Genomic DNA, 182,592 nt, shown 5'->3' with positions numbered 1-182,592 from the left:
GCCGGGGGCTCCCGCCACCCGCAACGGGCCACGGGGCCCGGTTTCCGCTGGTTGTTGCCGTGCTTGGGCGCGGGGCGGCGGGCGTCGGGCCGGGTGAGGGGGGGGCCCCGCCGCGCGGGGGCCACCCCCCTTCACGAGTCCGTACGCCGGACGTCCGCGGACCTCTCAGTCCATCAGCATGCGGAAACGTGCCGCGTTGCCCTTGTCGGTGTCGCGGTAGCCCACGACCGACTCGTCGAGCAACTGGGCGATGCGGGCGAGATCCTGGTTCATGCCCGCCATGTCCTTGGTCAGGATGTCCTGGCTCTCGCGGTAGGCCAGCTTGGCCTCACCGTCCCAGTTCTCGGCGACGCGGTTGACCTGGGTCATCAGGTCCTGGAGCTTCTGGGAGAGCTCCGACGCGGTCAAGCGGACGTCGCCCGCAGCCTGGGTGACGGTGTCGTAATTGACGGCAGTGGTCATTGCCTAGCTCCTAAGTGCCTGACTGGCGGGATTCAGCGGAAGGTTGGTGACCTGTCGGCTTGCCGCCGCTCAGGCCATGCCGAGGATCGCGCTCTGGCCGGAAGGCGAGTCGTCCATCTTCCGGAAGGCGGCGATGCGGTCGTCTTCCTGCTGGGTGAATCCGTCGGCGCTCATCTTCATGATCTCCTCGAGCTTCACGAGCTGGAGACGCATGCTCTTCAGACGCTGGTTCAGATTGAACTGCACCCGGTCGTACTCCTTGCTGGCCGCACCCTGCCAGCCTGCCTGGATGCGGTCCACGACGCCGTTGAGGGACGTGATACGGGCCTGCAGCTCGTCGTGGAACTCCTGGATCCGGTTGGCGAGGCCAACCTGATCATCACTGGTTACATTCAGGTCCTTCGACACCTCTTGTCCCTTCTTCTACATACGCAGCGGACGGGAAGCCCTGGATGCCGCCCCCGTGCTGGGTCACTCTCGTGATCCCGTCCGGTCACTCTAGTCACTGGGTATGACAGTTCCAACTGCAAAGCCTCGCAAGGAGACTTGGTTCACCGGGCCCGTCCGCGACGGCTGTCCCGCACGACCGTCGCGGTCCCGGCGACCACCGCGACCAGCACTCCGCCGACGCCGAGTGCGTACGTCGCGTACCGCTCGTCGCGCTCCTGCGAGGTCTCCGAGAGCGCGAGATGCGCCGGTTCGGGGGCCGGCGGCTTCGGCGGTCCCGGGTCGGGGCTCGGGGACTCCGGGGGGCGGTCGTCCTCGTCCAGTGCGCGTACGGGGTCGACGACCCCCCAGCCGACGAAGTTGTCGCGGCCGTTGATGCTGCGCTCCGCGGTCTGTTCGATCTGGGCGACGATCTGGTGCGCCTTCCAGTCGGGGTGCTTGGCACGCAGCAGGGCCGCGACGCCCGCGACGTACGGGGCGGAGAAGCTGGTCCCGTTGTCCACGCACTGACCGCCGCCGGGAACGGTGGAGACGATGTCGACGCCGGGCGCCGCCACCCCCACGAAATCACCCGCCTGGGAGAAGGCCGCACGCTCGTTGTTGCGATCCGACGAGGCGACGGCGAGTACACCGTCGAACGCCGCCGGATAGGTGCTCTTGAGCTTTCCGTCCATGCCGTCGTTGCCTGCGGACGCCACCACGACGATGTCCTGGGCGATCGCGCGCGCCACGGCCCGGCCGAGCGACGAACTCGAGGACAGCGACTGTGTCGTGTCCTGCGAGATGTTGATGATGTCGGCCTTCTTGGCGATCGCGTGGTCGATCGCATCCGCCATCGTGTTGGACTTGCCGCTGTTCTTCTCGTCGTTCTGGCGGATCGGAATGATCGTCGCCTCCGGAGCGAGCCCGACGAATCCGGTCCCCTTGCGAGGGCGAGCCGCGATGATGCCGGCGACCTTCGTGCCGTGGCCGACCTCGTCGACCGTCCCGTCGGTCTTTCCGCGCCGGCTGTCGCGGTCGCCCTTGCCCGGCTTGAGGAAGTCCCTGCCCGCGGAGTCGTCGACAGCGCGCTTGAGCTGCGGGTTGACGTCGTCGACGCCGGTGTCGATGACCGCGACGCGGACGCCCTTGCCCTTGGTGTCCTGCCACAGCTCGTCGAGGAGCACGCGCTGGAGCGACCACGGGATGCTCGCGATCTGCTTCTTCATCGGGAAGGTGCACTCGCCGCTGCCATCGACGGCGAAGGGGGCCGGGAACTCGTCCGCGTGCGCGGAGGCCGACGGGACGGTCAGGCCGGCCAGAGCTACCGCGGCCAGGAGCGCAGGCATTCGGTACGTCACCGTCACACCTCTCACGAACCCTGCGGCTGGCGGGCGCTGTTGGTGTCGAGCCGCGGGCCCTTGGAGAGGAACTCCGACCAGGTGATCGGCACGAGCGTGGGGGTGACCTTCCCGTAGCCGAGGCGGATCTGCGCCTGACTCGGTTCGGGCCGGCCGTCCTGCTGCTTCTGCCCGTCGCCGGCACCGATGTCGGAGCGGGCGGCGTCACTGTCACCGTTCGCCTGGACCGCGTACCGCAGTCCCGTGTCCGTCACGAGGAAGAGCGAGCCGTCGGGGCTGGTCTGCTTCCCTTGCACCTGGGTGTAGAGCAGGCCGCTTCCCGGAGTGACGTAGGTACTGGTGCCACCCGCGGTGATGTCCGCCGGGTACTTGGTGCCCACCCAGGTGGAAAGCGTCGTCCGGCCCTTGTCGTCGACCTTGCGCAGCACACTGCAGATCGTGTCCCGGGCGCCTTTTTCTTCGGTGGAGTTGACCTGCTCCGCCCGCTTCGAAGGCCAGCGCCGGTCCGACTCGAAGGCCCTGGACTCCGGCTCGAACGAAGCCGCGTCCACAGTCGTCGCCTTGCCGTCCATGTCGAGAGCGTCGGTCTGCGGGGAGTTGATGAGCAGCCAGGCGGTGAAGTCCGAGACGGGCCGCACCTTTCCGCGGAGCACGACGTAGTGCTGGGGCCCGGATCCCGTCTGTGCCCGCAGGACCATGCCGACACGGTCCTCGGTGTCGGTGAGCCCGCCGCCGACGCCCGCGTCGGAGCCGACCGAGCCGGGGATGTCGGGGAAGTCGATGCGATGCCCGGTGTGCAGGGTGGCCAGCCAGTCGTCGGTGACGGACTGCGGCTCCTCGCTGCCGGCGAGAGTGCGGGTGAGGACCGCCTCGTCCGAATCCTTGCCGGCCACGCGGTACTTGGTGCCCTTGGCGTCGACCAGGTAGCGGGTGCCGTCCTGCCCCTTGACGTACAGCACCTGCCCGCCGGAGAGGCGTCCCTTGCCCTCGGTCCTGGAGGCATCGCGCTCGGCGAGAACGAACGTCGCCTTCTGCACGCTGGCGCCCTTGCCGCCGCCCGGCTGCTCGCAGACCGCCCACCGCTTGGCCGTGGCCGCCTCGGTCTCGCTGGGGAGGCGGTCGGGGGCGTACGGAATGCCGAGGATCGGTCCCCGCGGTGGCCTGCCGGAGTCGAGTATGTCGTCGCTGACCTGGATCACCTTGAACTCCTGCGGAGTCAGCAGAAGTCGGGCGGAGGCCAGGTTGAGCACGGGGTGCAGCAGCTTCTTCCTGTCCGTGGTGAGTACCACGTAACGGGTCGTGGACTCCTTGCCCACGATCACCTTGGTGCCGGGCTTGTCCCAGTCCTTGGGTGCCTTGGGCTTGAACATGCCCCAGGCGCCGAAGCCGGCGAGCACGAGCGCGCCGATGACGAGGCTCGGCACGATGGCGCGCAGCGGGCGTGGTGCCCCCTCCTCCGTGCCTGTGGGCGAGGGTTGGAGGAATGCCGCCACCGTGCGCTTCTTCGCGAAGGTGTACGCGTTGAGCTCATCCCGCCGTGATGCCATGAGTCCCCATTGGTCGAAAAGCCGCAGTCCTCCCCGCGGGCCGGGAGCAGATGCTCCCCTGAGGCCGGCTGTCGGACCGGCCCCCTACTATGCCTGTAGATCGACGGGGTTCGTGGGGCGGGTAGGGTGATGCCGCCGCCAATGCCCTGGCAGGCCAGGGTGATCGGGACAATTCGGGGGGTTTCTCCATCATGGCTTCCGCGACGCGCACGCGGGCGGCCGCGGCCGCGCCGTCCACCGCGCCCCCCTCCGCTCCTGGCTCCGGATCGTCCCGGCGCTCGCGGTCCGGCGCGTCGCCGACGGCCCCCCAGGGAGCGGCCGTGCCGCGCCTCAAGGCCCGTACCGGACGGGCCGGTTCGTTCCGATTGCAACAGCTTGTGCTGATCGAGTGCGCGGCCGCGCTGCTGCTCGTCGCCTGGATCACCGAACCCCTGCTGCTCGTACCGGCCGGTGTGGTGGCCGCGCTACTGGTTCTGCTGGCCGTACTGCGCCGGCACCGGCGCTCGCTTCCCGAATGGCTCTCGACGGTTCTCGCTCTGCGCGCGCGCACCCGCAGAGCGGCGTCACTGGTCCTCCCGCCCGACACCGAGCCGGGGCTCGCACCCGCCGTCGAGTGCGACCCTGCGCTGCGGACGTACTCGTACAGCGACCGTGACCGGCGCCCGGTCGGAATGATCGGTGACGGTACGTTCCTGACGGCCGTGCTCCAGGTCGAGTCCGGCGCGACGGCGCTGCGCCCGGACCGTGGCGCGCGACCGCTTCCTGTGGGTCTCGTACGGGACGCGCTCGACGTCGACGGAATCCGGCTGGAGTCGGCGCAGATCGTGCAGCACACCCAGCCGGCCCCGTCGCCGCATCTGCCACAGCAGTCGGTGGCCGCGCGGAACTACGCACCGCTGCAGGCTCAGACGGGTACTCCCGCGGTCCGGATCACCTGGATCGCGCTCAAGCTCGACCCGGAGCTCTGCCCGGAGGCGGTCGAGGCACGCGGGGGCGGACTGGTGGGCGCGCAGAAGTGCCTGGCCCGCGCCGCGGACCAGCTGGCGAGCCGGCTGACGGGCGCCGGCTTCGGCGCGACCGTGCTGACGGAGCAGGAGCTCATCGGCGCCGTCGCGACCTCCACCTGCGCCAACCCGATGGCGATAGCGGAGGCGAGCCGCGCCGATGTGCCGGGACGGCGCACCGAGGAGACCTCGCGCACCTGGCGCTGCGACGATCGCAGTCATACGACGTACTGGGTGGGGCGCTGGCCGCAGCTGAGCGGAGGGGGCGCCTCGGGCGGGGCGTCGATGCCGCAACTCGTCGCGCTGCTCACCTCGCTGCCCGCGCTGGCCACGACCTTCAGCCTCACGCTGGGGCGCGGCGAACGTCAGGAGGTGACGGTGACCGCGTATGTACGGATCACCGGGCGCAGCGACGAGGAGCTGGTCGGCGCCCGTCATGAACTGGAGCGTGCGGCGCGCGGGGTGAAGACGGGGCTGGTCCGGCTGGACCGTGAGCAGCTGCCGGGAATGCTGGCGACGCTGCCGCTGGGGGGTGCGCGCTGATGTCCATGCCCTCTTCTTCCACGCCTCCTTCCGCGCACACCGGGTCCTCCTTCTCTCCCACGGGGGCTTCTTCGGCTGGTTCCTCCATTCCTTCCGGCTCCGGTCCTTCCGGCTCCGGTCCTTTCGGCTCCGGTCCTTCCGGCTCCGGTCCTTCCGGGGCCTCCACGGCGCCTGCGCGTGGCGGGCGTGGGACGCAGCCGTCGGGTCGCGGCGGCGTCAGGGCGCGCATCGGTTTCGGCCTCATCGGGCCGCGCCGCGACCGTCACGCCGTTCCGCTGGAGCAACTCGACGCTCTGGCCCTGCCGGTGGGCGACGACGGCGTGGTGATCGGCGTGGACGCGGAGGGACGACCTGCGGTACTCGGCATCAACCGGCCCACGCCGTTCGACGTCACACTGATCGGCGGCCTGTGGACCGCGCAGGTCATGGCGTTGCGCGCAGCTGCGACCGGGGCGCGCATCGCAGTGGAGACGGGGCGGGCCCCGGCCTGGGCGAGCCTTGCACAGGCGGCGGGCGGCGGGCAGCCGTGCATCACGCTGCACGACGTGGGCAGAGTGCCGCCCCAGGGAGCGTCGGCAGGCAGCCCTGTCGTCGTGGTGCGCGACTGCGGAATGCGGCCGCCGCGCGGCCGGGTGGTGTCCGGTCCCTGGCAGTCGGTGGTGACGCTGCTGCCGTATCTCAGTCCGGCGGCGCCACGGCTGATGGAGAAGTCGGCCCTGGTCGGCGTTCAGCGGGTGTCGCCCGACGAGGCCGGGCAGATCGGCCGCATCATGCATCTGCAGGACGGTGAGACGGAGGCACTCTCCACTCTTGCCGATGGTGTGACGTTGTGGTGTACGGCTCGTGACCGCCAGTTCGTCATGACGCAGGCGACGGATGCCGAGTCCGGGCTGCTGGGCGGCGCACGCCGGATGGACTGACGGAGTTCCGTGGAGGTTTGACCGATTCGGTCCCGCGCACTGTGCCGCATCGCGGTCATCTCCTGGTCACTTGGGCACGGGACGTGACGCATGGGACAGCCGATGGCGGCTGGTCCACCCTGCCGTACTGACAGAGTTGACGATTAGGGTGGGAGTGGGCGCGGCAAGAACCTGCGGGCAGGTGCGCGGCGTCACAAGGGGGAGAGCCGGGCGGCGGATCGAACGACGGTTACGGTCGCCCCCACCCACGACGGCACAAGGGTGCTCGACCACAGGAGGCAAAGTGAACGGCGATCGGGACGAGATCCGCGGGGGCTGGAACACGCCCGTCGATGATCAGTCCGACGCGGAGCCCGCCGAGATGACGGGTGAGTTCACCATCGACTACACCCCGCCGGCTTGGTACACGCAGAACGCGTCGGGGGATTCGGGGGCGGGCTCCGGTGCCCCTGCGGTTGCGGGAGCGCCGGGGGCGACGCCTCCGCCGCCCGCTGGGGCGCCCGTCGCGGTGCCCGGGCTGCCCACGGGAAGCGGCTTCGAGCCCAACTGGGCGCCTGTGCCCACACCGCCTGCTCCTGCGCCGCCTGTGCCCACTGCTCCGGTCGAACCCGCTGCTCCCGTTGCTCCGGCCGCTGCCTCGGCCGACTCCGGGGCCGGTGCGCCGCAGCCTTTCGGCGGCGGCGACCTGGAGAGCGGTGCCACGATGCGCTTCTCCCCTGCCGCGCTGAACCAGGAGATCGCGGCGCGCGAAGCGGCGGCGGCTGCGACTGCCGCTGGCGCTGGCGCTGGCGCTGGCGAGGTATCCGGCAGGGCGTCCGGCGGGGCCGACGTACCCGTGGACGCCGATGCGCCGTCCACGGAGACCGCAGACGCCGAAGTCGAACCCGCCCCTGCGGCTGTAGTGGATTCGGTCGACGCACCGGTTGCGGAGGACACCCCGTCGGCCGAGGACGCGGCGCACGAGGCGGACTCCGGCACATCCGAGGATGCGGCCGACGGACAGGAAGGCGACACCCGCGAGGACGGCGACGGGGAGCCGGACACCGCCCCCGAGGACGCAGTGACGGACGCGGTGCCGGACGCGGTCGAGGACGCAGTCGTCGAGCCGGCCGACGCCGTGCCCACCGATGCGGCGCCGACGGACGCCGCTCCGCAGGACACCCCGCCCGCTCCGGCCGCGGCTCAGCCCTGGGCTCCCCCGCCGGTCGCGCAGGGCACCGGTCTGCCGCCCCTGCCGCCCGCGTTCCAGCCTGCCGCGCCTGGTCCGGCGCCGCAGTGGCCCGTACCTGGGCACGAGGCGGACAAGCCCGCCCTGCCTGCGCCGACGGCCGACACCGGCCCCCAGCAAGGAGTGAGCCCGAACCTGCCCGCACAGCAGGGTGGTTACGGCTTCCCCCAGCCCGGACAACCCGGACAGCCCGTCCCGGGCGCCCCGGCCACACCCAACCTGCCCGCACAGCAAGGCGGATACGGCTTCCCGCAGCCCGGACAGCCCCACCAGCCCGGACAGCCCGCCATTCCCACCGCCCCCAACCCGCCCGCACCACACAGCGGATACGGCTTCCCCCAGCCCGGACAACCCGGACAGCCCGTCCCGGGCGCACCCGCGCCGCTGCCGCCGCACGCCCCGCACGTGCCGGGAGCACAGCCGGGAGCCCCGCTGCCACCCTCGGCAGCGGGACAGAATCCGCAACTGCCGCAGCCCGGAGGGCCGGCGCCTGGGGCGCCGAACCTCCCCGCTCAGCAGGGACCGGGACAGCCGCAGCCGCCCACCGCTCCCGTCGATCCCCGGACCGGCGCCGCCTGGCCCACGCCCGTGACGCACGACCAGCGTGAGCGCTCCGTGCCGGGCGCCCCGCTCGGCTACACCGCGGCCGTCGAGCTGTCGTCCGACCGTCTTCTGCGCAGCAACAAGCAGAAGGCGAAGTCGAGCCGCAACCCGTCCGGTGCGGCCGCCCGCTTCAAGCTCGGCGGCAAGAAGGAGGAGGCCGAGCGGCAGCGCAAGCTGGACCTGATCCGCACGCCGGTGCTGTCCTGCTACCGGATCGCGGTCATCAGCCTCAAGGGCGGCGTCGGCAAGACCACGACGACGACCGCTCTCGGCGCGACCCTCGCCACCGAGCGGCAGGACAAGATCCTCGCCATTGACGCCAACCCGGACGCCGGCACCCTCGGCCGCCGGGTGCGCCGCGAGACCGGCGCGACCATCCGGGACCTGGTACAGGCGATCCCGTATCTGAACTCGTACATGGACATCCGCAGGTTCACCTCGCAGGCGCCCTCCGGTCTGGAGATCATCGCCAATGACGTGGACCCGGCCGTCTCGACGACGTTCAACGACGAGGACTACCGGAGGGCGATCGACGTACTGGGGAAGCAGTACCCGATCATCCTGACCGACTCCGGGACCGGGCTGCTCTACAGCGCCATGCGCGGCGTGCTCGACCTCGCCCACCAGCTGATCATCATCTCCACCCCGTCGGTGGACGGCGCGAGCAGCGCGAGCACCACGCTGGACTGGCTCTCGGCACACGGCTACGCCGAGTTGGTGCAGCGATCCATCACCGTGATCTCCGGGGTCCGGGAGACCGGCAAGATGATCAAGGTCGATGACATCGTGCAGCACTTCGAGACGCGCTGCCGCGGGGTCGTGGTGGTGCCGTTCGACGAGCATCTGTCGGCGGGTGCCGAAGTCGACCTGGACATGATGCGCCCGAAGACGCGTGAGGCGTACTTCAACCTGTCGGCCATGGTCGCCGAGGACTTCGTACGGGCACAGCAGGCACAGGGGCTGTGGACCGCCGAGGGCCATGGCCAGCAGCCGCCGCACATGGCGCCGCCGATGCCGGGCCGGCCCACGCCCCCCGGACAGCCCATGCCTCCGGGTCAGCCCATGCCCGGCCGGCCGTACGCCCCGAACCCGCAGCAGCCGCCCTACGGTGGACAGCAGCCGTACTCCGGTCAGCCTCCCTACGGCGCAGCGCAACAGCCCTACCCTCCGGTGCCCCAGCCACAGCCGCAGCCACAGCCCCAGCCCCAGCCCCAGCCGGGTGTGCAGCAGGCATGGCAGCAGGCGCTGCCGCCCCAGGCACAGTCGGCGTCGAGCCCCGCCGGCGGTCACCCGGCACCGCCCACCGGTCCGGGTCAGCCGCAGCCGGGTCAGCCGGACCAGCCCGGTCCGCACGGTCCGGTGCCACCGGCAGGCCACCCTCACCCGCAGTATCCGCAGCAGCCCCCACAGGCGCCGCCAGCCCCTCAGCAGTAGGGCGACAAGGGTATGGACCAATGAGGGCCCGCACTGGTTTCCACGGTGCGGGCCCTCTGGCATTCCCGCAGCCCACAAGGCGTTTGACGCTTCGCCAGGGCATCGTTGACACGTCTAGACCTCGCTGATAGACCTTCGCTTCACCAGTGGGCGCCCACAAGATCCACGTGCCTTCTCCGAGCGAGCAACCACGCGAGGTCAACGTCTCATGGTCACTAACGCTCCATCCCGCAGCGCACGGCAGCACCACCCATTCGTCCGCATGCTCCTCGCCTCCGGCCTCGTCGCCGCCTCCGCACTGGTGGCCGTCCCGCAGCCGGCCCAGGCGGACGACGACGGCAGGAACGGCGGCAAGTACGTCCTCACCGTCGCCGTGTCGCAGAGCGTGGACTCGCTGAGCCCCTTCCTGGCGCAGCGGCTCCTCTCCACCAGCCTCCACCGACTGATGTACGACTACCTGACGAACTACGACGTCAAGGACGCCCACCCGATCCCGGGGCTCGCCACGGAGTGGAAGCCGTCGGCGGACAAGCTCACGTGGACGTACAAGATCCGCAAGAACTCCACGTGGTCGGACGGCAAGCAGGTCACCGCCCAGGACGCCGCCTGGACGTTCAACAAGATGATGACGGACGAGAACGCCGCCACCGCCAACGGCAGCTTCACGGCCAACTTCAGGAAGGTCACGGCTCCGGATGCCGGGACGCTGGTCATAGAGCTGAAGAAGCCGCAGGCCACGATGGCCGCACTCGACGTCCCGATCGTGCCCAAGCACGTCTGGGAGAAGGTCGGCGACTTCTCGAAGTTCAACAACGACAAGCAGTTCCCGGTGGTTGGCAACGGCCCCTACATCCTGACCGACTTCAAGGTCGACCAGTACGTCAAGCTCAAGCCGAACAACCGCTTCTGGCGTGGCGTACCGAAGTTCGACGAGCTGGTGTTCAAGTACTACAAGGACGGCGACGCGGCCGTCGCGGCGTTGCAGAAGGGCGAGGTGTCCTTCGTCTCCGGCCTCACGCCGGCTCAGGCCGCCTCGCTCAGGTCCGCGAAGAACATCAAGGTCAACGACGCGCCGGGGCGCCGGTTCTTCGCCCTCGCGACCAATCCGGGCGCCCGCTCGCAGGACGGCGGCAAGTTCGGCAGCGGTCATGCGGCACTGCTCGATCCGGCCGTGCGCAAGGCGCTGTTCCACGCGGTCGACCGCAGGACCATCGTCGACAAGGTGTTCCAGGGGCACGCCGTGGAGGGCGACGGATACATCCCACCGCGCTTCGCCTCCTACTTCTGGAAGCCGGCGCCGCAGCAGAGGATCGACCACGACCCGGCGAAGGCGGCCAGGCTTCTCGACGAGGCCGGATACAAGAAGGCCGGCGGCGGAAAGCGCGTCGGCAAGGACGGCAAGCCGCTGAACTTCCGGATCCTCTGCCACGCGACGGACCCGAACGACAAGGCGGTCGGCAAGTACCTCCAGGAGTGGTGGGGCGAGCTCGGCATCGGACTCAAGGTCGACTGCCTGGACAATGTCTCCGACCCCTGGGTCAAGGGCGACTACGACCTGGCGTTCGACGGCTGGTCCGTCAATCCTGACCCGGACTTCGTCCTCTCCATCCACACCTGCTCCGCCCTGCCGGCCACGCCGAAGGACACCGGCGCCACGGACAACTTCATCTGCGACAAGCAGTACGACGAGCTGTATGCGAAGCAGGCCGCCGAGTACGACACGGCCAAGCGCGCCGAACTCGTCAGGCAGATGGAATCACGGCTGTACGACACCGGGTACATGAATGTCATGGCCTACCCGAACGCCGTCGAGGCGTACCGTACGGACCAGATCAAGTCCATCAAGACCATGCCGGAGGCCGCCGGCAACATCTTCGGCCAGGACGGCTACTGGAGCTGGTGGTCCGCCGAGCCGGCTGCCGCCGCCGCACACGGAGGGTCCCAGGCGGGCGGTTCCCCGGCCTCCGTGACCGTCGGAGTCGGCGTGGCCGTCGTCGTGGTCATCGCCATCGGCGTCATCGCCACCCAGCGCCGCCGTGCCTCCGCGGAAGACCGTGAATAGCCGATGAGCAGCACCGCAAGCACCACGACCACGAGCAAGACCGCGGCGGCGCCGGTACCGGGACCCCCGGTGGCCCGCGCAGCCCGCGGCGGCAACGCCACCGCCTATCTCAGGTATGTGGCCGGCAAGCTGGCCGGCGCGGCCGTGTCCCTGTTCGCCGTACTCGTCACCAGCTTCTTCCTCTTCAGGATCATCCCCGGCGACCCGGTCAAGGCCATGACGCACGGGATGCCCACCACCGCCGCACAACTGGCCACCCTCAGACACCAGTTCGGTCTGGATCTGCCGCTGTGGCAGCAGTTCACCGACTACTGCGCGGGCGCGCTCACCGGCGATCTGGGGACGTCGTACCAGTTCCACGCGCCCGTCGGTGAACTGATCGCCCAGAAGTTCCCCGCCACGCTGCTGCTCACCGGAGTGGCCGTGGTGATCTACTCGGCGCTCGGGCTCTGGCTGGGCACCCGGTCGGCCTGGCGGCACGGCGGGCTCGGCGACAGACTCAACACCGGGGTGGCGCTGACCCTGTGGTCGGTGCCCTCGTTCTGGCTCGGCCTGCTGCTGATCATCGTCTTCTCGGTGGGCATCGGCCCGGTGCCGGGGATGTTCCCGACCGGCGGCATGGAGTCCGGAAGCGAGACGGGCTTCGCGTACGCGCTCGACGTGGCGCATCACATGGTGCTGCCCGTGCTCACGCTGGTGGCGGTGGGGTACGCGCAGACGCTGCTGGTGATGCGCTCCTCGCTGCTCGACGAGATGGGCAGCGACTATCTGACGACGGCGCGGGCGAAGGGGCTGCGGGACGACGCGGTACGCCGCCGCCACGCCGTCCCGAACGCGCTGCTCCCGACCGTGACCATGGTCTTCATCAATCTGGGTCACGTCGCGGCGGGTTCGATCCTGGTGGAGACGGTCTTCTCGTGGCCGGGCCTGGGCGGGCTGTTCTACCAGGCGCTGAGCGTTCCCGACCTGCCGCTCGTCCAGGGCCTGTTCGTGGTCTTCGCGGGAGCGATGATTCTGATGAACCTGCTGGCCGACGTGCTCTATCCGCTGCTCGACCCGAGGGTGGGCCGATGACGACGACCGAGAGGGCCCCGGCGCGCAGCGCGGGCTCACTGGCATGGGCGCGCCGCCGGGACTCGGTGACCCGCTTCTGGCGCAGGTACCGTAAGCACAGGGCGGGGGTGGCCGGCCTCGCCGGGCTCGCGCTCCTCGTCCTGATCGCTCTGACCGCGCCGCTGCTCGTCGGCGGCGACGTCCAGAGCGTGACGAATGCCCCTGGCACAGCGCTGGAGCCCCCGAGCGCGCAATTCCCGCTGGGAACGGATCAGTTCGGGCGCTCGCTGCTGGGACTGCTGGTCTGGGGTGCGCGGATCTCACTCACGGTGGGGCTGCTCGCCGCAGGGCTGTCGGTGGCCATCGGCACCCTGGTCGGGATCATCGCCGGGCACTACGGCGGCTGGTTCGCGACGATCGTCATGCGCATCACCGACTGGTTCCTGGTGATGCCGACGCTGGTCCTGGCGATCGTGCTGGCGACGGTGATGTCGCGGAGCGCCTGGACCGTGATCCTTGCCATCGGTGTCACCTCGTGGCCGACGACGGCCCGGCTCGTGCGGGCGCAGACGATCGCGGTCGAATCGCGCCCGTACATCGAGCGCGCCAGGGCTCTCGGCGGCGGCCATGGGCACATCATGTCCCGGCATGTGCTGCCGAACGTGATGCCGCTGGTGCTCGCGCAGACGACCCTCGGCATCTCGAGCGCGATTCTGACCGAGGCGACGCTCGCCTTCCTCGGCCTCGGCGATCCGACCGTGGTGTCATGGGGCGGAATGCTCCAGGACGCCCGGGAGGCGGGTGCCGTGTCCGCCGGACACTGGTGGTACCTGGCGCCGCCAGGCATCGCGATCGCGCTGGTCGCGCTGGCGTTCACCCTGTGCGGACGGGCTGTGGAGGCCGTGCTCAACCCGAAGCTGGGGGTGACCCGGTGAGCGCGGTGGACCTGCTCGAAGTGAGGGATCTTCGTGTCACGTACGGGTCGGGGGCCGGCGCCGTCCCCGCCGTACGGGGCGTCGATCTGACGGTCGCGGCGGGCAGCAAGCTCGGCATCGCGGGCGAGTCGGGGTGCGGGAAGTCGACGCTCGCCCTTGCGCTGCTGCGGCTGCTTCCGGCGTCGGCACGGCTGACGGGCGAGATTCTGCTGGACGGCGAGGACGTCCTCACCATGAAGTGGGGGCGGCTTCGGGCGGTGCGCTGGGCCGGGGCGTCGATCGTCTTCCAGGGGGCCATGCACTCACTGAACGCGGTGCACCGGATCGGGGAGCAGATCGCGGAGCCGCTGCTGGTCCACGGCCGGGCGACGCCCGGCGCGGCGCGTCGGCGGACGGGTGAGCTGCTGGACCAGGTCGGTCTGCCTGCCGCGCGGGCGGAGGCCTATCCCCACGAGCTGTCCGGTGGGCAGCGGCAGCGGGTGATGATCGCGATGGCGCTCGCCTGTGAACCCCGGCTGATCGTCGCCGACGAGCCGACGACGGCGCTGGACGTCATGATCCAGGCCCAGATCCTGCGGCTGATCGAGGAGCTGGTCGCCTCGCAGGACATCAGTCTGCTGATGATCAGCCACGATCTCGCGGTGCTCGCGGACACATGTGACCGGCTCGCGGTGATGTACGCGGGGCGGGTGGTGGAGGAGGGCCCGGCGCGCGAGGTGTACGAGGCGGCGGAGCATCCGTACGGGCGCGCCCTGTCTGCGGCGTTCCCGCGCATCGGTGACGCCGGGTCACGGCGTGCCCCGCGAGGACTGCCGGGTGACCCGCCGGACCCGGCGGCGCTTCCGGCCGGGTGTGCGTTCCGTCCGCGGTGCCCTGTGGCACTCGAGGTGTGCGCGGATCAGGACCAGGAGCTGCGCGACGTGGGGGCGGGACGGCGGGCGGCGTGCGTCCATGCCGGGGCGGCGGTGGAAGCGTGACAGGCATCGAGGAGTCCACCATGACGACAGCTCCGCTCCTTTCCGCCACCGGGCTGCGGGTCGCGTTCCCCGGGCGCCGGGGCGCGGCGGCGGCTCGGGCCGTCGACGGGGTCGATCTGGACATCGGCGCCGGGGAGATCGTCGCGCTCGTCGGCGAGTCCGGCTGCGGCAAGACCTCGCTGGCGCGGACGCTGCTCGGGCTGGTCCGGCCCACGGCGGGCCGGGTGACGTTCGGGGGTGCGCCGTTGTCGTACGGAGCGCGTGCGCTCAAGGCGTACCGCAGGCGGGTGCAGCTGGTGCTGCAGGATCCGAGCGGTTCGCTCAATCCGCGGCACACGGTGTACGACGCGGTGGCGGAGGGCCTGCGGATCCATGGTCACGCCGGCGACGAGCGCGAGGCGGTCGCCGAGGCGCTCTCGCGGGCGGGGATGCGCCCGCCGGAGCGCTTCTTCCTGCGCTATCCGCACGAACTGTCGGGCGGCCAGCGTCAGCGTGTGGTCATCGCGGGCGCCCTGGTGCTCCAGCCGGAACTGATCGTCGCCGACGAACCGGTGGCGTCGCTGGACGCCTCCGTACGGGGCGAGATCCTGGCCCTGCTGCTGCGCCTGCGGGACGAGCTGGGCCTGTCCGCGCTGGTGGTGACCCATGACCTGGGTCTCGCCTGGAACATCGCGGACCGGGTCGCCGTGATGTACCTGGGCCGGATCGTGGAGACGGGCCCGGTGGAGGAGGTCCTGACGGCGCCTCGGCACCCTTATACACGTGCCCTCCTGTCCGTGCTTCCCGAGTCGTCCGGGCCCCCGGTCGTACTCACCGGTGAGCCCCCGGACCCAAGCCGTGTCCCGGGCGGCTGCCGATTCCACGTCCGTTGCCCGGTCGTCGCCTCTGGCGAGGCGGAGCGTAGAGGGATCGCCTCACGGTGCCGCACCGACGACCTTCCGGTCCTCCCCGGCTCGGGGCCGGGCGAGGTGGCCTGTCACTGGGCCGCAGGCGCGCTGAAGGACGCGTGAGGAGCTTCCTGATCGAGCAGAGGCCGGCGTGCCGGGGCATGCGGTTCCGGCTCCTGGAAAAGGTCCGGACAGGTCCGCCGTGCGAAGGCCGTCGAGGCCACCTCCGGCGGACCACAAGCCCGCGGACCGCGGCGCCGGTGCGGTTGTGGCGGCCTGTCGCCCCTCGTGCCGGGGCCGCGGACCGTGCCTCCGCAGCTCACGGCGGGAGACCAGGCCGGCCGCCACCCCCGGGTGACAGCTGCGCCGACGCCCGCCGCCTCGGCGTGACTCATGCACGGCCACCCACGCGGTGCCGGCTCCGTCGAAGGCCCCGGCCGGCTTGACCGTCCTTCAGGCTGCGGGGTGTCACCGCAAAGCGCTACGCGTCGTACGCCGCCGTCAGCTCCCGCGACCGCTTCACGTCCGCCGCGATCGCGTCGAGCAGCGCCTCGATCGACTCGAACTTCTCCTGGCCGCGGACGTACGCGAGGAAGTCCACGGACACATGCAGCCCGTACAGATCGAGGCCGACGCGGTCGATCGCATATGCCTCGACCGTGCGCTCCGTACCGTCGAACTGCGGGTTGGTGCCGACGGAGACGGCGGCGGGCATCCGCTCGCCGTTGGCGGTGAGCCAGCCCGCGTACACGCCGTCCGCGGGGATCGCCGTGTGCGGAAGGGTCTCGACGTTGGCCGTCGGGTAGCCGAGTTCACGGCCGCGCTGGGCGCCGCGGACGACGACGCCCTCGACGCGGTGGGGACGGCCCAGGATCTCGGCGGCGCCCTCGATGTCGCCCTCGGAGACAAGGCGCCGGGTGAGCGTCGACGAGAAGGGCTCACCGCCGCCCGCTTCGCCGCTCACGTACAGGTCGACGACCTCGACCTGGTAGTCGTACGTACGGCCGAGCTCGGTCAGGAAGTCGACGTTCCCCGCCGCCTTGTGGCCGAAGCGGAAGTTCGGACCCTCGATCACCGCGCGGGCGTGCAGCTTGTCCACCAGCACCTTCACGATGAAGTCCGCGGGCGAGAGCTTCGAGAACTCCGCCGTGAAGGGGAGGATCAGTGCCGCGTCCACACCGAGCTCCGCCATCAGCTCGGCGCGCCGGTGGTGCGGGGCCAGCAGCGGCGGGTGGCTGCCGGGGCGGACGACCTCGCTCGGATGCGGGTCGAAGGTGACGACGACCGACGGCACGCCGAGCTCACGGGCGCGCTCCACGGCGCGCCCGATGATCAGTTGGTGGCCCCGGTGCACGCCGTCGTACGAGCCGATGGTGACGACGCTGCGCCCCCAGTCCTGGGGGATGTCCTCCAAGCCGCGCCAGCGCTGCACTGTGACCGCTCCTCGCCCGAAGCCGGTCCGAAGCCGAACCGAACCTGTGTACGTGATTGCCGATTACGCAGGTCTAAGACTGCCATGCCCGCGCTCCTCGGTTGTCATCGGCTCCGGACTCCCCGGCCCGACGTGCCCCAGCCGCGGGGCGATTCCGCCTCGTCGGGGAAGCACCGCGTCGAACGCGCCCCCCAGCGCTCCCTCGGTGCACTCCGAGCGCCTCCTCGATGGGGTGAATCGGCCCGCCGTGGTGGACAGACCCTTCCCGAGGGGGATCGTGGAGCGGGCAGCGGCCGTGCCCGCTCCACGGTGGAGGCATGGGAGTCCCCGGGCGCGTCAGCCGAAGACCGCGAGGCTCTTGGCCTTGCCCTTCTGCTGCTCGACGAGGGCGAGGAACCGGCCCTCCGGTCCGAAGACCGCGACCGGGCCCGTCGTGTCGTACGCGGGCATGTCCAGCCGTACGCCGTTGATGAGCAGCCGGGCCCGCTTCTCGTCGACGTCCCAGCGCGGGAACGCCGCTGCGGCGGCGTCGCCGATGGGCATGACCGTCAGCTCCTCCTGGAGCTGGTCCAGCGTCTTCGCCGCGTCCAGCTTGTACGGGCCGACACGGGTGCGGCGCAGAGCCGTCAGATGACCGCCCACGCCGAGCCCGGCGCCCAGGTCACGAGCGAGGGCGCGGATGTACGTACCGGAGGAGCAGACGACGGAGACCACCAGGTCCATGACCGGGGTTCCGTCGCCGGCGAGGGCCTCGCGGACGTCGTAGACCTGGAACGAGGACACGGTCACCGGGCGGGCCGGGATGTCGAACTCCTCGCCGCCACGCACCCTCGCGTACGAGCGCTTGCCGTCGATCTTGATGGCGCTGACCTTGGACGGCACCTGCATGATGGCGCCGGTCAGCCCGGCGACGCCCGCGTCGACGGCGTCACGAGTCACGCCGGAGGCGTCGGCGGACGCTGTGATCTCGCCCTCGGCGTCGTCCGTGATCGTGGTCTGGCCGAGCCGGATCGTGCCGACGTACTCCTTCTCGGTCAGGGCGAGATGGCCGAGGAGCTTGGTGGCCTTCTCGACGCCGAGGACGAGTACACCGGTGGCCATCGGGTCGAGAGTGCCCGCGTGCCCGACCCGGCGGGTCCTGGCGATGCCGCGCATCTTGGCGACGACGTCGTGCGAAGTGAAACCGGACGGCTTGTCGACGATGACCAGACCGTCCTCGGGGCCCCTCCCGGCGGCAGCCGGGGGGGTCTTGCTGTGCTGTGTCATTCGGAGGCTTCGTCCTCGTCCTCGTCCTCCGGCTTGCGGTACGGGTCCGCGTCGCCCGCGTAGTTCTTGCCCGTGGAGGCCTCACGGACCTCCGCGTCCTTGGCGCGTGCCTTGTCGAGCAGATCGTCGATCGTGCGCGCGTTGTCGGGGAGGGCGTCCGGAACGAAGGTCAGCGTCGGCGTGAAGCGGACCCCTGTCTGCCGGCCGACCTCGGAGCGGAGGACGCCCTTGGCGGACTCCAGCGCCGCGGCGGACGCGGCACGCTCCTCGTCGTCCCCGTAGACCGTGTAGAAGACCGTGGCCTCCCGCAGGTCGCCGGTGACCCGGGCGTCCGTGATCGTGACGAAGCCCAGCCGCGGATCCTTGATTCGCCGGTCCAGGGTCTCCGCGACCACGACCTGGATGCGATCGGCCAGCTTGCGGGCCCGCGCGTTGTCGGCCACCGGTCCTTCTCCTCTTTCGCCTGTACCTAGTCTTCATCGCCGTGCAGCCGTCGTCGTACCGACAGCAGCTCGACCTCGGGCCGGGCGGCGACCAGCCGCTCGCACCGGTCCAGCACATCTGTGAGGTGCCCCGGGTCCCCCGAGACCACCGCCAGACCGATCTCGGTCCTGCGATGGAGGTTCTGCCCACCCACTTCGGCCACACTCACCGCGTACTTGCGCTGGAGCTCGGCGACGATCGGGCGAACGATGGAGCGTTTCTCCTTCAACGAACGAACGTCGCCGAGAAGCAGATCGAAGGACAGCGTCCCCACATACATGTATGTCCGGATGTCCCGCCGGTACGGGTTCGGCAGATGCCCTGCCCGCTCTTGGCAGGGACATCAGAACCGTACACGCAACGGCCGGGGCCGATCGACGGGATTACGTCCCGCCGACCGGCCCCGAACCGGCCGCTGTGTGTCAGCCGCGCCGCATCAGCCGCGAGGCTTCTCGCGCATCTCGTACGTCGCGATGACGTCGTCGACCTTGATGTCGTTGAAGTTTCCGAGGTTGATACCGCCCTCGAAGCCTTCGCGGATCTCGGTGACGTCGTCCTTGAAGCGACGCAGACCCTCGATGTTGAGGCTCTCCGCGATGACCTTGCCGTCGCGGATGAGGCGCGCCTTGGTGTTGCGCTTGACCTCGCCGGAGCGGATGAGCACACCCGCGATGTTGCCCAGCTTGGACGAGCGGAAGACCTCGCGGATCTCCGCCGTACCGAGCTCGACCTCTTCGTACTCCGGCTTGAGCATGCCCTTGAGGGCCGCCTCGATCTCCTCGATCGCCTGGTAGATGACCGAGTAGTAGCGGACGTCCACACCCTCGCGGTCGGCCATCTGCGTGGCACGCCCGGCGGCGCGCACGTTGAAGCCGATCACGATGGCGTCGGAGCCGGTCGCCAGGTCGATGTCCGACTCGGTGACCGCACCGACACCGCGGTGCAGAACCCGGATGTCGACCTCTTCGCCGACGTCGAGCTGGAGCAGCGAGGACTCGAGAGCCTCGACCGAACCGGACGCGTCGCCCTTGATGATGAGGTTGAGCTGCTGGACCTCGCCCGCCTTGAGCACCTTGTCGAGGTCCTCGAGGGACACCCGGCGGGTGCGCTTGGCGAACGCGGCGTTGCGCTCACGGGCGGCACGCTTCTCGGCGATCTGACGGGCCGTACGGTCCTCGTCGACGACCAGGAAGTTGTCGCCGGCGCCCGGGACGTTGGTGAGACCCAGGACGAGGACGGGGGTCGACGGACCCGCCTCCTCGACGTTGGCTCCCTTGTCGTCGAGCATCGCGCGGACACGGCCGTACGCGTCGCCGACCACCATCGTGTCGCCGACCCGCAGGGTGCCTCGCTGGACCAGGACGGTCGCGACGGCACCACGGCCGCGGTCGAGGTGGGACTCGATCGCGATGCCCTGCGCGTCCTGCTCCGGGTTGGCCCGCAGGTCGAGCGAGGCGTCCGCGGTCAGGACCACGGCCTCGAGCAGGGAGTCGATGTTGAGACCCTGCTTGGCGGAGATGTCGACGAACATCGTGTCGCCGCCGTACTCCTCGGCCACGAGGCCGAACTCGGTCAGCTGACCGCGCACCTTCGTCGGGTCCGCACCCTCGACGTCGATCTTGTTGACCGCGACCACGATCGGCACGTCGGCCGCCTTGGCGTGGTTCAGCGCCTCGATCGTCTGGGGCATCACACCGTCGTTCGCCGCCACCACGAGGATCGCGATGTCGGTGGACTTCGCACCACGGGCACGCATGGCGGTGAACGCCTCGTGACCCGGGGTGTCGATGAAGGTGATGCGACGGTCTTCCTCGTTGACCTGGGTGGAGACCTGGTACGCACCGATGTGCTGCGTGATGCCGCCGGCCTCACCCGCGATGACGTTCGTCTTGCGGATGGCGTCCAGCAGTCGGGTCTTACCGTGGTCGACGTGACCCATGACGGTCACCACCGGCGGACGTGCGACCAGGAACTCCTCGCCGCCCTCGTCCTCGCCGAACTCGATGTCGAAGGACTCGAGAAGCTCGCGGTCCTCCTCCTCCGGGCTGACGATCTGGACCGTGTAGTTCATCTCCTCGGCCAGCATGACCAGCGTGTCGTCGGAGACGGACTGGGTCGCGGTGACCATCTCGCCGAGGTTCATCATCACGGCGACGAGCGACGCCGGGTTGGCGTTGATCTTCTCCGCGAAGTCGGTGAGCGAAGCACCGCGCGACAGGCGAATGGCTTCGCCGTTGCCGCGAGGCAGCATCACACCGCCGACCGACGGGGCCTGCATGGCCTCGTACTCCTGGCGCCTCTGCCGCTTCGACTTGCGGCCACGACGGGCCGGGCCGCCGGGACGGCCGAAGGCGCCCTGCGTGCCACCACGGCCGCCGGGACCACCCGGACGTCCGCCGAAGCCGGGTCGGCCACCGCCGAAGCCACCGCCACCGCCGCCGGGGCCACCGCCACCGGGACGACCGGCGAAGCCGCCGCCGCCACCGGGACGACCGCCGCCGCCACCGCCACCGGGACGACCGGCGAAGCCGCCGCCGCCACCGGGACGACCGGCACCGGCCGGACGGCTGCCGGGGCCACCGGGACCACGGCCGCCACCGCCGCCAGGGCCGGGACGCGGGCCGGCAGCGGGACGCTGCGGCATCATGCCCGGGTTCGGACGGTTACCGCCGGGACCGCCGCCGGGGCCACCGGCGGAACGGGGCGCCTGCGGACGGGGCATGCCACCCGGAGTGGGGCGGGCACCACCGGGGCCGGCCTGCGGACGGGGACCGCCCTGACCGGCGCCCTGCGGACGCGGACCACCCGGAGCACCGGGGCCACCGGGACGCGGGGCACCGCCCGGACGGGGCGCCTGCGGGCGCGCCATTCCGGTGGAGCCACCAGAGGTGAACGGGTTGTTGCCCGGACGCGGACCCGCGGGACGGGCGCCGCCCGGACGCGGCTGACGCTCGCCACCGGGACGCGGGGCACCCGGACGGGCACCGCCACGCTCGCTCTGCCCCGGACGGGCGGCAGGACGAGGGCCGGGAGTCGCACCGGGCCGGGGACCGGCGGCCGGAGCTGCCGGAGGCGCGGTGAACTCGGGCGCGGCCGGAGCGGCCGGAGCCGGCTTCGGAGCGGCCGGGGGCTTGGGGCCCGGAGTCGGCCGCGGGCCGGGAGCCGGAGCCCCGGGAACAGTCTTGGGAGCCTCGGCAGCGGCCGGCTTGGGGGCCGGTGCGCCAGGCTTGGGGGTTGCGGGACCAGCAGGACGTGCCGCCTGCGCCGGCGAGGGCGCGGCGGGCTTCGCGGGAGCCGCCTTGCGCGGCGCCGCGGGCTTTCCGGCAGCGCGCTTCGCGGGGGATGCCCCGGAGCCCTGCTGGAAAGCATCAGTCAATTTGCGTACAACCGGCGCCTCGATCGTCGAGGACGCCGAACGGACGAATTCACCGAGTTCTTGGAGCTTGGCCATGACGACCTTGCTCTCCACGCCGAACTCCTTGGCGAGTTCGTATACCCGGACCTTAGCCACTTCGCTCCTTTTAGGTCCGGGTTACCGCCGGACCGTTGCTACTTCATGGGCGTACTCATCGCGTACTCATCGAGTGCTCATCGCAATCTCGACCTACTTCCAACTCGCGAGGTACCTGACCGCATGGGGTTCCGTGCGGTACTGCTTTCCTACTTCTTACGGTGCTGCCTGCGCTGCCGCCTGTTCGACGGCGCGGCTCACGTCCGCGGTATCGAGCGGTCCCTGGAGCCTGAGGGCCCTCGGGAACGCCCGGCGCCGGACCGCCAGGTCGAGACAGACCGAGGCGGGGTGCACATACGCACCCCGGCCGGGCAGCGTACCGCGATGATCGGGGACGCATACGCCCTCGACCGCCACGATGCGCAGCAGATCGCTCTTGGCCGCTCGCTCCCGGCATCCCACGCAGGTTCGCTCAGGGCATGCGCGGTCATGCGTCCGACCAGACACGACTAAGTCTACCTCCCCGTGGCGACCTCACCCCTTTGGGGCAAGAATCGAACAGTTGATGGCTCAAAACCCGTGGCGCTCTCCCCGTGTCCGAACGAGTACGGGCCGTGATCTGTTCCACGGCCCCGTCCGCCCGGGGATCCGGGGCGTCAGCCCTGCTCGGATGCCTGCTCAGGGGCCTGCTCGGTGTCCGGGCGGATGTCGATCCGCCAGCCGGTGAGACGAGCGGCGAGGCGGGCGTTCTGGCCCTCCTTGCCGATCGCCAGTGACAGCTGGTAGTCAGGCACTGTCACCCGGGCGGAGCGGGCACCGAGGTCGACGATCTCGACCTTTGAGACGCGGGCCGGCGAGAGCGCGTTCGCGACCATCTCGGCCGGATCGTCGGACCAGTCCACGATGTCGATCTTCTCGCCGAGCAGTTCGGCCATGACGTTGCGCACCCGCCCGCCCATGGGCCCGATGCAGGCGCCCTTGGCGTTGAGGCCGCTGCGCGTCGACCGCACAGCGATCTTGGTGCGGTGCCCGGCCTCCCGTGCGATGGCCGCGATCTCGACCGAACCGTCGGCGATCTCGGGCACCTCGAGGGCGAAGAGCTTTTTCACCAGATTGGGGTGCGTCCTCGACAGGGTGACGGAGGGACCGCGGACACCCTTGGCCACCCGCACGACATATGTACGCAGACGCAGACCGTGCGTGTACTCCTCGCCGGGAACCTGCTCCTGCACCGGCAGGATGGCCTCCAGCTTGTCGTCCAGCCGGACCAGGACGTTCTTGGGGTCCTTGCCCTGCTGGACCTGACCGGCGACGACATCGCCCTCGCGGCGGGCGTACTCACCGAAAGTCACGTCGTTCTCGGCGTCCCGCAGCCGCTGCTGGATGACCTGGCGGGCGGTGGAAGCCGCGATCCGGCCGAAATCGTGCGGGGTGTCGTCGAACTCCCGGGGCTCCTGGCCCTCTTCGAGCTCGGACGGCTCCTCCTTCGCCCACACGGTCACGTGCCCGGACTGTCGGTCGAGCACGACGCGTGCGTGGCGGCGGCTTCCCTCGGTGCGGTGGTAGGCGATGAGGAGGGCCGACTCGATCGCGTCGACCAACAGGTCGAAGGCAATCTCCTTCTCCTGTGCCAAGCCCCTCAGGAGCTTCACGTCGATGTCCACGGCTACGCCTCCTCTTCCTTCTTGTCCTTGCGGTTGAACTCGATCTCGACGCGCGCCTTGGCGATCTCGTCGAAGGCGATGCGGCGAGCGGTGGGCTTGCGCCCCTTCACGCCCGGCACCTCCACGTCGATGCCCTCGTCGTCCAGGTCGAGGATCCGTGCGACCAGCTCACCGGCCGGCTGCCCCTCCGGCGTGGTCAGCTGGAACCTGGCCATCCGGCCCTTGGCACGTACGTAATGACGGTGTTCCCTGAGCGGGCGCTCGGCGCCTGGCGACGTCACTTCGAGCTGGTACTCGCCCTCGCCCATGGCGTCGGTCTCGTCGAGCTTGTCGGAGATGACACGGCTCAGCTCGGCGCAGGCGTCGAGATCGACACCGTCCTCGGAATCCACGACGACCCGGAGTACACGGCGGCGGCCGGCCCGGGAAAGCTCAATCTCTTCCAGATCCAGATCCGCGGCGCTGACGAGCGGTTCGAGCAGTCCGCGCAGCCTCTCGCTCTGGGTGGTGCTCATCCGGGTGACTCCTCGGCCGCGTGTGCTGTTGTGGGTTTCGTCGTGTGTCAGCACAAAGGGTATCCGGTCCCGGGGGGTGTTGCCGTCCACCCTCGACTGACCCGCAGGTACGCTCGCCTGCGGTGATCACAGCAAGGCCTGTCGTGCGGACCGGGCCGGACCAGGGAGCGGGGTCTGACACGTGCAGATGCAGGGCGGAGGAGGGAGACATGGCGGAGCCGTGCCGACCGACGACAGCGCGGCAGATGCGCGTGACGGGGCCGGCGAGGCCGGCCTGACCGGGGCCGACCGGGGACTCCTCGGGGCCGGGAGCCACGAGCCCCGGACGGGTCACGTGGAGCGTACGGGGACGACGCGCAGGCGTGCGCTCATGGCAACCAGTGCGGCGGCCGCTGCCGCCGCACTGGCCGGGTGCTCGTCGGAGGCCACGCCGGCAAGGCGCCGCACAGCGCCGGGTTCCGTCTCGGCGGAGACCGCGCTGCGGCGGCGGAGCACGGCGGTGAGCGCCGCGCTGCTCCTGCGGTACGACGCGGTCCTGAAGGCTCATCCGGAGCTGGCGCCGCGGCTGGCGCCCTTGCGGGCGGTAGTGGCGCGGCACGTCGAGGCGCTGGCACCGGTGGCGGCCCCTGGAGCCACGAGCCCGAAGGCGTCAGAGCCCCCGAGCCCCGGAGCCTCTGCGACCAATGCGGCCTCCGAGCCCCACGCACCCGCCGATGCCGATGCCGATGCCGACGCCGACGCCGACGCTGCCGCTGCCGCTGCCGCTGCCGCCGTGAGGGGACTCGCCGCTGCCGAAAGGAGTACGGCCGACGCGCACACGGCCGCGCTGGTCGGCGCGCCGCCGGAGTACGCCAGGCTGCTGGCATCGGTCGCCGCCGCCGGAGCCGTGCACGCGTACCTGCTGACGAAAGGGGCCCGCTCATGAGCGCCCTGAACGCAGCTCAGGCCGCGCTCGCCGCGGAGCATGCCGCTGTGTACGGGTACGGCGTCGTCGGCGGCCGGGTGGGCGCGGACCGGCGGGGCGAGGCCACGGCCGCGTACGCGTCGCACCGGTCCCGGCGCGACGCGCTGGAGCGGACGGTCCGTGACCTCGGCGGCGAGCCCGTGGTGGCGGACGCCGCGTACGCCCTGCCGTTCCCGGTGCCGGACGCGGCCGCGGCGGCGCGGCTCGCCGCAGTCCTGGAGGACCGGGTCGCGGGCGTCTACTCCGACCTCGTACGCGCCGCGGCGGGCCCGTTGCGGCGGGAGGCCGCGGGGGCGCTGCGCGAGGCGGCGGTACGGGCCGTGCGCTGGCGTGGCACCGGCGTAGCCTTTCCGGGGCTCGCCGAGCGGGCGACCGGGCAGTGAAAGGGAACAACGCACGTATGGGTTTTGAACCGCCCCAGCGTCTGGTGCGGGCGCTCGGCGAGAGCGACTGGCTCGGACAACTGCCCAAGCTCCTCGAAGAGGCGGTCGCCCGTCACGGACTGAACGTCGAACGGGTGATGGCGCCCGGTGGAAGGAGCAGCCTGGTCGTCCTGGTGCGGCGGCAGGACGGCTCACCCGCGGCGCTGAAGCTCGTCCCGCCCGCCGCGGGATCCGAGCGGGAACGGGCCGCGCTGGAGCACTGGAACGGGTTCGGTGCGGTGCGGCTGCTCGGGGCGTCCGAAGGGACCCTGGTCCTGGAACGCCTGCATCCCGAGGTGTCGGCGCGGTCGCTGCCGGAGTCGAAAGCACTCCTGGAGGCGACGGGGACGGTGCGCAGGCTGTGGGTCGAGCCGCCTGCCGGGCATCCCTTCGAGTCGGTGGCCGAGCGTACGGAGCAGCAGGCCGGCGCTCTTGCGGCGCGTGCGGACTCGGCGCCACCGGCGCTGGTGGCCGCGGCGCTGGAGGCACGGGAGGAGCTGACTGCGGTCCCGTCCCCGGAGCGTCTCCTGCTCCACGGCAACTTCCGCCAGAGCAAGATCCTCGGGGGCGACCGTTCCCCATGGCTGGCGGTCGGGCCTGAGCCCGTCGTCGGCGAGCGCGCGTACGACCTGGCCCGGCTGGCCCGCGACCGCGTGGAGGACCTGATCGCGACCACGGCCGGCGCGTCGGCCGCGAGGCGGCGGGTGAACCGGCTGGCGGACTCCCTGGACGTCGATCCGGACCGGCTGCGGGGCTGGACGCTTTTCCGCGCGGTGGAGTCGGGCACACGGGCGATGGTCGCGGGCCGCGTCGGCGAGGCGGAGACGACGCTGGAGTTCGCGGCGTGGCTGTGACCGGGGAGCGGTAGGGGTCCGGTGCGGGTGTGGTTGTCGGGGTTGGCCTGTGCCGTGTTGATGGCCGGTGTGTCCGTCCTCAAGCGCCGGACGGGCTCAGGTGTACGGGGTCGGCCCGGACCGGGTGGCTGACGTTGGGGGCCGTTCCGGGGCTCCCATCCGGGACGGCATGATTTACGGCGCGCTGACCAGCACCTCAAAGGACAGCGCCCGCGCCGCGCCACAAATCACGCTTTAGTGTCCCGGACACGACCCCTCCACGGCCCCCCCTCGTGCCCAGGGGTGGGGGCCGAACGCCGTGTGTCGGGTGAACCCCCCACCGGGGGCAGTCGGCAACACGCCCCGGGGCGGGGCCGTGCAGGGTCGGCCCCGCAGGGGACGGCGGAACCACCGGACGCCCCTGAGGTGAGCGGTAACCCGCCGTCCCCGAGGAGTCGAGCCCGGAGGGGCCCCGCCCCACCACCCACCCACAGCCCCCGCCCAAGCCCGTCCGGCGCTTGAGGACGGACACCCCGGCCGCAGTCACGGACCCGGCCAACCCCGTGAACCCAGCCCGTCCGGCGCTTGAGGACGGACACCCCGGCCAACATCACGGCAGAGGCCAACCACGCACCCGCACCGCGCAGCGGACCCGCGGGGTCAGGCCAGGACGCGGGCGATGGCCTCGGCGACCGGGAGCTCCTCGCGGGCGCCCGTGCGGCGGTCCTTCAGCTCCACGATTCCCTCCGCCGAGCGGCGACCCGCGACCAGGATCGTCGGGACACCGATGAGCTCCGCGTCGGTGAACTTCACGCCCGGGGAGACCCCCGCGCGGTCGTCGACCAGGACACGCGCGCCCGCCGCGCCGAGCTGCTCCGCGACGTCGAGCGCCAGCTCGGTCTGGAGCGCCTTCCCCGCGGCGACGACATGGACGTCCGCCGGGGCGATCTCGCGCGGCCAGCAGAGCCCCTGGTCGTCGGCGTGCTGCTCGGCCAGCGCCGCCACCGCGCGCGAGACGCCGATGCCGTAGGAGCCCATGGTCACGCGTACCGGCTTGCCGTTCTGGCCCAGCACGTCGAGCTGGAAGGCGTCCGCGTACTTGCGGCCCAGCTGGAAGATGTGACCGATCTCGATCGCGCGGTCGAGCTTCAGCCCGGTCCCGCAGGACGGGCAGGGGTCCCCGTTCTCGACCACGACCACGTCGAGGTAGTCGTCGACCTCGAAGTCACGCCCGCAGACGACGTTCCGCGCGTGGGTGTCCGGCTTGTTCGCGCCGGTGACCCACGCCGTGCCCGGGGCGATGCGCGGGTCGGCGATGTAGCGGACCTTCTCCAGGCCCTGGGGACCGACGTAGCCGCGGACCAGGTCGGGGCGGCCCTCGAAGTCCTCCGCGGTGACCAGCTCGACGGTGGCCGGGGCGAGGTGGTCGGTGAGCTTGCCGAGGTCGACCTCGCGGTCGCCGGGGACGCCGACGGCGACGATCTCGCCGTCCACCTTGACCAGGAGGTTCTTGAGGGTGGTGGACGCGGGGACCCCGAGGTGCTCGGCGAGCGTCTCGATGGTGGGCGTGTCGGGGGTGTCCAGCTCCTCGACCGGTCCGTGCTCCTCCTCGGCCGGCTTCAGAGCGAAAGTGACCGCCTCGGTGTTGGCGGCGTAGTCGCACGAGGGGCAGTACACGAAGGTGTCCTCGCCCGCGGGCGCCGGGGCGAGGAACTCCTCGGACGCCGAGCCGCCCATCGCGCCGGACACGGCGGAGACGATGCGGTGCTCCAGCCCCAGACGCTGGAAGATCTTGATGTAGGCCTCGCGGTGGAGCCGGTAGGACTCCGCCAGGCCTTCGTCGGAGGTGTCGAAGGAGTACGAGTCCTTCATCTGGAACTCACGGCCGCGCAGGATACCCGAGCGCGGACGCGCCTCGTCGCGGTACTTCGTCTGGATCTGGTAGAGGATGACCGGCAGGTCCTTGTACGAGGTGCACTGGTCCTTCACCAGCTGGGTGAAGATCTCCTCGTGCGTGGGGCCGAGAAGATAGTCCGCGCCCTTGCGGTCCTTCAGGCGGAACAGCTCGGCGCCGTACTCCTCCCAGCGCCCGGTGGCCTCGTACGGCTCCTTCGGCAGCAGCGCGGGCAGCAGGACCTCCTGCGCGCCGATCGCGTCCATCTCCTCGCGCACGACGCGGGCGACGTTCTCCAGCACGCGCATGCCCAGCGGCAGCCAGCTCCAGATGCCGGCGGCGTTACGGCGGACATAGCCGGCGCGGACCAGGAGCTTGTGGCTGAGCGTCTCGGCGTCGGCCGGGTCGTCGCGCAGTGTCTTGACCATCAGACGGGACATGCGCTGGACCTGGGCTGCCATGGGTTATCTCCTGCGTACAAGAAAGGGTGATGTGCAGGAGGTTAGCCGGGCGATCCCGGAGGGTGGAAATCAGTTCCCCCGCCGCAGCGGCAGCGGCGCCCCCATCACCGCGTACGGCTTGGGTGCGCTGGGGAAGAGAACCTGGCGGGCCAGGTCCTGGTACCCCAAGGTCCGGTAGAGCCCGCGCGCCGGGCTCTCGACGTCGATCGCGGAGAGGATCGAGCGGGGCTGGGCGGCGCCGTCCGTGATGGTGGTGATCAGGGTGCGGCCGATGCCCCGGCCCTGGTACGCGGGGTGAACGTGGAGCTCGGTGATGACGAAGGAGTCGTCGAGCCAGTGGTCGTAGCCGCCTCTGCGGAGGTACGGCTCGACGACGGTGGACCACCAGTGGGTGCGGTCGTTCGGCATGCCGTAGACGAAACCGACGAGTCTGCCCTCTGAGGTCGTCGCACCGAAGGCGCAGGCGCCCGGGTAGAGCAGGTGCCGCAGCACGATGTGACGTCGGATCGCGATCTCGTCCTCGCTGAGCCCGAAGGCGAGAGCCTGCACGGCGAGCGCGTCGTCCACGCGGGCTGCGAGGTTGGCGGGTCCGACGGCGACATCCTGTTCCATGGCGGGCACCCTACTTGGCCCCGATCTGGTCAGAACAGCACGCTCGTGAAGGCGCCCACCTCGCGGAAACCGACGCGGTGGTACGCCGCACGAGCGGCTGTGTTGAAGTCGTTGACGTACAGGCTGACGACGGGCGCCACATCGGTGAGGGCGTAGCGGAGGATCGCGGCCATACCGGTCTCGGAGAGCCCTCGGCCGCGGAATTCGGGGGCGACCCAGACTCCCTGGATCTGGCAGGCCTGAGGGGTGGCCGCGCCGATCTCGGCCTTGAAGATGACCTTGCCGTCGTCGATACGGGCGAAGGAGCGCCCGGAGCCGACCAGCTCGGCGACCCGTGCCTGGTAGAGCAGGCCACCGTCGCCCACGAGCGGGGAGACGCCGACCTCCTCGGTGAACATGGCCACGCAGGCGGGCATGATCACTTCCATCTCGTCCTTGCGGATGCGGCGGACGTAGGGGTCGGGAGCGACGTCCGGGGGCATCGCCTCAGTGACCATCAGGGGCTGGTGGGCGCGGACCTCGCGGGCCGGTCCCCAGCTGGGCTCGAGCAGCCGCCACAGCAGACCGGTGGGTTCGGCGGGGCCGACGATGGAGGAGCAGCGGCGGCCGGTCCTGCGGGCGCGGTCGGCGAAGGCACGGACGGCGTCGGGCGTCGCGCAGATCGGGACGAGGTTGGCTCCGGAGTAGCAGAGCGATCGGAGCCGTCCGTCCTCGTACCAGCCCCACATCTCGCCACCGAGGCGCCACGGGTCGAGCCCGGCGACCTGGACGCGGGAGGTGACGAAGGCATTGTGGACGGGCTCGCTCTCGAGGACGGCGAGCGCGGCGCCGAGATCTCCGGGTTCGAGCACCCGGGTGGTGGTCTGCGTCAACACGAGGGCCGCTCCAACACTCCTTCAGGGCGGATGTGATCCTGCCCGCGCTCGCCGCGTGCCAGGTCGGCACCGGTCACGGCCTGGTCTGCTGATCTCCGCACTGTACCCGGAGATGTCCGGCGGCACCGCATGCGAGCAGGGACCGGACCCCTGCTGGAGGCCGGTCCCTGGCGGAAAGTGGTGTGTCAGCCGACGGAGACCGAGTCCTCGCCGGAGGCGATGACGGACGGAGTGCCCGAGGCGACGCCGTCCTTCTCCATCTGCTCGGCGATCTTCATGGCCTCCTCGATCAGGGTCTCGACGATCTTCGACTCGGGCACGGTCTTGATGACCTCGCCCTTGACGAAGATCTGGCCCTTGCCGTTGCCGGAGGCGACGCCGAGGTCGGCCTCGCGGGCCTCGCCGGGCCCGTTGACGACGCAGCCCATGACGGCGACGCGCAGCGGAACCTCCATGCCCTCGAGGCCGGCGCTGACCTGGTCCGCGAGCTTGTAGACGTCGACCTGGGCACGGCCGCAGGAGGGGCAGGAGACGATCTCGAGGCGGCGCTGGCGGAGGTTGAGCGACTCCAGGATCTGGATGCCGACCTTGACCTCCTCGGCCGGCGGCGCGGAGAGCGAGACCCGGATGGTGTCGCCGATGCCCTCGCTGAGGAGGGCGCCGAAGGCGACGGCGGACTTGATGGTGCCCTGGAAGGCGGGCCCGGCCTCGGTGACGCCGAGGTGCAGCGGGTAGTCGCACTGGGCGGCCAGCTGACGGTAGGCGTTGACCATGACGACGGGGTCGTTGTGCTTGACCGAGATCTTGATGTCCTGGAAGCCGTGCTCCTCGAAGAGCGACGCCTCCCACAGCGCGGACTCGACGAGCGCCTCGGGGGTGGCCTTGCCGTACTTCTTCAGCAGCCGGGCGTCGAGCGAGCCGGCGTTCACGCCGATGCGGATCGGGGTGCCCGCGTCCTTTGCGGCGCGCGCGATCTCCTTGACCTTGTCGTCGAACTGCTTGATGTTGCCGGGGTTGACCCGGACCGCCGCACAGCCGGCGTCGATGGCGGCGAAGACGTACTTCGGCTGGAAGTGGATGTCGGCGATCACGGGGATCTGCGACTTCCTGGCGATCGTGGCGAGCGCGTCGGCGTCGTCCTGGGTGGGGCAGGCGACCCGGACGATCTGGCAGCCCGACGCCGTCAGCTCGGCGATCTGCTGCAGGGTCGCGCCGATGTCCGAGGTCCGCGTCGTCGTCATCGACTGCACGGACACGGGAGCGTCTCCGCCGACGGCGACCGAGCCCACCTGGATCTTGCGGCTGATCCTCCGGTCGGCGAGCTTGGTCGGAACGGACGGCATTCCGAGAGAAATCGCGGTCATCTGCTGTGCAACCCCAAGGTGTGGATCGAGGTCCCGAGATCGGCGGGCTCCAGCCCTTGAGGTTACGCCACGGGCCTTGGCCCGGGCACACCACGCCGGTCGTGGCTCCCAATGAGTGAGTGGCCGGGCATCAAACATGCCCGGCCACTCTGAACGTCCCGTTACTAGGAGATTTTCACCGGGTTGACAATGTCGGCCACCAGGACGAGCAGCGTGAAGCAGACGAAGATCCCCGCCACCACATAGGCGACCGGCATCAGTTTCGCCACGTCGAACGGACCCGGGTCGGGCCGCCGGAACAGCCTGGCCACATGGCGCCGTACGGACTCCCAGAGCGCACCTGCGATATGGCCGCCGTCCAGCGGGAGCAACGGCAGCATGTTGAACAGGAACAGGGACAGGTTGAAGCCCGCGAGCAGCATCAGGAACGTGGCGACGATGTTCTCGGTGGGCGCGTCCAGGTTCAGCACCTCGCCGCTGATGCGCGCGGCACCGACGACGCCGACCGGCGAGTCGTCCTTGCGTTCACCGTCGCCGAAGGCCGCGTTCCACAGGTCCGGGACCTTGGCCGGCAGCGAGATGATCGAGTCGATGCCGCTTTCGATCATGTCGCCCATGCGGTTGGCGGACTGCCCGAAGGTCTGCGGCACGATCTCGGTCTTCGCCGCGAAGCCGAGGTAGCCGGCCTGGACGAAGTCGTCGGGCACGACGTTCCCGTCCGCGTCCTTCCTGACCACCAGGTTCTTCGCCAGCGTGGCCTGGAGCACCTTCTCCTCGCCACCGCGGTCGACCGTGACGGTGGCCGGGCCGATGGTCGCGCGGATCCGGTTGGAAAGGTCGGCCCAGTCCTTGACCGGCACCCCGTTGAACGCGACGATCCGGTCGCCCACCCGGAGACCGGCCGCCTGGGCGGGACCCACGGGGTCGCCCTTGGCGCACTTGTCGCGCTTCTCGCTCTGCTCGATGACGCACTTCTGGACGCCTGCCACCTCGGTCGTCTGCGTCGGCGTGCCGAAGGTCATCAGCACACCGAGGAAGATCGCGACGGCGAGAACCAGGTTCATGAACGGGCCCGCGAACATCACGATCACGCGCTTCCACGGCTTGCGCGTGTAGAAGAGCCGGGTCTCGTCGCCGGGCTTCAGCTCCTCGAAGGCCGCCGAGCGGGCGTCCTCGATCATCCCGCGCCAGGGAGAGGTGGAGCGGGCCTCGATCCGGCCGTCCTCCCCCGGCGGGAACATCCCGATCATGCGGATGTAGCCGCCGGCCGGGATGGCCTTGATGCCGTATTCCGTCTCACCCTTGTGCCGTGACCAGATCGTGGGGCCGAAGCCGACCATGTACTGGGGCACGCGGATGCCGAAGAGCTTGGCGGTCGAGAGGTGGCCGAGCTCGTGCCAGGCGATGGAGAAGAGCAGTCCGACGGCGAACAGCGCTATGCCGAGGACCGTCAACAGAATCGTCATGCGCGAGCCTCCGCTGTTGCCTTCATTGTCTGTTCAGTCCGACCGGCCAGTTCCCGGGCTCGGGCGCGGGCCCAGGTCTCCGCTTCCAGGACGTCCGGGACCGTCAGCGAGGTTCCCGCACCCTGGTGCTCGCCGACGACTGCCGTGACCGTATCCATGATTCCGTTGAACGGCAGCCGTCCCGCGAGAAACGCGTCCACGCATTCCTCGTTCGCGGCATTGAACACCGCCGGAGCCGTGCCCCCCAGCTCCCCGACATGCCGGGCGAGTCCCACGGCCGGGAAGGCCTCGGTGTCCAGGGGAAGGAACTCCCAGCTGGACGCCTTCGTCCAGTCGAACGCGGGCGCCGCGTCGGGCACGCGCTGCGGCCAGCCGAGGCCGATGGCGATCGGGCCGCGCATGTCCGGCGGGGTCGCCTGGGCGAGCGTCGAGCCGTCCGTGAACTCCACCATGGAGTGGACGTACGACTGCGGGTGGACGACGACCTCGATCCTCTCGAACGGGATGTCGTAGAGGAGGTGCGCCTCGATCACCTCCAGACCCTTGTTGACGAGGGTCGCGCTGTTGACCGTGATCACCGGGCCCATGGCCCAGGTGGGGTGGGCGAGGGCGTCGGCGGGGGTCACGTCGGCCAGCTCGGCCTTCGTACGGCCCCGGAAGGGGCCGCCGGACGCGGTCACGACGAGCTTGCGGACGTCGGCGCGGGTACCGGCCGCCAGGGCCTGGAAGAGGGCGGCGTGCTCGGAGTCGACGGGGATGATCTGGCCGGGCTTCGCGAGCGCCTTGACCAGGGGGCCACCGACGATCAGCGACTCCTTGTTGGCGAGTGCGAGGGTGCGGCCCGCCTCGAGGGCGGCGAGCGTGGGCGCGAGACCGATGGACCCGGTGATGCCGTTCAGCACGGTGTGGCAGTCGGACGCGGCGACCTCGGTCGCCGCGCCGGGTCCGGCGACGATCTCGGGGAGCGGCTCGCCCGTCCCGTACCGCTCCCGCAGGGCGTCGTGGAGCTCGGGGACGGCGTCCTCGCGCGCGACGGCGACGGTACGCACCCGCAGTCGGTGCGCCTGTTCGGCGAGCAGCCCGACCCGGCCGCCCGCGGCGGAGAGTGCGGTGACGCGGAAGCGGTCGGGATTGCGCAGGACCAGGTCGATGGCCTGGGTGCCGATGGACCCGGTGGAGCCGAGGACGACGACGTCCCGGCGGCCTTCGGCCGGATCGAAGGCGATGTGCGGGTCGGCGAGGGGGGATGGGCTGTCGCTCATGCCCCCCATTGTTGCCGCATCCGCTGTGCGGCCGGACAGGGTGTCCCTATGCGCCCTTGTCGTGCTCCGCCGAGAACTTCTCCCACTGGGCCGTGATCACTTCCTCCGGCACTCCCCCGATGTCCTTGGTGTCCGTGATCTCGGCGCGGAAGGAGAGCGTGGTGGAGCCGGAGCGGACGACGGTGAGGTACTCGTACAGCTTCAGCTTCCCCTTCACATCGAGGATCGTGAAGCGGTAGGCCTTCGACTCGTCGCCGACGGCCGGGGCCTTGGCCGGCTCCACCTTCAGATACTTCGCCTTCGCAATGGCACGGATCTCGGTGAACCCGCCGGCGCACTCCTTGCCGGCCTTGCCGAGAGCCTTCATGACCTCGGTGGCGGCCTTCGTTCCGTAGCTGCGCAGCTGTACGGCGACCGTGGTGCCGGTCATCTCGTCGGGGACGTCGACCTTGCGGTGGACTTCTGCCGCGGGGGTGTACGGGGTGGCGCCCTCGGCAAGGCTGACCAGCGGCTGGCAGCCGGCGGGGTCGGCCCTGTAGTCCTCTCCGAGAGGGGCGCCGAGGGTGTAGTCGGACGCGGTGTACCTGCCCACCTTCTCGCCGTCGGTGAACGCGACGGCGGTGAGCTGCTGCTCGGTGAGGGCGCCGGGGACCGCAGCACCCGGGGCCTTGGTGGGCGCGGTCCCGCGCGTGCCCTTGTCGCCGGGCCTGTCGTCGTCGCTGCCGCCGCAGGCGGCGGTGCCGGTGAGTACGGCACCGGCGAGGGCGACGGCGGCGGCGCGGCGGATCAGCCGCTCAGGCCGGGCCGCCCCCCGTGCCCAACCGCTCCGCTTCCCCTGGCTCTCCTGGCTCCCCGCCCCGAACATCCCTGCCCCGCTTCTTTGTTGATGGTGATCGCCGCACGATTGTGGTGCATGGAACGGCAGGAGTCACGGAGTACGGGTTGCGACCTGGTTGCGGTCGAGAAGGGCTGCGAAGTCCTGGTGGGAGGCGGGGAGCCGGGGAGGTGCGCGGTGCGGACGTGCCGAGGTGCGGGGCCCGGCGTACCGGCACCCCGCACCTCTGGCGCAGCGGCCGTCAGCGGACGGGCCGGTGGAGGTTCTCCCGTTTCGCGGGGCCAGGGGTGGCGTCCGCGATCCAGGGGCCCTCGTCGCTGGGGTCGATGACGCCTTCCTCGAGCCAGGTGTAGATGCCCGAGAGGACGCCGTTCACCATCTTGCGGTCGAGGTCGTCCGTGTTGCTCCACAGACGGCCGAACAGTTCCTCGACGCGGATGCGGGACTGCCGGCAGAACGCGTCGGCGAGTTGGTAGGCCTCGCGGCCGTGGTCACCGGTCAGCCGCAGGTGCTCGGCCCGTACGCACGCCGCGCTCATCGCGAACAGCTCCGCGCCGATGTCGACGACCCGGCCGAGGAAGCCCTGCTTGGTCTCCATACGGCCCTGCCAGCGCGACATGCCGTAGAACGTGGAGCGGGCGAGCTTGCGCGAGGCCCGTTCCACGTACCTCAGATGGGTGGAGAGGTCGGCGACGCCGCTGCGGTGGAACTCGGCGTAGGAGCGCGGAAGCTGGCCCGGCCCGGCCACGAGCTTCGGCAGCCAGCGGGCATAGAAGGCCGTCGCCTGGGCGCCTGCCCTGGCCTTGTCGCCGAGGGACTTCTCGGGGTCGATGATGTCGCCGGCGACGGCGAGATGCGCGTCGACCGCCTCACGGGCGATCAGCAGATGCATGATCTCGGTCGAGCCCTCGAAGATCCGGTTGATCCGCAGATCGCGCAGCATCTGCTCGGCCGGCACCGCGCGCTCGCCGCGCGCGGCAAGCGAATCGGCTGTCTCGAAGCCGCGGCCGCCACGGATCTGGACCAGTTCGTCGGCCATCAGCCAGGCCATCTCGGAGCCGTACAGCTTGGCGAGCGCCGCTTCGATCCGGATGTCGTTGCGGTCCTCGTCGGCCATCTGGGACGAGAGGTCGACCACGGCCTCCAGCGCGAAGGTGGTCGCCGCGATGAAGGAGATCTTCGAGCCGACGGCCTCGTGCCTGGCCACCGGCTTGCCCCACTGCTCGCGTACGGCCGACCATTCGCGGGCGATCTTCAGGCACCACTTGCCCGCACCCACGCACATCGCCGGCAGCGAGAGCCGACCGGTGTTGAGCGTGGTCAGGGCGATCTTCAGGCCCGCGCCCTCGGGGCCGATGCGGTTCGCGGCCGGGACCCGGACCTGGTGGAAGCGGGTGACGCCGTTCTCGATGCCGCGCAGGCCCATGAAGGCGTTGCGGTTCTCGACCGTGATGCCCGGGGACGCCGCTTCGACGACGAAGGCGGTGATGCCGCCCTTGTGGCCCTCGGACTTCGGCACCCGGGCCATGACGACGAGGAGGTCGGCGACGACACCGTTGGTCGTCCAGAGCTTGACGCCGTCGAGGATGTAGTCGTCGCCGTCCGGCACGGCCATGGTCGCCAGGCGGGCGGGGTCGGAGCCCACGTCCGGCTCGGTGAGCAGGAACGCGGTGATGTCCGTACGTGCGCACCTCGGCAGGAACGCGTCCTTCTGCTCCTGCGTGCCGAAGATCTTCAGCGGCTGCGGTACGCCGATGGACTGATGGGCGGAGAGCAGCGCGCCCACGGCCGGGCTGGCGGAGCCGACGAGGGCCAGGGCCTTGTTGTAGTACACCTGGGTGAGGCCCAGACCGCCGTACTTGGGGTCGATCTTCATGCCCAGGGCGCCGAGGTCCTTGAGACCGTTGATCACCGCGTCGGGGATCCGGGCCTCGCGCTCGATGAGGGCGCCGTCGATCCTCGTCTCGCAGAAGTCGCGCAGCTTGGCGAGGAACTGCTCGCCGCGCTGGACGTCCTCGGGGGAGGGCATCGGGTGGGGATGGATCAGGTCGAGCCGGAAGCGGCCCAGGAACAGTTCCTTGGCGAAGCTGGGCTTTCGCCAGCCCTGCTCGCGCGCGGCCTCGGCGACCTGCCGGGCTTCCCGCTCGGAGACCTTGGGTGCCGGTTGCGGTTTGGATGGTGCGGACATGAGGGACTCACCTCGCCGCTTCGTCGGGGGCGGCCGCACGGAGCTACCGCGCGGTGCTACTCGTCCGTATCTACCCGATCCGGGACCACCTCACCAGTCCTGCGGCGCACCCGGGTGTATCGGATGCAAACGTGTTCATCGGGACACAGGACGACGGCCGGAGCCCCCGCACAGTGGGCTCCGGCCGTCGGTTCGGGTGGTCCTAGAGGGCCAGTCCGGTCAGGACGAGCACGCGCTCGTAGGTGTAGTCGTCCATCGCGTACTTGACGCCCTCGCGGCCCACGCCGGACTGCTTGACGCCGCCGTACGGCATCTGGTCGGCGCGGTAGGACGGGACGTCGCCGACGATCACGCCGCCGACCTCGAGTGCGCGGTGGGCGCGGAACGCGGTCTGCAGGTCGTGCGTGAAGACACCGGTCTGCAGGCCGAACTTGGAGTTGTTGACCTCGGCGAAGGCCTCGCCCTCGCCGTCGACGCGGTGCAGGGTCAGAACCGGGCCGAAGACCTCCTCGCAGGCGAGGGTCGCGTCGGCCGGCAGGTCGGCGATGACGGTCGGGGCGTACGCCGCTCCGTCGCGCCTGCCGCCCGTGAGGACCTTCGCGCCGCCGGAGACCGCCTCGTCGACCCAGGACTCGACCCGCTTGGCCGCGTCCTCGCTGACGAGCGGGCCGACGTCGGTCGCGTCGTCGGACGGGTCGCCGGTGCCCTGCCGCTCGACCGCGGCGACGATCTTCGGGACGAGCCGGTCGTAGACCGACGCGTCGGCGATGACGCGCTGGACGGAGATGCAGGACTGGCCGCCCTGGTAGTTGGAGAAGGTCGCGATCCGGGTCGCGGCCCAGTCCAGGTCCTCCTCGGAGGACCAGTCGTCGAGGACGACGGCGGCGCCGTTGCCGCCGAGCTCCAGGGTGCAGTGCTTGTGCGGCACGGATTCCTGGATGGCGTAGCCGACCTTGTCCGAGCCGGTGAAGGAGATCACCGGCAGGCGCTCGTCCTTGACCAGGGCGGGCATGGACTCGTTGAGCACCGGCAGGACGGACCAGGAGCCGGCCGGCAGCTCGGTCTCGGCGAGCAGCTCACCGAGGACGAGGCCGGAGAGCGGGGTCGCGGGCGCCGGCTTGAGGATGATCGGCGCGCCGACGGCGATGGCCGGGGCGATCTTGTGGGCGCACAGGTTCAGCGGGAAGTTGAACGGCGCGATGCCGAGGACGACACCCTTCGGGAAGCGGCGGGTGAGCGCGAGACGGCCCTGGCCTCCCGCGTCGGTGTCGAGGCGCTGGGCCTCGCCGCCGTTGAAACGGCGGGCCTCCTCTGCGGCGAAGCGGAAGACGGACACGGCACGGCCGACCTCACCGCGGGCCCACTTGATGGGCTTGCCGTTCTCGGCGGAGATCAGCTGGGCGATCTCCTCTGTGCGCTCGGCCAGACGCTTCGACACATGGTCCAGAGCGGCGGCACGGACATGGGCCGGGGTCGCCGCGAACTCGTCCACGACGGCATGCGCGGCGGCGACGGCCTCCTCCACCTGGGCGTCGGTCGGTACGGAGACCGTGCCGACCACCCGTCCGTCCCAGGGGGACGTGACGTCGAAGGTCGTCTCGCCGGTGGCCTGGCGGCCGGCGAGCCAGAAGGCGTGGGTGGAAGTCATGTGCGTGTCCCGGCCCTTCAGAAGTAGTGCGGTGTCTTCTTCCCAAACGGTAGGGCGATTCGTCCGCGATGGCGTTTGTCCGGGGTGGAGTGGTCGGCGCCGTGGTCCTGCCGCTTTGGCGCGTGCGTGGCTCGTGCGCAGGTCAGCGACGGCGTTCCGTGCTGACGATGAGACCGACGCCCATCACGACGACGGCGCCGCCGACGGCAATCGGCCAGGTCAGCCGCTCGTTCAGGACGAGCGCGCCGAGGAGGACGGCGACGACCGGGTTGACGTACGCGTACGTGGCGACGAGCGAGAGCGGCGCGGAGTGCAGCAGCCAGGCGTACGCCGTGAACGCGATCAGCGAGCCGAAGACGACGAGGTAGGCCAGAGCGGTCCAGGAGCGGGCGGAGACCTCGCCGAGCGCGAAACCGTACTGCTCTCCCCTGCCGAGCCCGACCAGGAGACAGCCGATGCCGCCCGCCATCATTTCGTACGCGCTCGCGGCGAAGGGGTTGGCGGGCATCGGGATACGGGCGGAGGAGAAGGAGCCGACCGACCACATGACGGTCCCCGCGATCACGGTGAGGACACCCCAGAGCCGTACGTCGCCGCTCAGACCGGGGAGGGTCAGTACGGCGAGGCCGGCGAGCCCGAGAAGTACCCCGCTGTAGGCACCGATTCCGGGCCGTTCGCCGAAGACCCTGCGCAGCACCACGACCCAGGCGGGGACGACGGCGACGAGGAGCGCGGCGAGTCCGGAGGGCACGGCGGTCTCGGCGAGGACGACGAGCCCGTTGCCGCCGAGGAGGAGCAGCAGGCCGACGACCGCGGCGGAGGCGAGCTGCGCCCGGCTCGCCCGCAGCGCGGAGAGTCCGCGCCGCCAGGCGATGATCGCCGCGAGGATCAGTCCGGCGGTGATGAAACGGCCGCCGGCGGACAGGAACGGGGGCATCGTCTCGACGACGATGCGGATCCCGAGATACGTCGACCCCCAGACGACGTACACGATGGCGAGCGCGGCCCAGACGGCTCCGGATATCCGGCGTCCTGGCGCGTCCGTGACGACTTCGGTGAACGCGGCCTCGGCCGCAGGGGTTCCTGTACGGGGAGCAGGTTGAGTCATCGGTCCTTCTCGTCCTCGTCTCGCGGACGGGCGGCGGGCGCCTCCCCGTCAGTGGAGATCACGAGGCAGGACCCTAAGGACTTCAGCGATCAAACTCCAGGATTTCTGCCCGACTTCGGGCAGCGAAGCGGAAAATTCTTCTCGTCCCGGCGGTGTTCCTACTCGGTCGACGTGCCGGCAGCCGATCCCGCCGTCGCCTTGAGCGCCAGCCACAGCTCCATGCGCACGTCGGGGTCGTCCAGGGAACGGCCGAGGATCTCTTCCACGCGGCGCATGCGGTAGCGCAGGGTGTGGCGGTGGACGCCCAGGTCGGCGGCGGCCGCGTCCCACTGGCCGTGGCGGGAGAGCCAGGCGCGCAGCGAGGCAACGAGATCGCCGCGGCCTGTCGCGTCGTGCTCGTACAGGGCCCGGAGCATGCCGTCGGCGAAGGCACGTACGGCGTCGTCGGCGAGCAGCGGCAGTACGGAGCCCGCGGCGAGATCCTCGTGCTCCACGAGGGCGCGACCACGGCGACGGGCGACGGAGAGCGCCTGTTCGGCCTGTTTGTACGCCGCCGCGGCCGCGATCGGGCCGGTCGGGGCGGACATGCCCACCACGATGCCCGCCTCCTCGGCCTCGCGCTCCGTCGAGGACTCGCAGGCGGTCACGACGGCACCGCCGTCGGCGGCGAGGACGACCAGCCGGTCGTCGCCCTCGGGGACGGTCAGCACCGTCTCACCGGACCGGGACGCCGCCGCCTCCAGGAACTCGGCGAAGGCGTGCACGGGGTGCTCGGCCTCCGGGTCCTGCTCACCGGCCCGCTCGGCGATCAGCAGGCGGAAGGGTGCGTCGAGGAGTCCTCCGTACAGATCCCCGGCGACCGCCCTGGCGTGGTCGGGCTGCCCAGAGAGCATCATCCGCAGCACCGCCGCGCCGAGGCGCTGCTCGGCCGCCTGCAGCGAGCGTGAACGCTCCGTCGTGAGGGTCAGCAGCGCGATCGCGGAGTGCACGGCGTAGCGCTCCGCGGTCCCGAGCGCGGCGCCCGTACCCACGGCCAGCGCTCCCCGCACCCGCCGTCCGGTGCCCAGCGACTGCAGCTCGACGCGGTCGTCCGTCCCCCCGACGACCGCGCTCGCGGGCGCGGGCCGCTCGCGCAGTCGCTCGACGTCGGAGGTGAGCCGGGCCGCGCGCCGGCCGGCCCAGTCGGGCGCGGCGGCGACGACGGCGCCGGACGCGTCGTAGAGCGCGGCCCAGCCGTCGACGTGCGCCGCGAGCCTGGCGAGCAGGGCGGCCGGGCCTTCCGCGAGTGCGGCCCGGGTCAGCTCCCGCTGGGCCTCGAAGCCCGCGGTGACGGCCCGGTACTGGTCCGCCGCCATGGCGGCGGACACGGCTTTGCTGATGGCGAGGAAGGGCGTGCGCCGGGGAACCTCGAGCAGCGGGAAGTCCTCCGCCCGGGCCGCCTCGAGCAGCGCCTCGGGGATGTCGTCGTAGTTGACCCCTACGGCGAAGCCGAGCCCGACGACTCCCGCTCCGGCCAGCCGCCGCACATACCGCCGCATCGCCTCGTGGTCGGCGGCGTCCAGCGTCATCGCGGTGACGAGGAGCAGTTCCCCGCCCTCCATGTACGGCACGGGGTCGGCGAGCTCACTGGCGTGCGCCCAGCGCACCGGCGTGTCGAGACGGTCCTCCCCGGCACGCACGGCCAGCTTCAGCGCGGAGTGCTGGACGAGCGAGGCAAGGGTGACCGGCATGGGACCGCGGGCTTTCGGCAGAAGGTGTGGGGCTGGCGAGTTTTTCGCCGTCCCGTATGAACGGCATACCTCGATTCTGCCAGGGCGTACGGGTGCGTGGGTTACGGGCCTGTGAGCTTCGCGCCGGACACGTCCTGCCGTGTCAGGTGCGCAGGTCCACCAGCAACGGCGGCGTGTGCTCGCCACCCACCGACGCGAGCGACAGCACCGCATGCCCGGCCGGCACGGAGTGCGCGAGCTCGGACGCCGACCAGCGCTCCCGCTCGACCTCACGGACCGTGACCGCTTCCGCGGTGGCGGCCTTGCCGGTCGCCAGGCGCCGCATGAAGTGCAGCGCCTTGGTCAGCGGCTCGTCCGAGATGATCTGCCGGTTGGTCACGTCCCTGGTCTGCACCCACTCGGTGCCCCAGGTCTCCGCGAACCGTCCCCCGTCCCAGGGCGCGAGTCCGGCGAAGGCCATCCGGCACCCGACCGCCCCGAGGAGCGGCCCCCGCAGCGCCTCGGGAACGTCCTCCAGCGTCCGCAGCGCCATCACCACGCCCGCATGCGCGGAGCGCAGCCTCTGCACCGCCCTGACCGAGTCGGCCGTGACCGTGCAGGTGGCGTCGTCGAGCACCAGGCAGGCGAAGAGCGACCGGTCGGAGCGGGCGAGCGCGGCCTCGGTGAACTGCGCGAGGATCAGCCGGGCGATGATCCGGGACGCCTCGGCGTGCCCGCGTTCCGGCAGGTCGACGCGGACCCGCAACGGGTGCTCGATGGCCCGCAGCGAGAACTGCAGGCCCGGCTCGCGGGTACGGAAGAACTGTGCGAAGGCGGGCCGGTCGAGGAAGGCGATCCGTTCGGCGAGCAGCACCCCGATGTCGTCGGCGCGCTGCGACTGCCGCTCGCGCGCGTCGAGTTCACGCAGCTGGGACGCCTCCCCCGCCGCCTCCAGAGAGGCGCGCAGCTCACCGAGCGCCCCGGGCGCGCCGCCGACGAGTTCCCGCAGATCCGGCACGGCGGGGAAGTGACCGTGGACGCTCCGGTACGGCCCGATGAGCTGGGCGAGCGCGGTGGCGGCCCGCCGGCTGTCGGCCGCCAGATCCCCGACCAGCGCCTCGGCGACGATGCGGGCAGCTTCGTCGGGGTCGTCGGCGCCGCCGTACAGATCGAGGTCGTGCGTGGACTCCGGCCGCCCGACGGAGATCACCAGGTCGAAGGCGTCGTCGGGGGCCGGCGCCGTGCCGTGCGCGGTGACCGCGACGACGGCCGCACGGTTGGCGAGCGCCTGCAGGCACATCGCCTCGACGACGGGCCGGACGAGCCGCACGGTCTTCCCGGACCCGGAGGGCCCGACGGCGAGCAGCGAGGTCCCGAGCAGGGCCGGCTCGAGGGCGACGCCGGTGGTACGGCGTGCGTAGGGATTACGGGGATGATCCGCGGCGGTGCCGATCCTCACCTGCCCGGTGGCGAGGTCGTGCGTGGCGGTACGGACCGGCAGATCCCGGACGCCGGAGGGGTGGGCGCAGGCGGCGGGGCCGTCGTCGCGGACGGCATCGGTGAAGGCGGGCAGCCGCTCGGGCCTCGTGCGTACCCCCTGCCACGCGCGCCGGATCCGCGCATAGTCGACATCGCCGAGTGCGCCCTTCCTCGTCGCCTCGGCCAGGGTGCGGGCCGCTTCGTCGAGCCCGGCGGCGCGCAGCTCGGGCCAGTCGGCGGGGTCCTCCTTGGGCGGCGGCGGCGTGGCGGGCGTCGCCGCCGGGCGGCCGCGCATTGCCGTGCGCCACCGGCCGACCTTGGCGAACGGCCAGAGCACGGCGAGGGCAATCAGTGCGTAGAGCGTGTAGGTCACTGCTGCCGCGACGAACCGATCGCCACCCCCCGTCAGCCAGGACCGGGGCACCGACCGGAAGACGAGGTCCACGCCCGGAACGGTCCTCGTCCAGACGAGCAGCAGGACCAGTGCCGCGCCGGCCACCGTACCGGCCGTGGTGGCCTTGAACCCGCGGACCGCCGCAAGGCGCTCGAACGCCACTCGCCAGTTGCCCAGGCGGCCGAATCCGTACACGAGCGCTCCGGTGATCATCAGCTGGTAGATGTCGAGGGCGTTCGCCGCGGCCACCGGCATCGGCTCGTCGCCGTGGCCCCACCACCAGTCCCGAGGCGTGAAGAGCTCCAGCAGGACCCTCCAGTACGGGATGTATCCATTCGTCCAGAGCGACCAGAGAAGGACGCACGCCAGGAACGAGATGACGGCCCCGCTCAGCAGCGCGCGATCCTGCGTGGTCACCGGCTCCTGGGCCGGACGGGGGGCGTGGCCGTACCGCCAGACGCCCGGCTCGGCCTCCGGCCTCGGCGCCCTCAGCCAGTCCGCAAGAGGCGGACGGACAGCAGGAGGGTCCACCGGCATCGGCGGCAGCCCCGGCGGCGGGGGCCCGGCAGGCCGCGGTACGGGGCGGGCGGCGCCCGTGCCCGTGCCAGTACCGCGTGCGTCGTATGTGCCTTCTGTGCCCATGAACCCTGCCCCCTGACCAGCCAGGACCTCGTCTGTGCCACCGTCAATCTAGTGCCAGGCGGCGGGGAGTTCAGCGATCCGGCACCGCGCGGCCCCTGACCACGGCGCGGGCCGGAAGGGGCCTGTGCGGGAGCCCCCGGCGAATTGCTCTATGTCCGTGACGGACAACGACACGTCCGCACCACTCCCGAACGGAGCATGCCGGACCCCCCGGCCCGGACCTAGCCTGCGAAGAAAGCAGAAGTGCGTCCGAAAAGACACCCCCAGGAGCCCCCATGACCGACATCCCGCAGGAGCGCCGCGTCGTCACCGCCATCCCCGGCCCGAAGTCGCAGGAGCTGCAGGCTCGTCGTCTCTCCGCGGTCGCGGGCGGCGTGGGCTCCGTGCTGCCGGTGTTCACCGCCCGGGCCGGCGGCGGCATCATCGAGGACGTCGACGGCAACCGTCTGATCGACTTCGGCTCCGGTATCGCCGTGACCTCCGTGGGTGCCTCCGCAGAGGCTGTCGTACGCCGCGCCTCCGCCCAGCTGCAGGACTTCACCCACACCTGTTTCATGGTCACGCCCTACGAGGGCTACGTCGAGGTCTGCGAGGCCCTTGCCGAGCTGACCCCGGGCGACCACGCCAAGAAGTCCGCGCTGTTCAACTCGGGCGCAGAGGCCGTCGAGAACGCCGTCAAGATCGCCCGTGCGTACACCAAGCGCCAGGCCGTCGTCGTCTTCGACCACGGCTACCACGGCCGTACGAACCTCACGATGGCGCTGACCGCCAAGAACATGCCGTACAAGCACGGCTTCGGCCCGTTCGCGCCCGAGGTCTACCGCGTCCCGGTCGCCTACGGCTACCGCTGGCCCACCGGCTCGGAGAACTGCGGCCCCGAGGCCGCCGCCCAGGCGATCGACCAGATCAGCAAGCAGGTCGGTGCCGACAACGTCGCCGCGATCATCATCGAGCCGGTCCTCGGCGAGGGCGGCTTCATCGAGCCGGCCAAGGGCTTCCTCCCGGCGATCGTGAAGTTCGCCAACGACAACGGCATCGTCTTCGTCGCCGACGAGATCCAGTCCGGCTTCTGCCGTACCGGCCAGTGGTTCGCCTGTGAGGACGAGGGCATCGTCCCGGACCTGATCACCACCGCCAAGGGCATCGCGGGCGGTCTGCCGCTCGCCGCCGTCACCGGCCGCGCCGAGATCATGGACGCCGCGCACGCGGGCGGCCTCGGCGGCACCTACGGCGGAAACCCGGTCGCCTGCGCCGGCGCACTCGGCTCCATCGAGACCATGCGCGAGCTGGACCTCAACGGCAAGGCCAAGCGCATCGAGGAGGTCATGAAGGGCCGCCTCGCCGCGATGCAGGAGAAGTTCGAGATCATCGGCGACATCCGCGGCCGCGGCGCCATGGTCGCCATCGAGCTGGTGAAGGACCCGGCCACCAAGGAGCCGAACCCGGAGGCCGCCGGCGCGCTCGCGAAGGCCTGCCACGCCGAGGGTCTGGTCGTCCTCACCTGCGGCACCTACGGCAATGTGCTCCGCTTCCTGCCGCCGCTGGTGATCGGCGAGGACCTGCTCAACGAGGGTCTGGACATCATCGAGGCCGCGTTCGCCGGGGTGTGAGCCCCGCGCGCGGGGGTGTGACCCCCAGTAATCGCGCGCTCCCTGTGAAGACTGTGTGGGGGGCCAATGGCGGGAGGGGTTTCCGGCTGTTGGTCCCCCTCCCGCTGCCGTACGGTTTCCGCAGATGAGAGAAACACCCCGCTCGCAGGGGACTGCGGGCGATGCCGGGCCGGAGCTTCCCCAGCCCCGTCCTGGTCGTGCCCTCGCGCACACCACCGGAGTCCCGAACTCCGGAACTCCTCACGGATCGGACGGCCGCCCGCCCCAAACCCCCCGGGGCGCGCGGCAAACCGGTCCGGCCGGCCGCCTCGGAACCATCCCCCCTGTTCCGAGGCGGCCGGCCTTCTTCTCTGCGGTGTTCACCGTCCTCCTCGCGCTGATCACCTGGCAGGTCACCGCTGGCGGTCCACTGCGCGCCCTGGACGAGCGGCTGAGTCGGGCGGTCGTCGGTGACGGCCCGGAGGGGCTCACCGAATTCCTCGCCGACCTCGGCAACATGCCCGTCGCGCTTCCTGTGCTCGTGGCATCGGCCGCGTACGCGGTGTACCGGCGGCGCCGCGCCGAGGCACTCGCGGCAGTCCTCGCGATGGCGCTCGTCCCGGCGCTGGTCTCCCCGCTGAAGGCGCTGACGGACCGGCCGGGTCCGCTGACGGCCGGGACCGGCTACTACCCGTCGGGGCACGCGGCGACGGCGATGGTCGCGTATCTGGGAGCGGCGCTGCTGATCGGCAGGTGGCTGATTCCGCTCGCCGCGCTGCTGACGGCGGCGACAGGCGTCGGTCTTGTGCTGCGCGGCTACCACTGGCCGCTCGACGTGCTGGGCAGCTGGTGTCTGTGCGGGGTCCTGCTCATCGCGGCACGGGCCGTTCCGCGAACCGGTCCGGGGGCCGCGCCCCCCACGGTCGGCGGCGGGCGCGGGGCGGGGCGTCAGCCGAAGTAGGCGTCGAAGTTCGGGGAGAACTCCCGGCCGCCGGAGCGGTCCCGGTTGATGGACCAGGTCATCGGCCCCCGCAGACCCGGCCGGCTGCCGTGGGGCTGGTAGGAACCGCAGTTGGGGCGTAGGGCCGGGAAGAACCGCTCGGAGTTGCCCGCCACCGGGAAGCCGGTGAGCAGCATGCCGGCCATGGGGACATGGAAGTCCGCGGATCGCCGGCTGTGCGCGGGAGGCGCACAGCCGGCGATCCGGCGCAGACCGGCTCAGCTGTCGAAGCCCAGACCCAGCCGGTCCATCGCCCTCAGCCACAGGTTGCGCCGGCCCCCGTTGGCGTCCGCACGGGCGAGTGACCACTTGGTGATGCCGATCCCGGCCCAGGCGACCGGCTCCGGCGGGAACGGCAGCGGCTTGGTGCGCACCATCTCCAGCTCGGTGCGTTCGGTGCGCTCACCCGCGAGCAGATCGAGCATCACATCGGCGCCGAACCTCGTCGCGCCCACGCCGAGCCCGGTGTACCCGGCGGCGTACGCCACCTTCCCGCCGTGCGCCGTGCCGAAGAAGGCGGAGAAGCGCGAACAGGTGTCGATCGCGCCGCCCCAGGCGTGGCTGAAGCGCAGCCCCTCCAGCTGTGGGAAGCACTCGAAGAACTGGCCCGCCAGCTTCAGATAGGTCTCGGGCCGGTGGTCCAGTTCGGCGCTGACGCGCCCGCCGAACGGATAGATCGCGTCGTATCCGCCCCAGAGGATGCGGCGGTCGGCGGTGATCCGGAAGTAGTGGAACTGGTTGGCGCTGTCGCCGAGTCCCTGCCGGTTCCGCCAGCCGATCGAGGCCAGTTGCGCGTCCGAGAGCGGCTCGGTCATCAGCGCGTAGTCGTACACCGGGACGGTGTACGAGCGGACCCGCCTGACCAGCGACGGGAAGACGTTGGTACCGAGCGCCACGCGCCGGGCGTGGACCCTGCCGTACGACGTGCGGACCGCCATCCCGGCGCCGGACGCGGCGAGTTCGACGGCGCGGGTGTTCTCGTAGATCCGTACCCCGAGACCGAGGCACGCCTGCTTGAGGCCCCATGCGAGCTTGGCCGGGTGCAGCATGGCGACGCCGTTGCGGTCCCACAGCCCGCCGAGGAAGGTGGGCGAGTCGACCTCCTTGCGGACGGCGTCCCGGTCGAGCAGCTCGATGCCGTCGGTGAAACCGAGGCGCTCGGCCTCCTCGTACATCTCGTTGAGCTCTTCGAGCTGGTACGGCTCGGTGGCGACGTCGATCTCGCCGGTGCGCTCGAAGTCGCAGTCGATGCCGTACGTGGCGACGGCGGTCCCGATGGCGTCGAGGTTCCGCGCGCCGAGCTCCTCCAGTCTGGCCATGTCGCCCGGCCAGCGGGCGAGCCCGTTGCCGAGGCCATGGGTGAGCGACGCGGCACAGAAGCCGCCGTTGCGGCCCGAGGCGGCCCAGCCCACCTCGCGGCCTTCGATCAGGACGACATCCCGCTCGGGGTCCCGCTCCTTGGCGAGGAGCGCGGTCCACAGTCCGCTGTAGCCACCGCCGACGACGAGGAGGTCGGTCCGCTCGTCGCCGGTGAGGGCGGGCAGGGCGGCGGGCTTGCCGGGGTCTTCCAGCCAGAAGGGGACGGGCTGGGCGTCGGAAAGTGATGAGGCAAAGGTCATGGCAGCTGGGGCCATGGTTTCCACTCCTTCTGATGCGCTCAGTGCTACTTGGGCAGTGAGGTCTTCCTCCGCCGGTTGCTGATGACCTGGCCGGCGACGACGACGATGACGGCGATGGCGAACATGGCCGTACCGATGACGTTGATCTGGACGGGCGTACCGCGCTGGGCCGAGCCCCACACGAACATGGGGAAGGTGACGGTGTTGCCCGAGTTGAAGTTGGTGATGATGAAGTCGTCGAACGAGAGCGCGAAGGCGAGCATCGCGCCGGCCGCGATACCGGGCGCCGCGATCGGCAGGGTGACGCGCAGGAAGGTCTGCACGGGCCCCGCGTAGAGATCACGCGCCGCCTCCTCCAGTCGCGGGTCCATCGACAGCACCCGTGCCTTGACCGCCACCACGACGAAGCTCAGACAGAACATGGTGTGGGCGATGAGGATGGTCCAGAAGCCCAGCTGCGCCCCCAGGTTGAGGAAGAGGGTCAGCAGCGAGGCGGCCATGACGACCTCGGGCATGGCCATCGGCAGGAAGATCAGCGAGTTGATCGCGCCACGCGCCCGGAAGCGGTAGCGGACCAGCGCGAAAGCGATCATCGAGCCGAGGACGGTGGCCCCGACCGTCGCCCAGAAGGCGATCTGCAGCGAGAGGGAGAGCGAGCCGCACATGTCGGCGACGCCGCACGGGTCCTTCCAGGCGTCGGTCGAGAACTCCTGCCAGGAGTAGTTGAACCGGCCGGCCGGCTTGTTGAAGGAGAACACCATCACGACGATGTTCGGAAGGATCAGGTACGCGAGCGTCAGCAGGCCCGCGATCACCACGAGGTTGCGTCGTATCCAGCGCATCAGACGAGATCCTCCGTCCCGGCCCGGCGGATGTAGACGGTCACCATGATCAGCACGACCGCCATGAGAATGAACGACAGCGCGGCCGCGGTCGGATAGTCGAGCACCCGGAGGAACTGCGACTGGATGACGTTGCCGACCATCCGGGTGTCCGTGGAACCCAGCAGTTCTGCGTTGACGTAGTCGCCGCTCGCCGGAATGAAGGTCAGCAGCGTTCCTGAGACGACGCCCGGCATCGACAGAGGGAACGTCACCTTGCGGAACACGGTCGACGGCTTCGCGTACAGGTCTCCCGCCGCCTCGTGCAGGCGCGGGTCCATCCGCTCCAGCGAGGTGTACAGCGGCAGGATCATGAACGGCAGGAAGTTGTAGGTCAGACCGGTGACGACCGCGAGCGGGGTGGCCAGCACCCGGTTGCCCTCGGTCATTCCGAGCCAGCTGGTGACATCCAGGAAGCCGATGCTGTTGAGGACCCCCACCACAGGTCCGCCGTCCGCGAGGATCGTCTTCCAGGCGAGCGTACGGATCAGGAAGCTGGTGAAGAAGGGCGCGATGACCAGGACCAGCAGCAGATTGCGCCAGCGGCCCGCCTTGAACGCGATGAGATACGCCAGCGGATAGCCGAGCAGCAGACAGAGGACCGTCGCCGTGCCCGCGTACAGCAACGAGCGCAGGAACTGCGGGTAGTAGTCGGTCAGCGCGTCCCAGTAGGTCTGAAAGTGCCAGGTGACCTCGAAGCCCTGTTCCAGGGAGCCGGTCTGCACCGACGTGGAGGCCTGATAGACCAGCGGCAGCGCGAAGAAGACCAGCAGCCACAGGATGCCCGGCAGGAGCAGCCAGTACGGCACGAGCTTCCGGCGCACCGGAGCCTTGCGCAGCTCCGGTGCGGAGGCAGGCGCGGGCGAGGCGGGAGGTGCCTCGGTGACCGTCATGACGCCTCCTCCACCGTCTCGACGCCCGCGTCGATGTCCTGGGCCGCGTCGAGGCCGAAGCTGTGCTCCGGGTTCCAGTGCAGGACGACCTCGGCGCCCGGCACGAAACGGGGGTCCCGCTCGATGTTCTGCACGTACACCTCGAGCTCGGGGCAGACCGGGCTGTCGATGACGAACTGGGTGGAGACACCGATGAAGCTGGAGTCGGCGATCGTGCCGGTGAAACGGTTCCGCCCCTCGGCTATCCCGCCCGCGTCGTCGGCGTGCACGAGCGAGATCTTCTCGGGGCGAACGCCGACCAGCAGCTTGCCGCCGGCGGCGGGCCGGGTGGCGACCCGCCCGGCCGGCAGCCGCAGCTTGGCGTCGGCGGCGGTGACGAGGATGTCGCTGCCGCCGGCCTCGGCCACCTCGGCCTCGATCAGGTTCGAGGTGCCGAGGAAGTTCGCCACGAAGGTCGTCTGCGGGTTCTCGTACAGCTCGGCGGGCGCGCCCAGCTGCTCGACCCTGCCACCGTTCATCACCGCGACGGTGTCGGCCATCGTCATGGCCTCCTCCTGGTCGTGGGTGACGTGGATGAAGGTGATGCCGACCTCGGTCTGGATCCGCTTCAGCTCCAGCTGCATCTGGCGGCGCAGCTTGAGGTCGAGGGCGCCGAGCGGCTCGTCGAGCAGCAGCACCTGCGGGTGGTTGATGAGGGCGCGTGCGACGGCGACGCGCTGCTGCTGGCCACCGGAGAGCTGGTGCGGCTTGCGCTCGGCGAAGTCACCGAGCTGGACGAGGTCGAGCATGTCGCCGACCTGCTTCTTCACGGACTTCACTCCGCGGCGGCGCAGGCCGAAGGCGACGTTCTCGTAGATGGTCAGGTGCGGGAAGAGGGCGTAGCTCTGGAAGACGGTGTTGACCGGCCGCTTGTAGGGCGGGAGGTCGGTGACGTCCTCGTCGCCGAGGAACACGGTGCCGGTGGTGGGGTCCTCCAGGCCGGCGATCATCCGCAGCGTGGTGGTCTTGCCGCAGCCCGAGGCGCCCAGGAGGGCGAAGAAGGAGCCCTGCGGCACGGTCAGGTCCAGCGGGTGCACGGCGTTGAAAGAGCCGTAGGTCTTGCTGATCCCGGAGAGTCGGACGTCGCCGCCCGCTGTCTTGTCTGTCATGGGTCGCGATCCCAGGGTCTAGAGGGAGCAGGGGAGCAGGAAGGGTCAGGCGCCGATGAGCTTGGCGAACTTCTCTTCGTACGCCGTCTCTTCCTCGCTGCTGAGCGAGCGGAAGGCGTGGGACTTGGCGGCCATGGCCTCGTCCGGGATGATCAGCGGGTTGCTCGCCAGCTCCGGGTCGATCTTCGCGAGCTCGGGGCCGACGCCGGCGACCGGCGACACATAGTTGATGTACGCGGCGAGCTGCGCGGCGACGGGGAGCTCGTAGTAGTAGTCGATCAACCGGGTGGCGTTCTTCTGGTGCCGGGCCTGCGCCGGCACCAGCATGTTGTCGGTGGCTGTCATATAGCCGGCAGCCGGGATCGCGTACCTGATGTCGGGGTTGTCGACCTGGAGCTGGATGAGGTCACCGGCCCAGGCGACGCAGGCGGCGATGTCACCCTTGTCGAGGTCCGAGGTGTAGTCGTTGCCGGTGAAGCGGCGGATCTGCTTCTTGTCGACGGCCTTCTGGAGCCGGTTGAGGGCGGCGTCGTAGTCGGCGTCGGTGACCTTGGCGGGGTCCTTGCCCAGGTCGAGGAGGGTCATGCCGACCGTGTCGCGCATCTCCGTGAGGAAGCTGACCCTTCCCTTGAGGGTGGGGTCGTCCAGCAGCTGGGTGACGGAGTCGACCTTGCGTCCGCCGGTCGCCTTGATGTTGTAGGCGATGACGGCCGGAATACCGGTCCAGGGGTACGAGTAGGCGCGCCCCGGGTCCCAGTCGGGGCTGCGGAACTGGGGGGCGAGGTTGGCGTACGCGTGCGGCAGCAGTGACGCATCGAGCTTCTGCACCCAGCCGAGCCGGATCATGCGTGCGGCGAGCCAGTCCGTGACGTTGATCAGGTCACGACCGGTGTCCTGGCCGGCCGCGAGCTGCGGCTGGATCTTCCCGAAGAACTCGACGTTGTCGTTGATGTCCTCGGTGTACTTGACCTTGATCCCGGTGCGCTTGGTGAACTGGTCCAGCGTGGGACGGCTCTTCTCGTCCTCGCTGATGTCCATGTACTCGGTCCAGTTGGAGAAGCTGAGCGCCTTCTCCTGGTCCGAGTGGTCGTCCGAGGCAGCCGCTCCGGCTTCGCGCTTGGCGGGCGGAATCCCGCAGGCGTTGAGCGCGCCCATACCGCCGATGGTGAGCGCGCCGACACCGGACGCACGCAGGAGGGAACGGCGGGAGAGGGCACCCCGGCCGTTCGTCATGCTGCGCCGTATCGCGGCTTCCTGTGCCGCCGAGAGGCGCTCGGGCTCGTACTGCTTCATGCGCTGTGCCCTTTCGGGGATGGTTCGCCACCGTGGGTACGGCGGGGGCCACGCGGCGAAAGCCGCATATCGTTACGGTCGGTCTCCGAAGATCGTGCGGTGCCAGTCCTTCCTGACGACCGCTGTGTTGTCGTACATCACGTGCTTGACCTGCGTGTACTCCTCGAAGGAGTACGCCGACATGTCCTTGCCGAACCCACTGGCCTTGTAACCGCCGTGGGGCATCTCGCTGATGATCGGGATGTGATCGTTCACCCAGACGCAACCCGCTTTGATCTCACGGGTGGCGCGGCCCGCGCGGTAGACGTCGCGGCTCCAGGCCGAGGCTGCGAGACCGTACGGGGTGTCGTTGGCCAGCGCAATGCCTTCGTCGTCGGAGTCGAAGGGCAGGACGACCAGGACGGGACCGAAGATCTCGGACTGGACGACCTCGCTGTCCTGGGCGGCACCCGAGATCAGGGTCGGGAGGTAGTACGCACCGTTCTCGAGGTCGCCGCCGGGGGCCTTGCCGCCGGTGACCACGGTCGCGTACGAGCGGGCCCTGTCGACGAATCCGGCGACGCGGTCCCGCTGGGTGTGCGAGACGAGCGGGCCGAGGTCGGTCGACGGGTCGAAGGGGTCGCCGAGCCGTACGGTCGCCATCACGTCGGCGACTCCGGCGACGAAGGCGTCGTACAGCGGGCGCTGGACGTAGGCGCGGGTGGCGGCGGTGCAGTCCTGGCCACTGTTGATCAGTGCGCCCGCGACGGCGCCGTGAACGGCGGCTTCCAGATCCGCGTCGTCGAAGACCAGGAACGGGGCCTTGCCGCCGAGCTCCAGGTGGAGCCGCTTGACCGTGGCGGTGGCGACTTCGGCGACGCGCTTGCCGACCGGGGTGGAGCCGGTGAACGAGGTCATGGCCACGTCCGGGTGTCCGACGAGGTGCTCCCCCGCTTCCCTTCCGGCGCCGGTCACGATGTTGACGACACCGTCGGGGAGCCCGGCCTCGGTCGCGGCGGCGGCGAACATCAGGGAGGTCAGCGGGGTGATCTCGGCGGGCTTGAGGACGATGGTGTTGCCCGCCGCGACGGCCGGGAGGACCTTCCAGGCGGCCATCTGGAGCGGATAGTTCCAGGGCGCGATCGAGCCGACGACACCGATCGGCTCGCGGCGTACGTACGACGTGTGGTCGCCGCTGTACTCGCCGGCGGACTGGCCCTGGAGGTGCCGCGCGGCGCCGGCGAAGAACGCCGTGTTGTCCACGGTGCCGGGCACGTCGAACTCGCGGGTCAGTTTGATCGGCTTGCCGCACTGCAGCGACTCGGCCTGGGCGAAGTCCTCCGCCTGCTCGGCGAGCACGGAGGCGAAGCGGTGCAGGGCGTCGGAACGCTCGCCCGGGGTCGCGCCCGCCCATCCGGGGAACGCCTCGCGTGCGGCGGCGACGGCGGCATCGACGTCGGCCGTACCGGCGAGCTCGTAGTCGAGGACCTGCTCTCCGGTGGCGGGATCGACGATTGCGTGGTTACGTCCTGATGTGCCGGGACGCAGCCGTCCGCCGACGTACTGCGCGCCTTCCTTGAAGCGGTCCTGTACCTGGAAGCGGTTGCCCATGACGCTCTCCGTTGTTCCAGCTCGAAGTGAGTGCCGATCCTGACAGAGGGATAGTTCTCCAACAAGTGATTCCGTAGTTGCCTTTTGGTTACGCGACGGATTCGGTGGACCATGTGTCGCGTCAGGATGGTGATACCGGGACGGAGTGTCAGTGGTGACTGGCACACTCGCGTGCATGGGGATCACCGGTACGACCACAGCGGATCTGATCGAGCAGGTCAGAAACGGTCGGCGGTTCAAATATCTGCACTTCTGGGGACACGCGCCGCGCCGTGACGGCGGCATCGGCGCCGGCTGTCTGAGTCAGTGGTGGCCTGCGCCGTTCACCGTGGATGGAATCGATTATGCGACCGCCGAGCACTGGATGATGGCCGGGAAGGCGCGTCTCTTCGGCGACACCGACGCGGAGCACAAGGCCGTGGGAGCGGCGAATCCGGCGCTTGCCAAGAAGGCGGGCCGTCTGGTGCGCGGGTTCAGCGAGGAGACATGGAAGCGCGAGCGGTTCCGGATCGTCGTCGAGGGCAGCGTGCACAAGTTCCGGCAGCATGCCGCGCTGAGGGAGTTCCTGCTGGCCACCGGTGACCGGGTGCTGGTGGAGGCGAGCCCGATGGACCGTATCTGGGGGATCGGCCTCGCGGCGGACGACGAGCGGGCGCATGACCCGGTGCGTTGGCGCGGGCTGAATCTGCTGGGCTTCGCGCTGATGGAGGCGCGGGCCCGGCTGAGGGACCAGGGGGACTCGGAGCCGAAGGCCTGAGGTCTCGCAGGGCTCGGGACCGGCGCGGTCAGGACCTACGGGGTCCTCGGCCGAACGTCGCGGGTTGCCGGTGGCGGGGTCGCGGCTCGTGGGTCTAGGTCTAGGTCTGAGTCTGGGTCTGGCCTCACGGCTCGGGCGTGGGGACGGGAGCACCCGGCGGGCGGGGCCGGGAGGCGGGCGGGGCCGGGCGGCGCGGGGGGCCGCCCGGACGTCCCGTTCCCGTCCTCGTCCCGGTCCGCCGTGCCGTCGGAGCCGGTCCGGACCGTCAGCGCGGGGCGGCGTCGAGGACCAGTGTCGTCGCCCAGGGGTCCTCGTCGGTGCTGCCGGTCTCGTCCAGCTCGTCGGCGTGAGTGATCAGCCAGGCGAGACCTGCGATGAAGAGCAGCCCGAGGACCATACCGATCGGGCCGAGGATCATTCCCGCGAGGGCCTGGCCCTTGTTGGTCGCCTCGCCGCGCTGGTACCGCTTGCGACCGAGGATGCCGAAGATCAGGGCGAGCGCGCCCAGGATCACACCGGGCAGGCCGTAGCACCAGCAGAGACAGACGGCGAGGATGCCGAGGACCATCGCGGCCGTGCCCATGCCGTTCTGCGCCGGCGCGCCCACGCCCCAGGAGCCCGAATAGCCCGGGTATCCGGGGTAGCCGGGGTAGCCGGGAGCACCGGTCGCCGTGGCACCCGGTGCCGCCGGGTAGCCGTACCCGGCACCGGCCGTCGTGCCCGGCGCGGCCGGGTAGCCGTAGGTGCCGGGGGCGGGCTGCGCGGGCCCGCCCGGGGCTATCGGCGGCGGTGGTACGGCCCCGGCGTCCGCGCCCGGGCCCACCGGTCCGCCGGCCGGTCCCACGCCCGGCATCGAGGTCATCGTCGGCTGGTCATGGACACCGGGCCGGGGCGGCTGCGAGGCCGGCGTGGTCTTGCCGAGCTCGATCCCGCCCTGCTGGTCCTGGGGCGCACGGCGCTCCGGCGGGGCCCACGGGTCCTTCTGCTCGTGTCCGCCCGGCGGCTGGTCGCTCTGGTCTGGCATGGGCCCTCCCCCATCGTGAATTTGTCATGCTACGGGCTGCGCGCGGTGCGGCAGCCACCCCGCCTACGATGATCCCTGACACGGACGGCTCAGCACACGGAGGACCCGATGACCGATCTGCACCCCTTCATCGCGGGGCTGCCCAAGGCCGAGCTGCACGTCCACCACGTCGGTTCGGCGTCGCCGCGCATCGTGTCCGAACTGGCCGCCCGCCACCCGGATTCCAAGGTTCCCACCGACCCGGAAGCGCTCGCCGACTACTTCACCTTCACCGACTTCGCCCACTTCATCGAGGTCTATCTCTCGGTCGTCGATCTCATCCGCACCCCCGAGGACGTCCGGCTGCTGACCTTCGAGGTCGCCCGTGACATGGCCCGGCAGAACATCAGATACGCGGAGCTGACCATCACGCCGTTCAGTTCGACCCGGCGGGGCATCCCGGAGCACGGCTTCATGGAGGCCATCGAGGATGCCCGCAAGGCGGCCGAGGCCGAGCTCGGCACCGTACTGCGCTGGTGCTTCGACATCCCGGGCGAGGCCGGGCTCGACGCCGCCGAGGAGACCGCGCGGCTCGCGGTCGATCACCGTCCGGAGGGACTGGTCTCGTTCGGCCTCGGAGGCCCGGAGATCGGTGTGCCCCGGCCGCAGTTCAAGCCGTACTTCGACCGGGCCATCGCCGCCGGGCTGCGGTCCGTCCCGCACGCCGGCGAGACGACGGGGCCCGGCACCATCTGGGACGCGCTGAACGACCTCCGCGCCGAGCGCATCGGCCATGGCACCAGCGCCCCGCAGGACCCGAAGCTGCTGGCGCACCTCGCCGAGCACCGCATCCCCCTGGAGGTCTGCCCCACCTCCAACATCGCCACCCGAGCCGTCGCGCACCTCGACGAGCACCCGATGAAGGAGATGGTCGAGGCCGGGGTGCTGGTGACCATCAACAGCGACGACCCGCCGATGTTCGGCACCGACCTCAACAACGAGTACGCGGTCGCCGCCCGGCTGCTGGACCTGGACGAGCGTGGCCTCGCCGCGCTGGCGAAGAACGCCGTGGAGGCGTCGTTCCTCGACCCGGCCGGGAAGGCGCGCATCGCCGAGGAGATCGACACCTACACCGAGCAGTGGCCGGCGAAGTGAGGACGCCCCATGCGCACCGTCACGCTCGTAGGGCACCGCGGTGATCCCTACGTCGCCCGCGAGAACACGATCCCGTCGCTGCACGCCGCGATCGAGCGGGGTGCGGACGCCGTCGAGGTCGATGTCCGGCTGAGCCGGGACGGGGTGCCCGTGCTGCTGCACGACGACACGCTCAAGCGGCTGTGGGGCCACGACCTCCCGCTGGTCCGGCTCACCCATGGGGAGTTGACCGAGCTGACGTCCGGCGGTGTGCCGACCCTGCGCGAGGCGCTGACCTCGGTGGGCAGCCACCGGCTGATGCTCGATCTGCCCGGCGCCGACGAGGCCGCCGTGCGCGCCGTCGTCGGCACGGTCCGGGACTGCGGTGCGCAGGAGTGCGTCTACTACTGCGGCGGACCGAACGGGATGGTCGCCGTCCGGGCGGCCGATCCGGGCGCGGAGATCGCCCTCACCTGGACGACCCTCGCTCCGCCCCGGCCGGTCCTGCTGGACGTGCTGCGGCCGCGCTGGCTCAACTACCGCTTCGGGCTGGTGAGCCGGGAGCTCGCGGACCGGGTTCACGCGGACGGCCTTCTCCTGTCCGCCTGGACGGCCGACACTCGCCGTACGATGCGCAGACTCGTGAACCGGGGCGTCGACTCGATCACGACGAACCGGGTCGACACCCTCGCCTCCGTACTCCGCAAGTCCCGTGCCGGGAAAGGACTCACAGCGTGACCGGGAACGACAGGATCCGCACCGACATCGCCCACAACGCCAGGGTCTGGAACTACTGGCTCGGCGGCAAGGACAACTATCTGGTGGACCGTCGGGTTGGCGACCAGGTGACGGGCCTGTATCCGAGCATCGGCCAGGTCGCCCGCGCCGACCGGGCGTTCCTCGGCCGGGTCGTCTCCTTTCTCGCCGGTGAGGCGGGGGTGCGGCAGTTCCTGGACATCGGCACCGGGCTGCCCACGGTCGACAACACCCATGAGGTCGCGCAGCGCATCGCCCCCGACTCACGGATCGTGTACGTCGACAACGACCCGATCGTGCTGACGCATGCCCGCGCGCTGCTCACCAGCACCGCCGAGGGCCGCACCGAGTACATCGACGCGGACGCCCACCGCCCCGAGGACATCCTGCGGGCCGTGGAGCCGACACTCGATCTGTCGCAGCCGGTCGCAGTGATCATGCTCGGGATCCTCAACTTCGTCCTCGACACGGGCGAGGCCACGTCCATCGTCCGCCGCATCGTGGACGCCATACCCTCCGGCAGCTATGTGGCGCTCACCCACCCGACCCTGGAACTGGGCGGCGAGGGCAATGCCGAGGCGATGGCGTTCTGGAACGAGAACGCGACCCCGCCGATCACCGCACGCAGCCGCACCGAGTTCGCGGGCTTCCTCGACGGCCTGATGGTCCTGGAGCCGGGCATCGTCTCCTGTGCCCGCTGGCGCGACGGCGGCGCGACGACGGTGGAGGTGGCGCAGTTCGGCGCGGTGGCCCGCAAGCTGTGATGGACGTACGAGGGGCGTGGAAGCGGTTACGGGGGCTGTGGAGCGCGAGCCCCCGGGTGACGGACATCGGGCTCGTGCTGCTGGTGCAGGCCGCGATGACCATCCCGTTCGTGGTGCCGCGCGCACCGGAGCTGCCGGACGCGACGTGGGCGTCCTACGGGATGACGGCGCTGACCGCGGTGCCCCTGGTATGGCGGCGCAGGTCCCCGGTCGTCGTGTTCCTCGCCGTGCTCGCGGCAGGCACGCTGTACCGGTTCACGCTCGAAGGCCCGGGCCAGCCCCTGCCGTACCCGGGCCTCGTCGCCGTCCACACGGTGGCCGCGCTCTCCTCGCCCCCGAAGCGGCTGGGGGTCGCCCTCCTGACCTTCGTGATCATCTTCCCGTCCGTCGCCACCAACTCCGGTGACGCCAAGGAGCTCCTGTTCTCGCTGTTCGTGTTCGGCGCGGCCTTCGTCTCCGGCCGGCTGACCGACACCCGGCAGGCGTACATCCGGGCCGTGGAGGACCGCGCCGCGCAGCTGGAACGCGCCAACCGGATCGAGGCCGAGCAGGCCGCCGCCCGCGAACGGGCCCGCATCGCGCGGGAGATGCACGACATCCTGTCGCACGCGGTGAGCCTGATGATCGTGCAGGCGGAGGCAGGCCCGGTCGCCGTGCGGACAGCTCCGGAGCGCGCAGAGGCGGCCTTCGACGCGATCTCCGAGACCGGCAGGGACGCGATGACCCAGCTGCGCCGGATGCTGGGGGTGCTGCGCGAGGGTGGCCCCGGGTCCGACTGTGCCCCGCGCGAGCCGCAGCCCGGACTGGCCGCTCTGCCCGGGCTGGTGGAGCGCGTACGGGGCAGCGGCCTCACCATCGTCCACGAGACGAGTGGCGACGTCCGCCCGCTGCCGGCGGATGCCGAGGCGACGGCCCACCGTGTGGTCCAGGAAGCGCTGACGAACGTGGTCAGGCATGCGGAGGCGACCACGGTCCGGGTGCGCCTGGTCTACGAGGAGGACCGGCTGGAGATCACCGTCACCGACGACGGACGGGGTCCCGCGACGGCCCGCGGCGGTGGCCACGGCCTGATCGGGGTGCGCGAGCGGGCGGCGGCACATGGCGGCACGGCACGAACCGGGCCGGGGCCGGAGGGCCGGGGCTTCGAGGTCGCCGTCACCGTCCCCGTAGGATCCCGTGCGGAGGTGGGGAGTTGACGATCCGTGTGGTGGTGGCCGACGACCAGGAGCTGGTCCGCAGCGGCTTCGCGATGATCCTGGACGTACAGCAGGACATCGATGTCGTCGCCGAGGCCTCGGACGGGGCACAGGCCGTCGACGCGGTGCGCCGTCTCTCCCCCGATGTGGCACTGCTCGACATCCGGATGCCCGGTGTGGACGGGATCGAGGCCTGCCGCACGATCAGCACCGAGTCCGCCTGCCGCACGGTCATGCTGACCACGTTCGACTCGGACGAGTACGTGTACGAGGCTCTGCACGCGGGCGCGAGCGGCTTTCTGCTCAAGGACGTACGGCGGGACGATCTGGTGCACGCGGTCCGGGTGGTGGCGCGCGGCGACTCCCTGCTCGCGCCTTCGGTGGCCCGGCGGCTGATCGAGGAGTACACCCAGCACACCGCCCGCCCGACGGCGACGGCCGCCTGCCGACTGGACTTCCTGACCGCACGCGAGCGGGAGACCCTCCTGTTGCTGGGGCGTGGTCTGTCGAACGCGGAGATCGCGGCGGCGCTTGTCGTCAGCGAGCACACCGTCAAGACGCATGTGGGAAATGTGCTGTCCAAGCTCGGTCTGCGGGACCGGATCCAGGCGGTCATCTGTGCGTACGAGACGGGGCTGATCTCCGCCGGAAGCGCGGCCGGGCCTCCCCCGGCCGGGGGAGGCCGGCCCGCCGGCTCCCCCGTACCGGCGAGAAAGTGAGCGGGCGAGGACCGCTCCCACCGGCGATCCGCGCGCAGCACCCGGTCAACAGGATGGAGGTGTACGGAACAACGGTTCGCACCCAAGGAGTTGACCATGAAGTACCGCACCCGTGGCCTGATCGCCGCCGCGCTCGTCCTCGGTGTCACGGCCGGCCCGGCCGCGGTCCCGGCCGTCGCCGGCTCCCCCGCGGCCGTCCGCGGCGACACGGCGGAGAGCTCCGCCGCCGTCAAGGTCGACGGCGACCTGGACGTGAAGGCCCTGCGCGCAGCTGTCGCCGGACTGCCGGACACCGATGCGACGGCCGCGCTGGTACGCGTCGGGGGCACCGGAGGCAGTTGGCGCGGCAGTTCGGGCGTGCACGATCTGCCGTCCGGCCGTCCGGCCGACCCGGATGCGCGCTTCCGGGCCGGTTCGGTGACGAAGGTCTTCACGGCCGCGGTGGTCCTCCAGCTCGCCGCGGAGGGGAAGGTCGGCCTGGACCGTCCGGCCCGCTCGTATCTGCCGGATCTGCTCCCCGCGTCGTACGCAGGGGTCACGGTCCGCCAGCTCCTCAACCACACCCACGGCATCCCGGCCGCCGACATGCCAGGAAAGAACGTCGAGGACTGGTACGAGAACCGCTTCGCGCTGCACGACCCGCGCGCGATGGTGCGGTCGGCGACGGGCAAGGAACGGGAGTTCGTGCCGGGCACGAAGCAGCATTACCTCAACGTCGGCTACACGATCGCGGGGCTGCTGATCGAGCGGGTGACGGGTGAGCCCTACGAGGCCGAGGTCGGCCGCCGCATCCTGAAGCCGCTCGGCCTGCGCGGCACGTACTTCCCCGGGACCGACCCGCGGATCCGCGGCCCGCACAACCACGGCTACCAGTCGATGAAGCTGGGCAACGGCACGACCGGACTGCGCGATGTGTCGGTGTGGGGTGCCACGGACGGCTGGGCGGCGGGCGACATCATCTCCACGACCGCCGATCTGGAGCGGTTCATGAAGGCTCTCTTCCGCGGACGGATCGTGCGCGGCCCTCTGCTGGAGGAGATGTTCACCCTGCCCGGCAAGGATGTGCGCGACCACGGCACGGGCGGGCCGGCCTCATACTCCGTCGGTCTGTCCGTGAAGAAGCTCGGCGGACGGGAGGTATGGGGCAAGACGGGTGGCCGCTGGGGCTACAACGCGGCGATCGCCGCCACCCGTGATCTCTCGCGCACACTCGTCTTCAGCGTCAACTCCACGGACGCCAAGGGCCAGGACGTGAACGCGGTGGCGATGAACGTCGTTGTGGCGGCCTTCGGCGAGCCCGGGCAGTGACCTCGCCGGCCGTCCCCCGGCGGAGCTCCCCGAGGGGTCGGCCGACGGGTCAGTGCAGTTGTGCGGCCTCCGTCACCGGGAGCGGGACGGGAGCGCTCACCGCCTCCAGCCGCTTGATCAGTCGCCGTACGAACAGCAGCGGGATCACGCCGAACAGCCCGAACGACATGTCGATGACCGACCACCAGAAGGGGATCCCCCGGATCGGGCCGCAGATCAGTGCGAGCGGGACGATCCCGGCGCAGGCGATCATGCCGAACTCGACGACCCAGATGTTGCGTACGGGATCGCGGTAGGGCCCGTAGAAGGCGACGGCGATGACGAGATGGGCGAAGGCGAGCCAGTCGGTGCCGTACAGCAGGAAGGGATGGTGCGCGTCCGCGGTGTCGAGGCCGTGCCGCACGCGCTCGATCCACTCCAGCAGGCCGGGAAGGGCATCCGCGACGGGAGCCGCCCACGACGTCAGCGCATCGTGCACCAGGTGCAGCTCGGTGACGAGAGGGAAGGCCGTCAGCCCGCTCAGCACCAGGCAGACGATGAAGACGGCCAGCCACACACGTATGCGGCGCAACAGCGCTCTTCGCTCGCTCATGTCCGCAGCGTACGCCCGGGTTTACGGGCCCTTTACCGGGCCCCGCCGACCTTGCGGGCGACCGCGTGCGAGACGATGGTGGCGCCCGCGGCCATGGCGAGGCCGGTCAGCACATCGCGCCCACGGGTGGGCCGCAGGACGCCTGCCCGGCGCAGCCGCCCGCGCGCCCAGAGGGTGAAGGGCACGACGATCAACGGTGAGGTGGCGGAGCCGGGCGTGTAGCCGCGCACGGCGGCGGCCTGGGCGAGATGGACGAGGCCGTGCAGTCCGAAGCCGTTCAATGCGCCCTGATAGAAGCCGGACCGGCCACCGGACCGGTGTCCGGCCACGGCAGCGGCACCGACGATCGTGGCCATGGCTCCCACGGCGACGGCGAACTCGCGCTCGTCGACGGATTCCATGGCGCGCCAGAGGCGCTCGGGTGCGTCGGGGAAGCGTTTGCGCAGGACGGGCACGTTCTCCCGTATCCATTGCGGCCCGGTGGCCAGTTCCTCTGCGTCGTGCAGGGCCCACGCCGCCAACAGCCCGTAGGTGACGAGTGAGTTCACTTTCTCCATGATGTGACCACGATTCCTTGTCGGCATCAGGCGGTGTTCCCGGCCTGCGGTGATGCCAACTGTCCCGCACCGTCCGCGACCCGAAGCAGGTAATTCTCCACGGCACTTCGGTACGGAGCCGGTGGCGCGTGCGATCGACGTCTTCGCCTCTTCAGTCCTCGTACTGGTTGTCGGGAGCGGGGACCGGCCTGACCTCGCTGATGTCGATGAAGGGGATGACCCCGCCGTTGAGGGGGTCCCTGGTCTGTCTGCCGGTGTAGGTGCCGGTGACTTCGAGCCATGCATCGGGTTGCAGGATGGGGGGAACCTGTCCGGACAGGCCGATCTTGACGGGCTGAGCGTCGGCAGCGCAGCAGTTGAGGACCATGCGGGTGAGGTAGGGCGCGCCGCTGCGGTCGAGCGCGATGAAGCCGGTGACTTTGATCCGCCGGCCGCCGAGGGAGCGTCCGTGGTCGTAGACGGCGCGGCCGGCGTAGTCGACGACGTCCAGTCGGAGGGGATCGTCGGCGGGGAGTGCGGGGAAGCCCCAGGGCTCTTGCAGGGCCGTGCCGGTGCGCATGGCGCTGTAGGAACCCAGCGCGGGCGGGGCGACCAGGATGAGGGCGAACAGGGGCAGGACGAGGAGCCACGATATTCGCGGTTCCCGGTGGGCGTGGCCACGCTGGTCGTGCTGCTCACGCTCGGCCCGCTCCTCCCGGGTCGCGCGCGGCCGTCGCAGTTCGTACCGGACGGTGGCGAGGGCGGCGATGATCAGGACGATGCCGGCCGCGATCAGCAACGGGCGCAACCCGGCCTTGACGTAGCGCAGATAGAGGTCGGTGAAGCCGGCGCGCAGCACCGCCCCGCCGACGAGGAACAGCACGACTGCTTGCGCCTGCCGGTTCACAGCAGGACCGCCCCGACCAGGGCCGACACCAGGACGGCAAGCGTGAAGGTGGCAGGGGCGAACCGCAGCGCGAACCCGCGGCCGAACGTGGCGGCCTGCATGGCGAACAGTTTCAGGTCGATCATCGGTCCGACGACGAGGAACGCCAGCCGGGCGGTGAGCGAGAACTGGGACAGGGACGCGGCCACGAACGCGTCGGCCTCCGAACAGATCGACAGCACCACCGCGAGGAAGGCCAGAGCGAGGATCGACACCACAGGGCTGTCGGCCGCGGTCTGCAGCCAGCCGGTCGGCACGACGGCCTTGAGGGTGGCCGCGACCATCGCGCCGACGACCAGGAAGCCGCCGGCGTGCATCACGTCGTGGCGTACGGAGCCCCAGAACGCCGCCCCCCTGCTCAGGCCGTCGAGCGATGGATGCGCCGGAAGACGCAGCCAGTCGGTGCGGCCCAGCCGTTGCCACAACCAGCCCATCGCGCACGCCACGAGCAGACTCGCCACGAACCGGGCCAGGACCATCCGCGGGTTGCCGGGGAACGCGACGGCGGTGGCGGTCAGCACGATCGGGTTGATCGCCGGGGCGGACAGCAGGAACGCCAGTGCCGCGGCGGGAGTGACGCCCCGGCGCACAAGCGCCCCGGCCACCGGCACGGAGGCGCACTCGCAGCCCGGCAGGACCGCCCCGGCCATCCCGGCCACCGGCACTGCCAGGGCGGGCCGCCTCGGCAGCGCGCGGGCGAAGAACGACGGTGGGACGAACACCGCGATGATCGCCGACAGGAGCACGCCGAGGACGAGGAAGGGCAGGGCCTGGACGACCACCGCGACGAACACGGTCATCCAGCTCTGCATCACCGGCGCGGACAACGCCCGGCGGATCGGTCCCTGCAGCACAACCACCAGAAGCAGCAGCATGATCAGGACGAGGGACGAGTCCAACTGCCGACCCTGCGGATCGTCCGACTCGTGGTCGCCAACCCGGGTCGGGGCTGCTTTGCTGGTGGTCACGGGTGAGGTACCTCCGGTGTGGAAGGATTTCGCGGGTCGGGTTCCCTCTCCACCATCAGTACGCCGGTTCCGGCAGAGCTTCTCACGACACGTGACCCGGCCTCCTGGTTGCAACTGCCCCGGTACTCGAACCTCATCGCCAACACCGCGCTCCCACAGGCCCGCCCGTTCCGCACCAGCACTCGCCACGGCAGCGGGCTGACGCCGCCCTGACAACACCTGCCCGTACGATGGGCGCGATGACCAGCAGCACGCAGCCGACCAGCCGCCGCCCGGCCGGGCGCGGCACGCTGCTGCTCGTTCTCGCGGTGCTCGCCGGGGTGCTGGCCATGCACGGCCTGGCCCCGGGCCATGTCACCACCGCACACGCGGATGCGCACGGCCGTCACGGAGCCCTCATGGCCCAGGACGCCTCCGGGCATCAGCCGGGCCAGGAGTGCGCGCACGCCGTGGAGGGCGGCGCGGACGGACACACGAACCACGCGGACGCCACCTGCGCGGCGGGCGGTGTCACCACGTCGTACGCGCCGCCAGCCCCGGCCCCTGCCCTGGCGGCCTCAGCCCCAGCTCTCGTCCCGCCGGGCCGGGTGGCTGCCGCGACAGAGCGCGGGCGGGCCCCGCCCAACCTGGCGCAACTGCAACTCCTGCGGATCTAGAGGCACATGCACGGCACTTCTCTCCGGCCCGCCCGGTGAAGGGGGCCGCGCTCCGGCATGCCTCATTTCCACCTTCTCGCGCGCCGTCGTTCATGAGCGCGCAGTCAAGGAGTTGCACCGTCATGACCGCACACGCACACCGTTCCCTGGTCCGCCGCGCCACCGCTGCGGCAGCCGCCGTTACCGCTGTGATCGTCCTGGCCGCCTGCGGGGCCGGCGACGACAAGTCGGCCGACCACGACGGCCACGGCAGGACCGCTCGGCCGAGCGCGTCGGCTCCGGCGTCGCAGGGGCAGCACAACGCCGCCGACGTCTCGTTCGCGCAGCGGATGATCCCCCACCACCGCCAGGCCGTGGAGATGGCCGGCCTCGCGACCACCCGTGCCGAGTCGGCCGAGGTGAGGAAACTCGCCGCAGAGATCAAGAAGGCCCAGGACCCGGAGATCAAGGCGCTGTCCGGGTGGCTCACTTCCTGGGGCGAGGAGGTGCCCGCCGAGGGCGCCATGGACCACTCCGTGCACGACACGGGCGGGATGATGACCGCGGAGGAGATGGACAAGCTGGAGAAGTCCTCCGGCAGGCCCTTCGACGCTGCCTTCATGGAGCTGATGATCAAGCACCATCGAGGCGCGGTGGAGATGGCCAGGACCGAGCAGACCGACGGGACCTACCAGCCCGCCAAGGACATGGCCGGCGCCGTCATCACCTCCCAGACCGCCGAGATCACCAGGATGAGCGAACTCCTCGGCAAGAGCTGACCCCGCTCCGACCGGCAGAGGGGGCGGTCCGTTCAGGCCCGCCCCCCAGCCTTCCGGCCTTCCGGCCCTCTGTGGCCGCCGGCCGTCGCCCTTGTCGCCGCCACCGCGGCCCACTCGGCCGGCGTCGGCTTCCTTCCGGTCCCCGACGCCGGGGCGGTCTGGGCGCAGTGGCCGGCGGCGCCGTCGTGTCCGTGCTCGCCCTGTACGTGGCCGTCGTCCGGCCAGAACCGGGCGAGCCCTGGACGCCGGCCGCATCACCACCCGTACCGGCCTGTTCGACGGCCTGGCCTTCACGGCCGTCGGCCCGGGCCTGGCCTGGCCTGCGCCGCGCTGCCGGAGTGGCCGGAACGATGCCGGGCGCGGTCTTGACCGGCGTCGGCGCGGGCCTGATCACCACACTCGGCTTCGCCTCCCTGGCCGATTCCGGCCGAAGGCGCGGCTGGTCGTGGCCCGCCTCAAGAGACCGACGCGCCTGGGTGAGCCGCGACCCGCTGATCCGCTCGTGCCGTAGCTCCAAGCGCCTGCGCGCGGCCGACGGCGACGACTGCCACCGAACATCCGGGCTCGCCCGGACGGCGCTGTACCCGGCCGGCTGTCGGACGGGTCCACACAGGAATACCCCCTAGGGGTATATTGTCCGCAGTGGCTGCCGGGCCGCTCGACCCGGGCCACACTGAAGAGGGAGAGGGAGAACCGTCATGGACCACACCGCCCGCACCAGCGCACCCGCCCATGCCGGACACCACCGACACCACGGAGACGACGATCACGGCGGCCACGTGCCCGGCGGCGCGTCCTGGGGCACCGCCGCGAAAGCGACGCTGCACTGCCTGACCGGCTGCGCCATCGGCGAGATCCTCGGAATGGTCATCGGCACCGCCCTGCTGTGGGGCAATGTGCCGACCATGGTCCTGGCGATCGCGCTCGCGTTCGTTTTCGGGTACTCGTTCACGTTGTTCGCCGTCCGTAGGGCCGGCCTGGACCTCAAGAGCGCCGTCAAGGTCGCGCTCGCCGCCGACACCGTCTCCATCGCGGTGATGGAACTGGTCGACAACGGCATCATCGCCCTGGTCCCCGGCGCGATGGACGCGCATCTGTCCGACGGGCTGTTCTGGTCCTCGCTCCTGGGCGGCTTCGTGGTCGCCTTTCTGATCACCACTCCGGTGAACAAGTGGATGATCGGCCGCGGCAAGGGACACGCCGTCGTCCACGCCTACCACTGACCCTCGGTACGCCGAGAACAAGGCTCGCCACGGTCACCCTGAGCGAGCCGTCCTGTCCGACCCCAGCCCGGACCCGGGTCTTCCGCCGCGGGCCCCTGGAGTACGTGGTGCGTTCCGCCACCACGCCCGCCCGCCTGGTCAGCTGACGGACCATGCGGCGGAGCACGAGCAGGCGGCGTTACCGGCGTTGAACCTCGCCATCTCGCGACTGGCTGAACCTCGTCATCGGCTGAGGGTCACTCATGTCAGTCGCTCCGCTCGTCTCGCCGGCCCGGAGGCCGGACGACGCCGAGGGGCTGTCCGTCTCCGGCCCGTGATCGCCCGGCGGGTGACCTCCTCGCGGTGCCGTCCGCCGGTGCGTACCACCTCTCCATGGCCTCCGGGTACAACCTCGTCGGCCACCCGCCGGTGGTAATGGTGCGCGACGTTGCCGTGCGGAGGCTCGTACGCCGTGAATCGCTGGACGACATGAGCCGCCGGGACGTCGGTCTGCAGGCCCCGCCGGAGATCCTCGCCCTCCGCCGGGCTCCCCCTCGGCGGAGGGCTGCTCGTCGATACGCGCCGCGGACGCGGATACGGCCGCGGCCCCCGAGCGTCAGGCGAACGTCAATGCCGGCGGACGCAACGCCAGCAACGCGTAAGGATCGGGAATCGCTCCCGACTTCGGGCATAGCGTCCCGCATGGGCAGGCGCAGCGCAGTACGCCACTCGTGGCACTCCTCACCGACACCCGGCACCGCCGCACACGACGAGCAGTGGACGAGCGATGTCCGGCATGCCTTCTCGTGCGCGGGACTGCTCCTCGGGTTGCTGCTTGTCATCGATTCGGGCAATGACGCTCAGCGCCCCACGTGCCGGTCTGTGGACGGGGCTGGGTCTCCTGCTGTTCCTGGTCCTGCTGCCCTCGAGGGTGGCGGCAGGCAAGGACTGGTTCGAGACGCGCTCGCTGCGGCGAACCCGGCGGGTACGGACGGATCGGCTGACCGCCGTGGCGTGGACCGACGGGTTGCCGGGCGACTGGTCCTCCGTGACGCCGACGGGGGCTCCGTCGAGCTGGAGCCGCGTGTCCTGCTCGCCAATCCGCAACTGTGGCACCTGCTGGATGCGGGTGTCCGCGCCTCCCGGGCCCGCAGGACGCTGCGGTGCGGGGCCCCACAGCTACGGCAGTTGGCGGGACGGATGGACAGAGAGACCGCCAAAGCCATCTTCAGGAACTCCGGCTGGACGCCTGATCTCGGGGCAGCGTCCGGGCACCGCTGCCGTCACGACACGGCTCTGCTCGGCAGTTCGGGACGGATGAACCCTGGCCCCGAGGCGGTCGGCACCGTGAGAATCATGGTCGGTCCGCGTCAGGCTTGCCGCGTCCCATGGTTCCGATCCTGTGCGTCGAGCGGACGGAAGGCGTGGTCCGCCGAGGAGGCAGAGGTGCTACGACGTGGGCTTCATGCCACGAAGCGGTAACCCATGCCGGGTTCCGTGATCAGATGCCGGGGGTGCGTAGGGTCGGCCTCCAGCTTGCGACGCAGCTGTGCCATGTAGACACGGAGGTAGTTGGCCTGCGTGCCGTAGGAAGAGCCCCACACCTCCTGCAGCAGTTGCTTCTGGCTGACGAGTCGCCCCGGGTTGCGGATCAGCAGCTCCAGGAGCTGCCATTCCGTGGGAGTCAGGCGGACGTCGCGCCCGTCGCGCGTGACCCTCTTCGCCACGAGGTCGACGGTGAAGCCCTGTGTGGTGACGATCCGCATGTCATCAGCGGCCGGCGCTGCGGTCTCGGTGCGGCGTACCGCGGCCCGTAGCCGGGCGAGGAGCTCGTCCATGCTGAAGGGCTTGGTGACGTAGTCGTCGGCGCCTGCGTCGAGCGCGGCGATCTTCTCGTCGGACGTGGAGCGGGCGGATACCACCACGATCGGCACTCCGCTCCGCAGGCGCAGGTCCCTGATCACGTCGAGCCCGTCCATGTCGGGCAGCCCCAGATCCAGCAGAACCGCGTCCGGCGGCGTGGCGGCGGCGAGCTGGAGGGCGGCGGTGCCGTCGGATGCTGCCTCCGCCTCGTACTTACGGGCCCTCAGGTTGATCGTGAGTGCCCGGACCAGCTGGGGATCGTCCTCCACGATGAGCACCCGGGTCATCGATGCGGCCTTTCTGTCGATGGGGGCCGGAGTGTCGGTCGGAACGCTCTGGCGAGACGCGGCGGCGGTAGCCGGTGGCCCGGGGTGTCTCCCCGGGCCACCGGCTCCCGCCTGCTGCCTCATGACTCAGCCCTTGGCCAGTTCCTTGAGTGCGATGTTGAGTTCGAGGACGTTGACGCGGGGTTCGCCGATGAAGCCGAGGGTGCGGTTGTCGGTGTGGTCGGTGACGAGTTTGGCGACCTGGGCGACGGTGAGGTGATTCTTCTCTGCGACGCGGTGGATCTGGAGTTTCGCGTACTGGGGTGAGATGTCGGGGTCCAGGCCGGAGCCGGAGGAGGTGACGGCGTCGGCCGGCACGTCGGAGGGCTTGACCTTGTAGGTGGCGGTGGAGTTGTCCTTGACCACGGCGGCCTTGGCGTCCTTGACCCACTGGATCAGCTCGGGGTTGTCGCCGGAGCGGTTGGTCGCGCCGGACAGGATCAGCGAGTACTGGGGGTTGACGCTGTTGCTGCCGAGGCCGTTGGACGGGCGCGGCTGGAACCACTTCAGGTCCGCGACCGCGGCCTCCTCCGCGTCGTCCGGGTTCTTCTTGGGCAGGTTGTACGTCTGCCCGATCAGCGAGGAGCCGACGACCTTGCCCTGGCTCTTGATCTCCGAGCCGTTCGCCTTGCCGGGGAACAGGCCCTGCGCCACACCGGTGACAGCCAGCGGGTAGATGACGCCGCACACGAGCGTGAGGACGACCAGGGCCCGCAGGCCCGCCCAGGTCAGCCGCGCCGCGTTGGTGAAGGAGTTGTTCATGGCGATCAGCCGATTCCGGGGATGAGGGAGATGAGCAGGTCGATGAGCTTGATGCCGATGAACGGGGCGACGAGGCCGCCGAGTCCGTAGATCCCGAGGTTGCGGCGGAGCATCTTGTCGGCGCTGGTGGGCCGGTACTGCACGCCCTTCAGGGCCAGCGGCACGAGGGCGATGATGATCAGCGCGTTGAAGATGACCGCGGACAGGATCGCGGACTCCGGCGAGGAAAGCTGCATGATGTTGAGCTTGTCCAGGCCCGGGTAGACCACTGCGAACATCGCCGGGATGATCGCGAAGTACTTCGCCACGTCGTTGGCGATGGAAAAGGTGGTCAGCGCGCCCCGGGTGATGAGGAGCTGCTTGCCGATCTCGACGATCTCGATCAGCTTGGTCGGGTTGGAGTCGAGGTCCACCATGTTCCCGGCCTCCTTGGCGGCCGAGGTACCGGTGTTCATCGCCACGCCGACGTCCGCCTGGGCCAACGCCGGGGCGTCGTTGGTGCCGTCACCGGTCATCGCGACGAGCTTGCCGCCGGCCTGCTCCCGCTTGATGAGCGCCATCTTGTCCTCGGGAGTGGCCTCCGCGAGGAAGTCGTCGACGCCCGCCTCTTCGGCGATCGCCTTGGCGGTCAGCGGGTTGTCACCCGTGATCATGACGGTCTTGATGCCCATGCGGCGCAGTTCGTCGAACCGTTCGCGCATGCCGTCCTTGACGACGTCCTTGAGGTGGATGACACCCAGGACGCGGGCGCCCATGTCGTCCTGGAGGGCGACGAGCAGCGGTGTGCCGCCGGCCTGCGAGATGCGGTTGGCGGCCTGGTCGGCGTCGTCGGCGATCTGGCCGCCGTGCTCCTGGACCCAGGCCATCACCGCGGCGGTGGCGCCCTTGCGGACCTTGCGGCCGTCGACGTCCACGCCGGACATGCGGGTCTGGGCGGTGAACGGCACCCAGGTGGCGTGGGCGAGTTCGCCCTGGTGGCGCTCGCGCAGGCCGTACTTCTCCTTCGCGAGGACGACGATCGAGCGGCCCTCGGGGGTCTCGTCGGCGAGCGAGGAGAGCTGGGCGGCGTCGGCGAGCTCGGCGGCGGTGACGCCCTTGACGGGGACGAACTCGGCGGCCTGCCGGTTGCCGAGGGTGATGGTGCCGGTCTTGTCGAGCAGCAGCGTCGACACGTCACCGGCGGCCTCGACCGCACGACCGGACATGGCCAGCACGTTGCGCTGCACCAGCCGGTCCATGCCGGCGATACCGATCGCGGACAGCAGTGCGCCGATGGTGGTCGGGATGAGACAGACCAGCAGCGCGACCAGCACGATCATCGTCTGCGGGGCGTCCGCGTAGGTCGCGAACGGCTGCAGGGTGACCACCGCGAGGAGGAAGACGATGGTCAGCGAGGCGAGGAGGATGTTCAGCGCGATCTCGTTGGGCGTCTTCTGCCGGGCGGCGCCCTCGACCAGGCTGATCATGCGGTCGATGAACGTCTCGCCCGGCTTCGTCGTGATCTTGATGACGATGCGGTCGGACAGCACTTTCGTACCGCCGGTGACGGCCGAGCGGTCGCCGCCGGACTCGCGGATGACCGGGGCCGACTCACCGGTGATGGCGGACTCGTCCACCGACGCGACGCCCTCGACGACGTCACCGTCGCCGGGGATGATGTCGCCCGCCTCGCAGACGACCAGGTCGCCTATGCGCAGGTCGGTGCCGGGCACCCGCTCCTCGGTCCTGCCGTCCCTGCCCAGACGACGGGCGACGGTGTCGGTCTTGGCCTTGCGCAGGGTGTCCGCCTGCGCCTTGCCGCGGCCCTCGGCCACGGCCTCCGCCAGGTTGGCGAAGATCGTGGTCAGCCACAGCCACGCGGCGATCGCCCAGCCGAACCAGTCGGACGGGTTCATGACCGCGAAGACCGTGGTCAGCACCGAGCCGACCAGGACGACGAACATGACCGGAGACTTGATCATCACCCGGGGGTCGAGCTTGCGGACCGCGTCCGGGAAGGACCTGACCAGCTGCTTGGGGTCGAACAGACCCGCTCCGACGCGCCCGGCGTCGGTCTTGTGACCGGTCGGCACATCACTGTGAGGCGCCCGGGTCGGCGTGGCCGTGGACATGGAGCCACGCTCCTCTTGCTTCGATACGTCGGTCTTCTTCACGTTGACGGTCATGACGCCAGCCCTTCGGCGAGCGGGCCCAGCGCCAGCGCCGGGAAGTAGGTCAGACCGGTGATGATCAGGATCGTGCCGACCAGCAAGCCGGTGTAGAGGGGCTTGTCGGTGCGCAGCGTGCCCGCGGTCGCCGGCACCGGCTTCTGCTCGGCGAGCGAGCCGGCCAGCGCCAGCACGAACACGATCGGCAGGAACCGGCCCAGCAGCATCGCCAGACCGAGCGTGGTGTTGAACCACTGCGTGTCGGCATTCAGGCCCGCGAACGCGGAACCGTTGTTGTTCGCCGCGGAGGTGTAGGCGTAAAGGATCTCCGAGAAGCCGTGCGCGCCCGAGTTCGTCATCGAGTTCACCGGGGTCGGCAGCGCCATCGCCGCGGCCGTGAAGCACAGCACCAGCGCCGGCGTGATCAGGATGTAGCAGGCCGCCAGCTTGATCTCACGGGTACCGATCTTCTTGCCCAGGTACTCCGGCGTGCGGCCGACCATCAGCCCCGCGATGAACACCGCGATGACCGCCATGATCAGAATGCCGTAGAGACCCGAACCCACCCCACCAGGAGCGATCTCCCCCAGCATCATGCCCAGCATCGTGATCCCGCCGCCGAAACCGGTGAACGAGGAATGGAAGGAGTTGACCGCACCGGTCGAGGTGAGCGTCGTGGCCACCGCGAAGATCGACGAACCGCCGATCCCGAACCGGGTCTCCTTGCCCTCCATCGCACCGCCGGCGACATCGAACGCCGGACCACCATGATGGAACTCCGTCCACATCATCAGCGCGGTGAACCCGACCCAGATCACGACCATCGTCGCCAGGATCGCGTACCCCTGCTTCAGACTGCCGACCATCCGGCCGAAGGTACGCGTCAGCGCCAGCGGGATCAGCAGGATCAGGAAGATCTCCAGCAGGTTGGACAACGGCGTCGGGTTCTCGAACGGGTGCGCGGAGTTGGCGTTGAAGTAACCGCCACCGTTCGTACCCAGCTCCTTGATCGCCTCCTGCGAGGCCACCGCACCACCGTTCCACTGCTGCGAGCCACCCATGAACTGCCCCACCTCATGGATCGGGGCAAAGTTCTGAATCGCACCCAACGCGACCAGCACGATCGCGGCGATCACCGAGAGCGGCAGCAGAATCCGCACCGTGCCACGCACCAGATCGGCCCAGAAGTTGCCCAGCTCACCCGTACGGGAACGGGCAAAACCACGGACCAACGCCACCGCAACCGCCATACCCACAGCAGCAGAAACAAAGTTCTGCACCGCAAGCCCACCGGTCTGCACGACATGGCCCATCGCCTGCTCGCCGTAATACGACTGCCAGTTGGTGTTCGACACGAACGACGCGGCAGTGTTGAACGCCTGGTCCGGATCGATCGAGGCAAAGCCCAACGACCCCGGCAGACTGCCCTGCAGACGCTGCAGCAGATACAGGAACAGGACGCTTACGGCGGAGAACGCCAGCACCCCACGCAGATAGGCAGGCCAGCGCATCTCGGCGTTCGGGTTGGCACCGACGGCCTTGTAGATCCACTTCTCCGCACGCAGATGCCTGTCGGAGGAATAGACCCGGGCCATGTAGTCGCCCAGCGGACGATACGCCAACGCAAGCGCCACAATCAGCGCGAGCAACTGAAGCACACCAGCGAATTCAGGGCTCATATCCGTACTCAGAACCTCTCCGGCTTGACGAGAGCGAGGACGAGATAACCCAGCAGGGCCGCAGCCACGACCAGACCGACAATGTTCTCGACAGTCACAGCTTCGCCACCCCCTTGGCAATGAAAGCCACCAACACGAACACCGCGATCGTGGTGACAACGAAGGCCACGTCGGCCATCGTGAGCTCCTGGAAGAGATTCGGAATTCTCGGACTCTTGAAGGAAACCGCTTTTCGGCCACGACTCGGCTTCCGTTAACGGCACCCTGACGGCGCTGTGCTCCGTCTTGACGCATCCCCTACGCCCGCGGGCCCCGATGGGCGGAAGCGTGACGCCCAACGGCGCGTTCGCCCTGCTCGGCGGGCTTCTGCCACACGGCCGAGCTCCCGCGCGGGGCGTTGCGGGGGCCCGACGAAGCCGGCGCCGATGATGGTGGCCGGATCCCGTGTCGCATGTACGTTCGATACTGGATCGGGATGCATGCAGCCCGGTCCCTGCTACTCGCCTGTCCTATGCCAGGCGATCTTGACCGTTTGCCAAGTGATCTTGACCAACGCTGGGTTTCTGCCACTTGATCTTGAGCTGCGCCTTGGCGTTCCCTGGCCCGCTTGGGGCCGCGGCGGGGGATTCTCGGCTGCGGTGGTGGGCGCGGTGGGGCTAGCGTGACGGTTTTGCCGAGCCAGGACCCGGGACGGTCGTCCGTGTTCCCGTGCCGAGCAGCCCGTGATCGGCTTCGGCCCGTGGCCGCCCTCGTTTGACGCGGTCCTGACGACCTTTCAGTGAGGTTTGACGTGTCCTTGATACGCCGCGCCAGAGCCCCGTCAAGGAAGCACAAGTTCGTCCCGCAACAGGCACTTTGGGGCTCGTCGGGCTACTGGATTCCCCTTCTGCCGCCGGAGACCGTGGACGTCAGTGGCATGACGGATTCCGGCCGAGTGCATGGTCAGGTCTCCGGCGGTCGAGCCGCGGCGGCGTCTCCTTCCCGTGCCGTCGCGCTCGATGTGCCGCCCTGCCGTCGCCGGGGCCCAGGCGACGGCAGGGCCCGGCAGCCGCCGATCCGCGGGCCCGCCGAAACCATCAGAAGGCCCCCTGGCCCTGCGCGGGGTCCGGTACACCCCGACCTCGGCACACGACCTGCTCCGGCGCAACCTGGCCGTCTACGGGCTGGGCGGACTGGTCCTGCCTTTCGTCGGGATCAAGCTGATCGATCTGGTGATCTCCACCGTCCCGGGACTCGGTTGACCCCCGACGACGGATGATGTGTCAGAGGGGCGTCAGGGAGCGGCGGTTGGACTTGAACCGGCGGGATCACGCAGGTTCGATGGGGTGGTGAACACCCTCGGTTACACGCTCACTCCGGCTCTCCCGGAAGGTGCCGACCAAGGTGCTTCGCTTCTCTTGGTGACGGAGGGCTCTCCCGGAGCCTCCCTGCCCGTGGTCCCGGCTATGCGTCAACGAATTGCTGACCACCGTCGACGTCGTACGTCGCGCCGGTGAGTGCCGTGTTGGTCATGATGTGAACGGCGAGTGCCGCGACGTCGTCCGGTCCGACGACGCGGCCGATCGGGAGCGTGGCCCGCAGCTCCTCGCGACGGGCGTCGAGTCCGTCGCCGAGAAGCCCGGCCGACAACGGCGTGTCGACGAATCCGGCTGCGATGAGGTTGACGCGGACCGGCGCAAGCTCAAGCGCGAGACCGGCCGTGAGCGCAGGCAACGCGGCGGTGGCCGCCGGCGCAAGCCCGAGGTCGGGCCTGATTCGCCGGCCACCGGTGCCGCCCATGAACAGCAGCGTGCCACCGGGTCGCACCTTGCCGACGGCATTGCGTGCGACCTCGAGCGCCAGCACCAAGTGGCCGCTGACCGCCCGGCGCGCCTGATCCGGGTCCATCTCGAGGAGGCGCCCGTAGGACGGGTGTCCAGCCGTGACCATCACATGGTCGACCGGCTTCGTCAGCTCCTGGAAGAACTGCTTCAGCTGCGCCGGGTCGTTCGCGTCGAAGGCGGCGGTGCTGAGTGCGCCGACGTCCGTCGCCGCGCTCCGTAGCCGGTCGGGGTTCCGGCCGGTCAGAATCACGCCGGCGCCCTCGGCGCGTGCGTGCCTGGCTGTCGCGAGCCCTATGCCGGCGCTCCCGCCGATGACGACAACGGTCTGCCCGAGCAGGGCCGGGTCGCGGTGGCCGGGAGAGACGGACGTCGCGGTGCTCATGACTCCTCCTCTGTCGTGTTGGTCGTGATCACGCCTTGATCGGCTGCCGCGGCCCTTTGATCTCGTGGCTGAGCACCTTCAGCGCGGCGGCGTGGATCTCCGAGAAGCTGGGGAACGGCTGGATCGTGTCGCGGAGCACACCGAGCGGGGTGCGGGCGCGGATCGCCAGCGTGGCTTGCTGCATCCACTCCCCGGCCTCGGGACCGAGCGCGTAGGCGCCGGTCAGCACCTCACCGTCGCTGAGAAGCGTGAGAAAGCCGTTCGATTCGGCGTAGGCGTGCGTGTAGGTGGCCGTCTTGGCGGCCTCCGACAGCAGCGCGGTGGCGCTGAACCGAGCCTCCTCCGTCGTACCCACCGCCGCCGCCTGCGGATCGGTGTAGGTGACGCGCGGGACCGCCTCGTAGTGGGCCTCACGGGGCTCGCCGAGGATGTTCGCGGCGACGACGTCGCCCTGGTACTCGCCGACGTGGGTCAGCTGCCAGATGCCTGTGACATCGCCGATCGCCCACAGCCGCTCGCCCGCCCGCATGCGCGCATCGACGGGGATTCCCCGGCCGTCCGCAGTGACACCGACGGTCTCCAGGCCGATCCCCTCGACGCGCGGGCGGCGGCCGGTCGAGACGAGCAGACGGTCGCCGCGCAGCTCCCGTCCGTCCTCCAGCCCCAGAACGAAGTCCTGGCCGTCGCGGCGCGCCGCGGTCGCGTGCACGCCCAGGACGAGCTCGATTCCGTCGCGGCGCAAGGCCCCGCCCAGCGCCTCGCCCAGCTGCGCGGGCTCCCGTGCGAGCACGCGCTCGGCGGCCTCGACGACGACGACCTCGCCGCCGAAGCGACGCACCACCTGCGCCAGCTCGAGTCCTGCCGGCCCCCCGCCGAGCACGATCAGCCGTTCAGGCACCGCCTTCATGGCGGTCGCCTCGCGCGTGCTCCAGACGCCCTCGAGCTCACGCAGGCCGGGCACCGGTGGGACGACGGGATCGGCGCCGTTGGCCAGCACGACGTGCTCGGCGGTGTACCGCGCTCCGTCCACCTCGACCACCCCTGTGGCCGCCAGGCGGCCGTGACCGCGCAGCAGAGCGATCCCCCTGTCCGCCAGCCACCGCTCGGCTCCGGCGTCGGAGTAGTTGGAGACCATGTAGTCACGCCAGGCCAGGGCCGCCTGGACGTTGGCCTCAGCAACCCCCGCCGCCTCACGTGCGCCATGCACCGCCTCGCCGGGACGCAAGAGGGTCTTCGACGGAATGCACGCCCAGTAGGTGCACTCGCCGCCGGCGAGGTCACGCTCCACGACGGCGACGCGCAGACCCCCCTCGGCGAGCGCAGCGGCGGCGTGCTCACCCGGGGCGCCGCCGCCGAGGACGATCACGTCGTATGCATTGGTCGTGCCGGTGCCGCTCATCGCGTCCTCCGTTCGAACCCGTGCGCTGGTGTTCACGCCGCTCTGTGAAGAGCCGTGCCGTAGTCCCTGGTCAGGCATGAGGTGGCGGGATCCCGGACGGACGTCGACGACGTCGCCGGTGAGAACTACCGGTGTGTGCGGCAGACGCCGCCCGGCTCCGAGTGCTCGATCATCTTCGGCAAGGGGATCACCTCCGCCGCACGCGGCTCGGTCCAGGACCTGTACCTCATTGTCTTCGACATCGAAGCAGCGCGCGCGGAGCTCGTCGGCCGCGGCGTCGATGTGAGGGAGGTGCTCCACGACGCCGGAGGGCTCTTCCACCACGGCCACGACGCGGGAGGGGTCGTCCACCACGAGGGCGCCGAGGGCGGGGGTCCGGCCCGCACCCCGCCCGTGCGGACTACGGCTCCTGCACCACCTTCAGCGACCCGGACGGCAACGGCTGGGTACTCCAGGTGGCGACGAGAAGTGAAGGAGCGGGCCCCCGGCCGCTGACACCACGTCAGCCCCCAATGGCCGCACCCTCGGAGAGCCGCCGCAGCCTCCCGATGAAAGGGCGTCGTACGGCCGAACGGCATCTGCACGAGGCTCCGGCCCGGTCGGTGAGGCCAGGAGAGCACCGGGCGCTCGAGCAGGCCCGGCACGGTACGACCGCCACGGATTGTCCGGACGTCGCAACCGCGGTATCCGATGACTACAGACCGACGATCGAGTTCCATCGCTTCGTGAAGTCCCGGCGCTCCTCGGAGGTGATGTCCCTGGCGATGGCGAGACGTCGGCGCATCGCGTCGTCGGGGAAGATCAGCGGATCCTCGGCGAGGGCGGCGAGTTCCTCGTCGTCGGAGTCGGCGAGGACGTCGCGCGCGGCGGGTACCGGGCAGACGTAGTTCACCCAGGCGGCGAGTTCGGCCGCGACCTCGGGCTCGTAGTAGTAGTCGACGAGCGCCTCGGCATTGCGCTTGTGCCGGGCGAGGTTGGGGATCATCAAGGACTCGGCCCACAGCTCCGCGCCCTCTTCCGGTACCACGAACTCGATGTCCGGGTTGTCCGCCTGGAGCTGGATGACATCACCCGAGTAGGCCTGACAGGCAAGGACGTCGCCCGTCGACAGGTCCTTGATGTAGTCGTTGCCGGTGAAGCGGCGGATGTGTTTCTGCTTCACCAGCTTCTCGACCTGGTCGCACACCGCGTGGAAGTCGTCCGCCGTCCAGCGGGTGACGTCGACACCGTTGCCCTGCATCAGCAGGGCGAAGGACTCGTCGAGCCCGGAGAGCAGAGTGACCTTGCCCCGCAGGTCACCGGCCCACAGGTCTCCGGTGTGCTTGATCTCCCGGCCGAGCTTCCTGCGGTTGTACGCGATGCCGGTGATCCCGGACTGCCAGGGCACGCTGTGCAGACGCCCCTCGTCGAAGCCGGGTGAACGCAGCTGCGGATCCAGGTACCGGGCGACGTTCGGCTGCCGGTCGCGGTCCATCTCCTGGACCCATCCGAGACGTACGAAGCGCGCGGCCATCCAGTCGCTGACGACGATCAGGTCCTGCCCGGTCTCCTGATGGTTCATCAGCGCGGGGCCGATCTTGCCGAAGAACTCGTCGTTGTCGTTGATCTCCTCGGTGTAGCGCACGGAGATCCCGGTGCGACCGGCGAAGGCGTCGAGGGTGGGCCGCGCGGAGGTGTCCTCGTCGTCGGTGTCGATGTACAGGGGCCAGTTGGCGAAGTCGAGGGTCCTGTCGCGGCCCGAGAGGTCGCGTCCGGCCCGGTCGGCCGGCTCGACGAAGGCCGCGGGAACTCCGCAGCCGGCGAGCGCGAGGCCCGAGGCTCCGGCTCCTGCGGCGCCGAGGACGCGCAGCAGGGAGCGGCGGGACATGAGGGTGTTCTCCGGCGTCACTGGCACGTCGGCAGGATGCCGGGCGGCCGGCACGGGGAGCAATGGACGGTGCGTCGAGCGGGGACCGCGGGGACCGACACCCTGTCGATCATGGACATCTGTCTATACTTACTGGACACCTGTCCATGAAGATTGGCGATCATGAATACGACGGCGAATGTCCTGGTCGGCCTGGTGGCCGCACTGCACGTCTACATCCTGGTCCTGGAGATGTTCCTGTGGGAACGCGCGCCGGGCCGCGGACTCTCGGGCTTCGACACGGAGATGGCCCGGGCCACCGCCCCCCTGGCCGCGAACCAGGGGCTGTACAACGGGTTCCTGGCGGCGGGACTGATATGGGGACTGATCGCGGACGACCCGACCGGATTCCGGGTGAAGGTGTTCTTCCTGAGCTGCGTGGTGATCGCCGGACTGTACGGCGGCGCCACCGCCAACCGGCGGATCTTCGTGGCCCAGGCCCTTCCGGGCGCGGTGGCCCTGGCCGCGGTACTGGTGGCGGGATGAGCGGAGAAGGCCGCGGTGCCGGTAGTGGGGCGAGCGCGGACCCGCGGGCGGAGCGCACCCGGGAGCGGCTGCGGCGGGCACTGCTCGAGGAGTGCGCCGAGCGGCCGCTGGCCGAGGTCAGCGTCGCGGGCCTGGTCCGCCGGGCCGGCCTGGGCCGCGCGACGTTCTACCTCCACTATCCGGATCTGGACGCACTCGCGGTGGACGCCTGCGCCGAGATCGTCCGCGACGCGGTGGACGCGCTGCACGCGTGGCGCGGAGTACCCGATCCGGCGGCCCCGCCCGCCGCACTGACGGACTTCTTCGTGGAGATCGCCCCGCACGCCGCGCTCCACCGCACTCTCCTGCGCGAGGGCGGCGGCGGTCCGCTGGGTGATCTTCTCCACCACGAACTGCGCGCCCGCAGCCACCGCGAACGCGAACTCGCGGGCGCCCCGGCCCCCGACCTGATCGCCTCCGCGGTGGCGGCGACCTTCACGGGGGTGCTGGCCGACTGGCTCCACCACCGCATCCCGTCCTCACCGGAAGTCGTCGCGGCCCATGTCTGGCGCCTGCTTCTGGCGTTGCACGCAACGCCGTTGCCCTGACCCGTCGGGCGCCGCGAAGGCCCGTGCCTGACCGGCCCCCGGCCTCGGACGGGCCGCCCTCCGGAAGCCGTCCGGCATGAGCGCCACCCGGCGGCCTCCGGAACCGGGGACCGACCCACCCCGCGGCCGCAACGGGTGACGAGCCGGGCGCCCGGAGCTGCAAGATCACACAAGGGCCCTGTCGGGCTCGCCCCGGTCAGCCTCCCGCCCTCCCCCGCGGCAGAGCCGACGCGCGCGCGAACGCCGAAGGGCGGGCCGGAGGCCCGCCCTTCGAGTCCGCCCCCGCCGGAGGCGTTACGCGTCGAGGGACGTCATCACGTGCTTGATGCGCGTGTAGTCGTCGAACCCGTACGCCGAGAGGTCCTTGCCGTAGCCGGACTTCTTGAAGCCGCCATGGGGCATTTCCGCCACCAGCGGGATGTGGGTGTTGATCCAGACACAGCCGAAGTCCAGCGACTTGGACATACGCATCGCGCGCGCGTGGTCCTTCGTCCAGACCGACGACGCCAGTGCGTACTCCACGCCGTTCGCGTACGCGAGCGCCTGCTCCTCGTCGCGGAACGACTGGACGGTGATGACGGGGCCGAAGACCTCGTTCTGGATGATCTCGTCGTCCTGCTTCAGACCGGACACGACGGTCGCGGCGTAGAAGTAGCCCTTTTCACCGACCTGGTGACCGCCCGCCTCCACCTTGGCGTGCGCGGGCAGCCTGTCGATGAAGCCGGAGACCTGCTTCAGCTGGTTGGCGTTGTTGAGCGGGCCGAAGAGCACGTCCTCGTCGTCCGGCTGGCCGCACTTGGTGTCCTTCGCGGCCTTGGCCAGCGCCGCCACGAACTCGTCGTGGATGGACTCGTGGACGAGCACACGGGTCGCGGCCGTGCAGTCCTGGCCGGCGTTGAAGAAGCCGGCGACCGAGATGTCCTCGACGGCCTTCTCGATGTCGGTGTCCTCGAAGACGACGACCGGCGCCTTGCCGCCAAGCTCCAGGTGGACACGCTTGACGTCCTTGGCCGCCGACTCGGCGACCTGGATGCCGGCCCGCACCGAACCCGTGATGGAGGCCATCGCCGGAGTCGGGTGCTCGACCATCGCGCGGCCCGTGTCACGGTCGCCGCACAGGACGTTGAAGACGCCCTTGGGCACGATCGAGCCGATGATCTCGGCCATCAGCACGGTGGACGCCGGGGTCGTGTCCGACGGCTTCAGGACGACCGTGTTGCCCGCGGCCAGCGCCGGGGCGAACTTCCACACGGCCATCATCATCGGGTAGTTCCACGGCGCCACCTGCGCACAGACGCCGACCGGCTCACGGCGGACGATCGAGGTCATGCCCTCCATGTACTCACCGGCCGAACGGCCTTCGAGCATCCGGGCCGCGCCCGCGAAGAAGCGGATCTGGTCGACCATGGGCGGGATCTCTTCGGTGCGGGTGAGCTCCAGCGGCTTGCCCGTGTTCTCCGACTCCGCCGCGATCAGTTCCTCGGCGCGCTCCTCGAAGGCGTCCGCGATCTTCAGCAGCACCTTCTGACGCTCCGCCGGCGTGGTGTCGCGCCAGGCCGGAAAGGCAGTGGCTGCGGCGGCCATGGCGGCATCGACGTCCGCCTGACCGGACAGCGGCGAGCTCGCGTACACCTCGCCGGTGGCCGGGTTGACCACCTCGATGGTCCGCCCGTCCGCGGCGTCCCGGAACTCTCCGTCGATGTAGTTGCGCAGACGACGCAGTTCGGTGGTCACAGCCACTCCTCCTGTCAGATGTCCGATGGGTGAGACACCCCAACCCACCCCAACCATACGTCGCCAAGGCTAGTTCGCCAGGTGACGGTTTCGACAGACCCAGCCCCCTGGAACTTCGAAATCAGTGAGATTCTGACACTCGAACGACGAATTTCATCGCCAGCGGGTTGCGGGATCGACGACTCCCGTGCACAGTGTGCTCGTGGCCAGCCGAAGCACAGACTCCAGGACCGCGAGCGGATCGTCCCCGACGATCGATGCCGTCTCTCTGGCGATCATCGAGCAGTTGCAGGAGGACGGACGCCGTCCCTACGCCGCGATAGGCAAGGCCGTCGGCCTTTCCGAAGCGGCGGTCCGGCAGCGCGTCCAGAAGCTGCTCGACCAAGGCGTGATGCAGATCGTCGCCGTCACCGACCCGCTCACCGTGGGTCTGCGACGCCAGGCGATGGTCGGGATCAACGTCGAGGGCGACCTGGATCCGGTGGCCGACGCGCTGACAGCCATGCCCGAGTGCGAGTACGTCGTCATGACGGCGGGCTCGTTCGACCTTATGGTGGAGATCGTCTGCGAGGACGACGACCACCTGCTGGAAGTGATCAACCGGCGCATCCGCACCCTCCCCGGCGTGCGCTCCACCGAGAGCTTCGTCTACCTCAAGCTCAAGAAGCAGACCTACATGTGGGGAACCCGATAGCCGTGAGCAAGGACCGCAGCGACCTCTCAAAGTCCGCCTACGACCACCTGTGGATGCACTTCACCCGCATGTCGTCGTACGAGAACTCGCCCGTCCCCACCATCGTGCGTGGTGAGGGCACCTACATCTACGACGACAAGGGCAAGCGCTACCTCGACGGCCTCGCGGGTCTGTTCGTGGTCCAGGCCGGGCACGGCCGCAAGGAACTTGCCGAGGTGGCCGCCAAGCAGGCCCAGGAGCTCGCCTTCTTCCCCGTGTGGTCGTACGCCCACCCGAAGGCCGTCGAGCTGGCCGAGCGCCTCGCCAACGAAGCCCCGGGCGACCTGAACAAGGTCTTCTTCACCACCGGTGGCGGCGAGGCCGTCGAGACCGCCTGGAAGCTCGCCAAGCAGTACTTCAAGCTCGTGGGCAAGCCGACGAAGTACAAGGTCATCTCGCGCGCGGTCGCCTACCACGGCACGCCCCAGGGCGCGCTGTCCATCACCGGTCTGCCGGGTCTGAAGGCCCCGTTCGAGCCGCTGGTGCCGGGTGCGCACAAGGTGCCGAACACCAACATCTACCGCGCGCCGCTCTTCGGCGACGACCCGGAGGCCTTCGGCCGCTGGGCCGCCGACCAGATCGAGCAGGAGATCCTCTTCGAGGGCCCCGAGACCGTCGCCGCGGTCTTCCTGGAGCCCGTGCAGAACGCCGGCGGCTGTTTCCCGCCCCCGCCCGGATACTTCCAGCGGGTCCGCGAGATCTGCGACCAGTACGACGTCCTGCTCGTCTCGGACGAGGTCATCTGCGCCTTCGGCCGCCTCGGCAAGACGTTCGCCTGCGACAAGTTCGGCTACGTGCCGGACATGATCACCTGTGCCAAGGGCATGACCTCGGGCTACTCCCCGATCGGTGCCTGCATCGTCTCGGACCGGCTCGCCGAGCCGTTCTACAAGGGCGACAACACCTTCCTGCACGGCTACACCTTCGGTGGCCATCCGGTGTCCGCCGCCGTCGGCCTCGCCAACCTCGATCTGTTCGAGCGCGAGAAGATCAACCAGCACGTGCTCGACAACGAGGGCGCGTTCCTGAGCACGCTGCAGAAGCTGCACGACCTGCCGATCGTCGGCGACGTCCGCGGAAACGGCTTCTTCTACGGCATCGAGCTCGTGAAGGACAAGAACACCAAGGAGTCCTTCAACGAGGAGGAGACCGAGCGCGTCCTCTACGGCTTCCTCTCCAAGGCGCTGTTCGACGCCGGTCTGTACTGCCGCGCCGACGACCGCGGCGACCCGGTCGTCCAGCTGGCCCCGCCGCTGATCTCCGACCAGTCGACCTTCGACGAGATCGAGCAGATCCTGCGCTCGGTCCTCACGGAGGCCTGGACGAAGCTGTAGACCCAGCCGCGACCCCTGGGATTGTCGGCTTTTAGGCGGCCCGGATGCACCCCTTCGAGTGAGAAGGGGAGCATCCGGGCCGCGTGCTGTCCGCACACCCGGTTCCGAGTACCTACGGTGCTGTGACCGATCGGCCTCGACGTCGTTCCCCCGTACGGGGGAACAGAACAACGGATCTGAACCGAGGTGTACGCCAATGGTGGCTCCGCCGGACAACGATGTGCTCTGGGCGCGCTCCCTGCACCACTCCCTGGGCGGCTCGCCTGCTCTCAGCGGCGTGTCACTCGGCGTGCGCGAGGGCGAGATCCTCGCCGTGAACGGCCCGCGCGGCTGCGGAAAGACCACCCTGCTGCGCTGTCTCTCGGGCCAGCTCGTCCCGCGGGAGGGCGAGGTCTGGTTCAACAGCACCCCCGTCCACACCATGAGGGCACTCGCCCGCGAGCGGCTGCGCCGCGACCGCTTCGGCTGGATCGGCCACGAGCCCCAGCTGGTGCCCGAGCTGAACGCCTGGGAGAACGCCGCGCTGCCGCTCCTGCTGCAGGGCTGCTCGCACCGGAAGGCCAGGGCCGCCGCGATGGAGTGGCTCGAGCGGCTCGACATCGGGATGTGCGCGCGCAAGCGGCCCCGCGCCCTGCTCCATGCCCAGCGGCAGCGGGTCGCCCTCGCCCGCGCCCTCGTCACCACGCCCACGGTGCTCTTCGCCGACGAACCCACCGCCGCGCTGCATCTCGCGGACCGTGCACAGGTACTTCGTACGCTCACCACCGCCGCCCGCTCGCACCGCATCACCCTCGTCCTCGCCACCCACGACGCGGAAGTGGCGACACTCGCCGACCGCACGGTGACGCTGATCGACGGCCGACGGGTCAACTCCGCCAACGGAGCCGGCACGGAAGGCCTGGCCGCGTGCTCGCTCTCCGTCTAGCCCGCGGTACCCACCCCCTGATCCTGCTGCGCCGGCTGATGGTCGCCGCGGCATCGGGCGGGGTCGGGTTTCTGCTGCTGTGCACGCTGGCGGGCGCGATGGCGCGCACGGAGCCGTCCCCGGAGCCCCTGCTGCGGCTGCTGTGGTGCCTGGTGCCGCTCGCCGCGACCGTGCAGTTCGCGGTCGCGGTGGCGCGCACGGATCCGAGCACCCGTCCCCGGCCGGGACTGTCCGCCGTGGGGCTCGGGCCCGTACGGCTCACCGCCCTGGCCGCGGTGTCGACCGCCGTCGCCTGCACGCTCGGCAGCATGCTGGCACTGCTGGTCTTCCTGCATCTGCGGGGCGATCTGACCGGGCTGCCGTTCGACGGCGCGGCTCCCCAACTGCTCTCCGCGGAACAACCGCTGCCGCTGGGCGCCGCGCTCACCCTGCTCGGGATCGTTCCGGTGGCCGCGGCGGGAGCGGCCGCGATCGCGCTGCGTCCGCGCCGTACGAAGCCGGTCGACGGCTTCTCCGACGAAGGGGAGGACGCCCGCGCCGGGGCCGCGCCCGCCGGTCTCCCCTGGGGCGTGGCGCTCACCGCGGCGGGGCTCGCGGTCGAGTCGTACGCGGGAACGGAAGCGGCTGTCGGCACGGGGGCCCATCCCCCGGCCGGAGTGCTGGCCGGCTGGGCTCTCAGCGCGCTGGGGCTCGCGGTGGCGGGCCCCGGGATCGCGCATCTGTGCGGGCGTGTGCTGCAGTCCATGCGCCCGGGTGCCGTGCGGCTGCTCGCCGGGCGGGCGCTGATGGACGACGCGGTCCGGATCGGAAGGCCGCTCGGGGTGCTGTCCGCGGTGGCGTCCGCCATGATCGCGGCGACCACGCTCTCCAGGGCCGGCACCACCCCCCGGCCGTTCGGCGAGTTGACCGAGCTGGGTGCCACGCTCGTCCTGGTCTGCACCGTGGCGACGCTGTTCACCTCGGTCCTGGACGTCAGGCACGCCCGCGCGGCAGTCCGGGAGGGGCTGCGCGGCCTGGGCACCCCCGCATCCTTCCTCCGCGCATCGGCGTTGCTCCGGACGCTGATCCTCATGGTGATCTTCGCTCCGCTCACCTGGGCGGTGGCGGCACTGGCCGCAGTCCCGCTGCGGCACTGACCCGCGCGCCGGGCCGCGCCGGCCGCCGCCTATCGTGTGCGCATGGCGCAGGGACACAGGCACAGGCTGGGGTCGTCCTTCGACGACGACCGCGAGATAGAGACCATCGAGGAGTTCGACCAGGTCGTCGAGCGTGGCACGCTCGCGGGCCGTCGCATCCAGTCCGTCGACCTGACCGCGCGCACCTTCGCGCTGCTCTCCGCCGACACCACCGGCGCGGTGTTCCTCGGCTGCCGCATGGAGCCCGACGCCGCGGCCAAGGTCCGCGGGGACGGCGCGCTCGTCTTCGCGCCCATACCGGATCTCCCCTTCGATCCGTACCGCGGGCTTCTCTACACCCCCGACGAACTGTTCGACGGCCTCGCCGACGGCGGCTACGAAGTCACCTCCGACGCCCTCGCGTACGAGTGGTTCCAGCAGACCAAGGCCGACCGTGACATCTACGCCTCGATGCTGCGCTCGATCCACGACGACGCCGTCTCCGACGCCTTGGACGAACTCCTGGTCGGCGTCCCGGTCGTGGGTGTGATGGGCGGCCATGCCATGAGCCGCGGTACGGACGCCTACGCCGGCGCCGCCAGGCTCGGCCGCGCCCTCTCCCGTACCGGACTGCTCGTCGCCACCGGTGGCGGGCCCGGCGCGATGGAGGCGGCGAACCTGGGCGCCTACGCGGCTCCGTACGCCGACGACATGCTCGACGAAGCCCTCGAACTCCTGGCCAAGGCCCCCTCGTTCGTCCCGTCCGTCACAGCGTGGGCATCCGCCGCCTTCGAGGTCCGCTCGCGCTGGCCGCAGGGCGGCGACTCGGTGGGCATCCCCACCTGGTTCTACGGTCACGAGCCGCCGAACCCCTTCGCGGGCCACATCGCCAAGTACTTCGCCAACGCCGTCCGCGAGGACGGCCTCCTCGCGCGCTGCAACGCCGGCGTGGTCTTCCTCCCGGGCGCGGCCGGCACCTTGCAGGAGATCTTCGACAACGCGACCCCGAACTACTACGAGTCCCGCGGCGAGCCCACCCCCATGGTGCTGGTGAACCGGGCCCACTGGACGGAGGAGCTCCCCGCCTGGCCGCTGCTGCGCTCGCTCGCCGCAGGTCGCTCCATGGAGTCCCGTATCGCCCTGGTCGACTCGGTGGAAGAGGTCCCCGAGGCCCTCGCCCGCCTGACGGCGAGCCCCCGCGCCGGTATCTGATCCGCGGGGAAGCAACTTCAGCGCCGAATCTCACGTCTGCCAGTCGGAACGAACGGGACCGATCCCCACCGACCCAGATGTGAACGGAGCTTTTGGTGCTCATAGGACTGCTGACCGCTGTGGCGGCGTCGATCTGTTACGGCACGGGCTCCGTTCTGCAGGCCGTGGGATCCCGCAGGTCCGCCCGGCGTGAGGCCGTATCGGGCAGTGTCACCCAGCACGGCGGGCCGAGCCTCACGTCCACCGCCAAGGCGGCGATGACCTGGGAGTTCATCGTCGGGACGATTCTCGACTTCGTCGGCTTCGGGCTGGGCGCGCTGGCGGCACGGCTGTTGCCCCTGTTCCTGTCCCAGACCGTGATCAGCGCCAATCTGGTCATCACGGCGGTGCTGAGCGTCAAGCTCCTCGGTATCCGGCTGAACCGCGCGGAGTGGACGTCGATCGCCGTGGTCTGCTCCGCCCTGGTGCTACTGGCGACGGCGGCCGGCCCCGAGGGCAGCGGCCACACCCCTGTCTCCACCCACTGGTGGCTGCTGGCGATCTCGCTGCTGCTGATGGTGGGCGGCACCGTCCTCGTACGCCTTCTGGGGGCCCGCGCCGCGATCCTTGCCGGCCTGCTGTCCGGCCTCGGCTTCGGTGCGCTCGGTGTCGGGGTGCGGGTGCTGAACGGCATCGACCCGTTCGATCTGGGCGCCCTGATCTCCGACCCCGCGCTCTACGCGATTCTCGTGGCCGGTGTCGGCGGGATGTATCTGCACACGGTGGCCCTGCAGATCGGTTCGGTCAACGGAGCAACGGCGGCGCTGGTCGTCGGCGAGACGGTGCTGCCCGGCATGATCGGCGTGCTGTGGCTGGGCGATACCTCGCGACCCGGGTTCGCCTGGGCGGCGATCACCGGGTTCGTTCTCGCCGTGGCGGGCGCGGTCGCGGTGGCGTGGTTCGGGTCGTCGGAGGGCCACGGCGGAGGTTCCGGAGGGGAGCAGGAGCCCACGGAGCAAGCGGCGCAGGAGACACCGGTCCGGGTGTGAGTCCGGGCCCGCCCCTCGTGGGACCGGTGCCTGTCCGGCGCCCGGATCAGTCTTCCGCCGCGGCCAGCACGACCACGTCCTCGCCTGCGAAGGCGGCCCCGACCGTCGACCCCGCCTCCGGAGCGTCCTGCAGCCGGCACTCCGCCTCGAGCTGCGGGGCTCCGGCGGGCCGCAGCCGTACGGCGACATGGTGGCCCCGGAAGGTGAGCGACTCCACCGTGCAGCGCAGCCCCGCGTCCGGGGCCCCGAGCCGTACGGCCGCCGGACGCACCAGCAGCCGGCAGGCGCCCTGAGGCGAACCCGACGGGACGGGGATCTTGCCCCACGGCGTGTCGGCGGCCTCGCCGGTCACGGTCGCGGGCACCACGTTGTCGAAGCCGAGGAAACGGGCGACGAACTCGGAAGCGGGCCGCTGCCACACCTCACGCGGAGTGCCGCTCTGGGCGACACGCCCGTCACGCATGACCACGACCCGGTCGGCGAGCGCGAAGGCCTCGCCCTGATCGTGGGTGACCGCGAGCACGGTCGTGCCCAACTGCTCGAAGAGGCCTCGCAGTTCGACCACAAGGCGTTCCCTGAGTGTGCGGTCGAGCTGGCCGAGCGGCTCGTCGAGCATCAGCAGCCGGGGACGGGGCGCGAGGGCACGGGCGAGGGCGACGCGCTGCTGCTCGCCGCCGGAGAGCGCGGCGACCGCTCGCTCATGGGCACCCGGGAGCCCGACGAGTTCGAGCAACTCCTCGACCCGCCGCCGCTGTTCGGCCTTCGGTACGCCGTGCATGCGCAGGCCGAAGGCGACATTGCCGGCTACGTCACGCTGCGGGAAGAGCTGGTGGTCCTGGAACATCAGGCCCACGCCGCGCCGGTGCACCGGCACCCCCGCCTGGTCGGCCCCGCCGAGCAGTACCCGGCCGCCGGCCAGCGGCTGGAGTCCGGCCACCGCCCTCAGCAGCGTCGACTTGCCGCTGCCGCTCGGCCCCAGCACACAGACGATCTCGTGGTCGGCGACCTCCAGGTCCACCGCGTTCAGCGCCTCCCGCCGCCCGAACCGTACGGTCGCGTCCTCCAGCTTCAGCATCAGAACTCCCCTGCGGAGCGGTCGGGCCGGATACGTTCGAGCAGCAGCAGAGCCACCGCACAGACCAGCATGAGAATCGTCGAAAGAGCCATCGCCTGCCCGTAATTGAGCTCACCGGGACGGCCCAGCAGCCGGGCGACGGCCACCGGCAGCGTGGGGTTGTCGGGGCGGGCGATGAACACGGTCGCCCCGAACTCCCCGAGCGAGACGGCGAAGGCGAAGCCCGCGGCCACGAGCAGCGCCCGGCGCACCAGCGGCAGATCGACCTCACGCCAGGCGCGCAACGGCGACGCGCCCAGCACGGCCGCGGTCTCCCTCAGCCGGGCGTCGACGGCCCGCAGGACGGGCAGCATGGTCCGTACGACGAACGGCACCCCGACCAGGGCCTGTGCGAGCGGCACCAGGATCCACGTCGTACGCAGATCGAGCGGCGGCTCGTCCAGGGTGATCAGGAATCCGAAGCCCACCGTGACCGCGGAGACCCCCAGCGGCAGCATCAGCAGGGCGTCGAAGCCTCGGACCAGCCGGCCCGCCTTCCGGGTGAGGGCGGCGGCCGCGAGCCCGCCGACCAGCAGGGCGACGGCGGTGGCGGCGAGCGCGTACTGGAGGGAGTTCACGACGGACTCGAGCGGCGGTACGAGGAACGTGCCGCCACTCGCCTCGGCCGATCGCAGCGCCTCGTAGAAGGCGAACCCGTACCCGCCGGGACCGTCGAGCGACCGCTCGATCAGCACCCCGAGAGGCGTCAGGATCAGCAGCACGACAGTGGCGAGGACGGCTGCCAGCAGCGCCCACTGGCCGGCTCCCCGCGGCCGCCGCGATGTGTGCGCGGGGTCGACGAGCCGCAGGGCGGACTCACGCCGCCGTACGGTCCAGGCGTGCACGGCGAGGATCGCGCCGACCGCCGCGAACTGCACCAGCGTCAGCACGGCTGCGGTCGAGAGGTCGAGCCGGTCGGCGGTCTGCCGGTAGATCTCCACTTCGAGCGTGGAGTACGCGGGGCCGCCCAGGATCTTCACGACGCCGAAGGAGGTGAAGGTGAAGAGGAACACCATCAGGGCCGCGGCGGCCACGGCCGGGGTCAGAGCGGGCAGGGTGACGCGCCGCCATGCGGCGAACCGCCCCGCGCCCAGGACCCGGGCCGCCTCCTCCTGGCGGGGGTCCAGCTGCGACCACAGGCCGCCCACGGTCCGTACGACGACCGCGTAGTTGAAGAAGACATGCGCGAGGAGGATGGCCCAGACCGTCGTGTCGAGGCGTACGCCCCAGAGTTCGTCGAGCAGTCCGCCGCGCCCGAGCATTGCCAGGAAGGCCGTACCGACGACCACGGTCGGCAGCACGAACGGCACGGTGACGACCGCGCGCAGGAACTGCTTCCCCGGGAAGTCGAACCGGGCGAAGACATACGCGCCGGGGAGGGCGAGCAGCAGTGTCAACGCGGTGGAGGCGAGCGCCTGCCACAGGGTGAACCAGAGGACGTCGAGAATGTCCGGGCGGCCGACGACGTCTCCGATGCGGCCCAACTGCCAGGCGCCCTGCACCTGGAGCCCGCGACCGACGATCGCGGTCACGGGATAGGCGAAGAAGACGGCGAAGAACGCGACGGGCACGGCCATCAGGGCGAGCCGCGCCGCGTTCCCGCGGAGCGCGTTCCCGCGCGCGTACGACTTCCCGCGCGGGGACGCGCTCCCGGCCGGTGGGGCGTCTACTTCAGGACGAGTGAGGACCACGACTCGATCCACTGGTCTCGGTTGTCGGCGATCTTCTCCGGAGCCATGGTCCGCGGCGCGGCGACCACCTCACCGAACTCGGTGAACAGTGCGGGCAGCTTCGCGTCCTCGGCCACCGGGTTCACGAACATGTTGAGCGGCATGTCCTCCTGGAACTTCTTGCTGATCAGGAAGTCCAGCAGGGCCTTGCCCCCCGCCTCGTTCTTCGCACCCTTGAGGAGACCCGCGGCCTCGGTCTGCCGGAAGCACGTGCCCGTGGAGACCCCCGTCGGTGCCTCCTTGGGCTGCGGCTCGGCGAAGAGCACCTCGACCGGCGGGCTGGATGCGTACGAGACCACGAGCGGCCGGTCGCCCTTGGCCTCCTTGCCGCCGGCGGAGCCGGAGAACTCCTGGTTGTAGGCGAGCTCCCAGCTGTCGACGACCTTCACGCCGTTCGCCTTCAGCTTCTTCCAGTAGTCCTGCCAGCCCGAGTCGCCGTACGCGGATGCGGTGCCGAGGAGGAAGCCGAGGCCGGGCGAGGAACGCTCGGCGTTCTCGACGACCAGGAGGTTCTTGTATGCGGGCTTCGCGAGGTCCTCGAGGGACTGCGGCGGGGCCAGCTTCCTGTCCGCGAAGTACTTCTTGTCGTAGTTGACGCAGATGTCGCCGGTGTCGACGGGCGTGACCCGGTGCTTGTCCTTGTCGAGCTGGAGGGTCTCGGGGACCCGCTCCAGGCCCTTGGCCTCGTACGGCGTGAAGAGCTCGTTGTCGAGGGCCCTGGAGAGGGTGGTGTTGTCGACTCCGAAGAACACGTCGCCCTGCGGAGAGCCCTTGGTGAGGATCTCCTTGTTGAGGGCCTCTACGGCGTCACCGCTCTTCAGCACCTTGACCGTGTACCCGGTCTGCCGGGTGAACTCCTTGAGCACCGCGGGGGTGGCGTTGAAGGAGTCGTGGCTGACGAGCGTCACGGTCTTGGAACCGGATCCAGAGCCGGAGGCGTTGTCCTTGTCCTCCCCGCCGCAGGCCGCGAGCGTACTGACGCCGAGGGCCGCGGCCAGCGCCGCGACCGTGATCTTCTTGGTGGTGCTCACTGAGATTCCTCCTGGACATGACCAGGAAGAGACGCGGCCCTGCCCGGTTCTCGGATCCTTCGATCCGGAGCCGGGCAGGGCGCAACAGCTTGAGTCTCGTCCGAACTTCCTACCCGGAATGACCCGGGCGAGGTTCAGAGGGTCTGCGGTCTGACGGTCACCGCACTCTCAGCGCTGTGGCGCTCCCCTGTCGGAATATGCAAATGTTCGAGCCCAGGTTACATGGGCCCTTCGGGCGGCCCGCTAGCGCTCGGAAGCCGCGAGCTGTCCGCACGCCCCGTCGATCTCCTGCCCCCGGGTGTCGCGCACGGTGACGGGCACTCCATGAGCGGCGATCGCGTCGACGAACGCCTTCTCGTCCTCGGGGCGGGAGGCCGTCCACTTCGAGCCCGGGGTCGGGTTGAGCGGGATCAGGTTGACATGGACCCGCTTGCCCTTGAGCAGCCGGCCCAGCAGGTCACCACGCCATGCCTGGTCGTTGATGTCGCGGATCAGGGCGTACTCGATGGAGATCCGGCGACCGGACTTCGCCGCGTAGTCCCAGGCGGCGTCCAGCACCTCCCGCACCTTCCAGCGCGTGTTCACCGGCACGAGGGTGTCGCGGAGCTCGTCGTCGGGAGCGTGCAGCGAGACGGCGAGCCGGCACTTGAAGCCCTCGTCGGCGAACCGCAGCATCGCAGGGACGAGGCCGACCGTGGAGACGGTGATCCCGCGCTGCGAGATGCCGAGGCCGTCCGGCTCGGGATCGGTGAGCCTGCGGATGGCGCCGACGACCCGCTTGTAGTTGGCGAGCGGCTCGCCCATGCCCATGAAGACGATGTTGCTCAGCCGGGCCGGCCCGCCCGGGACCTCTCCGTCGCGCAGCGCCCGCATGCCGTCCACGATCTGGTGCACGATCTCGGCCGTGGACAGATTGCGGTCCAGCCCGGCCTGGCCGGTGGCGCAGAACGGGCAGTTCATGCCGCAGCCGGCCTGCGAGGAGATGCACATCGTCACCCGGTCCGGGTAGCGCATCAGCACGGACTCGACGAGCGTCCCGTCATGCAGGCGCCACAGCGTCTTGCGGGTCGTGTCGTCGTCGCACGAGATGTGCCGGACGACGGACATCAGATCGGGCAGCAGCTCCGCCGCGAGCCGCTCACGCGCGGCCGAGGGGATGTCGGTCCACTGACCGGGGTCGTGGGCGTACCGAGCGAAGTAGTGCTGCGACAGCTGCTTGGCGCGAAACGGCTTCTCGCCGATCGCGGCAACGGCCTCCTTGCGCTCGGCGGGCGTGAGGTCGGCGAGATGCCGCGGGGGCTTCTTGGCTCCGCGCGGCGCGACGAAAGTGAGTTCTCCGGGCTTGGGCATGGTCCTACCAGTGTCGCAGACGGAATCCGGTGGCCTGGGGGCCCTGTCGAGCAGGTGGGCGTCGCCGCTCGCCGCCGGTCATCGGCGGGCCCCTCGCACGACCCGCCGAGGACCGCGACTGGTGACGTTCTGGCTGGTCGTCCCGTCATCCGACGGCCTCATCCGGATGTCGGCTGTCACCCTCCAGCCCTGCGGGAACAGCACGCGCATCCGCGTCAGCACGCGCATCCGTATCAGGGCACGACGCTGGTCGGGCGGAAACCAAGCAGGTCTTCCATGTCAGTTCCTCCATCCTGGCCGGCGCAATGTCACAACCGTGCGGTTGCCGATCGGCGGAGCAGAAGCAGGAACTGCGTCCGTTCCGTTGCGTCGGGCTGCGGCGCCCTCACCGCGCGAACCCCGTGCTCCGGAGTCAGGCTGGAACTCGGGTTGTCGTGATCCGGAAGGTTGGCCCATGAAGGCCGTGGCTGATTCCGCAGGAGGCAAGTGGCTGGCAGGCGCGCTCGACAGCCCCGTGGTGGGGATGGCTCCGTGGATCATCTTCTCGATTCTCGCCGGCCCCGGCCGCTTCGGGCTGGCGGTGGGACTCGCACTCGCGGTCTCCGTCGTCATGGTCGTCGCGGGACGGATCCTGCATCCCGGCACATCCCTCAAGATCCTTGAGGTGGCGGACGTGGTCGTCTTCACCGCGCTGGCGATCGTGGGGGCGCTTGCCGACGAGGGCACCCACGTCTGGCTGGAGACCTACGCGGACGAGGTCGCGAACATCGCCCTGGTGCTGATCGCCTTCGGCTCCATGGCCGTACTGGTGCCCTTCACACTGCAGTACGCCCACGAGCGCGTGGATCCCGTCCTCTGGGACTCCCCCGCCTTCAAGCGGACCAACTACGTGATCACCGGTGTCTGGGGGCTCGCCTTCCTGGCGGCCGCGGTCACGGGCGGCTACGGCGATCTCGTGCTCCACAACCCGGACAACATCTGGACGGAATGGATCATCCAGATCCTGGCGATCATCGCGGCCCTGCGCTTCACCGAGTGGTACCCGGACTACGCACGGGCCAAGGCACGGGGCGAGCCGACCCCGCCGATCAGCGGACTGCTGCTCCCGCTGGCCGGGCTGCTCATCCCCATCGGCGTCGCCGTCCTGATCTTCGAGGACTCCACCTGGCTGGGCATCGCCCTGATCGTGGCGGGTGTACTCGCGACCAAGGCCCTCCGGGACGACTCCAAGCAGGAGCCCGCCACGCGCTCTCCGGAATGACCGCTCGGCCGGCGCCGTGAACGCGGCTGTACGACGAGGGGGCCCACCGTGCGGACGGTGGGCCCCCTCGTCGTACAGCGGTCCAGCCGCGCGGCGGTCGGTCAGCCAGAACCCACGAAGACCACCAGCAGCAGCCACACCACAGGTGCGGTCGGCAGCAGGGAGTCCAGCCGGTCCATGATGCCGCCGTGGCCCGGCAGCAGCGTGCCCATGTCCTTGATACCGAGGTCCCGCTTGATCATCGACTCACCCAGGTCACCCAGCGTCGCGCTGGCCGCGACCGCGAGACCGAGCAGCAGGCCCTGCCACCAGGTGCCACCGTCGATCAGCAGCGGCATGCACACGGCACCCGCCGCCATGCCGAACGCCACAGCCCCGAAGAGGCCCTCGCGGGTCTTGCCCGGGCTGATGCGCGGAGCCAGCTTGTGCTTCCCGAAGCGCCAGCCGATCGCGTAGGCGCCGGTGTCGCTCACCACGGTCAGCAGCAGGAACGTGAACACCCGCTGCGGCCCGTCGTCGGCGGTGAGCATCATCGCGACGAACGTGGCCAGGAACGGTACGTAGAACGCGGCGAAAAGCCCCGCTGTCACGTCCTTCAGGTAGCCCTCCGGCGGCTCGGCCATCCGCCATACGAGCACCGCCAGCCCGGTGAGCGCCATGACGACCCACGCGCCCTCCGCCCCGCGCACATAACCGGCCACGACCATCGCCGCGCCGCCCACCGCGAGCGGGATCAGGGGCGCCTTGATCCCCTTGCGCTCGTCGAGCCGGGAGGTCAGCTCCCACAGGCCGACGACCACGGCGACCGCGATCACTCCGACGAACACGGCCTTGACGACGAAGAGAGAGGCGATGATCACTGCGCCGAGCCCGACGCCGACGCCTATCGCGGCCCGCAGATTCCGGCCCGCGCGCTTCTTCTGCGGCGGCCCTGAAGGCTGCGGCGGCTCGGAAGCCGCAGGCGGCGGAGGGGTGGGCATGGGCTCCTGCGGCATCTCGTCGCGGACCGGGGGGCCACTCCACCGAGCGGCCCCCCGGGCACGGTCGTCGCGATCTTGTGCGTCTCTACCTGCGTCGGGAACGTCCGTCACGACATCCGGCACGACAGGCATGGGCCGAGTCTGCCGGGCATCATGCACATCGTAGGCGGGACCCGCCGGGGCGGCCCCCTGGTCGGGCGGCCCCCAGTGACCGGGGCTGTAGTCCGCGCGCGGCGCAGCCCCCCAGGAAGAGTCGTTCATCAGACCTCGAGCAGCTCGGCTTCCTTGTGCTTGAGCAGCTCGTCCACCTGCGCGACGTACTTCGCGGTGGTGTCGTCGAGCTCCTTCTCGGCACGGCGGCCCTCGTCCTCGCCGACCTCGCCGTCCTTGATCAGCTTGTCGATGGCTTCCTTGGCCTTGCGGCGCACGGAGCGGATCGAGATCCGGGAGTCCTCGGCCTTGCTCTTGGCGACCTTGATGTACTCACGGCGGCGCTCCTCCGTCAGCTCAGGGAACACCACACGGATGATGTTGCCGTCGTTGCTGGGGTTGACGCCCAGGTCGGAGTCCCGGATCGCCTGCTCGATGTTGCGCAGTGCGCTCTTGTCGAACGGGGTCACCACCGCCATGCGCGGCTCGGGCACCGAGAACGAGGCCAGCTGGTTGATCGGCGTCAGCGCACCGTAGTAGTCGGCCACGATCTTGTTGAACATCGCCGGGTGCGCACGCCCGGTGCGGATCGCGGCGAAGTCCTCCTTGGCGACCACGACGGCCTTCTCCATCTTCTCCTCGGCCTCGAGGAGGGTCTCTTCGATCACCACTTGCTCCTGCGTGTCTTGAGTAGGCCCGGCGTGTACGCGTGACGTTCACTCCTCGAATCCGTCTGGACGGATCCGCGTGACGAGCGCGACGAGTACGTGGCCGGCGAAACTTGGCGGCGCGTTCCCCTGCACGGTGTCCGACCGGCAGGTCTTTGTCCATCCCCTCTCGGGAGCGGTGGGGCGGGTCAGCCCCGGGTGCCCTGGTCGCTCACGAGCGTGCCGATCTTCTCACCCCTGACCGCCCGCGCGATATTGCCCGCGGCGAGCAGTTCGAATACGAGGATCGGCAGATCGTTGTCGCGGCAGAGGGTGATGGCCGTTGCGTCGGCCACCTTGAGGTTGCGGGAGAGCACCTCGCCGTACTCCAGCGCGTCGAACTTCACGGCGTCCGGGTTGGCCTTGGGGTCGGAGTCGTAGACACCGTCAACGCCGTTCTTGCCCATCAGCAGGGCCTCGGCGTCGATCTCCAGGGCGCGCTGGGCGGCGGTGGTGTCGGTGGAGAAGTACGGCATGCCCATACCGGCGCCGAAGATGACGACGCGGCCCTTCTCCAGGTGCCGTACGGCCCGCAGGGGGATGTACGGCTCCGCGACCTGTCCCATGGTGATGGCGGTCTGGACGCGGGAGTCGATGCCCTCCTTCTCCAGGAAGTCCTGGAGCGCCAGGCAGTTCATGACCGTGCCGAGCATGCCCATGTAGTCGGAGCGGGCCCGGTCCATGCCGCGCTGCTGCAGCTCCGCGCCACGGAAGAAGTTGCCGCCGCCGATGACGATCGCGATCTCTGCGCCGTCACGCACGACCGCGGCGATCTCCCGTGCGATGGCGTGTACGACGTCGGGATCGACGCCAAGGCCGGTGCCGCCGGAGAAGGCTTCACCGGACAGCTTCAGCATAAAGCGGCCGGCTTTTTTGCCGGCGTGGTCGCTCTTGTCGTCGGCAGCCTGGTTGGCGTCCGCGCCCTTGTTCATGGAGATCTCCTCGTGCACATACGAAGAAGGCCATTGCCGGTGGGTGCTGGTGTCCCTGCGGCAATGGCCTCCTCGTCAGATCTGCGGTCGTCCGGCTTTCACGCGGCCGACGACTGCTGAGAAACCCTAGCGGGCTCCCGTGTCGATCGCGTACCGGCTCAGATGCCGACCTTGATGCGCGAGAAGCGCTTCAGGCTGACACCGGCCTCGTCCAGGATCTGCTGGACGGACTTCTTGTTGTCGAGCGCGTACGGCTGACCAAGGAGGGTGGCCTCCTTGAAGAAGCCGTTGACACGACCCTCGACGATCTTGGGGAGCGCGGCCTCGGGCTTGCCCTCGGCGCGCGTGGTCTCCTCGGCGACGCGGCGCTCGGACTCGACGACCTCGGCCGGAACGTCCTCGCGGGAGAGGTACTTCGGCGCGAAGGCGGCGATGTGCTGCGCGACGCCCTTGGCGACCTCGGGGTTCACCGTGTCGAGCTCGACGAGAACACCGATCTGCGGGGGCAGGTCAGGCATGGTGCGGTGCATGTACGCGGCCACGTAGGCACCGGAGAACTGCGCGAAGCGGTCCAGGACGATCTTCTCGCCGAGGTTGGCGTTGGCCTCGTCGACGTACGCCTGAACGGTCTTGCCGGGCTCGATCTCGGAGGCGAGCAGCGCCTCGATGTCGGCCGGGTTCGTCGCGGCGACGTGGGCGGCGAGCGCGTTGGCGACGGCCTGGAACTTGTCACCCTTGGCGACGAAGTCCGTCTCGCACTTCAGCTCGACGATGACACCGGAGGTGTTGTCGTCGGCGATCAGGGAGACGACGGCACCGTTCTCGGCGGAGCGGCCCTCGCGCTTGGCGACGCCCTTCTGGCCCTTGATGCGCAGAGCCTCGACGGCCTTGTCGACGTTGCCGTCGGCCTCGTCGAGCGCCTTCTTGCAGTCCATCATGCCCGCGCCGGTGAGTTCGCGGAGCTTCTTTACGTCAGCGGCGGTGTAGTTCGCCATGTCTGTGAATCTCTCTGAAGTCGAAGAGTCGAACGATCTACGGGTCAACGGCGGGGGCTTTTTGGGCCCCCGCCGTTGACATCCGAACCTGAGGTGTCAGGCCTGCTCGGCGTCCGCGGCCGGAGCGGCGTCCGCGGCCGGAGCCTCGGCAGCGGCCTCGGCCGGCTTCTCGGCCTCGTCGGCAGCCGGGGTCTCGGCCGGCTTCTCGGCCTCGGCGGCCGGGGTCTCGTCGGCCTTCTTCTCGCCCTCGAGCAGGTCGCGCTCCCACTCGGCCAGCGGCTCGCCCGCGGCCTTGTCGCCCGGCTTCGAGTCACCGGTGGCGACGCCGGAACGGGCGATGAGGCCCTCGGCGACGGCGTCGGCGATCACGCGGGTGAGCAGGGTGACGGAGCGGATCGCGTCGTCGTTGCCCGGGATCTTGTAGTCGACCTCGTCGGGGTCGCAGTTGGTGTCGAGGATCGCGACGACCGGGATGTGGAGCTTGCGCGCCTCACCGACGGCGATGTGCTCCTTCTTGGTGTCGACGATCCAGACGGCGCTCGGCACCTTCTGCATCTCGCGGATACCACCGAGGGTCTTCTCCAGCTTGGCCTTCTCGCGGGAGAGGACCAGGAGCTCCTTCTTGGTGAGGCCGGAGGCGGCCACGTCCTCGAAGTCGATCGCCTCGAGCTCCTTCAGACGCTGAAGGCGCTTGTAGACGGTGGAGAAGTTGGTGAGCATGCCGCCCAGCCAACGCTGGTTGACGTACGGCATCCCGACGCGGGTCGCCTGCTCGGCGATGGCCTCCTGGGCCTGCTTCTTGGTGCCGACGAACATGATGGAGCCGCCGTGGGCGACGGTCTCCTTGACGAACTCGTAGGCGCGGTCGATGTACGACAGCGACTGGAGCAGGTCGATGATGTAAATGCCGTTGCGCTCGGTGAAGATGAAGCGCTTCATCTTCGGGTTCCAGCGACGGGTCTGGTGACCGAAGTGGACGCCGCTCTCCAGCAGCTCCCGCATCGTGACGACGGCCATGGCCGTATCTCCTTGAGTTTTCTCGGTTATGTCCTGACGCCCCGGCGCGCCGTGCCACAAGGACCGAGAGGCGCGGCCATCGACCGCTGATGAGGGAGATGGCGGGGCGTGCGAAGTCGACCCGGTGACCCGGATCGCCAGAAGAAGTGTACGGGACCCGCGCAGTGCCGGGTGACGTCGCTGTCCACAACTGGCCGGTTGTCCACAGATCCGGACCATGATCAGCGCGGTCGGGTGCCGGTACGGCACGGTCCGGGGCATGAATCGCGTACGGGTCGTGACGATGACGGTGGCAGTGGTGGCCCTGCTGTGGGGCCTCGGGGGAGGCACCGCCTGGGCAGCGGGCACATGGCCGGTGGGGCCGCCACGGCCTGAGGTGGTACGGGGCTGGGAGCCGCCGGCCGGACCCTACGGGCCGGGTCACCGCGGTGTCGACCTTGCGGCGCCCCCGGGCACCGAGGTGCGGGCGGCCGCGGCGGGAACGGTGTCCTTCGCGGGAGCGGTGGCCGGCCGCGGGGTGCTCTCGATCGCCTTGTCGGGTACGGGCGACCCTCCGCTGCGTACGACGTACGAGCCGGTTCGGCCGCTGGTCGGGCCGGGCACCGAGGTGGCCGCGGGCCAGCTGGTCGCGGTCCGGACGGACGGGCCGTCGCACTGTCCCCAGGGGTGCCTGCACTGGGGTCTGCGCCGCGGGGAGCAGTATCTCGACCCGCTGTCGCTGCTGCCCCCGTCCGAGCTGCGCCGGGGCCCGGCACGACTGCTGCCGGTCTTCGGAGTACCGGCGACACGGGCGTCGGGGAGGGGGTCGGCCGTCGTGGTGACGGCGAGCGCCTTGCACGCCCGGGTGGCTGCGGGCCCGGGTGGAGGAGCGGATTGCGTCCAGGCGGTCGCTCTGGCCGCGGCGGCGGCATGCTCGCGGCGGGCGCTGGCGCGCGGGGGCCCGCACGGCCGGGCACCAGTGCAGAGGGGAGGAGGCGGTGCGACTCGGGGGCTGCAGGGCCCCGGCACCACCAGGCGGACGCGCGGTGCGGTGGAGGGTCTCCGGCACCGTGGGCCTCCGGCAGAGGAGCGGGCTCACTCGCCCCGGACGCCTCGCAGCGCCATCGACACAGCGGCGTCGGCGATCCCGGAGGGGTTTTCGGCCGCACCGAGCTCGATGCGGCGGACCGCGGCGTCCACGATGCCCTGCAGGAGCATCGCGGCGAGACGGGGCTGCTGGTGGCCGAGCTCTCGCAGAGCTTCGACGATCATGGCGACAAGGCCACCGTGCGCCGCGCGGATCTTCTCGCGGGCACCGTCGTCGAGCTCACTCGCGGAGATCGCCACGACGGCCCGGTGGCGACGGTCGCCCACCAGCTCGAGCTGCTGGCGCACATACGCCTCGACCTTGCCTTCGGGCGTACGGGACCGCTCCATGGCGGCTTCCACCTCGGCGGCCCAGACCGGGAAGTCGACGGCGCAGAGCTCCTCGACGACGGCGGCACGCGACCGGAAGTACTCGTACACCGACGACCTGGCGAGGCCCGTGCGCTCGGCGAGGGCGGGGAAGGTCAGCGCTTCCGTACCGCCTTCGGACAGCAGGGATCGCGCGGCATCAAGCAGGGCGCCGCGCTGCATGGTCCGGTGCTCGGCCACGGAGGCCGCTCGAATCCTTGGCACGGGACCACTTTACGGGCGAGTCCGTCCGGGCGGGCGGGAGCGTGGGCATTCGGCGACCACGGCCCCGTGCGGCCGGTGCGGGTCGCGTACGCGTCAGCGGCCGACGTCCGCGAGCTTCGCCCGCAGCTGCAGGACGGACTTCGTGTGGATCTGGCTGACCCTGCTCTCGGTGACCCCGAGGACGTTGCCGATCTCGGCCAGGGTGAGGCCCTCGTAGTAGTAGAGCGTGACGACGGTCTTCTCACGGTCGGGAAGCGTGTTGATCGCGCGCGCCAGGAGCCGGCGCAGCTCCCGGTCCTCCGCCACCTCGACCGGGTTGTCCGCAGCGGTGTCCTCCAGTGTGTCCATGAGACTGAGCCGGTCGCCGCCCTCGCCGCCGACATGCAGCAGTTCCTCCAGGGCCACCACGTTGGCCAGGGACAACTGGCTGAAGACGGAGTGCAGTTCCTCCAGCCCGATGCCCATCTCCTCTGCGACCTCGCTCTCGCTGGGCGTGCGCCGCAGCTGTGCCTCCAGCGTGGCGTACGCACGCTCGACGGCGCGGGCCTTCTGGCGCACGGAGCGGGGGATCCAGTCCAGCGCCCGGAGTTCATCGATCATGGCGCCCCGGATGCGGGTGATCGCATACGTCTCGAACTTGATCGAGCGTTCGATGTCGAACTTCTCGATGGCGTCGATGAGTCCGAACACCCCGGAGGAGACGAAGTCCGCCTGCTCGACGTTGGGCGGCAGCCCGACGCTCACCCGGCCCGCGACGTACTTCACCAGCGGTGAGTAGTGCAGGATCAGCTGCTCCCGCAGCCGCCCGTCGCCCGTCGTCTTGTACGACCGCCACAACTCGTCGAGCGACGAGGGCGCGGGCGGCCGCACGGTGCCACGGGCAGCTGGGGGCACTGCCGCGCGGTCAGACCCGGAGGTGTGCTGGGGCATGCGTTGCCTTGAGCCGTTCTGCTGGGTGTGAGGGGACGTGTTTCTGGGCGGAGGGCCGGTCGGGGAACCTGGAGCGTAGCGTGACTGGACGGTTGCGGTGCGCGAAGACCGGCGGATCGCGCCTGTGCGGGTGCGGGCCGTCGGCCACACCTTCGAACGGGGGCCGTCGCCGTGCGCGCCGGCCCCCTGGGTGTCACCGGGTGGGCCGCGAAGGACTTCGGCATCACCCTGTCACCCGAATGCTCCAGGTCAAGCACCGCCTCGCCGGGAGTTCGACGGGTGTATCGGCCCCGGTACCAACTGCCAGCGGTCGCCTTGTCGTTCGACGAAGCCGAGCGAATGCAGTTCGTACAACCTGCCGAGTGCCTCGTCCGTGGTGATTCCCGCCCTGCGGGCGACGTCGCGTCCGTCCAGGGCGCCCTTGGCCGGGAGTGCCTCGAGGACGTGCGCCTCTGCGGGGCCGAGGAGGTCCCGTGGCAGCACGGGCCCGCGGCGTTCCGGGGCGAGCTCACCGATGTCCCCCACCAGCTCGACCACTTCGTCGGCGTCGGTGACGAGCACGGCTTCCCCGCGCAGGAGTTCATGCACTCCGGCCGAGAGCCCGCTGGTCACCGGGCCGGGGACGCCCATCGTGCACCGCCCGAGCCGCTGGGCGGCACGCGCGGTGACGAGCGAGCCGCTGCGGTACTCGGCCTCCACGACGACGGTGCCGCGGGTGAGGGCGGCGATGACACGGTTGCGCAGGACGAACCGGCTGCGCGTCGGGTGACTGCCGGGCGGCAACTCACCTATCAGCAGCCCCTGTTCGGCGATACGGCCGATCAACTCGGCGTGCGAGCGTGGATAGGCGACATCGACCCCGCAGGCGAGTACCGCGACCGTCGCGCCCCCGGCTGCCAGAGCGCCTCGGTGAGCGGCTCCGTCCACCCCGTACGCGGCTCCTGAGACGACGACCCAGCCGCGCTCGGCAAGCCCGGAACCGAGGGTGGCCGCCACATGGGCGCCGTAGGGCGTGCAGGCCCTGGCACCCACCACGGAGACCGAGCGCAGCGCCCATGTCCGCAGGTCGGGAGCGCCTCGTAACCACAGCCCGATGGGCCTCGCATCCCCGAGGTCATCGAGCTGGCTCGGCCACTGCGGGTCGCCCGGGCACAGGAACCGTCCGCCGATCGCGGCCACCGTCTCCAGATCGCGCTCGGGGCGTGCCTCCACGGCCCGTCTCCGGTGGCCCTCGATGCGCCGCTCCCCTGCCCCGGGCAGCGTCTCGCCGGGAAACACGGGTGCGGTGAGCCGCGCCATCACCTCGACGGCGCCGTGCTGCCGCAGCCAACGCCCGCTTTGCTCGTCACCTGGTTCGACGACCCGGGTCAGCGCGGCCCGCGCCAGCCGCTCCTCATCGGTCACACCCCCCGTCATCGTCTGCCCTCCCTCCGCCCGGCCGGCCGACACCGTGCCGCAGCCGCGGCCCGCCACAGGAACCCGCGCCCGGTCACTGTGCCGCTCCCACCACTGCCGGGACGCCCCGGGCGATGCCGGTTCGCAGTTGCAGGGCGAGCCCGACGTCCTGGGCGGCGGGGCGGTCGTGGCCTGCGAGGTCTGCGACGGTCCAGGCGACGCGCAGGACCCGGTCCATGCCGCGGGCGGTGAGCAGGCCTCGCTCCATCTCCCGCTCGGCGGCGGCGAGGGCTCCTGGTGCCACCTGCCAGCGGGTGCGGAGCTCATGCCCGGGCACCTCGCTGTTGACGCTCCAGCGCGTGCCGTCGAGTCGCGCGGAAGCACGTGCCCTGGCTTCCAGGATCCGCTCGGCGACCGTCTCCGTGGCCTCCCCGCGCCCGCCCTGCCCGAGGAGGTCCGAGCGGCTGACCGGCTCCACCTCCACACGCAGGTCGACGCGGTCGAGCAGCGGCCCCGACAGCCGCGCCTGATAGCGCCTGACCACGGAGGGCGGGCAGTCGCAGCCCGCACCGTGCAGTGTGTGCCGCCCGCACGGACAGGGGTTGGCGGCGAGGACCATCAGGAAGCGCGCGGGCAGCCGCACCACTCCGGCACTGCGTGCGACGACCACATGCCCGGATTCCAAGGGCTGGCGCAGGGCGTCCAGCGCCTTGGCGGAGAACTCGGGTGCTTCGTCAAGGAACAGCACGCCCCGGTGCGCGAGGGACACCGCCCCTGGTCTCGGCAGTCCCTGCCCGCCGCCCACGAGGGACTGCATCGTGGCGGAGTGGTGCGGCGCGCAGTACGGCGGTGTACGTACCAGGGGCTCGCCCGGCGGCAGGATGCCCGCGACCGAATGAACGCCCGTGACTTCGAGGGACTCCTTCCGGGTCAGCGGCGGCAGCAACCCCGGCAGTCGCTCCGCGAGCATCGTCTTGCCCGCGCCCGGCGGGCCCTGCAGCAGCAGATGGTGAGCGCCGGCGGCCGCGACCTCCAGTGCGGTGCGGGCGGCCTGCTGACCGGCCACGTCGGCCAGCTCGGGCCAGGGTCCGTCACCGCCTGCTCCGCTCGCCGCCAGTCCCGTGCCGACCCCGGCTCCCGGCACCATGAGTCCCGCGAGCATGGCGTCCGGCCGGCCTTCGCCGTACGGCTCCTCCTCGGGCACGGGCTCGTCGTTCAGCACGGCGATCAGCTGGCGAAGACTGCGCACGCCGAGGACGGACACGTCCGGCACGAGCGAGGCCTCCCCCGCCGTCTGCTCAGGGACGACCACCTGCCGGTATCCCGCTTCCGCCGCGGCGAGGACGGCGGGCAGCACGCCGCGCACCGGGCGCACCCTGCCGTCGAGCCCCAGCTCCCCGACGAGCACCAGATCGGCGATCCCCCGGGGGTCGATGCGCTCGTCGGCGGCGAGCACGGCGCAGGCCACAGCCAGGTCGAAGCCGGAGCCGCCCTTGGGGACGGATGCGGGGCTGAGGCCGACGGTGAGTTTCTTCTGCGGCCACTCCGCGCCGGAGTTGACCACGGCCGCCCTGACCCTGTCCCGGCTCTCCACGAGGCTCTTGTCGGGGAGCCCGACCAGTGTGAAGGCCGCGACTCCCGGTTCCAGGTCGGCCTGGACCTCGACCACCACGCCCTCGACGCCGACCAGTGCCACCGAGCAGGTGCGCGCGAATCCCATCAGGCCACCCCCCGCGCGTGCTCGACGAGGGGCGCGCCGCGCCGGGGCACCACCACCCCGATGAGATCGATCCGCACTCCCCCGGGCGGCGGCTCCCCGTGACGCTCGAGCCAGCATGCGGCCAGCCTTCTGAGCCGGTCCGCCTTGGCCGGGGTGACCGCGGCCATCGGATGCTCGAAGACCCCTGCGCCCGGCGGGGCGCCCCTGCGGGTCTTCACCTCACAGACGACCACCACATCGCCGTCCCGGGCCACGATGTCGATCTCGCCCGTCCGTCCGCACCGCCAGTTCCGTGCCAGCACGGCCATTCCGGCCTCGGCGAGCCGGCGTGCCGCCAATTCCTCGCCGTACCGTCCCAGTGCGCCTGTCGCGTTCATCCCGGCACCACCTCCGGCACCGACCCTGACGCGTCACAGCCCAACTATTGGATCTTGGTGGACAACTCGCCCGTTGTGGATAACTCAGCCACCCGGAAGCTCGAGGTCGCTCTTGTTCAGCTCCTCGATGTTCACGTCCTTGAACGTCAGGACGCGGACCTGCTTGACGAACCTCGCCGGCCTGTACATGTCCCAGACCCAGGCGTCCGCCATCGAGACCTCGAAGAAGACCTCACCCTGAACGGAATGCACCTGCATCTCGTAGTCGTTGGTGAGATAGAAGCGGCGCTCGGTCTCGATCACGTATTTGAACAGACCGACGACGTCGCGGTACTCCCGGTAGAGCTTCAGCTCCATCTCGGTCTCGTACTTCTCGAGGTCCTCGGCGCTCATGGCATGTTCCCCTTCAGCCGTGCGTCCCCCTATTGTGCGCCAGCCCCGTACGCCCCTAAGCGATTTCCGGGGCGAGGACCACCGGCGCACCCGGAGGACCCTCGTCGAGCAGCGTGCGCAACAGCTCGGCGAGTCTTGTCGGGTACACCGTCTCACGCGCCGCCGACAGTTCCGCGCAGGTCCACCACCGCAGCCCGGAGACGCTGCGCTGCTCGAGCCCGGTGAGGCCGGTGAGGCTGGTCGTGGTCCGGCGGGTCCGCGCCAGGTAGTACCACTCGTCCTGTTCCCAGCGCCGCCCGTCGAACGGGAACGAGCACACGCGCTGCCAGATCACCGGCCCCAGCTCGACGTCGGTGATCCCGGTCTCCTCGGCCACCTCGCGCAGTGCGGCCTGCGCCCGGGTCTCATCGCCCTCGATGCCGCCGCCCGGTGTGAACCACCAGGTGTCCGCGGGGTCCTCCGGCTCGTATCCGTGGATCAGCAGAATGCGGTCCTCCGGATCCAGCAGGACCACCCGCGCGACCTTCCGGAGTTCCCTCCCGGGCGCCGCCCCGTGTCCGGGCTGTCCGGACAGGGGCTCGGGCCCGGATTCAGGCATCCGCGGCCACCCTGCCGCGCGGCTCCGGTGTCTTTCGCCGCCCGAAGGCGCGTGCCAGCGGTCCGTACGCCGCGCCGGCCAGGATCAGCAGGGCTCCGAGCACCACAGCCCCCACGACCAGCTTCACCGGGCCCGGCTGCGACACTCCGCCCGGCAGTGCCTGGAAGGCCTGAGGCCGCTCCATCAGGCCGCCCACCGGCCATGCCACTGCATCCAGCCGGGCGCTCACCGCCGACCGCGGCACCGCCCCGTGTCCGGGATCCTGCAGATGCACCCGGGAGTCCAGGGAACCCATGCGTTCGTCGCCGAGGAGGAAGAGCTGCCCTTCGGGGACGGTGGCGCTGAACGACTGGGGCGAGGCCCGGCCCTCCTCGCGCAGATACGGCTCGTCGATCGCCATGCCGTTGATGCTCACACGGCCGTCCGCGTCACAGCACTCGATCTTGTCGCCGCCCACGGCGACGACGCGCTTCACCATCGGCATGTCGCCCCACACCTTGTCGGTGAAGACCACGACATCGCCGCGCCGCACCTCGGAGCCGCTGATCCGCTGCGCCAGCACCCGGTCGCCCGCGTCCACGGTCGGCGACATGGAGTCGGTCGGCACCGTGTAGGGCTGGTACTCCACCGCTCCCCAGACGAACCCTCCGAGGAAGAGCACACAGCCGAGCGCCACGGCCAGCCCCGACAGCACGCTGCCGAGACGGCCGCGGCCGTCTTCCTTGCGTCCTGTTCCGCTCATCCCAGCGCCCCCGCTCCGGAGTCGACAATCGCTGATCTGAGTCGGCACCCTACCCGGCGGTACGGTCGCCAGTCAGCCTCCGCCTGCGCCAGATCGCGATCGGCACGGCACCGGCGAGGCCGACCGCACCGGGCGCCACGGCCGCAGCGGCGTTCAGACCCGGCTGGTCGAAGGTCTCCGGCACGGGCAGCGTCGCCCAGCGGTTGATCGGCCAGGCCACCACCACGGCCCGCCCCACGACCTTCTCGACCGGCACGAACCCCTTGTTCGCGTCCTCGGTGTGATAGCGGGAGTCCCGGGAGTTCTGCCGGTTGTCGCCCATCACCCAGATCTTGCCCTCGGGGACCTTGAAGGGCCCGAACGGCATGTCGTCGCACGGCGTGCCACCCGGGTAGATGTACGGCTCGTCCAACGCCTTCCCGTTGACCTTCACCGGACCACCCCGCTTGCACTCCACGGTGTCACCACCCACCGCGATCGTCCGCTTGATCAGATCCTTCTCCTCGGACGACGGCATCAGACCGATGAAACTCAGAAAGTTCTGCACCACATTCGGCTCAGGAGTCGGCTGCCCGTCCAGCCAGCCGCCCGGATCGTGGAACACCACCACCTCACCGCGCTCCGGCTCCCCGCCGAACCACGGCGTCAGCTTGTCCACCAGCACCCGGTCACCACGCTGCAGCGTGTCCTGCATCGAATCCGACGGAATCGAGAACGCCTGCACCAGAAACGTCTTGATCAACAACGCCAGCACCAGCGCGATACCGATCAGCAGCGGCAGCTCCTTCCAGAAGGAACGCTGCTTCTTGGCCCTCCTTCCACCCCCGCCCGCAGCGTGGGCATTCTCGGGCGCGTCCGGATCCCGTGTCTCTCCCGCAGGATCGGAGGCAGACTCAGCGGGCTGCTCGGGCCTCTTCTCGGGCTCTCCATGTTCAGATCGTGCACCGACGGCCACGTCGCTCACATCCACTCCTCACTCTGCGCCAACGCCTGCCCTCTGGGGCCTGTCGATGACAGGGCCACCACCCCGAACAACGAGCGGGAGTTCCGCACGGCTACTGCCGTTCTCCGATCGCCTTGCCAACTGCGGGCCGCCGGGCATCGCGGCCCGCCCACACCGACAAACGCCCCCCGGTCGCTCAGCGTGCTCGCCGAGCAACCAGGGGGCGGTTCATCCTTGCCGACCGGTACCCGGGTCAGGGATACCGGCATCCATCATCGCGCATACCGGGCGGCCCGGGCCGTCCGGTCCCCTGTCCGGGTCGGTGGCGACGGGGAACCGGGCTCAGGTCGTCCGCACGGCCGGCCGGACGCGAACCCGCCGATCTCACCGGTGGACGGGGGCCGATGCCGGCCTTGACGCAGACCTTCACGCCCTCCGGGAAGTTGCCGCTGTCTTCCTTCTGCATCTACTGACCTTGCTGCTGTGTTGATCACAGGCCCGCAGGGGCAGCCCGGTCCCGCCAAATCACCCTGGCCCCGTGACTCATGACGGCACGTCGGTCGCGTCTACCGCCCGGCCGCGGCCCGGCCCTGCCGAGTACGCCTGCGCCAGATCGCGATCGGCACGGCACCGGCGAGGCCGATCGCACCGGGCGCCACGGCCGCAGCGGCGTTCAGACCCGGCTGGTCGAAGGTCTCCGGCACGGACAGCGTCGCCCAGCGGTTGATCGGCCAGGCCACCACCACGGCCCGCCCCACGACCTTCTCGACCGGCACGAACCCGCCGTTCGCCAGCTCCTGGTTGTAGCGCGAGTCCTGCGAGTTCTGCCGGTTGTCGCCCATCACCCAGATCTTGCCCTCGGGCACCTTGAGCGGCCCGAACGGCATGTCGTCGCACGGCGTGCCACCCGGATAGATGTACGGCTCGTCCAACGCCTTCCCGTTGACCTTCACCGGACCACCCCGCTTGCACTCCACGGTGTCACCACCCACCGCGATCGTCCGCTTGATCAGATCCTTCTCCTCGGACGACGGCATCAGACCGATGAAACTCAGAAAGTTCTGCACCACATTCGGCTCAGGAGTCGGCTGCCCGTCCAGCCAGCCGCCCGGATCGTGGAACACCACCACCTCACCGCGCTCCGGCTCCCCGCCGAACCACGGCGTCAGCTTGTCCACCAGCACCCGGTCACCACGCTGCAGCGTGTCCTGCATCGAATCCGACGGAATCGAGAACGCCTGCACCAGAAACGTCTTGATCAACAACGCCAGCACCAGCGCGATACCGATCAGCAGCGGCAGCTCCTTCCAGAAGGAACGCTGCTTCGGGACGCCGTCCGCCCCCGGGCGGTCACCGTCCGGGTCGCCCTCCGGGCCGGCCGGCGAGTTCGCGGGTGACTCGGCGAGCCTGTCGGGCCGTTCCTCGGGTCCTTCGTGTCCGGATCGTGCGTCGACCGCCACGTCCCCCACAACCACTCCTCGCTCCGTGCTGCCACCCGCACCGGAGACGATGCAGGCCCACCACTCCCATGACGAGCGAGAGTTCCGCAGAGTCGGGGAGCCGGATCGTTCCGTCGAGATCCTGAGTGGACAGACTATGCGACGGGCCGCGCGCGGTGGTCGCACCACCACGGGCGTCGGGCACCGACGCATACGTCCCGCGTTCCTCCAGCTGCCGCCAGTGGCCGAGCGGCCAGGCGATCACCACGGCCCGGCCCACGACGCCGTCCTCGGACACGGTGCCGTCGAAGTCCTCGTCCAGGTGAGCACGCGAGTCGGCCGAGTTGGACCGGTGGTCGCCCATCACGAAGAGCCGCCCGGCGGGGACCCGTACGACGAAGCTCAGCTTCGACGGGGCGTTCCCGGGATGGAGATAGGGCTCGTTGAGCGGAACGCCGTTGACGGTGACCCTGCCGTTCGCGTCGCAGCACTTGACGGTGTCGCCGCCGACGGCAACGACCCGCTTGATCAGATCCTGCTCGTCGTCGGACGGCAGCAGTCCGATGAAGGTCAGCCCCTGCTTGACCTGCTTGACGACGATCGGGTCGTCCTTCCTGGGTGCCTGCTCCTGCTGCAACCAGCCGCCGGGGTCCCTGAAGACGACGACGTCGCCGCGCTCCGGCTTCGAGCCGAACCACGGCGTCAGCTTGTCCACCAGCACCCGGTCCTCGATCTGGATGGTCTGCTCCATCGAGCCCGACGGGATCACGAACGCCTGGACCATGAAGGTCTTGAGGCCCAGCGCGATCAGCAGCGCCACCATGATGAGGATGGGTATCTCCTTCACGGCCGAGCGCTGCCGGCGCCGCTTCACCCTGCGCGCCAGCTTGCGCCGCTCCGCACGCCCCGGGAGAGTCCTGCCCCCGTCGGTGGGGCGGGTGCCGGTGGGCAGGCGGGTGTCGGACCGATGACTCGCGCGTCGTCCGCGGTTACCCATGGGCACCGCCGGGTGCGGGTACACGGTCGAAGCCGGCGGGCTCTTCGAGCGAGGACCAGCGGCCGGCCGGCCAGCCGATCCAGTCCGCCCTGCCGATCACCTTGTCGAGGGGCACCATCCCGCCGCCGGGCTCGCCGAGATGGTCTCTGGAGTCGCGGGACTTGCTGCGGTGGTCACCCATGACGAAGAGAGTGCCCTGCGGCACGGCGATGTCGAAGGGCACCTGGGACGGGGCATCGCCGAAGTAGACGTATCGCTCTTCCACGGGTACGCCGTTCACCTCGAGTCTCCCCCTCTTGTCGCAGCACACGACCCGGTCGCCGCCGACGCCGATCACACGCTTCACAAAATCGGTCTCGGCGGGCTCGGCCAGGCCCAGATCGGCTGCCACCCCCCGCACCAGCCCGGCGACCGCGTTCTGTTCCGGTGCTTCCCGGACGAACGACCCCGTGCCGTCGAAGACGACGACGTCCCCGCGCGCGGGCCCGGACCCGAAACGGTACGCCAACTTGTTCACCAGCACCCGGTCGCCGACCTCCAGGGCGGGCTCCATCGAGGTGCTGGGAATCAGGAAGGGCTGCAGCACAAAGTGACTGAGGAGCAGCAGGACGACCCCACCGAGGGCCCCGAGCGCACCGGCCCGGCGCAGGGAGAGTTGGCGCAAGGCCTCGGACATACGCACGGAGCGCGGCCGCGCCTCCGGTCGGGACTCGTCGGTCCCTGTGGCGGAGGAGCGGCCGCGCTCCGTGTGCTGTGCTTCGGTGTCCATCGGTGCCAGATGTTATCCGGCCGCCGTATGGACCCTGTTAGTCCACAGCTGGGCGCGGGTGTGAGCCGGAGCTCACTTCTCGCGCTTCTCCTTGATCTTGGCGGCCTTGCCGCGCAGGTCGCGCAGGTAGTAGAGCTTGGCGCGACGGACGTCACCGCGGGTGACGAGCTCGATCTTCTCGAAGATCGGGCTGTGCACCGGGAAGGTGCGCTCGACGCCGACGGAGAAGGAGACCTTGCGGACCGTGAAGGTCTCGCTGACGCCAGAGCCCTGGCGGCGGATGACGACACCCTTGAACTGCTGGATACGCGAGCGGTTGCCCTCGATGACGCGAACGTGGACGTTCACGGTGTCACCGGGACGGAAGGCGGGGACGTCGGTCCGCAGCGAGGCGGAGTTGACGACGTCGAGCACATGCGACATGTTCGTCTGCTTTCTTCGCCGATGCCACAGGTCATCAGCGGTATTGAGGATGAGGATCAGGGGTCCGCGGCGTCAGGGCGGGCGTCATGTCCCCCTGTGGCAGGGGCGCACGCCGGACGTACGGCAGCGGCCTATTCTTCCATGGCCTCGGGCCTGCGCCAAAATCGGCCGTCGGGCGAGGGCGCCCAGCCCAGGATGGAAAGGATTTCCCGGTCCTTCTTGTCGAAGACCGAGGGGTCGCAGCGCTCGATCAGATCGGGCCTGTTCTCGGCCGTGCGGCGGAACGCCTCGTCCCGCCGCCAGCGAGCGATCTTCCCGTGGTGCCCGCTGAGCAGGACGTCGGGGATGCCGCGCCCGCGCCACTCCGGGGGCTTGGTGTAGACGGGCCCTTCCAGCAGGTTGGCCATGGCGCCGGGGGCGAAGGAGTCGTCACGGTGCGATTCGGCGTTCCCGAGGACGCCCGGCAGCAGCCGTGCCACCGCCTCGGTGATGACCAGGACGGCCGCCTCCCCGCCGGCAAGGACGTAGTCCCCGATGGAGACTTCGTGGACGGGTATCCGGGCGGCGTACTCGTCCATGACCCGCCGGTCGATGCCCTCGTACCGGGCCGGGGTGAAGATCAGCCATGGCCGCTCGGAGAGTTCGACGGCGAGTTCCTGGGTGAAGGGCCGGCCGCTGGGAGTGGGGACGACCATCACCGGACCGTGTGCCCCGGCCTCGTAGCCGTCGGCGAGCGTCTGGTCGAGGGCGTCGCCCCAGGGGTCGGTCTTCATCACCATGCCGGGACCGCCGCCGTAGGGGGTGTCGTCGACGGTGTTGTGCCGGTCGTACGTCCACTCCCGCAGGTCGTGTACGTGTACGTCGAGGCGTCCGCGGGCGCGGGCCTTGCCCACGAGCGAGACGTTCAGCGGCTCCAGGTACTCGGGGAAGATCGTGACGACGTCGAGCCGCATCAGTTCCCGTCCTCGGAATCGTCCTCGGCGTCGGCACCGGCACCGGTGTCCGCCTCGCGCGAGGAGGCGATCTCCGCGCGGTCGTCGATCAGTCCCGGAGGCGGGACGATCACGGCCTTCTGCTCCGCCAGGTCGATCTCGGTGACGATCTCCTCGACGAAGGGGACCATCACCTCGCTGCCGTCGGGCCGCTCCACGATGAAGAGGTCCTGCGAGGGAAGATGCAGGATCTCGGTGATGCGGCCCACCTCGGTCCCGTCGGCGAGCACCACGTCGAGGTCCATCAGCTGGTGGTCGTAGTACTCGTCGGGCTCGTCCGGCAGTTCGGCCGGGTCGACCTCGGCGATGAGCAGGGTGTTGCGCAGGGCCTCGGCGCCGTTGCGGTCCCGCACGCCCTCGAAGCGCAGCAGGAGCCGGCCGCTGTGCACGCGCCCCGTCTCGATGGTCAAGGGTCCGGCGGAGGCCGGGTCGGTGGCCAGTACGGCTCCGGGCGCGAGCCTCAGTTCCGGCTCGTCGGTACGTACCTCGACGGTGACCTCGCCCTTGATGCCATGGGCCCGGCCGATCCGTGCGACTACCAGCTGCACGCTCAATGCTCCTGTCGTACGACGACGGGCCGGGGCGGGCCCGTAAGCCCTCCCCGGCCCGCGCCGGTGTTCAAACGAATCAGCGGACCTGGTCCACGTCGACGAGGTCGACACGGATACCACGGCCGCCGATGGCGCCCACGACGGTGCGCAGGGCGCGCGCGGTACGGCCGTTGCGGCCGATCACCTTACCGAGATCGTCGGGGTGCACCCGGACCTCGAGCACGCGTCCGCGGCGCAGGTTGCGCGAGGCGACCTGCACTTCGTCCGGGTTGTCGACGATGCCCTTCACGAGGTGCTCGAGAGCCTCCTCGAGCATGCTCAGGCCTCGGTCGACTCGGCGGGAGCAGCCGCCGTCTCAGCAGCCTCGTCCGCCTTCTTCTCGGACTTCTTCGCCTTCGGGGTGATGGCCTCACCCTTGGCGTCGTCACCCTCGATGGTCTTGGCGAAAGCCTCGAAGGAAGCGCGCTTGTCTTCCTTCGTCTCCGGCTGGAGCAGCGGCTTCTCCGGGGCCGGCAGGCCCTTGGCCTTCTGCCAGTCGCCGGTGAGCTTCAGGATCGCGAGAACCGGCTCGGTCGGCTGGGCGCCGACGGACAGCCAGTACTGCGCACGCTCCGAGTCGACCTCGATGCGCGACGGGTTGTACGTCGGGTGGTACAGACCGATCTCTTCGATGGCCCGGCCGTCACGGCGGGTACGGGAGTCGGCGACGACGATGCGGTAGTGAGGCGAACGGATCTTGCCCAGACGCTTCAGCTTGATCTTGACTGCCACGGGAGTGGGTTCTCCTGATTTTGACGTGGTTGGGCACAACGTGTTGCCGCGTGGGGTTGCGGTACCCGATGGCCCGATGGACGCGTCAGCCGGAGGAGAGAGGGGTCCTGTGCGACTGTCGAGTACAGCTGACCATTGTGCCACAAGGATCCCGCGGGGCAGACCGGAGGCCTGTCCGGCCTCCGGGCCCCGCTCGTGGGCTCCCCGCTCCCGCCGCTGCGTGACCGCCGTCTCAGCTCGCCGCGGCCACCACTTCGGGGATACGGAACGGCTTGCCGCAGCCGCCGCAGACGATCGGCGCCTGGGCGAGGACCGACGGCACGACTCTCACGTTGCGACCGCAGTCGCACACCGCCTTGACCCGCACACCGCCGCCGGACGAGCCGTGCCGGGCGGCAGGGCCCCGGAAGGTGCGCTTGGTGTCGGAGGCCGTCGCGACCGTGTGCGCGGCGAGGGCGCGCTGCAACCGCTCGATGGTCGGACGGTAGCGCCGCTTCGCCTCGGGATTGAGCGTGACCAGGGAGAAACCGCTGCTCGGGTGCGGCTCCTCGGGGTGGTCCAGGCCCATCTCCTCGGCGATCGCCAGGAATCGGCGGTTGTGATAGCGGCCGGCGCGGGAGGTGTCACGGACCCCTCGGGCGGCGGCGATGCCGTGGACTGCCTCGTGGAGCAGTCGCTCGAAGGAGAGCTCGTGGCCGCACGCGGACGAGGACTCTCCGATCAGGGACTCGGGCGCGGCAAGATCGGGCAGCTCGGGGTGGTGCCGCTGAATATCGGCCCACGCCTGTGCCAGCTCTGCGGCGAGAACAGGTGGTGTCGTGCTCACGTCGTGATAACGAGCCGGACGGCTTGCGGGTTCCATTCCGGGGCATCCCAAATATTTTGCACGTACCCGTCAGTTAGGGTTGATGTGTCCTGACGAGGGCGGGTGCGCTGATCTGCGGAGAAGCCTGACAGCTCGCAACAAGCTGGTACGTAGTGGCGCGTACGCCCCGGCGCGTAGCCGGAATCCGCACGCCGAGGCGTGGGGGGCGCAGAGGGCGCGTGGGCGCTCGGACGCGTCTGGCGCCCCGCCCGTCGCGCCCCACCACCGATGGACGTCAGCAGGCCGCCTCAGTAGGCGCGCGCGACGATCGCGAGCGTACCCGGGGCGTCGTCCGCCGTCGGCACCGACCCGTCCTCCGCGACCAGACACCGTACGGACACGGCCTGATCCGCGAGCAGGGCCTCGCCCTCGACACCGAGCGTCGCCCAGGGGATCCGTGCCCAGCCGCCCGCGACCGCGGCCTCTGCGGCCTGCTCGATCGTGCTCACGTCGGCGGTGCGGGCCTCGCGGCGCTCACGCGACTGCCTCAGCAGCAGCGCCTGGTCGTCGTCGAGGATCTTGGGCAGCAGTCCGGCGAGAGCATCGATCGCGACCGGTTCCTTGCCCCCGGGGATGCGCCGGGCCAGCATCGCCGTTCCGCTCTCCAGATCGCGCGGCCCGACCTCGATCCGGACCGGCACGCCCTTCAGCTCCCAGTCCACGGCCCGCCGCCCGAAGGGGGTGTCCGTGCGGTCGTCGACCTGGACGCGGATGCCGGCGGCCCGCAGCCGGTCGCCGATCTCGCGCACCTTGGCGAGCACCGGCTCCTCCCCCTTGATGGCGAGGACGACCACCTGGACGGGCGCCAGGCGAGGCGGCACCCGCAGCCCGTTGTCGTCGCCGTGCGCCATGATGAGGCCGCCGACCATCCGGGTGGAGCAGCCCCAGGAGGTCTGCCAGGCCAGCTCCTGTTTGCCGTCCTTCGACAGGTAGCTGGTGTTGAAGGCCTTGGAGAAGTTGGTGCCGAGCTCATGGCTCGTACCCATCTGCAGAGCCTTCCCGTCACCCATCATGCCTTCGAGCGTGAGGGTGTTGACGGCGCCGGCGAAGCGCTCCCTGGCGGTCTTGCGGCCCAGCACCACATCCATGGCGAGGACGTTCACCATGAAGTCGGCGTAGACCTCACGGTGGATGTGGGCGGCGTAGTCCCGGGCCTCCTCGTAGGTGGCGTGGGCGGTGTGGCCCTCCTGCCAGAGGAACTCGGTCGTGCGCAGGAACACCCGGGGGCGCATCTCCCAGCGGACCACGTTCGCCCACTGGTTGATGAGCAGCGGCAGATCGCGGTAGCTCTGCACCCACTTGGAGAAGTACTCGTTGATGATCGTCTCCGAGGTGGGGCGGACGACGACCGGCTCCTCCAGCTCCTTGCCCCCGCCGTGCGTGACGACAGCGAGCTCGGGGGCGAAGCCCTCGACGTGCTCGGCTTCCTTCGTCAGATACGACTGCGGGATGAAGAGGGGGAAGTAGGCGTTGGACGCCCCGGCCTCCTTGATGCGGGCATCCATCTCCTGCTGCATCCGTTCCCAGAGGCTGTAGCCGTACGGACGGATCACCATCGTGCCCCGCACCGGGCCGTTGTCGGCGAGCTCGGCCTTGTTGATCAGGTCCTGGTACCAGCGGGGGAAGTCCTCGGCCTGCGGCGTGAGGACAGGTGCCTTTGCCATGGCGGGAATCGTACGGCGGCTGCACCCTGATTGGGGAATCGTTCCGGGCGCGGGGGCGCACGACCGGGGCACGCCAAGGCTTTGCGGCGCGACCCCTGGACGTACGGACGGATGCGGAGTTCCCTGGCATACGGGGGGAGCAGGAGCGCACGTACACGGGGGGCTGTCAATCAGGGCACAGCTGACCTCTCGGCGGATTGGGGCGCTTTTCGATGACACCTACCCTCGTCAGGCACCACCCCCGTACAGCCTCCGCACCTCCGGCCGATCGCGCGGCACGCGCCCGTGACTGGGCCGAGATCCAGGAACGGATGCTGGTGCCCCTCTACGAGGCGGTGTACGAGCATCTGGAGGTCGGCAGGAGGTCGCGTCTGCTGGGACTCGGCTGCGGCTCGGGCCTTGCCCTCCTCATGGCGGCCGCACGCGGGGCGAGCGTCACCGGCGTCGATACGGACCGCTCGCGGATCGCCCTGGCACGCGAGCGGCTCACGCCGGAGCCCGACCGGGCCCGCGAGGCCCGCGAGGCCCGCGAGGCCCACGACGGGGCACGGGACGGCGGGGCGCTGCTGTTCGAGGGCGGTCCCGAGGCTGCTGCGGACCCTGTGCGCCCCCGGTTCAGCGTGATCACTGTTTTTCAGCCGATCGGGTGCACGGCCGGCGATTCGGAAGGGCTCGTACCCGCCCTGGAAGCGGCGGTTCCGCTCGCCGAGCGCGGCAGCCCGGTCGTGCTGGCCGGGTGGGGCCCGCCGGAGCGGTGTGCCACGTCCGCGGTGCTGAGGGTCGCGAGCAGGCTCACCGAGCGGCTGCGCGGCGCCGGCGGCTGGCGGCCGACGCGGCGGGACGACCTGGAGGAGGTGGCGACGAGGGCGGGGCTGAAGCCGGACGGCTCGGGCCGGGTCGCTTGCCCCTTCGGGTACGCGGACCTGGAGAACGCGGTGCGCGGACTGCTGTCGACCGGACTGTTCGACGCGGCGGTCCGGGCGACGGACCAGGCCCAGGTGGAGAAGGAGGTCACCGAGGCGCTGCACGCCCATGTGCGGGCCGACGGGACCGTGTGGATGCCCAACGTGTTCCGGTATCTCATCGCCCGGACGCCGTGAGCGATTCACCGGAACGGCCTACTGGGCGGCGCCGTTCTTGCCGGGACGGGCGATGCCCGCGGCCCGGTAGGCCGCGTCCTCCTCCAGGGTCTCGTTGGCGAGCAGGGCCTCGGCGAGCGCGTCGAGCCGGTCGCGGTCCTCCCGCAGCAGCCGGCAGGCGCTCTCGTAGCACTCGTCGGCGATCCGGCGCATCTCGTGGTCCATGGCGTCCAGCGTCGCCGGTGCGGCCGTGAGCCCGTACGGCTCCTGCGCGTCTCCCGGGATCGCGGTGAAGCGGCCCACCCGTTCGCTCATGCCCCAGCGGCCGACCATGCCGCGGACCAGTCGGGTGACCTGCTCCAGATCGCTCTCCGAGCCGGTCGTGACGACGCCGAAGACGACGTGCTCGGCCGCCATTCCGCCGAGCGCGCCGATGATGCGGCCCCGCAGATACTCCTCCGTGTAGGCGTATCTTTCGGCGTCCGGCGTGGACAGGGTGACGCCCAGCGCACGGCCGCGCGGCACGATCGTGATCTTGCGGACCGGGTCGGCGCCGGGCTGGAGCATGCCGAGCAGCGCGTGACCACTCTCGTGGTACGCGGTCCTGCGCCGTTCCTCCATCGGCATCACCAACGGCCGCTCCGCGCCGAGCTGGACCTTTTCCAGGGCGTCGGAGAGATCGCTCCGGGTGACCTCGCGCTGCTGTCGCTTGACCGCGAGGAGCGCGGCTTCGTTGGCGAGGTTGGCGAGTTCGGCACCAGTCATTCCCGGGGTCGTACGGGCCACCTGCGCGAGGTCGACGTCGTCGGCGAGCGGGATCTCTCGGGTGTGGATCCTCAGGATCGCCTCGCGGCCGCGCCGGTCGGGCGGGCTGACCTGCACGATGCGGTCGAAGCGTCCCGGCCGGGTGAGGGCGGGATCCAGGACGTCGGCGCGGTTGGTGGCGGCGAGCACGACCACGCCCTCGGAGCCGGTGAAGCCGTCCATCTCGGTCAGGATCTGATTGAGCGTCTGTTCGCGCTCGTCATGGCCGCCCAGCCCCGCGCCGCCGCCGCGCACGCGGCCGATGGTGTCGATCTCGTCGATGAAGACGATGGCCGGAGCGACCTTGCGGGCCTCGGCGAAGAGCTCCCGTACACGCGAGGCACCCACGCCCACGATCATCTCGATGAACTCGGAGGCGGACGCGGAGAAGAACGGCACTCCCGCCTCACCCGCCACCGCCCGTGCGAGCAGCGTCTTGCCCGTCCCCGGCGGGCCCGCGAGCAGCACGCCGCCGGGCATCCGTGCGCCCATCTCCCGGTAGGCCTCCGGGTTCTTGAGGAAGTCGACGACGTCGTTGAGCTCGCCCTCCACCTCGTCGATACCGGCCACGTCCTCGAACGTGGTGCGCCTGCCCTCCAGGACCTGCACGGGTCTGGGCGGAGCCTTGCGGCCGAGCGGCCCGCCGCCCGCCCCGCCGCCCATCCGCCGTGCGACGAACACCCAGAGGAGGACGAGCAGCAGGATCGGCGCGAGCGAGATCAGGAGATTGACGAGAAGGCTGCGCTGGGGCACGACCGGCTCGGCCGTCACCGTGACACCCTTCCGGGTGAGCTCCTGCCAGAGGTCGTCACCGGCGAACGCGGGGCGCTGTGTGGTGAACCTGGTGTAGTCACCCTTGCCGTCCGGAAGCGCCTGTTCCTTCTTCAGCTCGCCCTGGATGGCATCGCCCTTGGCGTAGATCTTGCTGACGTTGCCCGCCGCGACCTGCTTGCTGAATTCGGTGTACGAGATCGTCGGCTCCTCGCCCCTCCCCGCGTACGACAGCACCGCGAAGGCGATGGCGAAGACGACGACGGCGGAGACGACCAGCCCTTTCCAGCCACCGGGCATCCTCCTCCTGCGCGGCGGGGGCGGGGCACCCTCGGAGCGCCAGGGCTGGTCGGTGCGATCGCGCGGGGGTACGGAATTGGCCACGCCTGCCCTCCTGCTCCGGTGCTCCCGATCCGGTGCTGTTGATCCGGCCGGATCTCTGCCCATGACCGCACAGCGCCCCGGCCCCTGCCACCCGGGCGCGCCACATGGCAGAGGGCCCCGCGGTCCTTCGACCGCGGGGCCCTCCGTCGCCGTACGCCGGGCGTGTCAGCCCATGAACTTCTTGAACTCGTCGGGGAGCTCGAAGTCCTGGCCCGCGCCTCCCGCCGGCAGACCGAACGCACCGCCCTGAGAAGCCTGTTCGCGGCGGACGGCGGCGGCCTGCTCCTCGGCCTTGCGCTTCATCGGGTTGCCGCTCTTGCGCTTGCCCTTGGCCTGCTTCTGCTGCTTCTTCTGGCGGCCGGCGCCACCGCCCATGCCCGGGATCCCGGGCATGCCCGGCATGCCGCCGCCCTGAGCCATCCGGGACATCATCTTGCGGGCCTCGAAGAAGCGCTCGACCAGGCCCTTCACCGCGCTGACGTCGACACCGGAACCCTTGGCGATACGGGCACGGCGCGAGCCGTTGATGATCGTCGGGTCGTGGCGCTCGCCGGGCGTCATCGACTTGATGATCGCGGCCGTACGGTCCACGTCACGCTCGTCGATGTTGTTGATCTGCTCCTTGATCTGCCCCATGCCGGGCAGCATGCCGAGCAGCTTGGAGATGGAGCCCATCTTCCTGACCTGCTCCATCTGGGCCAGGAAGTCGTCGAGCGTGAAGTCCTTGCCCTTGCTGCTCGCCAGCTTGGAGGCCATCTTGGCGGCCTCTTCCTGGCTGAAGGTCTGCTCGGCCTTCTCGATGAGCGAGAGCATGTCGCCCATGCCGAGGATGCGGGACGCCATGCGGTCCGGGTGGAACGCGTCGAAGTCGTCCAGCTTCTCGCCGTTGGAGGCGAACATGATCTGCTTGCCGGTGACGTGCGCGATGGAGAGCGCGGCACCACCGCGGGCGTCGCCGTCCAGCTTGGAGAGCACGACACCGTCGAAGCCGACACCGTCGCGGAAGGCCTCCGCGGTGTTGACCGCGTCCTGACCGATCATCGCGTCGACGACGAACAGGACCTCGTCGGGGCTGACCGCGTCCCGGATGTCCGCGGCCTGCTGCATCATCTCCTGGTCGATGCCGAGGCGGCCGGCGGTGTCGACGATGACGATGTCGTGGACCTTCGACTTCGCGTGCTCGATCGACTCCTTGGCGACCTGGACCGGGTCGCCCACACCGTTGCCGGGCTGCGGCGCGAACACGGCGACGCCCGCGCGCTCGGCGACGACGGCCAGCTGGTTCACGGCGTTGGGGCGCTGGAGGTCGGCGGCGACGAGCAGCGGGGAGTGGCCCTGGCTCTTGAGCCAGAGGCCGAGCTTTCCGGCGAGGGTCGTCTTACCGGCGCCCTGGAGACCCGCGAGCATGATCACGGTGGGCGGCTGCTTGGCGAACCGCAGCCGCCGGGTCTCACCACCGAGGATGCCGATGAGCTCCTCGTTGACGATCTTGATGACCTGCTGCGCCGGGTTCAGCGCCTGGGACACCTCGGAGCCCATTGCGCGTTCCTTCACCTGCTTGATGAAGGAGCGCACGACGGGCAGCGCGACATCGGCCTCGAGCAGCGCGATACGGATCTCACGCGCCGTGGCGTCGATGTCCGCCTCGGACAGGCGGCCCTTGCCCCGGAGGTTCTTGAATGTCGCTGCAAGGCGGTCGGAGAGGGTGTCGAACACGGTGGTCGCGGATCCTCAGGTCTCGGGGGCGGGCGGACAGATGTCACCCAAGGGTATCCGGACGTGCGGTATGGGGTCTGCCCCCTGTCCACCCGCCTGCCCCGGGGCCGTCACCCGCGCAGTGCCCCTTCGAGCGCGCGGGCCACCGCGGCGGCCTCGGCCAGGGGCAGCGGAGCTCCTGCCGACCCTGTGACGTAGAACGCATCCACGGCGTTGGCGCCGAGCGTCGACACATGCGCGCTCCGCACCCGTACCGCCGCCGATTCAAGGGCGTGACCGATGCGGTGCAGCAGGCCCGGGGCGTCCTGGGCGCGCACCTCGATCACCGTGGCGTGGTGCGAGGCGGCCGGGGCGACCGTGACCCGTGGTGGCGGGGCCGTCACTCCGCGCCTGCGCGGGTACGCCGCGTCCCGCTCTGCAAGCCTGGCAGGGATGTCGAGAGAACCGTCGAGGGCCCGTACGAGGTCGGCGCGGAGCCGGGCGGCCTGCGGCAGGGACCCGTACGCGGCGGCGACGCGCCAGCTCAGTACGAGTACGGACCCGGGCCCCACCTCGCTCGGCAGCTCGATCGCGCGCAGGTCGGCGGCGCGGACGGTGAGCCGGTGCAGGGCGAGGACGCCGGCGGCAGCGGGCAGCACACCGGGCTGTTCGGGCACGGCGATCAGCAGCTCCACACCCACCGGCTCCGGTTCGCCCTCGGGCTGCGGGACCTCGGCCTGCGCGTGCAGGGCGAGCACGGGACCCCCGGTACGCAGTGCCTCGACGGCGAGCCGCTCCTGCTCTGCGCTCGGAGCCTCCGGCTCCGGTTCGGCGGGCTCCTCCCCCGCGAGCACCCCGGCGACCCGCCTCACGAGGTCGGCGACGAGTGAGCCGCGCCACGCGGACCAGGCCGCGGGCCCGGTGGCGAGGGCGTCGGCCTCGGTGAGCGCGTGCAGCAGTTCCAGGGTGCTCAGCGACCCCACGAGTGCGGCGACGGACCGTACCGTCGCGGGATCGTCCAGATCACGCCGCGTGGCGGTCTCGACGAGCAGCAGATGGTGGCGTACGAGCGTGGCGATGACACCCACGTCGTGCTTGTCGAAACCGATCCGGGCGGCCACATCTCGGGCGATGGTCTCGCCTGCCACCGAGTGGTCACCGGGCCAGCCCTTGCCGATGTCGTGCAGCAGCGCGGCCACCAGAAGCAGGTCGGGGCGCCCGACGCGGCGGGTGAGTGCCGACGCCCGTACGGTGGCCTCCACGAGATGGCGGTCGACGGTCCAGGTGTGGACGGGGTTGCGCTGGGGGCGGCAGCGCACACGCTCCCAGTCGGGCAGCAACCGCGTGATCAGCCCCTCGGCTTCCAGCGCCTCCCACACGGAGACGGTGGACTCGCCCGCGCCGAGCAGCGTCACGAGCTCCTCGCGTGCCTCGGCCGGCCAGGGCACCGGCAGCGGCCCGGTGGCTGCCGCGAGATGACGTACCGCGTGCAGGGAGAGCGGCAGCCCGGACTGGGCGGCGGCCGCGGCCGCCCGCAGCGGCAGCACCGGGTCGCGTTCCGGCTTGGCCGTGCGGGCGAGGACGGCCTCGCCGTCCATCTCGACGACGCCCTCGGCGAGCGGCGTCCGCCCGGGCTCGGGACGGCGGCCGCCGAACACGGCCCGCAGCCGCGGCCGCGCGGACCGGGCCCTGAGCACCCGGGTCACCTCCCGCCAGGTGACGTCCGAGGCGTACGAGACGGTCCGCGCGGCCTCGTACACCTGCCTCAGCAGCGCGTCGGCGTCGAGGAGACCGAGCTCCGCGGCGACCTGCTCCTGTTCCTGGAGGGCGAGCCGGTCGGTGGCCCGTCCGGTGGTGAGATGGAGCGCGTCGCGGGCGTCGAGGAGGACGCGACGCGCCTCTGCGAGTCCCTCGCGCGGTGCGTCGGCGAGCCAGGAGGCGGCGACGGCGCGCAGGACGGTGGCGTCGCGGAGCCCGCCACGCGCCTCCTTGAGGTCCGGCTCCAGCAGGAACTGCAGTTCGCCCTGCCGTTCGGCCCGTTCCCGGCAGAGCTCGTCCAGTTCCGGGAGCCGCTTGGGCGCCTGGTTGCGCCAGTCGGCGAGTACAGCCGTGCGAAGCCCGGCGACGAGCCCGAGGTCTCCGGCGACACCGCGGGCGTCGAGCAGGCCGAGCTGCACCTTCAGATCGTCGCCCGCTGTCTTGCGGGCCTCGCCGGGGGTGCGGACGGAATGGTCGAGCGCGAGGCCGAGGTCCCAGACCGGGTACCAGATCCGGTCGGCGAGGGAGGCGATCGCCCCGGCGTCCGCGCTGCCGTCGTGCAGCAGCAGGAGATCGAGGTCGCTGCGCGGGGAGAGCTCACCGCGCCCGTATCCCCCGACGGCGACGAGGGCGGCGCCGCGCACACCGGTGCTCCGGGCCGCGGCGGTGAAAAGCGCGGACAGCCAGTCGTCGGTCAGCCGGGCCAGGGCGGCACGGCGCGGCGGCCCGGACTGCGCCTTCTCCTGGAGGAGGCGCAGCCGGGCCGCCGCGTAGCCGCTGGGTCCCGAGTCTTCTGCTTCCGTGGTCACATCGAGGCTCGTCACCCGGCAACTCCCGTCTACAGTGCGTCCGGGCCGCGTTCGCCGGTGCGTACGCGGACCGCGGTCTCGACCGGCACGCTCCACACCTTGCCGTCGCCGATCTTGCCAGTCCTGGCCGCCTTCACCACCACGTCGATGAGCTGTTCGGCGTCGTCGTCCTCGGCCAGGACCTCGATACGGATCTTGGGGACGAGGTCGACGGTGTACTCCGCGCCCCGGTAGACCTCGGTGTGGCCACGCTGGCGTCCGTAGCCGCTCGCTTCGGTGACCGTGAGTCCCTGGACCCCGAAGGCCTGCAGGGCCTCCTTGATCTCGTCCAGCCGGTGCGGCTTCACGACTGCGGTGATGAGCTTCATGCGTCCACCTTCTTGTTCTTCGGTGCGGCTGCCACGCTGTCGGCGGGTGCGGGGGCGCTCTTGCGGGAACCTGCCCCGCCACCCGCTCCGCTGAAGTCGTACGCGGTCTCGGCGTGCTCGACCTGGTCGATGCCGGAGATCTCGTCGTCCTCGGGAACCCGCATGCCGATCGTCTTGTCGAGGGCGAAGGCCAGGATCGCGGAGACGATCAGAGAGTAGGCGAGGACGGCGAAGACTCCGACGGCCTGCTTGCCGAGCTGGTCGAACCCGCCGCCGTAGAAGAGACCCTTGACGTCGGACTGCACGCCGCCGGTGGCGAAGAAGCCGACGAGGAGGGAGCCGACGACACCGCCGACGAGGTGGACGCCGACGACGTCGAGGGAGTCGTCGTAGCCGAACTTGTACTTGAGACCGACGGCCATGGCGCACAGCAGACCGGCGATGGCACCGATGCCGATGGCGCCGAGCGGGGAGCAGGAGCCACCGGAAGGTGTGATGGCGACCAGACCCGCGACCGCGCCGGACGCGGCACCGAGGGTGGTGAAGGAGCCGTGGCGGATCTTCTCGTACGCCAGCCAGGCGAGCATCGCGGCGGCGGTGGCGACCTGGGTGTTCACGAACATCACCGCGCCGACGCCGTCGTCGTTGCCGAGCCAGGAGCCGGCGTTGAACCCGAACCAGCCGAACCACAGCAGACCGGCACCGAGCATCACCAGCGGCAGGCTGTGCGGACGCATCGGGTCCTTCTTGAAGCCGACGCGCTTGCCGATGACCAGGATCACGCCGAGCGCCGCGGCACCGGCGTTGATGTGGACGGCGGTACCGCCCGCGAAGTCGATGACCCCCAGCTCGAAGAGCCAGCCGCCCGCGCCCCAGACCCAGTGCGCGACCGGGAAGTAGACGACGGTGACCCACAGCGTGATGAACAGCGCCCAGGCGGTGAACTTCACGCGGTCCGCGAGCGCGCCGCTGATCAGGGCGGGCGTGATGATCGCGAACATCAGCTGGAAGACGGCGAAGACGTACACCGGGATGGTGTAGCCGTCCCAGAGCTGGGTGATCCCGATGCCGCTCAGTCCGACGTAGTCGGAGGACCAGCCGATGAGGGAGCCCGAGTCGGTGCCGAAGGCGAGGCTGAAGCCGTACAGCACCCACAGGATCGTGACGATCCCGAGGCTGATGAAGCTCATCATCAGCATGTTGAGGGTGCTTTTGACCCGGACCATGCCTCCGTAGAAGAAGGCCAGGCCCGGTGTCATGAGCATCACCAGTGCGGAGCAGATGAGCATGAACCCGGTGTTTGCGGCAGACAGCTCGGGGGCGTCTGCGGCAAGCGTCGAGATGCCTGGAGGCATCGGCGTCTCCTCGTCGTCGTACGGCCTGTGCGGGGCGGGAGCCTGTGCGGCTGGACAACCGGTGGGGGCGGCATCCGGTGCGGCTGCCTGTGGAGTCGGCCGGTTATGCGCCATGAGGTTGGCGCGCCGCGGTTTCCGCCGATGCCGCACGATGTTTCGCCGCAGTGACGAAGAGGTCGGGAGTGTTACGCCCCGATGAACTGCCGGTCGCGGTCCGGGCGCGGGACATACCATCCCGAAACTGCGGCCGTCGGTCGATGAGCCGCAACGGCGGCCGGCCGGCGCCGGGGGGACGCCGGTCCGGCACGCACGGGACCGGCCGCGACGGCACCCGGTCTGACCTGGCGTGGGGGGCCGAGTCGGGCTGTATCGGGTGGCCGTCGCGGCCGGGGTTCTGGGTGAATCGCCCGGTCAGACCGCTTCTGCGGTCTCGGGCAGCTGGGCGGTGAGCAGATCGGTGAGGCGGACGACCTCTGCGACATCGCCGAAGCCCCTGGCGGCGGCGTCGACGGTCTTGCGCAGCCGTGTGTTGACCCGCTCGGAGCGGACCCGCTTGGCGATGTGCAGGGCCTGTTCGGCGAGGTGGGTGGACTGCTCGGGCTCTCTCTTCAGCAGATGGACCGTGGCCATCCCGATGAGGTTCAGTGCATACGAGCGCTGGTGCTCGTCGTCCTGCCCGAAGAGCTCTACGGCGCGCTCCATGACCGGCTCGGCGAGCGAGGCGTACGTGGGGCTGCGACCGGCGACATAGGCGAGGTCGCGGTAGGAGTGGGCGTTCTCTCCGTTGAGTTCGGCCTCGGAGAAGAACCGGATCCAGTCGGGCTCGGGCTCGCTCGCCTCCAGCGCGTCGGCGAAGGTGTCCTCCGCCATGCGGACGGCCCGCTTGGTCTTGCTGGGCTGGCCCATGTTGGCGTACGCACGGGCCTCCATCGCATACAGCATCGCCTGTGTGCGGGGGGTGGCGCAGTCACGGCTGCCGTACTGCGCGAGATGGATGAGCTCAAGGGCGTCGTCGGGCCGGCCGAGATGGATCATCTGGCGGCTCATGGAGGAGAGGATGTACGAGCCCAGCGGCTTGTCCCCCGCCTCCTTGGCGGCGTGCAGGGCGAGGACGAAGTACTTCTGCGCGGTCGGCTGGAGCCCGATGTCGTAGCTCATCCATCCGGCCAGTTCGGCCAGCTCCGCGGCGCAGGTGAACAGCCGCCGGGACGTGGCCGCCGGCTGGGGCTCCTGGAGCAGGTCGGTCACTTCGTGGAGCTGGCCGACGACCGCCTTGCGGCGCAGTCCGCCGCCGCACTGCGCGTCCCACTGCCGGAACATCGCAGTCGTGGACTCCAGCAGCTCCAGCTCCGGCCTGGAGAGCCGGGAGGGGCGGCCGGAGAGCGGCACGGACTCGCGCGGTGCGCTCTCGACGGCGGGGCCGGGCACGAGCCAGCGCTGCATCGGCTCGATGAGGGCCGGGCCGGCGGAGAGGGCGAGGGAGGTACCGAGGAAGCCGCGGCGGGCGAGCATGAGGTCGCTGCGTGAGAACTCGCTGAGCAGGGTCACGGTCTGGGGACCGGCCCAGGGCAGGTCGACCCCGGACACGGAGGGCGACTGATGGGCGGCGCGAAGGCCCAGGTCCTCGATGGCGACGACGCTGCCGAAGCGCTCTGAGAACAGCTCGGAGAGGATGCGCGGGATCGGCTCGCGCGGCTGCTCGCCGTCGAGCCATCGCCGTACGCGCGAGGTGTCCGTGCTGATGTGATGGGCGCCCATCTGGCGCGCCCGGCGGTTCACCTGCCGCGCGAGCTCGCCCTTCGACCAGCCACTGCGCACGAACCATCCGCTCAGCTGCTCGTTCGGGCGCTTGCCGGTTGTCGTACCGTCTGCGCCGCTGCCGCTCACTGGAACGCCCCCATCCGATGCTGCCTTCTTCGCGCGAACCCGTACCAGAATGCCGTGAGTTACTGCCCCACGTCCGGAGGTTGCACCCCCTCGAACAGGAAACCGAGTTGCCTCCGGCATACCCACGAGTACGACGACTTCCCGAGGGTTCGTGCACCGAAAGTAATCCTACGATCACTGCTTCGGCCATGGCGATTCCAGAAACGCCACCATTCGCCACCCCTTCGAATGAACCCCCCGGCGGCCAGGCACGATTCACTTGACATGCGACGAGCAGGGAGTGGGCGGAGCGTTGCGCGCCAGGGCGCGCAGATCGGTGCGCACCACCCCGACTGTCACGGAGCGCCTCCAGGCAGGGTCCCGAACCCACCCGACGGCGACTCTGCGTCACGGGCGAACTCCGGCTCGTAACCACCGGCGAGTTCGACCCGTTGGAGGGGGCATGGGCTTCACGATCGGCAGCAGCCGCGCAGTCCGGGAGATCCGGCCCGGCCCTTGGCGCCGCGGCCGCACGACAGAGTGCACCGCGGTGGCCGAGTACACAGGACTGTGGAGCTGGGACGTCGTCCCGGGCGCGCGGGCGGCCGCGGGCCGCTGCTCCTGCGGCGACGCGGCGTGCGCGGCACCCGGGGCACACCCGCTGGGCTTCGCGCCCGAACTCCCGGCGGGGTCGACACTCGACGACGCGACCAAGGCGTGGGCGAAGGTGCCAGGGGCATCGATCCTGCTGCCGGTGGGGCGCGCGTTCGACGTTCTCGACGTCGGGATCACGGCGGGACGTCGCGCCCTGCTCCGGCTCGAGCGCATGGGCATCCCTCTGGGGCCGGTGTGCGCCACCCCCGCGGGCCGCGCCCAGTTCTTCGTGGCCACGGGCGCCTCGTCCGAACTCCCCGAGCTCCTCTACCGCATGGGCTGGGACGACACCGGCCTCGACATCCACTGCCTGGGTCCTGGCACCTGCATCACCGCACCACCCTCGGACCACGCGGGGCTCGGCCCCGTCGAGTGGCTCCGCCCCCCGGGCCTGGACACGAACGCGACGCCCCCTCCGGCCCGGCTCCTCCTGGGCACCCTGGCGTACATCTGCCATCGCTCGGCGACGGCGTAGCGCCGGGAGCAGGACCTCCGCGAGGCCCGCCGTTCGGGCACCTCGTTATGACGGTCGTCATAGCAGCAGCTATCGTCTATGACGACCGTTATAGGAGGTGGTCATGACCGTGATCACCGTCACGACGCCGTCGGGGCGTCTGACCACCGACCAGCGCCGCACCCTGGCCCGGACCCTGACCGATGCCGTGCTGGTCCCGGAGGTCGGTCAGTTCGCTCCGGCCGCGCGGGTGGGATTCCAGGTGCACTTCGTCGAGCGGGCGCCCGAGACGATGGCCATCGGCGGGGTCCTGCTGGCCGACGCCGCTCAGGACGTGATGGTGATCGATGTGGCGGTCATGGATGCCGACTGGCGCCGTGAGATACGGGCAGAGGTCATCGAGCGCATCCTCGCGGCAATGGCCGATGCCTGCGGAGCGGACACTCCCTCACCGGCATGGTGGGTGAACTTCCGCGTCATCGAGGACGGGAGCTGGGGTTCCCGCGGCCGGGTGCTGTCCATCCTCGATCTGCTCGACAGCGGAGTCTTCACCGCGGACCGCGCCGAGGCCGTCCGCACCGCGCTCACCGCCTGAGTTCCCCGCCCCCGGAACGCCGCACGCCGCGCCGCGAGACAGTCGCGGCGCGGCGTGCGGGCAGACGGGCAGACGGGCAGGCAGGCAGGAGCGGGGCAGACCCCGTCGGGGCTTCCTGGTCGACGAGCCGGCCGGCCTAGTCGCCGATGAGAGCGTCGACGAACGCCTCCGGCTCGAACGGGGCCAGGTCGTCCGGGCCCTCGCCCAGGCCGATCAGCTTGACCGGAACGCCCAGTTCACGCTGGACCGCGATCACGATGCCGCCCTTGGCCGTGCCGTCGAGCTTGGTGAGGACGATGCCGGTGATGTCGACGACCTCGGCGAAGACACGGGCCTGGACCAGGCCGTTCTGGCCGGTGGTCGCATCGAGGACGAGCAGGATCTCGTCCAGCGGACCGTGCTTCTCCACGACCCGCTTGACCTTGCCGAGCTCGTCCATGAGGCCGGTCTTGGTGTGAAGGCGGCCGGCCGTGTCGATGAGGACGACGTCCGCACCCTCCGCGATGCCTTCCTTGACCGCGTCGAAGGCGATCGACGCCGGGTCGCCACCCTCGGGCCCGCGAACCGTACGGGCACCGACGCGCTCGCCCCAGGTCTGGAGCTGGTCGGCCGCGGCCGCACGGAAGGTGTCCGCCGCGCCGAGCACGACCGACCGGCCGTCGGCCACGAGCACCCGCGCCAGCTTGCCGGTCGTGGTGGTCTTGCCGGTGCCGTTGACTCCGACGACCATCACGACGCCCGGGGTGTCCAGACCGCTCTCGGTCTTCACGGCGCGGTCGAAATCCGTCCCCAGCAGACGGAGCAGTTCTTCGCGGAGCAGCCGGCGCAGCTCCTCCGGCGTGCGCGTTCCCAGCACCTTCACCCGCTCCCGCAGGTGCTCGACCAGCTCCTGCGTGGGTGCGACGCCGACGTCCGCGGTGAGGAGCGTGTCCTCGATCTCCTCCCACGTCTCCTCGTCGAGGTGCTCGCGCGACAGCAGGGTCAGGAGCCCCTTCCCGAGCGTGTTCTGCGAGCGGGCGAGCCGCGCCCGGAGCCGCACGAGACGGCCCGCGGTCGGTTCCGGCACCTCGATGGCGGGGGCGGCGGGAGCCTCGGGCTCCGCCACCGCGGCGGGCGCCTCGGCGGCAGGGGCTTCGGGGAGATCGACCTCCTCGATGGTCCGGCGTGGTTCTTCCCGCGGGGTCTCCGCCTCCTCGCCGACGTGCGGCTCGGCGGGCGGAGCGGTGATGGTCGGCGTACTCGACGGCGCCGATGGCGGCAGCTGCTTCTTCCTGCGGCTGCTGACCACGAGCCCGCTGATCGCGCCGACCGCGACCAGAGCGATGACTACAGCAAGGATGAGGATTTCCATAACCCGTCCAGTATCGGCCACGGCCGGTGCGGAAAGCCCTCTCGGAGGTTCACACAAGCCTCCGGGTCACCATTTGGGCTTTTTGGGGGGAATGAACGATAGTTGGGCTTCTGCCTGCGCGACCCGTGCCGTGACCCGGCCGGCGGCAGCGCGGGTCCCGCAGCTTCCCCACCCGTACGGAGCCTCACTAATGCCGCACGCCTCCGAATCCGAAGGCGCGATAGAGACCCGCGGCCTCGAGCCGGTCCCCGACGACGAGCGCACCGGCCACGTCCGTCAGCTCTTCCCCACCTGGGTCGCCGCGAACATCAGTGTGCTGCTGCTCACGATGGGCGCGGGCCTGATCGTTTTCAACGGCCTCAACATCTGGCAGGTACTGGTCGTCGGGATCACGGCACCCGTCGTCTCGTATGGGCTCGTCGGACTGGTCTCCCTCGCCGGAAAGCGGGGCGGCTCCCCCGGGATGGCGCTCTCCCGCGCGGTGTTCGGCCAGCGCGGAAACCTCTTTCCCGGTTCACTGATCTGGGTGGCCCGCTGGGGCTGGGAGACCATCAACGCCGTCACGGGCGCCTACGCGCTGCTGACCGTGCTCGATCTGCTCTTCGGCGTCGAGCCGAACACCGCGCTGATCGTCGTCACCCTTCTGGTCTTCGTCGCGGCGACCTTCCTGGTCTCCGGGCTCGGCATCAACGCGCTGCGCGTCTGCAGCAAGTGGTCGACGTACCTCTTCGGCGGCTTCTCGGTGCTCGTGCTCGGCCATCTGGTCGCCCACACCGACTGGTCGGCCGTCCTGGACAAGCCGGCCGGCTCCACGGCGATGATGATCGCCGGAATCGGCACCATCGCGGCCGGTGGCCTCAGCTGGGTCCCCTCGGCACCGGACTTCACCCGCTATCTGCCGCGCACGGCGTCGAACCGCGCCGTGGTGGGTTCAACGATCGGCGGCGCAGGCATCGTCGTCGTTCCGATGGTGCTGATGGGCGCGGTGATGGCGGTGGCGACCCCGGATCTCGCGACGGCGCAGGACCCGGTCTCGTTCATCGGTGAGCTGCTGCCCGCCTGGATCTCGGTGCCGTACCTGCTGATCGCGCTGGTCGGCATGCTGCTGATCAACTCGATGTCGATGTACTCGGCCGGCTTCACCGCGCAGACGCTGGGCATCGAGGTGCCCCGGGCCTGGGCGGTCAGCGTCAACGCGGTCATCTCTCTGGTCTTCGGCTTCCTTCTGATGGTGGTGGCCACCAGCTTCATCGGCTCGTTCATCTCCTTCCTGACCCTTCTGGCCGTGGCGTTCTCGGCGTGGATCGGCGTCTTCGGCGTCGACATGCTGCGCAGGCGGGTGTACGACGGCGAGGCGCTGATGGACACGACGCGCACCAGCGCCTACTGGTACCGGGGTGGCTTCGCCTGGCAGGCGATGACCGCCTGGGGTGCGGCTCTCGTGACCGGTCTGCTCTTCACCAGGGTCGATTGGTTCGCCGGCCCGCTGGCCTCGTCCTTCATCGGGAAGAACGGCCTGGGCTGGGCCGTGACGGTCGTCGTCGCGGCGCTGTTGTACGGGTTTCTGCCGCGGACGCGGCCCACCACAGCGACCGCGCCGGGGACCGAAGAGCACGAGCCCGCGACTGTTTCCATCTGACGCGACGTCAGCTAGCGTCCCCCTTCGCTACCGGTGCGACCCGCGGCCTGCTTTTCGGCCGGGGTCCGGGGGTTGCACCGGGACGACACAGCACACCCGGCGGAGGGGAACGTCTCGTCATGGCCTTCACAGTCGTACGGTTCAACCTCGTCGACCCCGCGGCGACCCCCGAGTCCCTCGCGGACCGCTATCGCGCGGCGCTGGAGATGACCGCGTACGCCGACGACCGGGGCGTCGACACGATCCAGACCGAGGAGCACCACGGCGCCGCCGACAACTGGATGCCGTCGCCCTTCACCTTCGCGGGTGCCGTCCTCGGTGCGACGCGCCGGATCGCGGTGACCGTCTCCGCGGTCATCGGCCCGCTGCACGATCCGCTGCGGCTCGCCGAGGACATCGCCGTGCTCGATCTGCTGAGCAGGGGACGGCTGGTCACGGTGGCGGGCATCGGCTACCGGCCGGAGGAGTACGCGGCCCACGGCGTCGACTGGAAGCGGCGCGGGGCGCTCCAGGACGAGCTTCTGGACACCCTGCTCGCGGCCTGGACGGGCGAGGATTTCACCCATCGGGGGCGCACGGTACGGGTCACCCCTCGCCCGTACACCCAGCCGCATCCGATGCTGCTGGTCGGCGGCTCCTCGAAAGCGGCGGCCCGGCGCGCCGCCCGTCTCGGGCTGCCGTTCTTCCCGAGCGCGTATCTGCCCGAGCTGGAGGAGCACTACCACCGGCTGCGTGAGGAGTACGGCACCGAGGGCTTCTGCATGATGCCGGCGGCCGAGACGCCGCTGCTGCACGTCGCGGACGATCCCGACGAGACCTGGGCGCGCTACGGGGAGTACTTCCTGCACGAGGCACGGACGTACGCGTCCTGGCAGTCCCGGGACATCCGTTCGGCGGTGAGGTCGACGGCCGCGACGGTGGCGGAACTGCGTGAGGAGGGTGTGTACCGGGTGGTGACGCCGGATCAGTGCGCGGAGATGGCGGGCGACAGTCTCGTACTGCATCCGCTGTGCGGCGGCATGCCGGTGGACGAAGGCTGGCGCAGCGTCCAGTTGTTCTGCGAACAGGTACTGCCCCGGCTCAAGGGCTGAGCCGGGGCAGTTCCGTGTCCGAGGAGAGGGGCAGCGGGGATTAGCCCATCTCCTCCAACGCCTTGCCCTTCGTCTCCGGCACCCACTTGAGGATGAAGGGGATCGAGAGCAGGGCGAAGAATGTGTAGATGACGTACGCGCCCGACAGATTCCAGTCCGAGAGGGTCGGGAAGGTCACCGTGATCAGCCAGTTGGCGATCCACTGGGCCGAGGCGGCGACACCCAGCGCGGCGGCGCGGATCCTGCCCGGGAACATCTCGCCGAGCAGAACCCACACCACGACACCCCAGGAGAGGGCGAAGAAGAGCACGAAGAAGTTGGCGGCGAAGATGGCGACGGTGCCCTGGAGGCTGGGCAGCGAGACCACGTCGCCGACCTGGGTCTTGTACGAGAAGGCCCACGCGGCGATCCCCAGCGAGATCGCCATGCCGGCGGAGCCGACGAGCAGAAGCGGCTTGCGGCCGATCCGGTCCACGAAGATCATCGCGACCACCGTGCCGAGGATGTTCACGATGGAGGTCTCGAAGGAGTAGAAGAACGAGCTCTCCGGGTTGATACCGACCGACTGCCACAGCGCGGAGCTGTAGTAGAAGATCACGTTGATGCCGACGAGCTGCTGGAAGACGGAGAGACCGATACCGATCCAGACGATCGGAAGGAAGCCGAACCGGCTGCCCAGCAGGTCCTTGAACGACGGCTTGTGCTCGTGCCGCATGTTCTCCTCGATCTCCGCGACCCGGACGTCGAGGTTCACCTCCTTGCCCTCGACGTCGCGCAGGACCTGGCGCGCCTTGTCCTGGCGGCCGACGGAGATCAGGAAGCGCGGCGACTCGGGGATGACGAAGGAGAGCAGCCCGTACAGCATGGCCGGCACGACCATGACGCCGAGCATCCACTGCCAGGCTTCCAGTCCGCCGATCTTTCCGCGCTGCTCACCGTCGGCCACCTGGAGGATGGCCCAGTTGACCAGCTGCGAGACAGCGATGCCGATCACGATCGCGGCCTGCTGGAACGAGGCGAGGCGGCCGCGGTAGGCCGGCGGCGAGACCTCGGCGATGTAGGCGGGACCGATGACCGAGGCCATACCGATGGCGACACCGCCCAGGACACGCCACATGGCGAGGTCCCAGAGGGCGAACGGGAGGGCCGAGCCGAGCGCGCTCACGGTGAAGAGGGCCGCGGCGATCTGCATGACCCGGATACGGCCGATACGGTCGGCGACGCGGCCCGCCGTGGCGGCGCCGATGGCACAGCCGATCAGCGCGGCGGCGATGACCTGGGCCAGGACCTCCGGACCGACGTCGAAGCGGTCCCGGATGGCGACGACGGCTCCATTGATCACCGAGCTGTCGTAACCGAAGAGGAAGCCACCCATCGCGGCCGCCGCCGCGATGAAGATGACGTGGCCGAGATGCTCCGGCCTGGCCTTACGGCCTTCGGGCGACTGCGCCTGCGGTGTGCTGGTCACGTGTACTCCTGGGGCCGCCCGGCAGCGGCGCCGGACGTGGGGGGCGAGCCCTTCAAGTGGCGCACAAGATCCTGCCGCCCACCACTTGAAGGTAAAAGCAACGTTGCAGAGACTATTCCTTCAAGTTTCGAAGTCAAGACCGTCCAGCAATCCCCTCCAATCACCCCACAGGTCGCCTTGAGTTCAAGCTTTGAAGATCCAGTGGAGACCGAGTGACCGCCGAAGGGCAGTGGCGCCTCAGCGGAGGCGCTGGCTGATCACCTTGGAGACGCCGTCACCCTGCATGGATACGCCGTAGAGCGCGTCCGCGACCTCCATCGTTCGCTTCTGATGCGTGATCACGATCAGCTGCGAGCTCTCCTGCAGCTCCTGCATGATGCGGATCAGCCGCTGGAGGTTCGTGTCGTCCAGGGCCGCCTCGACCTCGTCCATGACGTAGAAGGGGCTCGGCCTGGCCTTGAAGATCGACACCAGCATGGCCACGGCGGTCAGCGACCGCTCCCCGCCCGACAGCAGCGAGAGCCGCTTGACCTTCTTGCCCGGCGGGCGGGCCTCGACGTCGACCCCTGTGGTGAGCATGTTGTCGGGGTCGGTCAGGATGAGCCGGCCCTCGCCGCCGGGGAACAGCCGCGAGAAGACCCCCTCGAACTCACGGGCCGTGTCCCGGAAGGCCTCCGTGAACACCTGCTCCACACGCTCGTCGACCTCCCTCACGACCTGAAGGAGGTCGGCGCGGGTCTTCTTCAGGTCTTCGAGCTGCTCGGAGAGGAACTTGTGCCGTTCCTCCAGCGCGGCGAACTCCTCGAGGGCGAGCGGATTCACCTTTCCGAGCTGCTGGTACGCCCGTTCGGCGGACTTGAGCCGCTTCTCCTGCTCGCCGCGGACAAAGGGCCGCGGCTGGTTGCGCGGATGTTCGGGATCGTCGGGGAGCTCCTCGCCCTCGGCAGGCGGGGAGGGCGGCACGAGCTGGTCGGGGCCGTACTCGGACACCAGGCCCGCGGGCTCGACGCCCAGCTCCTCCAGGGCCTTTGTCTCCAGCTGCTCGATCCGCAGTCGCTTCTCGGCGCCGAGAACCTCGCCGCGGTGCACCGAGTCGGTGAGCTTGTCGAGTTCGCCCTTGAGGTCACGGCCCGCGGACCGGGCGACCGTCAGCTCCTGCTCACGGGCCGACTTGGCGGCCTCGGCCGCCGCCCGCTCCTGCTCGGCGCGTACGACGGACACCTCGACGTGGGCGAGGAGCTGGCGCGCTCCACCGGCCACGGCCCCGGCCACGGCGGCCTCGTGGCGCAGCCGGGCGCGGCGCTGCTCGGCGCGCGCCCGCGCCTCACGCTCGGCACGTGCCGCACGGTCGAGAGAGTCGGCGCGTCCTGCGAGGCCCTTCACACGCTCCTCATGGGTGCGGACCTGGAGCCGGGCCTCCATCTCCGTCTGGCGGGCGTTGGCGCCGTCGGCCGCCAGGCGGTCCCTCACAGAGGTGTCCGGCTCGTCCTCGACCGGCATCTCCTCCGCCACCGCAAGCCGCTCGGCGAGCTCCTCCGCCTCGTGGAGCGCCTTCTCCAGGGCCTCCTCGGCGCGGGCTGCCGCCGCCGCCGTCCGCTCGGCCTCGCCCGCGGCGCCGCGTGCCTGCCCGGCGAGCCGTCCGAGCTGCTGCGCGAAGCCCGCCTTCTCCTTCTCGGCCGCCCGGCGCCTCTCTCCCAGCTCCTCGACGAGACGGGCGCACTCCTTGCGCCGAGCCCCTGCCTCCTGCTGCTGTCCGGCGAGCTCCTCGCACCGTACGGCCAGCTCGTCGAGCCCGGCCGCGGCCTCGTCGACGGACGCCTGGACCTCCAGCAGGCTCGGCGCCCCCGCGGAGCCTCCCTGCGCGAAGTGCGCCCCGAGAACGTCCCCTTCCTCGGTGACGGCGGTCAGCCCGGGACGGGCATGGACGAGGTCCTCGGCGTCCTCCAGCGTCCCGACGACCACGACCGCGTGCAGCAGCCGGCGCACCGCGGGCATCAGCTCCTCGGGACCGCGCACCAGACCGGCGGCGTACGGGTACCCGTGCGGGGGCGCCTCGACGGGCTCGCCGGAAAGCCCTGACGGCCCGGGGCCGGGAGCGCCGCCCAGCAGTATCGCGGCGCGGCCCGCATCGGTCTTGCGGAGCAGGCGCAGCGCTTCCGCCGCCGTCGCGGGGTTCGAGACCGCCACCGCGTCGGCCGCCGCCCCGAGCGCCGCCGCGACCGGGATCTCGTAACCGGGTGAGACCGTCAGCAGCTCGGCCGCGGGTCCCAGCAGACCCGTCAGCCGGTCGCGGGCGTCCAGGAGTGCCCCGGTGCCGTCCTTGCGGCGCAGGCCCTGGGAGAGCGCTTCGTGGCGGGCGGTGAGGGCCGCGTGTCTGCGCTCCGCGGCCGTGGATGCCTCACGCGCCGCGGACAATGCGGCCTCGGCCTCCGCCAGTTCTCGCTTGGCCGCATCGTGCCGGCCTGCCAGGGCCGAGTCGTCCGCGTCCAGGCCGTCGACCTCGGCCTTGAGCTGTTCGTACTCTTCCTGTGCCGTGGTCGCCCGCTCCCGCGCCTCGTCACGGGCCGCCGCGAGCCGGCCGATCTCGGCCTGGGCAGAGGCCGCGCGCGAACGCGCCGCGTTGACCTGACCGTTCAGCCGGGCGAGGCCCTCGCGCCGGTCGGCGATCGCCCGCGCCACATCCTTCAGCCGGCGCTCCTCCACCGCGAGCTCGCGCTCCAGTTCGGCACGGTGGGCGACGGTGTCGTCGAGCGCGCGCTCCGCCGCCTCCAGAGCGGCCTCCAGCTCCGCCTCCTGCTCGCGGATCCGGGCGGCCTCACGCTCCATGTCCTCGGGGTCCCGCCCGCGCCGCTCCTCCGCGGGAGCCGAGGTCGCGCTCTTGACCCGTGCGTCGGCCAGCGACACCGTGCCCCGCACGCGCTCGGCCAGCTGCGAGAGTTCGTACCAGGTCTGCTGCGCACGCTGGAGCCGCGGCGCCAGCCGGCGTACCTCGTCCTCGAGCTCCGCCTCCCGCGCCTGCGCCGTCCGCAGCTCCCTCTCGGCCGCCTCCTTGCGCTCCTTCAGCGCGGCCTCGTCGGCGACCTCCGACTTCAGCGCCTGGCGCATCCCCACGAGATCGTCGGCGAGCAGCCGCAGCCGGGCGTCGCGCAGGTCCGCCTGGATGACGGCGGCCCGACGGGCCACGGCGGCCTGCCGTCCCAGGGGCTTGAGCTGCCGCCGCAGCTCGTCGGTCAGGTCCTGTACACGGGCGAGGTTCGCCTGCATCGCGTCGAGTTTGCGCAGCGCCTTCTCTTTGCGCTTGCGGTGTTTGAGGACCCCCGCGGCCTCCTCGATGAAAGCGCGTCGCCCCATCGGATCCGCGTGCAGGACCGAATCGAGCTGACCCTGACCGACGATCACATGCATCTCGCGCCCGATACCGGAGTCGGAGAGCAGTTCCTGAATGTCCAGCAGCCGGCATGTGTCGCCGTTGATCTGGTATTCGCTGCCGCCGTTGCGGAACATGATCCGCGTAATCGTGACCTCGGCGTACTCGATGGGCAGAGCACCGTCGGAGTTGTCGATCGTCAACGAGACCTCGGCCCGGCCGAGCGGCGGCCGCCCGGTGGTCCCGGCGAAGATCACGTCTTCCATCTTGCCGCCGCGCAGCGATTTCGCGCCTTGCTCGCCCATGACCCAGGACAGCGCGTCCACCACATTGGACTTGCCGGAGCCGTTCGGCCCCACGACACACGTGATGCCGGGCTCGAAACGCAGCGTCGTGGCGGACGCGAAGGATTTGAACCCGCGCAGGGTCAGGGCCTTGAGATGCACGCCCGGGGACTCTACCTTTCGGTCTCGGTTTCACCTATGAAGGTGCAGGGCACATCAGACGGTAAAGCACGGTGAACATGGCCCAACGGCGGGGGAGACAAAGAAAGAAGGGACGCCGAAGCGTCCCTTGCATACCTAATTGCGAGAGTGTTTCTCACATGATCCCGACAGGGGATGGGATCATGTGAGCGCCGGCTCGCCCTTGGGTACGTCGATGTCGATGCCTTCGAGCAGCGACTCGCCATGGTGCTGTGCGGCGGCACTCAGCGCGTCGTTCTCGGACTGGATCCGTACGAGCTCGGACTCCAGGTCCTGGACGCGCTGCTGAAGCCGTCGCATCTCGGCGAGAAGTCGCGGGTCGGAACCGCCGACGTAACCGAGAAGCGCCTTTGCCATGATGGATGGTCCTCCACATTGAGTGACCGACCGATGCGGTGTGGGTCGTGAGGGATTCGCACCCGCGGTGCTCGGCAGCGGTTGTCATCACTGCGGTTCGAACTGCCAAACAGCTAAGGTGCGCGGGGCTTCCAGCGTCTCACCAAAAAGTTTGACGGTCAACACGATCACGCCCGCGTCGGCGGACAACCCGGGGGCTCGCGGCCGTCGAAGTCACGGCGGCGGCACCTCCAGCGGGGCCCTGGGGGCGTGGAGATCATCCTTACTGCGGCAGCCTGGCACGCCGAGACCGCTATTGGCAACCACCAGGCAATTTCGGCCGAACGCATGTGCCGACGGCAGCCGCCCGAACACATCCCGTGGCCATGCGGAGGGCCCTTTTCGACCTTCCCTCAGCGGATCGCGAATCCGTCGTAGCCGCCGCGCGGTGTGCCCCAGATCTCCGTCACGCCGAGTACTTCGCCGGGCGTGTCGGGCGAGCGGAGCCACTGCAGAAGACGGTGGCAATTCTCACGTGGCCCCTCCGCCACAACCTGCACTCTGCCGTCGTCGAGATTGAGTGCGAAGCCGTGGAGACAGCCGATCTCCAGAGCATTTGCCCTGGTGAACCAGCGGAAGCCCACTCGCTGTACTCGGCCGCGTACCCAGGCGGTGAGCCGCGCATGTTCATTCATGCACGCAACCTAACGGGTCAATTCCCCTCAGATCACATCGCCCCCTCCCATATTCGCGTACAGTCGCCACGCATTGGGCCTCACTCGTTCGGGTGAATCGAGTGGGTCCCATGTGTATGTCACGCATGTCGCGTATTCCGCGCATGCCGGTTTGACGTCGAGTGCAGAGAGGGCGACCGGATGGGACGGCACCGCCGGAAGAACCGGGCTTCATTGCCCGTACGCACCGGGCTGCTCGGAGCCTCCGCTGCCGTGGCGGTGGGCACCGTGGCCGCGGCCTCCGGGCTGCTGCCGGGTGGCGACGAGTTCATCGTGGGCGGGAGCAGCTCCAGCAGTCAGCAGGTGCGGGAGTCGGCCTCCGGCCAGCTGAATGCCCAGGGCGGCGCCTCCGCCACACCGTCGGACCGCCCTTCGGCCACCGTGAGCCGTGGCGCCGAGCGCCCGGCAGGCCCGCCCAAGGGCGTCTCGGCGACGAACGGCAAGACCTCCGTGGCGCCGTCGGCGCCCAAGACGAAGGCTCCCGAGGCGAAGCCGCCTGCGGCTCCGGAGAAGAAGAGGGCGCCGGAGGCGAAGGTGCCGCAGGCGCCGGTGAAGACGGCGCCCGAGAAGAAGGCGCCTGCGACTCCGGAGAAGACGGCGCCGCAAGCGCCGGTGAAGACGGCGCCCGAGGCTCCCGAGCGCAAAGCCCCGTCCACCCCCTCGAAGCCGCCCAGGGTCAAGGTCCCGACCGGCGAGGCCGCCGCGGAGGCCGCGGTGCTGACGCTGGTCAACGAGGAGCGCGCGAAGGTGGGCTGCAGCCCGGTACGCCTGGAGGCATCGCTGGGGGCGCTGGCCGGCCGGTTCAGCGAGGACATGGCGGGACGCGGCTTCTTCGACCACACCGACCCGGACGGCGACGACCCGTGGGAGCGGGCCGCTCAGTCCGGTGTCAGCGGGCTCGGCGGCGAGAACATAGCCCGCGGCCAGGCCGACGCCGAGACGGTGATGCGCTCCTGGATGAACAGCGACGGCCACCGCGCGAACATCCTCAACTGCGACTACCGCACGCTGGGTGTGGGGGTGTCCTTCGCGGAGGGCGGCCCGTGGTGGACCCAGGACTTCGGCTACTGAGATTTCCGCGGCCCCCGACCGATCTCCTTGGTCAGGGGCCGTTCACCTGCGGTGGGTGCTGCGGGATGTGACCCCACGGTGGCATCGCTGCCACGACCGTTCGGAAGATCCTCGAGCGGTCGACGCGCCCACGCAGGCTCCAACGGCCCCGACGCCTCGCTCCGTCACGGCCCCACCTGCCCCCTCCCGAGCGTTCGGGTTCTCCAGTAGGCCATGGCATCCGCGCCGAAGCCGGCCGCTACGAACAGGCATCCCAGCCAGAAGAGCGACGTGCTCTGCCGCTCCACGCCGCCGAGCAGCATCACCACCATGCCGAGGCCGGGAAGAAAGATCGCGCCGGCCTTCCACCACTCGCCTTTGCGAGCTTTGCGGATCGCAGCGGCCGACCCGAGCACGAAGACCAGCACCATTACTGCCATTGCTATCCGCATGACGGCAGTCTGCCGCGTCCTTGTCCGCCGGATACCGCCGCGTGCTCGATCGGCAGAGGGAACCCCGGGGCGCTCCCTGCGTGGTGCCCAGGCGCCCCCGACGTCACGGCCGCACGCGCGGGGGACGCTGGCAGCGCGGGCAGAAGTAGCTGGAGCGGTTCATCCACGGGCGCCTGCGCATGGGGGTGCCGCAGCGGCGACAGGGCTCGTCCTCGCGGCCGTACGCGTCCAGGGAGCGGTCGAAGTACCCCGATTCGCCGTTCACATTGACGTAGAGGCTGTCGAAGCTTGTGCCGCCGACGGCGAGGGCGGCGTTCATGACGTCCCGTACATGGGCGAGGAGCTCGGCGGAATGGGGGCGGTTCAGGCTCGCCGTCGGACGGTCGTAGTGGAGCCTGGCCCGCCACAGGGCCTCGTCGGCGTAGATGTTCCCGACCCCGCTGATCAGCGACTGGTCCAGCAGGGCGCGCTTGACCGTCGTACGCCGCAGCCGCAGGGCGGCGACGAATGCGGCGTCGTCGAACGCAGGGTCGAGCGGGTCGCGCGCGATGTGGGCGATGACGTCCGGGAGGCCGTCGGGACCGGTGTCGTGCAGGGACAGCCCGCCGAAGGTGCGCTGGTCGACGAAGCGGAGCTCGGTGCCACGGTCGTCCTCGAACCGGATCCGGATCCGCAGATGCTTCTCGTCGGCGGCCGCCTCGGGCTGGACGAGCAGTTGCCCGCTCATTCCCAGATGCCCGAGGACAGCGGCGCCGCTGTCCTCCAAAGGCAGCCAGAGGTACTTTCCGCGCCTGCGCGCGGCTCCGATCCGATGTCCCTCGAGGCGTGCGGCGAAGTCCTCGCCACCGCCGAGGTGTCGCCGCACGGCCCGTGGATGCAGCACCTCCACGGACGCGACGGTCCGCCCGGCGACCCAGGCCTCCAGACCGCGCCGGACGACTTCGACCTCGGGCAGTTCGGGCACGAAGCTCCTCCGACAGGGGTGCGGGACGACGCCCGCAGCGTACCTCCGGGCGGAGCGCCCTGGAACCGGGGCCGGATACAGCCGGACAACGCGAAGGCCCCCGCTGCGCTCGCGCGCGGCGGGGGCCGGAAGCGGGGTCAGGCCGTGGCCTGGGGCGAAGGGGTGTCGGCGGTCCCTTCGTCCTCGGAGACGGACTTCTCAGCAGCCGCACGCTCGTCCGCTGCGGCGCGGATCGCGCGCCACGCGGACTCGGCCGCCTGCTGCTCCGCTTCTTTCTTGCTGCGGCCGGTGCCGGTGCCGTACGAGACACCACCGACGCGGGCGGCAGCAGTGAAGGTCTTCTCGTGGTCCGGACCGGTCTCTGTGACCAGGTACTCGGGCACGCCAAGACCCTCGGCCGCGGTCAGTTCCTGGAGACTGGTCTTCCAGTCCAGGCCGGCGCCGAGGTTGGAGGACTTCTCGATCAGCGGGTCGAAGAGCCGGTGCACCAGCTCGGACGCCACGTCGAGGCCCTGGTCGAGATAGACCGCGCCGATCACCGCTTCAAGGGTGTCGGCGAGGATGGATGCCTTGTCCCGGCCGCCCGTGCCCTCTTCACCCCGGCCGAGCCGGATGAAGGAGCCCAGGTCCAGGCCACGCCCGACCTCCGCCAGCGCACGCGAATTGACCACCGCGGCCCGCAGCTTGGCCAGCTGGCCTTCGGGCAGGTCGGGGTGGGTACGGTAGAGCGTGTCCGTGACCACCAGTCCGAGCACCGAGTCCCCGAGGAACTCGAGCCGCTCGTTGGTGGGCAGGCCGCCGTTCTCGTATGCGTACGAGCGGTGGGTCAGCGCACGCACCAGAAGGGCGGACTCGAGCTGATACCCGAGCCGCCCTTCCAGAAGCGTGTGGGACGAGGCTGCGCTTGCGTTGTCTGCCTGCTTTCCTGCGGCGTTGGACAACTCAGACACCGTGCCTCTCACCAGCCGCTCAGACCTCGAGGACCTGGCGCTTGTTGTAGGTGCCGCAGCTAGGGCACGCGATGTGCTGCTGCTTCGGCTCCTGGCAACGCTCACACGAAACCAGGGTGGGGACCGCAGCCTTCCACTGCGACCGGCGGTGGCGCGTGTTGCTGCGCGACATCTTCCGCTTCGGAACAGCCACGGCTACTTCTCCTGCTTCTCGTCGACGCCCGCTTCGGCGCCGCTCATGTTGTCCTTCTCACCGGTTCCGAGTGAATCGGTGAGTCCCTGCAGTGCCGCCCAACGGATGTCGACGGCGTCATGGTGGTGATCCGGGTCACCGTTCAGGTTGATCCCGCATTCGGGACACAGGCCTGCACAGTCCTCCCGGCACACCGGCTGCATCGGCAGTGCGAGCACCACCGCATCGCGCAGCACTGGCTCGAGGTCGAACATGCCGTCCTCGAGGAAGATCATGCCCTCGTCCTCGGCGTCGTCGCCCGGATCCGCAGCGCGGCTGCGGCCCCGGTCATCGGCGTCGGGGTACGAGAACATCTCCTGGAAGTCCGCCGCAACCTCCTGGCGCAGCGGCTCCAGACACCTTACGCACTCCCCCTCGGCCGTGGCACCGGCGGTGCCTGTAACGAGCACACCTTCCATGACGGACTCGAGGCGGAGATCGAGCTCCACGGGTGCGCCCTCGGGCACACCGATGACCCCTTCGATACCGAGGACCGGCGAACCAGGTGCCGCCACCGAGCGGGAGAGCCGCTGGAGCGCACCGGGCCGCCGACCCAGCTCGTGCGTGTCGAACACGAGGGGGTTGCGGTGGTCGAGGCGGGCGTTCAGAGCTTTTCCTGCTTTCGGATCGTGTGGGAGGCCGCGTTGTCAGCGCAGCATCAGCTCACCGCACGCGCGACCGAAGAGCCAGGATACTGGACCGTTCGCTGTTGGCCCAATCCGGTCAGCGACCCTGCTCGTAGCGGCGCAGCTGTTCCATGTCGATCATGCCCGTGTCGAAGAAGCTCGTCTCGTCGAGCTGCGGCTGGGCCTGGTCCTGAGCGTGGGCCTGGGCCTGCTGGTGGTGGAGCTGCTGCTGGTCGTACGTGTACTGCTGCGCATAGCCCTGGTCGTACTGCTGGGCGTAACCCTGCTGCTGTCCCCCATAGCCTCCGGCATGGGAGGTACCTCCCGCGTACGGATCCTGCTGGTACGCGTACACGTCCTGTGGCTGGGTTTGCGGCTGGGCCTGCGGCTGATAGCTGTACGGGGCGGCCTGGGCCGGGATATGGACGGGCGGCTGCTGAACCTGCTGGGCCTGCGGCTCCGGGTCGGCCAGCTCGGCGAGGCCGGCGAGATAGTCGGCGTCGCTCGTGTGCTGCGTCCCCGCCGCGTCCTGGGCGGCCATGTGGGCCCCGAGGTCGTCCGTGGCGATGCGGCCGTGCAGCTTCTGCCTGCCTCGGCCGACGGCCTCCAGCGTCTTGGAGAGGACCGCTTCGAACGCGCCCAGTTTGGCGTCGACGTAGTCGTCCGCCCGCTGGATCAGCGTCCCGGGGTCCGCGCTGTACTCGGGGGCGTCGTCGTCGGCGGGGTCGACGTAGCCCTGCTCGCCGAGCCCGGGGCTCCGGCCGAGGAGCTTCTCGCGGCCGCGGTCGACCGAGCCGATGGTCTTGTTGAGCACGACCTCGAAGTTCGCGAGCTTGGAGTCGACGTAGTCGTCGGCCTCGGCACGGATCTCCTCGGCCTCCCGGCGGGCCTCTGCGAGGATGCGGTCGGCCTCCTCCTGGGACTGACGCGCGATCTGGGTGCCGGAGATCAGCGAGCCGCGCTCGGAGTGGGCGGCCTCGATGATCCGCTCGGCCTCCTGGCGGGCCTGCTCGACCATCTGGTCCCGGCCGCCGATCAGCTCCTGTGCGTGGGCGAGCGAGCCGGGCAGGGCCTGCCGGACCTCTTCGAGCATCGCGAGCAGCTCGGCGCGGTTGACCACGCAGGAGGCCGACATGGGCATGGACCGGGCGTTTCCGACCGCCTCGACGATCTCGTCGAGCTTCTTCTGCACGTCCACCTTGCGCTCGCCACTCTCTACAGTCACTACAACAGCCGATTGGAGACGGACGTGACGACTGTACGGCCAGTCGACGCCCTCCCCCTACCCCTGGGGCGGGGGACCTCCGGACACCGGTGACGGTCGGTCAGACCGTCACTTCTGCGGCAGGCGGTCGCTCAGAGCGGCCAGCACCACCGGGGGCACCAGGTGGGAGACGTCGCCGCCCCAGGCCGCGACTTCCTTGACGAGGGAGGACGACAGGAAGCTGTAAGTGGGGCTGGTGGGGACGAACAGCGTCTCGACTCCCGACAGGCCGTTGTTCATCTGGGCCATCTGCAGCTCGTAGTCGAAGTCGCTGACGGCCCGCAGGCCCTTGACGATGGCGGGGATGTCCCGCTCCTTGCAGTAGTCGACGAGCAGGCCGTGGTAGGCCTCCACCTCGACGTTTCCGTACTCGGCGGTGACCTCGCGGATCAGCTCGATCCGCTCCTCCACCGTGAACAGGCCCTTCTTGGCCTGGTTGATCATCACCACGACGTGCACGACGTCGTACAGCTTGGAGGCACGGGCGATGATGTCGAGGTGTCCATTGGTGATGGGGTCGAACGACCCCGGACAGACGGCGCGGCGCAACTGAAGTCCCTCGCTCTCCGGTCCGGTCATGGTGCGTCTTCGCACGTAGAGGCGGCGCGACCGTACCAAAGCGTTCCTTCGCCGTAACGACGGGCCCTCAGTGGCTCGATGCCCTCGGGCCAGACGAACTCTCCGCCTCTGGTGCTGCGCTCCACGGTGACGAGGGCATCCTCCGCGAGCCAGCCCCGCGTGCGGAGTGTGAGGAGAATCTCCCGAAGATCGTCGTCGGTGACGGCGTAGGGCGGGTCGAGGAACACGATGTCGTACGGTTCCGCCGGCGCCGGCCCCTGGACGATCTGCTCGGCCCGGCCCGAGCGGACCTCGGCGCCCGGCAGTGCCAGCGTCCGTACGTTCTCCCGGACCGTACGGGCGGCACGGCTGTCGGCCTCGACGAGGAGCGCGTGGGAGGCGCCTCGCGACAGGGCCTCCAGGCCGACCGCGCCCGAACCCGCGTACAGATCCGCCACCCGGACGCCGTTCAGCGTGCCGAGGAGCGACTCCCAGGTGGAGAACAGGCCTTCGCGCGCCCGGTCGGAGGTGGGGCGGGTGCCGTTGCCCGGCGGCACGGCCAGGCGACGTCCGCCGGCCGCACCGGCGATCACGCGGGTCATCTGAGTCCTTCTCGGCGCTTGTTCGGTCCGTTCACCACCACGATATGGGCTCACCGGCCCAGGGCCCGCCCGCTCGGTGCGTCGGCAGCCGCCAGGGGCAGCGGTCGGCCGCCTTCCGGCGGCCCGCGTCAGCCCTTGTCCAGGTACTGCTCGCGGTCCTTGTCGAGCAGGGCGTCGAGCGCGGTTCGCAACTCCGGCAGCCTCTCCAGTTCCGGGTCGGCGGTGACGACGGCCACCGCCTCCTCGCGTGCGGCGGCGATGACCTCCTCGTCGTCGATGACCGCGAGGACCTTCAGCGAGGAGCGGACTCCCGACTGGGCCTGACCCAGCACATCGCCCTCACGGCGCTGTTCGAGGTCGATACGGGACAGCTCGAAGCCGTCGAGCGTGGCGGCGACCGCCCCGAGCCTGGCCCGGGCGGGGCTCGCCTCCGGCATCTCGGTGACGAGCAGACACAGCCCGGGGGCCGAACCGCGGCCGACGCGTCCGCGGAGCTGATGCAGCTGGGAGACGCCGAACCGGTCGGCGTCCATGATCACCATCGCCGTCGCATTCGGCACGTTCACCCCGACCTCGATGACGGTGGTGGCCACCAGCACGTCCACCTCGCCCGCGGCGAAGCGGCGCATCACGGTGTCCTTGTCGTCGGGCGCCATACGGCCGTGCAGGACCTCCACCCGCAGGCCCTTGAGCGGGCCCGCCGCCAACTGCTCGGCGACCTCCAGCACGGCGAGCGGAGGCCGCTTCTCGGCCTCGTCCTCCGGCGACTTCTTCTTCGGCTCGGCCGTCTCGTCGAGGGAGTCGCCGATCCTCGGGCACACGACATACGCCTGGTGGCCGCCCTCGACCTCCTCGCGCACCCGCTCCCACGCCCGCGCCAGGAAGTGCGGTTTGTCGGCGGCGGGCACGACGTGGGTGGCGATGGGGGAACGCCCGGCGGGCAACTGGTCCAGTACGGAGGTCTCCAGGTCGCCGAAGACCGTCATCGCGACCGTACGCGGAATGGGCGTGGCGGTCATGACCAGCAGATGCGGCGGCTGCTTGCCCTTGCCCCGCAGGGCGTCACGCTGCTCCACGCCGAAGCGGTGCTGTTCGTCCACGACGACCAGCCCCAGATCGTGGAACTGCACCTTGTCCTCGATCAGCGCATGCGTGCCGATGACGATCCCGGCCTCGCCGGTGACGAGGTCGAGCAGTGCCTGACGGCGGGCGGCGGCACCCATCGAGCCGGTGAGCGGCACGACCTTGGTCGACTGCTCGGCGCCCCCGAGCATGCCGCCCTCGGCGAGGTCGCCCATCATCTCGACGATCGAGCGGTGGTGCTGCTGGGCGAGGACTTCCGTGGGCGCGAGCATCGCGGCCTGACCGCCCGCGTCGACGACGGCGAGCATGGCACGGAGCGCGACCAACGTCTTTCCGGAACCGACCTCACCCTGGAGCAGCCGGTGCATGGGGTGTTCGGTGGCCAGGTCGCCGAAGATCTCCGCCGAGACCTTCTGCTGGCCCTCGGTGAGCGTGAAGGGAAGCCTGGCGTCGAACGCGTCGAGCAGTCCGCCCGGTGCGGCTCTGCGGGCGACGGCCGGGAGCTTCCTGTCCGCGTATCGCCGCCGGGCGAGGGCGACTTGGAGGACGAAGGCCTCGTCCCACTTGAGCCGCTGCCTGGCGTCCTCGATGTCCGCCTTGCTCCCCGGCCGGTGGATCTTGAGCAGTGCCTCGGGGAGCGGAACGAGGCCGCGGCCCTCGCGCAGCGCCGGCGGCAGCGGGTCGAGGGCCTCCCGGGCCTGTGGAAGGACCGCGTCGACGGCCTTGGCGATCTTCCAGGACTCCAGGCCCTTGCAGGCCGGATAGATCGGGATGAGCTTCCCGGCGAAGGCACTGACCGCTCCCTCGCCGTCGTCCGCGTCCAGCCGCTCGTACGTGGGGTGGGCGAGCTGCAGCTTGCGGTTGAACATGGACACCTTGCCGGCGAACATCGCCCGGCTGCCGGGCGGCAGGTCCTTGTGCGGCTTGTGGATGCCCCGCCCGAAGAAGACCAGCTGGAGCCGCCCGCTTCCGTCGGTGATGGTGATCTCGAGCCGCTGCCCGCGCCCGCCGTTGAACTTGAGCACGCGCGAGTCGGCGACCTGGGCGACGACCGTGACGTGCTCCTCCAGCGGCAGGTCCGCGAGCCGCGTCAGCTGACCCCGCTCCTCGTAGCGCCTGGGGTAGTGATGGAGCAGATCACCGACGGTGCGCAGGTCAAGGTTCTCGGCCATGACCTTCGCGGTCGCCGGGCCGAGACTCGTCTTCAGTGGCTCATCCAGTGCGGACACGCGATCCATTGCACACCACCACACCGACAGCCGTCGCACGCCGGTGGATATCCGCTGGTCACAACGGTGCTGCGCCCTCCCGGGACAGCGCGGTCCCCCTGCCTTCCCACGCCGTGGTCACCGACGACGGGATCGCCCGACGCGCGCCGCCGCTCGTCCCCCACTGCGCGGCGACGACGACACCTGAGACTCCCTGAGACTTCCGGGACCACACCGCGCGGCGCGCGGTACCGGCCGGCCGACCCGGCACCGGCCCACCACGACGACCACAACCGCACCGCCCGCGCAGTGACCCCGTGCCTATTCCACGCCGATCAGCAGCGGCGCCCCCCGCCCGCCGGGGTGCACCACCGTGTCCACCGCCAGGTGCCCCCTGCGGACGTGGGACTCCAGGCGGTCCGCCAGTGACGGTGGGGCGTCGTCCGGCAGGACAAGGGTGACGAGCTCGCCGCCGGCCGAGAGCATGCGGTCGAGCACCGTCTCCGCCGTCTCGGCGAGATCCGCGCCGATCACTGCGACGTCCCCGTCGATCAGGCCCAGCACGTCCCCCGCCTGGCAGACCCCGGCCGAAGTGAAGGACTGCCGCTCCGCGACGGCCAGTTCGCCGTAGCGGGTCGCACCGGCGGCCGAGGTCATCGCGACGACGTCCTCGTCGAAGCGGCGTTCGGGTTCGTGGACCGCGAGCGCCGCGATGCCCTGAACCGCGGAACGGGTCGGGATGAGGGCGACCCTTACGCCTTCTGTGCGGGCCTGTTCCGCGGCCGCCGCCGCGGTGTGCCGGAGCTCCGCGTCGTTCGGCAGGAGCACCACCTCGCGCGCGTGCGCCCGCCGGATCGCCTCGACCAGTTCGCCGCTCGCCGGAGGTTCCCCCGGCCGCGCGAGCACCGTGGTCGCGCCGGCCGTCTCGCAGAGGCCCGCGAGCCCCTCCCCCGGCACCACCGCGACGACGGCCCGCTGCACCGGCTCGCGCGGCTCGGCCTGTACGGTCGCGCCGAAGTGGGTGATGCGGATCCGGTACGGGCGTCCCGCCTCGACCCCCGCCTCCACCGCCGCGCCCGCGTCGTCGACATGAACGTGGACGTTCCACAGCCCGTCGCCGCCGACCACGACGAGTGAGTCGCCGAGTCGGTCGAGCCGGCCCTTGAGGCGGGTCACCGCGGTGTCGTCCGCTTCCAGGAGGTAGATCACCTCGAACGCCGGGCCGCCGTCGTCACACGATTCGCCGGCGGGGTTCACGGCCGGGTGGACCCGGACAGCGGGGCGGCGGGGCGGCGCCTCCCCGGTCACGGCCTCGACGAGCGCGCCGAGCACCGCCAGCAGGCCCTGGCCTCCCGCGTCGACGACACCGGCCCTGCTCAGCACCTCCAGTTGCCCGGGGGTCTCCTCCAGCGCCTGCCGGGCCCTCGCGTACGCGGCCACCAGAGCGGCGCCGTCGCCGGGGACCGCCACGTCAGCGAGACCCGCGTCAGTAGGACCCACGGGCGGCATCTCCGCCGCCCCCGCCTCCGCCGCCGCTTCCGCCGCCGCCGTGGCCACGCTCAGGATGGTGCCCTCCACGGGGTGCGCGACCGCCTCGCGCGCGGACTCCGCGGCCCGCCGCAGCGCCTCCGCAAGCCCGCCGTCCCGCTCCCCGAGCACCTCGGCCATCCCTCCGAGCAGTTGCGCGAGGATGGTCCCCGAGTTGCCCCGCGCCCCGATCAGCGCGCCGTGGGCCATGGCCCGCACGGCGTCGGGAAGCTCGGGCACCCCGGTCTCGTACGCGGCGAAGACCGCCTCCACGGCCCGTGCCGCGGATTCGACCGTGAGATACAGATTCGTGCCGGTGTCCCCGTCCGCGACCGGATAGACATTGATCGCGTCGATCTCCTCGCGCTCCCGGCCCAGCGCCTCCAGTGCCAGTGAGCACCACGCGCGTACCGCCTCGGCATCGAGGGCCCGTCCCTCTCCCCCCGGTGTCCTCGTGCGAGGCCCTGCGGGCCGACCCTGCCCTGCGGGCCGCCCGTCCTGTGTCGGCAACTGATGTCCTCCTTGAGCGGCCGGCTGCACCGCAGGGTAGACCCGCGCCCGGCCGGGAGCCGGGCGGGGGGCGGAGGAAGCCATGGTAGTTTCGTTGTACGGGAGCAGTCGTTGTATGCTGCTCCGGTTGCCCGATGAAAGTCGGGCCATTCCCCCGGCAGGCCACTTCAGATCACTGATTCCGGCACGCCGGATTTCACTGTAAGTGCATCTGAAGTCTTTGGAGTGACCCGTGGCTGCCAACTGCGACGTCTGCGGCAAGGGGCCGGGCTTCGGCAACAACATTTCGCACTCGCACCGCCGTACGTCCCGTCGCTGGAACCCGAACATCCAGCGCGTGCGTGCCGTGGTCGGTCGGACGCCGAAGCGGCTCAACGTCTGCACCTCGTGCATCAAGGCCGGCAAGGTCTCGCGCTAAGTGATGCTCCCCGCGCTCGTGCGGGGATGAATCCCGCCGACGTTTCGTCGTAGCGCAGCCCCTGCGGTTGCCTTGAGAAGCCGGTCCACCTCGGTGGACCGGCTTCTTGCCGTTCCCGCGCACCGGCCCGTGCAACGCACACCGCCTGTATGAACCAGGCAGGCCATGCAACGCACCGGCCCGTACCCCCGGGTACAGCTCCACCGGGGTACGGGCCGGTGCGCGCCTAGCGGAAGCGCCAGCCGTGGTCGACGGGACCGATTCCGCCGCCCAGCTCGAATCCCGCGGCTATCGCGCCGGTGACGTACTCCTTGGCGGCGTGCGCGGCCTCCGGGACCGTGAGCCCCTTCGCCAGCCCCGCCGCGACCGCCGAGGCGAGCGTGCAGCCCGTGCCGTGCGTGTGCCGGTTGTCGTGACGGGGTGCGCGCAGCCAGTACTCGTCGGTGCCGTCGGTGAGCAGGTCCACGGCGTCGCCGGCGAGATGCCCGCCCTTGATCAGGGCCCAGCGCGGCCCGTACGCGAGCACGGCGTCGGCCGCCAGCCGCAGATCGGCCTCGCTCTCCACCTGTACGCCGGTGAGCTGGGCGACCTCGTCCAGGTTCGGGGTCGCGACGGTCGCGGCCGGAAGCAGTGCCGTACGCACCGAATCGAGCGCGGACGCGGCGAGAAGTGCGTCCCCGTGCTTGGAAACACCGACGGGATCGACGACCACGGGCGCGTCCGTCCCGGACAGCAGCTCCGCGACGGTCTCGACGAGTTCGGCCGATGCCAGCATTCCGGTCTTCACGGCCTGGACGCCGATGTCGTCGACGACGCTGCGGTACTGCGCGCGTACCGCGGCGACGGGGAGTTCCCAGGCGCCCTGCACGCCGAGCGAGTTCTGCGCGGTGACCGCCGTGATCACGCTCATGCCGTGGACGCCCAGGGCCAGCATGGCCTTGAGGTCGGCCTGGATCCCGGCGCCGCCGCCGGAGTCGGAGCCGGCGACGGTCAGCACCCGCGCCGGTGTCACGAGTCCTCCCCGAAGTGGTCCCAGCCACCCTTGTTCGTCCACGGCGCCCCGTCGACCGTCACCTGCGGCAGCGCGGACGGGTTCAGCACCTCGCCGATCACCTTCCAGCGTGCGGGCAGTTTCACGTCCGCGGGGAAGGTCGCGACGATGGCGTGGTCCTCACCGCCGCTCAGCACCCACTGCAGCGGGTCGACGCCGACGGCCTGGCCGATGTCGTTCATCTGCGAGGGGATGTCGATGAGTCCCGAGCGCAGGTCGATACGGACCTTGCTGGCCTCCGCGATGTGACCGAGATCGGCGACGAGTCCGTCACTGACGTCCGTCATGGCGGTGGCGCCGAGCCCGGCGGCAGCCGGTCCCGCGTGGTACGGCGGCTCGGGGCGCCGGTGTGCCTCCACGAAGGCGCGCGGCGAGCGGAAGCCGCGCGAGAGGACCGCGTGCCCGGCGGCGGACCAGCCCAACCAGCCGGTGTACGCGACGACATCGCCGGGCTGGGCCCCGGCGCGGGTCACCGGATCGTGGTTGCGCAGATCGCCGAGTGCCGTGATCGCCACGGTGATGGTGTCGCCGCGCACGACATCGCCACCGACCACCGCCGCGCCCGCGACCTGACACTCGTCGCGGATGCCGTCCATCAGCTCGGTGGCCCAGGTGACGGGCAGATCGGCGGGGACGACAAGGCCGAGGAGCAGCGCGGTCGGTACGGCGCCCATGGCGGCGATGTCGGCCAGGTTCTGTGCGGCCGCCTTGCGGCCCACGTCGTACGCGGTCGACCAGTCGCGCCGGAAGTGCCGCCCCTCCAGCAGCAGGTCGGTGCTGGCGACGACCCTGCGGTCGGGTGCGGCGACGACCGCGGCGTCGTCGCCGGGTCCGAGCCGTACGGCGGGGGTTGAGGTGAGCCGGGAGGTGAGCTCCCTGATGAGTCCGAACTCCCCCAGTTCGCCCACGGTGCCCTTCATTCCTGTGCTCCTTCTGCCCCAGTGCGATTGCGGTAGCGAGCCGTCAACGCTGTCGGTACCGTCGAGTAGCCCGAGCAGGCCGTCAACTTCTGTGCTTCGTGCGCCACGCTGCGCGCGCCTTGGGTCGCGCAGGTCTCCCCGCGGCCCGTGGCGACGCGATACCGTGGCGTCCCTTCTCCCCACATGATCCTCGTGGCCGCCCTGGAGGTTCCGTGGTACAGGCGTACATCCTTATTCAGACCGAGGTGGGCAAGGCGTCGACCGTCGCCGACACCATCTCCAAGATCCCGGGGGTGATCCAGGCCGAGGACGTGACGGGTCCGTACGACGTGATCGTGCGTGCCCAGGCCGAAACGGTCGATGAGCTGGGCCGCATGGTGGTCGCCAAGGTCCAGCAAGTGGACGGCATCACGCGGACGCTGACCTGCCCGGTCGTGCACCTCTAGCCCCCGTCTACGCTTGGCCGGTGATGTCCCTTCGCCGGCTTCTGTCTCTGCCCGCCGCGGCCGCCGTGCTGCTGGCCGCCGCGGGCTGCTCCTCCACGGACGCTCCGGCATCGATCACGGTTCCCGCTCCTCCTCCCGAGGAGAAGGCGCTGTGCCGTGCACTGCACGAGGCACTGCCGGACTCCGTGGCCGGAGTGGACCGTCAGGACCCCGAGCCGCGTTCCGAGCTGACCGCCGGGTGGGGGGACGCCGCGATCGTACTGCGCTGCGGTGTCCCCCGGCCCGCGGGGCTGAACGACTGGCGTGCGAACGGGGTCGAGGTGAGCGGCGTCGAGTGGTACGCGGAGGAACTCGAGGACAGCGCACGGTTCACCACCACGTACCGAAAGACCTATGTCGAGGTGACGTTCTCGAAGCAGTTCGGTGATGTCGGCCCGCTGACGGACCTGGCGGGACCGGTCGCGAAGACGGTCCCGCCACTGTTCTCCGGGAAAGGCTGAGGCGAACCGGTTCAGCGCAGTCCGGTCGGACGACGCAGCGCCGCCTCGATCAGCCGGTCCACGAGCTCCGGGTAGCTCACGCCGCTCTCCTGCCACATGCGCGGGTACATGGAGATCGGTGTGAAGCCCGGCATGGTGTTGATCTCGTTGATGACGAACTCGCCGTCCTCGGTGAGGAAGAAGTCCGCGCGGACCAGCCCCTCGCAGGACGCGGCGTCGAAGGCCTTCACCGCGAGTCGCTGCACCTCGGCCGTCTGCTCATCGGTGAGCGGCGCGGGCACGAGACCGGTCGCCGAGTCGATGTACTTGGCCTCGAAGTCGTAGAACTCATGGGCGGAGACCGGCGGGATCTCTGCGGGCACGCTGGCGCGCGGGCCGTCCTCGAACTCCAGAACTCCGCATTCGATCTCACGGCCGCGCAGCAGCGACTCCACCAGGATCTTGGGGTCGTGGCGCTGTGCCTCGGCGATCGCCTCGTCGAGCCCGGAGAGGTCCTCGACCTTGGTGATGCCGATGGAGGACCCGGCGCGGGCGGGCTTCACGAAGAGCGGCCAGCCGTGCTCGCCGGCGAAGTCGACGATCTTCTTGCGGGCGGCGGAAGGATCCTGCTGCCACTCACGGGGCCGGACGACCACATAGGGACCGACAGGCAGGCCGAACGAGGTGAAGACCCGCTTCATGTAGTCCTTGTCCTGGCCGACGGCCGAGGCGAGGACGCCCGAGCCGACGTACGGGACTCCGGAGAGCTCCAGCAGGCCCTGCAGGGTGCCGTCCTCACCGTACGGCCCGTGCAGCACGGGGAAGACGACGTCGACCTCGCCGAGCGCCTTGGGCACGGAGCCCGGCTCGCTGTAGAGGACCTCGCGGTTGCCCGGGTCGACCGAGAGGACGACGCCGCCCTCGGTGGACTCGGAGAGCTCTTCGACGGACGGCAGTTTCCGGTCGGCGATGGCCATACGGTCGGGCTCGTCCGACGTCAGCGCCCAGCGGCCGTCCGTCGTGATGCCGATGGGCAGCACGTCGTACTTGGCGCGGTCGATGGAGCGCAGCACGGCGCCGGCCGTCACGACGGAGATCGCGTGCTCGGAACTGCGGCCGCCGAAGACGACCGCGACGCGCGGCTTGCGGCGCGCCTCGCCTCCGGCGGGGGCGAGGTCGGGGCTGTGGGAGGGGTTCTCGCTCATATCGCGACGAGACTACCTTGCGCCTTTGCCCGCGCGGCAGGCCCGCGCCGCAGCACGTCAGCGGCGTCACTCAGCGGATCGGCCCGGTGGCGCTCGGGACTCGGCGGTACCCGTGACCCGGCCGCGTACAGGCTGTGCCACCGGGCGCCCGACGGCGGACGGACCCCAGTGGCACACGGACCGAGTGACGCCCGCGACCCGCCGGACACTCGGCGCACAGCGACGCCCGGCACTCAGCGAGGCCCAGGACTCAGCGACGCCCGGCACTCAGCGAGGCCCAGGACTCAGCGACGCCCGGGACTCAGTGACGCTCGGGCTTGGCGCTGCGCGACATCAGTTCCTTGAGCGCGACGACCGGAGGCTTGCCCTCGTGGACGATCGACACGACCGTCTCGGTGATGGGCATGTCGACTCCGTGCCGCCTGGCCAGATCCAGTACCGACTCGCAGGACTTGACGCCCTCGGCGGTCTGCTTGGTCGCGGCGACGGTCTCCTGGAGGGTCATGCCGCGGCCGAGGTTGGTGCCGAAGGTGTGGTTCCGGGAGAGCGGCGACGAGCAGGTGGCGACGAGGTCGCCGAGACCCGCGAGGCCGGAGAAGGTCATCGGGTCGGCGCCCATGGCGAGGCCGAGCCGGGTCGTCTCCGCGAGACCACGGGTGATGAGGGTGGCCTTGGAGTTGTCGCCAAGGCCCATGCCGTCCGCGATGCCGACGGCGAGGCCGATGACGTTCTTGACGGCTCCGCCGAGTTCGCAGCCGACGACATCGGTGTTGGTGTAGGCGCGGAAGTACGGGGTCATGCAGGCGGACTGGAGCCGCTGGGCGACCGTTTCGTCGGCGCAGGCCACCACCGCGGCGGCGGGCTGGCGGTCGGCGATCTCCTTGGCGAGGTTCGGCCCGGTGAGGACCGCGACGCGCTCGGCGGGGGCCTCCGCGACCTCCTCGATGACCTCGCTCATCCGCTTGGCGGTGCCGAGTTCGACGCCCTTCATCAGGGAGACCAGAACGGTGTCCGGGGCCAGCTTGGGCGCCCACTCCGCGAGGTTGGCGCGGAGGGTCTGGGAGGGCACGACCAGGACGGTGAAGTCGGCGTCCTGCGCGGCCTCTGCGGGGTCGGTGGTGGCCCGCACCCGCTCCGGGAGCTGGATTCCCGGCAGATAGTCCGGGTTGGTGCGGGTCGTGTTGATGGCCTCGACGGGCTCGGCGCGGCGCCCCCACATGGTGACGTCGCAGCCCGCGTCGGCGAGCACCATGGAGAAGGCCGTGCCCCAGGATCCGGTGCCGAAAACGGCGGCCTTGACGGGACGCGTCACTTGGTCCCCTCCTCGGCTGCCCTGTGTCGCTGTTCCGCCCGCGCCCTGCGGTGGTCGAACGGCTCGGCGGGCGCCTGCTCGCCGCGTACCTCCTCGAGAATCGCGGTGACCGCGGCCATGATGGCCTCGGTCGCCTCGCGCAGCACCTCGGGAGTGGGTTCGAGGCCGTAGAACCGGGCGAGGTCGACGGGCGGTCCCGCCTGCACGATCAGCGTCTTGCGCGGGAACAGCCGGAACTTGTTCTCCTTGGCGTACGGCGGCATCGCCAGGTTGGCCCCCCACTGGGCGACCGGGATGACCGGAGCCTTGGTGAGCAGCGCGACGCGTGCCGCGCCGGTCTTGCCGGCCATCGGCCACATCTCGGGATCCCGGGTCAGCGTGCCCTCCGGGTAGAACGCCACGCACTCGCCGCGCTCGATGGCGTCCACGGCGGCGCGGAAGGCGTCCAGCGCGTTGGTGGTCTCGCGGTAGACCGGGATCTGGCCGGTGCCACGCAGCATGGTGCCGACGAAGGATCCCTTGAAGAGGGCGGCCTTCGCCAGGAAACGGGGGACGCGTCCGGTGTTGTACTGGTAGTGCGCGTAGGACAGCGGATCCAGGTAGGAGTTGTGATTCACCGCAGTGATGAATCCGCCGTCGGCCGGAATGTGCTCCGTTCCTCGCCAGTCCCGCTTGAACAGAACCACCAACGGCGGTTTCGCGATGACCGCCGCCAGGCGGTACCAGAAGCCGATTCTGCGGCGGGACACTCGGACACCTTCCTCTATGACCTGGCGCAGCAGGCTGCTGCCCGGCTGCTGGGGGTCAAGTGTCGCCCCAGGCCCCTGGTCTGTCGAGAACACCGTACGCCCCGGCCTCCTGCGAGTCCCTCCGGGCGGCCACGTGGGCAGGTGACAATGGGGCCGTGCACTGGTCACTGGTCGTTCCGCTGAAGCCCCTCGCGCTGGCCAAGAGCAGACTGGCCGCGGCCGCTGGCGGGGCGCTGCGTCCTCATTTCGCCCTTGCCTTCGCCCTGGACACGGTCGCGGCGGCGCTCTCGTGCCCGGCCGTGCGGGATGTGGCGGTCGTCACTGACGACCCGCTGGCCGGGACGGAGCTTGCCGCACTCGGGGCGCGGATCGTGCCGGACTCCCCGGCCGCCGGGCTCAACGCGGCGCTGACGCACGGGGCCGCCGCGGTGCGCTCGATGCGCCCCGGCTCGGCGGTGGCCGCGCTGAACGCGGACCTGCCCGCGCTGCGGGCGGCGGAATTGGCGCAGGTACTCGCGGTGGCCGGCCAATTTCCGCGGGCTTTCCTGCCGGACTCGGCGGGAATTGGCACGACTTTTCTGTCGGCCGCACCGGGGGTGGAATTGCGCCCTGCATTCGGCGGGCCTTCACGAAACCGGCATTTGCGCTCCGGTGCGGCGGAAATTGCCGTGGACGGCGCCGAGTCGGTCCGCCGCGACGTCGACACCGCCGAGGATCTGCGGGCCGCGCTGGCACTGGGCGTGGGCCCGCGCACGGCGGCACGCTGCGCGGAGCTGCCGATGCTGCGGCCCGTTCACCACCAGGGGGCGAGGACGGGCGGCGGCCCGGGCGCCGGATACGCTCTGGACATGCAGGCGACCGCGTACACGTACGACTCAGAGACCCGCAGCGGGAGTGTCCTGCTCGACGACGGGACTCCGGTGGACTTCGACAGCGCGGCGTTCGACGCCGGCGGGCTGCGGCTGCTGCGGCCGGGGCAGCGGGTCCGTATCGAGACCGAGGGCGAGGCCGAGACGCTGCGGATCACTCTGGTGACGCTGCAGACCCTCTGAGCGGGCAACGCGGATCGAAGTCCGCCCGGATCGACTTGACCGGCCGGGGCGGCCCCGTGCCGGGGCTCGCCCGGGAACAACGAGGCCCCGGGGTCGGTGCCCCCCGACGACAGTGAACGCCGCGGGCCGGGCTCCCCCTGGGGAGTCCGGCCCGTCGCGTGAGTGGCCCTGTACTGCCGCGCCGCTTACTTCTTGCGCGCGGTGGTCTTCTTGGCGGTGGTCTTGCGCGCCGTTGCCTTCTTCGCCGGCGCCTTCTTCGCGACCGCCTTCTTGGCAGGGGCGGTCTTCTTGGCCGTGGCGGTCTTCTTCGCGGCCGTGGTCTTGGCGGTGGTCTTCTTGGCCGTCGTCTTCTTGGCCGCGGCCTTCTTCGCGACCGTGGTCTTCTTGGCGGCGGCGGTGGTCTTCTTCGCTGCGGCCTTCTTGGCCGTTGCCTTCTTCGCGGCGGCCTTCTTGGCGGCGGTGCCGACCTGGAGACTGCCCTTGGGAGCCTTCTTCACGGAGACTTCGCCACCCCTGGGGAGCTTCTTCGAGCCGCTGACCAGGTCCTTGAAGCCCTGGCCCGCGCGGAACCGCGGCACCGAGGTCTTCTTGACCCGCACACGCTCACCCGTCTGCGGGTTACGGGCGTACCGGGCGGGGCGGTCGACCTTCTCGAACGAGCCAAAGCCGGTGACCGAAACCCGGTCGCCGCCGACAACCGCGCGGACGATCGCGTCGAGTACCGCGTCGACAGCCTCGGCGGCCTGCTGGCGACCGCCCATCTTGTCGGCAATCGCTTCTACGAGCTGCGCCTTGTTCACGTCTTCCCCTTCGGAGACATCGCCGGAACGAAACTGTTCAAGCTTTTTCGCACGTTAGGCAGATATATACCGCAAATCAAACACGAAACGGGCTAATCACCCTAGTGCCGCAACGAAGTGGACCGTCGCGGCCACGCGGCGGAGCCGGATTTCGGCCCAGTCACCGGGTGGTCAGTCACCTGCGGGGAAACGACCTTCATCGAGGTCCTTCATCAACCGGTCCAGGCGCCTTGCGGCGTCGGCGAGATCGTGCTTCGCCACGGCCGTCACAGCCAGCAGCTTCCGGGACAGCGCCATCCTTACGCCCTCCGGGACTTGCAGTTCACGCACTCTTGTGTGCGCTTCTTTCAGCCGGGCCGCGACTGCCTCGTAGAGCTCGAGTTGGCTGTCGCGTTCCATGCACCGATTGTGCCATCTGGGGCGAGTTGTCGCCCGACAGGGCCTCAACAAGTGACTGCGCCCCCCACCGGGCGGTGGGGGGCGCAGTACGGGAAAAGCGCTGCTCAGAGCTCAATTGTACGAGGCTTGAAGGCCGGCCTGGACGCCTCGTAGGCCGCGATGTCGGCTTCGTTCTGAAGGGTGAGGCTGATGTCGTCGAGTCCGTTCAACAGCCGCCAGCGGGCATTCTCGTCCAGCTCGAAGTCGGCGGTGACACCTGGTGCGCGCACCTGGCGCCGCTCCAAGTCAACAGTGATTTCAGCCTTCGGATCGGCCTCGGTCAGCGCCCAGAGCCGGTCCACCGTCTCCTGCGGCAGAACCACGGTCAGCAGGCCGTTCTTGAGCGAGTTGCCGCGGAAGATGTCGGCGAAGCGGGCGGAGACGACCGCCTTGAAGCCGTAGTTCTGGAGCGCCCAGACGGCGTGCTCACGTGAGGAACCGGTGCCGAAATCAGGGCCGGCGACCAGCACCGTGGCACCCTGCCGCTCCGGCTGGTTGAGGACGAAGTCGTCCTGCTTGCGCCAGGCCTCGAACAGCCCGTCCTCGAAGCCGTCGCGCGTGACCTTCTTCAGCCAGTGCGCCGGGATGATCTGGTCGGTGTCGACATTGCTGCGGCGCAGCGGGACGGCCCGGCCGGTGTGCGTGGTGAAAGCTTCCATGGTGTTCAGACTCCGGCGGGCGTACGGGTTTCGGACAGGTCGGCGGGCGAGGCCAGATGGCCGAGCACCGCGGTGGCGGCGGCGACCTGCGGCGAGACCAGATGGGTCCGGCCGCCCTTGCCCTGCCTGCCCTCGAAGTTGCGGTTGGAGGTGGAGGCGGAACGCTCACCGGGGGCCAGCTGGTCCGGGTTCATGCCCAGGCACATCGAGCAGCCCGCGTGCCGCCATTCGGCGCCGGCCTCCTTGAAGACCTTGTCGAGACCCTCCTCGACGGCCTGCAGCGCGACCCGCACCGAGCCGGGGACGACCAGCATTCGTACGCCGTCGGCGACTTTGCGGCCGTCCAGGATCTCGGCCGCGGAGCGCAGGTCCTCGATACGGCCGTTGGTGCAGGAGCCTACGAAGACGGTGTCCACCGCGATGTCCCGCAGCGCCTGGCCGGCGGTCAACCCCATGTACTCCAGGGCCTTTTCGGCCGCCAGCCGCTCCGAAGCGTCCTCGTACGAAGCCGGGTCGGGGACGTTCGCCGACAGCGGGGCGCCCTGGCCGGGGTTGGTGCCCCAGGTGACGAACGGCGAGAGCCCGGCGGCGTCGATGAACACCTCGGCGTCGAAGACCGCGTCGTCGTCGGTACGCAGAGTCTTCCAGTACGCGACCGCCGCGTTCCAGTCCTCGCCCTTGGGCGCGTGGTCACGGCCCTGCAGATAGTCGAACGTGGTCCGGTCCGGCGCGATCATGCCCGCCCGGGCGCCGGCCTCGATCGACATGTTGCAGATGGTCATGCGGGCTTCCATCGAGAGCTTCTCGATGGCGGAACCGCGGTACTCCAGGATGTAGCCCTGGCCGCCGCCGGTACCGATCTTCGCGATGATCGCCAGGATCAGGTCCTTGGCGGTGACACCGTCGGGCAGCTCGCCCTCGACGGTGATCGCCATGGTCTTGGGGCGGGCGAGGGGCAGCGTCTGGGTGGCCAGCACATGCTCGACCTGCGAGGTGCCGATACCGAAGGCGAGCGCGCCGAAGGCGCCGTGGGTGGAGGTGTGCGAGTCACCGCAGACCACGGTCGTGCCGGGCTGGGTCAGACCCAGCTGCGGTCCCACGACATGCACGACCCCCTGCTCCACATCGCCCAGCGGGTGCAGCCGGACGCCGAACTCGGCGCAGTTCTTGCGGAGCGTCTCCAACTGTGCGCGGGAGACCGGGTCGGCGATGGGCTTGTCGATGTCGAGGGTCGGGGTGTTGTGGTCCTCGGTCGCGATGGTGAGGTCGAGCCGCCGCACCGGGCGGCCGCCGAGGCGGAGCCCGTCGAACGCCTGTGGGCTGGTCACCTCGTGCAGGAGGTGCAGATCGATGAAGAGGAGGTCGGGCTCGCCCTCGGCGCGCCGGACGACGTGGTCGTCCCAGACCTTCTCCGCGAGTGTCCTACCCATCGCTTTCCCTCCGGCCCGGCAGCGTCGCCGGGCCCAACTAGAGATCAATTGCGCCGCCGTCCGCATGCCGGACCTGGCGGGGAACACGGGCCCTTGTGCGGCCGTACATCCAGGTTCGCAATTTCTCGGAGAAATTGAACTTGCGTTTCACAGAGTGAGACGGGAGTATCGTTGCATGGACAACTCTAGCGGCGTCGGCGTTCTCGACAAGGCAGCTCTGGTACTGAGCGCCCTGGAGTCCGGTCCGGCCACCCTCGCCGGGCTGGTCGCGGCGACAGGGCTTGCACGACCCACGGCCCACCGTCTGGCCGTGGCCCTGGAACACCACCGGATGGTGGCGAGGGACATGCAGGGCCGGTTCATCCTGGGCCCGCGGCTGTCGGAGCTCGCCGCCGCGGCCGGCGAGGACCGGCTGCTGGCCACCGCCGGGCCGGTGCTGACCCATCTGCGCGATGTGACCGGCGAGAGCGCACAGCTCTACCGGCGGCAGGGAGACATGCGCATCTGTGTGGCGGCCGCCGAGCGGCTGTCCGGACTGCGGGACACCGTGCCCGTGGGCTCGACGCTCACGATGAAGGCCGGCTCGTCGGCCCAGATCCTGATGGCCTGGGAAGAGCCGGAGCGGCTGCACCGCGGCCTGCAGGGAGCCCGCTTCACGGCGACGGCACTGTCGGGTGTGCGGCGCCGGGGCTGGGCCCAGTCGATCGGCGAGCGCGAGCCGGGCGTCGCGTCCGTCTCCGCGCCCGTGCGCGGACCCTCGAACCGCGTCGTTGCCGCGGTCTCGGTATCCGGACCGATCGAGCGGCTCACCCGCCACCCGGGCCGCATGCACGCCCAGGCGGTCATCGACGCCGCCGCCCGCCTCTCCGACGCGCTGCGCCGCTCGAACTAGCGCCCCGAGTCGGAGATTCTCAGGCGGTTCCCGCCGCCGGGCGCCAAGTTCGCGGTCGACGGGCGAGGTCGGCATCCGTGAGGGCCAGGCAGGCCCGGCATGCCGGTTCACGGACAGGGAAATGCCGAGGAGATTCCGGCTCAGGACACCAGGGTCCTTCGTTCGGATCAGGCCGTTCTCCAGCCGAGACCGCGCCCCGGCCGCCGCACCCCCGTGACGGCGGCCGGGGGGCGGTCTCAGGCCGCCTTGAGCCGGTCCGCCGCGCTGTCCCCGCGACGGCCGACCGGGACGACACCCGTCGCCTCCCCCAGGCCGAACTCGGGCATGTTCACATAGACGGACTCATAGGCTCCGGCCGGAACCACATAGGTCTCGTGCCAGAAGCCGACCTTGCCCCTGCCGGTCCGCATCCGCCGGTTGAAGGCCGCCCAGGCCGGACGGTGCTCCTTGTCCTTCGCGGAGGAGTACGCGAGCAGCTTCTCCGCCGACTCCCAGTACTGGACGGTGTAGATCACCCTCGGCAGGCCCAGCAGCAGGCGGTACCCGAGGAGTCCGCTGTCCTTGTCCTTCGAGAGCTCCCTCAGCATGCGCGGCATGGCCAGGAACGTCGGCCACCAACTCCGCACCGCCCGAAAGCTGTTGATCCGCATCCCGATGAGAAAGACGGTCACGCCGTCCTGCGACTCCGCCGTCATGCGCCCCTGGATCGGCTGCTTGCTCATTGCGGTTCCCCTTTGCGAGGATCATTGGATAGTGGAGCTATCTATCTTTGGATAGTGCCACTCTCCAATGAAAGGCGCAAGCACATGAGGCTGGCAGAGCTCAGCGAACGCAGCGGCGTGCCCACCGCCACGATCAAGTACTACCTGCGTGAGCGACTGCTGCCGCCCGGGCGGCGGGTCAGCACCACCCAGGCCGAGTACGACGAGGAGCATCTGCGGCGCCTGCGGCTCGTCCGCGCCCTGATCCAGGTCGGCCGGATACCTGTGGCCGCCGCCCGGGACGTCCTCGCCGCCGTCGAGGACGACGGCCTCGACCGTCACATGCGGCTCGGCGCGGCCGTGTGGTCGATCCCGCACGCCCCGGAGCCGGACGAGGACGACCCCGCCACCGACGCCGCACGCCGCACCGCCGGCGCGCTGCTGGAGCGGCTGGGATGGGACTTCGGCCGCGAGACGGGCACCGAGTCGCCCGCATACCGGATGCTGATCGCCTCGATCGCCACGATGGACCGGCTCGGCTACCCCTGCGATGTCGCGGAGCTGCTCCCCTACGCCCGCAGCGCCGGCGAACTCGCCGTCAACGACCTGGACTTGGTGGAGCGGTACGAGGCCGAGGAGGAGCAGGTGGAGGCAGCCGTGGCGTTCACCGTGCTGTACGAGCCGGTATTGCTGAGCCTGCGCAGGCTGGCCCAGGCCGAGGAGTCCTACCGCCGCTTCGGATGAGTCCCGTCCATGCAAGAAGGCCCTCCCCAACAGGGGAGGGCCTTCTCTTCACGTACCCCCGACCGGATTCGAACCGGCGCTACCGCCTTGAGAGGGCGGCGTGCTAGGCCGCTACACAACGGGGGCAAGATCTTGATCCATGACTGGATCCGCTGGGCTACCAGGACTCGAACCTAGACTAAATGAACCAGAATCACTCGTGCTGCCAATTACACCATAGCCCATGGTGGTATAGACCAGTACCCCCGACCGGATTCGAACCGGCGCTACCGCCTTGAGAGGGCGGCGTGCTAGGCCGCTACACAACGGGGGCCCTAGCGATCCCATCCGGCGTGAGCCGGATGATGTCACTGCGTGGCCATCGGGAGCGACCCGGATGGACAGCAGGATGGATCTGTACCCCCGACCGGATTCGAACCGGCGCTACTGCCTTGAGAGGGCAGCGTGCTAGGCCGCTACACAACGGGGGCTTTGCAGATGAGCTCTGCGAGCTGGCCTACCAGGACTCGAACCTAGACTAACTGAACCAGAATCAGTCGTGCTGCCAATTACACCATAGGCCACCAAAACTCAACCCCCTTGAGGGGGTTTCGTTCGGTTTGTGCGCTTCAGTCCCGGACTTTCGGCCCGCTGCCCTTGGCGCAGGAAGAACATTACCTGAAGGTGGACGGCGCTCCAAAACGGGTATCCGCCTGCAGCAGACCCGGAAGCTCGTCCAGTCCCGTGATCCGGATCAGCTCAGGCCTGCCGCCCTGTCCGCCGCGGTCCAGCCAGATGCCGGTCAGCCCGGCCGCGACGGCCCCGGTCGCGTCGATGTCCGGGTGGTCCCCCACGTACGCGACCTCCTGCGGAGCCAGCCCGAGCGCGTCGCACGCGGCGTGGAAGGCGGCCGCGTCCGGCTTGGAGACCCCGAGCTCCACGGCGCAGACCACGGCCTCGAAGCGGTCCCGTACGCCGAGGACGCGCAGCTTGCGGTCCTGGTTGTGGATCGACGCGTTCGACAGGACTCCGTGGCGGTAGCCGGCCGCCAGCCGGTCCAGTACGGGCACGGTGTCCGGGAAGAGCCGCCATGCGGCTTCGTAGTGGGTCACGTACCGGCGGAACCAGTCGTCGGCCCCGGCATCACTCATGGTCACCGCACCGAGAAAGTCCCGCACCCGGTCCCGGCGCTGGTCCTCGAAGTCGACGCCTCCCGCCTCGAAGCGCCGCCAGTGGAAATGGGTGAGCTCGCGCCAGCGGGTGAGGGCCTGGTCGACGGATGCGTATGCGTCGGCCAGGCCCTCGGCGAGGAGATGCCGCTCCATGCCGGTGCGGTCGGCGCCGGCGTAGTCGAAGATCGTGTCGTCGATGTCCCAGAGGACGGCTCTGATGGGCATGCCCCGAGGCTAGGGTCTTTCGATCGGAGCAGGCCGGATCGGTGAGCGGGGTCCGGCCACACGCCACGTACATCGCCGGGCGGACGAAGGAGCCCACGCGGAGGGGCACCTCCCGGCGGTGGCCGGGGGCACGTCGGCGACCGACGACAGCGCAGCCAGGTGGGTGCGGCGCCAGGGCACGCGAGCCCGGCAAGATCCGAACGAGAGGCCGTAGCGGGTGTCCGGTGGCTCAGGCCCCGTCGAGTCGTCGCCGCCCTGCGGAGCGATCACTGACGCCCGGAGCTGCGGCACGGAACGCACCGATGGGGGTGGTGGCCGCGGCCACCACCCCCATCAGGGTCGAGCAACAGCTACGCGCCGAGCTTCGCCAGCGCCGCGTCGATACGGGCCAGGGTCTTCTCCTTGCCCAGGATCTCCAGCGACTCGAAGAGCGGGAGACCCACCGTGCGTCCCGTGACCGCGACACGGACCGGGGCCTGGGCCTTGCCGAGCTTGAGGCCGTGCTCCTCGCCGGCGGCCAGGACCGCGTTCTTCAGCGACTCGGGGCTGGACCAGTCGGCGGCGTCCAGCTTCTCGCGGGCCGTGCGCAGCAGCGCGTCCGAGCCCTCCTTCATCGCCTTCTGCCAGGAGACCTCGTCCTCGACCGGCTCCTTGCGGAACAGGAAGTCGACATTGGCCGTGATGTCGGAGAGGACGGTCAGACGCGTCTGGGCGTGCGGGGCGATCGCCTCCCATGCGGCCTGGTCGAACTCCTCGGGCTCCCAGGCGGCGTGCGGGGCACGCAGCCAGGGCTCGCAGGCCTCGGTGAAGGCCTTCACGTCGAGCAGGCGGATGTGGTCGGCGTTGATCGCCTCGGCCTTCTTCAGGTCGAAGCGCGCCGGGTTGGCGTTGACGTCGGCGATGTCGAACTTCTCGATCATCTCGGTGATCGAGAACACGTCCTGGTCCGCCGAGAACGACCAGCCGAGCAGGGAGAGGTAGTTGAGCAGGCCCTCGGGAAGGAAGCCGCGCTCGCGGTACAGGTTGAGCGAGGCCTGCGGGTCCCGCTTGGAGAGCTTCTTGTTGCCCTCGCCCATGACGTACGGGAGGTGGCCGAAGGCCGGGATCTCCTTGGCGATGCCGAGCTCGATCAGCGCGTTGTAGAGGGCGATCTGGCGCGGGGTGGAGGACAGCAGGTCCTCGCCGCGCAGCACGTGCGTGATCTCCATCAGCGCGTCGTCGACCGGGTTGACGAGCGTGTAGAGGGGGGCGCCGCTGGCACGGACGATGCCGTAGTCCGGGACGTTCTCCGGGGTGAACGTGAGCTCGCCGCGGACCAGGTCCGTGAAGGTGATCGGCTCGTCGGGCATCCGGAAACGGATGATCGGCTCGCGGCCCTGGGCCTCGTAGGCGTGCTTCTGCTCGGCGGTCAGGTCGCGGCAGTGGCCGTCGTAGCCGGACGGCTTGCCGGCGGCGCGGGCGGCCTCGCGGCGCTCGTCCAGCTCGGTGACGGTGCAGTAGCAGGGGTAGGCGTACCCGCCCGCCTTCAGCTTCTCGGCGACGTCCTTGTAGATGTCCATCCGCTGCGACTGGCGGTAGGGCGGGTGCGGGCCGCCGACCTCGGGGCCCTCGTCCCAGTCGAGGCCGAGCCAGCGCAACGAGTCGAGCAGCTGGTCGTACGACTCCTCCGAGTCGCGGGCCGCGTCGGTGTCCTCGATGCGGAAGACCATGGTGCCCTTGTTGTGCCGGGCGAACGCCCAGTTGAAGAGGGCGGTGCGGACCAGGCCCACATGGGGGTTGCCGGTCGGCGAGGGACAGAAACGTACACGGACGGGTCCGTTAACCACGCTTGATCACCTTGTTGGTGAGAGTGCCGATGCCTTCGATGGTGACGGCGACCTCGTCGCCGACGTTGAGGGGGCCGACCCCGGCCGGGGTGCCGGTGAGGATGACGTCCCCGGGGAGCAGGGTCATGGCCTCGGTGATGTGGACGACCAGGTCCTCGATGGAGCGGATCATGTCGCTCGTGCGGCCCAGCTGGCGCTGTTCGCCGTTGACGGTGCACTGGATCGCGAGGTCGCCCGCGACAGCCAGATCCATGTCCGTCTCCACCCAGGGGCCGAGCGGGCACGAGGTGTCGAAGCCCTTGGCGCGGGCCCATTGCTTCTCACGCTTCTGGGCGTCGCGGGCCGTCACGTCGTTGGCGCAGGTGTAGCCGAAGATGACGTCCTTGACGCGCTCGCGCGGGACCTCGCGGCACATACGGCCGATGACGACGGCGAGCTCGGCCTCGTGGTGCACCTCGTCGGAGAACGAGGGGTACTCGATGGCGTCGCCGGAGCCGATCACCGAGGTGGTGGGCTTGAAGAAGGCGACGGGTACCTCCGGGACCTCGTTGCCGAGTTCCGCCGCGTGCTCCGCGTAGTTGCGGCCGATGGCCACGACCTTGTTGGGGAGCACGGGCGGCAGAAGGCGGACCTTGCTCAGCGGGACCTTCGTACCGGAGAGCTCGAAGTCGCCGTAGGGAATGCCTTTGATGATGTCCAGGACGAGGCCGGCGGGGTCACCGGTCCCGTTGCCCTCGACCGCGCCGAAGGCGACATTGCCGTCGATGGAGAATCTGGCGATGCGCACGGGATGCCTGCGCCCCTCTGCTTCCGCTGGCTGGAGTCTGACGCTCCAGGCTAACGCGGCCGGGCCCACCCGATGACGACCGAGCCCAAGGGGCGCGCGGCTGCCGGACCGGGGAGCGCGCTCGGACCGACCGGGCGGCGGAGGTGCGCACCTGGGGCCCGCGCGAGGACGTGGACCGCCGACGGACGCCGAAGCGGCCCGTGGGACCCCTCCCCCGGCCGGCGCCGGGGGAGGAACGAGGCTCAGGAGGACGCGGGGGCGTCGATCAGCGTGGTGCGACGGGGGTTGGCCGTCTGGGTCGGGAGTTCGACCGAGTGATCCCGCAGGGTCTCCGGCTGCAGCTCCTCCGCGTCCGCGAGGTGCGCAAGCGTGGTGCGCCGGGGGTTGGCTATGTTGCGGAACATCATGGTCTTCATCGCGCGAATCGGCCCTTGTCAGTTTGGACGTCCATGTAAAGCGACAGGCTAAACATCTGATTCCCCGCGAAAGCGTGAATGGCTCGACGATCTACGTGTGAGTTTGCTCACGAAGCGGCGGATAATTCCGTCATTCTGGACAAGGAAACGACCCTGCAGAAACGGACATTGCATAGCTGAATCAGCCATTCCGCTCCTGATCATGGCGACTGGGACACCCCCCACCCGTAAGGGACTCGTCCATAAACGTCCCATTCTCCCCTGATCCCATTCCACTGTTCGTGACACATTGCTCACAAGGTGTCACCCGGGTCACAGCCCGATACACGGCCCTTGTTGGAGATCCGGCACTGTGCTGGAATTCCACGCACCGCCGCGGGTTCAGGCCGGCGCGCCGGAGGCGCAACGAAGCGCCGGGTGGCGGCGGGAAGGGGGATCAGCGCCAGGTCACTCCACGACCCACCCACGGGGCATTCACACCGCCCCACATGCCGACACCGTCCCGCCGTCCAGCGGAGGGGCGCCTGGTCCAGAGGTTGCGACGCTAGTGCAGGGACGTTTCAAGAGGGATGGCAGCGCTGCGGCGGAGCAGGAGCCGCACGGCGGGACCGACCGCGGTTCCTCGCCCCAGCACACCCAGAACCAGGCCAAGCCCCCGTCGGGCGACGGCGGTGACCGGGGTGCGCGCCCGGGCGCGGCGCCGGGCGGTGCCGAACCGGCCTCCACAGTCAAGCCCAAGGGTTCCCCGGACACGGGCTCGCGAATAGCCCTGCGCAACTGGCGCATCAGCACGCGCCTGGTCTCCCTGCTCACCCTCCCCGTGGTCGCCGCGACCACGCTGGGTGGACTCCGCATCAACGAGTCCATGAACAGCATGCAGCAGCTGGAGCACATGCAGCTGCTCACGAAGATGACCCGCGAGGCCACCGCCCTCGCCGAGGCTCTTCAGAACGAGCGCGACCACGCGGCCGGCCCGCTGACGCACAACGGCAAGGCCTCGGACTTCAAGGTCTCGCAGCCCCGGCAGGTGACCGACCAGCGCAAGGCCGCCTTCCTCGACGCCACCCAGGACATCGGTGACACCACCGGCGACGAGGCGCTGGAAAGCATCCGCGCCAACGTGGCCCAGATCGCCGCACAGGTCCACATCGTCACCGAGATCCGGAAGACCGCCTACACGGCGAAGGACTTCAACTCTCAGACGGTCACCGCTTACAGCCGTCTGATCGATTCGCTGCTCAGCCTCTCGCAGGACATGGCGCAGGCGACCAGCAACCCGGACATGATCAAGCGGACCCGCGCGCTGGCCGCGTTCTCGTCCGCCAAGGAGTACGCCTCCATCCAGCGCGCGATCATCGCGACCGCGCTGCCGCCGAACAGCACCGCCGTCGGCAGCATGAACGACAACGACCGCCTCACCGGTCTGGACGCCAAGACCAACGAGGACGCGGCGCTGAAGTCGTTCAACGCGATCTACTCCTCGATCGGCGGCAACGCCGAGGAGCTGACCGCTCCGCTGGAGAGCGGCAACTCCGAGATCGACAAGGCCGACAAGTACGCGGACCGGGTGCTGCGCAGTTCCACCGCCCTGCGCGGCGAGCGGCGCAGCTACCTGGACTGGACCGACCAGGCCGACACCAAGATCCAGGCGATGAACACCATCGAGGAGACCCTCCTCGGTGAGATGGAGAGCCGGGCCCGCGAGCTGAAGCAGGAGTCGCAGCAGGAAGCCATCATCAACGGTGTGCTGATCCTGGTGGTGCTCGGTGTGTCGCTCGTCGGCGCCTTCGTGGTGGCACGTTCCATGATCCGCTCGCTTCGCCGGCTGCAGGACACCGCCACCAGGGTCGCCCAGGACCGGCTGCCCGAGCTGGTCAAGCAGCTCTCCGAGGCCGACCCGCAGGACGTCGACACCACGGTCGAGTCCGTCGGTGTGCACTCCCGGGACGAGATCGGCAAGGTGGCCGCGGCCTTCGACGACGTGCACCGCGAGGCGGTCCGCCTCGCCGCCGAGCAGGCCCTGCTGCGGGGCAACGTCAACGCGATGTTCACCAACCTCTCGCGCCGGTCGCAGGGTCTCATCCAGCGTCAGCTCTCGCTCATCTCCGAGCTGGAGTCCCGCGAGGCCGACCCGGACCAGCTGTCCTCCCTCTTCAAGCTGGACCACCTCGCGACCCGTATGCGCCGTAACGGTGAGAACCTCCTCGTCCTCGCGGGCGAGGAGCCGGGCCGCCGGTGGACCCGTCCCGTCCCGCTCGTCGACGTGCTCCGTGCCGCCGCCTCCGAGGTGGAGCAGTACGAGCGCATCGAACTGGCCGCCGTCCCGGGGACCGAGGTCGCCGGCCGCGTCGTCAACGACCTCGTGCACCTCCTCGCAGAGCTGCTGGAGAACGCCACGTCGTTCTCCTCGCCGCAGACCAAGGTCCGGGTGACGGGTCATGCGCTGCCCGACGGCCGTGTCCTCGTCGAGATCCACGACACCGGCATCGGCCTCTCCCCGGAGGACCTCGCCGCGATCAACGAGCGGCTCGCGTCGCCGCCGACCGTGGACGTCTCGGTGTCGCGCCGCATGGGTCTGTTCGTGGTCGGCCGCCTGTCCCTGCGGCACGGCATCCGGATCCAGCTCCGCCCGTCCGACTCCGGTGGTACGACCGCGCTGGTCATGCTCCCCGTCGACGTCGCCCACGGCGGCAAGAAGCCCCCGGCCAAGCCGGGTGCGGGCGCGCAGAACGGCGGCCCGGGTGCCCCCGCGGGTCCCGGCGGCGGGCGCGGCCTGACCGGTGGACCCGGCTCGGCCGGCGGACCCGGTGGCGGTCGTCCCGGTCTTGGCGGCGCCCCCTCGGGCGGCCGGCTCGGTGCCGGTTCGGCAGCGCGTGCCGCGCTGCCGGGACGCGACGGTGCGCCGTTCCAGGCAGGCCCCCAGCAGGGAGCCCCGCAGCAGGACCCCTCGCGTCAGAGCGGTGCCCCCGCCACGGCGTTCGGCGCCGACAGCGGCCGCGGCCGGCCGGGTGCCCAGGACCGTGACGGCTCCCGTCAGGGCGGGCGTCCGGACCAGGGTGGTTTCGCGGCCCCGAGCGGCGGCCAGAACGGTGGCGGCGGACGTGCCCGCAACCGCGGCCGGCAGGGCGCCCCCGCCGGTGACGACCGCGGCCGCCAGCTTCCGCCGACCGGCGCCCCGCGCGCCGAGCTGCCGGGTGGCCCCCAGGGGACGCCGCGCCAGCAGCGTCCGGAGAGCACCAGCTGGGGCGGCACGCAGCAGCCCGCTCCGCAGCGCTCCTCCATGGACACTCCGCGCGGCCATGAGGAGCCCGAGTCCACCGGCCGCTACGCCCGCCCGACGGGCGCGGCGAACGACCGGCAGGGCAACGGCGCCACCGAGCAGTTCGCCCGCCCCGACTACAACGCCCCGCGCCCCGGCGCCCAGGACCCGGCGGCGACCGAGCAGTTCGCCCGTCCCGACTTCGGCGCACAGACCCGTCCGCCGGCGCAGGGTCAGCAGGGCCACGGTCAGGGCTCACCGCGCCAGCGAGGCCGCGACGCCGCCGACTTCGGCGCGCCGCGTCCCCCGGCCGCCGGCCTGCCCGCCCCGCCGACGCCCGAGGCGCTGCCTCCGGCGTCCGGCCCCGGTGACGGTCGCACGCCGCTGTACGACACGCTCGAGACCAACTGGTTCCACCAGGGCAACGGCGGGGGCCAGCAGCCCCCGGCCGTACCGCCGCAGCCTCCGGCCGTACCGCCGCAGGCCGCCCCGGAGCGTCCGGCGACGCCGCCGCGCCGCCCCTCCGCGGGGCCGGCCACCGGGCAGACGGGCCAGCACAACGTGGCGGGTCAGCACAACGCGAATGCTCCGACCTGGCGCACGTCGCCCAACGACGAGCTGGTACGCCAGGCCGAGCGGGTGCGCAAGCCCGCCGCCGGTGGGATCACCACGTCCGGCCTGCCCCGGCGGGTGCCTCGCGCCAATCTGGTGCCGGGTACCGCGCAGGAGCAGACCCACCAGTCCGGTCCCCAGGTCTCCCGCGCGCCCGACGACGTGCGGGGCCGGCTGACCAATCTCCGCCGCGGTATCCAGCAGGGTCGTCAGGCGGGGAGCACGGGTAACACCGGCAGCTTCAACGTCGGCCCCACACACCAGCAGGAGCGTTAGTTGAGCCCGATGAGCCAGGCGGCGCAGAATCTGAACTGGTTGATCACCAACTTCGTGGACAACACCCCCGGGGTGTCCCACACGGTGGTGGTCTCCGCCGACGGACTCCTGCTCGCGATGTCCGAGGGATTCCCGCGTGACCGTGCCGACCAGCTGGCGGCCGTCGCGTCCGGACTGACCTCGCTGACCGCAGGTGCCTCCCGCATCTTCGAGGGCGGCCCCGTCAACCAGACCGTCGTGGAGATGGAGCGCGGCTTCCTCTTCATCATGTCCGTGTCGGACGGCTCTTCGCTGGCCGTCCTCGCCCACCCCGACTGCGACATCGGTCTCGTGGGCTACGAGATGGCCCTACTGGTCGATCGCGCGGGAACGGTCCTCACGCCGGACCTGCGTGCGGAACTCCAGGGGAGCCTGCTGCACTAGAAGTCCGGAAGACCGTTGCAGGGGGGTGTGCGCCCCAGGTACACCCCTGAGAGACCCTGACCCGCCTACACACCGTCAGGCCGCCCCGCCCGGCCCCCCACCGGCCCAGTCAGACGGCACAGCCGACCACTTGCTGTCACGCCCGGAGGATTCATGACCCCGCCCCCCGCCTCTCACGATCCGTACGGTGTCCCCATGGACACCGACTACGGATATGAGGGCGACCAGCCGCTGGTGCGTCCGTACGCGATGACCGGCGGCCGGACGCGGCCGCGCTACCAGCTCGCCATCGAGGCACTGGTCAGCACCACGGCCGACCCGGCGCACCTCGCGACACTCCTGCCCGAGCACCAGCGGATCTGCCACCTCTGCCGTGAGGTCAAGTCGGTGGCCGAGGTCTCGGCGCTGCTGTCGATGCCCCTCGGTGTGGCCCGGATTCTCGTGGCGGACCTGGCGGAGGCGGGCATGGTGGCGATCCACCAGCCGGGTAACGGAGAGGCCGGCGGCACGCCGGATGTGACACTGCTCGAAAGGGTGCTCAGTGGACTTCGCAAGCTCTAGCGGCGGTGCGGCCCGATCGACCACCAGCGCGAAGATCGTGGTGGCGGGCGGCTTCGGCGTGGGCAAGACCACGTTCGTCGGCGCCGTCTCGGAGATCAACCCGCTGCGTACCGAGGCCGTCATGACGTCCGCGTCCGCGGGCATCGACGACCTCACCCACACCGGAGGCAAGACCACCACCACGGTGGCCATGGACTTCGGCCGCATCACTCTCGACCAGGACCTGATCCTGTACCTCTTCGGCACCCCCGGACAGGACCGCTTCTGGTTCATGTGGGACGACCTCGTCCGCGGCGCCATCGGCGCCGTCGTCCTCGTCGACACCCGCAGGCTCGCCGACTGCTTCCCCGCCGTCGACTACTTCGAGAACAGCGGCCTGCCCTTCGTCATCGCCCTCAACGGCTTCGACGGGCACCAGCCCTACAACCCAGAGGAAGTCCGCGAAGCACTCCAGATCGGACCCGGCACCCCGATCATCATCACCGACGCCCGCCACCGTGCGGACGCCAAGAGCGCACTCATCACCCTGGTCGAACACGCACTTATGGCACGACTCAAGTAGTAATGTGCATACGGCAGTTGTCGTATAGGCCGTCCCGGGGCGGGCTGTGTCGATTGACACGGTCCGCCTCCGTGTTCATAACGTTTCGACAGAGAATTGACCCAGCTCGGACACCCGATGCATCCGGCTGGTACCGCTGTGCTCATATGGGCCCTGCTATTTGCAGGAGCTCGTTCTTTATGCCCGATTTATCTGCGGCTTGGAGCACTCGGGACGGCCTGTTCCCGCTGTTTGGAACGGACGCACTTGGCGTGCTGAAATCAACGAACTCGTGAGTAGTACGGCCCTGAACAATAATCGGCACAACCTAGGTGCCGACGCCGAGAGGTTGTTGGTCGAGTGAGGCGAAGCAATACGAGCTCCGCAGAACAGCAGGCGCGGGGCAACTTCACCCCGCCCCCGCGTGCTGCGGCGTCGCCTGCGGATGTGCAGCCCGTGGCGCCCCCCAGCAGCGGCAGCTCCAGCAGGCTGTCCCCCCGTAACTGGCGTGTGCCCACACGGCTGAACGCGATCCTCCTCATACCCGTGCTGGTCGGCCTTGTCATGGGCGGCTTCCAGGTCAAGGGGTCGATCGACACCTGGAACGAGGCACAGGACGCCGAGAAGACGGCGCTCATCGTGCGCGCCGCCTCGGAGTACGGCCAGGCCCTGCTCAACGAGCGCGACCTGAGCGCTCAGCCGCTGCTCGAGGGCAAGCGCGACGCCGCCGCGGTGCAGCAGGTACGGGCGGCCACCGACGCCGCCGCGAAGAAGTTCGACGCGGCCGTCAGCGACCTGCCGGAGAAGCAGGGTCTGGAACGCCGCCTCAAGCTCTTCCGGGGCGAGGAGCCCAAGCTCCAGCAGCTGCGGCAGACCGCCTACAGCGCGGCCGTCGAGAGCGCGGACAAGTCGGCCACCAAGGGTGGTCCGGTCGCCACCGAAGAGGGATACGTGCTGGTCCAGCACTCCCTCATGGAGTTCTCCAACGAGCTCGGCCTCGGCACCGGGAACATCACGAGCTACGGCCGTATGGTCTACGCGATCGAGCTGGCCAAGGCCGCCGCGTCGCTGCAGCGCTCCATCGGTACGCACCTGCTGGTCCGCCCGAGCGAGAAGCAGTCCGTCAAGACCGGCCAGACCATCGCCTTCTCGTCCTACGCCTACCTGGAGGGCATCGCCCTCGGCGAGTACGTCTCCGGCGGTTCTGCGGAGGACACCGAGAAGCTGAAGACGGTCATGGGCGCCAAGTCGGCGGAGGGCCGCAAGAAGCTCACCGCCGCCGCCCAGCAGGCCGCTGCCGCGGGCGTGAAGTTCACGCCCCCGCCGACGAGGAACGACTCCGTCTACGACGGCATGGTCGCCGCCATCAGCACCGGTGACAGCCCCACGGAGCTCGCCGAGCAGGGTGTGACGCCGACGGTCTGGATGGCCGCCGCCACCGCCAAGTTCGACGGCTACACCGAGATCGAGAAGGGCCTCGTCGACAAGTCGGTGGCCGAGGCCGCCAGGATCTCCGACGAGGCCAAGACCGACGCCATCGTCAACGCTCTGATCGTCATCATCGCCCTGCTCACCGCGTTCATCCTGGCAGGCATGATGGCCCGCCAGATGAGCCGCTCGATGCGCGAGCTGCGTACCGCCGCCTTCGGCATCGCCGAGCAGCGTCTGCCGATGCTGGTCGACCAGCTCTCCCGTACCGAGCCCGGCCGTGTCGACACCCGGGTGCAGCCGATCCCGATCGACAGCAAGGACGAGATCGGCGAGGTCGCCCGCGCGTTCGACCAGGTCCACCGCGAGGCCGTCCGGCTCGCCGCCGAGCAGGCCATGCTGCGGGGCAACGTCAACGCGATCTTCACCAACCTGTCCCGCCGCAACCAGTCGCTGATCGAGGGCCAACTGACCCTGATCACCGACCTGGAGAACAATGAGGCGGACCCGGACCAGCTGGAGAACCTTTTCCGTCTGGACCACCTCGCGACCCGTATGCGCCGCAACGGCGAGAACCTCCTCGTTCTCGCCGGCGAGGAGCCCGGCCGCCGCTGGAACCAGCCGGTACCGCTGGTGGACGTGCTCCGCGCCGCCTCCTCCGAGGTGGAGTCGTACGAGCGCATCGAGCTGACCGGCGTCCCGGAGAGCGAGATCCACGGCCAGGCCGTGACCGACCTCGTGCACCTCCTCGCCGAGCTGCTGGAGAACGCCACGACGTTCTCCTCGCCGCAGACGAAGGTCCGCGTCACCGCGACCCGGCTGCCCGACGGCCGAGTCATGATCGAGATCCACGACAAGGGCATCGGCCTCACCGCCGAGGACTTCGCCGACATCAACCACAAGCTGGCCAACCCGCCGACGGTGGACGCCGCCGTCTCGCAGCGCATGGGCCTCTTCGTGGTCGGCCGCCTCGCCGACCGGCACGGCATCCGCGTCCAGCTGCGCCCCTCGGGCGAGCAGGCCGGTACGACGTCGCTGGTGATGCTCCCCGACGCCATCACCCACGGTGGCGGTGGCGAGGCGGTCCCGGACGACGACTTCACGGTTTCCCAGATGATCCCCACGCAGCAGGCCTTCGAGCCCGCGCCGATGCTCACCGCCGCGGAGCTGGGCTTCGACGACTCCCGCTACGAGGACCAGTCGGGCGAAGGCCGCCAGCTGGACCCGGTCAACCGCTCCCTGATGCGCGGGGAGCGCCGTGCGGCGCTCGAGGCGCAGGCGCAGGGCGGTGACCGCCCCCTGTTCCGCGACGAGGCCGAGCAGCAGTACGGGGACCAGGGTCAGTACGGCGAAAGCCAGTACGGCGACCAGGGCCGGTACGGCGACGAGCAGTACGACCAGGGCCAGGGCTACGCGTCCCAGGAGCAGCAGCCCGCGTACGACCAGAACGGCTACGGTTACGAGAGCGGCGACGGCTACGACCGCACCGGGGAATACCAGGTTCCCGGCGGCTACCCCGAGCACTCCGAGCAGGCTTATGCGGAGGCTTCGTACACCGCTCCCCAGGAGCACACGCCGCAGTACGACGACCAGTTCGACCAGCGCTCCCACCAGGGCGAGTGGGCGGATCAGGGCTCGTACCAGGGTGCATACGAGCCGGAGTACCGGACGGATGCGGAATCTGCCCCCGGCGCTCCCGTGAACGGCTCGGAGCGCGTAGGCTTCGAACGTCCGGGTCCCACCCCCAGCACCGGCCACCAGGTCACCGACGCCGGTCTGCCGCGCCGCGGCAGCGCCCAGTCGAAGGGCTCTCAGTGGCAGGCCGCCGGCGCCGACAACGGACAGGCAGGACAGGCCGCACCGGCCGGTCAGGCCCAGAAGGCACCGCAGCCGCCGCAGACGCCGCAGAACGGGCGGAACGAGGCGGACGGCTCCAGCGACTGGCGCTCGAAGAACGACGAGCGCTGGCAGCGGGCCGAGAAGCTCCGCGACCCCAAGGCAGGCGGAGTGACCTCGTCCGGCCTCCCCCGGCGGGTTCCCAAGGCCAATCTGGTCGAGGGCACGGCGGAGCAGACCCCGCAGGGCGGCCCACAGGTCTCCCGTGCCCCTGAGGACGTACGCGGCAGGTTGAGCAACCTGCGGCGTGGTGTTCAGCAGGGACGCAACGCGGGAACGGACACGAACGGATCGGGCTTCGGCCCGGGTAGCACCTACAACCAGGAGCGTTAGTGTGAGCCCGATGAGCCAGGCGGCGCAGAATCTGAACTGGTTGATCACCAACTTCGTGGACAACACCCCCGGGGTGTCCCACACGGTGGTGGTCTCCGCCGACGGACTCCTGCTGGCGATGTCCGAGGGATTCCCGCGTGACCGTGCCGACCAGCTGGCGGCCGTCGCGTCCGGGCTGACCTCGCTGACCGCGGGTGCCTCCCGCATCTTCGAGGGTGGCGCGGTCAACCAGACCGTCGTGGAGATGGAGCGCGGCTTCCTCTTCATCATGTCCATCTCGGACGGCTCTTCGCTGGCCGTCCTCGCCCATCCCGACGCCGACATCGGTCTCGTGGGCTACGAGATGGCCCTCCTGGTGGATCGTGCCGGCAGTGTCCTCACCCCGGACCTCCGTGCCGAACTGCAAGGCAGTCTTCTCAACTAGCAAACAGGCAGTGCGTTTCCCGCCACCGCACCATAAGGTGCGGTGGCGCGGTACCACAGGGACATGGGCCGGGCGTACGGCACTCGGAGGAGGAGAAAAGTGGCAACACCCCCAGGCGGTCACCCATATCAAGGGGCTCACCAGTCTCCGGGTGAGCAGGGTCCGAACCGCTTCAACTTCCCCTCCGCACCGAGCAGACAGGACGGTCCGCAGCCGTACCAGCGGCCGCAGCAGCCGTACGATCCGTCGTACAACCAGCCGCAGGCGCCCCGGATCCAGCCCGTGGCACCTCGCCGGGCCCCCGAGCCGTCACCCGCTTCGGGCAACCACAACCCGTTGGTGCGTCCGTACGCGATGACCGGCGGCCGGACCCGGCCGCGCTACCAGCTCGCCATCGAGGCGCTGGTCAGCACCACGGCCGATCCCACCAGGCTGCAAGGGCAGTTGCCCGAGCACCAGCGGATCTGCCGGCTGTGCATCGAGATCAAGTCGGTCGCCGAGATCTCGGCACTTCTCTCCATTCCCCTCGGCGTTGCCCGGATCCTCGTCGCCGACCTGGCGGAGGCCGGACTTGTCGCCATCCACCAGCCCGGCGGCGACGAGTCCGCCGGCGGCCAGCCAGCCGTGACACTGCTCGAAAGGGTGCTCAGTGGACTTCGCAAGCTCTAGCGGCGGTGCAGCCCGCTCAACCACCAGCGCGAAGATCGTGGTGGCGGGCGGCTTCGGCGTGGGCAAGACCACGTTCGTCGGCGCCGTCTCGGAGATCAACCCGCTGCGTACCGAGGCCGTCATGACGTCCGCATCCGCGGGCATCGACGACCTCACCCACACCGGAGACAAGACCACCACCACGGTGGCCATGGACTTCGGCCGCATCACCCTCGACCAGGACCTGATCCTCTACCTCTTCGGCACCCCCGGACAGGACCGCTTCTGGTTCATGTGGGACGACCTCGTCCGCGGCGCCATCGGCGCCGTCGTCCTCGTCGACACCCGCAGACTCGCCGACTGCTTCCCCGCCGTCGACTACTTCGAGAACAGCGGCCTGCCCTTCGTCATCGCCCTCAACGGCTTCGACGGGCACCAGCCCTACAACCCCGAAGAAGTCCGCGAAGCACTCCAGATCGGACCCGACACCCCGATCATCACCACCGACGCCCGCCACCGCGCGGACGCCAAGAGCGCACTCATCACCCTGGTCGAACACGCACTCATGGCACGACTGCGGTAGCGGTAACGGTCGTACGTCGCCGTACCCCGGTCCCGTATGTGAGAAGGGCCCCTCGCTCCCGCTGGAGCGTGGGGCCCTTCTCGTCGCGCCGTCGGGGTTGACACGCCATAGGTGTGAGTGGTCTATTACTCACATGGCAACGACCAGGACTCGACAGCTCTCCACGGCAGACGCCCGTCGCGGCGAGGTACTGGCCACGGCGGCCCGGGTCTTCGCGGCACGCGGGTACTACGGCACCTCCACCACGGAGGTCGCCAAGGGCGCCGGGATCTCGCAGTCGTATCTGTACCGGCTGTTCCCCGACAAGGAGGCGCTCTTCGTCGCCGTGGTCGAGGACTGCTCCCGGCAGATCCGGGAGCGCATGGGCGAGGCCGCCGCCGCGGTCACGAGCACCGACCCGGAGGTGGTGCTGGACGCGATGGCGATCGGGTACGCGCAATTGATCGCCGACCGGGACGACCTGCTCAGGGTGCTGATGCACGCGAACTGCGCGGCGAGCGAGCCGGCGATCAAGGAGGCCGTGCAGACGCTGTACGCACGCCTGGTGGAGTACGTACGCTCCGCCTCCGGCGCCCCGGACAAGCCGATCCAGGACTTCTTCGCCAGGGGCTTCCTGTGCAATGTCGCGGTCTCCATCGGAGCGACCGAGACCGACGCCCCCTGGACGAGAACACTGCTGGCGGGCATTCGCCACTTCTGACACGACGCACGAACGGCCGCGGACTTCGCGGCCCTTCTTTCGGACCGATGAGTGAGTGATTAACCACTCTTTCTGGAGGAGAGATGGCGACGACGGCGGAACAGTCAGCGGGAGCACCGCCGGCTCATCAGCGGCGGCGGGTACGACGGGCCCCGGCCCTCGCGGCGCTCGCCACGGCCCAGTTCCTCGTCGTACTCAGCACGTCGATCGTGAACGTGGCCCTGCCCTCGATCGGCGCGGGACTGCGCATGTCGCCCGCCGCGCTGTCCTGGGTGGTCAACGCATACGTTCTCGCCTTCGGCGCCTTGCTGCTGCTCGGCGGCAGGCTCTCCGACCTGCTGGGCCGCCGCCGGGTGTTCACCTCGGGCATCGCCGTCTTCGCGCTCGGCTCGCTCGCTTCCGGGCTCGCTCCCTCGGCCCCGTTGCTCATAGCGGCCCGCGCCGTCCAGGGAGCGGGCGCCGCGCTCCTCGCACCGGCCGCACTCGCACTCGTCCTGACCCTCTTCCCACCGGGTCCCGGCAGGGGCGGTGCGCTCGGGGTCTGGGGCGCGGTGTCCGGCGCCGGCGGCGCCGCGGGGGTGCTGCTGAGCGGAGCGCTCACCGAACTGTACGGCTGGCCGGCCGTGTTCCTGGTCCCCGTACCCGTCGCCGCGCTCTCGCTGGCCGCGACGCTGATGCTCGTCCCTGGCGACGAGCCGGCGGGCGGCGAGGCCGACATCCTGGGAGCCGTCACCTCCACGGCGGGGCTCACCGCCCTGGTGTACGGGCTCACGGCGAAGAACCCGCTCGCGGGCGCCGCAGGGCTGCTCCTGCTCGCGGCCTTCGCCGTACGGCAGACAAGGGCCCGCACCCCGCTCGTGCCTCCGCGCCTGCTGCGCACCGGCAAGGTCCTCGCGGCCAACATCGCCATGACCCTGCTCGGCGCGGTCTGGGTCGGTCTCTTCTACTTCCTGCCGCTCTACCAGCAGCAGATCCTCGGATACGGCCCACTGGCCGCGGGCCTCACCCAGCTCCCCCTCGCCGTCACGGTTGTCGTGGGATCCGTGCTGGCGCCCCGGCTGCCCGTCCGCACCGGAGCTCCGGCAGCCCTCGTCGTCCTCACGCTCGGTCTGGCATGGCTCTCCCTCGCTCCTGACGACGGCTCGTTCGCCGTCCATCTGCTCGGTCCCTCGCTGCTCATCGGCGCGGGCCTCGGGATCGCCTTCGTACGGCTGACCGCGCTGTCCACCGAAGGCGTGCCCGCCGCCGACTCCGGCCTGGCCGGCGGCCTGATCAACACCACCCGGCAGCTCGGCGGGGCGCTCGGCCTCGCCCTGATGACCGCGATCGCTCCGGAGGCCGCCGACCACGGCGCCGCCTTCCTCACCGCGGCCGTCATCGCCGCGCTGACCACCTGCACCACCACGTTCACAATCACCTGGAGGAAGCAGTCATGACCACGGATTCCACCACCGGGACCACGACC

Annotated in this window: 163 protein-coding genes, 5 tRNA genes, 4 pseudogenes and 1 riboswitch (1 of these 173 only partly in view); of the genes and pseudogenes, 59 read left to right on the top strand and 113 right to left on the bottom strand. The window is 70.3% G+C overall.

What is annotated here, in order from left to right; genetic code table 11:
* Positions 1–165 precede the first annotated feature (165 nt).
* From ACFU5O_RS13355 to eccB, 4 genes are all read right to left on the bottom strand, one after another.
* Complete coding sequence (locus ACFU5O_RS13355) at positions 166–462, bottom strand: WXG100 family type VII secretion target (RefSeq protein WP_384239634.1); 297 nt, start codon at positions 460–462, stop codon at positions 166–168.
* Between the two features lie 69 nt (positions 463–531).
* On the bottom strand, positions 532–870 hold the full coding sequence (locus ACFU5O_RS13350; RefSeq protein ID WP_384239632.1) for a WXG100 family type VII secretion target: 339 nt from the start codon (positions 868–870) through the stop codon (positions 532–534).
* Between the two features lie 143 nt (positions 871–1,013).
* Positions 1,014–2,237 (bottom strand): type VII secretion-associated serine protease mycosin, encoded by a 1,224-nt coding sequence (gene mycP, locus ACFU5O_RS13345; protein ID WP_384239698.1) that lies wholly within the window; start codon positions 2,235–2,237, stop codon positions 1,014–1,016.
* A 23-nt stretch (positions 2,238–2,260) separates the two neighbouring features.
* Complete coding sequence (eccB, locus tag ACFU5O_RS13340; protein WP_384239631.1) at positions 2,261–3,796, bottom strand: type VII secretion protein EccB; 1,536 nt, start codon at positions 3,794–3,796, stop codon at positions 2,261–2,263.
* A 191-nt stretch (positions 3,797–3,987) separates the two neighbouring features.
* Between eccB and eccE the strand changes: the two genes are divergently transcribed.
* The 8 genes from eccE to ACFU5O_RS13300 all read left to right on the top strand — a co-directional run bounded on the left by eccE (position 3,988) and on the right by ACFU5O_RS13300 (position 15,565).
* Positions 3,988–5,343 carry a type VII secretion protein EccE gene (gene eccE / locus ACFU5O_RS13335; RefSeq protein ID WP_384239629.1) on the top strand — a complete coding sequence of 452 codons (1,356 nt, stop codon included), beginning with the start codon at positions 3,988–3,990 and terminating at the stop codon, positions 5,341–5,343.
* Positions 5,344–5,348: 5 nt separating this feature from the next.
* Entirely contained in the window at positions 5,349–6,263 is a 915-nt protein-coding gene (locus ACFU5O_RS13330; protein ID WP_384239627.1) for a hypothetical protein, read from the top strand.
* 283 nt (positions 6,264–6,546) lie between these two features.
* Entirely contained in the window at positions 6,547–9,528 is a 2,982-nt protein-coding gene (locus tag ACFU5O_RS13325; RefSeq protein ID WP_384239625.1) for an SCO5717 family growth-regulating ATPase, read from the top strand.
* A 208-nt stretch (positions 9,529–9,736) separates the two neighbouring features.
* The gene (locus tag ACFU5O_RS13320) at positions 9,737–11,590 is read left to right on the top strand and encodes an ABC transporter substrate-binding protein (RefSeq protein WP_384239623.1); all 1,854 of its coding nucleotides are present in this window, start codon (positions 9,737–9,739) and stop codon (positions 11,588–11,590) included.
* Positions 11,591–11,593: 3 nt separating this feature from the next.
* Positions 11,594–12,664: an ABC transporter permease gene (locus ACFU5O_RS13315; RefSeq protein ID WP_384239621.1), complete on the top strand. Its 1,071-nt coding sequence runs from the start codon at positions 11,594–11,596 to the stop codon at positions 12,662–12,664.
* Positions 12,661–13,578, top strand: coding sequence for an ABC transporter permease (locus ACFU5O_RS13310; protein WP_384239619.1), 918 nt, complete (start codon positions 12,661–12,663; stop codon positions 13,576–13,578). Before ACFU5O_RS13315 ends, ACFU5O_RS13310 begins: the two co-directional genes overlap by 4 nt.
* Complete coding sequence (locus tag ACFU5O_RS13305) at positions 13,467–14,555, top strand: ABC transporter ATP-binding protein (RefSeq protein WP_384239617.1); 1,089 nt, start codon at positions 13,467–13,469, stop codon at positions 14,553–14,555. Before ACFU5O_RS13310 ends, ACFU5O_RS13305 begins: the two co-directional genes overlap by 112 nt.
* A 20-nt stretch (positions 14,556–14,575) precedes the next feature.
* The gene (locus ACFU5O_RS13300; RefSeq protein WP_384239616.1) at positions 14,576–15,565 is read left to right on the top strand and encodes an oligopeptide/dipeptide ABC transporter ATP-binding protein; all 990 of its coding nucleotides are present in this window, start codon (positions 14,576–14,578) and stop codon (positions 15,563–15,565) included.
* 358 nt (positions 15,566–15,923) lie between these two features.
* Here ACFU5O_RS13300 and ACFU5O_RS13295 read toward each other — a convergent pair whose 3' ends face one another.
* The 8 genes from ACFU5O_RS13295 to rimP form a co-directional block, all read right to left on the bottom strand.
* Positions 15,924–16,874, bottom strand: coding sequence for a bifunctional riboflavin kinase/FAD synthetase (locus tag ACFU5O_RS13295; RefSeq protein WP_384239614.1), 951 nt, complete (start codon positions 16,872–16,874; stop codon positions 15,924–15,926).
* A 336-nt stretch (positions 16,875–17,210) separates the two neighbouring features.
* Positions 17,211–18,140, bottom strand: a complete 930-nt coding sequence (gene truB, locus ACFU5O_RS13290; RefSeq protein ID WP_384239613.1) for a tRNA pseudouridine(55) synthase TruB — start codon at positions 18,138–18,140, stop codon at positions 17,211–17,213.
* Positions 18,137–18,583, bottom strand: a complete 447-nt coding sequence (gene rbfA, locus ACFU5O_RS13285; protein ID WP_384239611.1) for a 30S ribosome-binding factor RbfA — start codon at positions 18,581–18,583, stop codon at positions 18,137–18,139. Before rbfA ends, truB begins: the two co-directional genes overlap by 4 nt.
* 26 nt (positions 18,584–18,609) lie before the next feature.
* Positions 18,610–18,903: a DUF503 domain-containing protein gene (locus ACFU5O_RS13280; RefSeq protein WP_384239609.1), complete on the bottom strand. Its 294-nt coding sequence runs from the start codon at positions 18,901–18,903 to the stop codon at positions 18,610–18,612.
* A gap of 156 nt (positions 18,904–19,059) precedes the next feature.
* Complete coding sequence (gene infB, locus ACFU5O_RS13275) at positions 19,060–22,134, bottom strand: translation initiation factor IF-2 (protein ID WP_384239607.1); 3,075 nt, start codon at positions 22,132–22,134, stop codon at positions 19,060–19,062.
* Positions 22,135–22,290: 156 nt separating this feature from the next.
* Entirely contained in the window at positions 22,291–22,581 is a 291-nt protein-coding gene (locus ACFU5O_RS13270) for a YlxR family protein (protein WP_384239605.1), read from the bottom strand.
* Between the two features lie 149 nt (positions 22,582–22,730).
* Positions 22,731–23,738: a transcription termination factor NusA gene (nusA, locus tag ACFU5O_RS13265; protein WP_384239603.1), complete on the bottom strand. Its 1,008-nt coding sequence runs from the start codon at positions 23,736–23,738 to the stop codon at positions 22,731–22,733.
* A gap of 2 nt (positions 23,739–23,740) precedes the next feature.
* A complete protein-coding gene (rimP, locus tag ACFU5O_RS13260; protein WP_384239601.1) occupies positions 23,741–24,253 on the bottom strand; it encodes a ribosome maturation factor RimP in 513 nt (170 codons plus the stop codon).
* A gap of 370 nt (positions 24,254–24,623) precedes the next feature.
* Here rimP and ACFU5O_RS13255 point away from each other — a divergent pair, with 370 nt between their 5' ends.
* The 3 genes from ACFU5O_RS13255 to ACFU5O_RS13245 are packed head-to-tail and all read left to right on the top strand — an operon-like array spanning position 24,624 to position 26,493.
* Positions 24,624–25,178, top strand: a complete 555-nt coding sequence (locus ACFU5O_RS13255) for a hypothetical protein (RefSeq protein WP_384239599.1) — start codon at positions 24,624–24,626, stop codon at positions 25,176–25,178.
* Entirely contained in the window at positions 25,175–25,600 is a 426-nt protein-coding gene (locus ACFU5O_RS13250; protein ID WP_384239597.1) for a ferritin-like domain-containing protein, read from the top strand. The genes ACFU5O_RS13255 and ACFU5O_RS13250 overlap by 4 nt, the downstream gene beginning before the upstream one ends.
* A gap of 17 nt (positions 25,601–25,617) precedes the next feature.
* Positions 25,618–26,493, top strand: a complete 876-nt coding sequence (locus tag ACFU5O_RS13245) for an aminoglycoside phosphotransferase family protein (protein WP_384239595.1) — start codon at positions 25,618–25,620, stop codon at positions 26,491–26,493.
* 639 nt (positions 26,494–27,132) lie between these two features.
* Here the strand turns inward: ACFU5O_RS13245 and ACFU5O_RS13240 are convergent.
* The 12 genes from ACFU5O_RS13240 to ACFU5O_RS13185 all read right to left on the bottom strand — a co-directional run bounded on the left by ACFU5O_RS13240 (position 27,133) and on the right by ACFU5O_RS13185 (position 44,409).
* Positions 27,133–28,827: a proline--tRNA ligase gene (locus ACFU5O_RS13240; protein ID WP_384239593.1), complete on the bottom strand. Its 1,695-nt coding sequence runs from the start codon at positions 28,825–28,827 to the stop codon at positions 27,133–27,135.
* A 69-nt stretch (positions 28,828–28,896) separates the two neighbouring features.
* A complete protein-coding gene (locus ACFU5O_RS13235; protein WP_384239591.1) occupies positions 28,897–29,439 on the bottom strand; it encodes a GNAT family N-acetyltransferase in 543 nt (180 codons plus the stop codon).
* 29 nt (positions 29,440–29,468) lie between these two features.
* A complete protein-coding gene (locus ACFU5O_RS13230; RefSeq protein WP_384239589.1) occupies positions 29,469–30,314 on the bottom strand; it encodes a GNAT family N-acetyltransferase in 846 nt (281 codons plus the stop codon).
* A gap of 185 nt (positions 30,315–30,499) precedes the next feature.
* On the bottom strand, positions 30,500–31,678 hold the full coding sequence (gene ispG / locus ACFU5O_RS13225) for a flavodoxin-dependent (E)-4-hydroxy-3-methylbut-2-enyl-diphosphate synthase (protein WP_384239587.1): 1,179 nt from the start codon (positions 31,676–31,678) through the stop codon (positions 30,500–30,502).
* Between the two features lie 164 nt (positions 31,679–31,842).
* Positions 31,843–33,144, bottom strand: a complete 1,302-nt coding sequence (locus ACFU5O_RS13220; RefSeq protein WP_384239586.1) for a M50 family metallopeptidase — start codon at positions 33,142–33,144, stop codon at positions 31,843–31,845.
* On the bottom strand, positions 33,141–34,406 hold the full coding sequence (gene dxr / locus ACFU5O_RS13215; protein WP_384239584.1) for a 1-deoxy-D-xylulose-5-phosphate reductoisomerase: 1,266 nt from the start codon (positions 34,404–34,406) through the stop codon (positions 33,141–33,143). The genes ACFU5O_RS13220 and dxr overlap by 4 nt, the downstream gene beginning before the upstream one ends.
* A 46-nt stretch (positions 34,407–34,452) precedes the next feature.
* Positions 34,453–35,271, bottom strand: a complete 819-nt coding sequence (locus ACFU5O_RS13210; RefSeq protein ID WP_384239582.1) for a hypothetical protein — start codon at positions 35,269–35,271, stop codon at positions 34,453–34,455.
* Between the two features lie 211 nt (positions 35,272–35,482).
* A complete protein-coding gene (locus tag ACFU5O_RS13205) occupies positions 35,483–37,429 on the bottom strand; it encodes an acyl-CoA dehydrogenase family protein (protein WP_384239581.1) in 1,947 nt (648 codons plus the stop codon).
* Between the two features lie 202 nt (positions 37,430–37,631).
* Positions 37,632–39,077, bottom strand: a complete 1,446-nt coding sequence (locus ACFU5O_RS13200; protein ID WP_384239579.1) for an aldehyde dehydrogenase family protein — start codon at positions 39,075–39,077, stop codon at positions 37,632–37,634.
* A gap of 142 nt (positions 39,078–39,219) precedes the next feature.
* The gene (locus ACFU5O_RS13195) at positions 39,220–40,185 is read right to left on the bottom strand and encodes an EamA family transporter (protein WP_384239577.1); all 966 of its coding nucleotides are present in this window, start codon (positions 40,183–40,185) and stop codon (positions 39,220–39,222) included.
* Positions 40,186–40,343: 158 nt separating this feature from the next.
* Complete coding sequence (locus tag ACFU5O_RS13190) at positions 40,344–41,915, bottom strand: PucR family transcriptional regulator (protein ID WP_384239576.1); 1,572 nt, start codon at positions 41,913–41,915, stop codon at positions 40,344–40,346.
* A gap of 142 nt (positions 41,916–42,057) precedes the next feature.
* The gene (locus ACFU5O_RS13185) at positions 42,058–44,409 is read right to left on the bottom strand and encodes an ATP-binding protein (RefSeq protein WP_384239574.1); all 2,352 of its coding nucleotides are present in this window, start codon (positions 44,407–44,409) and stop codon (positions 42,058–42,060) included.
* 275 nt (positions 44,410–44,684) lie between these two features.
* Between ACFU5O_RS13185 and gabT the strand changes: the two genes are divergently transcribed.
* Together gabT and ACFU5O_RS13175 are read left to right on the top strand one after the other, a co-directional pair.
* Entirely contained in the window at positions 44,685–46,019 is a 1,335-nt protein-coding gene (gene gabT, locus ACFU5O_RS13180) for a 4-aminobutyrate--2-oxoglutarate transaminase (protein WP_384239572.1), read from the top strand.
* 124 nt (positions 46,020–46,143) lie between these two features.
* Entirely contained in the window at positions 46,144–46,959 is an 816-nt protein-coding gene (locus ACFU5O_RS13175) for a phosphatase PAP2 family protein (protein ID WP_384239570.1), read from the top strand.
* On the opposite strand, the pseudogene ACFU5O_RS13170 reads toward ACFU5O_RS13175, so the two are convergent.
* From ACFU5O_RS13170 to ACFU5O_RS13140, 7 genes and pseudogenes are all read right to left on the bottom strand, one after another.
* Positions 46,947–47,201: pseudogene (locus ACFU5O_RS13170) on the bottom strand (chitinase); the annotation flags it as partial. The gene ACFU5O_RS13175 and the pseudogene ACFU5O_RS13170 sit on opposite strands and share 13 nt — an antisense overlap.
* 15 nt (positions 47,202–47,216) lie before the next feature.
* Positions 47,217–48,632, bottom strand: coding sequence for an NAD(P)/FAD-dependent oxidoreductase (locus tag ACFU5O_RS13165; protein WP_384239568.1), 1,416 nt, complete (start codon positions 48,630–48,632; stop codon positions 47,217–47,219).
* Positions 48,633–48,661: 29 nt separating this feature from the next.
* Positions 48,662–49,459, bottom strand: a complete 798-nt coding sequence (locus tag ACFU5O_RS13160; RefSeq protein ID WP_384239566.1) for an ABC transporter permease — start codon at positions 49,457–49,459, stop codon at positions 48,662–48,664.
* Positions 49,459–50,391, bottom strand: a complete 933-nt coding sequence (locus tag ACFU5O_RS13155) for an ABC transporter permease (RefSeq protein ID WP_384239564.1) — start codon at positions 50,389–50,391, stop codon at positions 49,459–49,461. Before ACFU5O_RS13155 ends, ACFU5O_RS13160 begins: the two co-directional genes overlap by 1 nt.
* A complete protein-coding gene (locus tag ACFU5O_RS13150; RefSeq protein WP_384239562.1) occupies positions 50,388–51,539 on the bottom strand; it encodes an ABC transporter ATP-binding protein in 1,152 nt (383 codons plus the stop codon). Before ACFU5O_RS13150 ends, ACFU5O_RS13155 begins: the two co-directional genes overlap by 4 nt.
* Before the next feature lie 45 nt (positions 51,540–51,584).
* A complete protein-coding gene (locus tag ACFU5O_RS13145; RefSeq protein ID WP_384239561.1) occupies positions 51,585–52,832 on the bottom strand; it encodes a PotD/PotF family extracellular solute-binding protein in 1,248 nt (415 codons plus the stop codon).
* A 72-nt stretch (positions 52,833–52,904) separates the two neighbouring features.
* Positions 52,905–54,422, bottom strand: coding sequence for a gamma-aminobutyraldehyde dehydrogenase (locus ACFU5O_RS13140; protein ID WP_384239559.1), 1,518 nt, complete (start codon positions 54,420–54,422; stop codon positions 52,905–52,907).
* 175 nt (positions 54,423–54,597) lie between these two features.
* Here ACFU5O_RS13140 and ACFU5O_RS13135 point away from each other — a divergent pair, with 175 nt between their 5' ends.
* Positions 54,598–55,179, top strand: coding sequence for an NADAR family protein (locus ACFU5O_RS13135; RefSeq protein ID WP_384239696.1), 582 nt, complete (start codon positions 54,598–54,600; stop codon positions 55,177–55,179).
* A 265-nt stretch (positions 55,180–55,444) separates the two neighbouring features.
* On the opposite strand, the gene ACFU5O_RS13130 is transcribed toward ACFU5O_RS13135, so the two are convergent.
* Positions 55,445–56,203 (bottom strand): DUF4190 domain-containing protein, encoded by a 759-nt coding sequence (locus ACFU5O_RS13130; RefSeq protein ID WP_384239557.1) that lies wholly within the window; start codon positions 56,201–56,203, stop codon positions 55,445–55,447.
* Between the two features lie 108 nt (positions 56,204–56,311).
* Here ACFU5O_RS13130 and ACFU5O_RS13125 point away from each other — a divergent pair, with 108 nt between their 5' ends.
* The 6 genes from ACFU5O_RS13125 to ACFU5O_RS13100 all read left to right on the top strand — a co-directional run bounded on the left by ACFU5O_RS13125 (position 56,312) and on the right by ACFU5O_RS13100 (position 62,059).
* Positions 56,312–57,337 carry an adenosine deaminase gene (locus ACFU5O_RS13125; protein ID WP_384239555.1) on the top strand — a complete coding sequence of 342 codons (1,026 nt, stop codon included), beginning with the start codon at positions 56,312–56,314 and terminating at the stop codon, positions 57,335–57,337.
* Positions 57,338–57,346: 9 nt separating this feature from the next.
* Positions 57,347–58,054, top strand: a complete 708-nt coding sequence (locus tag ACFU5O_RS13120; RefSeq protein WP_384239553.1) for a glycerophosphodiester phosphodiesterase — start codon at positions 57,347–57,349, stop codon at positions 58,052–58,054.
* Positions 58,051–58,836 (top strand): SAM-dependent methyltransferase, encoded by a 786-nt coding sequence (locus tag ACFU5O_RS13115; RefSeq protein WP_384239551.1) that lies wholly within the window; start codon positions 58,051–58,053, stop codon positions 58,834–58,836. Before ACFU5O_RS13120 ends, ACFU5O_RS13115 begins: the two co-directional genes overlap by 4 nt.
* Positions 58,836–60,032: a sensor histidine kinase gene (locus ACFU5O_RS13110; RefSeq protein WP_384239549.1), complete on the top strand. Its 1,197-nt coding sequence runs from the start codon at positions 58,836–58,838 to the stop codon at positions 60,030–60,032. Before ACFU5O_RS13115 ends, ACFU5O_RS13110 begins: the two co-directional genes overlap by 1 nt.
* A complete protein-coding gene (locus ACFU5O_RS13105; protein ID WP_384239547.1) occupies positions 60,029–60,751 on the top strand; it encodes a response regulator in 723 nt (240 codons plus the stop codon). Before ACFU5O_RS13110 ends, ACFU5O_RS13105 begins: the two co-directional genes overlap by 4 nt.
* 96 nt (positions 60,752–60,847) lie before the next feature.
* Complete coding sequence (locus ACFU5O_RS13100) at positions 60,848–62,059, top strand: serine hydrolase domain-containing protein (protein ID WP_384239545.1); 1,212 nt, start codon at positions 60,848–60,850, stop codon at positions 62,057–62,059.
* Between the two features lie 49 nt (positions 62,060–62,108).
* On the opposite strand, the gene ACFU5O_RS13095 is transcribed toward ACFU5O_RS13100, so the two are convergent.
* From ACFU5O_RS13095 to ACFU5O_RS13080, 4 genes are all read right to left on the bottom strand, one after another.
* Positions 62,109–62,651, bottom strand: coding sequence for a hypothetical protein (locus ACFU5O_RS13095; protein ID WP_384239543.1), 543 nt, complete (start codon positions 62,649–62,651; stop codon positions 62,109–62,111).
* Between the two features lie 32 nt (positions 62,652–62,683).
* Positions 62,684–63,208, bottom strand: coding sequence for an HXXEE domain-containing protein (locus ACFU5O_RS13090; protein ID WP_384239542.1), 525 nt, complete (start codon positions 63,206–63,208; stop codon positions 62,684–62,686).
* 151 nt (positions 63,209–63,359) lie between these two features.
* Positions 63,360–64,094 carry a TIGR03943 family putative permease subunit gene (locus ACFU5O_RS13085; RefSeq protein WP_384239540.1) on the bottom strand — a complete coding sequence of 245 codons (735 nt, stop codon included), beginning with the start codon at positions 64,092–64,094 and terminating at the stop codon, positions 63,360–63,362.
* Positions 64,091–65,101 (bottom strand): permease, encoded by a 1,011-nt coding sequence (locus ACFU5O_RS13080; RefSeq protein WP_384239538.1) that lies wholly within the window; start codon positions 65,099–65,101, stop codon positions 64,091–64,093. The genes ACFU5O_RS13085 and ACFU5O_RS13080 overlap by 4 nt, the downstream gene beginning before the upstream one ends.
* Positions 65,102–65,340: 239 nt before the next feature.
* Here ACFU5O_RS13080 and ACFU5O_RS13075 point away from each other — a divergent pair, with 239 nt between their 5' ends.
* The 4 genes and pseudogenes from ACFU5O_RS13075 to ACFU5O_RS13060 form a co-directional block, all read left to right on the top strand.
* Positions 65,341–65,757, top strand: a complete 417-nt coding sequence (locus ACFU5O_RS13075; RefSeq protein ID WP_384239536.1) for a DUF6153 family protein — start codon at positions 65,341–65,343, stop codon at positions 65,755–65,757.
* A gap of 122 nt (positions 65,758–65,879) precedes the next feature.
* Positions 65,880–66,515, top strand: a complete 636-nt coding sequence (locus tag ACFU5O_RS13070) for a DUF305 domain-containing protein (RefSeq protein WP_384239534.1) — start codon at positions 65,880–65,882, stop codon at positions 66,513–66,515.
* A 698-nt stretch (positions 66,516–67,213) separates the two neighbouring features.
* Positions 67,214–67,738, top strand: coding sequence for a DUF4396 domain-containing protein (locus tag ACFU5O_RS13065; RefSeq protein ID WP_384239532.1), 525 nt, complete (start codon positions 67,214–67,216; stop codon positions 67,736–67,738).
* Positions 67,739–68,044: 306 nt separating this feature from the next.
* A pseudogene (locus tag ACFU5O_RS13060) lies at positions 68,045–68,230 on the top strand (diaminopimelate decarboxylase); the annotation flags it as partial.
* Between the two features lie 950 nt (positions 68,231–69,180).
* Here the strand turns inward: ACFU5O_RS13060 and ACFU5O_RS13055 are convergent.
* From ACFU5O_RS13055 to kdpF, 5 genes are all read right to left on the bottom strand, one after another.
* Positions 69,181–69,867 carry a response regulator gene (locus ACFU5O_RS13055; protein ID WP_384239531.1) on the bottom strand — a complete coding sequence of 229 codons (687 nt, stop codon included), beginning with the start codon at positions 69,865–69,867 and terminating at the stop codon, positions 69,181–69,183.
* A gap of 126 nt (positions 69,868–69,993) precedes the next feature.
* Positions 69,994–70,668: a potassium-transporting ATPase subunit C gene (locus ACFU5O_RS13050; RefSeq protein WP_384239529.1), complete on the bottom strand. Its 675-nt coding sequence runs from the start codon at positions 70,666–70,668 to the stop codon at positions 69,994–69,996.
* A gap of 5 nt (positions 70,669–70,673) precedes the next feature.
* Positions 70,674–72,833 carry a potassium-transporting ATPase subunit KdpB gene (kdpB, locus tag ACFU5O_RS13045; RefSeq protein WP_384239527.1) on the bottom strand — a complete coding sequence of 720 codons (2,160 nt, stop codon included), beginning with the start codon at positions 72,831–72,833 and terminating at the stop codon, positions 70,674–70,676.
* On the bottom strand, positions 72,830–74,494 hold the full coding sequence (gene kdpA, locus ACFU5O_RS13040; protein ID WP_384239525.1) for a potassium-transporting ATPase subunit KdpA: 1,665 nt from the start codon (positions 74,492–74,494) through the stop codon (positions 72,830–72,832). Before kdpA ends, kdpB begins: the two co-directional genes overlap by 4 nt.
* An 8-nt stretch (positions 74,495–74,502) precedes the next feature.
* Entirely contained in the window at positions 74,503–74,592 is a 90-nt protein-coding gene (gene kdpF / locus ACFU5O_RS13035) for a K(+)-transporting ATPase subunit F (protein WP_384239523.1), read from the bottom strand.
* Positions 74,593–75,432: 840 nt separating this feature from the next.
* Between kdpF and ACFU5O_RS13030 the strand changes: the two genes are divergently transcribed.
* Entirely contained in the window at positions 75,433–75,735 is a 303-nt protein-coding gene (locus ACFU5O_RS13030) for a hypothetical protein (RefSeq protein ID WP_384239702.1), read from the top strand.
* Positions 75,736–75,937: 202 nt separating this feature from the next.
* On the opposite strand, the gene ACFU5O_RS13025 is transcribed toward ACFU5O_RS13030, so the two are convergent.
* Together ACFU5O_RS13025 and ACFU5O_RS13020 are read right to left on the bottom strand one after the other, a co-directional pair.
* Positions 75,938–76,699 carry an SDR family oxidoreductase gene (locus tag ACFU5O_RS13025; RefSeq protein ID WP_384239521.1) on the bottom strand — a complete coding sequence of 254 codons (762 nt, stop codon included), beginning with the start codon at positions 76,697–76,699 and terminating at the stop codon, positions 75,938–75,940.
* Positions 76,700–76,727: 28 nt separating this feature from the next.
* Positions 76,728–78,098 carry a dihydrolipoyl dehydrogenase family protein gene (locus tag ACFU5O_RS13020; protein ID WP_384239520.1) on the bottom strand — a complete coding sequence of 457 codons (1,371 nt, stop codon included), beginning with the start codon at positions 78,096–78,098 and terminating at the stop codon, positions 76,728–76,730.
* 81 nt (positions 78,099–78,179) lie between these two features.
* On the opposite strand from ACFU5O_RS13020, the gene ACFU5O_RS13015 reads away from it, so the two are divergent.
* Positions 78,180–78,593 (top strand): glyoxalase, encoded by a 414-nt coding sequence (locus ACFU5O_RS13015; protein WP_384239518.1) that lies wholly within the window; start codon positions 78,180–78,182, stop codon positions 78,591–78,593.
* Between the two features lie 199 nt (positions 78,594–78,792).
* On the opposite strand, the gene ACFU5O_RS13010 is transcribed toward ACFU5O_RS13015, so the two are convergent.
* Positions 78,793–79,965, bottom strand: coding sequence for a spermidine/putrescine ABC transporter substrate-binding protein (locus tag ACFU5O_RS13010; RefSeq protein ID WP_384239694.1), 1,173 nt, complete (start codon positions 79,963–79,965; stop codon positions 78,793–78,795).
* Positions 79,966–80,127: 162 nt separating this feature from the next.
* Here ACFU5O_RS13010 and ACFU5O_RS13005 point away from each other — a divergent pair, with 162 nt between their 5' ends.
* Together ACFU5O_RS13005 and ACFU5O_RS13000 are read left to right on the top strand one after the other, a co-directional pair.
* Positions 80,128–80,490 (top strand): DUF1304 domain-containing protein, encoded by a 363-nt coding sequence (locus tag ACFU5O_RS13005; RefSeq protein ID WP_384239516.1) that lies wholly within the window; start codon positions 80,128–80,130, stop codon positions 80,488–80,490.
* Complete coding sequence (locus ACFU5O_RS13000; RefSeq protein WP_384239515.1) at positions 80,487–81,077, top strand: TetR/AcrR family transcriptional regulator; 591 nt, start codon at positions 80,487–80,489, stop codon at positions 81,075–81,077. The genes ACFU5O_RS13005 and ACFU5O_RS13000 overlap by 4 nt, the downstream gene beginning before the upstream one ends.
* Positions 81,078–81,371: 294 nt before the next feature.
* Here ACFU5O_RS13000 and ACFU5O_RS12995 read toward each other — a convergent pair whose 3' ends face one another.
* A complete protein-coding gene (locus tag ACFU5O_RS12995; RefSeq protein WP_384239513.1) occupies positions 81,372–82,811 on the bottom strand; it encodes a gamma-aminobutyraldehyde dehydrogenase in 1,440 nt (479 codons plus the stop codon).
* A gap of 202 nt (positions 82,812–83,013) precedes the next feature.
* On the opposite strand from ACFU5O_RS12995, the gene ACFU5O_RS12990 reads away from it, so the two are divergent.
* From ACFU5O_RS12990 to ACFU5O_RS12965, 6 genes are all read left to right on the top strand, one after another.
* The gene (locus ACFU5O_RS12990) at positions 83,014–83,505 is read left to right on the top strand and encodes an Lrp/AsnC family transcriptional regulator (RefSeq protein WP_384239512.1); all 492 of its coding nucleotides are present in this window, start codon (positions 83,014–83,016) and stop codon (positions 83,503–83,505) included.
* Positions 83,490–84,878: an aspartate aminotransferase family protein gene (locus tag ACFU5O_RS12985; protein WP_384239510.1), complete on the top strand. Its 1,389-nt coding sequence runs from the start codon at positions 83,490–83,492 to the stop codon at positions 84,876–84,878. The genes ACFU5O_RS12990 and ACFU5O_RS12985 overlap by 16 nt, the downstream gene beginning before the upstream one ends.
* Positions 84,879–85,074: 196 nt before the next feature.
* A complete protein-coding gene (locus tag ACFU5O_RS12980; protein ID WP_384239508.1) occupies positions 85,075–85,803 on the top strand; it encodes an ABC transporter ATP-binding protein in 729 nt (242 codons plus the stop codon).
* On the top strand, positions 85,785–86,939 hold the full coding sequence (locus tag ACFU5O_RS12975; protein WP_384239506.1) for a hypothetical protein: 1,155 nt from the start codon (positions 85,785–85,787) through the stop codon (positions 86,937–86,939). The genes ACFU5O_RS12980 and ACFU5O_RS12975 overlap by 19 nt, the downstream gene beginning before the upstream one ends.
* Positions 86,940–86,981: 42 nt before the next feature.
* Entirely contained in the window at positions 86,982–88,130 is a 1,149-nt protein-coding gene (locus tag ACFU5O_RS12970) for an LOG family protein (protein ID WP_384239505.1), read from the top strand.
* Between the two features lie 95 nt (positions 88,131–88,225).
* Positions 88,226–89,158, top strand: a complete 933-nt coding sequence (locus tag ACFU5O_RS12965) for a hypothetical protein (protein ID WP_384239503.1) — start codon at positions 88,226–88,228, stop codon at positions 89,156–89,158.
* Between the two features lie 46 nt (positions 89,159–89,204).
* Here the strand turns inward: ACFU5O_RS12965 and ACFU5O_RS12960 are convergent, their stop codons facing one another.
* The 4 genes from ACFU5O_RS12960 to rlmN all read right to left on the bottom strand — a co-directional run bounded on the left by ACFU5O_RS12960 (position 89,205) and on the right by rlmN (position 94,383).
* Positions 89,205–90,233, bottom strand: coding sequence for an ABC transporter ATP-binding protein (locus ACFU5O_RS12960; RefSeq protein ID WP_384239501.1), 1,029 nt, complete (start codon positions 90,231–90,233; stop codon positions 89,205–89,207).
* A complete protein-coding gene (locus tag ACFU5O_RS12955) occupies positions 90,233–91,849 on the bottom strand; it encodes an ABC transporter permease (RefSeq protein WP_384239692.1) in 1,617 nt (538 codons plus the stop codon). Before ACFU5O_RS12955 ends, ACFU5O_RS12960 begins: the two co-directional genes overlap by 1 nt.
* Before the next feature lie 89 nt (positions 91,850–91,938).
* Entirely contained in the window at positions 91,939–93,033 is a 1,095-nt protein-coding gene (locus ACFU5O_RS12950) for a thiamine ABC transporter substrate binding subunit (protein ID WP_384239500.1), read from the bottom strand.
* A gap of 88 nt (positions 93,034–93,121) precedes the next feature.
* Positions 93,122–93,232: riboswitch (TPP riboswitch) on the bottom strand.
* 44 nt (positions 93,233–93,276) lie between these two features.
* Entirely contained in the window at positions 93,277–94,383 is a 1,107-nt protein-coding gene (rlmN, locus tag ACFU5O_RS12945; RefSeq protein WP_384239498.1) for a 23S rRNA (adenine(2503)-C(2))-methyltransferase RlmN, read from the bottom strand.
* 454 nt (positions 94,384–94,837) lie between these two features.
* Here rlmN and ACFU5O_RS12940 point away from each other — a divergent pair, with 454 nt between their 5' ends.
* A complete protein-coding gene (locus ACFU5O_RS12940) occupies positions 94,838–95,644 on the top strand; it encodes a hypothetical protein (protein ID WP_384239497.1) in 807 nt (268 codons plus the stop codon).
* Between the two features lie 101 nt (positions 95,645–95,745).
* Here ACFU5O_RS12940 and ACFU5O_RS12935 read toward each other — a convergent pair whose 3' ends face one another.
* The 5 genes from ACFU5O_RS12935 to rpsB all read right to left on the bottom strand — a co-directional run bounded on the left by ACFU5O_RS12935 (position 95,746) and on the right by rpsB (position 100,425).
* Complete coding sequence (locus tag ACFU5O_RS12935) at positions 95,746–96,885, bottom strand: phosphatidate cytidylyltransferase (protein WP_384239495.1); 1,140 nt, start codon at positions 96,883–96,885, stop codon at positions 95,746–95,748.
* Positions 96,885–97,442 (bottom strand): ribosome recycling factor, encoded by a 558-nt coding sequence (frr, locus tag ACFU5O_RS12930; RefSeq protein WP_384239494.1) that lies wholly within the window; start codon positions 97,440–97,442, stop codon positions 96,885–96,887. The genes ACFU5O_RS12935 and frr overlap by 1 nt, the downstream gene beginning before the upstream one ends.
* A gap of 188 nt (positions 97,443–97,630) precedes the next feature.
* On the bottom strand, positions 97,631–98,413 hold the full coding sequence (gene pyrH / locus ACFU5O_RS12925) for a UMP kinase (RefSeq protein WP_384239493.1): 783 nt from the start codon (positions 98,411–98,413) through the stop codon (positions 97,631–97,633).
* A 158-nt stretch (positions 98,414–98,571) separates the two neighbouring features.
* Entirely contained in the window at positions 98,572–99,408 is an 837-nt protein-coding gene (gene tsf, locus ACFU5O_RS12920; protein ID WP_384239491.1) for a translation elongation factor Ts, read from the bottom strand.
* 96 nt (positions 99,409–99,504) lie between these two features.
* Positions 99,505–100,425 carry a 30S ribosomal protein S2 gene (rpsB, locus tag ACFU5O_RS12915; RefSeq protein WP_384239489.1) on the bottom strand — a complete coding sequence of 307 codons (921 nt, stop codon included), beginning with the start codon at positions 100,423–100,425 and terminating at the stop codon, positions 99,505–99,507.
* A gap of 198 nt (positions 100,426–100,623) precedes the next feature.
* On the opposite strand from rpsB, the pseudogene ACFU5O_RS12910 reads away from it, so the two are divergent.
* Positions 100,624–101,206 (top strand): annotated as a pseudogene (locus ACFU5O_RS12910) (M23 family metallopeptidase); the annotation flags it as partial.
* A 293-nt stretch (positions 101,207–101,499) separates the two neighbouring features.
* Here ACFU5O_RS12910 and ACFU5O_RS12905 read toward each other — a convergent pair.
* The 19 genes from ACFU5O_RS12905 to proS form a co-directional block, all read right to left on the bottom strand.
* A complete protein-coding gene (locus tag ACFU5O_RS12905) occupies positions 101,500–102,060 on the bottom strand; it encodes a TetR/AcrR family transcriptional regulator (protein WP_384239690.1) in 561 nt (186 codons plus the stop codon).
* Positions 102,061–102,177: 117 nt separating this feature from the next.
* Positions 102,178–103,014: an RNA polymerase sigma factor WhiG gene (gene whiG / locus ACFU5O_RS12900; RefSeq protein WP_384239487.1), complete on the bottom strand. Its 837-nt coding sequence runs from the start codon at positions 103,012–103,014 to the stop codon at positions 102,178–102,180.
* Positions 103,015–103,263: 249 nt separating this feature from the next.
* Complete coding sequence (dprA, locus tag ACFU5O_RS12895) at positions 103,264–104,430, bottom strand: DNA-processing protein DprA (protein ID WP_384239485.1); 1,167 nt, start codon at positions 104,428–104,430, stop codon at positions 103,264–103,266.
* Between the two features lie 73 nt (positions 104,431–104,503).
* Positions 104,504–106,129: a YifB family Mg chelatase-like AAA ATPase gene (locus tag ACFU5O_RS12890; protein WP_384239483.1), complete on the bottom strand. Its 1,626-nt coding sequence runs from the start codon at positions 106,127–106,129 to the stop codon at positions 104,504–104,506.
* Complete coding sequence (locus ACFU5O_RS12885; protein WP_384239481.1) at positions 106,129–106,506, bottom strand: YraN family protein; 378 nt, start codon at positions 106,504–106,506, stop codon at positions 106,129–106,131. Before ACFU5O_RS12885 ends, ACFU5O_RS12890 begins: the two co-directional genes overlap by 1 nt.
* Before the next feature lie 84 nt (positions 106,507–106,590).
* Positions 106,591–106,899: a DUF2469 domain-containing protein gene (locus tag ACFU5O_RS12880; protein WP_003965949.1), complete on the bottom strand. Its 309-nt coding sequence runs from the start codon at positions 106,897–106,899 to the stop codon at positions 106,591–106,593.
* A gap of 55 nt (positions 106,900–106,954) precedes the next feature.
* Positions 106,955–107,497, bottom strand: coding sequence for an NUDIX hydrolase (locus ACFU5O_RS12875; RefSeq protein ID WP_384239480.1), 543 nt, complete (start codon positions 107,495–107,497; stop codon positions 106,955–106,957).
* Positions 107,490–108,239 carry a signal peptidase I gene (gene lepB, locus ACFU5O_RS12870; RefSeq protein ID WP_384239478.1) on the bottom strand — a complete coding sequence of 250 codons (750 nt, stop codon included), beginning with the start codon at positions 108,237–108,239 and terminating at the stop codon, positions 107,490–107,492. Before lepB (ACFU5O_RS12870) ends, ACFU5O_RS12875 begins: the two co-directional genes overlap by 8 nt.
* Positions 108,240–108,288: 49 nt before the next feature.
* Complete coding sequence (lepB, locus tag ACFU5O_RS12865; protein WP_384239688.1) at positions 108,289–109,194, bottom strand: signal peptidase I; 906 nt, start codon at positions 109,192–109,194, stop codon at positions 108,289–108,291.
* Positions 109,195–109,748: 554 nt separating this feature from the next.
* A complete protein-coding gene (lepB, locus tag ACFU5O_RS12860; RefSeq protein ID WP_384239477.1) occupies positions 109,749–110,642 on the bottom strand; it encodes a signal peptidase I in 894 nt (297 codons plus the stop codon).
* Positions 110,533–111,618 (bottom strand): signal peptidase I, encoded by a 1,086-nt coding sequence (gene lepB / locus ACFU5O_RS12855; protein WP_384239475.1) that lies wholly within the window; start codon positions 111,616–111,618, stop codon positions 110,533–110,535. Before lepB (ACFU5O_RS12855) ends, lepB (ACFU5O_RS12860) begins: the two co-directional genes overlap by 110 nt.
* Positions 111,611–112,387: a signal peptidase I gene (gene lepB / locus ACFU5O_RS12850; protein ID WP_384239473.1), complete on the bottom strand. Its 777-nt coding sequence runs from the start codon at positions 112,385–112,387 to the stop codon at positions 111,611–111,613. The genes lepB (ACFU5O_RS12855) and lepB (ACFU5O_RS12850) overlap by 8 nt, the downstream gene beginning before the upstream one ends.
* A gap of 72 nt (positions 112,388–112,459) precedes the next feature.
* Positions 112,460–112,810, bottom strand: coding sequence for a 50S ribosomal protein L19 (gene rplS, locus ACFU5O_RS12845; protein WP_384239471.1), 351 nt, complete (start codon positions 112,808–112,810; stop codon positions 112,460–112,462).
* Positions 112,811–112,941: 131 nt separating this feature from the next.
* Positions 112,942–113,763: a tRNA (guanosine(37)-N1)-methyltransferase TrmD gene (gene trmD, locus ACFU5O_RS12840; RefSeq protein WP_384239469.1), complete on the bottom strand. Its 822-nt coding sequence runs from the start codon at positions 113,761–113,763 to the stop codon at positions 112,942–112,944.
* On the bottom strand, positions 113,763–114,350 hold the full coding sequence (gene rimM / locus ACFU5O_RS12835; protein WP_384239467.1) for a ribosome maturation factor RimM: 588 nt from the start codon (positions 114,348–114,350) through the stop codon (positions 113,763–113,765). The genes trmD and rimM overlap by 1 nt, the downstream gene beginning before the upstream one ends.
* A 79-nt stretch (positions 114,351–114,429) precedes the next feature.
* Complete coding sequence (locus tag ACFU5O_RS12830; protein ID WP_020868149.1) at positions 114,430–114,669, bottom strand: RNA-binding protein; 240 nt, start codon at positions 114,667–114,669, stop codon at positions 114,430–114,432.
* 2 nt (positions 114,670–114,671) lie between these two features.
* Positions 114,672–115,124, bottom strand: a complete 453-nt coding sequence (gene rpsP / locus ACFU5O_RS12825; protein WP_384239466.1) for a 30S ribosomal protein S16 — start codon at positions 115,122–115,124, stop codon at positions 114,672–114,674.
* Between the two features lie 232 nt (positions 115,125–115,356).
* Positions 115,357–115,986: a hypothetical protein gene (locus ACFU5O_RS12820; protein ID WP_384239464.1), complete on the bottom strand. Its 630-nt coding sequence runs from the start codon at positions 115,984–115,986 to the stop codon at positions 115,357–115,359.
* A 251-nt stretch (positions 115,987–116,237) separates the two neighbouring features.
* Positions 116,238–117,653, bottom strand: coding sequence for a proline--tRNA ligase (proS, locus tag ACFU5O_RS12815; protein ID WP_384239462.1), 1,416 nt, complete (start codon positions 117,651–117,653; stop codon positions 116,238–116,240).
* 212 nt (positions 117,654–117,865) lie between these two features.
* On the opposite strand from proS, the gene ACFU5O_RS12810 reads away from it, so the two are divergent.
* On the top strand, positions 117,866–118,753 hold the full coding sequence (locus ACFU5O_RS12810) for a methyltransferase domain-containing protein (RefSeq protein ID WP_384239461.1): 888 nt from the start codon (positions 117,866–117,868) through the stop codon (positions 118,751–118,753).
* Positions 118,754–118,771: 18 nt separating this feature from the next.
* On the opposite strand, the gene ftsH is transcribed toward ACFU5O_RS12810, so the two are convergent.
* The 6 genes from ftsH to ACFU5O_RS12780 all read right to left on the bottom strand — a co-directional run bounded on the left by ftsH (position 118,772) and on the right by ACFU5O_RS12780 (position 128,563).
* On the bottom strand, positions 118,772–120,691 hold the full coding sequence (gene ftsH / locus ACFU5O_RS12805; RefSeq protein ID WP_384239459.1) for an ATP-dependent zinc metalloprotease FtsH: 1,920 nt from the start codon (positions 120,689–120,691) through the stop codon (positions 118,772–118,774).
* Positions 120,692–120,856: 165 nt separating this feature from the next.
* Positions 120,857–122,407: a signal recognition particle protein gene (gene ffh, locus ACFU5O_RS12800; RefSeq protein WP_384239457.1), complete on the bottom strand. Its 1,551-nt coding sequence runs from the start codon at positions 122,405–122,407 to the stop codon at positions 120,857–120,859.
* Between the two features lie 110 nt (positions 122,408–122,517).
* Positions 122,518–124,968 (bottom strand): [protein-PII] uridylyltransferase, encoded by a 2,451-nt coding sequence (locus tag ACFU5O_RS12795; RefSeq protein ID WP_384239455.1) that lies wholly within the window; start codon positions 124,966–124,968, stop codon positions 122,518–122,520.
* A 14-nt stretch (positions 124,969–124,982) separates the two neighbouring features.
* Complete coding sequence (locus tag ACFU5O_RS12790) at positions 124,983–125,321, bottom strand: P-II family nitrogen regulator (protein WP_338673182.1); 339 nt, start codon at positions 125,319–125,321, stop codon at positions 124,983–124,985.
* Positions 125,318–126,676 (bottom strand): ammonium transporter, encoded by a 1,359-nt coding sequence (locus tag ACFU5O_RS12785; protein ID WP_384239453.1) that lies wholly within the window; start codon positions 126,674–126,676, stop codon positions 125,318–125,320. Before ACFU5O_RS12785 ends, ACFU5O_RS12790 begins: the two co-directional genes overlap by 4 nt.
* A 411-nt stretch (positions 126,677–127,087) precedes the next feature.
* Complete coding sequence (locus ACFU5O_RS12780; protein WP_384239451.1) at positions 127,088–128,563, bottom strand: hypothetical protein; 1,476 nt, start codon at positions 128,561–128,563, stop codon at positions 127,088–127,090.
* 442 nt (positions 128,564–129,005) lie between these two features.
* Here ACFU5O_RS12780 and ACFU5O_RS12775 point away from each other — a divergent pair, with 442 nt between their 5' ends.
* Complete coding sequence (locus ACFU5O_RS12775; RefSeq protein ID WP_384239449.1) at positions 129,006–129,671, top strand: bifunctional DNA primase/polymerase; 666 nt, start codon at positions 129,006–129,008, stop codon at positions 129,669–129,671.
* 103 nt (positions 129,672–129,774) lie between these two features.
* The gene (locus tag ACFU5O_RS12770) at positions 129,775–130,245 is read left to right on the top strand and encodes a 4-oxalocrotonate tautomerase family protein (RefSeq protein WP_384239447.1); all 471 of its coding nucleotides are present in this window, start codon (positions 129,775–129,777) and stop codon (positions 130,243–130,245) included.
* A 136-nt stretch (positions 130,246–130,381) separates the two neighbouring features.
* On the opposite strand, the gene ftsY is transcribed toward ACFU5O_RS12770, so the two are convergent.
* Entirely contained in the window at positions 130,382–131,596 is a 1,215-nt protein-coding gene (gene ftsY, locus ACFU5O_RS12765) for a signal recognition particle-docking protein FtsY (protein ID WP_384239446.1), read from the bottom strand.
* A 190-nt stretch (positions 131,597–131,786) separates the two neighbouring features.
* Here ftsY and ACFU5O_RS12760 point away from each other — a divergent pair, with 190 nt between their 5' ends.
* Positions 131,787–133,235 (top strand): cytosine permease, encoded by a 1,449-nt coding sequence (locus ACFU5O_RS12760; RefSeq protein WP_384239445.1) that lies wholly within the window; start codon positions 131,787–131,789, stop codon positions 133,233–133,235.
* A gap of 119 nt (positions 133,236–133,354) precedes the next feature.
* Positions 133,355–134,326, top strand: coding sequence for an LLM class flavin-dependent oxidoreductase (locus ACFU5O_RS12755; RefSeq protein ID WP_384239443.1), 972 nt, complete (start codon positions 133,355–133,357; stop codon positions 134,324–134,326).
* A gap of 40 nt (positions 134,327–134,366) precedes the next feature.
* On the opposite strand, the gene ACFU5O_RS12750 is transcribed toward ACFU5O_RS12755, so the two are convergent.
* The 4 genes from ACFU5O_RS12750 to ACFU5O_RS12735 form a co-directional block, all read right to left on the bottom strand.
* Positions 134,367–135,794: a sugar porter family MFS transporter gene (locus tag ACFU5O_RS12750; RefSeq protein ID WP_384239441.1), complete on the bottom strand. Its 1,428-nt coding sequence runs from the start codon at positions 135,792–135,794 to the stop codon at positions 134,367–134,369.
* A gap of 237 nt (positions 135,795–136,031) precedes the next feature.
* Entirely contained in the window at positions 136,032–139,607 is a 3,576-nt protein-coding gene (gene smc / locus ACFU5O_RS12745; RefSeq protein ID WP_384239439.1) for a chromosome segregation protein SMC, read from the bottom strand.
* 180 nt (positions 139,608–139,787) lie between these two features.
* Positions 139,788–140,003 (bottom strand): hypothetical protein, encoded by a 216-nt coding sequence (locus ACFU5O_RS12740; protein WP_266383794.1) that lies wholly within the window; start codon positions 140,001–140,003, stop codon positions 139,788–139,790.
* A gap of 392 nt (positions 140,004–140,395) precedes the next feature.
* The gene (locus ACFU5O_RS12735) at positions 140,396–140,677 is read right to left on the bottom strand and encodes an acylphosphatase (RefSeq protein WP_384239437.1); all 282 of its coding nucleotides are present in this window, start codon (positions 140,675–140,677) and stop codon (positions 140,396–140,398) included.
* 213 nt (positions 140,678–140,890) lie between these two features.
* Between ACFU5O_RS12735 and ACFU5O_RS12730 the strand changes: the two genes are divergently transcribed.
* Positions 140,891–141,787, top strand: a complete 897-nt coding sequence (locus tag ACFU5O_RS12730; RefSeq protein ID WP_384239436.1) for a CAP domain-containing protein — start codon at positions 140,891–140,893, stop codon at positions 141,785–141,787.
* Between the two features lie 164 nt (positions 141,788–141,951).
* Here ACFU5O_RS12730 and ACFU5O_RS12725 read toward each other — a convergent pair whose 3' ends face one another.
* The 10 genes from ACFU5O_RS12725 to ACFU5O_RS12680 all read right to left on the bottom strand — a co-directional run bounded on the left by ACFU5O_RS12725 (position 141,952) and on the right by ACFU5O_RS12680 (position 151,742).
* A complete protein-coding gene (locus ACFU5O_RS12725; protein WP_384239434.1) occupies positions 141,952–142,197 on the bottom strand; it encodes a hypothetical protein in 246 nt (81 codons plus the stop codon).
* 124 nt (positions 142,198–142,321) lie between these two features.
* On the bottom strand, positions 142,322–143,182 hold the full coding sequence (mutM, locus tag ACFU5O_RS12720; protein ID WP_384239433.1) for a bifunctional DNA-formamidopyrimidine glycosylase/DNA-(apurinic or apyrimidinic site) lyase: 861 nt from the start codon (positions 143,180–143,182) through the stop codon (positions 142,322–142,324).
* Positions 143,183–143,319: 137 nt separating this feature from the next.
* Positions 143,320–144,132: a ribonuclease III gene (gene rnc / locus ACFU5O_RS12715; RefSeq protein WP_384239431.1), complete on the bottom strand. Its 813-nt coding sequence runs from the start codon at positions 144,130–144,132 to the stop codon at positions 143,320–143,322.
* A gap of 19 nt (positions 144,133–144,151) precedes the next feature.
* The gene (rpmF, locus tag ACFU5O_RS12710) at positions 144,152–144,325 is read right to left on the bottom strand and encodes a 50S ribosomal protein L32 (RefSeq protein WP_026165248.1); all 174 of its coding nucleotides are present in this window, start codon (positions 144,323–144,325) and stop codon (positions 144,152–144,154) included.
* A 2-nt stretch (positions 144,326–144,327) separates the two neighbouring features.
* Positions 144,328–144,939: a YceD family protein gene (locus tag ACFU5O_RS12705; RefSeq protein WP_384239429.1), complete on the bottom strand. Its 612-nt coding sequence runs from the start codon at positions 144,937–144,939 to the stop codon at positions 144,328–144,330.
* 148 nt (positions 144,940–145,087) lie between these two features.
* On the bottom strand, positions 145,088–146,188 hold the full coding sequence (locus ACFU5O_RS12700) for an ATP synthase F0 subunit B (protein ID WP_384239686.1): 1,101 nt from the start codon (positions 146,186–146,188) through the stop codon (positions 145,088–145,090).
* Between the two features lie 135 nt (positions 146,189–146,323).
* Positions 146,324–146,803: a pantetheine-phosphate adenylyltransferase gene (gene coaD, locus ACFU5O_RS12695; RefSeq protein ID WP_384239684.1), complete on the bottom strand. Its 480-nt coding sequence runs from the start codon at positions 146,801–146,803 to the stop codon at positions 146,324–146,326.
* Between the two features lie 26 nt (positions 146,804–146,829).
* Complete coding sequence (rsmD, locus tag ACFU5O_RS12690) at positions 146,830–147,414, bottom strand: 16S rRNA (guanine(966)-N(2))-methyltransferase RsmD (protein ID WP_384239427.1); 585 nt, start codon at positions 147,412–147,414, stop codon at positions 146,830–146,832.
* Positions 147,415–147,542: 128 nt separating this feature from the next.
* Positions 147,543–149,735, bottom strand: a complete 2,193-nt coding sequence (gene recG / locus ACFU5O_RS12685; RefSeq protein WP_384239426.1) for an ATP-dependent DNA helicase RecG — start codon at positions 149,733–149,735, stop codon at positions 147,543–147,545.
* A gap of 291 nt (positions 149,736–150,026) precedes the next feature.
* Positions 150,027–151,742: a DAK2 domain-containing protein gene (locus ACFU5O_RS12680; RefSeq protein ID WP_384239424.1), complete on the bottom strand. Its 1,716-nt coding sequence runs from the start codon at positions 151,740–151,742 to the stop codon at positions 150,027–150,029.
* Positions 151,743–151,974: 232 nt separating this feature from the next.
* On the opposite strand from ACFU5O_RS12680, the gene rpmB reads away from it, so the two are divergent.
* Positions 151,975–152,160, top strand: coding sequence for a 50S ribosomal protein L28 (gene rpmB, locus ACFU5O_RS12675; RefSeq protein ID WP_003957616.1), 186 nt, complete (start codon positions 151,975–151,977; stop codon positions 152,158–152,160).
* A 226-nt stretch (positions 152,161–152,386) separates the two neighbouring features.
* Here the strand turns inward: rpmB and thiD are convergent, their stop codons facing one another.
* Positions 152,387–153,172 carry a bifunctional hydroxymethylpyrimidine kinase/phosphomethylpyrimidine kinase gene (gene thiD / locus ACFU5O_RS12670; protein WP_384239422.1) on the bottom strand — a complete coding sequence of 262 codons (786 nt, stop codon included), beginning with the start codon at positions 153,170–153,172 and terminating at the stop codon, positions 152,387–152,389.
* Entirely contained in the window at positions 153,169–154,131 is a 963-nt protein-coding gene (locus ACFU5O_RS12665; protein ID WP_384239420.1) for a thiamine-phosphate kinase, read from the bottom strand. The genes thiD and ACFU5O_RS12665 overlap by 4 nt, the downstream gene beginning before the upstream one ends.
* A gap of 212 nt (positions 154,132–154,343) precedes the next feature.
* Here ACFU5O_RS12665 and ACFU5O_RS12660 point away from each other — a divergent pair, with 212 nt between their 5' ends.
* Positions 154,344–154,577 (top strand): Lrp/AsnC family transcriptional regulator, encoded by a 234-nt coding sequence (locus tag ACFU5O_RS12660; protein WP_041131431.1) that lies wholly within the window; start codon positions 154,344–154,346, stop codon positions 154,575–154,577.
* Between the two features lie 23 nt (positions 154,578–154,600).
* On the top strand, positions 154,601–155,077 hold the full coding sequence (locus ACFU5O_RS12655) for a DUF3515 domain-containing protein (RefSeq protein ID WP_384239682.1): 477 nt from the start codon (positions 154,601–154,603) through the stop codon (positions 155,075–155,077).
* 11 nt (positions 155,078–155,088) lie between these two features.
* Here ACFU5O_RS12655 and ACFU5O_RS12650 read toward each other — a convergent pair whose 3' ends face one another.
* The 3 genes from ACFU5O_RS12650 to ACFU5O_RS12640 form a co-directional block, all read right to left on the bottom strand.
* Complete coding sequence (locus ACFU5O_RS12650) at positions 155,089–156,261, bottom strand: D-alanine--D-alanine ligase family protein (protein WP_384239418.1); 1,173 nt, start codon at positions 156,259–156,261, stop codon at positions 155,089–155,091.
* 301 nt (positions 156,262–156,562) lie between these two features.
* Positions 156,563–157,573 carry an NAD(P)H-dependent glycerol-3-phosphate dehydrogenase gene (locus tag ACFU5O_RS12645; RefSeq protein WP_384239417.1) on the bottom strand — a complete coding sequence of 337 codons (1,011 nt, stop codon included), beginning with the start codon at positions 157,571–157,573 and terminating at the stop codon, positions 156,563–156,565.
* On the bottom strand, positions 157,570–158,322 hold the full coding sequence (locus ACFU5O_RS12640; protein ID WP_384239415.1) for a lysophospholipid acyltransferase family protein: 753 nt from the start codon (positions 158,320–158,322) through the stop codon (positions 157,570–157,572). The genes ACFU5O_RS12645 and ACFU5O_RS12640 overlap by 4 nt, the downstream gene beginning before the upstream one ends.
* Before the next feature lie 155 nt (positions 158,323–158,477).
* Here ACFU5O_RS12640 and cofC point away from each other — a divergent pair.
* Positions 158,478–159,092: pseudogene (gene cofC / locus ACFU5O_RS12635) on the top strand (2-phospho-L-lactate guanylyltransferase); the annotation flags it as partial.
* 467 nt (positions 159,093–159,559) lie between these two features.
* On the opposite strand, the gene ACFU5O_RS12630 reads toward cofC, so the two are convergent.
* The 4 genes from ACFU5O_RS12630 to leuC form a co-directional block, all read right to left on the bottom strand.
* Positions 159,560–160,174 (bottom strand): HU family DNA-binding protein, encoded by a 615-nt coding sequence (locus ACFU5O_RS12630; RefSeq protein WP_384239414.1) that lies wholly within the window; start codon positions 160,172–160,174, stop codon positions 159,560–159,562.
* A gap of 171 nt (positions 160,175–160,345) precedes the next feature.
* Positions 160,346–160,573 carry a hypothetical protein gene (locus ACFU5O_RS12625; RefSeq protein WP_384239412.1) on the bottom strand — a complete coding sequence of 76 codons (228 nt, stop codon included), beginning with the start codon at positions 160,571–160,573 and terminating at the stop codon, positions 160,346–160,348.
* A 104-nt stretch (positions 160,574–160,677) separates the two neighbouring features.
* Entirely contained in the window at positions 160,678–161,271 is a 594-nt protein-coding gene (leuD, locus tag ACFU5O_RS12620; RefSeq protein ID WP_384239410.1) for a 3-isopropylmalate dehydratase small subunit, read from the bottom strand.
* 5 nt (positions 161,272–161,276) lie between these two features.
* A complete protein-coding gene (gene leuC, locus ACFU5O_RS12615) occupies positions 161,277–162,701 on the bottom strand; it encodes a 3-isopropylmalate dehydratase large subunit (RefSeq protein ID WP_384239408.1) in 1,425 nt (474 codons plus the stop codon).
* 175 nt (positions 162,702–162,876) lie between these two features.
* Between leuC and ndgR the strand changes: the two genes are divergently transcribed.
* Positions 162,877–163,593 carry an IclR family transcriptional regulator NdgR gene (gene ndgR, locus ACFU5O_RS12610; RefSeq protein ID WP_384239406.1) on the top strand — a complete coding sequence of 239 codons (717 nt, stop codon included), beginning with the start codon at positions 162,877–162,879 and terminating at the stop codon, positions 163,591–163,593.
* Positions 163,594–163,829: 236 nt separating this feature from the next.
* Here the strand turns inward: ndgR and ACFU5O_RS12605 are convergent, their stop codons facing one another.
* Positions 163,830–164,315, bottom strand: coding sequence for a DUF4188 domain-containing protein (locus ACFU5O_RS12605; protein ID WP_384239404.1), 486 nt, complete (start codon positions 164,313–164,315; stop codon positions 163,830–163,832).
* 84 nt (positions 164,316–164,399) lie between these two features.
* On the opposite strand from ACFU5O_RS12605, the gene ACFU5O_RS12600 reads away from it, so the two are divergent.
* Positions 164,400–165,038: a MerR family transcriptional regulator gene (locus tag ACFU5O_RS12600; RefSeq protein WP_384239402.1), complete on the top strand. Its 639-nt coding sequence runs from the start codon at positions 164,400–164,402 to the stop codon at positions 165,036–165,038.
* Between the two features lie 53 nt (positions 165,039–165,091).
* Here the strand turns inward: ACFU5O_RS12600 and ACFU5O_RS12595 are convergent.
* The 9 genes from ACFU5O_RS12595 to ACFU5O_RS12555 form a co-directional block, all read right to left on the bottom strand.
* Positions 165,092–165,164 (bottom strand) — tRNA-Glu (locus tag ACFU5O_RS12595).
* A 26-nt stretch (positions 165,165–165,190) separates the two neighbouring features.
* Positions 165,191–165,262: transfer RNA gene (locus ACFU5O_RS12590), tRNA-Gln, on the bottom strand.
* Positions 165,263–165,278: 16 nt separating this feature from the next.
* Positions 165,279–165,351, bottom strand: a tRNA-Glu gene (locus tag ACFU5O_RS12585).
* 84 nt (positions 165,352–165,435) lie between these two features.
* Positions 165,436–165,508 (bottom strand) — tRNA-Glu (locus tag ACFU5O_RS12580).
* 21 nt (positions 165,509–165,529) lie between these two features.
* Positions 165,530–165,601: transfer RNA gene (locus ACFU5O_RS12575), tRNA-Gln, on the bottom strand.
* Positions 165,602–165,691: 90 nt separating this feature from the next.
* Positions 165,692–166,414: an HAD family hydrolase gene (locus tag ACFU5O_RS12570; RefSeq protein ID WP_384239400.1), complete on the bottom strand. Its 723-nt coding sequence runs from the start codon at positions 166,412–166,414 to the stop codon at positions 165,692–165,694.
* Between the two features lie 350 nt (positions 166,415–166,764).
* A complete protein-coding gene (gltX, locus tag ACFU5O_RS12565) occupies positions 166,765–168,240 on the bottom strand; it encodes a glutamate--tRNA ligase (RefSeq protein ID WP_384239399.1) in 1,476 nt (491 codons plus the stop codon).
* Positions 168,233–169,027, bottom strand: coding sequence for a fumarylacetoacetate hydrolase family protein (locus tag ACFU5O_RS12560; RefSeq protein ID WP_384239397.1), 795 nt, complete (start codon positions 169,025–169,027; stop codon positions 168,233–168,235). Before ACFU5O_RS12560 ends, gltX begins: the two co-directional genes overlap by 8 nt.
* Positions 169,028–169,269: 242 nt before the next feature.
* Complete coding sequence (locus tag ACFU5O_RS12555) at positions 169,270–169,443, bottom strand: hypothetical protein (RefSeq protein ID WP_384239395.1); 174 nt, start codon at positions 169,441–169,443, stop codon at positions 169,270–169,272.
* 547 nt (positions 169,444–169,990) lie between these two features.
* Between ACFU5O_RS12555 and ACFU5O_RS12550 the strand changes: the two genes are divergently transcribed.
* The 11 genes from ACFU5O_RS12550 to ACFU5O_RS12500 form a co-directional block, all read left to right on the top strand.
* Positions 169,991–173,590: a nitrate- and nitrite sensing domain-containing protein gene (locus ACFU5O_RS12550; RefSeq protein ID WP_384239393.1), complete on the top strand. Its 3,600-nt coding sequence runs from the start codon at positions 169,991–169,993 to the stop codon at positions 173,588–173,590.
* 9 nt (positions 173,591–173,599) lie between these two features.
* Positions 173,600–174,013, top strand: coding sequence for a roadblock/LC7 domain-containing protein (locus ACFU5O_RS12545; protein ID WP_266384487.1), 414 nt, complete (start codon positions 173,600–173,602; stop codon positions 174,011–174,013).
* Between the two features lie 153 nt (positions 174,014–174,166).
* Complete coding sequence (locus ACFU5O_RS12540) at positions 174,167–174,574, top strand: DUF742 domain-containing protein (protein WP_384239392.1); 408 nt, start codon at positions 174,167–174,169, stop codon at positions 174,572–174,574.
* Positions 174,555–175,136 (top strand): ATP/GTP-binding protein, encoded by a 582-nt coding sequence (locus tag ACFU5O_RS12535; RefSeq protein WP_384239390.1) that lies wholly within the window; start codon positions 174,555–174,557, stop codon positions 175,134–175,136. Before ACFU5O_RS12540 ends, ACFU5O_RS12535 begins: the two co-directional genes overlap by 20 nt.
* 339 nt (positions 175,137–175,475) lie before the next feature.
* Positions 175,476–178,772, top strand: coding sequence for a nitrate- and nitrite sensing domain-containing protein (locus tag ACFU5O_RS12530; RefSeq protein WP_384239388.1), 3,297 nt, complete (start codon positions 175,476–175,478; stop codon positions 178,770–178,772).
* Positions 178,773–178,782: 10 nt separating this feature from the next.
* Positions 178,783–179,196, top strand: a complete 414-nt coding sequence (locus ACFU5O_RS12525; RefSeq protein WP_006127847.1) for a roadblock/LC7 domain-containing protein — start codon at positions 178,783–178,785, stop codon at positions 179,194–179,196.
* Between the two features lie 99 nt (positions 179,197–179,295).
* Positions 179,296–179,865 carry a DUF742 domain-containing protein gene (locus ACFU5O_RS12520; RefSeq protein WP_384239386.1) on the top strand — a complete coding sequence of 190 codons (570 nt, stop codon included), beginning with the start codon at positions 179,296–179,298 and terminating at the stop codon, positions 179,863–179,865.
* Complete coding sequence (locus ACFU5O_RS12515) at positions 179,846–180,427, top strand: ATP/GTP-binding protein (RefSeq protein WP_050791473.1); 582 nt, start codon at positions 179,846–179,848, stop codon at positions 180,425–180,427. The genes ACFU5O_RS12520 and ACFU5O_RS12515 overlap by 20 nt, the downstream gene beginning before the upstream one ends.
* 133 nt (positions 180,428–180,560) lie before the next feature.
* Entirely contained in the window at positions 180,561–181,127 is a 567-nt protein-coding gene (locus tag ACFU5O_RS12510) for a TetR/AcrR family transcriptional regulator (protein ID WP_384239384.1), read from the top strand.
* 83 nt (positions 181,128–181,210) lie between these two features.
* A complete protein-coding gene (locus ACFU5O_RS12505; RefSeq protein WP_384239383.1) occupies positions 181,211–182,563 on the top strand; it encodes an MFS transporter in 1,353 nt (450 codons plus the stop codon).
* A protein-coding gene (locus ACFU5O_RS12500) for a carotenoid oxygenase family protein (RefSeq protein WP_384239381.1) crosses the window boundary here: on the top strand, positions 182,560–182,592 show its 5' end (the start). 1,374 nt of this gene lie beyond the right edge of the window; only the first 33 of its 1,407 coding nucleotides appear in the window; its start codon is at positions 182,560–182,562; its stop codon lies off the right edge, out of view. Before ACFU5O_RS12505 ends, ACFU5O_RS12500 begins: the two co-directional genes overlap by 4 nt.

This window comes from Streptomyces sp. NPDC057445 (assembly GCF_042802855.1).
GTDB lineage: Bacteria > Actinomycetota > Actinomycetes > Streptomycetales > Streptomycetaceae > Streptomyces.
This window is presented reverse-complemented; position numbering and strand designations above follow the sequence as displayed.

Bases quoted from the DNA above. Each gene is read 5' to 3' on its own strand.
- ACFU5O_RS13355 (WP_384239634.1), bottom strand. From the start codon at position 462: ATGACCACTGCCGTCAATTACGACACCGTCACCCAGGCTGCGGGCGAC.
- mycP (WP_384239698.1), bottom strand. From the start codon at position 2,237: ATGCCTGCGCTCCTGGCCGCGGTAGCTCTGGCCGGCCTGACCGTCCCG.
- eccB (WP_384239631.1), bottom strand. From the start codon at position 3,796: ATGGCATCACGGCGGGATGAGCTCAACGCGTACACCTTCGCGAAGAAG.
- eccE (WP_384239629.1), top strand. From the start codon at position 3,988: ATGGCTTCCGCGACGCGCACGCGGGCGGCCGCGGCCGCGCCGTCCACC.
- ACFU5O_RS13330 (WP_384239627.1), top strand. From the start codon at position 5,349: ATGCCCTCTTCTTCCACGCCTCCTTCCGCGCACACCGGGTCCTCCTTC.
- ACFU5O_RS13320 (WP_384239623.1), top strand. From the start codon at position 9,737: ATGGTCACTAACGCTCCATCCCGCAGCGCACGGCAGCACCACCCATTC.
- ACFU5O_RS13315 (WP_384239621.1), top strand. From the start codon at position 11,594: ATGAGCAGCACCGCAAGCACCACGACCACGAGCAAGACCGCGGCGGCG.
- ACFU5O_RS13310 (WP_384239619.1), top strand. From the start codon at position 12,661: ATGACGACGACCGAGAGGGCCCCGGCGCGCAGCGCGGGCTCACTGGCA.
- ACFU5O_RS13300 (WP_384239616.1), top strand. From the start codon at position 14,576: ATGACGACAGCTCCGCTCCTTTCCGCCACCGGGCTGCGGGTCGCGTTC.
- truB (WP_384239613.1), bottom strand. From the start codon at position 18,140: ATGACACAGCACAGCAAGACCCCCCCGGCTGCCGCCGGGAGGGGCCCC.
- ACFU5O_RS13280 (WP_384239609.1), bottom strand. From the start codon at position 18,903: ATGTATGTGGGGACGCTGTCCTTCGATCTGCTTCTCGGCGACGTTCGT.
- rimP (WP_384239601.1), bottom strand. From the start codon at position 24,253: ATGAGCACCACCCAGAGCGAGAGGCTGCGCGGACTGCTCGAACCGCTC.
- ACFU5O_RS13255 (WP_384239599.1), top strand. From the start codon at position 24,624: ATGGCAACCAGTGCGGCGGCCGCTGCCGCCGCACTGGCCGGGTGCTCG.
- ACFU5O_RS13250 (WP_384239597.1), top strand. From the start codon at position 25,175: ATGAGCGCCCTGAACGCAGCTCAGGCCGCGCTCGCCGCGGAGCATGCC.
- ACFU5O_RS13245 (WP_384239595.1), top strand. From the start codon at position 25,618: ATGGGTTTTGAACCGCCCCAGCGTCTGGTGCGGGCGCTCGGCGAGAGC.
- ACFU5O_RS13240 (WP_384239593.1), bottom strand. From the start codon at position 28,827: ATGGCAGCCCAGGTCCAGCGCATGTCCCGTCTGATGGTCAAGACACTG.
- ACFU5O_RS13235 (WP_384239591.1), bottom strand. From the start codon at position 29,439: ATGGAACAGGATGTCGCCGTCGGACCCGCCAACCTCGCAGCCCGCGTG.
- ispG (WP_384239587.1), bottom strand. From the start codon at position 31,678: ATGACCGCGATTTCTCTCGGAATGCCGTCCGTTCCGACCAAGCTCGCC.
- ACFU5O_RS13220 (WP_384239586.1), bottom strand. From the start codon at position 33,144: ATGACGATTCTGTTGACGGTCCTCGGCATAGCGCTGTTCGCCGTCGGA.
- dxr (WP_384239584.1), bottom strand. From the start codon at position 34,406: ATGAGCGACAGCCCATCCCCCCTCGCCGACCCGCACATCGCCTTCGAT.
- ACFU5O_RS13210 (WP_384239582.1), bottom strand. From the start codon at position 35,271: ATGTTCGGGGCGGGGAGCCAGGAGAGCCAGGGGAAGCGGAGCGGTTGG.
- ACFU5O_RS13205 (WP_384239581.1), bottom strand. From the start codon at position 37,429: ATGTCCGCACCATCCAAACCGCAACCGGCACCCAAGGTCTCCGAGCGG.
- ACFU5O_RS13200 (WP_384239579.1), bottom strand. From the start codon at position 39,077: ATGACTTCCACCCACGCCTTCTGGCTCGCCGGCCGCCAGGCCACCGGC.
- ACFU5O_RS13195 (WP_384239577.1), bottom strand. From the start codon at position 40,185: ATGACTCAACCTGCTCCCCGTACAGGAACCCCTGCGGCCGAGGCCGCG.
- ACFU5O_RS13190 (WP_384239576.1), bottom strand. From the start codon at position 41,915: ATGCCGGTCACCCTTGCCTCGCTCGTCCAGCACTCCGCGCTGAAGCTG.
- ACFU5O_RS13185 (WP_384239574.1), bottom strand. From the start codon at position 44,409: ATGGGCACAGAAGGCACATACGACGCACGCGGTACTGGCACGGGCACG.
- gabT (WP_384239572.1), top strand. From the start codon at position 44,685: ATGACCGACATCCCGCAGGAGCGCCGCGTCGTCACCGCCATCCCCGGC.
- ACFU5O_RS13175 (WP_384239570.1), top strand. From the start codon at position 46,144: ATGAGAGAAACACCCCGCTCGCAGGGGACTGCGGGCGATGCCGGGCCG.
- ACFU5O_RS13165 (WP_384239568.1), bottom strand. From the start codon at position 48,632: ATGGCCCCAGCTGCCATGACCTTTGCCTCATCACTTTCCGACGCCCAG.
- ACFU5O_RS13160 (WP_384239566.1), bottom strand. From the start codon at position 49,459: ATGCGCTGGATACGACGCAACCTCGTGGTGATCGCGGGCCTGCTGACG.
- ACFU5O_RS13155 (WP_384239564.1), bottom strand. From the start codon at position 50,391: ATGACGGTCACCGAGGCACCTCCCGCCTCGCCCGCGCCTGCCTCCGCA.
- ACFU5O_RS13150 (WP_384239562.1), bottom strand. From the start codon at position 51,539: ATGACAGACAAGACAGCGGGCGGCGACGTCCGACTCTCCGGGATCAGC.
- ACFU5O_RS13145 (WP_384239561.1), bottom strand. From the start codon at position 52,832: ATGAAGCAGTACGAGCCCGAGCGCCTCTCGGCGGCACAGGAAGCCGCG.
- ACFU5O_RS13140 (WP_384239559.1), bottom strand. From the start codon at position 54,422: ATGGGCAACCGCTTCCAGGTACAGGACCGCTTCAAGGAAGGCGCGCAG.
- ACFU5O_RS13135 (WP_384239696.1), top strand. From the start codon at position 54,598: ATGGGGATCACCGGTACGACCACAGCGGATCTGATCGAGCAGGTCAGA.
- ACFU5O_RS13130 (WP_384239557.1), bottom strand. From the start codon at position 56,203: ATGCCAGACCAGAGCGACCAGCCGCCGGGCGGACACGAGCAGAAGGAC.
- ACFU5O_RS13125 (WP_384239555.1), top strand. From the start codon at position 56,312: ATGACCGATCTGCACCCCTTCATCGCGGGGCTGCCCAAGGCCGAGCTG.
- ACFU5O_RS13120 (WP_384239553.1), top strand. From the start codon at position 57,347: ATGCGCACCGTCACGCTCGTAGGGCACCGCGGTGATCCCTACGTCGCC.
- ACFU5O_RS13110 (WP_384239549.1), top strand. From the start codon at position 58,836: ATGGACGTACGAGGGGCGTGGAAGCGGTTACGGGGGCTGTGGAGCGCG.
- ACFU5O_RS13100 (WP_384239545.1), top strand. From the start codon at position 60,848: ATGAAGTACCGCACCCGTGGCCTGATCGCCGCCGCGCTCGTCCTCGGT.
- ACFU5O_RS13095 (WP_384239543.1), bottom strand. From the start codon at position 62,651: ATGAGCGAGCGAAGAGCGCTGTTGCGCCGCATACGTGTGTGGCTGGCC.
- ACFU5O_RS13090 (WP_384239542.1), bottom strand. From the start codon at position 63,208: ATGGAGAAAGTGAACTCACTCGTCACCTACGGGCTGTTGGCGGCGTGG.
- ACFU5O_RS13075 (WP_384239536.1), top strand. From the start codon at position 65,341: ATGACCAGCAGCACGCAGCCGACCAGCCGCCGCCCGGCCGGGCGCGGC.
- ACFU5O_RS13070 (WP_384239534.1), top strand. From the start codon at position 65,880: ATGACCGCACACGCACACCGTTCCCTGGTCCGCCGCGCCACCGCTGCG.
- ACFU5O_RS13065 (WP_384239532.1), top strand. From the start codon at position 67,214: ATGGACCACACCGCCCGCACCAGCGCACCCGCCCATGCCGGACACCAC.
- ACFU5O_RS13055 (WP_384239531.1), bottom strand. From the start codon at position 69,867: ATGACCCGGGTGCTCATCGTGGAGGACGATCCCCAGCTGGTCCGGGCA.
- ACFU5O_RS13050 (WP_384239529.1), bottom strand. From the start codon at position 70,668: ATGAACAACTCCTTCACCAACGCGGCGCGGCTGACCTGGGCGGGCCTG.
- kdpB (WP_384239527.1), bottom strand. From the start codon at position 72,833: ATGACCGTCAACGTGAAGAAGACCGACGTATCGAAGCAAGAGGAGCGT.
- kdpA (WP_384239525.1), bottom strand. From the start codon at position 74,494: ATGAGCCCTGAATTCGCTGGTGTGCTTCAGTTGCTCGCGCTGATTGTG.
- ACFU5O_RS13030 (WP_384239702.1), top strand. From the start codon at position 75,433: ATGGTCAGGTCTCCGGCGGTCGAGCCGCGGCGGCGTCTCCTTCCCGTG.
- ACFU5O_RS13025 (WP_384239521.1), bottom strand. From the start codon at position 76,699: ATGAGCACCGCGACGTCCGTCTCTCCCGGCCACCGCGACCCGGCCCTG.
- ACFU5O_RS13020 (WP_384239520.1), bottom strand. From the start codon at position 78,098: ATGAGCGGCACCGGCACGACCAATGCATACGACGTGATCGTCCTCGGC.
- ACFU5O_RS13010 (WP_384239694.1), bottom strand. From the start codon at position 79,965: ATGTCCCGCCGCTCCCTGCTGCGCGTCCTCGGCGCCGCAGGAGCCGGA.
- ACFU5O_RS13005 (WP_384239516.1), top strand. From the start codon at position 80,128: ATGAATACGACGGCGAATGTCCTGGTCGGCCTGGTGGCCGCACTGCAC.
- ACFU5O_RS13000 (WP_384239515.1), top strand. From the start codon at position 80,487: ATGAGCGGAGAAGGCCGCGGTGCCGGTAGTGGGGCGAGCGCGGACCCG.
- ACFU5O_RS12980 (WP_384239508.1), top strand. From the start codon at position 85,075: ATGGTGGCTCCGCCGGACAACGATGTGCTCTGGGCGCGCTCCCTGCAC.
- ACFU5O_RS12970 (WP_384239505.1), top strand. From the start codon at position 86,982: ATGGCGCAGGGACACAGGCACAGGCTGGGGTCGTCCTTCGACGACGAC.
- ACFU5O_RS12960 (WP_384239501.1), bottom strand. From the start codon at position 90,233: ATGCTGAAGCTGGAGGACGCGACCGTACGGTTCGGGCGGCGGGAGGCG.
- ACFU5O_RS12955 (WP_384239692.1), bottom strand. From the start codon at position 91,849: ATGGCCGTGCCCGTCGCGTTCTTCGCCGTCTTCTTCGCCTATCCCGTG.
- rlmN (WP_384239498.1), bottom strand. From the start codon at position 94,383: ATGCCCAAGCCCGGAGAACTCACTTTCGTCGCGCCGCGCGGAGCCAAG.
- ACFU5O_RS12940 (WP_384239497.1), top strand. From the start codon at position 94,838: ATGAAGGCCGTGGCTGATTCCGCAGGAGGCAAGTGGCTGGCAGGCGCG.
- ACFU5O_RS12935 (WP_384239495.1), bottom strand. From the start codon at position 96,885: ATGAACGACTCTTCCTGGGGGGCTGCGCCGCGCGCGGACTACAGCCCC.
- pyrH (WP_384239493.1), bottom strand. From the start codon at position 98,413: ATGAACAAGGGCGCGGACGCCAACCAGGCTGCCGACGACAAGAGCGAC.
- tsf (WP_384239491.1), bottom strand. From the start codon at position 99,408: ATGGCGAACTACACCGCCGCTGACGTAAAGAAGCTCCGCGAACTCACC.
- rpsB (WP_384239489.1), bottom strand. From the start codon at position 100,425: ATGGCCGTCGTCACGATGCGGGAGCTGCTGGAGAGCGGCGTCCACTTC.
- whiG (WP_384239487.1), bottom strand. From the start codon at position 103,014: ATGCCCCAGCACACCTCCGGGTCTGACCGCGCGGCAGTGCCCCCAGCT.
- dprA (WP_384239485.1), bottom strand. From the start codon at position 104,430: ATGACGGGGGGTGTGACCGATGAGGAGCGGCTGGCGCGGGCCGCGCTG.
- ACFU5O_RS12890 (WP_384239483.1), bottom strand. From the start codon at position 106,129: ATGGGATTCGCGCGCACCTGCTCGGTGGCACTGGTCGGCGTCGAGGGC.
- ACFU5O_RS12885 (WP_384239481.1), bottom strand. From the start codon at position 106,506: ATGAACGCGACAGGCGCACTGGGACGGTACGGCGAGGAATTGGCGGCA.
- ACFU5O_RS12880 (WP_003965949.1), bottom strand. From the start codon at position 106,899: ATGAGCGCCGAGGACCTCGAGAAGTACGAGACCGAGATGGAGCTGAAG.
- ACFU5O_RS12875 (WP_384239480.1), bottom strand. From the start codon at position 107,497: ATGCCTGAATCCGGGCCCGAGCCCCTGTCCGGACAGCCCGGACACGGG.
- lepB (WP_384239478.1), bottom strand. From the start codon at position 108,239: ATGAGCGGAACAGGACGCAAGGAAGACGGCCGCGGCCGTCTCGGCAGC.
- lepB (WP_384239475.1), bottom strand. From the start codon at position 111,618: ATGGGTAACCGCGGACGACGCGCGAGTCATCGGTCCGACACCCGCCTG.
- lepB (WP_384239473.1), bottom strand. From the start codon at position 112,387: ATGGACACCGAAGCACAGCACACGGAGCGCGGCCGCTCCTCCGCCACA.
- rplS (WP_384239471.1), bottom strand. From the start codon at position 112,810: ATGTCGCATGTGCTCGACGTCGTCAACTCCGCCTCGCTGCGGACCGAC.
- trmD (WP_384239469.1), bottom strand. From the start codon at position 113,763: ATGCGGCTCGACGTCGTCACGATCTTCCCCGAGTACCTGGAGCCGCTG.
- ACFU5O_RS12830 (WP_020868149.1), bottom strand. From the start codon at position 114,669: ATGCTCGAGGAGGCTCTCGAGCACCTCGTGAAGGGCATCGTCGACAAC.
- ACFU5O_RS12820 (WP_384239464.1), bottom strand. From the start codon at position 115,986: ATGGAACCCGCAAGCCGTCCGGCTCGTTATCACGACGTGAGCACGACA.
- proS (WP_384239462.1), bottom strand. From the start codon at position 117,653: ATGGCAAAGGCACCTGTCCTCACGCCGCAGGCCGAGGACTTCCCCCGC.
- ACFU5O_RS12810 (WP_384239461.1), top strand. From the start codon at position 117,866: ATGACACCTACCCTCGTCAGGCACCACCCCCGTACAGCCTCCGCACCT.
- ACFU5O_RS12790 (WP_338673182.1), bottom strand. From the start codon at position 125,321: ATGAAGCTCATCACCGCAGTCGTGAAGCCGCACCGGCTGGACGAGATC.
- ACFU5O_RS12785 (WP_384239453.1), bottom strand. From the start codon at position 126,676: ATGCCTCCAGGCATCTCGACGCTTGCCGCAGACGCCCCCGAGCTGTCT.
- ACFU5O_RS12775 (WP_384239449.1), top strand. From the start codon at position 129,006: ATGGGCTTCACGATCGGCAGCAGCCGCGCAGTCCGGGAGATCCGGCCC.
- ACFU5O_RS12770 (WP_384239447.1), top strand. From the start codon at position 129,775: ATGACCGTGATCACCGTCACGACGCCGTCGGGGCGTCTGACCACCGAC.
- ftsY (WP_384239446.1), bottom strand. From the start codon at position 131,596: ATGGAAATCCTCATCCTTGCTGTAGTCATCGCTCTGGTCGCGGTCGGC.
- ACFU5O_RS12760 (WP_384239445.1), top strand. From the start codon at position 131,787: ATGCCGCACGCCTCCGAATCCGAAGGCGCGATAGAGACCCGCGGCCTC.
- ACFU5O_RS12755 (WP_384239443.1), top strand. From the start codon at position 133,355: ATGGCCTTCACAGTCGTACGGTTCAACCTCGTCGACCCCGCGGCGACC.
- ACFU5O_RS12740 (WP_266383794.1), bottom strand. From the start codon at position 140,003: ATGGCAAAGGCGCTTCTCGGTTACGTCGGCGGTTCCGACCCGCGACTT.
- ACFU5O_RS12735 (WP_384239437.1), bottom strand. From the start codon at position 140,677: ATGAATGAACATGCGCGGCTCACCGCCTGGGTACGCGGCCGAGTACAG.
- ACFU5O_RS12725 (WP_384239434.1), bottom strand. From the start codon at position 142,197: ATGGTGCTGGTCTTCGTGCTCGGGTCGGCCGCTGCGATCCGCAAAGCT.
- rsmD (WP_384239427.1), bottom strand. From the start codon at position 147,414: ATGACCCGCGTGATCGCCGGTGCGGCCGGCGGACGTCGCCTGGCCGTG.
- recG (WP_384239426.1), bottom strand. From the start codon at position 149,735: ATGGATCGCGTGTCCGCACTGGATGAGCCACTGAAGACGAGTCTCGGC.
- ACFU5O_RS12665 (WP_384239420.1), bottom strand. From the start codon at position 154,131: ATGAAGGGCACCGTGGGCGAACTGGGGGAGTTCGGACTCATCAGGGAG.
- ACFU5O_RS12655 (WP_384239682.1), top strand. From the start codon at position 154,601: ATGTCCCTTCGCCGGCTTCTGTCTCTGCCCGCCGCGGCCGCCGTGCTG.
- ACFU5O_RS12650 (WP_384239418.1), bottom strand. From the start codon at position 156,261: ATGAGCGAGAACCCCTCCCACAGCCCCGACCTCGCCCCCGCCGGAGGC.
- ACFU5O_RS12625 (WP_384239412.1), bottom strand. From the start codon at position 160,573: ATGGAACGCGACAGCCAACTCGAGCTCTACGAGGCAGTCGCGGCCCGG.
- leuD (WP_384239410.1), bottom strand. From the start codon at position 161,271: ATGGAAGCTTTCACCACGCACACCGGCCGGGCCGTCCCGCTGCGCCGC.
- leuC (WP_384239408.1), bottom strand. From the start codon at position 162,701: ATGGGTAGGACACTCGCGGAGAAGGTCTGGGACGACCACGTCGTCCGG.
- ndgR (WP_384239406.1), top strand. From the start codon at position 162,877: ATGGACAACTCTAGCGGCGTCGGCGTTCTCGACAAGGCAGCTCTGGTA.
- ACFU5O_RS12605 (WP_384239404.1), bottom strand. From the start codon at position 164,315: ATGAGCAAGCAGCCGATCCAGGGGCGCATGACGGCGGAGTCGCAGGAC.
- ACFU5O_RS12600 (WP_384239402.1), top strand. From the start codon at position 164,400: ATGAGGCTGGCAGAGCTCAGCGAACGCAGCGGCGTGCCCACCGCCACG.
- ACFU5O_RS12570 (WP_384239400.1), bottom strand. From the start codon at position 166,414: ATGCCCATCAGAGCCGTCCTCTGGGACATCGACGACACGATCTTCGAC.
- ACFU5O_RS12555 (WP_384239395.1), bottom strand. From the start codon at position 169,443: ATGAAGACCATGATGTTCCGCAACATAGCCAACCCCCGGCGCACCACG.
- ACFU5O_RS12545 (WP_266384487.1), top strand. From the start codon at position 173,600: ATGAGCCAGGCGGCGCAGAATCTGAACTGGTTGATCACCAACTTCGTG.
- ACFU5O_RS12540 (WP_384239392.1), top strand. From the start codon at position 174,167: ATGACCCCGCCCCCCGCCTCTCACGATCCGTACGGTGTCCCCATGGAC.
- ACFU5O_RS12525 (WP_006127847.1), top strand. From the start codon at position 178,783: ATGAGCCAGGCGGCGCAGAATCTGAACTGGTTGATCACCAACTTCGTG.
- ACFU5O_RS12510 (WP_384239384.1), top strand. From the start codon at position 180,561: ATGGCAACGACCAGGACTCGACAGCTCTCCACGGCAGACGCCCGTCGC.
- ACFU5O_RS12505 (WP_384239383.1), top strand. From the start codon at position 181,211: ATGGCGACGACGGCGGAACAGTCAGCGGGAGCACCGCCGGCTCATCAG.